This is a genomic window from Endozoicomonas sp. ALB032, assembly GCF_049310125.1.
Lineage (GTDB): Bacteria > Pseudomonadota > Gammaproteobacteria > Pseudomonadales > Endozoicomonadaceae > Endozoicomonas_A.
The window spans coordinates 2,250,687-2,481,372 of sequence record NZ_JBLYNW010000001.1 but is presented as its reverse complement, the minus strand read 5'-3'; the positions used below and the strand labels follow the sequence as shown (position 1 = coordinate 2,481,372).

The following is a 230,686-nucleotide window of genomic DNA, read 5'->3' as shown; positions in this document are numbered from 1 at the left end:
GAGGCAGGCACAAAACTCCCACTTACAACAAGTGCCTTCTATAGAGCCTTTCATCAGTAACAGCGATACTACCGCTAACGAAACAATTGCCAGCAGTGGAGATACAAGTACCATCCAGCGAGCTGTCTGCAACCAGAGAGCCTCTGGCTTTACCGGCAGCTCCCCTTGCTTACTGGCTGGTAGAAACCCAAAGCTGGAAGCAAGTTCAAATCAGCCTGCCCTTGTTCATCAGCAAAATGACGCTTCCCGGGAGCGATTACAAGCAGGACCTTCATCTGGTGATCTTCAAGCCACCGGGACACAGGAACGATCCGATTTGGCAGTGTTGAGGACAAATCAAAACCACTTAAGTAACCTCCTGATCGATGGACCCCTTCTCGAAGAGCTGGCAAAACACGCTCTGAAAAGACGGGTGAAAAAAAGACAACAGTTAAAACAGCTAGAAAGACAAATGAAAGCAAGGCGACAGATGTTGCCGGTCAGCTCTCCGTTGCCAAGTCATGTTCTCGCCGAGCTGGAAAGACACGCTGAGGCAAAACAAGAGCAAAAAAGACAACAGTTAAAACAGCTGGAAAGACAAATGATAGCAAGGCGACAGATGTTGCCGGTCAGCTCTCCGTTGCCAAGTCATGTTCTCGCCGAGCTGGAAAGACACGCTGAGGCAAAACAAGAGCAAAAAAGACAACAGTTAAAACAGCTGGAAAGACAAATGATAGCAAGGCTACAGATGATGGCGACCAACCCGACGTTGCAAAGCAATGGCGCAGAGCATTCTGCTTCTTTCCAGAAGTCGAGCACCCATAATGAGGAGGCAAACCCGTCGAATGAGCAGTTAAGGACGCCTTTGGAAAAAAAACAAAGGCAACTGTGCATTCATAGCCGTAGGTTATGTCGCGTAAACTTTGGGTGCTGTGAAGGTTATTTCCCATGCAACAAATGTCATAACGATAGTAAGAAATGCGACCTTACTGATCGTAAGGTTATTCATGCAATAAGGCTTCAATGTTCTCTATGTAACTATGAGGGGGATATTACGGAAGACTCCCAGACATGCCCGGGATGCAACGAACTAATGTCCGACTATTTCTGTGCACAATGCAAACACTTCACCGATTTAGAAAAAAAACCATACCACTGCGATAAATGCGGAATTTGCCGAACAGAAAAGGAGAAGTCCTTTCACTGTGATGTTTGCAATTTCTGTATGGATAAAAGTGCACAAGGCAATCACCGATGTCGGCCAGATTCAGGCCATGATGAGTGCTGCATCTGCCTGGAAGATGTTTTCCACAATTCCGTGATATTGCCCTGCACTCACAAAGTTCACCAGGATTGCGCTACGGTGATGATTACGAACAAGATAAGAACCTGCCCTGTTTGCAGATACCCTCTATCCGCTCAGTTAATTGACAGGATTTTGACCGTAATCAATAGTCGCCGCTAGCAGCCTGACCGGTACCACAACCCGGTATCAGGCTCTGCAGGATACTTTCAGGTTGATGCTGCCGAAAGCGTTGTGGCACAGAGCAATTTACCCACATAGCAATTCAGAAATTCTTGGCTATTCTCTGTTTCTACTTCGGATAACAAGAACAACCAATGGTGTTCCTTATTTTTCCATAGCGGAAAGTCAGCACAGACTGTTCTCACACACTTCATCAGGCAAAGAGGGCCGATTGGAATTGTTGTACCAGTTATATAGCGAGATTTGAATGCTTTTTTTACGCTTATTCATAGCATTTGTTCTTCCTCTACTGGCTATGGCGGTGGTGCCTTTTTGCTATTCCTCAACCATCATTCATCGACATAATCCCGGTGGGCACAAGGTTCGGATTGAAATCAATCACGGCACAGCCCCTCAGGCTGTCAGTCAGTGGCAAGTGAGTTTGCTGCTTCCGGACAGTTTCAACAATCGAAACAGCACCTTTTGCTTTAAGACACCCGTGGTGTCAGCAGATTCCAACAGTATTGCGATATTGTTGACGAACGACCAGAGCAACTATTGCTACCAACTGTTGCTAATGACAAAAGAGCAAATACCCGGCTTCCAACACCTCTCTCAACAGGCCTCTGAAAATGGCACACTTATTCGCTTGAAATCCACGACGGCAGACAGACCAGAATTAACTTCTGTCACTACCGATCAACTCCTTAACGACAATCCCCATACGACCCCATTAACCCTTTTGGTCTATTCCGACAACACGACCGGCAGTGAACTGGAAACCGGCCAAACCCGGAATAACACAGTGACATTGACAGGCAACAAGCTCACTGGCATCGACGATTTTCCCGGTAGCGGGAATGGTGGCTTCTTCTATTTACTCCCACCCCCACCCTGGGGAGGTGGCGGGGGGAGACCATCGGGATTATTTGAAATAGATCTGGTTATCCTGAAGCCCGTCATCAACTGGCTGATGTCCATTGGTAAAGATTCTATTTCGTTTCAAGAGCAACACTCCCCGGCACGTCTGAAAATGACACGGGTTAATGCCGATGGCTCTTCCAGCGAAGCCGCTATACCTGTTGGCTGGCTTGACTTCCTCAATATTGAACAACTGAACGATGTTGATTTCTGGAACACCCTCCTCCAGCAGGCCGCTACTTCCTGCCCCGTTAGCGAAAGCCTCCAATGGCAGCTTGGCTGTTGCAAACGATTTCTTGAGCGTAGTGCCTTGCAGACAAATCATGGCGGTGGCCTGATGGCAGCGAATGGGGAGGCACAACCCTCTGGTAGCGCACCCAATTCGGGGCCAAAGGACGAAAATAACGATCACCAAAAAGAGAAAAAAGAAGAACCTGAAAATCAGGAGAACCAGTCACCGGGAGAAGGCCATGATGGCAGCGGAAATGGCAACAACAGAAAAGACGACGATGGCGAAGAGAGTGAAAAAAAAACTACCACTGAAGACCTTCAGGTACTTGCGAACCGGCTTGTTGCCATCATTGAAAGTCAAGATCCCGGAGCAGTTTTTAAGCTCAGGCAAATACTGAATGAACTGGACATGCCACAGCGTTTGCGGGTTCTGGAAACAAAAAGCATCAACACCGAGGATACTGTCACTCCTCTTGAAGCCGTACTGAAACTGCAGCGTTCTTGCAACGAGAATTCACTGCGCAACCTTTTTATCGAGCAACTGATAGAGGCCACAAGCAATACAAAACATAATTTGAATAACCTTCACACTCTGTCTCTGCTTCGACCAATCATTCCACCTGACCGGGCAATGCCCGAAGAGGGCGACAACAACCTGTTGATTTTGTATAAGATTGCTCTGGACATAATCCACAAGGTCAATCAATCTGACACAGAGCCACCTATGAGTCAGTTTGAAAGATGTTGCTTTACTGAGTACTTTGCTCAATTGTTCCTGGCCTATTCAAACCCGGTTGAACTGATTCGTAATCTGTTGGGGAAAATATCAGATTTGTGCTTAAGGCGTGTTGTTCTGATTAATCCACAATCATTGACATTTCCCAACCGCTTTTTAAATACCTTTATACAATTTCACCAACACCCATCGATTTCTGAATCAGAACGCCTCTCAGATGAGCTGATGGGTTATGCAAAAAATTCTCACTTACAACAGGTGCCTTCTGTAGAGCCTGTCATCGATAACAGCGATACTCTCTCTGACGAAACACTTGTCAGCAATAAAGATCAAGGTACCACCCACCAGCAAGCTGATAGCCACCAAAGAGCCTCTGGCTCTTCCGGAAGTTCCCCTTGCATACTGACTGATAGATACCCAGAGCCAGAGGCAGAGCCAGAGGCAGAGGCAGAGTCAGATCAGCCTGCACTTGCCTATCAGCAAAATAACGCTTCCCAAGAGCGATTACAGGCAGGACCTTCATCCGGTGATGATCAAACCACTAGTGCACAAGACCGATCTGCTTCTGATCAGCAGTCAAGTACCCATAATGAGGAGACAAACCCGTCGAACGAGCAATTAAAGACACCTGTGCAAGAGCGAATGCCATTGTGCAATCATTCCCATAGGTTTTGTCGTGTAAACTTTGGGTGTTGCGAAGGGTATTTCCCCTGCCCTAGATGTCATAACAATAGTAAGAAATGCGACCTTACAGATCGTAAGGATTTTCATGCAAAAAGGCTTCAATGTTCTCTATGTAACTATGAGGGGGATATTACGGAAGACTCCCAGACATGCCCGGGATGCAACGAACTAATGTCGGAGTATTTCTGTGCACAATGCAAACACTTCACCGATTTAGAAAAAAAACCATACCACTGCGATAAATGTGGAATTTGCCGAACATTTAAGGATAGGGCCTTTCACTGTGATGTTTGTGATATCTGCCTGAATACAAGGTTTCAAGACAATCACAAATGCCGAGAAAACTCAAGCCACGATGAGTGCTGCATCTGCCTGGAAGATACCTTCCACGGCTGCAAGATAATGCCTTGCTACCACAAAGTACATGGTGAGTGCAGCACTGCAATGCTTAAAAACGGGATAAGAACCTGCCCTATTTGCAGAAACCCTACAGACGCCTGGTTTGTTGGAAACAATCATTAAACCATCTGACTGAATTTAATAGTCGCTACCGGTGACCGCGTCTGACTTACATAGGGAGTTAAGTACCTAACCAGTTGGTTTCGCCTATTCTGGACGGCGGCTTTTTCCATCCTTCTGCGTTCCAACTCTGGTTGCGTAGCTAAGGCTACGCGCCCGTCGTTGCGCCTTGAAGGATGAAAAAATCCACTCGCCAGAATATGCGAAACCAACTGGCCAGGTACTTAGAACGTTCGATTGGTATAAAATGAGTTTTTAAAAATAGCAGCTCCATACTGCTACCACAGCCCGGTATCAAGTCCTGCAAGTCACTTTCAGGTTGATACTGACGAAGGCTCTGTTGCACAAAACAAGTAACACAAATAGCAATTCGGAAATTCTTGTCTACTCTCTGTTTGTCCTACGGATAATAAAACCGGTCAATAATGTTCCTTTATTTTTCCAAAGCAGAAAGTCGGCACAGATTGTCCTGGCGTTTTCTGTCAGACAGGGAAGGCGGGTTGGTATTAATAACACATTTAGTGCAGAAAGATTTGAATGCATTCTTACCGTTTATTCATAACATTTGTTCTTTTCCTGATGACTATGTTGGTTGTGACCTTGTGCTACTCCTCAACCATCATTGACCGACATAATCCCGGTGGGCACAAGGTTCGGATTGAAATCAATCACGGCACAGCCCCTCAGGCTGTCAGTCAGTGGCAAGTGAGTTTGCTGCTTCCGGACAGTTTCAACAATCGAAACAGCACCTTTTGCTTTAAGACACCTGTGGTGTCAGCAGATTTGAACAGTATTGCGATATTAGTGACGAACGACCCGGGCAACTATTGTTATCAACTGACCATACTGACAAAAGAACAAACACCCGACTTCCAACACCTCTCTCAACATGCCTCTGAAAATGGCACACTTATTCGCTTGAAATCCACGACGGCAGACAGACCAGAATTAACTTCTGTCACTACCGATCAACTCCTTAACGACAATCCCCATACGACCCCATTAACCCTTTTGGTCTATTCCGACAACACGACCGGCAGTGAACTGGAAACCGGCCAAACCCGGAATAACACAGTGACATTGACAAGCAACAAGCTCACTGGCATCGACGATTTTCCCGGTAGCGGGAATGGTGGCTTCTTCTATTTACTCCCACCCCCACCCTGGGGAGGTGGCGGGGGGAGACCATCGGGATTATTTGAAATAGATCTGGTTATCCTGAAGCCCGTCATTAACTGGCTGATGTCCATTGGTAAAGATTCTATTTCGTTTCAAGAGCAACACTCCCCGGCACGTCTGAAAATGACACGGGTTAATGCCGATGGCTCTTCCAGCGAAGCCGCTATACCTGTTGGCTGGCTTGACTTCCTCAATATTGAACAACTGAACGATGTTGATTTCTGGAACACCCTCCTCCAGCATGCCGCTACTTCCTGCCCCGTTAGCGAAAGCCTCCAATGGCAGCTTGGCTGTTGCAAACGATTTCTTGAGCGTAGTGCCTTGCAGACAAATCATGGCGGTGGCCTGATGGCAGCGAATGGGGAGGCACAACCCTCTGGTAGCTCACCCAATTCGGGGCCAAAGGACGAAAATAACGATCACCAAAAAGAGAAAAAAGAAGAACCTGAAAATCAGGAGAACCAGTCACCGGGAGAAGGCCATGATGGCAGCGGAAATGGCAACAACAGAAAAGACGACGATGGCGAAGAGAGTGAAAAAAAAACTACCACTGAAGACCTTCAGGTACTTGCGAACCGGCTTGTTGCCATCATTGAAAGTCAAGATCCCGGAGCAGTTTTTAAGCTCAGGCAAATACTGAATGAACTGGACATGCCACAGCGTTTGCGGGTTCTGGAAACAAAAAGCATCAACACCGAGGATACTGTCACTCCTCTTGAAGCCGTACTGAAACTGCAGCGTTCTTCCAACGAGAATTCACTGCGCAACCTTTTTATCGAGCAGCTGATAAAGGCAACATGCAATACAAAACAGTATTTGAATAACCTTCACACTCTGTCTCTACTTCGACCAATCATTCCACCTGACCGGGCAATGCCCGAAGAGGGCAACAACAACCTGTTGATGTTGTATAAGATTGCTCTGGACATAATCCACAAGGTCAATCAATCTGACACAGAGCCACCTATGAGTCAGTTTGAAAGATGTTGCTTTGCTGAGTACTTCGCTCAATTGTTCCTTATCTACTCAAACCCGGTTGAACTGATTCGTAATCTGTTGGGGAAAATATCAGATTTGCCCACAAGGCATGTTCTTATGATTAATCCACAATCATTGACATTTCCCAACCGCTTTTTAAATACCTTTATACAATTTCACCAACACCCATCGATTTCTGAATTAGAACGCCTCTCAGATGAGCTGATGGGTTATGCAAAAAATCCCCACTTACAACAAGTGCCTTCTATAGAGCCTGTCACCGGTAAAAGCGATAATATCTCTGACGAAACAATTGTCAGCAATAAAGATACAAGTACCATCCACCAGCAAGCTGATATTAACAAAAGAGCTTCTGGCTCTTCCGGCAGTTCCCATTGCATAGTGACTGGTAGATACTCAGAGCTGGAGGCAGAGCCAAATCAGCCTGCCCTTGCCTATCAGCAAAATAACGTTTCCCAAGAGCGATTACAGGCAGGACCCTCATCTGTTGATCCAAGACCAGGGAGAGAAAAACAACAGTGGGTAGCGGCCAGCCCGGCGATGCAAAGCAATGGCGCAGAGCGTTCTGCTTCTGACCAGCAGTCGAGTGCCCATAATGAGGAGGCAAACCCGTCAAACGAGCAGTTAAAGACACCTGTGCGAAAAGAACGAATGCCATTGTGCAATCATTACCATAGGTTATGTCGTGTAAACTTTGGGTGCTGTGAAGGGTATTTTCCCTGCTATAGATGTCATAACAAAAGTAAGAAATGCGACCTTACAGATCGTCAGGCTTTTCAAGCAAAAAGGCTTCAATGTTCTCTCTGTAACTATGAGGGGGATATTACGGAAGACTCCCAGGCGTGCCCGGGATGCAACGAACTAATGTCGGAGTATTTCTGCGCACAATGCAAAGAATTCGACAATATGGAACTAAAACCATTCCACTGCCATAAATGCGGAATTTGCCGAATAAACAAGGATGAGTCCTTTCACTGTGATGTTTGTAATATCTGCCTTTATGTAAGGTATCAAAGTAATCACGAATGCCGGGAAAACTCAGGCCACGATAAGTGCTGCATCTGCCTGAAAGATTCCTTCGACGGCTGCTTGATAATGTACTGCTCTCACAAAGTACATGATGATTGCTACGCTGCAATGCTCCGTAAAGGGATAAGAACCTGCCCTGTTTGCAGACAATCTCTATACGTTCCACCGGTTGAAAGAAATAATTAACCATCTGGCTCGATTTAATAGTCGCCGCCAGTGACCGCTTCAGTATTGCAACACGGGAAGAGGACAAGGCTCTGTGGCACAAAGCAATTAATCCATTTAGCAATTTTGACATTCTTGTCTATTATCTGTTTTTTCTACGAATAATAAGACCTTCCAGTAATGTTTCTTTATTTTTCAGGGCAGAAGGCCAGCACAGACCTTTCTGATTGTACTCTGTCAGGCAAACAGGACAGGTCCGGGTTGTTATCATAAGTTAGTGAGATTTGAATGCACCTTTACCGCTTATTCATAGCATTTGTTCTTTTCCTGGTGGCTATGGCAGTTTTGCCTTTGTGCTATTCCTCAACCATCATTGACCGACATAATCCGGGAGGGCACAAGGTTCGGATTGAGATCAATGATGGCAAAGATCCTCAGTTTGTGAGTCAGTGGCAAATGAACTTGCTGCTACCGAAGGGTTTCGATGACCAAAACAGTATCCTTTGCTTTAAGGCGCCTGTGGTGCCAGCAGATTCCAACAGTATTGCGATATTGGTGACGAACGACCCGAGCAACTATTGTTATCAACTGATGATACTGACAAAAGAACAAACACCCGACTTCCAACATATCTCTCAACATGCGTCTAAAAATGGCACGCTTGTTCACTTAAGATCCACGACGGCAGACAGACCGGAATTAACTTCTGTCACTACCGATCAACTTCACAACGATAAGCCCCATACTGCCCCGTTAACCCTTCTGACCTATACCGACAACATAAACGACAGTGGTTTGAAAACCGGCCAACCCGGGAATAACACACTGACATTAACGGGCGGCAAGCCCGCTGGCATCGGCGATTTTCCCGGTGGTGGCAACGGTGGCTTCTTCTTTTTGCCGCCCCCCCCACCCTGGGGAGGTGGCGGTGGGAGACCATCGGGATTATTTGAAATAGATCTGGTTATCCTGAAACCCGTCATCAACTGGCTGATGTCCATTGGTAAAGATTCTGCTTCGTTTGAAGAGCCACCCTCCCCGGCGCGTCTGAAAATGACACGGGTTAATGCCGATGGCTCTTCCAGCGAAGCTGCTATACCTGTTGGCTGGCTCGACTTCCTCACTGTTGAACAACTGACCGATGTTGATTTCTGGAACACCCTCCTGCAACATGCCGCCACTTCATGCCCCACCAGCGAAAGCCTTATTAGGCAGCTTGGCTGTTTCAAACTATTGCTTGAGCGAACGGCCTTGAAGAGACATCATGGCGGTGGCCTGAAGGCCGCTAATGGAGATGGCCAACCCTCTGGTAGCGCACCAAATTCAAGATCAGAGGACAAAAATAACAGCCATCAAAAGGACAAAAAAGAAGCACCTGAAGATCAGAACAACAACTCACCGGGAGAAGGCAATGATGGCAGCGGGGATGGTAATAACAGAAAAGACGACAATGGCGAGGAGAGTGAAAAAAATGCCAGGACTCAAAACCTTCAGGTACTTGCCAACCAGCTTGTAGCCATCATTGAAAGTGACGATCCTGATGCTGTTTTTAAGCTGCGGCAAATACTGGATAAGCTCAACATGCCACAGCGTTTGCAGGTTTTGGAAACGAGAAGCGCAAACACCAGTGGTAATGCTGTCAGTCCTCTTGAGGCGATACTGGAACTGCAGCGTTCTTGCTATGAGAATTCATCGCGCAACCGGTTTATCGAGCAGCTGATAGAAGCCACGAGCGATAAAACACGGACTTTGAATGACCCTGACATTCTGGCTTCACTGCAACCGATAGCCCGACCACTGTCCGAAGCTGGCAACAACAACCTGATGATTTTGTACAGGATTGTTCTGGACATAATCCATAGAGTTAATCAATCTGGCCAGCAACCACCAATAGGACAATTTGAAAAAAATTGTTTTATTCAGTACTTCGTTCAATTGTTTCTGTTCTATTCAAACCCACTTGAACTTATTGGTAATCTGTTAGGGCAAATATCAGATTCAGCGGTAACCCATGAGATTATAATTGCTGCACAATCATTGACATCTGCCAGTTCTTTTTCAAATGCCTTTATACAATTTCACCAACACCCCTCGTTTCATGAATTACAACATTTCTTAAATGAACGGTTAAGAAACCCACAGCAGGGAGCAAGGCCAAAACGGCCCACCCTTTCTCATCAGTCAAATACGCCGCACCAAAAACGATTAAAAACAGAACGATCTTATGGGGATGATGACATGACTATCATTGCTTTTTGCGATGATGCATTGAAAGTGAATAAGGTGCAACATACACAAATTACTCATAATAAGTGCCCAATATGTTGTGAGCGCTTTTTACGCACAGCAGGATTAGTGAAAACACCCTGCAATCACATTTTTCACGTGCTTTGCTTGAATCTGTGGCTCCAAAAAAGGCTACCTGATCTTGCAATTAAAACTTGTCCTGTATGTCGATCAGAATTAAAAAGCTCAAAAGAAAAACTTAACAACCTTAACAGGCTATTGAATAAATACGGCAATTGTCATTTGTTAGACACTGCAGATAGAGCCGTTAAGGAATGGAATAGAACAACAAGTCATGAAGCCTTATACCATTTTGTCCAACTTTGCAGACTCAACAGTCAGGCGTCAGATGATCCACGGTATGCCAATATCTTGAGAAAAATAATTTATCCCGTTATAAAAGCCAACATTCGCCATGACTCTGAGATCACGTCAGCCAGCTTCAGCCCTGATAGCCGCCAGGTGGTGACCGCCGGTGAAGATTGTACTGCGAAAATCTATGGCCATAAGGCCGATGGATCGTGGGAAGAAGAGGCCATTATTCGCCACAATGGTAAGGTCAAATCAGCCAGCTTCAGCCGCGATAGCTGTCGTGTAGTTACTGCCAGTGAGGATCACAAGGCGAAAATCCTGGGCCAAAAGGACGATGGATCATGGACAGAAGAACTCACCGTTCAACATACTGGTACGGTCAACTCAGCCAGCTTCAGCGCTGATAGCCAACGTATGGTGACTGCCAGTGACGATGGTACCGCAATAATCTTTGGCCAAAAGGACGACAGGCCATGGGAAACAGAAGCCAGCATTAGCCACAATGGTCCGATCCAATCAGCCACCTTCAGCCCCGATGGTAGCCATGTGGTGACTTTCGGTAAAGATAACCTGGTGAAAATCACTGGCAGGTCGGCCAATGGAGCATGGCAAGAAAAAGTCATCATTGCCCATGATTACACGGTCAACTCAGCTACCTTCAGCACCGACAGCCGCCGTGTGGTGACCGCCAGTGGCGATGGTACGGCAATAATCTGTGCCCAACAGGACGATGGATCATGGGAAAGAGAATTGACCATTAGCCATATCGACAGCGGGGGTCCGATCATATCTGCCGAGTTCAGCCCCGATGGCCGCCATGTGATGACTGTTGCCGGGGATGACCTGGTTAAAATCTATGGCAGGCAGGACAATGGATTATGGGTAAAGAAAGCCATCATTGCCCATGAAGATCGGATCAACTCAGCCAGCTTCAGCGCCGATGGATGCCATTTGGTGACCGCCAGTTCTGATAATACGGCCAAAATCTATGGCGAAAAGACCGATGCAGCATGGGAAGAAGAAATGACTATCTGCCACAACCATAGACTCTTATCGGCCACTTTCAGCCCCGATAGCCAACATGTGGTGACTGCCAGCAGAGGCAGGACGGCAAAAATTCATAGCCACAATAATAATGGATCATGGGAAGAAAAGACCACCATCCTTCATGAAGGCTGGGTTCGTTCAGCCACCTTCAGCGCCAATAGCCGCTTTGCGGCGACCGCGAGTATCGATAGGAAGGCGAAAATCTATAGCCTGAAAGACGATGCATCATGGCAAAAAGAAATCACTATCTATCATCATGGTGCGGTATTCTTGGCCAACTTCAGCGCTGATAGCCGCTTTCTGGTGAACACCAGTTGTATTTCAGATATTGGTCGCTATCAGGAGGCTGCGATGATCACTGAACTCTGGAAGGACGAATGAAAGCAAACCGCCCTTCTCTGACTTCAAGATGTTGCGGAAGACATTGTGGCACAAGACAAGTAGTCCCTATAGCGATTCAGAAATTTTTGGCTATCCTCTGTTTGTACTGCAAATGATGAGATTGGCCAATGCCGTTCCTTTATTTTTCCAGAGCAAAAAGTCAGCACCGATTGTCCCGGCATTTTCTATCAGACAAAGAGGGCGGATTGGATATTATCGACCAGGTTACAGAGAGACTTCAGTGCAGTTTTACCGCACATTTATAGCTTTCATGGCCTTTGTCCTGTCATTACCAGCTATGGTGATTGCACCGTCAGGCTACTCTTACACCCTCATTGACCAGCATAATCCAGATGGGCACGAGGTTCGGATTCTGACCCTTCTGACCTATTCCGACAACCTGGCTGACATCGGACCGAAAACCAGCCAAACCCGCAATAACACACAGACATTGTCAGGTGGCAAGCTCGCTGGCATCGACGATTTTCCCGGTAGCGGGAGTGGCGGCTTCTCCTGCCTCGCCAGCGAAAGCTTCCAATGGCAGCCTGGTTGTTTCAAACCATGGCTTGAGCGAACGGTCTTGAAGACAAATCATAACGGTGGCCTGAAGGCAGGTAACGGCGATGGGCAGCCTTCTGGCAGAGCACCTGATCCAAAGCCAAAGGACGAAAATAACCACCATCAAAAGGAAACAAGAGAAGAACCTCAAGATCAGGAAAACCAATCACCGGGTGAAGGCCATGATGGCAATGGGAATGGCAATAACGGAAAAGACGACGATGAATCGGTGACTAAAAATAATGACTCCACTCAAGACCTTCAGGTACTTGCAAATCAGCTTATAAACATCATTGAAAGCGGCGATCCCAGTGCCGTTTTTAAACTCAGGAAAATAATGGATGAGCTGGACATGCTTCAGCGTTTGCAGGTTCTGGAAACAAAAGGCACAAACAGCAGGGATGAAAGTATCACTCCTCTTGAGACGGTACTGCAACTGCAGCGTTCTCTCGAACAGAATTCATTGCGCAACCCATTTATCGAGCAGCTGATAGAAGCCACAAGCGATAAAAAACAGACTTTGAATGACCTTGACACTCTGCCTGCACTCCAGACAATAATTCCACCGGACCCGGCAATACCCGAAGCTGGTGACAACAACCTGATGATTTTGTACAAGATTGTTCAGGACATAATCCAGAGAGTCAATCAATCTGACCAACAGCCACCTGTAGGACACTTTGAAAAACGTTGCTTTGCTGAATACTTCGTCCAGTTATTCCTGACCTACTCTAACCCACTTGAGCTTATTCATTATCTGTCAGGACAAATATCAGATTTAGCCATAAGGATTGATATTATAACCGTTGCACAATCATTTACATTTCCTGCCTCTTTTGCAGATACCTTTGCACATTTTCATCAACACCCGGCGCTTCATGAATTACAACATTTCGTAAATGAACAGTTAATTCAGCTGCGTACCGACCCTTCACCCCATGAGCCAGTAATGAGTTCTACCCCACAAGTTAATAGCTGCCAAAGTGCCTCTGGTACTGGATACTCAAAGCAGGGAGCAAGGCCAAAGCAACCCGCCCTTACTCATCAGGCAAATGGGCTGCGCCAAAAACGATTAAAGAAAAGACGATCACACGGTGGTCATTCAACTCGTCTGGCAAGTACATCATCTTTTGTCGGTGCGGATAGAGCCATGGCTGTGCCTGGCAAGAAAACAATGGATGATTATATAAATATCAATGCCTTTCGCGATAATACATTTAAAGTGGATAAGGTGAAACATGCACAAATTACTGATAATAAGTGCCCAATATGTTGTAAGCGCTTTTCACGCACAGCAAGATTAGTGAAAACGCCATGTCATCACGTTTTTCATGTGCATTGTTTAAATCTGTGGCTCCAAAAAGGGCTATCTGACCTTTCAGTTAAAACTTGTCCTGTATGTCGATCAGAATTAAATGACTTAAGAGAAAAACTTAACGACTTTATCAGTCTATTGAAAAAATACGGCAATTGTCATTCGTTAGACAGTGCAAATAGAGCCGTTAAGGAATGGAATATAACAGAAACATGTTATGAAGCCCTATACCATTTTGTCCAACTTTGCAGGCACAACAATCAGGGTCCAGATGACTCACAGTTCGTCAATATCTTGAGGACAATAATTCATCCCGTTACAAAAGCCAACATTCCCCATGACCTTGAGATCAACTCAGCCTCCTTCAGCCCTGATAGCCGCCGGATGGTGACCGCCAGTGACGACTGTACCGCGAAAATCTACGGCTATAAGGCCGACGGATCATGGGAAGAGGAGGTCACTATCCGCCACAATGGTCCGGTCAAATCAGCCAGCTTTAGCAACGACAATTGTCGCGTAGTAACTGCCAGCACAGATCACACAACGAAAATCTTTGGCCAGAAGGACGATGCATCATGGGAAGAAGAACACTGTGTTCAACATACTGGTAAGGTCAACTCAGCCACCTTCAGCGCTGATAGCCACCATGTAGTGACTGCCAGTGAAGATCGTACGGCAATAATCTTTGGCCAAAAAGACAACAGACAATGGGGACCAGAAGTCACCATTAGACACAATGGTCCGATCCAATCAGCCGCCTTCAGCCCCGATAGTAGCCATGTGATGACTGTCGGTAAAGATAACATGGTAAAAATCACTGGCAGGTTGGCCAATGGATTATGGAAAATAAAAACCATCATTACCCATGATGACGCTGTCAACTCAGCTACCTTCAGCGCTGATAGCCACCATATAGTGACTGCCAGTGACGATGCTACGGCAATAATCTATGGCCAACAGGACGATGGCTCATGGGAAAAAGAATTGACCATTAGCCATATCGACAGCGATGGCCCGATCCAATCAGCCGGGTTTAGCCCTGATGACTGCCATGTGATGACTGTTGGCAGGGATGACCTGGTTAAAATCTATGGCAGGCAGAACAATGGACCATGGGTAAAAAAAGCCATCATTGCCCATGAAGATCGGATCAACTCAGCTACCTTCAGCGCCGATGGATGCCATTTGGCGACCGCCAGTGACGATAATACGGCGAAAATCTATGGCAAAAAAACCGATGCATCATGGGAAGAAGAAATAACTATCTGCCACTACCATAAGGTCCTCTCAGCCACCTTCACCCCCAGTAGCAGACGTCTGATAACCACCAGTATCGACAGGGCAAGCAAAGAGTATTGCCAGAATGACAATGGATCATGGAAAGAAGACAGCCCTACCCTTTATAAAGATTGGGTCTGTTTCCCTTCAGCCACCTTCAGCACCGATAGCCGCTTTGCGGCGACCTTCACTATCGACAGGAAGACAAAAATCCATACCCTGGAGGGCGATGCATCATCGAAAAAAGAAATCTCTACCTGTCACAGTGGTACGGTACTCTCAGCCAACTTCAGCGCCAATAGCCGTTTTCTGGTAACCACCCATTTCGTGTCATATGGTCGCCACCACTCTGCAAAAATCACTGAACTATGGAAGGAAGAATAACAGACAAGTATTTTGCCGGTTAAGAGATTGATGCTGCCGAAGGCTCTGTCGCACAAGACAAGCAATCCACATAGCAATTTAGAAATACTTGGCTATTCTCTGTTTCTACAACAAATAACAGGATTGGCTAAAGATGTTCCTTTATTTTTTCAGGGTGGAACTGTTCTGACGCACTCTATCAGGCAAAGAGTACGGGTTGGAATTGTCGACACAAGTTGTAAAGCGAGATTTGAATGGACTTTTTTCCGCTTATTCATAGCATTTGTACTTTTCCTGCTGGCTATGGCGGTTGTGCCGTTATGCTACTGCTCAACTCTCATTGACCAGCATCATCCCGATGGGCACGGGGTTCGGATTGAAATCGATGATTTCACGGATCCGCAGGGTGTGATTCAGTGGCAAATGGTTTTGCTCCTTCCGGAAGGCTTCAATGACCAAAACAGCTTCCTTTGTTTTAAAGTACCTGTGGCGCCAGCAGATTACGACAGTACCTCGATATGGGTCAGGAACAACTTGAGTGACTATTGCTATCAGCCAGTAATAGTAAGGGAAGAGCATATACCCTTCTTCCATGATGTCTCAGAACGCGCCTCTGAAAATGGCACACTGATTCGCTTAAAATCCACGACGGCAGAGAGACCAGAGCTTATTTCTGTCACCACGGATCAACCGCTGAACGTCAAACCTCGGGCTATCCCACTGACCCTTCTGGTCTACCCCGACGAGATCACGGACAGTGGGCTGGAAACCGGACAAACCCGAAATAACACACTGTCATCAACAGGAGACAAGCTCGCTGGCAAAGCCAATTTTCCCAGTGGTGGCAACGGGGGCTTCTTCCACTTGCCTCCCCCTCCACCCGGGGGAGGAGGGAGACCAACGGGATTATTCGAAATAGATCTTGTTATCCTGAAACCCGTCATCAACTGGCTGATGTCTTTAGGCAAGGATTCTACCTCAACTGAGGAACAGCCATCCCGGGCGCGTCTGAAAATGACGCGCGTTAACGCAGATGGTTCTTCCAGTGAGGCCGTTATACCCGTCGGTTGGCTTGACTTCCTGAATATTGAACAACTGACCGATGTTTATTTCTGGAACACTCTCTTCCAACGTGCCGCCACTGCTTGCCCAGCCAACAAAAGCCTTCAGTGGCAACTTGGCTGCTTGAAACTATTTCTTGAGCAAACAGCCCTGAAAACAGATCATGCCGGTGTCTTAAAGACCGCTGATGGGGATGGAGAAGCATCGGGTGATTTACCAGATAAAACACCAAAGGACGAAAATAACGACCACCCTGAAGAGAAAAAAGGTGAACCTGAAGATCAGGAGAACAATTCACCGGGAGAAGGCAGTTATAGCAGTGGAGATGGTGACAAAAGAAAAGACAACAATGGCAAAAAAAGTGAAAAAAGCACCAGGACTCAGGACCTTCAGCTACTTGCTAACCAGCTTTTAGCCATTATTGAGAGCGACGATCCCGATGCCGTTTTCAAGCTGAGGCAGATACTGGACGAGCTGGACCTGCCCCAGCGTTTGCAGGTTCTGGAGACAAAGGGCACAAATACTGCGGGCAATACTGTCACGCCTCTTGAGGCGATATTGCACCTGCAGCGTTCTTTCGATGAGAACTCAACGCGCAACCAGTTTATCAGGCAACTGATAGAAGCTACGAGTGATCAAACAAGGATTCTGGATGATTTTAACAACCCCTCTGAACTCCAACCAATCGCCCCACCTGACTGGGCACTGCCCGAAGCAGCCGACAGTAACCTGATGATTTTGTATAAGATTGTTCTGGATATCATCCACAGGGTTAATCAATCTGACCAACAGCCACCCATAGGAAACTTTGAAAAATGTTGCTTTACCGAATACTTTGTTCAATTGTTCCTGCTCTGTTCAAACCCACTGGTACCTATTCGTGAACTGTTAGGAAAAATATCAGATTCGGGCATCAGCCGTGATATTATGATTTCTGCACAATCATTTACCTTTTCCATCTCTTTTCGCGATATCTTTATACAACTTAATCAGCACCCATCGCGCCTTGAATTAGTGCGCCTTTCAAATGAGTTGATCAAGCAGGCGCATACTATCGAGTTACTGCAAATGCCTTCACTACAAGTCCCTTCACTACAAGCCTCTTCACTACATGCCTCCTCACTAAAAGCCTCTTCACTACAAGCCCCTTTCACAGAACCTGTAATCAGTCAGAGAGATATTGCCTTTAACACTACCACTGCAAACAATGGAAATATGCTCACCCATTCCATCCAGCAAGTTAATAGCTACCACAATGCCTCTCGCTCTACCGACAGCACTCCTGGCTTAGCAACTGACAGATACTTACAGCAGGGAGCCAGACCAAAGCTGCCTGCCCTTGCAGGTCCCCAAAATGCCTCCTTCCAAAGGAGATCTCAGACAAGACATTCACATGGTCATCATCAATCCAACTGGGCAGACGACCGATCTGATCTGGAAGAGTTGGGAATAGATCAAAACTTCTTAATTAAACATTCGATCGATAACTCTATTCTCGTTGATCTGAAAAGACGCGCTCAGGAAAAAGAAAAAAAAAAGACAACGGATTGAAGAGTTAACTCTAGAGGTTCAAGAATTAAGAAGAGAGAATCAGGCGTTAACTTCAGAAGCTCAGGGACTAAGAAGAGAAAACCAGAATTTAACTTCAGAGTCTCAATGGTTGAGAAGAGGGCATCAGGAATTAACTGAAGAGGTTCAAGGATTAAGAAGAGAGAATCGGAGGTATTGTGATTCGCGGGCCCGTTTGGAAGAGTCAGTAGACTATGTGAACCAACAAGCACGGTATCAGACGGCAGCGGCAAGCCCGGGCTCGATAGCAAACAACGAAGCAGAGTCTCACGCATGTTACCAGCAATCAAGCCCCCTGAATGAAGAGCCAAACCCATCGAACGCGCAGTTAAATACATCTGCGCAACCAGAACGAAACTCATTATGCGGTCATTACCAGAGGTTATGCCTTGTGAACTTTGGATGCTGTGCCGGATTTTTCCCCTGCCAAAGATGTCACAACATTAGTAATGACTGCGACGTTGACGATCGCATGGCTGTTGATGCAATAAGGCTTCGGTGCTCTCTGTGTCACTATGAGGGGGACATTACAGAAGACTCACAGACGTGTCCGGGATGCAATCAGCTAATGTCGGAATATTACTGTGCAAAATGCAAACATTTCACCAGTATGAATATCACACCGTTCCACTGCAATAAATGCGGTATTTGCCGAATAAACAAGGAAGAGAACTTTCACTGCGATGTTTGCAATGTCTGTCTGGACATAAGGTTGCAAGGCAATCACAAATGCCGGGAAAACTCAGGCCACGATGAGTGCTGCATCTGCCTGGAAGATGCCTTCGGCGGCTGCCGGATACTGCCCTGCTCCCACAAAATTCATAGGGAATGCGCCATTGAGTTGGTTAAAAACGGGATAAGAACCTGCCCTGTTTGCAGAAGCCCTCTATATACTCCGTTAGTTGAAAATAGCAATTAACCCTCCGACCGGATTAAATAATCACCACCGGTAATCACTTGATGTTTATAGTGCAGGAAGGAGGGGCTATTGTGCAGTTTCTGGCGGTGCAGAGTTTGCTGCTTCCCAAGACTTTACGATAAAAGGCATACAACCCACATAGCAATTCAGAAATTCTTGTCTATTATCTGTTTGTTCTAAGAATAATAAAACCGCTCAATAATGCTCTTTTGTTTTTCCAGAGTAGAAAGTCGGCACAGATTGTCCGGACGTTTTTATATCAGACAAGGAGGGTGGAATTGGTGTTATTAACATAATTATATAGAAAGATTTGAATGCATTTTTACCGTTTATTCATGGCGTTTGTTCTTTTCCCGCTTGCTATGGTGGTTGTGCCATTATGCTACTCCTCAACCCTCATTGACCGACATCATTTAGACGGGAGCAGGGTTCAGATTGAAATCAATGATGCTGCAGATCCGCAGGGTGTCAGTCGGTGGCAAGTAAACTTGCTGCTTCCGAAAGGTTTTAATGACCGAAAAAGCATTCTCTGCTTTAAGGCGCCTGTGACTCCAGAAGATTCGAACAGTATCGCAATATCGCTCACGAACGACTTGAGTGACTATTGCTATCAGCTACTGATAATGGAGGAAGAGCAAACACCCATCTTCCAGGATGTCTCACAGGGTACCTCTGAAAATGGCACGCTTGTTCGCTTAAAATCCACGACGGCAGACAGACCAGAGTTGACTTCTGTAACCAGCGATCAACCGCTGAAGGACGAGCCCCATATTGCTCCAATGACCCTTCTGGTCCACCCCGACAACATAGCAAACAGTGGACTGGAAACCGGCCAATCCCGAAATAACACACTGTCATCGACAGGAGGCCAGTTCACTGGCACGGGCAATTTTCCCAGTGGTGGCAATGGCGGCTTCTTCTACTTGCCTCCCCCTCCCCCCTGGGGAGGTGGTGGGGGCAGACCATCGGGATTATTCGAAATAGACCTGGTTATCCTCAACCCCATCATCAATTGGCTGATGTTTATTGGTAAGGATTCTATCTCGTTTCAGGAACAGCCGTCTCCGGCCCGTCTGAAGATGACACGCGTCAACGCAGATGGCTCTTCCAGTGAGGCCGTTATACCCATTGGTTGGCTTGACTTCCTGGATGTAAATCAACTGACCGATGTTAATTTCTGGAACACCCTTTTGCAGCGTGCCGCCAATTCTTGCCCGGCCAGCGAAAGTCTTCAGTGGCAGCTTGGCTGTTTGAAACTATTTCTTGAGCGCACAGCCCTGAAGACAAGTGGCCTGAAAGCGGGCAATGGGGATGGTGAACCTACTGGCAGGGCACCAGACAGAGAATCAAAGGACGAAAATAACTATCAACAAAAAGAACAAAGAGATGAACCTGAAGGTCAGGAGAGCAGATCACCGGGGGAAGGTGATGATAGCAGTGAAGATTGGAATAACAGAAAAGACGACAATGAAGATGAAGATGAAGATGAGAATGAAGAAAACACCGGGACTCAGGACCTTCAGGTACTTGCGAACCAACTTGTCGCCATCATTAAGAGCAACGACCCCAACGCCGTTCACAAGCTAAGGCGAATACTGAATGAGCTGGACATGCCTGAGCGTTTGCAGGTTCTGGAAACCAAAAGCACAAACACCAGGGGTAATGCTGTCACTCCTCTTGAGGCGGTACTGGAACTGCAGCGTACTTACCGTGAGAACTCAGTGCGCAACCGGTTTATCAGGCAGCTGATAGAAGCCACGAGCGATGAAACACAGGCTTTGAATGACCTTGGCACCCTGTCTACAAGTGAACCGATTATTCCACCTGAGCAGGCACTGCCGGAAGCTGCCGATAACAACCTGATGATTTTGTATAAGATTGTTCAGGACATAATTGACAGGGTCAATCAATCTGACCAACAGCCACCAATAGGACAATTTGAACAATGTTGCTTTACTGAATACTTTGTTCAATTGTTCCTGTTCTATGAAAAACCGCTTGGGCCTATTCGTGAACTGTTAGGAAAAGTATCAGATATAACCACACGAAGTAATATTTTGTTCCACGCAAGGCCGTTTACATTCCCCAAGCCTTTTATAAATATTACGCAATTTGATCAGCACCCGTCGTTTCAAGAATTATTAAGCTTTTCAGATAAACTCTTGAGGCAGGTGCAATCTTACTCATCATCACAAGCGCCTTCGCCAAAAGAGTCTTCACCACAAGCGTCTTTAATCCGTAACAGAGATTATATCTCCGACGACACAACTGACGGTGCCTGCCCCGAGCCTGATGAACATCAATCCGAGTGTAACGGTGATAATACCTCCAACGAAATAATTGTCAGCAATGCAAGCCCATTCTCCGATTCAATCCAGCCTGTGGATAGCTTACAGGCAAGTTCATTCACTGATTCAGTCCAACCAGCTGATAGCTTCCAGGCAAGTTCATTGACCGATTCAGTCCAACCAGTTGATAGCTTGCAGGCAAATTCACTCACCGATTCAGTCCAACCAGTTGATAGCTTCCAGGCCAGTGCAAACACTCATTCAATCCAGCCTGCTGATAGCTTCCAGGCAAGTTCATTCACCGATTCAGTCCGACCAGTTGATAGCTTCCAGGCCAGTGCAAACACTCATTCAATCCGGACTGTTGATAGCTTTAAGGCAAGTGCAAACACTTATTTAATCCGACCCGTTGATAGCTTCCAGGCAAGCGCAAACACACATTCAATCTGGTCTGTTGACGGCTTCAAGGCCAGTTCAAACACTCTTTCACTCCGGCCCGTTGGTAGCCTCCAAAGTGCCTCTGGCGCCACCGGCAGCACCCCTAACGTACCAACAAACAGATATTTACAGCAGGGAGCAAGGCCAAAGCAGACTGCACTTACCAATCAGCGAATCGGCCCTTTCGAAAGGCGATTACAGGCAGGACGTTCACACGGTGCTTATCACGCCAGTAGGGCACGTGACCGATCCGATATGGAAGTGTCAGGGATAAATCAAGACTTCTTAAGTAAACATACGACCGATGCTTCTCTTCTCGTCGCCCAAACTTATCCCCAACCTTCTTTGCCTGCACAGATGTGGGATAGCAACGGACTGCCTTCAAATCCTTCACCGATTGCTCCGGAAAATGCATTTAATGCATTCGAAAACCCTGCCCTTTATGAACTTGGAAACTTGAATAGCAGTTTAAGAGAGTTAGAACATGCTACAAATCAATACCACTGGCTTACAGAAATGATTGAGCTGCAAAGATGCGATCAGGAGAAAGATAAAGAAAAGATTGCAAAGTTAACTGGACAAAACGAACAGTTAAGAGAATTGAACCAAATGTTAAGAACAGAGAACCAAAGATTAAGAATAGAAAATCAAAATTCAGATATAGAGAATCGAAACTTAAATGTAGAAAATCATGAATTAACGATAAAGAATCAAGAATTAAATGCAGATATTGAGGGGTTGCGAGGCTGCGTAACTTATTTTGAAGATCAAAACAGAAGCTTGAATAACCAATATTCAATATTGATGCGTGAGCTTCATCAGCTACGATCAGCAAACCGCATGAATGATCGAACAGATCAACCTATGGCAGAGGTCTGGCCGACGATGCGAATCTCAGCCGATTTTGTTTCTCACGATCACTCGATCACTCACAATGAGCTGGAAAACTCTTCTGACTCCTCCGATTCAGGGCCACCATCTGTAAGCGATATGCCTCATGGAGAAAATCAACAGATGGCCGCAGCCAACACTTTGCAGATCATTGACTCATATTCTGCCCCTTACCAGCAGCCGTGCACCCAAAGCGGGCATGCAAACCCGCCCGATGAGCAGGCAGGCTGTTCAAACGTAGATTTACAACGGCTTCCACTGCAAGAGTCTCACGGAGCAGGGTGCCAGCATTACCGGAGATTCTGCTCTGTGGGTTTTCCTTGCTGTCCGGGGTATTTCCCCTGCCATAGATGTCATAACGAAAACAAGGATCCTTCATGTACAGCTACACATAAGGCTCTCAATGCAGTACGGCTTAAGTGTTCTCTGTGTGGATATGAGGGAGAAATTAATGAAGATTCCCAGACATGCCCCGGATGTGGAGAGCAAATGTCGGAATATTACTGCGCAATTTGCAAACACTTCACCACAGCACATAATAAACCGCATCACTGCGATAAATGTGGTATTTGCCGAATAAACTCAGATAATTCCTTTCACTGTGATGTTTGCGGTGTCTGCCTTGATAACAGGCTATTGGGCAATCACAAATGTCGGGAAAACTCAGGCCACGATGAGTGCTGCATCTGTCTGGAAGATGCCTTTAGCGGCTGCCAGATATTAGCCTGCTCCCACAAAGTCCATAAGGAATGTGCCATAGCAATGATTAATAACGGGGTAAGAACCTGCCCTGTTTGCAGACACCCCCTATTTACTCAGGAGCATGAACACAATGATTAAACGTCTGAGCGGATTTAATAGTCGCCGCTGGCTTAGCCTCCTTCAGATAAGACGACTCAAGACGCGGCTGGTCACATCACTGAGATAACCAATGAACAGGCTGCCCATGGAAGCCCGAAAATGATTTTCATCCCGGCTGCCCAGTGCCAAAACACCCACTTTATCCGGGAAATTCAATGGCGCCAGTGCCACTGAACCGATTTCCCCATGGTTGTCCGGAAACAGGAATTCCAGTTCGCGGGACTTCATTCGGCCACAGATGACCTTTTGACCGGAAGATTGTTTATCCCTGAAGCCTGAAAGCAGATCACCCAGAATTTCATCCGCTGTATCAGGATCTTCTTCCCGGATGGTCAGATTGGCTGGTTGGCGGGTAAACAGAATCAGGGAATGAAAATCGATTTCAAAATCCTGCTCCAGACCATCTTTGAGGGTTTCAGTCGCCTGCTCAAGGTCCTGACTTTCCAGCATACCAAGCACCAGTTTGCGAGTCTGTTCGAACAGGCGATCGTTATCCCGGGCAACGTCCACCAGTTTGCCAAGCCTGCGCCGCAACTCAAGATTGTGTTTCCTGAGCAGTTGTAACTGACGTTCAACCAGTGAAATAGCTTCCCCTCTTTCATGGGGAATCTTGAGATCCAACAGCAGTTCATCCTGATTCAAAAAAAAGTCAGGATGGTTCTTCAGATACTGAATCACCTGATCTGCCGTCATAGCAGTGATCTGGTTTTCTCTGCCAGCGTTTTTCTTGTTTGAGGCTTTATCACTGGTGGCCGAGTCTGTCATATCCTTGTTTGTCCTTCGAATACCCTGGTGGCACTCCCTGTCATCATAACCGGGTGACCTTCTCCCCGCCAACGAATCAGAAGACTGCCACCGGTAAGATTAACCCGAACCTCTTCATCCAGAAGTCCTTGTAAACGACCCGCGACAACCGCCGCACAGGCACCGGAACCACAAGCCAGGGTTTCACCCACGCCTCGCTCATAAACCCGGAGGTTGATCTCTGTGGCATCCAGTACCTGCATAAAACCGGCATTACAGCGTTTTGGAAAACGACTATGGCCTTCCAGTTTGGGACCCATTGATTCAACCGGTGCCCGGTTAATATCCTCCACCTGCCATACGGCGTGAGGATTGCCCATGGAAACTGCCCCCACTATCAAACGCTCTCCGTCCACATCAAGGTCATAGGTGGTTTGCATGGATGGTGCGTTGAACGGAATCTGTTGAGGCTCCAGCACCGGAATACCCATGTCCACCGTAACATCGCCATTGTCTTCAATGGTGAGTTCCATATTGCCACCTGAAGTCTGAACACGAATGGTGTCACGTCCAATCAGTTTCTTGTCCCTGACAAAACGGGCAAAACAACGGGCACCATTGCCACATTGCTCCACTTCACTGCCGTCGGCATTGAAGATCCGATAACGGAAATCCATATCGGGATCGGTGGGCGGCTCAACCATCAGCAACTGATCAAAACCAATTCCAAAATTCCGGTCAGACAGGCTGCGGATTTTTTCCGGCGTAATGCGTATGGACTGGGTGACTCTGTCAACAACCATAAAGTCATTGCCCAGGCCGTGCATTTTTGTGAAGTGCAACAACATAGCGCAATAATTATCCTTCTGGCAGCAGTATTTCGTTGGCCCACTGGTCAGCCAGCCTTTCCCGGCGACGAACCAGATGTACCTGATCACCATCGACCATAATTTCAGCAGGGCGACAACGGGAATTATAATTGGAGCTCATTCCAAAGCCATAGGCACCGGCAGAGCGGACCGCCAGCAAATCGCCTTCAGCCACTTTCAGCTTTCTGTCTTTACCCAGAAAGTCTCCGGTCTCACAAATGGGCCCGACCACATCGCACAATAGCTCCCCTCTCTCGTCGTTGCGCACCACCGGTTCAATACCATGCCAGGCGCTGTAGATTGAAGGACGCAAAAGATCATTCATGGCCGCATCAACCACGGCGAAAGCCTTATGGTCAGACTGTTTGATCAGCTCAACTTCAGTGATCAGCATCCCTGCCTGTGCGGCAATAGATCGCCCGGGCTCAACCACAATTTTCAGGTGCTTGTGGTGCTCGTTGGCAGCCAGGTGCTCTCTCACTTGCCCCAGATATTCTGAGGGTGTCGGTGGCTGTTCGTGTTTTTCGTAGGAAATACCCAGGCCACCACCAATATCCAGATGCTTCAGAATAATACCCATTTCACGAAGCTGATCAACCAGCAGCAATAGACGATCAAGAGCATCAATAAAGGGCTCTTTGGTGGTGAGCTGAGAGCCGATATGACAGTCCACACCCACCACTTCGATATTCGCTAGCTCAGCTGCCCGCTGGTAAACGGCAGGCGCAGCCTTGATATCAATACCGAACTTGTTGTCTTTCAGACCCGTAGAAATATAAGGGTGGGTCCGGGCATCGACATCCGGATTCACCCGGACAGAAACAGCGGCCACTTTGCCCATGATTTCTGCTTCTTGCTGGATTCTTTCCAGCTCCGTTTCTGACTCAATATTGAAGCAGTGAATACCCAGTTCCAGGGCTCTTCTGATTTCATGACGCTGTTTGCCGACACCGGAGAAAACCACTTTAGAGGCTTCACCGCCGGCAGCAATAACCCGCTCCAGTTCACCAACGGAAACGATGTCAAAACCCGCTCCCAGTTTTGCCAGAACATTCAGAACCGCCAGGTTGCTGTTAGCTTTGACGGCGTAACAAATCAGGTGAGGCCACCCTTCCAGCGCCTGTTTGTAGGCTTTAAACCCTTCTTCAAACCCTTTGCGGGAATAGATGTAGGCCGGGGTACCAAACTGTTCAGCAATTTCAGTAACGGGAACCTGTTCAGCATAAAGCTCACCGTCACGGCTGGGAAACCAATCCATCAGACTGTCTTACTCTCTGTCATAAAATTTCTGGGGAGCATTATTCTACTTTTCCGGGCTTGAGGCATCCATGCACTTGAGGCATCTATGCGCTTCAGTCGCCTGTCTCTCCCCGGAGACTGATTACTCTGACCCACCATGAGTCAACTGCTGGGTGTCACCATCCTTTGGAAGATACAAATCCCCTTTCTGACCGCACCCGGCAAGCAGAAGAGTGGTGAACATGAGGGCAATAAGGGCTCTCATGAAAGGCTCCTTGTACTTTTTACCATGAGCTGAATTTGCTCAGGGCTGTGTGGATAGTCATTCACCACCAGAACAGCCCTTCTTTGAAAAGGCTGTTTCAGCAATGATCAACCGCTGAGTATAATCTGCATCAAACAGCGGCGATAGCCCTAACTGACGGATACACTGATGAACGAAAGCGAATATCATGACCTCCTGGACGACCTGATGGTCGCTATTGAAGACGCCATAGAAGAGGCAGGGCTGGATATTGATTATGAAACCGCCGCAGGCATTCTCACTCTGACCTGTGAAGACAACTCCAAGGTCATTCTGAGCCGCCAGACACCCGTGCTGCAATTATGGCTGGCCGCCAAAGGCGGCGGCTTTCACTTCGATTACGATGAAAGCAAAGAACAGTGGATTGCTGACAGCAACGGCGAAGCGTTTATGCAGGTGTTGAATCGCTGTTTGAGTGAGCAGTATGGGGAGGCAGTAGAACTTACCGTTTAAGTGCTGGTGAAGCTTTAGCTTCCCTGGTTCAGGTTTCCTAAAAAACAAAAAGGCGAAACCCGGATAGAGCTTCGCCTTTTTTGACAGAGTCTGGGGAAGCAGATTGCGCCTCCTCAGATACTGCTTACTGTCAGGCTGACTGCTTCTGATGATTAGAAGTAGTAAAGAGCCTGCACAGCGTAGGTGTCGTCAAAATCTTTATTGCCGGCAGCAGCGACTTTCTCACCACGGGTGTATTCGAAAGCGAACTGCATTGGGCCAGTTTCATAGATGGCACCCACCATGTAGTCGGTGAACTGAGCGTCAGTCTTGTCACCAGTGTAGGTGTCGTCAGCAGTCAGCTGGTTGAAACCAGACTGCAGGTAGAAACCATCAACAACCTGAGGCAGGGCCAACTTACCGTACAGTTCAATACCGGTAGATTCTTTGTCCAGAGTGCCTTTGACTACAGCAGTCTTGTTTTCAAACTGACCATAGGTAGCTGCCAGGTACAGAGCTTCGTTTTCGAACTTGGCGCCAACGGTAGCAGAGGTAGACTTGTCAGAACCGCTGTAATCTGGAGAGTTAGTTGGAAGACTTGCAGGAGTATTGTCTACTTCGTTAGCGTACTTGGTTTCGTTGTAGGTAGCACCCAGAGACAGACCCATTGGCAGATCGTAGCTCAGAGCAACACCGTAGCTGGAGTCACGAGTTCCAGACTCGCCAGCCAGTGTAGTGCCACCGGTACCTTTCAGCTGGTACTGGATACCAACGTTCAGACCGCCAAAGCTGTTGCGATACTGGATTACGTCGTCAGCACGCGCAGTACCGTCAGTGTCACCATTGTCGTGTGAAGAGTCAGCATCAGTTGCCAGACCTGTACGGCCACTGTAGACACCCATAGCAGCACCACCACCGATGGCGAACTGGTCAGTCCAGCCAGATACGTCAGAGGTTACAGACCATGCTTTACCTGCAGTGAAGGCACCGTAGGTATCGTGGCTCAGGCCAACATTACCCAGACGGTTGAAGAACTGATCGTCCTGGTCGCCGTCAACAGCGTAGAAGCCCCACTCAGCAACAGCAGAACCGGTCCAGCCGCTGGAAAACTTGTGAGCGTATTTGAAGTTGATGCGTGGGCTGGCATCTTTCATCTCAGCGTCAGAACCATTGCTCTTAACGGTCTTAGCTCCGATCTTACCGCCAATTGACAGGCTGTTAACGTCATCGTTATAAACTTCCAGGGCCATTGCCTGACCGGCAACGAGGGAAGCGACTAAAGTGGCAAGCAGTTTCTTCTGCATGATCACTGGACTCCTAACTCAATGTGTTGTGTTGTGTGAATCTTTTCTGCTTTTTATATGTGATCACGAACTATTAGAAATCATTCTATGACCGAGCAGTTATATGCGGATTCTTATAAGTTATTGGACGTTCATCACATCACTAAAACTCATATACTTATTCAATTTTTGATATTGCTGAGGATTTATACTTATACGACTAAGTTCGCACGCAGTTAAAGCCACCATTAAAATAGAGATACTTACCTATTGAACTCCCCGACCTGTCTTTTTACCGTAACTATTTAGCGCAGACGGTTAAGTAAATTTTTTAAAAACCGGGTAAAAGTTGATTAAAGAAACACACTCTTTTTCGCTAAAAAAGAGACTTTATGGCTCACAAGTAAACGACAAAGATTAAATTATTAAAAAAACAGAACATTACTGCCTGTGTCAGGTATTGAATTTCGGAGAGAGTAAGGCAGATCGGCATTCAAACTAAGCAGAGCCATACAGCGGGATAAATGGATTAAAAGAAGCCTTTAGAAGCAGAAGGTTTATTTTTATCAAAGTGAACTGTTTCCAGCCCACCTTGAATAATGTTCCTTAAAAAGTCCGATTCAGCCCCATATCCCAGAAGCCAATTTCCAGACGGGTGGCCTCTCTGAAAGTACGACAGAGAGAGTCCATCCGGCCTTCAGAGAAACGGCTGGCAGCCAGTGTTTCAATCGCTTCAACCTGCCTGACAGCCCCTTGCACAAACTCCTCTCCCCCATAGGTTTGGATCCATTTCCAATAGGGGTTTCCTTCTCTTTTAGTTGCCGGGTCATTGATCAGTCTCAGACCAATCTCTGCATAGCCTACTGCACAGGGGGCGAGGGCAGTTTCCAGATCCAGAATATCACCTGCCATTCCTCGCTCCAGCACATAGCGGGTATAAGCCATATTAGCCCTGGCTTCTGGCTGACTGACCACATACTGCTCAGTCATTCCCCACTCGGCACAGTAGTCCAGATGAAGATTCATCTCTGAGAGAATCCCGGCCACGGAGCCGGAAGCTGCCCTCATATCCTCAAGATTATCAGCCTTGTAGACCGCCAGCGCATAAGCTCTGGCGAAGTGAATCAGAAACAGATAGTCCTGCTGCAAATAATGCTTGAAGCTTTCCAGAGGCAGTGTGCCGTCCGCAATACCCTGAACAAACTCATGGTGACAATAGCGGTGCCAGTCATCAGCACAGGCTGTTTTCATTTTGCAGTAAAGCGTATCGGAATGATCAAAAGGAGAAGTCATGACTCAGTCCAGAAGCGTGTGAAAAAAGGCGAAATCATACCCTGAATGTTTAACTGGAGCACCAAGCCGTTATACTTCAGTTTTTGGCACGAACAGGTTAAAACCATGCTGACTCAAACCATGATCGACAAGCTCAACGATCAGATCAATCTTGAGTTCTACTCCTCCAACCTTTACCTGCAAATGGCTTCCTGGTGCGAAGCCCAGGGGCTTGATGGCTGCAACGAGTTTCTGCGTCGGCATGCCCGGGAAGAAATGGAGCATATGCAAAAGCTCTTTGACTATGTTAATGAGACTGGGGCAATGGCTATCATCGGTGCAATCAATGCACCTCCCCACCAGTATGAATCGGTAAGAGATATCTTCCAGCGGACTTACGAGCACGAGTGCGAAGTGACCCGTTGTATCAACGAGCTGGCGCACACTGCATTTACTGAAAAGGACTATAGTACTTTCAACTTTCTGCAGTGGTATGTAGCCGAGCAGCACGAAGAAGAAAAGCTGTTCAAAGGTATTCTGGATAAAATCGATATGATTGGCTTTGAGGGCAAGGGTCTCTACTACATCGACAATGAAGTATTGAAACTGGTAGCCTCCATGCCTCCTGTAACGGCAGCATAGACAGTGCTTTCACAGGGCAGCTTTATGGCCACGGAGGTTCCTTCATCCAATGCCTTAAGCTTGCTCTGTCTAAACAGGCAAAGTAAACCGGAAACTGGTCCCCTTTCTCAATCGGCTGGTCACCTCTATATGACTGCCATGCAACTCCAGAATTCTTTTCACGATGGCCAGCCCCAGGCCAATACCTCCGGCTTTGTTGCGATGCTCTGCGGCCAGTGATGCCTGGTAGAAACGATTGAATATTCTTGGCAGATCCTCCTCATCAATGCCTCTGCCTGTATCTTCAACCGTTACATTAACGCCCCTTGCTGTGGTACTCAGACGGATCAGGATCGAGCCATTCTGCGGAGTGTGGGTAATAGCATTTTTCAGAAGATTATCAAACACCCTCTGAATCATTCCGATATCAGCAAAAACCTGTGTCTGACTTTCATTACACTCTATGGACAGGGAAATCCCCCGTTCTTTCAGAGTCAGCCTGAAGCTCTGAACCGTGTCGTACATCAGCTCAGCCAGAAGAAAGTGCTCAAAGTCAGGCTTTTTGCTGCCTGACTCCAGCTTTGACAGTCAAATAAAATTGCAACAATCGCAAAATCAATTACGCCAGACACAAGATAAATCGTCAAAAGGTGAATTTATCTTGTGGGGTTCAACTACAAAGCTAGCCAAGATTGAAGGCGTAACCAGCCAAACTATGAGGCGCAAGATCGAAAGCGGTCACTACGAAAAAGTGAAGCAAACCAGTGGTGGTCACTTCCGCATATTCATCAACCAGCAGAGGAAGATATGCTATACAAGAGTGAGTTCTGGAAAGCAAAAATCCAGCATTGACACGCAAAAGCGTATCTTACTCAAAGAGCACCCTGATGCAGAATTTATCAGCAACATTGCCAGTGCTTTCAACTTTAAGCGAAAAGGACTGCAAACCATTCTGGAATCAGCGGTGTGCGGAAATCCAACCTATATTGTGGTTGCCACAAAAGATCGCCTTGCCCGATCAGGGTTTGGACTCATCAAATGGCTTGTTGAATTATCGGGAGGACACATCGAGGTTTTGGATGACCCGGATAACGCCTGTGGGCCATTCGACACCCAAGAGCTTATCGGTTTCATTACCTCATTCTGCAATAGCCACTACGGGAAGCGATCTGCTAAAAGACGCAAAGGACGCAAAGATAGTAGCGTCAAAAAAGATCAGGTTTTACCCAGAGAATGAGCAAGCCTATCACGATGCCCTGATACTCTATCGCAGGTCGTACAACCTTGCTGTTGAGCGTTTCCGCAACGATGACTATAAAGATGCCAGTGGAAAATTCATCAACATGCGACCTGCCATTAAAGCTCAAGTGAAGCAAGAGCAAAAAGAAAGTGGCAGGGCTTATAACTCGCTTGTTTCTGATAATGGAACACTGGCGGCAACGGCTACATTCAAAGCGGTCTGCGAGCACAACAAGAAGCTCAAGGGAGCTAAAGAGGGCTTTGCAGAAGTCAGTTTCAAAAGCCGCAAAGGTAGCAGGCACTCATTCTCTATTGACCGTTTGCCAAAGGGGTTAAATCCCTGCGTACAGGCTCTTGGCAAGATTCACCTGACAGAAGATGTGCCAGCAGAAGCGATTGGTAAATCTTGTGTCGTAACCTACGACAAAGGTCGCTGGTTCATTCAGGTTCAACAACATATTGAGCTAAATCCCGAAATCCAAGGGAAGGTTAGATGTGTTGGAGTTGACCCCGGAGTTCGCACCTTTGCCACTTGCTACAGCGAAAAAGAGGCGTTGATAGCGGGTGATAAGGTTGCAAAAACAAAGCTGTTTCCACTGATGAAGCAAGTGGACAGCTTGATCAGTCAAAAGCAAAAAATCCTGAACACTCAGAAGGGCGTTGAGTTCCCCGATATGCCCCAGTGGGCAAGAGATCGGATTATTCATTTCAACAGGGAAATTGACCGGCTGAAATGCAAAAAGGATGACATTGTTCTTGATCTGCATAACCGGCTGGCGTTCGAGCTGGTGTCGAACTACGACGTTGTATTTTTGCCAACCTTTGAGACAAGAGGTATGGTCACACGCAAAGATAAGAAGGTTCGCACCATTCGCCGTAACACCTGCCGCCAGATGCTTGACCTCAATCACTACCAATTCAAAAAGCGGCTTAAGTGGTACGCAAAAAAGTATGGAAAGCATGTGGTTGATTGCAAGGAAGCCTATACATCCAAGACTCGATCATGGAGCGGGACCATTGACGAAAAATTAGGTTCTTCCAAGGTTATTAAGGGTGAGGGCTTCACCGTTGATCGTGATATCAACGGTGCCAGAAATGTCTTTCTTAAGTGTTTGACAAGGTAGCTTGAACCTTATCCATAACAGCGAGTGTTGCGCTCGTTGCGGTTTTAATCAAGAGTCAGGACCAGAAAAACCAGACGGTTATAATGCTCAAGATAACGATGCCGGATGATTCGTCTGAAAAGGCTATGTCCTGGTTCCTGCAATGGTTGTTCTGCTATCGTATCCATCAGGCTACCGCTCCTTCTTTTTCTGATTTGGTCTCTGCCGGGTTCTCTTTTTTCTGAATCATGGCCAGCAAAGCCTGCTTATCGGTTTTTCCCCGTGTTGTCAGCGGGAATTCGGATAGAGCTACTACGGAGGAAGGAAGACAGTAATAGGGCAATCTGTCTTCTATGGCTTTCAGACATTTTTCAATGCTGCTATTAGCGGGTCTGACAAATGTCACCAGTTCTTTGTCGTTTAGCTTCATGGTCACAGCCTGTTGACATAGACCCGCTGACTCGATGACGTTTGAAATAGCGTCGAGCTCTACCCTGAAGCCTTTAACCTTGACCTGATCATCAGTGCGCCCAAAGTGTTCCAGCTCGCCCTCTTCATTCCAGCGTGCCAGATCTCGCGTTCTGAACATCAGGCTACCATCGGCCATAAAAGGATCAGGCTGATAACGCTCACGGGTCAGACGGGCATTATTGATGTATCCTGCTGAAACACCTTTACCCCCGGCCCAGATCTCACCCACTTCTCCCATCGCACAGGGCTGCATATGCTCGTCCAGCACATACACCGTATTATTGGGTGTCGGTTTGCCAATAGTGAGAGCCATTGAGTGTGGGCGAAAGTGCTGGGCCGTATTGATGATGGTGGTTTCGGTTGGGCCGCAGCTGTTAATGAAGCGACATCTGCCAGCCCAGTTTTCTGCCAGTGATCTTGGGCATGGCTCGCCTGCAACAGCAACACTTTTGATTCTTTGACACTGGTCAGCATCAACTTTTGCAAGAATACTGGGAGTAGCGATGATGACATCGCACTGCTTGGCTGCTTCAGTGAAATCGTTTTCCCGGATCACCAAGGTTCCGCCATGGGCAAGACAACCCAGAATTTCCCAGGCCGCCATATCGAAAGCAATGTTCAGCAGTTGCGACACTTTATAGCCGGGCTTTATTCCCAAATTACCTGGCGCTGTCAGCAGAATATTGCAGACATTGCCATGAGTAACCCGGACACCATTAGGCTTACCGGTGGTTCCCGACGTGAAAAGAATAAAGCAATTGTCACCGTGGCTTGCAGCAGAGCGAGGCACTGTCATGGACCAGGATTGCTGATCCTCTGACTTTGGAAAATCCAGACTATCAATAGCCAGAACTCTCTGGTGGTCCCTGACAGGAATTTTCTCCACCAGATGTGACAGTGTCAGAACAATATGGATATCTGCAGAATCCATCACGTCGATCAGGGTGGATTCCGGCGTAATTCTGACATCCTGAGGCACATAGGCGGCTCCTGTCTTCAGAATACCCACCAGCCCCACCAGCATGTGAATGGATCGCTCAAGAAACAGCCCAACATTATTTCCCTGACCTATTCCCATAGTGGCCAGTTGCACAGCCAACCAACTGGCTTTTCGATTGAGTTCACCGTAGGAAATATTTTCCTGTTTGTGCTGGGCAGCAATGGCTTTCTCCTGCTTCAACGCCTGCAGCTCAAAAGCCTGATGAATAGCATGGTGCGAGATTTGTCGTTCAGGGCCCCGGCCAAAAGCCTCAAATTTCTTCTGATCAGCGGGACTCAGTCCTGCCAGCGCCTGCCGGTTAAACCTCCTATTCTGAACTGCATCTTCCAGAGATTGGTTTAGTGATAGCGAGGTCACCGGGTTGTTGTGACTTTCCATCCTCATTGTTTTTGTCTCCAGTCAAATAACACGATATTGAAAAGTGACAACGGAAAGCCTTTTGGGCTCATGGTACTTTTCACCTTTACTGCGGTTGACTGAAAACATCACAGGAAATTCTCACAGAATTATCACAGGCTTCTCACTTATTTTTAAAATTCGCTCCAATGCTCTTTTCAGATCAAAATAAGCATGGTTAAACAACCATAGATAACAATTACACAACAGACTTAAAGCCATTAACTTTCTCTATTGTCCAGATAGAGAGAAGTAACTGTCTCCTTACTCTCCCGCTTGATTCAATAAATCCAAGCTTGGTTATGATCGACTGACTCGGCTAACCATAAAAAAATCACATTTAAAAAATTCCTTTTGAAAGCATCTTCGCTGTTACAAATGCTTGCATGGAGGTTAGGAGATAAAAGCGATGAAACCGCTTGCATATTGCACATTACTTGCCCTTGCCATATCCGCCACCCTTCAGGCCGCTCCTCTGACCCGGGATAACGGAGCAGTAGTGGGTGACAACCAGAATTCATACACCGCCGGGGAGAACGGTGGTGTTCTACTCCAGGATGTTCAACTCATTCAGAAGCTCCAGCGTTTTGCCCGGGAGAGAATTCCTGAGCGTGTTGTTCACGCCCGTGGAACCGGTGTTTATGGTGAATTTAAAGCCAGTCGTGATATTTCCGATTTAACCCGCGCCGCTGTTTTCACAAAAGATGAAGTCACTCCGGTATTTGTTCGTTTTTCTACCGTAATCCATAGCAAAGGATCACCAGAAACTTTGCGTGACCCGCGAGGTTTTGCGACCAAGTTTTATACTCGTGAAGGTAACTGGGATCTGGTAGGCAACAATCTTCCGGTGTTTTTTATCCGCGATGCCATCAAATTTCCGGATATGGTCCATTCACTAAAACCGTCTCCAGTGACGAATCAGCAAGACCCGAATCGATTCTTTGATTTCTTCAGCCATGTTCCTGAATCCACTCACATGCTGACCTGGGTCTATTCCGACTTTGGCACACCGGCCAACCTGCGTCAGATGGACGGCTTTGGTGTGCATGCCTACAAATTCATTGATGCTGGCGGTGATGTTTCCTACGTGAAATTTCACTGGAAAAGTCGCCAGGGCATCAAGAACCTGACAGCCGAAGAAGCGGCAGAAATACAAAGCAGGGACTTCAGCCATGCGACACGTGATATGTATGAAGCCATTGCCAGAGGCGACTACCCGAAGTGGGATCTTTTCATAAAAGTACTCAAGCCATCACAACTGGATGACTTTGACTACAACCCACTGGATGCCACAAAGATGTGGCTCGATATCGAAGAGACCAGAGTGGGTACGATGACGCTGAACCGGACACCGGACAACTTCTTCCAGGAAACGGAACAGTCCGCTTTTGCCCCGGCCAATATTGTACCAGGGATTGAACCTTCTGAAGATCGCCTGCTACAGGGTCGGGTGTTTTCCTATGCCGACACTCAAATGTATCGTCTGGGCGCCAACCATCAGCAGATTCCTGTTAACCGTGCCAAAGCAACGGTCAGCAACTGGAATCAGGACGGCGCCTCCAACCATGGCAATCAGACTTCTGACGTTAACTATCAACCCAGTCGTTTAGACCCAAGAAAGGAAGTGGCCAAAGGCCGCTACAGTTCTTTACCTGTTGAAGGCGAGTATCTGCAGCGAGCTATCAGGAAACAGTTGCCGTTTGCTCAGGCAGGCGTCCTCTATCGCAGCTTCAACAAACAGGAGCGCAAAAATCTTGTTAGCAATCTGGCTGGAGATCTTGGCAAGGTTGAAAACGAAGATGTGAAATACATCATGCTCAGTCACTTCTATCAGGCTGACAGCGAATTTGGTGAACAACTTGCAAAAGCCGTTGGCGGCAACCTGAAAACCGTCAAGAGCATGTCCAGATAACGCCACTGCAGTGGCGCTCACAAAGTGTGTGCCACTGTCTTCAAAATGAAGGTGGATTTATGCGTTTAGTTATTTTGTTTTCATGGTTTTTAGGACTCGCTGCCACTGCTCAACAGTTACAGGCTGATACTCCTGATTATCCCGTTGAAGTCAGACCATCAGCTTCTGAAAAAGTCGTTAAAGATCAGACTGCACGACAACTTACGGACTTTTTTCTGGCAGCAGCCCGTATCAACGATACAGAAGTGATTAGCACATTTGTGAAAGCTGGCTTTCCGGTAAACGCTAAAAACCAAAAGGGCTACACAGCCCTGATGGTGGCTACCTATAACGGACAGCCCGATGCTTTTAACCTGCTTTTATCAGAGGGTTCAGACCCTTGCCTTAAGGACAACAGGGGAAATACCGCATTAATGGCAGCCATCTTCCGTGGCGAGTTGAAGATGGCTTACCGGTTAATGAAAAGTGAGTGCGACCCTCGACAGCAGAACAATGTCGGCCAGACAGCAGAAGAGTTTGCCCGTGTTTTTGGGCAACAGGATATTCTTCAGGCACTGACATCCACCAAAAACACGGAATGATTTTTTAAGGTTGAGCGGGACTGCAGGACATAGTCTGGCATTAGCTTTTCGGACCATTACCAGAACCCGATCAACCAGCTTGTCGATCCCCCGGTCGGCTTGACTGATGCGCCTGACAATAGCGCATCGGAGGGTACTAACGCTCGCATAAAGGGCAGAAAGGTGATTGCTTCGCCCATTCATCAATGCATGCCTGGCAATACCAGTGTTTTGCACAGGACGCAGCTGCAGGGTCTTTCAAGGAATCTAAACAAATAAGACATAATCCTGGAAAAAGCTGTCTTGCCAAGCAGCAGAAAGCTTCTATAGATAATTCGTGCTCTGCTATTTTCGCAATGAGTCTGAAAATGGCTAATAACGAGCTTTCATTACTATTAAAAAATACGCTTAGGTCATAAGCAGTATTAGCCAAAAAACCCGATAATAGGCTTATTGATAAAATAGCAATATATATATAATTATGATTACTAGCGCTTTTAGATATAAGGAAACGTAATAAAGCAACATTTACCATTTCAGATAATCGTAAAGGCAGCCTTAGATGATCGTAATATAATGACAGATAGGTTAATAAATCCGAAAGACCAGTGTAAAAACTCTGTACGTAATCTTCATATGACGCAGAATGGTCGGAACTTACATATTCATCATAATATAACGAGAAAGCAGTTAATAAATTCAACAGACCACTGGAAAAACTCTTGTCGTAATCTTCATAGGAAACATTATGGTTGAAACTTATATGCACTTCATAAGTATCAACTTGATACCCGTAAGAAGCAGCACAAAATATTAGAAAGATAAATATCACTAATTTGCGTAGATGAGGCATATTCATCACCCAAGGGAGGGCAAGCCAACTGACCACTGTCCACTGTCCACTGTCCACTGTCCACTGTCCACTGTCCACTGACAACTGAACAGCAGCCTTGCCATCCCAGACAAAGGAGGACAAGGCTTCGGGAAATCAGACCATAGACAGAACCCGATCAACCAGCTTGTCGATCCCGACAGCGGCTTCACTGATACTCTTGGCAATCATATAGGCCGGAGTGGTCACCAGCTTGTGCCGTTCATCAACCACAATATCATCCACAGCACACTCCACGTGCCTGACGCCTGTCTGCTCCAGTGCAGCAGCGGTCTCAGCGTCATTGCCGATGGTGGCCAGAACCCCTTCACCAAATATGCGACCGGCAATAGCCGGTGAAATGCACATCATCCCGACCGGTTTTCCGGCGTCTGCGAAAGACTTGACCGCCAGGCTGACGCCACTCTGAACCTTGAGTTCGCTGCCCCTGAAGGCAAAATCCGATAAATTTTTTGCCGCTCCGAAACCACCGGGCAGAATCAGGGCATCAAAATCTTCCGCCTTCAACTCTTCAAGCGGCCTGATCTCACCCCGGGCAATCCTGGCCGCTTCTACCAATACGTTGCGGCCTTCTTCCATTTCTTCACCCGTTACATGATTAATAACGTGATGTTGAGGTATATCGGGGGCAAAGCACTGGTAACTGGCTCCGCAGCGATCAAGGCTGAGCAGGGTCAAAACAGCCTCATGGATTTCGCTACCATCAAAAACACCGGACCCGGAAAGAATAACAGCTACTTTTTTACTCATGGATAGTCTCCATTTCATGCCATCACGAAAGAGCGGCAGACTACAGATTCTGAAAATCATCAGCCACAGGCGAAAAAATCTCTTCAATACTATAGAGCAAAGAAGGATGAAATAATTTGCACAATTAACACGCAGATGGATTGCGTCGACGATCCCTTTGGAGTCAAGCTAGACTGAAGAAAAAATACTTGAATGGAGTCCCTGTCCTGTTGAAAAAAATTCTAGCTCTAAGACTTCTAACATTATCCATCATGATGTTTGCCACTGGCCTGATTACCGGTTGGTGGTGGCATGAAGTGTTGGCTGTTAAGGGCAAAAAGACTTACTTCGAAAATCAGGACTTCAGGAATTGGCTGCCTCTTGGAGATTTCACTAACACGCTGGAGTGGCCTGACATACCTCAGGAAATCATTGATTTTGAGCGGGCACTGGAAGAACACAGGTACGATGACGCCCTGATCATTTTTCAACGGCAGGAGCGACAGAATTCGGAACTTAGTCAACGACTGGAAACAGTCCTGCTGCAAAAAATAGATGAATGGTATGAACACAGGGAGTACAGTATTGCTGCACTGGAACGTTTTACCCAACATTATTATCAAAACCCGGTTTTTCTGAAAAAGCTGGCCCAGCTCTACACCGAGGAGCAGGAGCTGGAGAAAGCCATTGAAGTGTTGATCAGCGTCCGCTCATTCATCAGCCTGCCTGATCAGCTGGAAAGCACAGCCGACAGTATTCACAAGCTCAGCCGCATGATCTATGAAAACAGGCAGAAAAACCAACAACTCCAGGAAACCCTGCCCCTCTTCCAGAAACTGGCAACCATGGAACCCGAGCGTGCCTTTTACCGGTTTGCAATGGCTCAGGGTTACCTGTCTGCCGAGGATTCCAACAATGCCATTCGCGAACTCGAGTTATTGCAGACCGATGAAGAGTTTGGCCGAATGGCTTTCAAACAACTGTCTGACCTGTTGCCCCCTGTTCAGGAAGAACCCGAGGAAATGCCAGCTTCAGCCATTTCTCTCCTTAGTGAAGGCAACCACTACATCGTAGTAGCGTCAACTCAGGATAAGAGCCAGCCAAGATTGCTGATAGACACTGGAGCCAGCCTGACAACTTTGCCCAATGCTTTATTGAAAGAGCTTAAACGCAAGAAAATGGCCCATCGGGTGAATCATACCCAGTTGAAAACAGCCAGCGGGTTTGTCTTTGCTCCTATTTATCGGGTGAAGGAGCTACACCTCGGTCAATACATTGTCAAAGACCTGGAAGTAGCCGGATTAGAGCTGGACTACGCCTTTGCAGAAGGGTTGCTGGGTATGAATGTACTGGGCCAGTTTCACTTTCAGATCGACCAGGACCGCAACTACCTGATTCTGTCACCTCGTTAACACCGAAGTGTTACCCCCCACCTGTTACGCATTAATACCTATTCTCTGCGAAAGTAACAAAGTCTCGTAACCTTTTCTTCATTTGCTCCCTTCGAACAATTTAATTATTGTTAAAAATCAACAAGTTAAAAAAACTGGCACAACCTATGCTGAAGACTGACAAAACAATAACAATAAGCACAAATAATAAAAATAATAACCCTGCCCAAATAACAACAATAAGGGCAAAAGTAAGTTGATTATTTTGCAGTATGCCCTCCGGGTTCACCATGGAAAAGGTAGCCAGCAAAATCATCCGTTTACAGTCTCCGGCGATACAATAAAAATAATAATGATTCGCCAACTAAGGGGGGGAGGTTTGCCTTTCCCCCTTTTTTCTTTTCTATCTAACACCTGTCTGATGTCCTGATATGAGCTCCTAAAGACTATAAACCTGTGTCAACATCCCCCACTGGAATGCTATGATGTACGCCAGACTGGAGCAGTACATCTGATCCACCGCGACGATATTACTGACTAACCAACAAAGATTTCATGCAAAACTCATCATGACAGGCATCATTATTACAGTATTAGTGGTGCTGGGCATATCGCTTGCTGCTTACTTCCTGCTTAAGCCATCCACAGAAAAAGACTCTGCACCCCCTGAATCGCAGCTTCCTGAACCCGACTCTGTTTGGGAGCCTGACCAATCCCAGTCTGAAGACCAGACTCGCATTCCTCAAGAAAACCACCCTGTTTCACGGCGTGAAATCAGTGAAAATGCTCTGAAAGTACTTCACCGACTGAACAATAATGGCTATGAAGCCTACCTGGTAGGGGGCTGTATCCGGGACCTTTACCTGGACCTGCACCCCAAGGATTTTGACGTTGCCACCAATGCAACGCCTGAACAGGTCCGCAGACTGTTTCGTAACTCACGGATCATTGGTCGAAGATTCAGGCTGGTGCATATTCTGTTTGGTCGCGAAATGATTGAGGTCGCCACCTTCAGGGCCGGTCATGATGATGCCCGCAATGATAGCCACAGCAAGGACAAGTCCGATCACTCTGATTCCGGACGGATTCTCAGAGACAACGTCTATGGCTCAATGAAAGACGACGCTATTCGTCGAGACTTTACCGTCAATGCACTCTATTACGACGTCCGTGATCACTCTGTCATAGATTACTGCGGTGGTCTTCAAGATCTTGAAGATCAGACCTTGAGGTTGATCGGTGATCCGGTTAAACGATACCACGAAGATCCGGTCCGAATGATACGGGCGCTGCGCTTTATGGCCAAGCTGGATTTCGATATGGACCCTGCAACTGCGGACCCCATCTATGATCTGGGTCATTTGCTGAGTGACATACCATCGGCCAGGCTGTTTGACGAGGTGCTGAAACTACTGCAATCAGGCAAAGGGGTAAGAACTTTCCACCTTCTGCGTGAATACAGCCTGCTTCAGTACCTGTTCCCGGCAACACATCACAGCCTTGAAGCTCAGGATGAATTTGCTGAAGCACTGATTATCAGGGCGCTGGAAAGTACCGATTCACGCATTGCCCGTGGCAAACCCGTCACTCCCGCCTTTTTATTTGCTGCCTTCCTCTGGACGCCGCTGCAAAGACTGGCCGGAGATCTCCGTGAGCAGGGCATTCCTCCCATACCCGCTCTGCAACAGGCAGCCATGGTCGTGCTGGACAATCAGTGTACTCACACTGCGGTTCCAAAACGTTTCACCATGGTAGTACGGGATATATGGGAAATGCAGCACAGACTGGAACGCCGTCAGCCAAGAGCCATTGAGTCCTTGATGGCGCACCCTAAATTCAGGGCCGCCTACGATTTTCTGGTACTCAGGGAAGCCGCCGGTGAAGCACTGGACGGAGCGGGGGAGTGGTGGACCGACATCCAGGACTCTGCTGACCAGGACAGAAACAGCATGATTCGCGACCTTCATTCCCGCCCCGGTGGTAAGGGAGGCCAGAAACGAAGAAGACGCCGCCCACGCAAGCGTCCTCCTGTTACGAACAAACCGCAATAAACCAGCGAAGCTGAAGCATTATGACCAGCGTCTATATAGCCCTGGGCAGCAATCTGGACAATCCCGGTCTGCAATTGCAAAGAGCCGTGGACGACATCGATTCCCTGTCCAAAGTTGAATTATCAGGCTGTTCAAAGCTCTACATCAGTGAACCGGTGGGGCCTGCAGGACAGCCTGACTATTACAACGCTGCCATTCGGATTGAAACCACATTCGCACCACTGCCGTTACTGGACGCCTTACAAGCCATTGAAAATAACCATGGCAGAATCAGAACCGTGCACTGGGGGCCGAGAACACTCGATCTTGATATTATCCTGTACGGTGATGAAATCATTGATTCCGATCGTCTGACAGTGCCCCACTATCAGATGCATCTGAGAAACTTTGTGCTCTGTCCACTTCTGGATATAGACCCTGACCTGACCCTGCCTGATGGCCGCAAGGCAGCCACACTTCTGGCAGAAGTCGGAACCGCAGGTATTGAAGTCATGGCAACAAAGTATCCCTGGCTTTGACATCCTCCCCGACATGAAAGAGGGTGTCGCGAAAGCAAGTAACGAAAGCAAGTAACGAAAGCACTTAGCGAAAGCACGTAACGAAAGTACGGAGGTTTACGCTCATTCGATAAACTTCCGAATCACGCTTCCCCAGAAGCACTGACACACCTGACTGCTTTGCGTATAATCCGCCACAAAGCACTTTCCAGTTAACGCTAAAGGCTCAAGGTCCTGATAGATGGCTAAAGTAACCCTGAAAACCCTGGCCGACATGAAACAATCCGGCGAGAAATTTGCCAGCCTGACGGCCTATGACGCGACGCTCGCCCATCTGGTCAACACTCAGGGGGTTGAAGTCATTCTGGTGGGGGACTCTCTTGGCAATGTCATACAGGGCAATAGCAGCACGGTTCCCGTCACCGTCGATGACATGTGCTACCACACCCGCTGTGTAGCCAGGGCAGCTCATGACTCCATGGTCATGACAGACCTTCCTTTTGCTTCCTACGCCACCGAAGAACAGGCAGTCATCAGTGCCGCCAAAATCATGCAGGCCGGTGCCGAAGTGGTGAAACTGGAGGGTGAAGGCTGGTTGCCTCCTATCGTGACCTGCCTCAGGCAGCAGGGCATTCCTGTCTGTGTCCATATGGGACTCACCCCACAATTTGTTAATGTTTTTGGCGGCTACAAGGTTCAGGGTCGGGAAGAGGAAAGAGCCAACAGCATGATCCAGGCTGCCATTGATCTGCAGGCTGCCGGTGCGGCCATGCTGCTTCTGGAATGCGTACCCAATGACCTGGCTCGGGAAATCACCAAAGCCGTTGACATCCCGGTTATCGGCATTGGTGCCGGAGACGCAACCGATGGCCAGATTCTGGTCCTCCATGACATGCTCCATCTAACAGCAGGCCGCAAGCCCAAGTTTGTCAAAAACTACATGCAAGACAGTGCCACCCCACAGGAAGCTGTGGCTCGGTATGTTGCAGAAGTTAAAGATGGCACTTTCCCGGGTCCGGAACACAGCTTCAATTGAGTCTCTCCATTCAGTCAGGTTTCTGAATGATCTGGCTGAATGGTATAAACAGAATCTCTTACAACCGCCAAAAGCCAGAAATACTGGCTTTTTTAAAGTCACTGATCGTCTAGTTATTCGCTATGAAAACACTTCATACCATCGCTGAAATCCAGGCTGGGGTAGCAGCTTGCAGAGTCGAAGGCAAAACCGTAGCTTTCGTGCCGACCATGGGTAATCTGCATGGCGGTCACCTGACTTTGGTCGAAAAAGCCCAGAAACTCTGCGATGTGGTCGTTGTCAGCATTTATGTCAACCCACTGCAGTTTGGCCCGAATGAAGACTACGACTCTTACCCTCGCACCATGGAGCAGGACCAGCAGCTCCTGATCGAGCAGGGAGTAGATCTGCTCTACACTGCCCAGACGACAGAAATTTATCCTGAAGGCAGCGAACATCACACCCACGTCAGTGTCGAAGAGCTGGATGGCATGCACTGTGGCAAAAGCCGTCCGGGCTTTTTCACAGGTATAGCCACAGTGGTCAGCAAACTGTTTAATATTGTTCGTCCCGATGTGGCTGTCTTCGGAGAAAAAGACTTCCAGCAGCTGGCCATTATTCGCAAAATGGCCAAAGACATGTGCATACCTGTTGAGATTGTCGGTGCACCTATCGCCCGCGAAGATACCGGACTGGCCATGAGTTCCCGCAACGGTTATCTGACACCGGAAGAACGTGAAGAAATAGCCCCCACGCTTTATCGCTGTCTGCGGGCCGCACGTGAAGCTATTCTGGCGGGCGAGTGTGATTATGACCTGCTGCGCCGTGACGCTTTTGCAAAAATGGCACAGGCTGGATTCAAGCCGGACTATTTCAACATCAGCAGTACTACCACGCTTCTGCCAGCGGGTCCCGATGACCAGAACCTGGTGATTCTGGCAGCCGCCTACCTCGGCAAGGCCCGATTGATTGACAACATCACGATAACAAGTCAGAAAGATTAGCAATGGTTGAATTAACCGGGAGCTAAACAGGGAAGGAGTGTCTTATACTGAACCAGACTCAACGATACGAAGGTAGACTCTATGGAAGACAGGACACGACAGGTTTCACACTGGTTTAGCCGGTGCATGAGTGTTTTGAGTATAGGATTACTGACACTCATCAGCTACAGTCCTCCTGCTTTGACTGCCCAGGAAGCTCCCTATGGCATGTGGTTGTTACTAAACCCTGAAGTGCTGGGGAAGAAAGTGACAGCGGGTGCATTGATAATTTGCTCGGGAAATGCTTCCAGCGATTCTGATTGTGGAGAAAAAAATCATTTCACTCTGGTTTTTCTTGAAGATAACGGAATCCATGGCTGTTTAGACTTCGTGTCTACAGGATCAGCCAAAAAAGAAGCAGAGAAGCCCTGGCAACTGTTTGCCAGGGATGACGACGATGAAGAGAAGGAAACTTTATTGGCTAACGTTGAGCGGTCAGGTGAGCATTTGACATTGATTGATCAAGAGCAGCGCCACTTACTGAAATTTAAAAAAGATACCTACAAAAATATAGAAAAAAAAATTGATGATATATGCAGTCAAAAATATAAGGAGCAGAAGCCTCATTAAATCAACAAAGCATTCGTAAGTACTCAGCCATACGGAATCGAATATTTCTGGCTTATTGGGCAGGTGCTCTGCAAGGCGCAACGACGGGCACATAGCAAGCTATGTGACCAGAGTTGCAACGCATCACGACTGCATGGATGCAGGAGCTAGAGCAACGCAGGAGCAGTTGCCGCGAGTGCCTGAACAATAAGTCAGAAAATATGATTTCGTATGGTTGAGTACTTACCATTCATAAATTCTACTTTCTATCACAACACTCCGAGGCTGTACTCACATGAGTCCTATTCAACACTTGCCTGAATCCTCATCGCTGGAAACCCTGCAACAAAAGATGGCAGGCACGCACCTGCGAGAACTGTTTGCAGCTGACAAGGACCGATTTGAACGCTATAGCCTGGAAGCGGCTGGCCTGTTTCTGGATTACTCCAAAAATCTGATAAACGACGATGTAATGTCTTCCCTGATGACGATGGCTGAACAAGCCAGACTGCCAGAGGCCATTCAGGCCATGTTCCGGGGTGACAAAATCAATTACACCGAGAAGCGTGCCGTTCTGCACACAGCCCTGCGTAACTTTGGCACAGACCCGGTCATGGTCAACGGTGAAGATGTCATGCCCAAAATACGCGCTACCCACAAGCGCATGAAAGGCATTACCGACTCAGTGCATTCTGGCGAGTGGCAAGGCTTCACCGGCAAAGCCATCAAACACATTGTCAATATTGGTATTGGCGGCTCCTATCTGGGTCTGAAGACAGTCATCAATGCTCTGACGCCTTATCATGTTGAAGGGCTCGAACATCACTATGTAGCCAATATTGATCCGAACGAAATTTCAGAAGTTTTTCGCAGGATTGATCCAGAAACCACCCTGTTTATCGTGGCTTCCAAGTCCTTTGGCACACTGGAAACCTTGCAGAATGCCCAGGCTGCCCGTGCCTGGATGCTGGAAAAAGGTTGTGCCGAGTCCGACATTCGCAAACACTTCGTGGCTATTTCCACCAATCTGAAAGCCATTGATGAGTTTGGTATCGCCCAGGAAAACACCCTGCCACTCTGGGACTGGGTCGGTGGCCGTTACTCTCTTTGGTCCACCATTGGACTGATGATCAGCCTGGTAGTGGGCTTTGAGAACTTCCAGAAACTGCTGAAAGGTGCCTGGGAGATGGACAGGCACTTTGCCCAGGCACCTCTGGAAAAGAACATGCCGGTTATCCTGGGTATGCTGGGCGTCTGGTACCAGAACTACTTTGGCTCAGAGTCCCACGCCGTTATTTCCTACGATTACTTCCTGCGTGACTTCCCGGGCCATTTACAACAGATGGATATGGAAAGTAACGGCAAGCAGACCCGCAGAGATGGCAGCACCGTTAATTACCAGACAGGTGCCGTTATCTGGGGTGGCACAGGTACTAATGACCAGCACGCCTATCACCAGTTGCTGCATCAGGGTACGCGACTGATTCCTGTGGACTTCATTGCTCCGGCCACCAGCCATAATCCACTGGGCGAACAGCATCCATGGCTATTTGCCAACGCCCTGGCCCAGAGTCAGGCCATGATGCAGGGTAAGAATCTGGATGAGGTTCGTGAAGAGTTAACGAAGGCGGGCATAAGCAGTGCCGATATTGACGCTCTGGCGCCTCATAAGGTGATTCCCGGCAACCGTCCCAACAATATGATTGTGCCTGAGAAAATCACTCCGGAGGTGGTGGGTGCTCTGGTGGCACTCTATGAACAGAAAGTCTTTGTGCAGGGAACCCTCTGGCAGATCAACTCTTTTGATCAATGGGGTGTAGAACTGGGCAAGGTTCTGGGCAACCGGGTTTATGACCGCCTGAAAGAGTCCGGTACGACTTCCGATCAGGACAGTTCCACTAATGGACTGGCTAATCGTTTCAAGCGTTTTAATGCCTGATTGAGGTTGAATTAAACGGCATCTGTTCAAAGAGTTGATAACTCTACGATTTCATCATCACCTGACGAGAAAGAAATCTCTTTGTAACGTTTTGGCTGGTTTCTCTCCAGCCAAACTGCAAAACAAAAAAAGAGCCGCGATAGCCTCAGTGGATATTGCGGCTCCTCATTCTGTCGTGTGAATCAAGAAGTTATTTTATCGATCATTGCAATCCAAGCACTAAGTCGAACATCTACATCAACAGAAAAAAAAAATAAGACACCCATAAAAAAACAGCCTCGTCAAAAAATTAAAAAAAAAAATAAGACACAAAAAAAATAAGACACCCATAAAAAAACAGCCTCGTCAAAAAATTAAAAAAAAAAATAAGACACAAAAAAATAAGACACCCATAAAAAAACAGCCTCGTCAAAAAAAAATTAAAATAAGACACCCATAAAATTAAAATAAGACACCCATAAAAAAAACAAGACATTCAAAAACTGTATTCCCAAAAAGGATCAGAAAATCTATCCTCAAGTAGCGTATCAATGAGACACACAGCGCCATCCAACGAACAAAGGCTGTCCAAGCCATAATTCAGACAATGCAAATCCATTCCGACATAAGTCGAAGAGATAAAGAGAGGGTCTTTGACGTCTTAACTGACTTCTACACTAACCTGTCAGGTACAAACGACTGCAGGCGTTTAAACCTCGAAGCCACTTCTGTCTGGCTTCAAGTGCAAAGGCCTTCATCGCCTCCAGACGGCCAACTGCCCGATAAAAACGATTATTCCATTGCATGGTTTTCAGCCACTCATCCGGATCAATTTCCAGTCTTTGAAGAATAGGAGGGGTACACGACGGGATGGAACCTTTCTTGTCTGTCCTGACAATGCGGCCACTCCAGTCAACCAGTTCCAGATAGTCGTGAAGAAGGTAGGGAAGGGCAACGTCCGCTTCCTGTCCCTGCAAACAGAAAGGTTTCAGGGTCAGCGGCTGTTTTTTAGTCTCAGAATGTTTAACCTGCTCCACTCGTTCCTGAATCGACGTGTAGTTCGACTCTTCCGGTATTTCTGCCTTTCCTGCCCGAATCGGATTCAAGTCAACATAGGCCATGCAGGTCAGTAACGCTGCTTCGTCCAGCAATGCCTGGCTTTTAAAGCGACCTTCCCAGAAGCGTCCTTTACACTCATCTTCTTTGTTGGCCTCACGAGCAAGATGTTCATTCAGGCAGCGCATAAACCAGCTGATATCCGTTAAACGACGCCGGTATTCCTCAGCATATTCATCAATACGGGCCAATTCAGCGCTGCCCAGTTTGTCAGCGGCCAGATGCCTTTGCACCAGAAGTGGACCTCTGAACAAGGTCGTCCAACGATGCAGCACTTCATTCCGTGACCAGCTCCTGGCAGATGACTGATTGATGTGCAAAACCACATGATAATGATTCGACATGACAGCGTAAGCGCAAACTTCGATAGCAAAGACTGAAACCAGTTCCTGAAGTTTATCTACCACCCATTCGCGGCGATGCTCGTAATTCTTGCCAGTAAGGTGGTTCTCTCCACAGAGGTAAGCCTGACGAACACATCTTGCTATGCAGTGGTAATAGGGCGTTGAACCGGGGTCAATCAGAGTATTGCGGGCCTGAGCCATGAACACACCTGTCTGGGTAAAAAATCAGTGATGGGTGAAAAAGTAGACCAGGTGGATGGTAAAGCAAATTTATGGGTGTCTTTTTAAATGCTAACCGGTTAGTTAGTTACGGCAACAACTTGCAGACAAAAGTTTTGTTAGTTGCACTCAAAAAAATTTTATGAACTTTTATTCCAAAACCCAATCTAATTACCAAAATCAATTTTTAAATGTCGTAACTGGTCGAAAGGAAATCCTGACTTAAGTAAAAAACACTATGAATTCTATAAATAACAAGCTCGAAATTACAGATTTACCCTCACCACCACCCGAGCAAGCTCAATCGGCAACAACCACTGCTATCCATGCCGACAGGTCCGTCACTGTACCTGACAGGCAGATACAATCTTTGCTGCATTTATTATCCACAACATCATATTCCCTCATCTTCAGATATTTGTCGCTCCGGGATATTCACCGCTTAAAACAGGTATGCACCCACTTTCGCGATGCTATTAAAAGCGATAACGCCCTGGCAAAAGCGTGGTTTCGTCGGTTTCCTTTATCACACCAGTATCAACTGAGAAAAACCATCACTACAAAAAGTAATCAACAAGTCCATGATTGGCTTGGGTCGTTTACGAACGATAAGGCCTTATTGACGTCACTTACCCATCTCCAAAAGACGGGTGCTTCTGTACCTGCTCTGCTATTTTTCACCAAGACTGTACTTATGTCTCAATACAAAACATTCAAGTTGGATACAAAAACCATCATTGAAAGAAATTACCAATCCCGTTCAGCCACCCTGAGTGATGATGGCCGTCATCTGATGGTGTTCAATTCTCATAGGACGGTGAAAATCTTCGGTCATGAGGATGATGGATCATGGCCAGAAAAAAAACACATCATTCATGATCATCCTATCAGTTCAGCCACCTTCAGCCCCGATAGTCAGCATGCAGTGACTGCCAGTCAGGACAACACGGCAACAATTTTTGGCTTGGGGAGCGATGGATCATGGGAGCTAAAAACCACCATTAAACATCGACGTAATCTGATGTCGCCCACCTTCAGTCCCGATGGACGCCATTTGGTGACCAACTTTAACGAAAGGACGGCGCAGGTCCATAGCCGGAAAGACACCGGATTATGGGAACAAAAAGTCATCATTCGCCATCACGATAAGGTCACATCAGCCATCTTCAGCTTCGATGGCCGCCATTTGGTGACCATCAGTCACGATAGGACGGCGCACATCCATAGTCTGAGTAACACTGGATCATGGGAACAAAAAGCCATCATTCACCATCACAATATAGTCACATCAGCCACCTTCAGCTCCGATGGCCGCCATTTGGTGACCGCCAGTTGGGGTCACGAGATAAAAATTCATAGCCTGAAAGACGATGAATCATGGGAAGAAACAGGTTCCAGTCGCCAGAGAAGTCCTCAAGTGAAAGCCAGCTTCAGCGCTGATAGCCGCCATCTGGTAATAACCGCTGGATATGACAAGCCAAAAATCTATGGCAAGGCAGCTGATGGATCATGGGTACAGATTTCCCACAGGGCTGATGTCGAATCGGCCACCGTCTCCTTTAGCCCCGATGGCCGCCATTGGGTTACCCTCAATCGTTATGGAGAGTCAGAAATCTATAGCGAGAATGCCTATGAATCATGGAGGCAACAAATCATCTTTCGCAATATTAGCCGCGTCGTCTCTGTCAGCTTCAGCCCGGATGGCCGCTATGTGGTGGGCGCCGGAAGTACCTCGTCTCACTCAACCTTTGGTACGGTATGCATTTATGGTCTGGGAGCCCATGGATTTTGGATTCGTCAAGCCATACTTTTTCATGAACAGGAGGTCTTTTTGGCCAGTTTCAGCCCTGATGGCCGCCACGTGCTAACTACCAGCAAGGACAAAACCACTAAAATCATTGGTCAGCAGACCCGTGGGACATGGGTCGAAAAAGCTATCATTTCCCATGATAGTCGTCTTGTCACAGCCAGCTTCAGCCGCGATGGCAGCCATGTGTTCACTGTTACTGAAGAGGGTACGGTGCAAATAACCGAACTACGGAAGAAAGATTGATTGTTTGCTGTCACTGAATGACGCCATTGCGTCGGCAATCCGGGTAGTTAGAAAGTTCGATTGGTATTAGAGCTGAAAAAAACGACATCTGTTCAATAGATGCCGTTTAACCTCAAAGGCAGTATTTTACTGCTGTGGCGGTAGCAGCAGTGACTGTATCTTCAAAAGCTTGTCTTCAAGTTGTTGCTGATCCGCTTCAGACAGCTTCTCTCTGAATAAACCAACCACATCAAGAAGTGCCGTCTTGAAGGCTTCATTTTGCAGAGTCAGATTCTCATTTTCCTGCATAACAGTAGGCATTTCTTTTTCCAGACGGTATTCCAGATCCTCCAACCGGGTTCTCAAGTACCCCGCCTCTGTCTCCAGTTCAGCATTTCGAAGCACGGTTTTATCGGCAAATTCAAGAGATTCATCCACCTGAGTCTGTTTCTCAAGCTCAATCTGCGCCTTTGCTCTGGTCAGTTTACCGACCTCTTCACGCCACTTTTTCTCTTCTTCTGCCCGATCGCTGGCAATGTGCGCAAATTGCTCACTTTCTGCCTTAACCTCTTTCAGCTGTTTTTTGATATCTGCCACTTCCAGGGCGGCCTCACTGACTCGTTTTTTATAGTCTCTCTTTTGATCCTGAGCCATTTTGAGTTCCTCCCTGAGGTCTGACATCTGCTGCTCCAACTCATTTTTCTTCCTCATAAGCTCCTGATACTGAAAGCGAGAGACACCTCGAGGACCCTGAGCCTGAAGATCGGTCAACCCTGTTTCACCGGTCACAGAAAGAGGTTGAAGTAAAGAATTGGGTTGATGTGTGGCGGTACTGAGACTGACATAGGCTCCCTGATCGTCGAACTCGACGCCGGACTCCCGGAAATCAAAACCGGTACCAGTCCTTGGCACCTGCCCACTGTTTTCTAACAAGACTTTCAACCTGTCAATTTCAGCCATGGCCTCAGCGTGCTCTTGCTGCAACTGTTCCAAATGGCTTTTGGCAGAATTGTAATCCAGCTGAAAGCCTAATTTAGCCGCCTCTTCTTCATGAAGCTTTTGATTGGACTCGTCCAGATCCTGCCTGAGCCGCTCAAGCTGAGCCTTGCGTGCACTTTCCGTCTGGGAAAACAGAGCTTTTTGATCGGAGAAGGCCTTTTGCTTAAGCTGCAGCTCCTGCTCAATAATATCCGCTTTTGAAGCTTTCTCCCTCAGCGTTGCCACCTCACTTCTCAACTCAAGCCGTTCTTTCCCGAGTTCTATTTTGGCCTTCTTCTGCTCATCCCTGAGTCGATAGACCTCTCTGGTGAGCCTGTCTACCTGTTGCTCAAGACGAACAGCATCACTCCTGAACTTTTTGCAGTCTGACTTCGCCTGCGCTACTTCACCGATCGCTCTCTGCTCCGCTTCGGAAACGTTGCTCAGCTGAGCTTTCAAGGCAATGAGCTGTTGATTCAATTCACTCACACTGCGCTCAGACTGGCTATAGTCCTCCTTGAACCGGGTCTCGAATGTCAGCAATGCATCTTCAGCTTTCTCTTTGAGACGCCTCAGTTCAGAGACCTCAACAGTCAGCGATTCAATCTGCTGGGTTTGAGAGCTCCGGGCTGACTGAGCCTCTCTGGAAGCCAGTTTCAGCTTTGTTTCTGATGCCAGCAGCGACTTTGCCAGATCCTCAAGGCTCTTGGCCTGTTGGGTGAATTCTGCTTCCGCTCTGCGCTGCTCTTTTAACACGGTTTGCAATCCAGCTTTCAGGGTAGTCACCTCTCCTTCCAGAGCTGCCCTGGCGGTATTCCACTCCCTGGATTGAGCGATCCAGGTTCTCACTTCATGCTCTTTCTTTTGCAGCGCTTCTTTTACGCTTGTCTCTGCCGTAGAAGCCTTTAGTAATAGAGACCGGGTCTGTCGCAGGTCAGTCTGAACCTGAGCGAGCGTCTCTTTGTTGGCTTTCAGTTCGTCTCCCGTGGCTCTGAGTTGTTCCAGTTCCCTGTTCTGCTGACCCAGCTGAACTTCCAGCGCTGAAACGCGACCGTTAGAGCCTTTAAGCTGAATTTGGGTATCCTTTAACTGTTTTTTCAGCTGCGTTTTTTGAGATTCAAGCTCGGTTAACCGCTCTTTACCCAGTCTGAATTTCTCTTCCAGCCTTTGACTTTTTTCAAAATACCCGGATGCTTTTTCATTCTCCTTTTTCATGGCACCGTTCAGGAACTCAAGCTGAGCCGACAGCTCGTGGTAATGAGCTCTTTCTTTCTCAAGCTGCTTCTTCTTCTCTTTTAACTCCATATTAAGCTGGATATTGGCCTGGCTGGCCTTGATTCGTGCATCAGAGACCTGACTGGCGAAACGTGTTCTGAGTTGACGCACCTCAGTGTCAGAAGACAGCTTGTCGGCCTGCAATTTTTCATTGTGCTCTCGTGCTTCGACGAGCTGGGCTTGCAGCCGTTGAATCTGAGATTGCAGCTGGTTCAGGCCTTTTTCGGCTTTCTTTGTCTCATCCATGACTTGCTTCATTTCTGCGTGGTGGCTTTTCAACTGTTCTTCAATAGCCACAACTCTCGAATGGGCCTGATCTCGCTCACCCCTGATTCTCTGCAAATCTTGCGTCTGATTTTTTGTCAGCGTCTCTAACTGTTCACTTCTGAGTTGCAACGCTGCAAAATTCTCTAAAGGTTCTGATACTGATTTAAGGCTGCTTTGTGCATTATCCAACTGCCTCCTCAAGCGAATGTTTTCAAGCTCTGTTTCAGACTGTTGCCCTTCCTTCCTGGTCCTTTCCCGTAACTGGGCTGTGACCTGATTTAGCTGGAATTTCAGATTGTCAGCCCTTGTGGATTCTGCATTTTTTTCTTTGTGGAGTTTATCAATGGCGTTCTGGAAAATTTTTAAACGACGACTAGCCTCATGCAAATTCGTCTCTAGTGTGCCAGCTGCCTCTTTAACACGTCCCATTCTGTCTTGCTCGGTCAGCGCCTGAATCATTTGTTTTTCACTAAACTCAGCCTGTCGTGTAAGCTCCTGATTTTTTCTATCCAGGTCATGAGCTTCCTCATCTTTATTTGTCAGCAACAGGGTCTTCTGACGCAGCTCATCTTCAAGTGAGCGAACGTGGGCAATTAAAGCCTGCGCGAAGTTAGCTCTTGAAGGATCTTGATCATAAGCTTGCAAATGTCTCTGATCTCTTTGCTGGATATCAGCAAGGAAGCTGTCTTTTAATGTTTCGAACTCATCCAGAAGTTCATTGGCCATTAGCTGTAACGATTGCTGATCCTTGCGCTGACTTTCTAACACGGTTTCATAGAAGGGAATATCGTTACCTAATGCATCTTCAGTCTGTTGCGCAGCTTTCAAAACTTCACAGTAGTCACTATGGAGCTGACAGATAAGCTGGTAATACTCATGAATGCGCTCATCCATTTTCTTCAGCTCAGCCTGAGTTTCAGCATCACTGGCCTGGGCAGGCTGAAGCGAACAGGTTGGCAAAAAAGTACCGAACCAGGATGCAGACGGCTCCAACGCTACCGTCCGGTCCCCCAGAGATTTACCGCCATTCACAAAACGACTATGCTCGGGCCTGGCAGGCAAGGTTGATACCGTCTTTCCTGCCAGCACCATGCTTAAGTTGCCTTTAGAGGCACGACAGCGTCTCCATGCGTACTCCACAGCTTGACCCGGATTCTTGCCAGGTTTCTCTCGTGTTATCCGCCCCCCTTCTCTCCCCAAAAATTGAGATTCAATCAATGCTCTTGCGGGATTGTGTATTGGATTGGACATAGTAATACTCCTTTTACTTCATTAAAAAATTCTTAAACCGTTTGACTATCAGCCCGCCTGATCAGGGGGCTTTCATCTCCGCTTGTCGGGTTGTTCTGTATAAACCTGCCTGGCTGGGCTCTGAGGGTTTCAATCTCCCTTTCCAAAGCTGCCCTGTCGGTCTCCCACTGTCGGGATCGGTTGACCCAGGCAGTGACTTCATCCTCTTTTTGTTGCAAAAGAGATTGGGTCCGTTGCAGGTTATTCTGAAGCTCAGTCAGTGTATTTTTGGGTACCACATCAATACCCTTGGCAGTGAGCTTTTTATGCATATTTTTTAACTTCTTCAGCATATGAGCTTTTTGACTTTCAACTTCAGACAGTTGCTCTTGTGTGGCTTTAAGCATGGTGGCCTTCTGGCGTAAGTCATTCTCAAGCTGCTCAGTCGGTCTTGATTGTTCCAATCGCTCTAAACGGGCTCTGATATCGTCATCCTGATGAGAACCTGCAGTATGTTGAGCTTTTGATATACGCCAATTTAGATGATCAGCCTGTTCCTGGTTTATTCTTATGGTCTCTTGATAGGCACGATCAAGTAAGTCTTTTTCTTCCTGAATTCTTCTTATGATTTCTTGATAGCCACGATTAAGAACTGCATTTTCTTCCCGGATTGTTCTTATGGATTCCTGATAGTTACGGTTAGCTTCTGCTAAATCCTTTTCCAGCTTCTCAGCCCGTCTGGTTAGCGCACCTTTGTCTTCATGGATTTTTCTTTCGGAGCCAGGATTAGCTTTGGCCAATTGACTCTTCAGTTGCTCATTCTGACGGGATAGATCAGCATTTTTTGCACTGATTCTTAGTACGTAAGATTCAGACTCTTCTAAGCGCCTTCGAACTTCTAGCAAATCCCTGCTCTGATTGTTATTCAATTCTTCTAGCTGAACTATTCTTTCATTTTGATCTCGAGAAGACTTTACGATGCGATTAGCTGACTCTAAATCCTGCAACAGCTTTAGAATCTGTTGGGGATCCGAAAATTTTTTCAGCCCGATTTTGGAAAAGGCATCATCCAACTGCTTTTTTTCTTCCCGGATGGTTTTAATTTCTTTCTGAATCGATGTTGAATTACTATTAACATTTCTTATGACATTCTCTAATTTTCTGACTCTTTCATCAGCAATCGCCTTAATTGATTGCTGGTCACAAGCTCGGTTCAAATGCTCTTTGCTAATCTTAGCCTGTTCTTTAAGAAAGCTGATGTCTGCACCCAGTTCATGGACTTCACGATCTTTGGCTTCAAGCATTTTGGTTTGTTTCTGCAATTTATCAGCCATTAACTGTAATTCTTGCTGCTCCTTATGCTGGCTTTTAGACACTTCTTCATAGAAGGGAATATCGTCGCTCAATGCCGTTTCTGTCTGCAAAGCAATTTCCAGCGTTTTAGTGAGCTGGCTATGGAGCTGGCAGATGCGCTGATAATACTGCTGAAGACACTCATCCATTTTATCCAGCTCGGCCAGGATTTCAGTCTTACTGGCCTGGACAGACTTTCCTGAATCGGTTGGCGAACGTTGCCAGAATGAAGAAACTGCCACTGTCCGCGACTTCAGACTTTTAAAACGGCTAGGCACAGGGGGTTCAGGCAAGGCTTCTACGATCGTAGCTTTGCGCATCTTGCTTAATATCTCTGTAAGAGCTTTGCATTGATGCAATGAATAGATCGCAGTATGGCGCGTATGGTTGCTGGGCAACTCAGATGCCAACTCAACATCTTGATTAACCAAAATGTTAGATTCGAGCGGTCGGTTTGCTGTGCCTGCTGGTGTTGCCATTGTATTACCCCCTTTACACTATGCAAAAATTCATAAGCCGTCTGACTGTTAACGAGCCTGATCCGGTGAGGCTTCTGTCTCTGCTATGCCCTTCTGGCGTAACTCATTCTCAAGTTGCTCAATCCGCCTGGATTGCTCTATTAATTTTATCTGGGCATCGATAGCCTTTTTCTGATAATGATCTGTTGCTTGCTGAGCAATTGATAAATGCTTCTCCAGAGCTTTAAGCTGGCTGGATAGCCTGTGTTTTTCTGCATGCCCCTTTTTTACTGCGTTTGCATGCTCACTTGCGTTACGATCAGCACTTTTCAGACTCTCCTTCAGTTTCCGAAGCTGTTTGTCTTTTTGATTCATTTTATTCCTCGTACCGGCCACGAGATCTTCAGCAGCTTTCGAGCGATCCCTGGCGTCTTCTAAAAGTCTCTCCAGATCTTCAATCCGTTCGGATAGTGCAGTTTTTTCTTTAAGGATTGTGCTTAAGGTATCCTTATCAACATTTGGATCAGGTTGGTCTTTTGCTAAATCCTTATCCTGCTTGTCAGCAGGTTGCCATTTTTCAGCTTTTTCTTGCCGGAGTGTATTAAGCTCTTTCTGCATCGATGTTAGACGAAGATTAGCTTCTCTTAAACTGTTCTCTAACAGTCTGACTGATGCATCTTTACGAATGATTATGTCTTCCACATTCTGCAACTTGAACAATTTATTTCTGCTGCTTTCAAGCTCTCGTGTAAGATCCTGATTTTTTCTAACCAGTTCACCTACTTCCTCATCTTTGGTGTCAAGGATTTTGTATTGTTCTTGCAACTTACCAAACAGTGACCCTATTTTTTGCTGATCATGATGCTGCCTTTCCATCGCACTGTTGTAGAAGGGAAAAATGATCTTCAATTCCGTTTCAGTCTTTAGAGCAACATCCATAGCCTCAGAGTGCTGACTATGGAGCCTGGAGAGCTGCTGATAATCCTCCTGAGTTCGTCTGTCCATTCTCCCCAGCTCAGTCAGAATTTCAGCCTCTCTGTCTTCTAGCTTTTCTGAATCGGTTGACGAGTCATACCGCAGTGAAGAAGCTACCACTTTCCGTGACATCAGACTTTTATCACCGTAAAGAAGATGGCAATAATCAGGACGGTCAGGCAACTTTTCTGCGGTCATGCCTTCGCGCAACAGGCTTAATGTATCTATAACAGCAGAGAATCGATGCAATGAATCCACTGCAGAACTGTCCGCACATTTGCGAGGTGCTTCAGGTGACATCGCAACATTATCATTGACCTTGGGGTCAGATACAAATGAAGGTCCTGCTGCTGATTTAATTGGGTAAGTCATAGTAATACTCCTTTTACACTATTAAAAAATTCATAAACCGTTTGACTGTTAACGGGCCTGATCCATGGAGGCTTCTGTCTCTGCTATGCCCTTCTGGCGTAACTCATCCTCAAGTTACTTAATCCTTCTGGATTGCTCTATTAATTCTATCTGGGCATCGATAGCCTTTTTCTGATAATAACCTGTTGCATGCTGAGCAATTGATAAATGCTTCTCCAGATCGTTAAGCTGTCTGGATAGCCCGTATTTTTCTGCACGCTCCTTTTTTAATGCGCTTGCATGCTCACTTGCGTCACAATTAGCTCTTTCCAGACTATTCTTCAGTTCCCGAAGCTGTTTGCCTAGTGCATGCTTTTCATTCCGCATATCGACCATGTAATCTTCAGCAACTTTCAAGCGTTTCCTGGTGTCTTCTAACAATCTGTCCTGTTCTTCAATCCGTTTGGATAGTGCAGTTTTTTCTTTAAGGATTGTGCTTAAGGTATCCTTATCAACATTTGGATCAGGTTGAACTTTTGCTAAATCCCTATCCGGCTTGTCAGCAGGTTTCCATTTTGCAGCTTTTTCTTGCCGGAGTTTATTAAGCTCTTTCTGCATCGATGTTGAACGACTAAAAGCTTCTCTTAAACTATTCTCTAACTGTCTGACTAATGCTTCATTACGAATGATTATGTCTTCCACATTCTGCAAATTGAACGCTTTATTTCTGCTGCTTTCAAGCTCTCGTGTAAGATCCTGATTTTTTCTAACCAGTTCATCTACTTCCTCATCTTTGGCGTCAAGGATTTTGTTTTGTTCGTGCAACTCAACAAGCATTGACTCTAATTTTTGCATATCATGATGCTGCCTTGCCATTGCACTGTGGTAGAAGGGAAAAATGTTCTTCAATTCCGTTTCAGTCTTTAGAGCAACATCCATAGCCTCAGAGTGCTGACTATGGAGCCTGGAGAGCCGCTGATAATCCTCCTGAGTTCGTCTTTCCATTCTCCCCAGCTCAGCCAGAATTTCAGGCTCTCTGTCTTCAAGCTTTCCTGAATCGGTTGGCGAGTCATACCGTGGTGAAGAAGCTACCACTTTCCGTGACATCAGACTTTTAGCACCATAAAGAAGATGGCAAGGCTCAGGACGGTCAGGCAACTTTTCCACGGTCATGCCTTTGCGCAACAGGCTTAATGTATCCATAACAGCAGAGTATTGATGCAATGAAACCTTTGCAGAAGCGTCCGGAAATTTGCGAGGCGCTTCAGCTGGCATCTCAACATTTTTATTGACCTTGGGGTCAGATACAAATGAAGGTCCTGCTGCTGATTTAATTGGGTAAGTCATAGTAATACTCCTTTTACACTATTAAAAAATTTATAAACCGTTTAACTATTATCCTGGGAAACTTCCATCTCCTCTGACTGGTTGTTCTGTAATAGCATGCTCAGTTTATCCATCAGATTTTCAATCTCTCTTTCCATAGCCGCCCTGGCGGTGTTCCACTGTCTCGATTGATTGACCCAGGCGATCACCTCATCTTCTTTCTGTTGCAAAAGAGACCGGGTCTGTTCCAGCTCATTCTCAAGCTGAGAGCGCATTCTTTTTTCAGCTCTGAGACTTTGTTCTCTACAGGCCAACTGGCTCATCAAATGATTGTTTTCAAGTTCCAGTTCAAACAGTTCCCCCTGAATGTCGTCACGCTCTGTGGTTTTTGGATCTGACTCATTCTCACGTTGGCTCGCTCCCCTGGATTGTTGAGCTTTTTCTTTCCGCATTTTTTTTAAAAGAGCCAGATGAGCATCTGAACAACGACGAGCTTCTGCTAACTCTGCCTCCAGCCCTTCAACCCGTCTGGACAACACATCGTTTTTTTCTTGCATTGCTTTTTGCATTTTTTCTGATTCAACTTGCTGATTATTTGAGAACCTTCTAATTTCTAATAACTTCTGCTTCGTCCTGTAAAATTCTTCGTATTGTTTACCTTTTTCATCCTGCAGCGTTTTAACTATTCCGAATAGTTCATCTCTATCTTTCTTTATTATTTTTAAAATATGCTGATCGCCACGAGCTTGTGCTAAATCCGCCTTCAACTTCTTAAAATCTTCCATGCTCACATGTTTTCCAGCTTCGAAACTGCGAAGGGCAGCTTGAGCCTCTTTTCTTTCTATTCCAACTTCCTTAAGCTCTTCCCGCATCAGAGCTGAACGCTTACGAGATAGACTCAGCTGGTCATCTAATTCTTTGAATAATTCCTTAGTTTGAATGGTTCTGACTTGTTCGTCCGCTACCGAAAACGCTGTATTTTTGCTAAGTACAGCCTGCTGCGTAAGCTCCTGGATTTTTTTATCCATTTCATGAAATTGCTCATTTCGGGCTTCAAGTATTTTCGTCTTCTGATCTAGCGCACTCTCAAGAGAACCTAAGTGTGCAGTCAAAGCCTGAGAGAATTTACTGCCCATTACCGGTAATTCTTCCTGACCCTTATGCTGACCTTGTAACACTTCGATATAAAAAGAAATATCGTTTTCTAATAAGTTTTCAACCTGTTGAGCGACATTCAGAGATTCACAGAGCTGACTGTGAAGCTGGCAGAGGCGATGGTAGTACGCCCTTCTTTGCTGATCCATATTTGCCAGTTCAGCCCAGATTCCATAGCCATTGGCTTCGTTAATCTTGTTTAAAACGCTTCTTGTGCCTACGTTAATCCTGCTTAAAACGCTTGGCATCTCCTCAGTACTATCCTCGAGGGATGGATGCGCTGACACCGTCCGACGATCCAGACATTTAAAATCACTCAAAAGATGGCACTGCGAAGGGGGTTTAGGTAACCCTTCCACAGTGATCCCTTTACGCATCTTGCTTAATGGCTCTGTAAGAGCACTGCATCGATATAATGAATATTCTGCAACGCTGGCGGGATCGTCGCCGGACATCATATCTTTGATCCGAACACTCTGGTCAATTATGTGTGCAGAGGTTGCTGCACCTGTTGGATTTGCCATTGTAATACTCCTTTTACAACGTTAAAAATTCACAACTATTTTGACTATCAACTAGGAGGCTGACCGAGAATAGACTGCCCTACTGCGGCGGCAGCAAATTGGTCTGAAAATCCGCTTTTGTTCGTCAAATAGCTCGCTATTCTCCTCACAAAACCGAATTTTCATCCTCAATTTTCTGCCGTCCTCGCTACGGGCGCTATTCTCGGTCAGCCTCCTAGCCTCATCCAATGTAGCTTTAGTATCAGTCGTCTGGTCGTCCATTGAGAGTGCTCTCAGTTTAGCCCTCAGGTTTTTAATCTTTTTATTCGTCGCTGCCCTGTCGATATCCCACTGTATGGATTCAGCATCCCTTGAGCTCAGTTCAGCCTCTTTCGCTTTCAAAAGAGACTGAGTCTCTTTCAGCTCACTCTGAAGCTGAGAGAACATCTTTTTACTCTTTATCAATTCAAGCACTCTGGTACTGTTCAATTGAGATGAACGCTTCAGCATTTTCATAAAAAGAGCATTTTGACTTACTGTATTGGAGAGTTGCTTTTGTTTGCCTTCAAGCAGTGCGGTTTGATGATGTAACTCATTCGTTAGTTCCTCAACCCGTCTGGATAGCGCATCTTTTTCATCACTGAGTTTTTTTTTGATAGCCTTATCAGTCTCGAAGCGAAGTTTATTTTGTACTGCAAGCTTCCTCAGTCTTTTAATCTTATTGGATTGTTTCTGATAGTCACTTTTATATCTTGCTATACATTTCCTCAGGTTTTTAATCCGCTCGGATTGTTTCTCAGTTTGTTCTTCATGTTCTCTAACGATCTGGTTTTCTCTATCCGAACGTCGTGCATATTCTTTTTTCAATAACGCCAGATAATAATCATTTTCTTTTGATATTTTATATTTTTCTTTCTCGGTTTCGCTAAAGATGCTAGACATCTTCGATAAACGACTATGGTATTCACTCAAAAGCTTCTCTAAATTTTTAATTTTTTCATCAACAAGCGCCTTTGCTTCTTGCTCGTCATGCAGTCGCTTCATTGGCTTTTTGCTATCTTCAAGCGGTAGTGTAAGCTTCTGGAATTTTCTAGCCGGTTCACGAACCTCCTGATCTGCGGCCTCAAACATTTTGGTTTTCTGATGCAGCTCATTAGTCGTTACCTCTAATGCTTGCTGATCCTTAGGCAGACTTAAAAACGCTTTCGTATAGAAGAGAATATCTTCTTCCAATATAGTTTCAGTCTGCCTAGCAAATTGTATAAATTCCATTAACTGCGAGCGGTACTCACAAAGGCGCTTGTAATCATTCTGAATACGTTCATTCATTTTCTCCAGTTCAGCCTCGATTTCAGCCTCACTGGCCTCGCTTACTTTTCGCAGAATAGTTGTCGGGCCCTGACAAGATGAAGATACTGCCACCTCTCGGGACTCCAGATCTTTACGACAAAAAGGGCTATTTTCCGGAGGGGCAGAAAAACCCGACATGATCGTGTCTTCTGTCGGTAATTTTCCTAATGCATCTTTACAAACATAACAACGACGCAATGCATATCTCGCAATGCTGTCCGAATGGCCCCTTGGCATCTCAGATCTAATGGGGTCATGTCCAAGCGGACTCATTGTTAAGTCGAGTGAGTTGGCCATTGTAATACTCCTTTTACAACATTCAAAAATTCATAAACCGTTTGCCTGTTAACGAGCCTCGTCCGGTCCAGCTTCTGTCCCTGCCGTCTGGTTGTCAGTTGAGAGTGCTTTCGGAGTAGCCTTTGCAACCCGGGCACTCACTTTATTCTCTCTCTCTTGCAAGAGAGCCTGAGTCTCTCGCAGATCATTCTGTAGCTGAGATAGCGCCTCTTTGGGTACCACATCAGCGCCCTCGGACGTTAGCCTTTGATGCATATCTCTTAGCCTTTGAAGCAATTGAACGTTTGTGGTTTGCATGTCAGACAGTTGTTTTTCTTTGGCATCAAGCACTGTGTTCTTCTCATGTAACTGCTTCTCTAACTGCTCATTCCGTCTGGATAGCACAGCTTTTTCATGCCGGAGTCTGTAAGAGTCATTCTCCCTCTCATCCTCTTTGAGACTGAGTAACACTCGGTCATAATAGAAATCAAAGTCTTTAATCAATGCCGATTCAGCATCCTCAACAAGGCCCATAACTTCAGTGAACTTTTTATGGAGCTTGCAGAAGCGCTGGTAATCTCCCTGAATACGTTCATGCATTCTTTCCAGCTCAGCCCGGGTTATCTCCAGCTCAGCCCGGGGTCCAGCCTCACTGTCTTCGGTAAGCTTTTGTGATGCAGTTGACTCCTGCAGGGATGAAGAAACGTCCACCGTACGTTTTTGTAGACGTTTACCACCCTCCAGAAGCGTGCAATGTTCTGGGGGGGGAGGTAAAGTCAGGCAGGTCCCGTTCAGATAAATATTGCGTAATGCTTGTCGATAATAACTGCATCGATACAATGCAAACATCGCAGTGCCTCTGTGCGTCTTAGGTAACTCCTGAGCGAGGTCAGTTTTTGCTGAAGGATTTCCTGCGCCAAATGGACCTATCATGTAATACTCCTTTTACAACATTAAAAAATTCACAACTGTTTTGACGATTAACGAGCATACGGGGAGGCTTTCGTCTTTGCCGTCGGGTTGTTAACCGAGAGTGCTCTCAGGCTAGTTCTCAGGGTTTCAATCTCTCTTTCCATAGCAGCCCTGTCGATATCCCATTGTCTGGATTGGGCATCTTTTTCTTTCCTGATTTCGAAAATGGTATTATTACATTCATCTATTTGTTGATAAGCTGCTGATAAATCTTTCTGCAGTTTGTCAGCCCGTCTGGATTGTTTCTCTTTTTCAATCCGGGTTTCTTCTTTGATATCATGATCAGCTTCAACGCGACGGATGTATGCTTCTATAGAACCTTCCCGCCACTTAATAAGCTTGGATAATGTATCTTTTTCTTTCTGCATTTTGCCAAGTTCGTACTGCATATCTTTTATACGACTGTCAGCTAATTTCAGACGTTTCTCTAAATTCATGACTTTTTCATCAACAGGCGACTTTATTTCTTGCACGGCCTGTGGTCGATTCATTGGCTTATTGCTATCTACAGGTTGTTGCATAAGGTTCAGGATTTTCATCTCCAGTTCAAGAGCCTGCATATCTTTGGCCTCATACATTTTGGGTTTCTCATTCACCGCAACAGCCTTTGATTGTAATTCTTGCTGTTCCATATGCGGACCTGCTAAAGCATTCTGATAGAAGGAGATATCGTCATCCAATGCCATTTCTATCTCTAAAGCAACAGCCAAAATTTTCCTTAACCGCTGACTATGTTCACAGAGGCGCGAGTAATTCTCCGACGTACATTCGACGATTTCCTCTCGCTCAGCCTGAATTCCAGCCTCAGTAGTCCCGCTAATCTTTTGTGGATTGGTTAACGAGCCCTGACTGGATGAAACAGCTTCTATCGACCGGGCTTCCAGATGTTTTTCAACCTTCGCAGAAGAGTGTCTAAGAGGCAGTGGAGCAATTGGCCACTCGAAATCTGTCGTTAGCTTGCTTAATTTGTCTTTATATTCACAGCATCGACGCAATGAATACATCGCAGTAGTACCCTGGTGCTTCACGGGCATTGTAGGTGTCGTCTGAACATTCACGCCAGTCACTGATGAAGGACCCATTGCACCTGATGGATTTGCCATAGTAATACTCCTCTGACAACATTTAATTTAATTAGTCATACACCTTTTGACTCTGGCCAGTACGGCTTGTTCCCCTGTTTGGTCCTGAATAACTTTGTTGTTAGCCATTCTGACAAAATTTCCCCAGTCAATAGGGAAATCCGCTACTCTCGCCTTAGACTTATGACTGATTCTCTGTAATATTCATTCCCCCGAAACCGCATTATGAAATGGTCCCGGGCTGAAGAGACGCGGACCCCGAGATTGATGAGAGCAGCATTAACATGATTGACAAGTCCATCCCCCTCACCGACATTCATCGTCATCTGGACGGTAATATTCGCCCCCGGACCATTCTGGAGCTGGGCCAGCAGCACAATCTGGAGTTACCCGCCAATAATCTGGAAGATCTGATTCCCCATGTTCGGGTTATGAGCAATGAGCCTGACCTGGTGAGTTTTCTGGCCAAGCTGGACTGGGGTGTAAAGGTTCTGGCAGATTACGACGCATGTCGTCGAGTCGCCTATGAGAATGTTGAAGACGCCCTGAATGCCCAAATTGATTACACCGAACTGCGCTTCAGCCCTTACTATATGGCCATGACTCACAACCTTGATCCTCAGGGTGTGGTCGAAGCGGTCGTGGACGGTGTTCAGGCCGGCAGCCGTGATTTTGACGTCAAAACCAACCTCATCGGTATCATGAGTCGTACTTTTGGCCAGGAAGCCTGCCAGCAGGAACTGAATGCCTGTCTGGCCTTCAAAGACAGACTGGTTGCGATTGATCTGGCCGGTGACGAGTTCGGCAAGCCGGGCGATCTGTTTGTTGAGCACTTCAAACAGGTTCGTGATGCTGGTCTCAATGTCACAGTTCATGCGGGCGAAGCAGTGGGCGCCGAAAGCGTATGGCAAGCTATTCGTGATCTGGGTGCCACCCGAATTGGCCATGGTGTCAGAGCCATTGAAGACCCGGCGCTGATGGATTACCTGGCCGAGCACCGCATTGGTATTGAATCCTGCCTGACGTCAAATATCCAGACCAGCACTTTCCCAAGCATTGAAAAGCACCCGCTCAGGAAATTCCTGGCACACGGCGTATTAGCCACTATCAATACCGATGATCCGGCGGTGGAAGGCATTGAGCTGCCCTATGAGTATGAAGTCGCGGCGCCTGCTGCTGGTCTCTCCCCTGAGCAGATCCGTCAGGCCCAGGAAAATGGTCTGGCCATTTCTTTTTTGAGTGACGCTGAGAAAGAAGCGCTCAAAGCTGCCAAACACTGAGTATATGGGTCGGGCCTCACTGGTCCGACCTCAATGCTGATCTGGCACATCTCTGGCTATTTCGTTGCCAGAGGCTTTTCCCTCGAAAAAAGCTCTGGCATTGCCCAGTGTGGTTTTGGCAATGGCCACCAGCGCCTCTTCGGTAAGAAAAGCCTGGTGGCCGGTAAAAATAACGTTGTGACAGGCTGAAAGGCGTCTGAAAACATCGTCCTGAATCACCTCATCGGACAGGTCTTCAAAAAACAGGTCCTGCTCGTTTTCGTAGACATCCAGCGCCAGTCCACCCAGAATCCCTTTTTTCAGAGCGTCCATTGCTGCCATTGAATTCAGCAGTTTACCTCTGCTGGTATTGACCAGTAACACTCCGGGTTGCATTTGGTTAAATGCGTCCTCATTGATCATGTACTCGTTGTCTTTCGTTAAAGGGCAGTGCAGGGTGATCAGCTTGCTTTGTTGCAGCAGTTGATTCAGGGAAACATAATCCCCACCCAGATCTTCAAAAGCCGGGTTCGGATAAGGATCGTACCCCAGCAGTTTGCAACCAAAGCCTTTCAGAATACGGGCAGCAGCCAGACCGATTTTGCCCGTGCCAATAACCCCCGCTACACGACCATGGAGGTTAAATCCTGTCAGCCCTTCCAGTGAGAAGTTGGCATCCCGGGTTCTCTGATATGCTTTATGGGTTTTGCGATTCAAGGTCATGATCAGGGCAATGGCATGCTCAGCCGTGGCCTCGGGAGAATAAGCCGGAACTCTTGCTACAGTGATACCCAACTCTTTTGCCGCATCCAGGTCAACATTGTTAAATCCGGCACAGCGCATAAGCAGAAGTCTGATACCATACTCCGCCATGACAGTCAGAACTGGCCGACTGAGATCGTCATTAACAAAAGCGCAGACGGCATCACCCGCTCTGGCCAGGTGAGCGGTTTTTTCATCCAGGTGAATATCAAAGTATTCCAGTTCAAAGCCGGTATCGGCATTGCACAGGTCAAAGAATTCACGATCGTATTTTTTGGCATTAAAGATACAGATTTTCATGATCGGTTCAGGTTCCTCTTTTCACTGGCATGAGCATTTGACAGCCATAAACTCTGGGCAACTGATAAGAATCATAGCGGAATTTTTTAGTGAAAATAGCCTTTCTATGCCAACGTATGGCAGCTCTTCCGGGCTGTGGTTTGATTTGAATCTCCCGGTTTAGCCGGGCAGGCCGGGTCTCGCTGATCAGGCCTTTAACGCCAGGAATTTTACAACACTAAACAGCAAGCAAACCCTAATGATGCGAACTGTTCTTTTGTGAATGTTTGAATGTTTAATCTTTTCTACTACCTTCGACAGAGGATTTAATTAAATGATAGGGATTTTTATGAAAACTATATTTTTTTGGGCGATGCTGATTATCGCCGTGACGGGTTTTTGTTCAGAAGAAAACGAATCTGTTTGTGTTGATAACCGATTTTTTTTCCAAATCGATAACCCCGACGACTATGAAGTGAATATCAAATTTTTGGACGAAAGTTCAAATTTGCTTTATGAGCATGACTTATTCAATGGATTACATCCTGATGCTATAACGAAAAAAGTATTGATTGATTTTTCTTCTCGGGCAATAACGGTGAATTCAATTTCTCGGGTAATAACGGTGAAATCAATCTTGTTAGATGGCAATTCCAAGGTCATAGCCAAAGAAAAGGAAAGTGATACAGATAATAGAATTGAAAAACTTTTACCATCGAACTATCTAATTACCATGACTCGCATCAGCGATCATGATACTAGATTGATCTCCAATCAATGTTATTCATCTAATGATCAGGAAAAGGTTGAGATACTACAAGCTTCTACAAATACTGCTCTAAATCAATTAAACATTTTTGAATTAAATATGAGACTTTTTGGAGTCAGTCAGATAGATGAAAATAAAAAGGAACAATTGTTTGACGAGAAAATTCGTTCTCTTGGCTTTAAAAAAGATGCCTGTGGCAGATATGTTCACATTAACAGTTCATCATTAAATCTAGACGACTGTGCTAGTATTGTTATCCCGGTCCTGTCAGAGCCCGAGTTGCGGTTAAGATAAGGTGCTCTGCAGGGGACAATTCTCTGATGGATCTTGTATAAAAGGGAGAGTGGGTGCTAGCCAGCAGGTTTAAACGCAAGCTGAATGATTCCTGCCTTTGCGAGAATGACTATCGAAGGAGTATCAATGCTACAACTCGTTCCCATGCTCTGAAGTCGTCATTCCCGCGAAGGCGGGAATCCAGCGCCAACGGTGGATCTCTGCCTTCCCGGGGATGACAAGGCCAGGGGGACACCGGGCAGTATGGTTCTGGTGGAGAGTCAGTGTGGATTCCCGCCTTCGCGGGAATGACGAGAATGAAGCCGGGAATGACGGGAGTCAACTCGTTCCCACGCTGGGACCCACAGGGCCTGAAAGCATGGGAACCAGAGTTTTGCGACACCCTCCTTCGCGGGAATGACAACTTCCTACTTAGTTTGATGAACACAACAAGCGGTTTGACAAAATCGAGGATACTCTAGCAGCCTGACCGAGAATAGCGCCCGTAGCGAGGACGGCAGAAAATTGAGGATGAAAATTCGGTTTTGTGAGGAGAATAGCGAGCTATTTGACGAACAAAAGCGGATTTTCAGACCAATTTGCTGCCGCCGCAGTAGGGCAGTCTATTCTCGGTCAGGCTCCTAGCCATCGTCGTAAATCACCTTAAGAAATAATCACGCTACCTGGGTGCCCACTCTCTTGCCGTATCCAGATCAGCATTGTTAAATCCGACACAGCGCATGGGCAGAAGTCTGATATCATATTCCGTCATTACACTTAGAACCGGCCGACTGATATCGTCATTAACAAGAGCACAGACTGCATCAGCCGTCCTGACCAGGTGTGCTTTTTTCTCATCCAGATGAATATCAAAGTATTCCCGTTCAAAGCTTTAGTCGGCATTGTACTGGCCAAAAAATTTACGATCGTATTTTTTGGCACTAAAGATACAGATTTTCATGATCGTTCAGGTACCTTCTTTACTGGCATGAGCAATGGTTAAGCATCATAGCGGAGTTTTTTAGTGAAAATAGCCTTTCTATGCCAACGTATGGCAGCCTGGCTAAGCAGTGTCATTATTCTGATGGCCTGTCTGTGGACAGGCGATCTGTTCAGCGTCTGGATCAATCATGCTCTGCCGGGCAGTATTATCGGCATGCTGCTTCTGGCAGCCCTGCTGGGCAGCGGCCTGATTCGACTGTCCTGGGTTGAAGCCGGTGCCAGCTTTCTGGTTCGCTGGATGTCCCTGTTGTTTGTTCCCATTGGAGTCGGTGTTATCAATCAGCTGGACCTGCTGGCCAACAGTCTTGGTGCTCTATTGCTGACCAGTATTTTTGGAACAGTGATCGTTATGGCCATTGCCGGATGGTTGTTTCAATGGCTGGAGCATACACGACAATGACGTTGTTCCCGATGTTTTCGACCACTCCGATGAAGGGCCTACTTTACTGTTCTCTGACAGTGGCTGTCTACCTGATCGCCTGGAAGCTTCAGAATCGTTTTAAGTATTCACTGCTTAATCCGTTACTGATCAGCATTCTGGTACTTGTGGGTATTCTTCTTGGCGGCAATATTCCCTATTCCGACTACCAACAGGGAGGTGACTGGCTAAGCAACCTGCTGGGCATCGCGGTTGTCGCTCTGGGCGTGCCTCTTTATCAACAGATGAGAGATATTCATCGGGAGCTGCCCGGTGTGATTCTGGTGGTTTTTATTTCCAGCCTGTTTGCCCTTGTCAGCACAGTTATACTCGCGGTTCTGGCTGGGGCCGATGGTCAGGTCGCTGTTTCCCTGGCACCCAAATCGGTCACAACACCCATTGCTGTTATGATTGTAGATAGCTTGAATGGTGTCCCTTCTCTTACGGCTATTGCCGTCATCCTGACGGGTTTGATGGGCGCTATTTTTGGCTTGCCATTACTGTCGTTGCTGAAAATCACTGATCCAAAAGCCAGAGGTATTGCTATGGGCACAGCCTGCCATGCATTGGGCACTGCGAGAATGGTTCAAAGTTCATTGAAAGAAGGCGCTTACAGTGCGCTGGCGTTAGTACTTTCTGCCAGTATCAGTGCTCTTCTGGCTCCATGGGTGATACCCAGGGTTCTTGGCTGGTTAGCCTAAATTAGCGGCCAGGTTTTGCCTGGCCGCTTTTCCTGCTTAATACTCTACGCGATAACTCAGAGTGTAAGCACGACCTTCTGCATTATGAGCACTGATGCCATTGTAAGTGTCACCAGCCCACTGGCTGTAGACCGTTTCGTAGTCCTCATTCAACAGGTTGGTTATACCTGCTTTCAGAGTGCCCACGGGCATAGCGAAGGAAGCCAGCAGATCAACAGTGGTATAACCGTCAACCTCATAACTTACGACATTACCACCAGACACTTTCTTGCCTTTGTCGTAATCGGCAAAGGTTGTCGACTGCAGACGTATACTCATATCTTCCTGATCGTAGGTGACATAGGCCACGTACTTTTCAGGAGAGACATCGGCTGCCTGCAGGTCAAGCCATTTGCCCACTTCTTCGTAGTAGCTGCGTCCTTCTGTGAAGGCGTAGCTGCCACCGACACTCCAGTAATCATTGACGAAGTATTCCAGGGAGCCTTCAAAGCCGTAAACTTTCTTTTGCTGGTCCAGCAGGTCCACATTGTAATCTTCATTAAAGTCTATGGTTTTATCAGACTCGTTATAAAAGACAGAGGCATTGGCCAGCAGGTCGTCAAAACGTCCGCGCCAGCCCAGTTCATAGCTGTCAGTCTTGATGGCATCCAGATTCGCTTGTGAGATATCGGTAGAATTCAACGGCAGACCGGGGATTATGGCCAGAATACTGTCTGGTGAAATCACATCCCTTAAAATCCTTGAAGCATCAGGGACTTCAAAACCCTGAGAGTAGTTAACAAACACTTCATTGCTGCCATTCAGCCGATAGACCAGACCAACGTTAAATAGAGTATCGTCATACTTTCTGACATCACCCTCTAATACAGTTACATCTGCATTAGGAAACAAAATAGGCAAAAACCAGGTTTCTGCTAACGGAGTGTAGTCAGCAATATCCAATTCAGCGCGCTCGTGACGAACACCGGCGTTCATGGTCAGCTGTTCGGTAATATCCCAGGCGGTCTGCAAGTAAAACCCAAGGGTCTTGGCATCGACATCCGGACCGTATTCATAGGAAGATCCTGTCGGTTCAATAACTGTGCCGCCACTGTCAATGTACTTTTGCAGATCGTGCAGTTGTCCTCTCTGTTCGCCTTTGTCAACATCGTAGTCAATACCGTAGGAGATTCTGAACGTATCGGTCAGAGCCCTGTCGAGAAGCAGCTTCAAGCCATAGACTTCTGAGGTAGACGTCGACTGATTAACAAAAGTAGTGCCCGGGGATATCGTGGAACCTAACATATTCGGGTAAGGGAAGAACCTTGCGTCACGCTCACGATAGTAGGTTTGCAACTGAAAATTATTGCCTAAAAAGTCAGCATCACTGTAGATCAGATCAATGGAATTTCTCTTGCTGTAAGGCTGATCTTCCAGCTGCAACCCTTTAACAGGTGGTGGTGCGTCAGCAGCATCTCCAGTGATCAGAGAGGAAATGTCGGGCGCGTAATCAGAATCCATCTGATCATCAAAATATTGCAGTGTCGTCTCCAGGCGCTGCTCCGCGTTGAAGTCATAACCCAGTTTCACCAGAACATCTTTGGTATCGGTATCGCTTCGGCTGACCTGAGAGGGGTCCGGGTTAACCCGGTCACCATCGGCATCAAAAATGCCATCACGACTCTCGTAAGTTCCGCTGAACAGGTAATCAAAATTACCGTTACTGCCACTGATACTCTGATTCAGGGTATAGCTGCTCAGCTCGTCACCAGATACCTTGATGCCGGCTTCAGAAGCAAACTGGATATCGCCTTCGGCTGGCTTACGGGTGATCAGGTTGATAACAGCGCCGGTCGCACCACCACCATAAATTGCGCTGGCACCGGAAATCACTTCAATACGTTCAATGTTTTCAGGACGAATCATGCTGAGCTGGCGACTGATCTGACGGTTCTCGGTCTGAGCAATGCCATCAATCAAAACCAGAGCCTTACGACCACGGACGCTTTGGGTTCTGTCGGTCACCGTCTGAGTGCTGGGACCAAAGCCAGGGACCAGCCGTTCAAGAATATCAGCCAGTTTCTGACCGGACACGCTCTGCTGGGCCACTGCTTCACCACTGATGACCTGTACGGTCCCGGAAACATCAGAAATACTGGCTTCAGAGCGGGAAGCGGTAACAACGACTTCTTCCAGCCGGGTCACGGAATCATTGCCTTCTGCAAAAGCATTCTGACTTCCCAACGCCATGGTTATAGCGATGGCAAGAGGCGTTTTATTTGTTTTCATAGGTTAGCTTTCCCTGTGTTTGATTATCATTCTCATTAGATCCCTGTTCTTGTTCCAAGCCCGCTTCCCGCAGGTTTCTGATTTTTTCAAAAAGGTTATTTAACGACTTTGGACGTATTTGCCACTGAGCAGTAAAAGGATGAAATAAATACCACCGGCTCCTGAGACCAGAAGACCTGAAGGAATTTCAAAAGGAGCCATCAACGATCGTGATAGCCAGTCACTGATGACCAGCAGCAAAGCGCCCGTCATGGCAGTAGCCGGAATCAGATGTCTGTGGCTTGACATGCCGGTGACGCGGCAAATATGGGGCGCCATCAACCCGATAAAAGAAATACCTCCCACTGTCGCAACACTGGTTGCACTCAAAAGGGCGACCAGCAGCATCAGCAGATACACTGAAGCCTTTACTCTGATGCCCAGCAGGGAAGGCCAGGAGGCGCCCAACTGAAGAATGTCCAGCTTTCGCCACATCAGCATAAACATGGGTATCAGGATTAAGACACCAGAAGACAACAGATAAACCAACTCACTGCTGGCTGCATAGGTACTGCCTGAAAGCCATACAAGCACCTCGCTGGACTGATTACTGCCCAGCACCATCACTACGCTGATCAGCGTTGCCGAAACCGCAGAAAGACAGAGGCCAGCCAGGGCAAAAAGCTGGGGATTAAACCCGGTCATCCGACTGAGGGCCATTAAAAGAAGCAGGGCAAAACCACTGCCAAACATCGACAGCATGAGCAAGTCCAGACGCTCAAGACCAGGCACCATGACAGAGCCCAGGACCACAAACAAAACGCCCGTGGTCGTCAGACCAGAAACATCGGGACTGGCCAGAGGATTTCTCATCAGGGTCTGAAGAACCAGACCAGAGACAGCCAGTGCAGCTCCGGCAAAAGCTGCCGTTAAAACTCTGGGCCAACGCAGGTCGATCCAGGACCGGTCAAGGCCGCTGAACAGACTGAAGTAAAAAGCGACCAGCACTAAGGACAGCAGAACCCAGAGGACTTTTACCGGAGACACGTGAAACAGAGCACGTATTCCTGTCTCACCGGGTGCTCTGGCCAAATTGCTGATCCTTTTACGCTGGCTCAACAGGAAAATCATGAAAGGTGCGCCGACAACCGTTGTCATGGCTCCGGCCGGGATACTGTAATGGGCTTCGGACATCAGGAAAGGAATCATTCTGGCCAGCACATCTGCACCCAGTAGCAGCAATGCACCTGTCAGGCTGGCCGCCAGCAGACGTTTCCATGCTGAGCGATAACCAAGACCACGGGCAATGTGCGGGGCAATCAGACCAATAAAACTGATCATTCCCACCTGACTGACGACAGTGGCAGACAAAAGCAGAGCAATCACCAGCGACAAGCCAACGGTTCGTCTTACATTTATCCCCAGACTCTCGGCCTGATCTCTGCCCAACTCAATCAGGTCCAGACGTCGGGCCAGCAATGTGGCAAAGAGAATCATCAGGGTAAAGATCGGCCAGCTGCTGTTGATAGCCTGATAGTCAAACTGGGCAAGATTCCCTGCCCCCCAGGTGTACAGGCCCTCCAGACGATTCTCGAAAAACATCAGAATACCGGCACTGAGAGCACCCAGTGACAGGGTAATGGCCATGCCAATCAGAACAAGGTTAACCGGTGAATCACTGATAGCTGTGGCCAGCCTGAACACCAGTAAAGTGGTAAGCGCAGCACCCGCAAAGGCGACAACAACTGGGTACTGGTCGGTCAGTTCAGGCAACAGAACAGTTCCCAGCACTACGGCGAGCATGGCCCCGGAGTTCACTCCCAGTGTTGCCGGACTGGCAAAGGGATTTCTTGTCGCTCCCTGAATCAACACACCCGCTGCCCCCAGTGCGGCACCGCATAACAATGCCATCAATGTTCTTGGCAGAAGGAGCCAGGTCACTATTTCAGAGGCCATAGCATGATCGGCGGGTTGCTGCAGGAACGGCAATCCATTCAACAAATCAAGATCAATGCCGGCAGGCCCCACTGTCAGGGAAACAGTGACCAGAAGGATGAACAAAAACAATGTCACTGCCGTCTTTTTAACGCCTTCATAAAAACTGTATACAGACTCCAGAGTAAACATCACACCTCCGGAGCCAGATAACGGGCAAAAGCCTTGGCCATTCGAGCAGCCGACTCAGGGCCACCATATGACCAGAGTGCGGGCAGATAATAGACCCGGCCTTCTTTAACAGCCGGAAGGGCATTCCAAACCGATGATTGCGCCATCGTTGGCAGATTTTCAGGCTGACTGCCAATAATGATCAGACTGGCGTCGCCAATAGTGGTCAGTTTGAGGAGGTCAACATGGGTAAAATCCCGACCGGGCAATGAAGAGTGCCAGCTGTTTTCCAGACCAATCCTGTTAACAATGGCACCCGCCAGAGACAAATCGCCGTAGACTCGAAGTCCCAGTCCCATACCGACAAACTTACCCACAACGACTTTCTGGCCGGAGAGTCCCGCTGCTTTGATCATATTGCGGGCCTGTTCCAGCTCAGACTCCATTTCCCTGAGTCTCTTTTCTGCCAGAGCTTCGCGCCCCAGAATATGTGCCACTGAACGAAAAATACCCTGCATTCTCAGAAAATAATCCAAAGGATCTTTCTGGCTCGGGTACTGGGAATAAAGAACGGTTGGAGCAATGCTCTTAAGCTCTGAAACTATACGACTATGACGCCATTTATAGCCAAGAATAAGATCCGGTTTGAGAGCCGCTATGGCTTCCAGACCCGGCTCAGCTCTCTGCCCGAGTTCGGTAACACTTGCCGGCATAACCGGATCATCGGACTGCCACTCCCGATAACCCTTTATGGAAGTCACCCCTGCAGGTACGACACCGAGGGTGAGCAGCATTTCAGCCTGGGTCCAGTTCAGTGCTGCAATCTTTTCCGGGGTTTCGGCCAGATCGGGTTCAGTGACTGAAGCCATCGCTGCTACCGATGTAAACAGCAGGCAACAACAGCTTTTTTTCAGGACTGCAAACATCAGGCGACTTCCTTGCTCAAAACACGATGGATCACGGGCTCAGCCTGACGCTCACCCAAGGGCAAAAAGAGCGACTCTTTTCTTCCTTCCAATTGCACTTCCCAGGTCTCTACCCCAAATACATCCGAGATAATGCGCTTATCCAGTACCTTTGTAGCTGCACCTGTTCTAATCACCTGCCCCTGATCCATCAGCACTATTTCGTCGCTGTACTGAAGGGCCTGATTCAGGTCGTGAAGTACCCAGATAATGGTGGTCTGCTTTTCATCATTGAGCTGTCTGACAATATTCAGCAGGCGCAATTGATGAGCGATATCCAGCCATGAGGTTGGCTCGTCCAGAAGTAAAATGCCGGTTTCCTGGGCCAGCACCATGGCCAGCCAGACTCTCTGCATTTCACCACCGGAGAGATGATCAACCAGTTCACCGGCATAATGATCCATACCGACTCTGGAGAGTGCCGAACTGACGGCCCTGTGATCCTCTTTTTTCAATCGCCCGAATGGACCTGCATAGGGGTATCGGCCACAAGCCACCAGATCCGTTGCCGACATACCAAGTGGAACCGGTGAGTGTTGTGGCAACAACGCCAGGCTTTTAGCCAGTTCTTTACGGTGGAGTGACTTCAACAACTGCCCTCCCAAAAGCACCCGCCCTTCACTGGGCTCAAGCAAACCGGAGAGCAATTTCAGCAGGCTACTCTTACCCGAGCCATTGGGTCCGAGAATAGCGGTTATTTTTCCTGGCGTGATGTCAAGATGGGTTGGTTGCAGAATGGTTTTTGTTCCCACCCGCAAACACGCCTGGTCAAGCGTTAGGGTCTGCTCCATGGCCTCAGTTTCTTTTGTTCTGTGGAAGTGTGATCGCTTTACTGTCAGACAACTGAAGCAAGCTCCCGGACTCTCTGCTGAGCCGGACTGACCATTCACTGAATAATTATTTTTCAATTTCAGACTGCCTGATATTGTCCTGATGCAGTCGTACAATCCTGATAGCCATTGGCTCAACCAATGGACAATGGTTGCGAATGATAATAGTTATTATTTACACCATCAAGCTTAAACTGCCGTTTGATGGCACCGCTCAATCGCCCAGTCACGAGCCTGATCAAAATCGAGACAGGACACCATGGGAAAAGGCATAGCCTTTTTCATGTTGTCACTGACCACTCTGTCACCCTCCTGTTCGGAAAGCACAACCCGGGCAATACCACGGCAAAACGCCCCCAGTTTTATCCTGTTCTCTTTAAACCAGAGCCCTAGTTCTCTTCTGGCTTCCGGTGAAAACTCACTGTTGGGCTTTGCCTGAATAATGAGACTGAATGGCTGCTCTCTTGCCAGCAGCTCAGAAAGGTCGACTAGCCATTGGCGAGCATCATCGTCGCAGGCCGGGCGATTAAAGCTGACTGTGACAATGGGCCAGCCCACCATTTGAATTGAGTTCATGTAAACCTAACAACTCCGTTTCTTTGGAGATTCAACTAATAAAAAGGAAATCATCAGAAGCAGAACAGCCAGAAAAATGCAGAAAACTTCTGCCATCTGAATGCCCAGTGATCCTCCCAGTCCGGCCAGAAGCGCTCCCATGGTATATCCGAGGGTATGAATCATAGCGAGGGTTCCTGTCAGAACGCCCTGCTGACCTACCTGTTCTGACGCCAGTGTCGTGTAAGCAGGCGTCAGTAATGCAATCGAAGCGGCACTGATGACCAGTCCGAATATCAGGCATATCAGTTGAGTGGAGGTGATCAGCAGGAAACTACCGAACAGTAATAAAACGCTGCCGACTTTTAATGACAGAATCAGCCTGCCCTGAGCAAAACGAGATACCAACAAATGAGCAACCACCGTCGAAAAAGCGGCTACCATCATGAGCATCGAAAGTACTCTTGATGCTGATACTCCGTCGTAAGAAAAACGCTCTTGCAAAATAGGACCTATAAGGTACTGCAACAGGCCAAAGAGCGTTGTTACAGAGCAGGCCACCAGCAAAACAGGCCAGAGTGATTTCAGCATTTGCCTGAACGGGTTCTTTTCTTCGCTACCTTTTTCTTGCCTGACTTCTGAAGGCTTGTCATTGGTTAATATTGAGACCTGTATTAGCAAGGGGATAGCACAAACTACCAGTGCTAAAACAGGAAACAGGCTGCCCTGGGAAATCAACATTGCCGGAATCACAGGACCTATGAGACGCCCGGCATTTATACTGACTGTAATCCGGCTTAGACCAGGCAGTCTGTTAGAATGATTACTGTCGTCTATAACCCAGGCCTGAACCGCTGGATACAAACCCGATACCAATAGACCATAAATAGTCCTGGCGAAAAACATCAAACCAATGGCCAACTCTCTGCTCAGCAGACCAGAGCCCAGACCGTGAAGCGCGAATGCCAGCAGTAAAAAGCTGGCCGCAAAACCAAAGAGCCCGGACTGAACCACTCGCTTGCGTCCAAAACGGTCACTTATTCTTCCCCACAGGGGCGAAGTGAAAATAAACAGACAGGTTCCCAGTGCCACCATGGCCGTCAGCAGGCCATAACCTAAACCGGTTTCTTCAGCAATGGCTGGCAGGCAGATCAATAGCGTCGTCTGCCCGGCACCGAGCATAAATACCGACCCAAACTGGCTGAACTCTTTGATGGAGTCTCCGGTCTCATAAACGGGTTTTGCTATAACAGGGCCAAGCTCATTTTGTTGCATGGTTGATGTTTGTTGTTGTGATCTGTTGCAAATGATAACAATTCTCATTTACAATTCAAGCCCTATTGAGCCAGACCTTAAATAAAATCCTCGTAACAGTAATTAAGGTCTTCCAAATTATGTGCTGAATAATAAGATCATTCTGGAGAATGAAATCAGTGTCCACACCGCTTTTAGAAACCACAACCATCAAAGCTGTATACGATTCATCCTATAAAAGGTTCGGACATGAGCTTACGTACGACTGCAATAGTCATGAGCAAGCTGAAAGCCTGAGTGCTGGCTGCTTTTTTAATGCCTTGCTCAGGGAATGGAAAGACTGGTCATTAGAGCCTGTTGGTAGCCACAAGAAGTGGTTGAGCGGTCAATCAATAAGTTCAGACTGGCAGCCGCCTGTTGACGCTGAAGCCACTGCTTCAATCCCCTTGAACAAAAGCGACTGTCGGCTTTTGATTTATATTAAATATTTATCCATCAGCGGCAGGCATCAGTTCTGCAAACCCATTGCCCTGGTTAACCAAAAAAACAACACCATCACTGATTTATCCTTCACTGAAAGTGTTCAGTTAATCGTTAAAGACAATGCTTTATGGAACAGTGACGCCGGGCAGAGACAACTGTTTTTTAATCGTGTTAAAAGAAGCGTTGAGAATATGGCGTCTGTTCTTGAATTAAGAAAAAACGAACTTGACCAACTATTTTCCGGCTGCACAGATTTTCAATCTTCAGAGCAAGCCCTGCTGGCAGGTCACTCCGTTCACCCTACCCCCAAAAGTCGCGATCAATTTACCGCAGAAGACTCACAGCGCTATATTCCTGAATACGGAAACAGCTTCCAGCTGCACTGGTTTTCTATTGATGCCAACCTGCTGGAAGCAGACAGTGTTCATGAATATTCATTCCATGAACTGACTCGCCAACTGGCTTCTGAAGATCCGGAGTTCTCCGGTCGTTTTCCTGAAGACATTCCCGAACACCACACCCTGTTACCCGCTCACCCCTGGCAGGCTCAGCAATGGTTAAAGAATGCTTATATACGGCAGTTGCTCAGTGAAGGCCAAATTATTAACTATGGTCTGCATGGTAGCCAATGGCGTGCTACTTCTTCAGTACGGGCGATCCATGGAATACACGCCTCCTTGATGTTGAAGTATTCACTCAGCGTCAAACTGACTAATTCGATACGTCACCTGCTGCCCAAAGAAGTGATTCGGGGCAAGGAAATCCATCAGGTGAAATACCAGACGCCTTTAGGCAGTGATTTGAAAAGCCTTTATCCGGACTTCGAAATCATTACCGAACCGGCTCATGCCGCCATCAAGGGAGAAGACGGCCAGGTGCTGCCTGAAACCATGATGGTGCTTCGGGAAAATCCTTTCAACCGGGAAACCGTCAACCAGTGCACTGAGTTACTGGCCAGTCTTACCCAGGACAACCCGGTAGGTGAGCCCAGACTGATTGCTCTGATCCGGGAATTAGCTGTAAAGGAAAGGGCCAGGCCTGAAGCTGTCGCACAAAAGTGGTTTGGAAAATATCTTTCCAAAGTTTTAGAGCCCATGATCGTTGCTCAATCAGACTTTGGTCTGCTAATGGGCGCACATCAACAAAACCTGTTGCTCAGAATGCCAGAGGGTTACCCGGAAACCGTCTATTTCCGCGACTGTCAGGGCACGGGGTACAGCCGCCTGGCCAGAGAACTCTTGCAAGCACACCTGCCTCTGGCTGATGAAGAAAAAGAGCACCACGTCAGTGAACAGCTTGGCAACCGGCTATTTACTTACTATCTGCTGATTAATTCCACCTTTGGTGTTATCAGCGTGTTGGGAGCCAGCAATATTCTTCCGGAGAAAGAGCTTCTGTCCTCCCTCTACCGTTTTCTGGACAACCTGCGCAAGCAGGGCCGCCGGGACACCAGCTGCCTTGATTACATGCTCGATAGCAGAGAGCTCTGGTCAAAAGGTAACTTTTACTGCACCTACTGCAACATTAACGAGAACACATTAAAGAACCCGATGGATGTCTATCACTCCATGAGAAACCCCTTGCAGGCATTCAGTGAGGTTGTCCGGTAATACACCCCATTAATTTTATCGTGAAAAACATTTTGCAATGCCATTTTCATATTTGAGCATGACGCACCTTGTTTTTCTTCGCACAAGGCTACTCAGACTCACTCTTACGGAAGAGCAATGACTAAAATAACAACGATTACCCTGCCAGGGGCATCAGACTGCAAGATTTCTCTGCAATTACTGTCATCCAATAGCCTGACGGTGCATGACAACAATCAATCTCTGCTGTTAAAAATCTCGGAGCAGGATAGTGCCTTAATAACTGCAGCTAACGAATCCGATCTCCCTGAGAATGTGCCCAATCACCTTATTGCAGCCAGTCTGGATTACCTGTTTTCCCGCAATCCGGATCTCTTCCAAATTCAGGTTGCAGCTTCGTTGGCTGAAAGGCTTCAAGATAATCAGCTGATACACAGCCATAAAGAAAGCTCAAAGGAAGCTACCTGTTATCGCTCAGGCCTCTATCAGGACCGAACACTCTGGCACTATCAGAGAGATCATCAGACGATACCTGAAATCTGGACTGAAAACGAAAAAGCTGTCACGCATCCACTTCGTCAGGAACAGCCTAAAGGTGTCGTTTATAAGCGTTATGACTATCAAAATGACCTCACTGTCTCCTTCAGAACCCTTGATCCGGACCAGGATCTTGATCTCTTCCATGAATGGATGAATCAGCCTCGTGTCGCAGAGTTCTGGGAGATGGCCCAGAGCCGGGAAGAACTGACAGCCTATCTTCAGTCAGCATTGAAAGACCGGAGAACCTGGCCAATGATCGGGTGCATCAACGGAGAGCCTTTCGGGTATTTCGAACTCTACTGGGCTCTGGAAGACCGTATTGCTCCCTACTACGATTGCCAGCCCTGGGATCGTGGCTTTCACCTTCTGGTAGGGAATCTGGAATTTCTGGGCGAGAGATATTCCAACAGCTGGACAAAGTGCATTACTCACTTCCTGTTCCTGGACGAGCCCCGAACGACTCGTCTGGTGGGAGAGCCCAGAGCTGACAACAAGAGATTGCTGAAGCTGTTGAGTCCCGCTGGCTGGTCATTGGTCAAAGAGTTTGACTTCCCTCACAAACGTGCGGCACTGGTCAACTGTTACCGGGAGAGTTTCTTCCAGGAGATCCGGTTATGAATCAGGCTGTTACGGCTTTACCTGTCAATCAGTGCCTTGAGTTCTGGCAGAAAGCTAACCGTCGGTTGTTAGCAAAAACACTCAGTGAGCTGAGCTGGGAAGAAGCCATCATCCCCAAAGCAATTGCTCCTGAAGAAGTGAGTGGCGGACTGTTTATCCTTGAACTGAAAAGCGGCGTGAACTATCGCTTTTATGCTTGGAGAACCATCTGGGATCAATTAATAGTGGATACTGCGTCCATTTCCCGTAGCTATCTGGACAGTTGCATCGACTCAGCACTGGAAGTCAGTCAGTTTTTTATAGACGCCAGGGAGGAGCTGGGACTGGACTCAGCAACACTGGCAAACTTCCTCGAAGAACTGGCCAATACGCTGATGGCCGAGGTACAGGTTCAGAAAAACTATCACCAGAAAAGTGCAGCCGAACTGACTGAGCTGGAGGATGACGAACTGCAATGTTATCTGGATGGCCATCCCAAAGTCACCGTCAGCAAAGGACGCCTCGGCTGGGGACAGGAGGATTATCAGGATTACGCCACTGAGTTTCTGCCCGAAATCCAACTTGAGTGGGTGGCATTGAGCCGTGAAAACTGTAGGCTCTCTCTGGCCGTCGACCTTCAGGAAAATGATCTGATCAGCGCTGTTCTTAACAGCAGGGAGCAGGCAGATCTGAACGTCCGCTGTCGTCAACTAAATATTGATTCAAGCCACTTTTTCCTTATGCCGGTGCACCCCTGGCAATGGCGCAACCGTCTGGTCAACCTGTTCGCTTCTGAAATTGCTACAGGTCACATCGTTCATCTGGGAAGCTATGGAGACCCCATGCTTCCACAACAGTCTCTTCGAACTTTGTCCAATAAGAAGCGACCAGAGCAACTGAACATCAAACTGCCACTCTCGATTTTAAATACCTCCTGCTACCGGGGTATTCCCGGTCGATATATCCAGGCAGGTCCCATGGTTTCGAGCTGGCTCTCTGAAATAGCTGCGTCTGATCCAACCCTGTGCAACCGCAGAACCATTATTCTGGAAGAGCCTGCCGGGGCTTTTTATCCAAACCCTCAGTTCCAACAGATAGCGGATGCTCCCTACCGTTATCATGAAATGCTGGGCTGCATCTGGCGTCAGAGTGTTCACGCTAAAACCGAAGAATCGGAACGGGCTATCCTGATCTCTACCCTGTTCCAGAAAGACGGCTATGGCTATCCATTGATTTGCGAGTACATTCATCGTTCGGGATTAACAACAGAACAGTGGTTATCAAAGCTTTTTGATCTGGTGGTGGTTCCTCTTTATCACCTGCTGTGTAAATACGGTGTTGGTCTGGTGGCTCATGGCCAGAATATTACTCTGGTTCTGGATAATCATCTGCCAGTCAGAGTAGCGCTGAAGGATTTTCAGGGTGACCTGAGACTGATCGATCAGGACTTCCCTGAACTTGACACTCTGAGTGATTACGCCCGTTCAGTCACTGCCCGCCTGCCTGCTGCTCACCTTATTCACGACTTGCAGACCGGTCACTTTGTGACTGTTCTTCGCTTTATCTCTGCCTGTCTGGCCGAAAAAGGCTTTTCCGAGTCCCGTTTCTACCAGTTGCTGGGTGAACAACTTAAGTCGTATATGAAGGCACATCCCGAACTGGAAGATCGCTTCAAACTGTTTGATCTGTTCACACCGGAAATGGCACGGGTTTGTCTGAACCGGGTTCGTTTCAAACTCGGCTATGGCGACACCAGCGAACGCCCTCTGCCAGAACTGGGAACCCCTCTCAAGAACCCTCTGGCAATAACACTCAGGGAAGAATGATGAACTTTACACACTACCAAGATGAAACCGCCCCTCTGGATCTGGCCGGACTGGGATCTGGCCCGTTCAACCTGAGTCTTGCAGCACTGCTGGACAGTCTTCCCGAGCTAAAGGTCCGTTTCTTTGACAAAAGACCCGCCTTCGGTTGGCACCCGGGGCTTATGTTGCCTGGTGCTCATATGCAGACCTCCTGCCTGAAAGATCTGGTAACTGCTGTACAACCCACCAGTCGCTGGTCTTTCTTGTCATTCCTGGTGGAAAAGGGACGGTTTTATTCTTTTTTAGCCACTGAAAAGATGGTGATCAGCCGCAGCGAATTTGTCGAATACATGAACTGGGTCGCAGAAAACCTGGAGTCTTTGCAGTTTGACTCGCAGATCAGGGAAGTCAGCTTTGAAGAGGGTAGCTTCGTGCTGCGCTCGGACAAGGAGAAGGTTAAAGCTCGTAATCTATGTCTGGGAACAGGCAAAGTACCCTGCATACCTGATTGCGCTCGAGCTCTGGTGGGTAGGCATTGCTTCCATGCCAGCGAACTGATGACCCGCCAGCCTGATCTTCGCAACAAAAAGGTTGCCGTTATTGGGGGCGGCCAGACGGGTGCAGAAGTCTTCCTTAACTGTCTGCGTGAACAATGGGGTAAAGCTGATGAGATTCAGTGGATTTCCCGCCGGGCCAGCTTTGAGCCTCTGGATGAAAGTCCATTTACCAATGAATATTTTACGCCCGGCTATGTTAGCCGCTTTTTATCCCTGCCTGAGGAAAAAAAAGAAACCATTGTCAAATATCAGAAGCTGGCCAGCGACGGCATTACGCCTGCATACCTGCTGGAAATCTACCGGGAACTTTATGACCGCACCTACTTGTCCCGGAGTCAGGTAAACTGGAAACTGCTGCCTGACCGGACCCTCACGGCCATGTCTGAATCTTCGAGTGGCTTTTACGACCTCAAGCTCACCAATTCGCTGTCTTCAGAGGATGAAGTGCTCTCTGCTGATATCGTCATTCTTTGTACAGGTTTTCAGAATCTACTGCCCCGCTATCTGGAGCCAATTCAGTCCAGATTGAACCTTGACGAACACCAGCGTTTCAAACTTTCTTCCAGCTTTGCCGTTGATTGGGATGGTCCGGACAACAGAAGCATTTACGCCGTCAACGCAGGTCTGCACAGTCATGGTATTGCAGAGCCACAACTGAGTCTGACCGCTTGGCGATCAGCAAGCATCATCAATGATCTGACAAAGCGGGAAGTTTTCTCAATCAGTCAACCAGGCAGTTTGATTGGGTGGTAAATTTGTTTTCAACGACCCTGAAAAAGACGGGTAATTATTTTGTAGGACTGGTCGGCGTCATTGCTGTTTTACTGATCGTCATCCAGTTCATTCCTGCACTCAGTAAAAACCCGTCTACCACCTCGGCTCCCGAACTCCGTCGCGCAAATGAACTTCATGACTTTGTTGAACGATTACCGGGATCTTTATGTCCGTATATCCCCTGTTACATGGCTGAAGCTGCTCCTGCGGAAGGAGGAGGCGGTGGTTCATCATTTCTATAAATTACCTCATAGTACTTGAGAGGCATTCCAATATAATTTCCGTAGGCATTAATGATTGCTTCAATCGTATGAAAGTAAAGTTTGCTATGACCAATTATGCTAAAAAAAACGCCTTCTCCTAAGTACAATTAATCTCTCTGCTCCTTTGTTATAGGCAATAACTGCGGCCATCGCTGATTTATTTTCTCTGCCCCTGGCAGTCCCTGTCCAACAACTCAATATTTAATTTCATCGACAGTAGAGTAGCAGCCAGATTCACGTTGTTACGGAGAGTTCCATCGACGGTTAACAGGCCCCGAGTTTCATCGATCACCTGCTTCACCTCCTTTTGACGTTCTTCAGGAAATTGCTCCAGCAACCGATTCAGATTCTGCTGTCCCTGGGTCAGGTGTGCAAACCTCAGAGGAAACTGGCGTAACTGATACAATTGAACCAAATCTGGTTCCAACCCCGATTCCTTCCAGGTTCGGAGTGCCATAACAATAAAGAAGTCGAGGTCCAGCGCATCAAAGGCAGGTTTGTCTGCTGTTTCGATAAAGTCCTTAATCTCACCATTAATTACTAATCGACCCAATTGTTTGGCCGACTCCAGATACATTATCTGCAAAAAAAACGACATTGTAATGTCTTTAGTAAGGGGTTCTTTGTCCGCATAATAAACGTTTTGATCCAAGACAGGGAATTCCAACAATGTTTCCAAATCGTGCATCATAAATGACTCACAACCAAAGTCAGTAACCTGACGTCGAGGCAGAAAATAAAAACGGGAATCAGTGAAGCCGTGATATTTTATCGCCAGCGTCAACGCTAAACCGACAAAATGCGACATGGGTGAATAAGTTTTTTCTGCCTGGAAGCGCTTAAAAGTACTCAGACTATCAACGAAAAAAAACTGATAATGCCCTTCACTATTTCTCCTGGTAGAAACAACACAGACATGACCTGTTTTATCCTGAAAAACATAATTTTTTGGTTCTTCTACAGTAATGAATGGCAGCTGGGTTATAAACAATGCAAGTAGCTGACGAAGACACTGATGGGAACCAAGATAAACATTCATGAGTTTTATAATGTTCGGCTTGGCAGTACCCACAAGTCTGTCAGCTGGCTCATAGTTGGGCAACCCTTCAGGTAACTCAGACTCAGGGAGCACAACTTCGGTAAATAATCTGATTAAGACTGCTGGCAATGTCTTAAACGCAGGATAGTCTAATGAAATATGTGTCAATTCACCTTTTTCCAGCTTTCCGGGAAAATGAAGCTGAAGCAGCCTCAAAATCCCTTTCCAACGGTATTCCTTGTTCTCCAGGAAACCTTTTTCTTCCAAAAGATTGGGGTTTGCCCGATACAATTCCTGCAATTCTGCATAAAAGTCATCAATATTTTTTTTCTGATCCATTGTTTTCAATGACTTTTCAGCAGCCTTAAGTATTTCTTTCAGTTTTTCAAGATGCCTGACATAACTCTCATCGTTTCCGAAAGCCGATGCTGATGCTGCACCAGAGCTTGAGGAATCTGAATAGCCAGAACTACTCTGCCCTTTATTACTTTGCTTTTTACTTTGTCGCTTATGCTGCGGTGATGGTGATTTAACATCGGTTTTAGACTGTTCCCTGTTTTCGTTGCCAAAACGGTTTAATTCGAATGGATAGGCAGAAAACACCGTTCCTTTATCTGGCTGTAATCCTCCCCATTCAGAGACAGTCGAACTGACTATCGAACCTTTTTTTCCCTTCTGAAACAACAAAAGCGGAACAACCTTAGTCTTGGGCAAACGAATAGGGTCGGATAAAAAAGAGGAAAAAATCGCCTCAATGCCAACGCCAGAGATCATTGACGAAACGTAAGAAATTGCAGCCTGGCTGCCAGCTGACAAAATAATGCTGCCATAAATAAAGACACAGCACATATTCTTCATTATTGATAACCAAGCTCCAATAGAAGAAAAAGGATTATTCTAGACAAAAAGCTCAGATTTTCCTGACTCTGGGATAACTTCTTTAATTGACTCGTTCCCATGTTTAATTTCAAGTGATCTGTCAGTCTGATATGCATTCCCACGCTGGGGAGGGTGTTGCGAAACTTCAACAGCTCGTTCTCACGCTCTGAAGTCGTCATTCCCGCGAAGGCGGGAATCCACACTGACTCACCACCAGAACCATACTGCCCGGTGCTCCCCTGGCCTTGTCCTCCCCGAGAAGGGAGAAATCCATCGTTGGCGCTGGATTCCCGCCTTCGCGGGAATGACGAACTCAGAGCATGGGAACGAGCTGTTGGAGTTTTGCGACACCCTCTGGAGCGTGGGAACGAGCCAATTCCGTATGGCTGAATACTTATAAGCTAGCGACCAGATGAACGATCTTGGCATTTCAGCCAATGGTCATTTAGTTTGCATGCAGAGGCCCGTTCTGGCGTATATTTGCTTACCAGTATTTGCGAGTTTTCAAAGTGAGCAGAGGAGTCCCAGCCCCAAACTTTCCAAGTAACCTGGAACCTCACCGGTACTCCGCTGTATTTCGAGTCAGGGAGTACATAGTAGAAATCCTGGAAATGGCCTCCATAGAAGGGTCCGTCACCGTGTTTGGTGTGTTGGCCGTCAATGTAAAGGTCGACGTCGGTTACGCGTGCTTCCTGACCACGATTATTATTCCAGAAGATGTGCACTACCTGGTTGGCACAGAATTCCCCTGCCGTTCCACTGTGGCATTTTGGTATCGACGGAAGCCCTATGGTTCCAGGATCGCCTGCGTATATGGGTCCATCTTCACCGTATCCGCCCGGATTGTGGGAATCATCTCTGGATTTAAAATATAAATCCCGGGTGACGCGTCCCAAGTGACCACTTGATTCTCTGTAGGAGTAGGTAGCCCTGAAGTAATAAGTCTTACCGGGTTTTACCCGATAGTAGAAACCATTCAAGAACGATCCGATGCTAGCCATCTGAGTGTAACCTTCCGACAGGTCATATGCGTTCTTGGCGACATGAACCATAGTATGGACCATGGTAATATCACTATGCGCACTGAAATCAGCCATGCCAATCTGCACGATATCACCAGTGCATATCTGGTTGTGGGGGCAGTCAGCACTATACACAGACAAGGGGACGCCGTCGTGCTCCTTAGCGTGACTGTTAAGCTCCGCATTAGCCACTTGCATCCCTGCGAAACACGACAGCACGAACAATAAAAGACTTTTAAAAAATTTTGCGTGATTCATGAGCTTGAACTTCTTAAACCTTAGGAGAGTTAAGCGTGTTAAGGTTAGCTTCGTTTTAACCCCCTCACACGAAAAAACATTCGGTCAGATTTCAACATATGCCTCAGTTAGCTTATCGGCGAATATTTCGGCGAATACGGCCTCCGTATTCACAAGGTTAACCTGTAACTCTACTTCGAGTTCTTCCATTTTTTCTTTACCCAGAGCCATTGGTAGCTCTGTGCAACCTAACAGCACGTGCCCCACTTCCCTGCCTGCCTTTCTCTCACTGTTGACGTATTGACGGATCATCGAAGACAGCTCCTCCTGCTTATCGCTCCCCCCCGTTCTCTTTGTATGATCTATCAGCTGTTGCAAAACTTTCTGGTCAGTTTGTGACAGGTTAATCGAATCTACCCCCTGCTGCCCGAGAGTCAGAGAATAAAGTTTGTTTTTATAAGCTTGCGTCGTTTCCAGAACCAATGTCGTCGTGTTTTTAGAGGGCACCTGATCTTTTGCAATTCTGCTCGCTATCTGATCCACCAGATGCAAAAGTGGCTTTATGCCCAGTTTTTTTAATGTGGGGCATTTGGCATGTGCCGCATTACTGGCTATTACGTAGCTCCGGTGCCGACGGGCTGCAAATGTTCGAATGTTATCTATGAAGCTGGAACCACTGGCAATCACTTCCCACAAGGTCCGGGGTGGTGGGCAGGAAAACAGGTTCATTACCAGATGATCTTTATCTCCTCCTTTTGTGAAAAAATCATCCAAAGCTCTGGTCACTATTTTGGCATCTGACAGCGGACCCATACCGCCAAGAACCCCCAGCTGGCTACGTTGGCAATTGTTTTTTCGAGCGGATTTACCAACGATATGAAGGTCGATGGTTGGCCTTTGGCTTTCCTTAGGGATGAGCTTTGCGATGGTTTGCTGTAGATCGTTGTAATAGCTTATCTGGTCAGGCTCTATTTCAAGACTGATCCGTTGTTGACAGTATTTTTTTCTTGGCTGAATACTGTGTTCGGAAATCACTCGCCGGGTCCAGTCATGCTCAGTTTCACTCTTTTGCGGCTTAGTGGACAACAGTTGCTGATCAACCTCTTGCAGAATTGCCGCCAGTTTCTCTCCTCGCTCTCTACTGCTTTGAAAAGCCAGCAACTGTGCCTTCTGGTCAACGCTAATATATCCTTCTCTGGCCAGTTGGTTGATGCTAATGGATTGTTTGAGCTTGGTGCCATCAGGTTGAACGACCGTAATATTTCGATCTTTTATTAATCCAAAGGAAAATACCGTTCTCAATGCCTGAACGATATTTGAAGATTTTGCTTTTTCACCAAGGGATAAGTATGGCGGCTTTACCAGAGCGGTTGTTGTGACGCTGCGTCCTTTGGTGTGGCCCGTGCTTGCCTTTGCTGAAGACTTTCTACTGACCTTTTCGACTGGGTTCGAAGGCATGCTTTTTTGAGAACCAATTTTCATGCTGCCTTGTGTCCCGGCTTATTTTCTCCTGTAATTTTCTCGGCTTGCAGGGAATTATCTTTATCAGAAACGATGAGGTACTCAACCATACGAAATCATATTTTCTGACTTATTGTTCAGGCACTCGCGGCAACTGCTCCTGCGTTGCTCTAGCTCCTGCATCCATGCAGTCGTGATGCGTTGCAACTCTGGTCACATAGCTTGCTATGTTCCCGTCGTTGCGCCTTGCAGAGCACCTGCCCAATAAGCCAGAAATATTCGATTCCGTATGGCTGAGTACTTATTCCTTGAGGTTAGCTTATTGGTTTATCCAATGCTGTCTTGCAATGTAAAAAAACCACACTGAGATTCAGGTAGCACATACTTATGGCGGTGTTCAGTCAACAACACTGAGGAAGGTAATTATGAGAATAATCATGATAGCTATAGCCCTGACCTTTGCAGGTTCTGCGCTTGCATCTGAAGAGGGTTTCTATATTGGCGCTAAAGCTGGCTATGAATCAATCAGCAGTAAGATGGAGTACGGATCACTGAAGATTGATTCTTTTGGTAATCAGGGGAGTATCTATGGTGCTTTTGTCGGTTATAACTTCCCTGTTGACCGTGCTATGTATGTGGGACTGGAGGCTGAATATAACCATCACACAACCAAGGCTGAGTATAAGTTGAGTTCCTTTGAAGAAGAGGTCCGGTTTAAAGATGAATATGGTGCAAGCCTGATTATAGGCCACGCTTACAGTGAGACTGTAAACGTCTATGGTCGTTTCGGAATGAGTAAATTAAAGTCAGAAGCTAAAACCTCTGACGGGAATAAAGGGGATGACAAGGTTACCGGCTGGCATGGTGGCTTCGGTGTCGAATTTAAAAATGAAGCCGGTCTCCCCCTGTCACTCAGGGCTGAATACCGATATAGCCAGTTCGATGACATTGATTATGACTATGGAGCTGAAGTAGAAAACAAACCAGAAGCGCATTCGATGTCTCTCAGTGCCATCTATAGTTTTTGACAATTTCTGAATAAACAAACAACCAAAAAACCAGACAAACCGACTGTAAGTTAATGTTGCAGCTTGATCATTTTCAGGACTCTGAAAAAGACGACAGGAAGCGTGGACGCTGCATTTAACGGAAAGGGCGAAATTCTCTATCCATAGCCTCTCATCGGAAGCGTAGCGACGGGGACACCCTGACCTTTGGAGGTATGGATGGAGAATTTCACGAGTTTAGTTAAAAAGTGGCCCAGCATGCTCATCTACTTCCTGTAACTTGCGCTTTTTCACTACTTTTGCGACACCCTATTCAGGTAGGGGAGGATGTCAGTCGCTTGCCCCTCTCAAGGAGATGGTCAAAAAAGCCAGGATATAATGCCCGCAAACGCACTCACTTCTATACTGGGTTAACTTTATAAAAACGAGGCAGGTGAGAGGCCATGACCCAGGCAACGATCTACCCGGTTTCCGAGGCTTTTCAAGACTCATGGATGAGCGAAGAAAAATATCAGGCGCTCTATCACTATTCTCTGGAGAATCCGGAAGCGTTCTGGGGTAAAAAGGCTGAACGCTATCTGGACTGGTATCGCCCCTGGGATGCCATTTATGAAGGCGACTTCAACAGCTGTGAAGTGAGCTGGTTTAAAGGTGGACAGCTGAATGCCAGCGTCAACTGCATAGACAGACACCTGGAAAATCGTGCCGACCGGGTAGCCATTATCTGGGAAGGTGACACGCCAGACCTGCAGCGTAAAATTACCTATCAGGAAATGCATGACGAGGTCTGCAGGCTGGCCAATGGCTTAAAGGCGCGAGGTGTCAACCGAGGGGACAGGGTTTGTATCTATATGCCCATGGTTCCTGAGGCCGTTTATGCCATGCTTGCCTGTGCACGCATTGGCGCTGTTCACTCCGTAGTCTTTGGCGGCTTCTCTCCAAACTCCCTTCGTGACCGTATTCTCGACTGTGGCTGCCGGGCAGTGATCACTGCTGATGAGGGCGTTCGGGGAGGGAAACATATCCCTCTCAAAAAGAATACCGATGAAGCTCTGAAAGACTGTCCTGATGTCAGTACTGTAGTGGTTTATGAGAGAACCGGAGCGAGGATTGAATGGCAGGAAGGACGCGACATTTCTTATCAGGAGCTGACAACAGACCAGCCCGTTACCTGTGAACCTGAGATCATGGAATCTGAAGATCCCCTCTTTATTCTTTATACTTCCGGCTCCACCGGAAAACCTAAAGGTGTCCTCCACAGCACAGCGGGTTATCTGCTTCATACCACGGTCACATTTCACTACGTTTTTGATTACCACGAAGGTGACATTTTCTGGTGTGGTGCTGATGTAGGCTGGATTACCGGCCACTCCTATATTGCCTATGGTCCTTTATCCAACGGTGCCACTATGGTCATGTATGAGGGGGTCCCCTTTTGGCCCGATGCTTCTAGAATCTGGGAAATTGTAGATCGTCACCGGGTGAATACACTCTATATAGCGCCTACGGCAATCCGGGCTCTGATGGCCAAGGGGGATGAATACGTTAAACGAACTTCACGAGCCAGTCTGAAAATTCTGGGAACCGTGGGCGAACCCATTAATCCGGAAGCCTGGCATTGGTACTACCAGATCGTGGGAGAAGAACGCTGTCCCATTATCGATTCCTGGTGGCAGACAGAAACGGGTGGCATGATGATTACGCCTTTGCCGGGAGCCACCGCGTTAAAACCCGGGTATGCAACACGGCCTTTCCTGGGCATCCGTACTGCCATTCTGGATAATGAGGGTAATGAGGTTGTCGGGCCCGGTCAGGGAAGTCTGGTGATCACTGGTTCCTGGCCAGGTCAGATCAGAACCGTCTATGGCAATCATCAGCGAGCAATTGACACTTACTTCAGCCAGTATCCGGGTTATTACTTCACGGGAGACGGAGCCCGCAGGGATGAAAATGGCTATTACCAGATCACAGGCAGAATGGATGATGTAATTAATGTTGCGGGTCACCGACTGGGCACGGCAGAAGTAGAAAGCGCCCTGGTATTGCATGAGGCGATTGCAGAAGCAGCCGTAGTGGGAATTCCTCATCCAGTGAAGGGTGAAACTGTTTATGCCTTCATGACACCCATGGACGGTATTGAAATCAACGATGACTTGATGGAGGAACTTTCAAATCTGGTAGCCAGTGAAATCGGCTCATTCGCTCGCCCGGAGATACTTCACCCATGCCCTGCCCTGCCCAAGACCCGCTCTGGCAAAATCATGCGACGCATCTTGCGTAAACTGGCCCAGGGCGAGAAAGATAATCTGGGTGACTTGAGTACACTGGCTGATCCGGCGGTGGTCAAGCAGCTGCTAAGTTCCACTTAAAAGCCCTGTTTCAATGCTCCCTTTTGATCGAATTAGTTTGTTTCTGAAGCGAGGCTTTATTAGATATAGTTCTAATTTCATAGAACTATATCTGTATTCCTATTCATGTAGAATTCTAAAAAAATGTCTCACTACAGTTAGAGTTCATACGCTATGGCACTTATTGAAGGTCTAAAAATCCGTAACTTCAGATCATTACGAGATGTGACTCTTGGAAAAACCTGGCATGATAGACAACGAAAGTCACTTACCCCTCTGACAGTCGTAGTAGGCAAGAATGGCGTTGGAAAAAGCTCTTTGTTCGATGCTTTTGGTTTTCTTGCAGATTGCCTGAAATTCGGCGTTGATGAGGCATGTCATAGAAATGGACGAGGTGGATTTGAACGCCTCAGATCAGGAGGATCGGATAATAACATCGAGTTTGAAATCTACTATAGAGAATCCTCAAACGAACGCCCTATCACGTATGAATTATCTATTGGTACTGATCGTCATGGAAGACCTATAGTTGCTAGGAGCCTTATATGGTCCGCCCCGTTTTGCAAGAGCCTGTTTTGTTAATTAGCAAACAAAGATAACTGCAATCATATATACGGCCTATTCATGAGGTCTAACCCTCTGGCCCTGATGGGTATCCGCGCAACCTGGCCTTATCAGTCCGACGGCCTCAAGGGCCAAGACTCCTATCAGGTTTCAGGTTGCCGGTTTTTACCTGTTTGCCATCAACTGTACATGCTCATCGCAATCTGCGGGGGGGGTTCCCCTTTGATTAAGCTTATGCTTTACTTTGCCGCTGCCGCCTTTACCTCATTATGCAGCCTTGTAAACTTCATTTCGGGTCATGATGACCCAGACAATCCGAGCCATTTTATTAGCCAGACCAACGGCGGCAACGTTGTGATTGCTGCGCTCATTAAGTTGGCTAACCCATTTTTTACAGCGGTCATCCTTATTTTTGAGGCAGTGGAGTACCGAACGTGCGCCGTGTATCAATAATGTGCGCAGGTATTTATCACCCCGTTTACTGATGCCCAGCAGGACTGACTTACCGCCTGTGGAATGCTGTCTTGGAACTAATCCCAACCATGCGGCAAGGTGTCGACCAGATTTAAAATACGTCGCATCACCAACGGCTGCCTTCAATGCTGTGGCAGTGATGGCTCCGATACCCGGCATAGTCATCATTCGACGACATTCGTCGTCGTTTTCAGCCAGCTCCTGAATTTTCTGGTCATACTGTTGAATACGCTTGTCAAGACTGGCCAACTCTTCTGATAAACCATGTAGCAGCTCACGAGTCAGCGAATGGAGTCCATTTTCAGCATCTTCCAGAATTCGTGGAAGCTGTGCACGAACTTTACCAATACCCTGGGCAACCACAATACCTTCTTCCAATAGTGACCCCCGGATCTGGTTAACCAGGGCAGTTCTCTGATCAACCGCTTGTTGACGATAGCGGTGCAGAAGTTGCCAGGCCTGCTGCTCTGACGTTTTAACAGGTACAAAACGCATGCTGGGCCGTGAAGCTGCTTCTGCAATCGCTTCAGCATCGTTGTAGTCATTTTTGTTGGTCTTGACATAAGGCTTGACAAATTGAGGTGAAATCAGCTTGACAGTATGCCCATAGTTCTTGAATAACCGAGCCAAATAGTGAGCACCACCACAAGCTTCCATAGCGATAATGCATGGCTCCAGATTTGCCACGTACTCCAAAAGGTTCTTCCTGGACAACTTCTTTCTGATGACTTTGCTACCCTGGTCATCAACACCAAACAGGTGAAAGTTGTTCTTGCCAATATCGATACCAAGTACTGAAATAGTCATGGGTGGTTCGCTCCGGTTAATCCTGTTTAAATGGTTAACTCCATTTTGGCTCATTTGAAGCCGTTTAGGAGGGGCGGACCATCCCATTAGACCGAGAATAGACTGCCCTACTGTGGCGGCAGCAAATTGGTCTGAAAATCCGCTTTTGTTCGTCAAATAGCTCGCTATTCTCCTCACAAAACCGAATTTTCATCCTCAATTTTCTGCCGTCCTCGCTACGGGCGCTATTCTCGGTCAGGCTCCTAGCAGCCTGTCGGACTTAAGACTGTCCTACTGCGGTTGCAATAAATTGGTCTAAAAATCCCTGTTTCTTCGTCAAATAGCTCGCTATTCTCCTCAGAAACAGAGATTTTTATCCTCAATTTCTTGCAATCCTCGCTACGGACACTTAAGTCCGACAGGCTGCTAGCGGGCGACTCAGACAGAGACGGAGAGGCCAAAAAAACAGGCTGGCCATTCTCTTTTCTGGAGCTCAATAATGGGTCTGGCAAGGAAGCCAAGCATGCATTTTGAAATTCTGGTTGAAGGTCAAACTGAGCTAACAGCCTTGTCAGACTAAGGGCATATTCCAAAGCACCCAATGAGGATAGAGCTGTAGTTGTTCTTCCGGATCTTGATGACAAAAATCAAGCAGCTATTTCTGAAGAATTGAACAGCTTACTGGCCTGGTGTGAAAATAACTTCACTGCTGACTTTGAAGGACTACACTCTCTGGATAAAAAGAAAGAATGGTCCAAAAAGATCCCACCGCATATGGATATTGATAAAAATCAATCTCCCAGCTTCCAGAATTTTGTCAAATGCCTTCGAGCAAATTTATGATGAACGCTCAGCGCTGAACCTTTGCCAGCCACTTATCCAGCTGGTTGGCAAACTGCTGGCGATCACTCTGGCTCAGTGCCGGAGGCCCGCCGGATTCAATACCACTGGCGCGAAGTGTATCCATGAAGTCACGCATGTTCAGCCTTGCCCGAATATTGTCTTCTGTGAACAGTTCACCACGAGGACTCAACGCAGCAGCACCTTTTTCAATCACTTCGGCGGCCAGAGGAATATCGCTGGTGATAACCAGGTCTCCTGACTCGGCTCTTTTAACAATCTCATTGTCTGCCACATCAAAGCCGGAGGCGACCTGCAGGGATTTTATAAAGCGTGACCCCGGAACCCTGAGTGGCTGGTTGGCCACCAGAGTCAGTGGGGTTTCGGTTCGGTCGGCGGCTCTGAATAGTATTTCCTTGATCACCACCGGGCAGGCATCGGCATCAACCCAAATTTTCATTCTGTGAGAAAGCTCTTAACCCGGAAACCAGGAACCTGTACTTAATACCATTTCGGTCTGAATTCCGGTTATCATCAAAAAGTGAAAAAGATCAGGACCATCACCATGAACGGGCAGAAAAACCGGATGTACCAGGGCCAGATCTTCCAGAAAAGACTGTGCTCAATATCCGGATATCCTTTCTGCAGTTCTTTCAGTTTTTGATCTCTGGACCATATCCAGGCCGCATAGATACAGACGACCAGGCTTAACAGAGGCATAGCATAGCGGGTTGTCAGGTTGACCACAAAGTCAAAGAGCACATCAAACCAGATCATCACGCAGACACTAACCCCGAAAGTAATCAGCGAGATCAGCCAGGAGCTGGCAGTCCTGCGGACATGAAGTCGTCTCTGAAAAACCGCTACCGGTACTTCCAGAATCGAAACTGCTGAGGTCAAAGCCGTAATGGTTAATAAAAGAAAGAAGGCCAGGGAAAGCAAAATACCCGGTGAACCAAACTGAAGAAAGAGCTGTGGCAAAACATCAAACACCAGCTTGTCGGCGCTTTTCAGAGCACCCTCTGCGGTGTAGATATCAATTCCGTGATTCAGCGCAACAAACATACCCGGAATAATCAGCAAACCGGCCATCACTGCGACCAGCGTATCAGTGACGGCAACACTGGCAGCCATCACCGGAATATTACAGTCGCGGGTCAGGTAGGCACCATAAACCACCATGATGCCTACCCCCAGAGACATGGAGAAAAATGACTGACCCAGGGCACTGATCAGAAGATCCTTATTCAGCAATTTGGAAAAATCAGGCAGCACAAAATACCGAAGACCTTTCAGGGCTCCTTCCTGTGTCATGGTGAAACCGATCAGCAGCAGAATCAGCAGCACCAGCATTGGCATCAGACGGCTACACCATTTCTCAATGCCATCAGCAACACCGCCGGAGACAATGGCCGCTACTATGACCATGAATGCACAGGCCGCTATCATGGTGGGCAAAGGATTAAATGAAGTCAGTGAGGTGGCCAGACTGTCCAGACCCAGAGCCACCGCTATGGGAGCCAGACCAAAACAGATGATCCAGCCGGAAATGATGGCGTAAAAGGTATAGATCAGCAGAACTGTGACTGTTGAAACCCAGCCAGTCAGCTTACCCAGCAGCTTGAAAAAATATCTGTTGCTGACACTTGCGAGGGTACTAACCGGGTCTGAGCGACCATAACGGCCAATTACCAGTTCAGCCACCAGCATCGGCCAGGCAAGGAGGAAAGAGAAACAAAGGTAGATTAGAACGAAGGCAGCACCACCATTGTCGGCAGTCTGGGCAGGGAATCCCCAAATATTGCCTATACCTACAGCGGAGCCCACAGCCGCAAGATAGAAACCCAGTCTGGATGTAAACTGTGGAGCATTCTCCGGAGTCTGTTCGTACGCAGTGTTTTCATGGTCCATTCAAGTGTACCTTTTTATGCCATGAAAAATAATGTCCTTCACTCATGGCTATTTGTACCGAGAAAATCTCATCCATCCGGGATGAAAAATTTCCTTACAAAAACGTCCTTATTCGTTGTATCTCCCCGGAGCACTGCATGAACTTAGTACACATGTACAACATAAAGCCCGAAGACTGAGTCTATATCTCAAAGAAAACATTTATCCAGTGTATACAAAACAAACAGATTGAGAGAATTATTTTTTAATTCTCCAAAAAAAGGCGCTTTCAGGAAAAAAAGAGCGTTTTTTTCCGTGAAGTTTTTGTCGAAGTTAACCGCCAGATCGCTTGGCATCGTAGCCAGCTTTCTTGAGCACATCGACCATGACATCCACATGATCTCCCTGCAGCTCGATATTGCCGTCTTTTACAGAACCACCACCGCCGCAGCGCTTTTTCAATGTTTTGGCGTAGGCCTTGAGGTCATTACCCGCAAGAGGCAAGCCACTGATCACTGTGACCACTTTACCACCACGACCTTTCTTTTCAGGGCGGACACGGACGTTGCCATCACCCACTTCTTCCCTGGGCTTTTCTTCCTTGATGCGACCCTTATCGGTCGAATAAACCAGTTTGCTGCTCATTCTTCACCTCAATCTCTTTTCAGCCAGCCTTTTTCCGTGACTTGCTCAATCTCACCAGAAAGATCAGAAAGCCCATCACTTTCAGAGGCTGTCGCAAAAATATAGCTGCCATGCTTTTCGGCTCTGTCGGTCCCAGCGCAAAAAACCATAGGCTATCTCAAGTTGCAGAGCCCGGTTTTCAGGATGATAAAATTCCCACGCGGAATGAAGGAAAGAGCTGTTGCAGTTTTGCGACACCCTCGAAAGGACAGCGAGGGTGTCAGATGAATCTGGACAATACAAATCTTGGTAATGCTTGTCTAGTTTGCCTTGTCGATATTGTGAGCGGCTTTTTCAGCCATTATGTAAACAGCAAGTACCGGGAAAGTACCCACATGTCTTGGGAATACTGATGCATCAACGACACGCAAATTTTCGATACCTCGCACACGAAAGTCACTATCGAGCACCGAAAAAGTATCTTCTTCTCTACCGATGGCGGCAGTACTGAATGCGTGATGGCCCCAGGCTCGATCTCTAATTGCCTGCTTGAGTTCCTCATCGGATTGCAACGATCTCCCCGGCCAGACTTCCTGGTATTGCGTTCCATAAGTAGCTTCTGCGTTCTGAACAATATCACGCACCAATTTCACGCCCGCAAGAACACCTGCCAGGTCAGTCTCACCGGAATTCGGATTTCCACCCAGTTCTAATGTGTTCTTATTACCGTCTTCGAAGGAGTTGTAATTAACTGAAGGTCGATCAAAAGGACTATCCGTTTTAAGTGTTACAACACCACCACGGTTTTCATTATGACCTTTCAATACCACCCAGGTGAATCGTTTTGGTTGAAGTCCTGCCGCACTGTAGCCATCAAAGTAACCCGTAAACTGATTAACCAGGCCAAAGATATGCAGGTCCTCTTCAGGCTTGTCGGCTGAAGACTTTGTCAGTATCGACGTAAAGCTTAGATTAGTCGATAACACCGATTTCTCGCTTTGTGTGTTCAGCGCCTTCGCACCCGTCAAATACGCTACACAGCCTTCACCAAGAATATTACTCAACAATGAAAAACAATTCTCGATCCACTCCAGTTTGGCGGGTGCCTCATATACCATGCCGACTTCATATCGATCCTGAAGATTTCTCCCTACTCCCGGTAATGCATGGCGCAGGGAAATGTTGATATCAGCTCGATTAAATACTTCAGGATCACCAATACCGGACAACATAAGCAGCTGCGGTGTATTGTAGGCACCAGCCGCCAGAATTATCTCTTTAGCAGCAAAGACTTGATCACGAGTTTGGCCCGAAGCATCCTTATGAGTTTGATCAGCTTTGTATGCACCTTCAGCCACTACATACTCAACCCCCGTCGCTTTCTTGCTATCCTGACTATCAAACAACACCTTTGTGACCAAAGAATTGTACTGGACAACTAACAGCGGACTATCATTGTCATAGTCCCAGAGACCATCACTTTTACACTTATTTTCACGCTGACCGTCCGACAATCCGTCTGGATTTAAGGGATCTTCCATACAGGCGCTTGCCAGGATTCGTTCACGAACACTCGCCCTGAAGCCATCATTGTGAGCCACAGGCAACACCCACATGCCTTCTTCCTCGTTAGCTACCGATGCTTCCAGAAGGTTATTGTCGTTCAGATTTTCAACGATGGATTTATTACTGTCAAAATTAGGAGGATTCACAACTGATACTGCAGACTCAACCATCTCTTGAACATATTGACCATGTACATCATTAACCAGCCAGTCCGCTTCATATTTTTCAATAGAAGCCCAATCGTAGAGAATAGGCAGATAAGTACTATTTATATTGCTGGCCGACCAAGAGTCATCGCCCGTCAATTGAGCCAAGGAATCCCAGTCTGAATTTTTTGGCAGCACGTTGATCATGGCATTGTTCGCTGAAGAACCACCTATCCCTGTGCCTCGAGGATAAAAAATGCCTTCTCGCGAGGTTCCGGAGGGACAGTCACAGTTGCCATTGTCCTGAACAATACAGCTCACGCGCTTCCCGGGATCATCATTGATCCGACACATCGCATTAGAGTTACGTGCAGCCTTCGCTGGGTCACTGTAATGTTCGACATAATAAGACCAACTTCTGCCCGGCTTTTCACTTGCAAAGGGGTGATTGGCAGGAATGGGGTAGGTTGGGTTTCTATCAGCCGGATCACCACCTGCATCGATGAGTAATACTGAATGCCCCAGGTGCGCCAGTCGTGATGCAACAGTTCCACCACCTGAACCAGCACCTACGACAACAAAGTCATACTCGGGTTCGGGTTCGGGTTCGCAATAAAATATCATGCAGTACAAATCAGAACTGGAAATTGCTTCAGCAGCACTGGACCAACCTGAAGTTATAATGGCCAGGAAAAATAGACTAAATCTTGTTAGCTTCACTTAAACAGCCTTTTAATAATATTTTAATTATAATTGTCAGTGCTAATCCTGAGCGAAGATGGCTCGGCTCAATAGCCTTGACTTTGCTCTTCATTCCTTTGAGAACTGCTCACCCTGTGAGGACAAAGCAACAATACCAAATAATCGCGGCTAGATCCCCTAACCTGATTACAAATAAATAGAATAGTCTGAGGGACATTCGAACAGGATCTAACCTACTCGAATTTTTTTATATTTACGGTGGGTATACCAGGCCCGTTATCGGGCGGCTCTTTGTGAATGCCCACCGCCCTGTCGAGGGTTTACGACGATTTTGCTAATTTTGTAGCATTTTTAGCCGCTTTGCGGCTTCAGGAAAAATTAAAAACAGAACTAACAATTCACAGTGCATCTACCCCTGCTCAAGCAGTCGGCGCAAGTCGATAATGCCGGCATTGGCGCGAGAGATATAATTGGCCATGACCAGTGAATGGTTGGCCAGTATGCCAAATCCGCTACCGTTAAGAATGAATGGACTCCAGACTGTTTCCTGAGTAGCTTCCAGTTCCCGAATAATTTGCTTCAGGCTGATCGTAGCGTTCTTTTTTTCCAGTACATCGGCAAAGTCGACCTCTATCGCCTTCATTAGATGAATCAGTGCCCAGGAAGAACCACGGGCTTCGTAGAAAACATCATCGATTTTGGTCCAGGGCGTTTTCACTTCCACCAGCGTCTCTGCTTCTGTGGACTGGGAAGCTTCCGCATCCCCTGCCAGATCAGTATTAATACGCGGTTTGCCGACACTGGCACTGAGTCTTTGAGAAAGACTGCCCAGACGGGTTTCAACATCGGTCAGCCAGCGGGTCAGGTTATCGGCACGGGCGTAGAACTGGGCGGGATCCTGCTTATCGGGCAGTCGACGCATATAATTGCCCAGCTTATCGATACCACGCTGGTATTCTTTTTCACTGGAAGGAAGAATCCAACTCCTGGAATCAAAGTTAAACTGAGGCTCGGCAATGGCAAGATCGCGATCTTCCTGAGACTGGGACTGCGAACGACTCATATCTTTACGAAGAGAGCGCGCCATATCACGCACCTGAACCAACACACCCAGCTCCCAGCTTGGCATATTATCCATAAACACACCGGGAGGACCGATATCATTTCGGGTATAGCCACCGGATTTGCTCAGCAGCGTGTCCGCAATACGATAAAGCGTAGCCGTAGTCGTGTAACCCACCACAACTTCCTGGTCATTGGCCTGTGCCATCTGCTCAGTATTGGCTTTTACTGAAAAACTATCCGGTTCAATACTCCAGTAAATACCTAAAGCAGTCAGGCCAATTATCAGGACACCAACAGCAACAGCAATCATTTTGGCCCCAGGTATACCACCACTCAGGGTGCTCGTGAGACCCTCAGTTACTGAAGACAGACGCTCTTTTATCTTTTCCAGAGCCATAGATTCCTCATTGCTCCAATCTGAATCCTGTTCATTATCCTCTATTCAGTGCGGGTATTAAAGACGCAGTCATTGCACTATGTGAATGACCGCTTGGCAAAACGCCGTGAGCTCTCGCCCACTACGAGGCTATCGCAAAATTGCTGCGCTTTGCTGATAGGGCGGGAAAATGCCCCTGCCACAATCCTTCATGACCTGCCGGACTTCCATCCAACAGAGGCACTGCTTTTATTTCGACAAGACACAGCAGGCGCTGACAAAAAAGCAGGTGCCAACGATGCTTCTTTTACACTTCAAGACCTGTTAAAGAACCTTTTTTGATCGATAAAAGCTTTATTAAAATCAGAGGGTTGGCGAGAGCGCCCTGATATGCTTATAATTCACCTCCACTAAGAACCAAGCCCTGAAGTCTTGTGCGTTATACGCTACCAACAGGAAAGATTACGGGGTTGGTGTCAAAATGGGGCCTTTAGCTCAGTTGGTTAGAGCATCCGACTCATAATCGGCAGGTCCTGGGTTCGAGTCCCGGAAGGCCCACCAGATACAGCAAAGCCCGTAGCGTCAGTGAACACTACGGGCTTTTTTGTGTCTCGTTTATTGTGCCTACTAATGCACCTACTTTGTGTCGGACTGTAACGGTATTAAAAAGTGAGTGTGTAAGTAAATCTCCAGAGCCCTTAAAGGCAGTGACCGCCGCCCCAGTTGACATCCTCCCCGCCGTAAAGAGGGTGTCGCAAAAGCACACTAAAGGCTCTGCACAAGTGCAGAGTCTCTTAGAGATTGAAATCTCCTGTGCATGACGGCCCTCGGGGAGGACTTAAGCCCGATGCCTAAGCAATGCGGGGACATTTGAACTATAAAAATGAGAGGGAATAAGAAAATGAAAAAGCTATTTTTTTCTACATCAGTCTTACTGGCTCTATTGCTGTCTGGCTGTGATCGTGATGCCCAACTCGCATCCAGGAATCTATCGAAAGCAGCGGATCAATTTGAAATTGATCGTAGAGTTGTTTTTTACAATGGCATTACAGGCGACTATATGCTTTCGCTCGAGGGCAAGTGTTCAATCAAAGACAGCAACAGGCAGCTAGAGGTCACCTGTAAGACGGGTCCCAATGAATTTAAAAAGCACTTCTTGGGGTTGTCCGATAATGTCACATACTTCGCTGAACAGACGAACGGTGTTGGTGTGAGTGTTTATCACAACCGAATCATCTGGAAGCCACAAAGTATCATGCCGAATATTGATATTAACGGTTCTACTGATGACCTGATGGAGAGTATGACAAAGTAGACTAACCCATAGAGCTGACGGGCAGCGTAGCTGTCTCCGTCAAGCGAGTTGCCAGGCGGCGTGGCTATTTCCGAAGGTGGTTTACGATGATGGCGAGAGTTTCTTCTATTTTGTCAAAATGTTTGCAGTTCTCAGACTGGTAAGCCTCGATCTTGTGGTCTTGCTGATCAAAACGTTTTTCTACCTGAGCGAACATACATGGGCCGGTTCTCTCGATGATTTTCCAGCACAATCTTCTGTGTTTCCCCGGTAATCTGGACGAAGCGATGTACAGCGTTATCCAGCGATTCAAAATGGGATTCAAGTCTCTCTACACGATGTCCCAGTGACATACTGCGTGCCGTTATCATTTGTTGTAGGAGCAGTCAGAATAGCAGGCATTGTGAGAGGGCCGCCAAGGTATTGCACAGTGAAAAGTGTGAACTGGTTTATCAATCTCTGAGTGTCCTTTTCATTTGCGTCAACCCATGGTCACAGGTTGGCAAGACTGAGCTGGTTGACGGCCAGATACTTTGCCGGGAGTGTAATCGCAGAAAGTCCAACAAGTAGTAAGCGACCTACCCACCCCATATACAGGCAGCTGAATTTTGAAATGTGTCCCAATTGGCCTACACTATAAAACACCATTCAATACCAGAGGGAACCGTCATGAGCAAAAGCGCTGTGGTCAGGGCCAGAGTGGAACCTGAGCTGAAGAAACAGGCTGAAGCGGTGTTTCGCAAGATCGGGCTGAACACAACACAGGCCATTACTCTTTTTTATACGCAGGTTGAGCTGTGCAACGGGTTGCCGTTTGATGTGCGTATTCCTAACGAAGAGACTCTGAAGGCTTTCGAGGAAAGCGACAGAGGGGAAGGGTTGGTAGAGTGCAAAGATCTGGATGACCTGTTTAAGAATCTGGATATTTAAGCATGCTGATACCCGTATTCTTAAACCGCTTTCACAAGGACGTTAAAAAAGCCAGGAAGCAGGGGAAAGATATTGACAAACTCAAGCTTATCACCCGCCAGCTGGTAGAGCAGAAGCCCCTGGCTGCCAGACACAGGGATCACCTTTTGACCGGGAATTATAATGGCAGGCGGGAATGCCATATAGAGCCAGATTGGTTGTTAATCTACAGGCTGGATGATGATCGTATTGTGTTTGAACGGCTCGGGAGTCATTCCGAGTTGTTCAGATAGCAAGGTGTCCTTATCCCACCTTCCCCAGCAACGCCTCCTGCTCTTCACGACTCATAGCTTGCCGTCTGCCTTCAGTGACTTGATAAGCTCATCATGGGATACGGTTTCCTCGCACCGGTGCTCTGCCACTGTCGCAAGATCTTCAAGGTCTTCTAACAGCTCCTGATATTGATCCACAGGCAAAACGACTGATACCCGGTTTCCCTCGTCATCGGTTATGTATTGCGGCTTTTGTTGTGCTGGCATGGTTTTATTTCCGATTTAGACCTACCTTTTTTACGTATTTCCTATTTTTAAGTACTGCTTTTGGCCTGTCGGTAAGCCTCAACAATACCGCTATTCCTTTTCTCAAATAGCAAAACTCCATCATCGCGACTCCATACCTGTTCACTAAGCCGGTATTTAATGCTCTTCACTTGAGTTGGGGCTAGTTTTGCCATTAAAACCATCTTTGGATGTTGCGCCCTCTTTGCACCTTCTATTACACCCCCCCCTTTCTGTCGGACTTAAGCGGAAAACAATAGTACAGCTTGGAAGCTTATGGAAATAATAAGTCCAGTAAACAAGAGGTTATAAGCAAGATAAGGGATCATTTGGAATGATACGAAAGCACAAATTGAAAGACACATACTCGGCAGGTCCCGGGCTCAAGTCCCGGAAGGCCGACTTCCGGAAAGAGCAAGCAGCAACAGTGCGGGAAGGTCTGCGCAAGCGCCCAGCCCTTTCACGTGGAATACGCAAAAGCACACTTATTATCTTGATCTATCCTTCCTCTCTGTAACCCAGAAGGCAGGGATAGAATTATTAAACACTCACTCTTTGCAGCACTGCTCTTAATGTCATTGTCTGTCATCAGCCAATCTAAACCGTTGACAAGACATTTTGTTGTCGAGCTCGAGCAGAATGCAGATTTTCCAAACCGGGACTTTTCTATAAAGCTTGACCTCCGCATGTTGTCGGGGAACCCCTCAGACAATATCGACTCAGACGGCTATGCAGAACCCGGCTCGTCACCTGATGACAAACGACACAAACCTTACAGCTACAGGGTGAAAACGATCCTCATTGAGTCGATTTCGTGGCGGTGGCTTTGTGCTACGAATCTGCTGGTTGCTTGTGAACTATTTCTGACCATCCAAAACTCCCCTCTGGACTCGCTCCCTTGTTCATGGCCGCCTCTGGCAACAGCTATCGCTGTCGGTTGGCTTTTAAAAAGCTATTTCAACCCCGACTCACCAGTGTTTAATTCGATTGAACAAAAAGAAGCGTGTCAAAATCATCTGTTTCAAAATCATCTGTTCGTAATCACCACAACGATGCCTGGCTCTGAACATGCCCCACAACAAGGCCAGCCATCAACATCATCCGGCCAGCAAATCCCTCAGGCTACCACTTACATTAAAGGCTATTTCACCAGGCTCCTGAATTCTGACTCTGGCAATAACAACGAAGGCCCTGAACAATACCTGCATACTTTGGGTTTAAATTGTTATCTCTATCCCTGTGATGGTGTTTGTCGATTCCGACAATCTTCCAATCCATCCGAGAGTGGAGCGTTGGTTTGTGAAGAAAGTTCAACAAACAACACAGAAGAAACACCCGAACAAATTTCATGCCCCCATTTGGCCAATACACAGTGTTATAGTTGCAACTCTTCCGATGGTGCTGCCCTGAACTCAGTAGTTTCAGGGGAAGCCGATGCAACCTGCCTTGCCAGTAAAGTAACTTGCAACGTGTTAGTGTTAGGGGAGGATGATCATCTTCGTCAATGCGGATCGGTCTGTAAAAATGTCAGAGCCCTGTCGTCTCACAAAAGCAGCATCCACACCGGGCAAAAAACCTGTGACTTGACCGTGCCCGGGGAGAGTGGCCAGCTGTGGCCATGTGGGAAGACCTTTAAGAATGCTCAAATCCTTTCGGCTCACAAAAGAGAGGCTCACACTGGACAACAAACATGTGACCTGACTGTGCTCGGGGAAGATAACCAGCTGCGACCATGCGGAAAAATTTTCAAAAATACACGATCATTGTCGTTTCATAAAACCAGCTTCCACACCGGGCAAAAAACCTGTTCCTTGACCGTGCCCGGGGGGGATGGTCAGCTGCGGCGATGCGGGAGGGTCTTTAAGAATTCTCAAGTCCTGTCGAATCACAAAAGAAGAACTCACTCCGTGCAACAAACCTGTAACTTGACCGCGCTCGGACAGGATGGCCAACTGCGACCATGCAGGAAAGTCCTTAAGAACACTCGAGCAATGCTGGATCACAAAAGCAAAATCCACAGTGGGCAAAAAACCTGTGAAGTGATCGTGGTTGGAGAAGATGGACAGCAACGACCATGCGGAAGAGTTTGCAGGCATATCACAGCCCTGGCGAATCACAAAATGAGAGACCACTCCGGGCAAAAAACCTGTAGCGAAACCGTGGTCCACGAAGATGGCCAGCAGCGAACTTGTGGGAAGGTCTGCAAAAACGCGCAAGACCTGTCGAATCACAAAAGAATACATCGAAAACGCAAGCCTGTTGATGTGAACTAGGGTGACGAACTCAATACCGGCCTGGTGGGCTTCCTGAAGGAGTTTGTTGAAGACTATCCGGAATACAGTTACGACGTAAAACACATCTATGCAGATGGTGATTATGTGATCTTTCATTCCCACGCCACATTGAATAAAGATGATCGTGGTAACGATGAAAAGGGTATGAATATCATTGATAACTGGCGTTTGGAGAATGGTCGTATTGTTGAACACCGGGATTCCATTCAAGCGTTGGACGGTTTTATGCGCTTCTATTCAATGATCAGTGGCGGCAACATTCGCAACGAAAATGGTGTGTTTTAAGGAAGTTTTCAGGTTGAGGCAAGGAATGGGTTCCCAAGGGAACCAGAGTTGTGACACAGCCTGGTCATATCTCCCACTTCACACTGACAGAAAAGTTCCTGCCGGTCTGGGTATAACGGTTAAGGCCCTTATAGGTGTCAGAAAGACCGCGTACATCATCCCACTTCCAGTATTTCTTGTCAGTAATGTTGAAAATACCGGCAGTGAGAATCACGTCTTTAATGGGCTTACAATAAGTGGTCATATCTACAAGACCATAGCCAGGTGTTGCAAACTGTTCGCCCCCTGCTTCACTCTCGTCTGAAGCAATATCGCTTTTAGAGATATCGTCTTTATCTTTCGCGGCGACCAGAGTCCACATCATTTCCCCGCCCCAGTTGTCATCGGGTGAATCATAGGCCAGTCCAATAACAGCGGTGAGCGGAGCAATACTGTTTAAAGGATCGTCTTTAAATAATTCTCCCTTATCATTGGAGAAAGTACCCTGACCTTTACTCCAGGCAACCGCTGTCTTAAAACTTGTTCCAATGGGCGCCCCTATGGCTTCATCCAGCCAGAGTTGGCCCTTGAACTCAAGACCCTTGATGGTTGTGTCATCCAGATTCTGATACTGGTACTGAACATCTCTCCCAACTGTTCCAAGGGGAACCATTTCAATAAAGTCGTCATACCGATTATAAAATGCAGTGATTTCTGCACTTCCAAGTCGCCCGTTCGCTCTCAATCCTACTTCAATAGAGTCACTTTTCTCGGGCTCCAGATCGGGATTAGGCATGACATGAATGTTCATTGAACCGACAGGTACGATTTCTTCAAAGTACATCGCAAATAAATCAGGTGTGCCAAAGCCCTGGCTGTATTGTACAAACCCTGAAAATACGTCTGTGAACTTGTAAACAGCGCCCAGTTTTCCAGACCAACTGTCGTATGATTTGTCTTTATATGCTTTTTTATAATATTGATCCGTTTCAGTTTCTGGTGAAAAACTGTCATAACGAATGCCTGGTGTCACGGTCAGACGATCGTCCAGCAGGGTTATTTCATCCTGAAGATAGATACCCGAAGATTCAACGGTCGCCAGCGGCGCATAACGACTAATGTCATTCTCTTCACCAGCTGGATTTTTGACGTATGTGGTCTTGTTCAGGTTATTCTGCTCTTTTCTTCCCAGCTCCAGTCCATAGCTGATAAGGTGATCGGAGGATTTGAAGTCAAGCCATTTGGTCATCTTCAGATCCAGCTGCCAGCTGGTTTCCCTGTAGATGTAATCCTTGTTTCTCGCCTGGGTTTTCCATTTCGAAGGGCCCGGGACCTCGACCAGCATTTCATCGTAGGTAATCTGATTAGTCTCGGTTTCCTGCCAGTTCAGGGTCCACTTAAGCGTATCGAAAACCGGTATGAACGCTTCCCACTCATGAAACACGCCAAGGCGTTGACGTTTTGTTGAGTCCTCTGCTTCAAATTTGCTGTAAGGAGAAGGGTTTCCAGTGGGCTGTACACCGACCATTGACAATAAATCAGTGTCAGAGTGAAGCTCCCGCCACTCAACTGTCAGCCCCATACGATGATCGTCGTTCAATTGGTACTGTAACTTGCCCAGTACGTTATTGACACTAATATCCTTGGGGTCGGCTTCTTCCCTGGCCTCACCCTTCACATCGGCACCACCATGGGTCCGGGTTTCTTTGGCATCGCGACGGGTATAAATCAGCAGGCTTTCCAGATCATCACTGCGATTAGCAAACGTTGCTGTTTCAGTAAAGGCACTGTCAGCAGAGGAGTATCCCCCCTTCAGTGATGCGTTGGCGTCATTACCTTCGGGATGAAGAAAGTCTGCCGGGTCTTTGGTGACAAAAGCAACAACACCGCCAATAGCATCGCTACCATGTACGGTCGATGCCGGACCTTTTAAGACTTCAACGACCTTGATGGTTTCGAGGTCAATAAAATTTCGCTGGGAACGCAAAAACATTTTGGTGGAATCAAAGGCTTTGGCCTGATCCACTCCGTCTACAGTAATCTTGACCCGGTTGGCATCCATCCCACGAATATTGAAGCTGCCCGCACCGGTTCTGCCATCATTTGTGACCCTGACCCCCGGCTCGTAACGAACCAGGTCATCAATGTCATTGACCATTCTCTTTTCAATGTCATCCGCCGTGGTGACATCCACGCTGCTGGCCACCGAATCGAGATTCTGTTCAGTCAGTGTCGCTGATACAGTCACCTGGTCCAGCAGAGTGGGTTGTATAGACGGCAAAGCTTCTTCAGCCTTGACTGTGACATTTGCTACTGCCATGACGGCCAGGGCCAGATGTGTTTTTTGAATCGCGGGTAGGCTCATTGTTTAACAGCAATTCCTGAAGTTCGGGCGTCAATGCGATTGTTACAGCGTCTCCCGAGTCAGTGACCGAGTATGACGAACAGGACTGATAATTGAGAGATCAGTCAGGTTAATCCTGAAAATAAATCAGTTCTTCTGCAATCTGAACTCCGCCACTAAAGGCACATGATCCGAGAGCATTTCAGCTTTTTGGACCACTCTGGCCTTCACTAGATCCAGCTTTGCTGAGTAAAAGAGATAATCCAGCGTCCGATCCAGACCCAGATCCTGACGGGTTCGACTAGTGAACCACCGTTGCCTTTCCTCTCCAGAAGCCTGTTGAGGCGTTGGAACAACCGGAAACCTGTCGGTCAGTACGGATAACTCGGAGTCTTTCTGATACCAGAACTGCTCGGAGTCATCGAGGTGCTCATACTGTCCCTGCGGAATCAAATTGAAATCCCCTCCGGTAATCCACAGGGAGTCGGCCCCCATCCGGTCCAGCCGCTCAGCCAATTGCTTTACCTGCCTTTGCATAATATCCAGCCCTTGGGCAAAAGCATCCAGATGCGTGTTAATCACCGTCAGTGACCCGGCTCCCAGGTTGATTTCGGTCTCCAGCAGGGCCCGTTGAGTGGTCGCAGGATAAAGAGACTGATCAGGTATGGCAGGAAGGTCATGCCTGACGACACTGTCAATAGCAAACCGGGATAAGGTCAGCAGGTTCACTCCACCCGGCTCTTTCCGGACATTCGGTGAGGCCCGTTCGTTCAAATAACTATAAGCGGTGAAGGCACTGCAATGAAACCTTACAGGCAGGGCGTCTTTCAACCACTGGATCTGGTTCATCCTGACTCTGGGGTCTACGTCGACTTCCTGAAGCAGAAGGATATCAGGGTTCTCTTCTTCAATCAGGTCTGCTACCTGATGAAAAACAGACAATTGCTTGTCAAGAGCCAGAGCTTCGAGTTGCTGCGGGGGCTTCCATAGTTCATAGATGCCTCCGGCCATAAACTGCACATTCCAGGTCATCACTTTGATGGATTGACCGGCTTCAAGCTTTTCCGGTGTTCCGGTGCATTGAACAGAGGGTTTGGCAAAAGCAGAACCGGCTGCCAGCCCCAGCTTGAGTAACACAGTGATCAACAATAACCACGAATGAAAAGAAGTGGTCTTCGAATCTGAAGGCATAGTTCCACCCTGACTGGATAAACGTCAGATCGGCCAGAGTCTGCTCTCAACCAGCTTCTCATTGCCGACCATGGATACCCAGTATAGACCGCAGTTTTCTGCGGCTCTTACAATTTCTTTTTGACTATCGCGTTTATACAGAACTTCAGTACAGGTTGAACGACCTGCTTTTTAGATAAAGGCATTACAACATTACAAAGTCTATGTCGTTTAATATGGGTAGAAATCTCATTTAACGCCACAAAGACATTTAACAGATGCACATTAAATAGGTACACTTCGCCTACATCCCAACGACACCAAGGAATGTAGCCGTGTATAAAAAACGACAGTTACTGGCTTTTGTAATTTCCACCGGATTGGCCGCTTCGGTTTATGCTGATGAAGGACGCTGGTATATCAACCCTGCGATTGGTCTTCAGAATTTTGATTCTGATCGCAATCTGGACGATGCCACCACACTGACTCTGGGGGGTGAATATCGCTTTAACGACCAATGGGCCACAGAACTGAGATTTCTCGACAGCAATGCTGACAGCAGAATTGGGGATACCGATGTCAACCAGTATTACCTGGATGCTCTCTACTACTTCAAACCCATGACAGCCAGGTGGCAACCTTTTGCCATTCTGGGTGTGGGCCACGGGGAATTTGAAGGCAAGCTCAATGACTCTCAGGAAACACAGGCCAACGCCGGTGTTGGTGTTCGCTATGCCATTAACGAAAACTGGTCACTGCGCGGGGATGTTCGTGGCATCCACGGAGCCGACGACAGCACCTGGGACAGTCTGGTCAACGTCGGAATCAGTTATGCCTTCGGTGGAAGTTCAGCTCCTGCCCCGGCGCCTGTTGAAGCAGATAGCGACCAGGACGGTGTACCTGACAGTCGTGATAATTGCCCAAATACACCAGCCGGTGCGACGGTTGATGCCAGTGGCTGTGCACTGGACAGCGATAAAGACGGTGTTCCGGATTATATGGATCAGTGCCCGAATACTCCCGAAGGCCGCAAAGTCGACGACAATGGCTGCAAAATCGCACTGATAAAAGACATCAGCATGAAGCTCAGCGTCAATTTTGCTACCAACTCTGCCGTGGTAACCGGCGAGATTGATAACGTCGACGAAGTGGTTCAGTTCCTGAAAGCCTACCCTGAAGTACCTGTGGAGATTGGAGGTTACACCGACAACAGAGGTGCTGAGGAATACAACAAAAACTTGTCACAGCGTCGTGCAGATGCAGTTCGCAACATTCTCATCAATGATTATGGTATTGCAGGCGACAGCATCACAGCCGTTGGTTACGGCGAAGATCAGCCTGCTGCCAGCAATGAAACAGCTGAAGGACGTGCCGCCAACCGCCGGGTTGAAGCCACTCTGAAGCATAAGATCGAGCAGTAGTTCTGGCGAGGAGAGTTCATTCGAACTCTCCTTTGCCAAGTGTCACCATCAGGGCATCTTTTTCAGATTGTAGCGTGAAGCTAAATCACCCGTTGCCTTCTCGCCGTTCACATCCAGTTTCATAAGCATGTTTTCACCAACGAAGTATTGGTTTGGACCTGACTCGTCAACCAAGGTGACGACGTTGCCCGATTTGTTCCAGGTGAATTTACCTCCAGATTTGATTGGGTCGCCTTCTTTGCCTTCATACAACTCAACCAGTGAGTAGGTGCCGTCTTCATTGAGTGTCAGCGTTGTGTCGATGCCTGCACAATCTGCACAGGGAAGTTTACCTTCGTAAATGCCAATCCAATTCAGAGCGTTTTGCGCGTTTTGACCAGAATCGACAAAAGTATCGGTGTTGGTCAGCTGCTCTTCTTCGATTGGAGCTACATCAATTGCGTTTTTCTGATGTGTTGCCTGAGGACCGTCAACCGCACTTGTCTCCGGCGGTTTCTCATCCTGACAGCCCACTGTGATGATCACCACACCAGTTAGCGCCAGTAGTGTCTTTTTCATTTCACACCTCTTTGACAAGGCAAGGAGTGTCACTAAAGCCTATTCGCCAAGCGAAAATCATGTTGGAACAGGCCTCATTTGACTTTAGAACCCATTAGAAAAGGACGCTAGTGGAATAAAATTCACTAGCCAGTCCAGTAGTACCTGCTCACGGAAAAAATATGTATCAAACCCCCAGAAAACATCACCCGTGTTCGTTGAAAATCTAATCCCGTGGATAAAAATTCCAGTGGGCCGATCCAGCCAATCAAACCTGTTACAAAAATTTATTTGCTGCTGATGATGTATTGGATAATTGCCCCAGACCAGATAGGAAGGACTGAAATATGTTGCTCGTACAACAACTCCAAACACTGGCGGAACGAGAGTTACAAACATACCGAGACCTTTGCGAGATTTGCACAGTGTATAAGCTACCACTTTAGATGCAAGACAGAATAAGGCAACCGAAAACCAGCAGCCTGTCGAACTTAAGCGTCCACCTGGACGGGGTCGCCCAGACGGGGTCGCCCAGACGGGGTCGCCCAGACGGGGTCGCCCAGACGGACGCTTAAGTCCGACAGACTCCCGGCAGGAAGCAAAGCAGAATGAAAATTACAAACCTGTAAAAAAAAACCTACAGAGCAACCAAAAATATCACAATCGCAAAAACCAATTTCTTTATACAAATGATAATGATTTGCGTTTAGGTTGTGTTTTGCATATTATCCTGCAACATCATCACAAGCGCTTCGGGGTATTCAGAACACTGCGCTTGTGTGATTGATCCCTATAAAGAATCCTCTAATAGCAGTACACGTAGGCCAACAATGACGTTTACCAAAAGTAGACTGGCAATTGCTGTCATGGCAGTGTCTTCCGGTTTTGTTTACGCAGACAGCACACCTCAGACCAATGCAACCCTTCTCAATCAGGTGACAGTCACTGCCACCCGATCTGAAAAAGACATCACCGATGTAGCCCAGACGATTGAAGTCGTAGACCAGTATCAGATCCAGCAGGAACAACCTGAGTCTGTGGCTCAAGCCGTCCAGTCTCTGCCAAACGTATCCGTCAGTGGTGGCCCGCGCACTAGCTCCCAGAACATTAATATTCGCGGTCTGGAAGGCACTCGTGTTCTTCAGATCACCGATGGTGCCCGCCAAAACTTCTCCAACGGCCACCGTGGTAGTTATTTCACAGACCCGGAACTGCTGAAATCTATTGAGGTGGTTAAGGGTCCATCCAGTAACCTGTGGGGTTCAGGTGCTATCGGCGGTGTCGTTGTGCAAAACACCAAAACCGCAGAAGAAATGCTGGAACCCGGTGAAACTTTGGGTGGCTATGTATCCCAAGGCTTCCACAGTAACAATAATGAATCCCGCACCAGTGGCTCGCTTTATGGTGTGAATGACAACTTCGACTGGTTGCTCAATGGCTACTATAACGACGGTGGTAACTATGAAACAGGGACCAGCGGCGAAGGGAATGGAGACGAGGTTGAGAACTCCGGCTCCCGCGAACAGGGTGGTATGGCCAAACTGGGCTGGCAGCTGAATGACGACAGTCGTCTTGAGTTTAAAGCTCAGCAGGCTCAAACCAATGCCAAAGTTCCCAGCAATCCCGCAACGGCTGTAGATACGGACTCCCCATTGATTATTCAAGAGTCCACCAACACCAACCTGTCTGCTGCTTATCTTTTTAATCCTGACAGCGTTTTGGTGGACAGCAAGTTCCAGCTGTTTTACACCGATACTGAATTTGATGAGTATCGTATTGAAGACGAGCAGACTGATAATACCCGATACAAGACATTGGGTGCAGCGTTTACCAACGTATCAAAGCTGACTCATTTAGATTTAACCTATGGTCTTGATGCCTACAAAAACACCATTGAAACAGTTCGTGATGACTTCGGAAATGAAGGTAATCGCCCGGAAAATCTCGATGGCGAGTCCACCACTGCAGGTGCTTTTGTTCAGGCAGATGTTCCTTTGGCAGAGGCATGGACTTTGCAAACCGGGGTTCGATATGACCGCTTTGAGACCAAGGACAACCGTCCTGACTCCGACATTGAAGAAAAGAAACAGTCTGACAACGCAGTCTCCCCTTCTGTTGCCCTGATCTGGGACACCACTGATTGGCTGACTCTGACTGCCAGTTACAATGAAGCCTTCCGCGCACCGAATATGGAAGAAATGTTCTCTACAGGAACTCACTTTGCAACGCCAGTTGGCACCAACAGGTTCGTACCCAACCCGAACCTCAAACCTGAAGAAGCGAAGAATAAGGAAATTTCAGCCCGGATGAATTTTGCTGGCCTTCTGAGTGATGATGAACTGACCATCACAGCCAACGTCTTCCAGAACGATGTGGATAACTTCATTACCCAGTTCGTTTATGATCCAAACATCTTTGGTGTTCCAACCAAAACAACCTGGAAGAATGTTGATGAAGCTCAATTGAAGGGCTTTGAGTTGGCCGGCCAGTATCGTTACCAGGATATCCAGCTCGGCCTGTCCTACGGCCAGACCCGTGGCGAAGATAAAAAGACGGGTGAATATCTGGATAACATACCGGCCGACAAAGTGGTTGCAGATGCTGCCTACCTGATGCTGCAGGGTGACCTGAAAATTGGTTCACGGTACACCTATGTCAGTGCTCAGGAAGATATTCGTTCCGATTACGACGGCCAGTCCTCATACGACAGCTACGATCTGGTCGACCTTTACGCTAGTTATGAGCCAACTACCGGCGCTCTGAAAGGCATCAAGACCGATCTGACAGTCAACAACCTGATGAACGAGTACTACATTTCTGCCTGGGAAACACTCTACGAGCCGGGTCGCAATATCAAGCTGAACGTGCGCTATATGTTCTGACTTTTAACCCTGTGACGGTTACTGCAGCGCACCCAATAAATGCGAATTATTATCATTTGACTTATTGAATACGTCTTAAAGTTGCAGTAATCTTCACTCGCCAATGCACAAGTAAACCGATTATGTCTCGAACGCTGCTACTCACATTGATCATCTCCATTTCCGTACATATGGCAGCGGCTATCTACCATGGTCAGCAGGAAGTTGAGCAGACTAAAGTGGCTCAGGGCAGCATCAGGGCTCCCATCAGAATGACCTTTTCTTCAGTGCAGCAGGCTGCTCCCCAGGAGCCTGTCAGGGATACCTCCAAACCTGTCGAGAAAAAACCAACGCCCATCAAGAAACCAGAGCCAAAGAAAAACGTCGTCAAGATAGCGGAACCAGAGCCACAACCTGAAAAGCCCGAAGTTAAAAAAGAACCTGAGCCTGAAAAGGTGGTCGAGAAAAAACCGAAACCGCCCAAAAAAGAAGCAGAGACTCAGGTAGTCAAAACCGCCACAGAAAAGAGTGAAGCAGAAGGTCTCAGCAACGAGCCTGTTTTCGTCTCCAGACCTGCTATTCGCAAGTCCGTCCCTCCCAAATACCCGCGCACTGCGCAACGAAGAAACCAGCAGGGCGTCGTTATGCTGGAAGTCCTGATAGATATTGAAGGCCATGCAATGAGCATAAAAGTGCTGGAGTCGTCCGGTTTCAGGCTACTCGACCGGTCGGCTATTGCAGCGGTTGAAGACTGGGAGTTCGAACCCCAGAAGCGTAACAACCGGCTGGTGGCTTCCCGGGTCCATATTCCCGTGGCATTCCAACTGAATTAACAGCCTCTGGCTCACCCAAAATAGAAGATTTTGAAGATAAAAAACAGGTATTAATTGATGTTACTGGAACAGATCTCTTCCTTGGGACTCATGGGCTGGCCCCTGGTCATTATCTCCTGCATCAGTCTGGCTCTTATCCTGGAAAGACTGATCACTTTTACGCTGCTGCCCAGCCTCAATAAAAAAAGCATGAATACCCTGCTCAATGAAGTTCGCGGCTGCTCCCACTGCAATAACAGCCAGAACAAACTCTGCAAAAACCTTGTTGCCGGAAAAGGTGTTCGCAAGGGTATCGCTATTCTGTTGAGCCACAATGACTGCGAAAAAGAGATGCGTGAAGAAGTAGCAGGCCTCTGGCTCCTGAAACAAAAAAACACCCTTCATGCCTGGCTGAAACCACTGATGCTGATTGGTATTCTGGCACCTATGTTGGGACTACTGGGCACCGTTCTTGGCCTTATTGGTATGTTCCAGGGAATTTCTGAAGTACAGGGCCCGGTAACACCGGATATTCTGGCTGGCGGCCTCTGGGAAGCGATGTTCACCACCGCCTTTGGTCTGATGGTGGCCATTCCATCCCTGGCAGCCGCTCACGGTTTTGGCATCTGGGCCAATCACTATGTGTCCAAACTGGAGTTTGCCCTGAACCATGCCAACCTGCTGCTGGAAGGCCTGAAAATGAACGACGATGGCATTGCCCTTAATCAGGAAACCGGCACCTGTCCTGAGGCCGTTCCAGCATGATTCGTATTTCCGATAGTGACGAAACAAACGCCTCTTTTTCCGCAGCGGATCTGACACCGCTGCTGGATGTTGTCTTTATTGTCATGGTTTTCCTTTTGTTCACAGCCAATGTGCAAACCCTGAGTCTGCCTGTGAATCTGCCTGAAGCCAGCCGTGAAGAAGCTGCCCTGACTGAAGAGCCTGAAACACTGACCGTAAGTATTCTGGCAAATGGTCAGCCCTGGGCACTGGCAGAGAATAAATACGACAGTTTTAAAGTGTTTAGTCAGGCGCTGCTGGCCCGCGTCAAGCAAGCGCCTGACACCACGGTCCTGATCGCCGGTGATCAGGAAGCACCTCTGGGTAACCTGGTTGAGCTAATGATGTTTTTAAGTGAGCACGAAATCACTGCCGCACAAGTCCTTATGGAGGAGAAAAGTCCATGAACACAGTGCCTGGAAAGAAGCTTCTGGCCTCTCTGGCAATGGCTTTCCTGCTGCCAGTGTCTCTCTTCACAACGGCAGCAGTGACCAACGCCCAGAACAACCGTTCAGCAGAGGAGAAACGTATTGTTTCTGCCGGCAGTGGTATTACTGAAATCATTTACGCACTGGGTGCTGGTGACCAGCTGGTAGCAGTGGATCTCACCAGTAACTACCCTCCTCAGGTTAACAAACTGCCCAAACTCGGCTATCACAAGCAGCTCTCTGCCGAAGGTATTCTGGCACTGAAGCCTGACATGCTCATTGGCACAGACGACATGGGTCCAAAAACCACCATCACTCAACTGGAAATGGCGGGTCTGGAAGTTGAATCCTACGCCACCGACAACTCTGCCGAAAGCATTCACAAGCGAATACATTCGTTGGCGAAATTGCTGGATAAAGAGAAAGAAGGCGACGCTCTCTGGCAATCCATCGAGAACGACCTGAAAGCCTCACAGCAACTGGCCGAAGGCAAAGATAAACCCAGAGTCCTGTTCCTGCTGGCCATGGAAGGCAGAAACCCCTCCGTTTCCGGTGCCGGTACCGAAGCCAATGCCCTGATCAAGCTGGCCGGTGGTTTTAATCCTGCAGAAGCTCAGTTCAACAGCTATAAACCTCTTTCCAATGAATCGCTGTTGACCCTCGCTCCTGATGTGATTATCTATTCGGATCGTGGTCGTGGCCTCACCATGGAACAGTTGTTCGACAGCCAGCCTGTTTTGAAACAGACGCCTGCGGGTAAAAATGCCCGTGTTATTCCCGTAGACGGTCGATTACTGCTGGGAGGTCTGGGTCCCAGAACCGGAGAAACAGCTTTGAGTCTGGCCAAGGCCTTTTATCCGGAATCCTGATCACCGTCACTGAGAACAACAATGAACCCTAGTCGTAAATCGGCACTGTTGCTGATAATGCTGGCCTTGGCCCTGCCAACTGTCATGGTGCTGTCCGTGGGCACCGGTCCGGTGGCCATTGCCCCTCTGGATATTATCTGCATTTTCCTGGATAGACTGGGCATCACTGACAGTCAGGTATCCGACCAGACACGTCTGATCGTAGAATCCATCCGCCTGCCAAGAACACTGATGGGTATCATGATTGGCGGCTCTCTGGCCATTGCCGGTGCTGCCATGCAGGGCTTGTTCAGAAACCCGCTGGCTGATCCCAGTATCATCGGTGTATCCAGCGGCGCGGCCCTTGGAGCGGGTATCGGTATTGTTTCAGGATCGGCGCTTTTCGCAGGATTCTCCAGCCCACTGCTTATGGATTACAGCGTTTCACTGCTGGCTTTTGGCGGCGGCGTTCTTACGACCTTGATCGTTTATAAAATGGGTACCACCAGCAACGGCACCTCTGTCGCTACCATGCTGCTGGCCGGTGTGGCGATCTCTGCACTGGCAGGCGCAGGTATGGGAATCCTGAATTACATTGCTGACGATGCCACTCTCAGAAGCCTGACCTTCTGGCAAATGGGCAGCATAGGTGGTGCCAACTGGAACTCGGTCCTGCTCTGTTTCACCCTTTTAGGTCCAGTTATTTTCTTGCTGTGTCGTTACGGACTGGTTCTCAATGCCATGTTGCTAGGCGAATCCGAAGCCCGACATCTGGGCATTGATGTTCAGAAAACCAAGCTTAAATTGATCCTGGTGACGGCCATGGCGGTCGGTGTCTCTGTATCGGTCGCCGGTATCATTGGCTTTGTCGGACTGGTAGTCCCCCATCTGATTCGTTTGCTGGCAGGACCTGATCACAAAACACTGTTACCTGCCTCAGCCATGCTGGGGGGTATCCTGTTGCTGGCAGCCGATATGATCGCCAGAACCGCTGTCGCTCCCGCTGAACTGCCCATTGGTATTGTCACCGCCCTGATGGGTGCTCCGTTCTTCATGTCCCTGCTATGGCAGCAACGCAAAAGGATCGCCTGATGAGTTGTCTCAAGGTTGAAAATGCCACAGTGCAGATTGCTGAAAAGAGACTGCTTGATGACGTCAGTCTTACAGTCGCTCCCGGTGAAATAGTCACAGTTCTGGGCCCTAACGGGGCTGGTAAAAGCACCCTGATGAAAGTCATCAGTGGAGAGCAAAAGCCTTCTTCAGGAAAGGTACTGTTAAATGACAGAACTGATTGGGGACTGCAACAACAAGCTCTTATGCTGGGCGTGTTACCTCAGTCTTCCTCACTGAGCTTTCCTTTCACGGTTGCAGAAGTGGTTATTCTGGGACGCATTCCCTGTGCTACAGACCGGACAGAAAATCTGGCCATCGTTGAGGCGGCACTGACAGAAGTCGATGGTCTGCATCTGAGAGATCGTCGGTACACCACCCTTTCCGGTGGTGAACGACAGAGGGTTCATATGGCCAGAGTGTTGGCCCAGATCTGGGACGAACCGGATTTTGGCAAACGCTACCTGTTGCTGGACGAACCCACTTCAGCACTGGATCCGGCTCATCAGCAACTGACTCTGAAAATGGCCCGCAAGCAGGCTGAGAAAGGTGTAGGTGTAATGGTTATTCTGCACGATCTTAATCTGGCAGCCCGTTACTCAGACCGTCTGATGATTCTAAAAGAAGGGGCTATAGCAGCCCAGGGAACACCCCATGAAGTGTTGACCGCAGAAACGTTACAGGCTGTGTTTGATGTGGATGTTACGATTTCGGAGCATCCAGTTCATGGCTGTCCTTTGGTTATCAATAATTAATCTCTGTTGGGATCTTTTCACAATTTCTCATCCCCCTCGAACGCCAGGATGAGAAATTGGTTCCTTTAATTTTATACCTACGCAAGTGACACTCCCCGCCTTGTCAGGCGAGGCTTCTGACTTCACAGGCTACAGCCAGCCTATAGCGACTGGACTTACACAGAAGCCTCCATCAGCAGTAACCGGGTGCCTCTCGGTTATTTATTGGTCTCTTGTTTGATTTGCCGCAGCCTTAACGGGTCACTCAGGTATGGGCTCGTCTGGTTCTTCAAGGGCGGTTGAGCAGTTGTCTCTGCCTTAATTTTTTGTTAACAGTGCTTGGTTTTCGTCACCGTAAGTCTCTGCATAGAGACAGACCGATGGAAAATATAACCAACCACGTACAAATACTCAACCGCAACGCTCTGCGTTCCCGTCTTATATCCCCGCCCGATTGAGGGTGTCGCAAAAGCCCAACAACTCGTTCCCACGCTGTGAGGGTGTCGCAAAACTTCAACAGCTCGTCCTCACGCTCTGAAGTCGTCATTCCCGCGAGGGCGGGAATCCAGCGCCAACGGTGGATCTCTGCCTTCTCGGGGATGACAAGGCCAGGGGGACAACGGGCAGTATGGTTTTGGTGGAGAGTCAGTGTGGATTCCCGCCTTCGCGGGAATGACGAGAATGAAGCCGGGAATGACGAGAATGAAGCTGGCAATGACGGGAGTCAACGCGTTCCCACGCCGGAGAGAGTTTTGCGACACCCTCGATTGGGCGAGGGTTTACGACGATTTTGCTAAAAATAAGCGTACAGATTCAAAAAATAGGCGCACCATAACAGCCAATTCGAACTCAATAATATCTGTTGTCTTCACCCCACTTTCCAAAATATTCCGATAGCAACTGGTCCCACTCATCCTGATTTTTTGTATGTTTACTCATGTTAGCGAGATTGATTTCCAGCCAGTATTGCTCGTCATGGCCTTCAGGCAACGAATTAAAAAATTCAATGGTTGTTAAGGGGCTAACGGCAATGTTTTGATGAAGCAAACAGTGTTTGGCTATTCTTAATTGACTCTCTTCTGAGCATTCTTTCCAAAATTGATGAAAATATTCCCGATACACTTTGAGCTGATAATTACAAAAAAAAGCTTTGTAAGCTTCCATTTCAGCCAGAGGCAGGCCATCTATTTGCAGGGATAAGATTGAGTTGTTTTGTATACTTTCGCTACTGCCCTCAGGAATTTCCTTCAAGCAATCATCATGCTCATCCGTACTGTTGGCATTGACGCCAAAGTCTATGTATTTGTCATTGGATTCAGGGAACAGAACAAGGTTCATAACATTTAACATCAACGACAAAACTGATTCCCGGGAAAAGTCATTGTCTTTGAGGCTATTGAGGGGGCATAATTCTTCAAGTGGATTTCCACTCGTACTATTATAATCTCCTTCTTTCAGGAAGGTGGTTCTGAACTCAAAATACACATCTTTGAGATCTTTGATTTGACTATGATAGAACTCCGGATTATTCCGGACAAAATTTATTGCATTGGCAGTACTTTTAAATTCAATGGAGAAAAGTCCATAAATGATTTTATGAAGTTGCTGTGGATAAGTTCTGATAATTTCATCAATATGTTGGGACAGAATATCCCGGCTTAAATCATCCAGCGATGTTGAGAAATAGCATAAATAATCACTCTTCCCCATCACCTCCAGCCAATTTTCCAGATTGAACTCATTGTTCTCATTAACACAGGACTGATACAGGATTCGGGAAATCTGGCATGTACTTTCAAGTACCTCGCCATCCTTACCACCTGGAGTGTAAAACCGAACATTGTCTAATACCGATGATGAAAACCGCTCACCTTCAAAAGAACATCGGGCGAAAAAGCAACTGCCAACAATGGCACTGTTTAACAGCTCTGTATTGAATTTACATTGCTGAAATGTAATGGATGGCAGGATTGTACCCTTCATTGAACAGCCACTGAAATCAATGCTTTTTATACGACTCTTCCTCTTCAGCTCAAAACCATCCAGGGAATCCAGCTTGCCCTCCAACAGTTGTGGGTTTTGTTCAAACAGCAACTGTATGCGCTCTTCGCCACAAGAGCTGACGATACCTTTGATGCCTGGGTGATGCTTACTGTCTTCAGAGGTTAACTCACGGTAGAGGAGTGCCTGAGGGTTCCGCAGTTTATTCAGCAGCAAGGGCATGGAGGAAAAGTCATCCGTTTTCGAGGCGGGCTCTGGTTTTTCAGGACACGGGTAGCGAGTTGCCATCCCGGCATAATCCCAATGGAACATGACCGGCTCCCCTTCCGGGGTTAGTTCAATGCCCTCCCAGGCACTGTTCACCATGCTTTCGTTACCGACAATCACATTAATCAGCAATAATCTGGCCCACTGCTCTGAAGAAAGAGAGCGCAGCGTCGCCTCGCCGCCTTTGAGCTTGCCCTGCCATTGTTCGGGAACGGGACTGACCACATAAAAATGACCCTGCTCCTCATGAACAAAACTCTGAGGGACTGTGATGCCCAGCAGCCCGGCAAGGTTAGCCATTAGCAGCTGGTTGCGGGCGCTTAGCTCACAGCTCGCCGGTTTGACGGAATATACTTGTTGGCTAACGGGGTCGTTGTAAAGCGCCGCTGGCCAGGTGCTATGACATTCTTCCATGGCAGCACTTTTCATGGCACCAGCTTGCGGAGTCAGTTTTGCCAGAGAGAAGGACGATGCCGGTGGTTCTGTCAGCTGTCCGGTATAGGGCGTAATCAACTCCCGAACAACACCGGACTGTTCACCTATGCTAAACAGCTGATAACTAAAGGGCGAAGGATGGTGCTCCCACTGCTTCTTAGTGTTTTCACAGCGGGTGGCGGCACCGATGCTGAAGAAATGTTTGTGGTTTGCTTCACTGTCCTGCAACTTGATCGGACACCACAGGTCACCCTGCCTGGCAATCACCCGGCAGACCTCTTCGGCCAGCAGGCGCCAGTCTTGCCTCTTGAGATCATCCTGACAGTCAGCAAAACACTCCAGCCGATCCATGTAAAAACATCTTCTGATCCGCATGACTTCCAGCGTATCTGCATCGTGGAGCAGACTGCGCAGGGTTTGTATCGCCTCGGGCAGATGCTCGCAGCCCTTCGGATTATCCTTGTGGCAAATGGCTTCACCACACTGCCAGGCCGGGGACTGATCCACGCAGATGTTGCGCAGATGTTCCCTCAGATTGTCAGCACTGGCCCGCTCCCACTCCAACGTATCGAAACCATCGCCTTCACGGCCAGTATCGTGAAACAGGCAGGTTTTGATCAGCAAGGGTATCATTTGGTCGGGAAATTCCCGCGCCAGGCGATCGCCGTGCAGTTTACGCTGTTGCAACAGGGCTACTGCCCAGATCGCCGCCCGGCAACTGTGCTGGAGACCGTGAACCTCGCGGGCAATGGTCTGGGCAGAAGGTGAGATGTGTGATGGGCGATAAGGCTGAAGCAAGGCCGTTTTTGCTACCTGAGTGGATTCAATCAACGATGGATCAATGACCGGCCAATGGGCTGGTTCAGTTTCGGTTTCGCCTATACTCGGACACTTTTCTACCGGTTCACTGGTCAGCGTTGCCAGTGATGTGCCACTGATTTTCGAAGTAATATCAGCAACGGTTACATTACGTTTATGCCCGGCCTGACAATCAATTTTGATTGCCTGATTCCACTTTTCAGAAGCAGCACCGGGGAGCATGACCTCTTCAAGTTCACTCACTTTCCTGGTGGCAAAGGCGACGCCTTTGTTAACACTATTGTCAGATGAAGGGATACAACCGGCAAAAGATAGCTGTTCTGTTGTTCCACCTACTGTTTTCCTGGGGAGCGAATCCATTTTTTTAGCCCTCACTGCTGTCCTTGTAATAAGTACCTAACCAGTTGGTTTCCTCCATTGTCAGGGCTAAAAATCCAGACGATGCGTAATATGCTCGCAGGCAGGCTGAAAAAGGTGTGGGTGTCCTGGTCATTCATAGGCTCGCAGGCAGGCAATTCGAGCTCAATAAAATTCGTTATTATTAGCCCACCCTCGAAAATATTCCGGAATCAAGCGGTTCCACTCATCCTCATTTTTTGTATGTTTACCCATGTTAGCGAGATAGATTTCCAGCCAATATTGCTCGTCCTGGTCTTTAGACAACAAATCCATAAATTCCTTGGTTGTTATAGGACTAACGGCAATATTTTGATGACGCAAACAGTGTTTGGCTATTGTTAATTGACTCTCTTCTGAGCATTCTTTCCAGAGTCGATGAAAATATTCCCGGCACTCACTAAGGTGTAATTTACAAAAATGAGCTTTGAACTCTCGCATTTTAACCAGAGGCAAGCCGTCTGTTTTCAGGGATAAAATGGAGTTATTTTCTGTACTTTCGCGATTGACCTCAGGAATATCCTTCAAGCAATCGTCATGCTCATCCGCGCTGTTGGTATTACCGCTAAAGTCTATGTATTTATCATTGTATTCAGGGAACAGAACAAGATTAATAACATTTAATATCAATGCCAAAACCGCTTGCCGGGAAGAATCATTGTGTTTCAGGCGATTCTTGGCAAATAATCTTTCCAATGGACTTAATCGCATGTTGACACAACGTACTTCTTTTAGGAAGGTCGCTCTTAAATCAAAATACCAATCTTTGAGATCTTTGATTTTGCAATCACAGAATTCCGGATTATTTTCGATAAAACTTACTGCATTGGCAGTATTTTCAAATTCAAAGAAAAAAAGTACATCAGTAATTTGACAAAGTTTTTTTGGATAAGTGCTTTTAATTTCATTAATATTTTGGGACAGCACATCACTGATTAAATTCTCCAGCGGTGTTGAGTCGTAGTGTAGAAAATCACTTTTTATCATCACATCCAGCCATTGCCCCAGATTGAACTCATTGTTTTGATTAATACACGACTGATATATGATTCGGGAAAGATGGTGTGTACTTTCAAGTACCAGGCCATCCTTACCAGCTGGAGCGTAAAAGCGAACCTTGTCTAATACCAATGATGAAAACCGCTTACCTTCAAAAGAACATTTGCTGAAAAAGCCATAGTCAACTTTGGCACTGTTTAACAACTCTGTATTAAATTTACATTTGTTAAAAAGAGTGGATTTCAGTCTTGTTCCCTCCATTGAACAGCCGCTGAAATCAATCCTTTCTATACGACCCTCACTATTTAACGTAAGACCATCCAGGGAATCCAGCTTGCCCTCCAACAGTTGTGGGTTTTGCTGAAACAGCAACTGTATTTGCTCTTTGCCACAACACTTGACGAGTCCTTTGATGCCTTCGTGATACTCGCTGCCTTCAGAGATTAACTCGTGGTAATAGATTGACCAGGATTCCCGGAAAAGCTGTTCCAGCGGACGTCCATCGGGCCAGTGGCTAAAGCGTTTCTTTAGTGTACCCAACAATTGCCGCTGTCCTTCGAGAGAACTCATCTCAAGCTTGTATAACTCGTCAAGCAGGGACACGGGATTGGAAAAACGAGTCTCTTGTAAACTACTGTGCTCAATCACACTTCGGTAGTCATAGGTCGATCGCGTAATGATTTTTTCATTACGTGTGAAGGCTTCCAAACCAGAAAATTCCTTCCCATAATGCTTTTCATCTCTATAAATTTCTGCATCCATACGACCGAGTGTTTCAGAAGTCAGGCGCAAAGACATGGCCCCACCAGGTTTGTATCTGGACTTATCCTCCAGCCCCTCCATGACTCGGAAAAATATGTATTTTGTGTCGCAATTCATCCTTGTTACCGTATGCATCGCACCGATATCATGGGGTTCCATACCGATCTGACTACGTCTTTCAAAAGAGTTCAGGGCAGCTTCATTTTCCAGGCTGAGCAAAAACTGTTCACTGTTCCGCTCCTCCTCTGCATGAAAGTTTAAATTGTGCCCAAGGCAGAAGTTCCTTGCGGGGTTTGCCGAAATGCCATGGGGAAACCCCGGAAGGAATTGCACCCAACGTCCTGCGCGAATACGAGAGTGGGTGTCCCATTTCAGTTCTTCATCACTGAGATTCAGCAACCGTTTAAGAAACGCTTTTTTGCTGGTGTTTACCGGGGTATTGATATCCGCTGCCACGGCACGGTTCATATTACCAAGGCAGCCGTGGTAGTCGGCCAGGGCGTCCAGCCATATCGCCTCCAGATCACTGGTATCCGGCCGCTCCCCGTCAATGCCCAGCTCTGCCAGCTCCCTGAACAATGCTTCAACCACCGTTTTATTGTGTCCCCCAAAGGTGAGGGTCAGTTGATTTTCATAACTCAGGGCATCAGGCAGGTTCGGAGGTGAAAACAGGATATTGCCCCCTTCACAGACGGTCGATTCAAGTAATACAGCCCGAACCGGTGGGGTGGCGAGCCGGGCTTCCTTCAGTTGTTCCGGACTCAAATAACTGACGCTCTGGCCTGTCAGTTTGGCAAAACCATGGCTGAATTCAGCCAGTTCTACTGTCGCTTCAACCTCTTCGCCAATTCTTGAACTGACTCGTGCAGGAAAGACAGGGACGGGCAGTGGTGTTTTGATGGCTGGCAGTTCTGCAATATACGGTACGTCGGCTTTTGATGATGCCCGGCACTTGTTAGCAATGTCCTGCAGAATCGTCACGGTGTTATCAATGGTATTGTGATCCTTTGCCTGCCATCGTGATTTATTTTTGGCTAACTGCCCGGCCACTCTCTCACAATCATTGGCCAGGCTGGCCAGGTCACTGCGCCAGTCGCGGTAACTGCCTTCCAGGGCATACCTGGAATCATTCAGGGCAAAGTTGGTATATTTAACCCGCATCGCCAGACGGTGCAATCCCCGATCCAGGGCCAGGTTATCAGCCAGTTTATTGCCCGCTTCCCGGGACAACTTCAGGGTCATCCGGGTAATGGGTTGGCCATTGGCATCCAGTAACTGGCTGATACCGATCTGCCCGCCGCAGATATCCCGGCCTTTGACCGGCAGCCAACCACCGCGGATACCCGCCGCCTCTATCGCCTTGTATTCCGCCATAGATACCCGCTCACCTGCCTCCAGACTGTTGGGAAAGCGAGTGGTCAGCCAGGCAATGCGATCATGAATAGTCTGTCGTAACCAGCTGCGGTCACCGGGCAGAAAACCGCTGTGTTCGATGAGCCGGTCCAGGGCCTGCCAGTCAACCTGGCGCAAGATATCTTTCAGGGTATGGCCCAGCAAGTCATCCTCTAATTGCACGAGAATATCGACGCAGGGGTTATAGATCGGCAACGAGTTCATGGAGGGCGCCTGAGGGTCCCGCAGTTTTTGCAGCAGCACGGGCATGGAGGAAAAGTCATCCGTTTTGGGGGCGGGCTCTGGTTTTTCAGGACACGGGTAGCGAGTTGCCATCCCGGCATAATCCCAGTGAAACATGACCGGCTCCCCTTCCGGGGTCAGTTCAATGCCCTCCCAGGCACTGTTTACCATACTTTCGTTACCGACAATTACATTAATCAGCAATAATCTGGCCCACTGCTCTGGAGACAAAGAGCGCAGCGTCGCCTCGCCGCCTTTGAGCTTGCCCTGCCATTGTTTGGGGAAAGGACTGACCACATAAAAATGATCCTGCTCCTCATGAACAAAACTTTGAGGTACTGTGATGCCCAGCAGCCCGGCAAGGTTAGCCATTAGCAGCTGGTTGCGGGCGCTTAGCTCACAGCTCGCCGCTTTGACGGAATATACTTGTTGGCTGATGGGGTCGGTGTAAAGCCCCGCTGACAAGGTGCAGCTTTGGCATTCTTCCATGGTAGCAGCTTGCGGGGTCAGTTTTGCCAGGGAGAAAGACGATGCCGGTGGTTCTGTCAGCTGTCCGGTATAGGGCGTAATCAACTCCCGGACAACACCGGACTGCTCACCTATGCTAAATAGCTGATAACTGAAGGGCGAAGGGTGGTGCTCCCAATGCTTCTTAGTGTTTTGACACAGGCTGCCGGTACCGATACTGAAGAAATATTCGCAGTTTGCGTCACTGTCCTGCAACTTGATCGGAGACCAGAGGTCACCCTGCCTGGCAATCACCCGGCAGACCTCTTCGGCCAGCTCGCGCCATTCTTGCCTCTGCTGATCATCCTGACAGTCAGCGAAACATTCCAGCCGATTCATGTAAAAGCACCCTCTGACCCGCATAACATCCAGCGTATCGGCGTCATGGAGCAGGCTGCGCAGGGTCTGTATCGCCTCGGGCAGATGCTCGCAGCCCTTCGGATTATCCTTGTGGCAAATGGCCTCACCACACTGCCAGGCCAGGGACTGATCCACGCCGATGTTGCGCAGATGTTCCCTAAGGTTGTCAGCACTGGCCCGCTCCCACTCGGGCGTATCGTTCCCATCGCCTTCACGACCCGTATCGTGAAACAGGCAGGTTTTGATCAGCAAGGGTATCATCTGGTCGGGAAATGCCCACGCCAGGGGATCGCCGTGCAATTTACGCTGTTGCAACAGGGCTACTGCCCAGATCGCCGCCCGGCAACTGTGCTGGAGACCATGAACCTCACGGGCAATGGTCCCGGCAGGAGGTGAGATGTGTGATGGGCGATAAGGCTGAAGCAAGGCTGTTTTCGCTACCTGAGTAGATTCAATTAACGATGGATCAATGACCGGCCAATGGGCTGTTTCGGTTGCAGCTATTTTTGGACGCTTTTTTAACGGTTCAATGGTCAGCGCTGCCAGTGATGTGCCACTGATTTTCGAGGTAATCTCAGCAACGGTTACATTACGTTTATGCCCGGCCTGACAATCAATTTTGATTGCCTGATTCCACTTTTCAGAAGCAACATCCGGGCGCATTAGCTTTTCACTTATACTTACTTTTTTGGCAAAAGCGACGCCTGTCTTAGCACTATTGCCAGAGGAACGGATACAACCAGCAAAAGCTGGCTGTTCTGTTGTTTTAATAGGAAGCGGATCCATTTTTTAGTCCTCGCATCTGCCCTTGTTACACCAGTCTGATTAAGACGAACCTGATCGAATGTGATTTTCGACTTTTTATCCAACAATTAGTTCCCTCCATTGTCAGGGCTAAAAATCCAGACGATGCGTAATATGCTCGCAGGCAGGCTGAGAAAGGTGTGGGTGTCCTGGTCATCTGGTCATACCGAATCCCTTACAGTTTGGACAGTTTATCCAGTCAGTTAGTTCCATCCATTCTGTGAAGACTGGGCAAAACTATAAGATTGACTCCATACCTGCCGAATGGCACGAGGTATTGAGGAGGGCAGGCAATTCAAACTTAATAAAATTCGATGGGGTTGGCCCATTCCCCAAATTCGTCCACAAGCAACGAAGCCCACTCTTCATGAATTTTTATATGTTTTTCCATGTTAGCTCTATAGAGCTTCTGCCAATTTTCCACATCCTGACCTTTACACAACAATGTTATAAATTCCTCGGTTGTTGAAGGGCTAACGGCAACATTTTGATGACGCAAACAGTGTTTGGCTATTATTAATTGACTCTTTTCTGAGCATTCTTCCCAGAATTGATGAATATAGTCCCGGTACTCTTTAAGGTAACTGTCACATAGCCAAGCCTTGTAATGTCGCATTTCAACCAGAGGCAGGGCATCTTTTTTCAGGGATGAGATTGAATTGTTTTTTGTAGTTTCGCTACTTACCTCAGGAATAGCCTTCAAGCAATGGTCATCCACGCTGTTGGCATTGACGCCAAAGTCTATATATTGATCATTGGATTCCGGGAATAGAACGAGGTTAATAACATTTAACATCAACGCCAAAACCGCTTCCCGGGAAAAGTCATTGGGTTTGACGCTGTAGAGTTTGAATAATTCTTCAAATGGATCACCTTGCGTCCCATTATAATCTCCTTTTTCCAGGAATAGGGTTCTGAACTCAAAATACAAATCTTTGAGATCTTTGATTTTGCGATCATAAAATTCCCGATTACTCCTGACAAAATTTATTGCATTGGCAGTGTTTTTAAATTCGATGGAAAAAAGCCCATAAAGAATACGACAAAGTTGCTGTGGATACTTTGTGTTAATTTCATCAACATTTTGGGACAGAATATCACGACTCAAATCATCCAGCAGTGCTGAGTCCCCGCGTAGACAATAGCTTTTGCCCATCAGTTCCAGCCATTGTTGCAGATTGAACTCATTGTGCTCATTAACACACGACTGATACAGGATTCGGGAAAGCTGGTGTGTGCTTTCATATACCAAGCCATCCTGATCATTTTCAACGTGAAAACGGGAATTGTCTAATACCGATGATGAAAACCGCTTACCTTCAAAAGAACATTTGGTGAAAAAGCCGTTCTCAATGGTGGCATTATTTAACAGCTCTGTCTTGAATTTACACCCCTCAAATGAAACGGATTGCAACACTGTGCCATTCATTGAACAGCCTCTGAAATCAATCCCTTTTATATTAAACCCACCCTTCAGCTTAAGACCATCCAGGGAATCCAGCTTGCCCTTCAACAGTTGTGGGTTTTTCTCAATCAGCGACTGAATGCCCTTTTCACCACAAACCTTGACGAGACTTTTGATGCTTTTGTCAAACTGGCTGCCTTCACAGATTATCTCATGGTAAAGGACTGACCAGGATTGCCGAAAAAGCTGTTCCAGCGGGCGCCCATCAGGCCAGTGGCTAAAGCGTTTCTTCAAAATAGACAACAATTGCCGTCGACTTTCGCTAGAGCTGATATCAAGCAGATTCAACTCGTCAAACAAGGACAGAGGGTTGGAAAAACGAGTCTCCTGTGGATTAGCCGAATTATTGTGTTGAATCAAACTCTGGTAGTCACAGGTTGACTGCTTAATGATTTTCTCATTACGAGCAAAGGCGTCCAAACCAAGGGCCTTATTAAACTGACATTGATTATCATAAATTTCTGCATCCATACGGCCGAGTGTTTCAGAAGTCAATTTCATACACATGATCCCATTTTCATAAACCCGCCCTGAATAATCCGCCAGCTCCGCGTCCTCGATGATTCGGGTAAATGCATATCCGGTGTCGCATTTCATCCTGCGCAACGAAGCCCTGGGATTGATATGCCAGGTAGGTTCCATCCCGATCTGAGTACGTCGTTCAAAGGAGCTCAGGGTAGCGTCATTTTTCAGGCTATCGGACACAAATCGTTCTTCTTTTCCTTCCCGATCTGCACAAAATTTTGTATCGTGCGCGGGGCAGAACTTTCTGTCGGGGGTTGCCGAAATGCCTTGGGGCGAGCCCGGACGTAGTTGCACCCAACGTCCTGCGCGAATACGAGAATGGATTTCCCAATCAAGCAATTCTTCGTCACTGAAGTTCAGCAATTCTTTAAGAAACGCTTTTTTGCCGATGTTTACCGGCGTATTGAGATCGGCTGCCACGGCAAGGTTCATATCACCAAGGCAGCCGTGGCAGTCAGCCAGGGCGTCCAGCCATTGCTCCTCCAGGTCGGTGGTATCTGGCCGCTCTCCGTCGATGCCCAGCCCTGCCAGTTCCCTGAACAATGCTTCAACCACTGTTTTACTGTGTCCCGCAAAGGTGAGGGTCAGTTGATTTTCAAAGCTCAGGGCTTCTGGCAGGTTCGGAGGAGAAAACAGAATACTGCCGCCTTCACAGACGACCGATTCGAGTTCAACGGCTCGTACCGGTGAGGCACTCAGGCGGTTAACCTTCAGTTGTTCCGGACTCAAATAACTGACCTTCTGGCCTGTCAATTTGGCAAAACCGTGGCTGAATTCAGCCAGTTCTACTTTCGCTTCAACCTCTTCGCCAATTCTTGAACTGACTCTTGCAGGAAAGACAGGGGCGGGCAATGGCGTTTTAATGACTGGCAGTTTTGCAATGGACGGCAGGTCGGCGGCTAACGACGCCCGGCACTTGTTTGCAATGTCCTGCAGAATCGTCACGGTATTATCAATAGTATCCTGATCCTTTTCGTGCCATCGTGTTTTATCTCCGGTTAACTGCCCCGCCATGCCGTCACAGTCATTGGCCAGGCTGGTCAGGTCACTGCGCCAGTCTCGGTAACGTCTGTTCAGGGCAGAGTTGGTATATCTAACCCGGCTGGCCAGACGGTGCAATCCCCGTTCCAGGGCCAGGTTATCAGCCAGTTTATTGCCCGCTTCCCGGGACAACTTGAGGGTCATCCGGGTGATGGGTTGGCCATTGGCATCCAGTAACTGGCTGATACCGATCTGCCCGCCCCGTATATCCCGGCCTTTGACCGGCAGCCAACCGCCACGGATACCCGCCGCCTCTATCGCCTTGTATTCCGCCATGGATACTCTCTCACCTGCTTCCAGACTGTTGGGAAAGCGGGTGGTCAGCCAGGCAATACGATCGTGAAGGGTCTGCCGTAACCAGCTGCGGTCACCGGGCAGAAAACCACTGTTTTCGATCTGCCGGTCCAGCGCCTGCCAGTCAACCTGACGCAAGATATCTTTCAGGGTATGGCCCAGTAAGTCATCCTCTAATTCTGAAAGAATATCGACGCAGGGGTTATAAATCGGCAACGAGTTCATGGGGGGCGCCTGAGGGTTCCTCAGTTTTTGCAGCAGCAAGGGCATGGAGGAAAAGTCATCCGTTTTCGAGGCGGGCTCTGGTTTTTCAGGACATGGGTAGCGAGTCGCCATCCCGGCATAATCCCAGTGGAACATGACCGGCTCTCCTTCCGGGGTCAGTTCAATGCCCTCCCAGGCACTGTTGACCATATTTTCGTTACCGACAATCACATTGACCAGCAATAATCTGGCCCACTGCTCTTGAGACAGAGAACGCAGTATTGCCTCCCCGCCTTTGAGCTCGCCCTGCCATTGTATGGGGACAGAACTGACTACATAAAAATGACCCTCTTCTTCATGGACAAAGCTCTCAGGTATTGTGATGCCGAGTAGCCCGGCAAGTTTAGCCATCAGCAGCTGGTTGCGGGCACTTAGCTCACAGCTCGCCGGTTTGATGGCATAAACCTGTTGGCTAACGGGGTCGTTGTAAAGCCCCGCCGGCCAGGTGCTCTGGCATTCTTCCATGGCAGCAGCTTGCGGGGTCAGTTTTGCCAGAGAGAAGGACGATTCCTGTGGTTCTGCCAGCTGCCCCGTATAAGGCGTAATCAACTCCCGAACAACACCGGACTGCTCACCTATGCTAAAGAGCTGATAACTGAAGGGCGAAGGGTGGTGCTCCCACTGCTTTTTGGTGTTTTCACACAGGCTGGCGTCACCGATGCTGAAGAAATGTTCGCAGCTTGCGTCACTGTCCTGCAACTTGATCGGATACCAGAGGTCCCCCTGCCTGGCAATCACCCGGCAGACCTCTTCGGCCAGCTCGCGCCATTCTTGCCTCTGCTGATCATCCTGACAGTCAGAAAAACACTCCAGCCGATCCATGTAAAAGCTTCCTCTGACCCGCATAACATCGAGCGTATCGGCGTCATGGAGCAGACTGCGCAGGGTCTGTATCGCCTCGGGCAGATGCTCGCAGCCCTTCGGATTATCCTTGTGGCAAATGGCTTCACCACACTGCCAGGCCAGAGACTGATCCACGCCAAAGTTGCGCAGGTGTTCCCTCAGGTTGTCAGCACTGGCCCGCTCCCACTCCGGCGTATCGTTCCCATCGCCTTCACGACCCGTATCGTGAAAAAGGCAGGCTTTAATCAGCAGGGGTATCATGTCGTCGGGAAATGCCCGCGCCAGACGATCGCCGTGCAGTTTACGCTGTTGTAACAGAGCTACTGCCCAGATTGCCGTTCGGCAACTGTGCTGGAGACCGTGAACCTGGCGGGCAATGGTCTGGGCAGAAGGAAAGATGTTTGATGGGCGATAAGGCTGAAGCAAGGCTGTTTTCGCTACCTGAGTGGATTCAATCAACGATGGATCAATGACCGGCCAATGGGCTGTTTCGGTTGCAGCTATTTTCCGACGTTTTTTTACCGGTTCAATGGTCAGCGTTTCCAGCCCTGTCTCAATTATTTTTGGGGGAATATCAGTGGCGGCTACTTCCTGCCCGACATTTCGCATGCAATGAATATTGGCTGCCTCATCCCGCTTTGCAGAAGCAACATCCGTGGGCATTAACTCTCTACTTATACTCACTTTTCTGGCAAAAGCGGTGCCTGTCTTATCAATATTTTCAGATAAACTTGAGCCGGCAAAAGGCGTCTCTTCTCTTGTTCCACCTACTGTTTTACCGAGGAGCGAATCCATTTTTTTAGCCCTCACTACTGTCCTTGTAATATTGACCTTCTTGAGTCAAACCGAATCCATTGAAACTTGGACAGTTTATCCAGTCAGTTAGTTCCATCCATTCTGTGAAGACTGGGCAAAACTGTGAGATTGGCTCCATACCTGCCGAATCACAACATCACCTTGTCTATTGTTAAAAGTGCCTCACTGAGGAGGGCAGGCAACTCGAACTTAATAAAATTTGGTGGATCTGCCCCATTCGCCAAATTCTTCAACAAGCAACGGAATCAACTCACTCTGAATTTCTACATGTTTTCCGATGTTAGCGAAATGGATGTTGCGCCAATTTTCCTCGCCGTGTTCTTTAGATAACAAATTAAAAAATGCCCCGGTTGTTTTGGGGCTAACGGCAACATTTTGATGACGCAAACAGTGTTTGGCTATTGTTAATTGACTCTCCTCTGAGCATTCTTCCCAGAATTGATGAATATAGTTCCGGTACTCTTGAAGGCGAAACCTGCAAAGACGAACTTTGTAACGTTGCATTTCAACCAGAGGCAGGTCATCTGTGTTACTTTGTGTACTTGTGCTACTTACCTCTGGAATGGCCTTCAGGCAATAGTCATGCACATCGGCACTATTGGTATTGACGCCAAAGTCTATGTACTGATCATTGGATTCAGGAAACAGAACAAGATTAATAACATTTAACATCAACGCCAAAACCGCTTCACGGGAATAATCACTGCGTTTGACGCTATAGAGTTTAAATAATTTATCAAATGGAGTCCCTGATTCACCCAGATATTTTCCTTCTTTCAGGAAGTTGGTTCTGAACTCAAAATACAAGTCTTTGAGATCTTTGATTTTGAGATCATAGAATTTCGGATTATTACTGGCAAAATTTATTGCATTGGCAGTACTTTTAAATTTAATGGAAAAAAGTCCATTAATAATTTTACAAAGTTGCTTTGGATAAGTGTTTTTAATTTCTTCAATGTGTTGGGACAGAATATCCCGGCTTAGATCATCCAGCGGTGTTGAGCCGAAGCGTAGAAAATCACTTTTTCCCATCACCTCCAGCCATTGTTCCAGATTAAACTCATTGTTCTCATTAATGCACGACTGATACAGGATTTGGGAAAGATGACGTGTACTTTCATAGATCACGCCATCCTCATAACCTTCAGAGTGAAAATGGGCATTGTCTAATAGCGATGATGTAAACCGCTGACCTTCAAAAAAACATCCGCTGAAAAAGCCTTTTTCAACAATAGCACTGCTTAACAAATCTATATTGAACTTACACTCCTCAAATGAAACAGATTGCAACACTGTGCCGTTCATTGAACAGCCCCTGAAATCAATCCTTTTTATAAGAGCCCCACCATTCAGCTTAAGACCATCCAGGGAATCCAGCTTGCCCTCCAACAATTGTGGGTTTTGCTCAAACAGCAACTGTATGCCCTCTTCACCACAAACCTTGACGAGACTTTTGATGCCTTTGTCAAACTGGCTGCCTTTACAGGTTATCTCAAGGTAAAGGATTGACCAGGATTGCGGAAAAAGCTGTTCCAGTGGGCGCCCGTCGGGCCAGTGGCTAAAGCGTTTCTTTAGCCTGCGCAACAATGCCTGACCTTCGGGAGAACCCATCTCAAGCAGTTTCAACTCGTCAGACAAGGACACAGGATTGGAAAAACGGATCTCTTGTAAATCACTGTGCTGAATCACACTTTGGTAGTCACCTGCTGACTGCGTAATGATTTTATCATTACGGGCAAAGGCGTCCGAACCAAAGAATCCCGACGCAATTTGGCTTTGGTTGTTATAAATTTGTGCATCCAGACGGCCAAATGTTGCAGAATCCAGGCGCATACACATAAACCCACCTCTATTTTGCCTGGAATTAGCCGCCAGCTCCTCCATGACTCGGGAAAATGCATATTCGGCATCGCATTTCATCCTGAGTGCCGAAACATTCCCGGTTGGATCTATCCCGATCTGGGTACGTCGTTCAAAGGAACACAGGGTCGCTTCATTTTCTAGACTCTCGACCACAAACTTTCCACTGCTGCTTTGCTGCAATGCAGAATAGTTTAGATCGTGCGCGGGGCAGAACTTCCTGGCAGGGTTTGCCTCAATACCATGGGGCAACCCCGGGCGATAATGCACCAGACGTCCTGCGCGAATACGACAATGGATTTCCCAAACCAGTTCTTCGTCACTGAGGTTCAGAAGCTCTTTAAGAAATTTCTTTTTGCGGGTGTTTACCGGAGTATTGATCTTCGCTGCCACGTCAAGGTTCATATCACCAAGGCAACCGTGGTAGTCGGCCAGTGCGTCCAGCCATTGCTCTTCCAGGTCAGGGATATCTGGTCGCTCCCCACCAATGCCCAGCTCTGCCAGTTCCCTGAACAATGCTTCAACCACCGCTTTAGTGTGTCCCGGAAAAGTGAGGATCAATTGATTTTCAAAGCTCAGGGCTTCAGGCAGGTTCGGAGGAGAAAACAGAATACTGCCGCCTTCACAGACGGCCGATTCGAGTTCAACTGACCGAACCGGTGGGGCGATCAGGTTGGCATGATCCATTTGTTCCTGACTCAAATAACTGACGCTCTGGCCTGTCAGTTTGGCAAAACCGCAGCTGAATTCAGCCAGCTGTACTTTCGCTACATCGTTTTTGCCGGTTCTTGAACTGATTCGTGCAGGCAAGGACGTGAAAGGCAGTGGAGTGTCGATGGTTGGCAGTCTTGCAATGGAGGGCACGTCGGCAGCTAACGATGCCCGGCACTTTTTAACAATGTCCCGCAAAATCATCACGGTATTATCAATGGCATAGTGATCCTTTTCGTACCATCGTGTTTTATCTTTGGTTAACTGCTCGGCCATTCCCTCACAGTCGTTGGCCAGGCTGGCCAGGTCACTGCGCCAGTCACGGTAATCGTGGTTCGGGAGGTTTTTGGAATTATTCAAGGCAAAGTTGGCATATTGAACCCGGATGGCCAGACGGTGCAATCCCCTTTCCAGAGCCAGGTTATCTGCCAGTTTATTGCCCGCTTCCCGGGACAACTTGAGGAACATCCGGGTGATGGGTTTGTCATTGGCATCCAGTAACTGGCTAATACCGATCTGCCCGCCCCGGACATCACGGCCTTTAACCGGCAGCCAACCGCCACGGATACCCGCTGCCTCTATCGCCTTGTATTCCGCCATGGATACCCGCTCACCCGTCTCAAGGCTGTTGGGAAAGCGAGTGGTCAGCCAGGCAATACGATCGTGAATAGTCCGCCGTAACCAGCTGCGGTCACCGGGCAGAAAACCGCTGTGTTCGATCAGCCGGTCCAGGGCCTGCCAGTCAACCTGGCGCAAGATATCTTTCAGGGTATGGCCCAGCAAGTCATCATCCAATTGCGCGAGAATATCGACGCAGGGGTTGTGGATCGGGAACGAGTTCATGGGGGGAGCCTTGGGGTCCCGCAGTTTATTCAGCAGCACCGGCATGGAGGAAAAGTCATCCGTTTTGGAGGCAGGTTCTGGCTTCTCGGGACAGGGGTAGCGAGTCGCCAGCCCGGCAAAGTCCCAGTGGAACATCACCGGCTCCCCTTCCGGGGTCAGTTCAATGCCCTCCCAGGCACTGTTAACCATATTTTCATTACCAACAATCACATTAATCAGCAATAATCTGGCCCACTGCTCTGGAGACAAAGAGCGCAGGGTCTCCTCCCCACCTTTGAGCTTACCCTGCCATTCCCCGGGGACACGACTGACCACATAAAAATGCCCCTCTTCCTGATGGACAAAGCTCTGAGGTACTGTGATGCCCAGCAGTCCGGCGAGGTTGGCCATCAGTAACTGGTTGCGGGCACTTAGCTCACAGCTCGTCGGTTTGATGGAATAAACCTGTTGGTTAATGGGATCCTTGTACAGCCCCGTTGGCCAGCTGCCCGAGCAGTCTTTTATGGCAGTAGTTTGGGGGTTCAGTTGTGCCAGTGAGAAAGACGATGCCGATGGTTCTGCCAGCTGTCCGGTATAAGGCGTAATCAGCCCCCGGACAACATTGGACTGCTTGGCTATGCTGAAGAGCTGATAACTGAAGGGCGAAGGATGGTGCTCCCACTGCTTTTTGGTGCTCTCGCACTGGCTGTCGGCACCAATGAAGAAGAAATGTTCGCGGTTTGCAGGACTGTCATGCAAGGTTATCGGATAAAAGAGGTCACCCTGCCCGGCAATCACCTTACAGACCTCTTTGGCCAGCGAGCGCCACTCTTCCCTCTGGTGATCATCCCGACAGGTAGCAAAACACTCCAGCCGGTCCATGTAAAAGCATCCTCTGACTCGCATAACATCGAGCGTATCCGCATCATGGAGCAGGCTGCGCAGGGTCTGTATTGCTTCTGGCAGATGTTTGCAGCCCTTCGGGTTATCCTTGTGGCAAATCGCTTCACCACATTGCCAGGCCAGGGACTGTTCCATGCCACAGTTGCGCAGGTGTTCCCTCAGGTTGTCAGCACTGGCCCGCTCCCACTCCAGCGTATCGCGCCCATCGCCTTCACGACCAGTGTCGTGAAACAGGCAGGCTTTAATCAGCAGGGGGACCATGTGGTCGGGAAATGCTCGCGCCAGGCGATCGCCGTGCAATTTACGCTGTTGCAACAGGGCTACTGCCCAGATTGCCGTCCGGCAACTGTGCTGGACACCATGAACGGGGCGGGCAATAGCCTGTGCATGAGGCACGATAATGTTAGGACAATAATGCTGAAGCAAGGCCGATTTCGCTACCTGAGTGGATTCGATCAACGATGGATCAATGACCGGCAAATGGGCTGTTTCGGTTGCAGCTATTTTCGGACGCTTTTTTACCGGTTCAATGGTCAGCGTTTCCAGACCTGTCGCAATTATTTTCGGGGGAATATCAGTAGCGGCCAGCTTGTGCGCGGTCTTGCGCCGGAAATCATTATTGTCCGCGTCAAACCAGTTTGCAGAAGCAACATCCGTGGGCATTAACTCTCCACTTATACTCACTTTTCTGGCAAAAGCGCTGCCTGTCTTATCAATATTTTCAGATAACCTTGAGTCTTCAAAAGGCGCCTGTTCTCTTGTTCCATCTACTGTGTAACCGGGGAGCGAATCCATTTTTTTAGCCCTCACTACTGTCCTTGTAATACTGACCATTTTTGAGTCAAACCGAATCCATTAAAGCTTGGACAGTTTATCCAGTCAGTTAGTTCCATCCATTCTGTGAAGACTGGGCAAAACTATAAGATTGGCTCCTGGGAGCCTGTTGTCTATTGGCAAAAGTGCAACATTGGGTAAGGCAGGCAATTCGAACTCAATAATAACTGTTGCCTTTACCCTACTTTCCAAAATATTTCTTAAGCAAGAGGTCCCACTCTTTCTTATTTTTTTTATGTTTTCTCATGTTAGCGGTATAGATTTCCTGCCAATTTTCCTCGCCATCTTCTTTAGACAACAAATTTAAAAATTCTCTGGTTGTTGAGGGGCTAACGGCAACATTTTGATGGCGCAAACAGTGTCTGGCTATTGTTAATTGACTCTTCTCTGAGCATTGTTCCCAGAATTTATGAATATAGTTCCGATACTCTTTGAGGCTAAGGTAACAAAGATGAGCTTTGTAACCTTGCATTTTAACCAAAGGCAGATCATCCATGTTGCTTTGTGTACTTTCACTACTTACCTCAGGAATGGCCTTCAGGCAATGGTCATCCGCGCTGTTGGCATTGACGCCAAAGTCTATGTATTGACCACTGGATTCCGGGAATAGAACAAGGTTAATAACATTTAACATCAACGCCAAAACCGCTTCCCGGGAAAAATCATTGTGTTCGAGGATATAGGGGGCGCATAATTCATCAAATGGATCACCTGACGAGTTCTTATAATCTCCTTCTTTCAGGAAGATGGTTCTGAATTCAAAATACAAATCTTTGAGATCTTTGATTGGGCGTTGATAGAATTCCGGATTACTCGAGACAAAATTTATTGCATTGGTAGAACTTTTAAATTTAATGGAGAAAAGTGCATAAATAATTTCACAAAGTTGCTGTGGATATGTTTTTTTAATTTCATCAATATGTTGGGACAGAATATCCCGGCTTAACTCATCCAGCGGTGTTGAGTGACCGCGTAGACAGTCACTTTCCCCCATAACCTCCAGCCATTGTTTCAGATTGAACTCATTGTTCTGATTAACACACGACTCATACAGGATTCTGGAAAGCTTCCGTGTACTTTCATACACTAGGCCTTCTATATCCCTTTCAGGGACAAAACGAACATTGTCCAATAGCGAGGATAAAAGCCGCTTGCCTTCAAAAGAACATTCGCTGAAAAAGCCATTTTCGACAGTAGCGCTGTTTAACAGCTCTGTATTGAATTTGCATTTCTGAAATACAACGGATTGCAGAACTGTACCCTCCATTGAACAGCGACTGAAATCCATCCCTTTAAAAGTATGCTGGATCCCGTCCAGCTTAATACCATCCAGGGAATCCAGCTTGCCCTCCAAGAGATGTGGATTTTGCTCAAACAGCCACTGTCTGTACTCTTCACCACAACACTTGACGAGACCTTCGATCTCTTCGGCAACTTTGCTCTCTTTGCGGGTTGACTGATGGGAACAGGGCTGCTGAAAAAGCTGTTCCAGCGGGCGCCCGTCGGGCCAGTGGCTGAAGCGTTGCTTTAGTGTACCGAACAGTTGCCGCTGTTTTTCGGGAGAACTGATCTCAATTCTGTTCAACTCGTCAAGCAAAGATAAAGGGTTGGAAAAACGAGCTTCCTGTGACTTATCGTGCTGAATCACACTTCTGTAGTCATCAGTTGATTGCGCAATGATTTTCTCATTACGGGCGAAAGCCTCCAAACCGAAGAAATCCCCAAAACATTGGCCGTCATCTCTATAAATTTGTGCATCCGTACGGCCCAGTGTTGCAGAAGTGAAACGCATGTGCATGGCCCTGCCATTTATAGACTTGGAATTATCCGCCAGCTCCTCCATGATTCGGGAAAATGTATATTCAGTGTCGCAGTTCATCCTGCGCGCCGAAGCCTTGGCAGCAATATGCCAAAGCGGTTTTATCCCGATCTGAGTTCGTCGTTCAAAGGAGTTCAGAGCCGCTTCATTTCTCAGGCTGGTCACAATCTGTTCACTTTTCTGTTGCTGCTGCGCACAAAAGTCTAACTCGTGCCCGGGGCAGAACTGCCTGACGGGATTGACCTCAATACCATGGGGCAGCCCCGGGCGGTAATACACCAGACGTCCCGCGCGAATACGATAATGGATTTCCCAATCGAGCAATTCTTCGTCACTGAAATTCAGTAATTCTCTAATAAAGGCTTTTTTGCCGGTGTTTACCGGGGTATTGATATCCGCTGCCACGGCAAGATTCATATCACCCAGACAGCCATGGTAGTCGGCCAGGGCGTCCAGCCATTGCTCCTCCAGATCAAGGATATCTGGTCGCTCCCCACCAATACCCAGCTCTGCCAGTTCCCTGAACAATGCTTCAACCACCGTTTTACTGTGTCCCCCAAAGGTGAGGGTCAGTTGATTTTCAAAACTCAGGGCTCGAGGCAGGCTTGGGGGAGAAAACAGAATACTGCCGCCTTCACAGACGGCCGATTCGAGTTCTACTGCCCGAACCGGTGGGGCGCGGAGGTGGGCAGCCTTCAGTTGTTGCGGGCTCAAATAACCGACGCTCCGGCCTGTCAATTTGGCAAAACCGTGGCTGAATTCAGCCAGTTGCACTTTCGCTTCAACGTCTTTACCGGTTCTTGAACTCACTCTTGCAGGCAAGACCGGGGCAGGCAGAGGCGTTTTGATGGCTGGCAGTTCTGCAATAAACGGCACATTGGTAGCTAACGATGCCCGGCATTTGCTAACAATGTCCTGCAGAATGATCACAGTCTTATTAATGGTCTTGCGATCCTTTGCGTGCCATCGTGTTTTATCTCTGGTTAACTGTTCCGCCATGTCGGCACAGTCATTGGCCAGGCTGGTCAGGTCACTGCGCCAGTCGCGGTAATGGTCGTTCGGGGCGTGCCTGGGATTATTCAGGGCAAAGTTGGTATATTTAACTCGGCTGGCCAGACGGTGCAATCCCCGTTCCAGGGCCAGGTTGTCAGCCAGTTTATTGCCCGCTTCCCGGGACAACTTGAGGGTCATCCGGGTGATGGGTTGGCCATTGGCATCCAGTAACTGGCTGATACCGATCTGCCCGCCCCGTATATCCCGGCCTTTGACTGGCAGCCAACCGCCACGGATACCCGCCGCCTTTATCGCCTTGTATTCCGCCATGGATACCCGCTCACCCGCTTCCAGGCTGTTGGGAAAGCGGGTGGTCAGCCAGGCAATACGATCATGAATAGTCTGCCGTAACCAGCTGCGGTCACCGGGCAGAAAGCCGCTGTGTTCGATCTGCCGGTCCAGGGCCTGCCAGTCAATCTGCCGCAAGATATCCTTCAAGGTATGGCCCAGTAAGTCATCCTCTAATTGTGCAAGAATATCGACGCAAGGGTTGTAGATTGGCAACGAGTTCATGGAAGGTGCCTGAGGGTTTCTCAGTTTTTGCAGCAGCAAGGGCATGGAAGAAAAGTCATCCGGTTTGGGATCAGGCTCTGGTTTCTCCTGACACGGGTAGCGGGTCGCCATCCCGGCATAATCCCAGTGGAACATGACCGGCTCTCCTTCCGGGGTCAGCTCAATGCCTTCCCAGGCACTGTTCACCATATTTTCATTACCGACAATGACATTAATCAGCATTAATCTGGCCCACTGCTCTGGAGCCATAGAGCGCAGCGTCGCCTCCCCGCCTTTGAGCTTGCCCTGCCATTCCCCGGGGACAGAACTGACCACATAAAAATGGCCCTGCTCTTCATGGACAAAGCTTTGAGGAACTGTAATGCCCAGCAGCCCGGCAAGGTTAGCCATCAGCAGCTGGTTGCGGGCGCTAAGCTCACAGCTCGCCGGTTTGATGAAATACACCTGTTGGTCAACGGGGTCGCTGTAAAGCCCCGCTGGCCAGCTGTTCTGACATTCCGTATAGGTAGCAGGCAGGTTCAGTTTTGCCAGGGAGAATGATGATTTCGATGGTTCTGCCAGCTGTCCGGTATAAGGCGCAATCAGCCCCCGGACAACAGCGGACTGTTTACCTACGCTAAAGAGCTGATAACTGAAGGGAGAAGGGTGATGCTCCCACTGCTTTTTAGTTTTTTCGCACCGGCTGGCGTCACCGATACTGAAGAAATGCTCGCGGTCTGTGGGTCTGTCCTGCAATCTAATCGGGTACCAGAGGTCACCCTGCCTGACAATCACCTGGCAGACCTCTTCGGCCAGCAGGCGCCAGTCTTGCCTCTGATAGTCATCCCCAGAGGCAGCGAAACATTCCAGCCGATCCATGTAAAAGAAGTCTCTGACCCGCATAACATCCAGCGTATCTGCGTCATGGAGCAGACTGCGCAGGGTCTGTATGGCTTCTGGCAGATGCTGGCAGCCCTCTGGATTATCCTTGTGGCAAATGGCTTCACCGCACTGCCAGGCCAGGGACTGATCCACGCCGCAGTTACGCAGGTGTTCCCTAAGGTTGTCAGCACTGGCGCGCTCCCACTCCAGCGTATCGTCTCCATCGCCTTCTCGACCCGTATCGTGAAACAGGCAGACTTTAATCAGCAGGGGTATCATTTGGTCGGGAAATTCCCGCGCCAGGCGATCGCCGTGCAGTTTACGCTGTTGCAACAGGGCTACTGCCCAGATTGCCGTCCGGCAACTGTGCTGGACACCATGAACCTTGCGGGCAATTGCCTGTGCAGGAGGCGCGATGCTGTCAGGAGAATAAGGCTGAAGCAAGGCCGTTTTCGCTATCTGGGTGGATTCAATCAACGATGGATCAATGACCGGCCAATGGGCTGTTTCGGTTGCAGCTATTTTCGGACGTTTTACCGGTTCAATGGTCAGCGTTTCCAGACCTGTCTCTATTGTTTTCGGGAGAATATCAGTAGCGGCCCGTTTGTGCCCGATCTTGTGCGAGAAATCATTATTGTCCGCGTCAACCCACTTTGCAGAAGCCACATCTGTGGGCATTAACTCTTCACTTATACTCACTTTTCTGGCAAAAGCGCTGCCTGTCTTATCAATATTTTCAGATAACCTTGAGTCTTCAAAAGGCGCCCGTACTTTTCCTGCGTTGATAGGGAGCAAATCCATTTTTTTAGCCCTCACTACTGTCCTTGTAATTCTGAACTTTTGGAGTCAAACCGAATCCATTACAGTTTTGACAGTTTATCCAGTCAGTTAGTTCCATCCATTCTGTGAAGACTGGGGAAAACTATAAGATTGGCTCCATACCTGCCGAATGGCAGGAGGTGTTGAGGAGGGCAGGCCATTCGAACTTAATAAAATTTGGTGGTTTTGGCCCATTCCCCAATTTTATCCACAAGCAACATACGCCACTTATACTCAATTCCTATATGCTTACTCATGTTAGCGAGATAGATGTCGCGCCAATTTTTCTCGCAGTGTTCTTTAGACAATAACTTAAAAAATGCCCTGGTTGTTAAGGGGCTAACGACAACATTTTGATGAAGCAAACAGTGTTTGGCTATTGTTACTTGACTCTTTTCAGAGCATTCTTCCCAGAATTGATGAATATATTCCCGATACTCTGTAAGGCGATGCATACAAAGATGGGCTTTGTAACGTTTCATTCTATCCAGAGACTCATCATCTGTTTCCGGGCATGAGATTGAGTGGCTTTGTGTACTTCCGCCACTTACCTCTGGAATAGCCTTCAAGCAATGGTCATCCGCGCTGTTGCCATTGATGCCAAAGTCTATGTATTTATCATTGGCTTCAGGAAATAGAACAAGGTTAATAACATTTAACATCAACGCCAAAACCGCTTCCCGGGAATAATCATCGCGTTTAACATTATGGAGGCCAAATAAGTGTGCAAATGGACTACCTTGACTACAATATTCTCCTTCTTTCAGGAAGATGGTTCTGAACTCAAAATACAAGTCTTTAAGATCTTTGATCTTGCGATCATAGAATTTCGGGTTATTTTCAACAAAACTTATTGCATTGGCAGCATTTTCAAATCTAATGGAAAAAACCCCATAAATAATATCAGAAAGTTGCTGTGGATAACTTTTTTTAATTATTTCAATATGTTGGGATAGAATATCCCGACTCAAATCGTCCAATGGTGTTGGACCGCAGCGCAGACAATGACTTTTCCCCATCACTTCCAGCCATTGTTTCAGATTGAACTTATTGTCATCATTAACACACGATTGATACAGGATTTGGGAAAGCCGGTGTGTACTTTCACATACCCGGCCATCCTTATTACTTTCAACGTCAAAACGGGCATTGTCTAATATCGATGATGAAAACCGCTTACCTTCAAAAGAACAGTTGGTGAAAGCACCATCTTCAATAATGGCACTGTTTAACAGCTCTGTATTGAATTTACACTCGTCAAATGAAACGGATTTCAACACCGTGCCGTTCATTGAACAGCGGCTGAAATCAATCCCGGTTAATTCACGCTTGATCCATCCCTTAGACAGGCTCCCTTTCGGCTCTATACCATCCAGGGAATCCAATCTTCCCTCCAACAGTTTTGGGTTTTGCTCAAGCAGCGACTGAATACCCTTTTCACCAAAGACCTTGATGAGATTTTTAATGTTTTCGTCAACCGAACTGTCTTCGGAGATTAACTCATGGTAGTGGGCTGACCAGGATTTCCGAAAAAGCTGTTCCAGCGGACGCCCATCAGGCCAGTGGCTAAAGCGTTTCTTCAAAATAGACAGCAATTGCCGTCTACTTTCGCTAGAGCTGATATCAAGCAGATTCAACTCGTCAAACAAGGACAGAGGGTTGGAAAAACGAGTCTCCTGTGGATTAGCTGGATTATTGAGCTGAATCAAACTCTGGTAGTCACAGTTTGACTGCTTGATGATTTTCTCATTACGAGCAAAGGCGTCCAAACCAAGAGCCTCATTAAACTGGCATTGATTATCATAAACTTCTGCATCCATACGGCCGAGTGTTTCAGAAGTCAATTTCATACACATGATCCCATCTTCATGAATCCGCTCTGAATAATCCGCCAGCTCGCCGTCCTCGATGATTCGGGTAAATGCATAACCGGTGTCGCATTTCATCCTGGCCAACGAAGCGCTGGGATGGATATGCCAAGTGGGTTCTATCCCGATCTGAGTACGTCGTTCAAAGGAACTCAGGGTAGCGTCATTTTTCAGGCTATCGGTCACAAATCGTTCTTCTTTTCCTTCCCGATCTGCACAAAATTTTGTATCGTGCGCGGGGCAGAACTTTCTGGCGGGGGTCGCCGAAATGCCATGGAGAAACCCCGGACGCAATTGCACCCAACGTCCTGCGCGAATACGAGAATGGATTTCCCAATCAAGCAGTTCTTCGTCACTGAAGTTCAGCAATTCTTTAAGAAACGCTTTTTTGCCGATGTTTACCGGCGTATTGAGATCCGCTGCCACGGCAAGGTTCATATCACCAAGGCAGCCATGGCAGTCAGCCAGGGCGTCCAGCCATTGCTCCTCCAGGTCGGTGGTATCCGGTCGCTCCGCACCAAGGCCCAGCCCTGCCAGTTCCCTGAACAATGCTTCAACCACCGATTTACTGTGTCCCCCAAAGGTGAGGGTCAGTTGATTTTCAAAGCTCAGGGCTTCTGGCAGGTTCGGAGCAGAAAACAGAATACTGCCGCCTTCACAGACGACCGATTCGAGCTCAACGGCTCGTACCGGTGAGGCACTCAGGCGAGTAACCTTCAGTTGTTCCGGACTCAAATAACTGACCTTCTGGCCTGTCAATTTGGCAAAACCGTGGCTGAATTCAGCCAGCTCTACTTTTGCTTCAACTTCTTCGCCGATTCTTGAACTGACTCGTGCCGGTAAGGCCGGGAAAGGCAGAGGCGTTTCGATGGTTGGCAGTTTTGCAATGGACGGCAGGTCGGCGGCTAACGACGCCCGGCATTTGTTTGCAATGTCCTGCAGAATTGTCACGGTATTAGCAATGCTATCCTGATCCTTTTCGTGCCATCGTGTTTTATCTCTGGTTAACTGCTCCGCCATGCCGTCACAGTCTTTGGCCAGGCTGGTCAGATCACTGCGCCAGTCGCGGTAAAATCTGTTCAGGGCAGAGTTGGTATATTTAACCCGGCTGGCCAGACGGTGCAATCCCCGTTCCAGGGCCAGGTTATCAGCCAGTTTATTGCCCGCTTCCCGGGACAACTTGAGGGTCATCCGGGTGATGGGTTGGCCATTGGCATCCAGTAACTGGCTGATACCGATCTGCCCGCCCCGTATATCCCGGCCTTTGACTGGCAGCCAACCGCCACGGATACCCGCCGCCTCGATCGCCTTGTATTCCGCCATGGATACCCGCTCACCCGCTTCTAGGCTGTTGGGAAAGCGGGTGGTCAGCCAGGCAATACGATCATGAATAGTCTGCCGTAACCAGCTGCGGTCACCGGGCAGAAAACCGCTGTGTTCGATCTGCCGGTCCAGGACCTGCCAGTCAATCTGCCGCAAGATATCCTTCAAGGTATGGCCCAGTAAGTCATCCTCTAATTGTGCAAGAATATCGACGCAAGGGTTGTAGATTAGCAAAGAGTTCATGGGAGGTGCCTGAGGGTTTCTCAGTTTTTGCAGCAGCAAAGGCATGGAAGAAAAGTCATCCGGTTTGGGGTCAGGCTCTGGTTTCTCCGGGCACGGGTAGCGGGTCGCCATCCCGGCATAATCCCAGTGGAACATGACCGGCTCCCCTTCCGGGGTCAGTTCAATGCCTTCCCAGGCACTGTTGACCATATTTTCGTTACCGACTATCACATTAATCAGCAATAATCTGGCCCACTGTTCTTGAGACAGAGAGCGCAGCGTTGCCTCCCCGCCTTTGAGCTTGCCCTGCCATTGTTTGGGAACAGGACTGACTACATAAAAATGACCCTCTTCCTGATGGACAAAGCTTTGCGGAACTGTGATGCCCAGCAGCCCGGCGAGGTTGGCCATAAGTAGCTGGTTGCGGGCGCTTAGCTCACAGCTCGCCGGTTTGATGGAATAAACCTGTTGGCTAACGGGATCGCTGTAAAGCCCTGCTGGCCAGGTGCTGCTCCGGCATTCTTCCATGGCCACACTTTGCTGGGTCAGTTTTGCCAGAGAGAAGGACGATTCCTGTGGTTCTGTCAGCTGTCCGGTATAAGGCGTAATCAACTCCCGGACAACACCGGACTGCTCACCTATGCTAAACAACTGGTAACTAAAGGGTGAAGGGTGGTGCTCCCATTGCTTTTTGGTGTTTTCACACAAGCTGGGGTCACCGATGCTGAAGAAATGCTCGAGGTCTGTATTGCTGTCCTGCAACTTGGTCGGGTACCAGAGGTCACCCTGCCTGGCAATCACCTGACAGACCTCTTCGGCCAGCAGGCGCCATTCTTGCCTCTGCTGATCATCCTTACAAGTAGCAAAACACTCCAGCCGATCCATGTAAAAACTTTCTCTGACCCGCATAACATCCAGCGTATCTGCATCGTGGAGCAGACTGCGCAGGGTCTGTATCGCCTCGGGCAGATGCTCGCAGCCCTTCGGATTATCCTTGTGGCAAATGGCTTCACCACACTGCCAGGCCAAGGACTGATCCACGCCGAAGTTGCGCAGGTGTTCCCTCAGGTTGTCAGCACTGGCCCGCTCCCACTCCAACGTATCGAACCCATCGCCTTCACGGCCCGTGTCGTGAAACAGGCAGATTTTGATTAGCAGGGGTATCATTTGGTCGGGAAATTCCCGCGCCAGGCGATCGCCGTGCAGTTTACGCTGTTGCAACAGGGCTACTGCCCAGATTGCCGTCCGGCAACTGTGCTGGACACCATGAACCTCGCGGGCAATTGCCTGTGCAGGAGGCGCAATGCCTTCAGGACAATAAGGCTGAAGCAAGGCCGTTTTCGCTACCTGAGTAGATTCAATCAACGATTGATCAATGACCGGCCAATGGGCTGTTTCGGTTGCAGCTATTTTCGGACGTTTTACCGGTTCAATGGTCAGCGCTTCCAGCTTTGTCTCTATTATTTTCGGGAGAATATCAGTAGCGGCCCGTTTGTGCCCGGTCTTGTGCGAGAAATCATTATTGTCCGCGTCAACCCACTTTGCAGAAGCCACATCCGTGGGCATTAACTCTTCACTTATACTCACTTTTCTGGCAAAAGCGCTGCCTGTCTTATCAATATTTTCAGATAACCTTGAGTCGTTAAAAGGCGCCTGTACTTTTCCTGCGTTGATAGGGAGCAAATCCATTTTTTTAGCCCTCACTACTGTCCTTGTAATTCTGAACTTTTGGAGTCAAACCGAATCCATTATTGATTTAGACAGTTTATCCAGTCAGTTAGTTCCATCCATTCTGTGAAGACTGGGCAAAACTGTGAGATTGGCTCCACACCTGCCGAATCGCAACATCACCTTGCCTATTGTTAAAAATGCCACATTGAGGAAGGCAGGCAATTCAAGCTCAATAAGTACCTAACCAGTTGGTTTGGTCCTGCTCTCCAAAATTTTCCAAAAGCAAGCGATTCAATTCATCCTCATTTTTTTTATGTTTATCCATGTTAGCGCGATAGATTTCCTGCCAATATTGCTCGTCGTGGTCTTGAGACAACAAATCTCTAAATTGCTTGGTTGTTTTGGGGCTAACGACAACATTTTGATGAAGCAAACAGTGTTTGGCTATTTTTAATTGACTCTTTTCTGAGCATTCTTTCCAGAACCGATGAATACGGTTCCGGTATTCTTTAAGCTGAGATTTACAGAGAAGAGCTTTATAACGTTGCATTTCAACCAGAGGCAGGCCATCTGTGTTGCTTTGTGTACCTTCGCTACCTACCTCAGGAATGGCCTTCAAGCAACCGTCATGCTCATCCGCACTGTTGGCATTGACGTCAAAGTCTATGTATTTATCATTGGATTCAGGAAACAGAACAAGGTTAATAACATTTAACATAAGCGCCAAAAGCGCTTCTCGGGAATAACTTTTGTTTGGTCCATAATCGGACCTAAAAAATCTTCCAAATGGATCACCTGATAACCCTATTTTAGAACCTCCTTCTTTCAGGAAGATGCTTCTGAAATCAAAATAAAAATCTTTGAGATCTTTGATTTTGTGATCATAGAATCCAGGATTATTCCAGACAAAATTTATCGCATTGGCAGTATTTTGAAAATTAATGAAAAAAAGTTCATAAATAATTTTACAAAGTTGCTTTGGATAGATTCTGGAAATTTCATCCATATGTTGGGACAGAATATCCTGGGTTAAATCATCCAGTGGTGCAGAACCGGATTGTAGAAAACTACTTTTAAGCATCACCTTCAGCCATTGTTCCAGATTAAAATTATTGTGCTGATTAACACACGACTGATATAAGATCCGGGAAAGCTGGCGTGTTCTTTCACACGCCAGGTCATCCCTCCCAGATTCAGGGTTAAAACGGACATTGTCTAATATCGATGATGAAAACCGCTTACCCTCAAAAGAGCATTCGGTGAAAAAGCAACCTTTAACAATGGCTCTGTTTAACAGCTCTGTATTGAATTTACATTCCCAAAAAAGAAAGGATTGCAACACTGTGCCATTCATTGAACAGCCGCTGCAATCAAACCCTTCAAGAGCACACATCCACCCATTCAGATTAAAGCCATCCAGGGAATCCAGCCTGCCCTTCAACAGTTGTGGGTTTTGCTCAAACAACGACTGTATGCGCTCTTCGCCGCAAGCCTTGACGAGACTTTTGATGCCTTCGTCAAACTGGCTGCCTTTACGGGTTATCTCATGATAAAAGGCTGACCAGGATTGCGGAAAAATCTGTTCCAGTCGGCGCCCGTCGGGCCAGTGGCTAAAGCGTTTCTTTAGTGTACCCAGCAATTGCCGGTGTCTTTCAGGAGAACTAATCTCAAGTTTGTGCAACTCGTCAAACAAGGAGAGAGGATTGGCAAAACGGGTTTCCTGTGTCTCATCGTCCTGAATCACACGTCTGTAGTCATCGGTTGACTGAGCGATAATTTTCTCGTTACGGGCGAAGGACTCCAAACCAGAGAAATCCGCCAGGTATTGGCTTTGATCGGCATAAATTTGTGCATCCATACGGCCGAGTGTTGCAGAAGTCAGGAGCAAACACGTAACCCCACCACAGCGGTACCCGGAATTATCCACCAGCACCGCTATGACTCGGGAAAATGTGTATTCGGTGTTGCATTTCATCCTGCGTGACGAAGCCACGGCACTTTCATGCCCAAGCGGTTCCATCCCAATCTGGGTACGTCGTTCAAAGGAGCTCAGGGTAGCATCATTCTCCAGGCTACCGGCCACAACCTCTTCACTGTTCCTTTGCCGCTGCGCATGAAAGTTTGTATCGTGTACGGAGCAGAACTTCCCGGCAGGGTTTGTCTCAATGCCATGGGGCAACCCTGGGCGGTAGAACACCAGACGCCCTGCACGAATACGACAGTGGTTTTCCCAATTGAGCAATTCTTCATCACTGAAGTTCAGTAATTCTTTAAGAAAGGCTTTTTTGCGGGTTTTTACCGGGGTATTGATATCCACTGCCACATCAAGGTTCATATCACCAAGGCAGCCGTGGTAATCGGCCAGGGCGTCCAGCCATTGTTCTTCCAAGTCGTTGATATCCGGCCGCTCTCCACCAATACCCAGCTCTGCCAGTTCCCTGAACATTGCTTCAACCACTGCTTTGCTGTGTCCCCTAAAGGTGAGGGTCAGCTGATTTTCAAAGCTCATGGCCTCAGGCAGGCTCGGGGGAGAAAACAGAATACTGCCACCTCCACAGACGGTCGATTCGAGTTCTACTGCCCGAACCGGTGGGTCACTGAGGTAGGCAGCATCCAGTTGTTCCGGACTCAAATAACCGACACTCTGGCCTGTCAGTTTGGCAAAACCGTGGCTGAATTCCGCCAGTTGCACTTTTGCTTCAACGTTTTTGCCGGTTCTTGAACTAACTCTTGCAGGTAAGGCCGGGAAAGGCAGAGGAGTTTCGATGGTTGGCAGTTTTGCAATGGAAGGCCGGTCGGCGGCTAACGACGCCCGGCACTTGTTAGCAATGTCCTGCAGAATCCTCACGGTATTATCAATTGTATCCTGGTTCCTTTCGTGCCATCGTGTTTTATCTCCGGTTAACTGCTCCGCCAAGCCCTCACAGTCATTGGCCAGGCTGATCAGGTCGCTGCGCCAGTCGCGGTAATGTCTGTTCAGGGCAGAGTTGGTATATTTAACCCGGCTGGCCAGACGGTGCAATCCCCGTTCCAGGGCCAGGTTATCAGCCAGTTTATTGCCCGCTTCCCGGGACAGCTTGAGGGTCATCCGGGTGATGGGTTGGCCATTGGCATCCAGTAACTGGCTGATACCGATCTGCCCGCCCCGGATATCGCGGCCTTTGACCGGCAGCCAACCGCCACGGATACCTGCCGCCTCTATCGCTTTATATTCCGCCATGGATACCCGCTCACCCGCCTCCAGGCTGTTGGGAAAGCGGGTGGTCAGCCAGGCAATACGATCATGAATAGTCTGCCGTAACCAGCTGCGGTCACCGGGCAGAAAACCGCTGTGTTCGATCTGCCGGTCCAGGACCTGCCAGTCAATCTGCCGCAAGATATCCTTCAAGGTATGGCCCAGTAAGTCATCCTCTAATTGTGCAAGAATATCGACGCAAGGGTTGTAGATTAGCAAAGAGTTCATGGGAGGTGCCTGAGGGTTTCTCAGTTTTTGCAGCAGCAAAGGCATGGAAGAAAAGTCATCCGGTTTGGGGTCAGGCTCTGGTTTCTCCGTGCACGGGTAGCGGGTCGCCATCCCGGCATAATCCCAGTGGAACATGACCGGCTCCCCTTCCGGGGTCAGTTCAATGCCCTCCCAGGCACTGTTGACCATATTTTCGTTACCGACTATCACATTAATCAGCAATAATCTGGCCCACTGTTCTTGAGACAGAGAGCGCAGCGTTGCCTCCCCGCCTTTGAGCTTGCCCTGCCATTGTTTGGGAACAGGACTGACTACATAAAAATGACCCTCTTCCTGATGGACAAAGCTTTGCGGAACTGTGATGCCCAGCAGCCCGGCGAGGTTGGCCATAAGTAGCTGGTTGCGGGCGCTTAGCTCACAGCTCGCCGGTTTGATGGAATAAACCTGTTGGCTAACGGGATCGCTGTAAAGCCCTGCTGGCCAGGTGCTGCTCCGGCATTCTTCCATGGCCACACTTTGCTGGGTCAGTTTTGCCAGAGAGAAGGACGATTCCTGTGGTTCTGTCAGCTGTCCGGTATAAGGCGTAATCAACTCCCGGACAACACCGGACTGCTCACCTATGCTAAACAACTGGTAACTAAAGGGTGAAGGGTGGTGCTCCCATTGCTTTTTGGTGTTTTCACACAAGCTGGGGTCACCGATGCTGAAGAAATGTTCGAGGTCTGTATTGCTGTCCTGCAACTTGGTCGGGTACCAGAGGTCACCCTGCCTGGCAATCACCCGGCAGACCTCTTCGGCCAGCAGGCGCCATTCTTGCCTCTGCTGATCATCCTGGCAGTCAGCAAAACACTCCAGCCGATCCATGTAAAAACTTTCTCTGACCCGCATAACATCCAGCGTATCTGCATCGTGGAGCAGACTGCGCAGGGTCTGTATCGCCTCGGGCAGATGCTCGCAGCCCTTCGGGTTATCCTTGTGGCAAATGGCCTCACCACACTGCCAGGCCAGGGACTGATCCACGCCGAAGTTGCGCAGGTGTTCCCTCAGGTTGTCAGCACTGGCCCGCTCCCACTCCAACGTATCGAACCCATCGCCTTCACGGCCCGTGTCGTGAAACAGGCAGGTTTTGATTAGCAGGGGTATCATTTGGTCGGGAAATTCCCGCGCCAGGCGATCGCCGTGCAGTTTACGCTGTTGCAACAGGGCTACTGCCCAGATTGCCGTCCGGCAACTGTGCTGGACACCATGAACCTCGCGGGCAATTGCCTGTGCAGGAGGCGCAATGCCTTCAGGACAATAAGGCTGAAGCAAGGCCGTTTTCGCTACCTGAGTAGATTCAATCAACGATTGATCAATGACCGGCCAATGGGCTGTTTCGGTTGCAGCTATTTTCGGACGTTTTACCGGTTCAATGGTCAGCGTTTCCAGCTCTGTCTCTATTATTTTCGGGAGAATATCAGTAGCGGCCCGTTTGTGCCCGGTCTTGTGCGAGAAATCATTATTGTCCGCGTCAACCCACTTTGCAGAAGCCACATCTGTGGGCATTAACTCTCCACTTATTCTCACTTTTCTGGCAAAAGCGCTGCCTGTCTTATCAATATTTTCAGATAACCTTGAGTCTTCAAAAGGCGCCCGTACTTTTCCTGCGTTGATAGGGAACAAATCCATTTTTTTAGCCCTCACTACTGTCCTTGTAATTCTGAACTTTTGGAGTCAAACCGAATCCATTATTGATTTAGACAGTTTATCCAATAATTAGTTTCAGCCATTATCAGGGCTAATTTACTGACTTTTTATATCCTCGGGCTCAATAAAGCCCAGATAGAGATTAAAGAATTTTTTCCAAAATTTATCGGTTTAGTTTAGCCGCGACCTGTGTTGCAGATTTGCCATGACACATCTCATTATTTGAAAATTGTTAAGATTACATTTACGAAAAATATTGCATCAATAGAAAATTTCAGGAGAACCTGGCCTTAGGTTGAAAACTGGCAAATCATGCATATCCTTAAAGGCAATCAACTTTAAGGAGTATTCAAAAATGTTAAAAACACTGACTCAAATGTTATGTGCATGGACCATATTATCGTGCAATGCTTTGTATGCTAATGAGGAGCTGAATAAATTATATTACCGATTTTCAACTCAAAAAATGCCCGAATTGTTTGACTCTATCCAAAGTGCATTGAATGAGTCACCCGAAATCTCTCAAAGAGCAAAAGTTAAAGACTTGGCGCTGGTTACCAAAAAAGCCTATAAAACCTGGTATAAAAGTCTGGAAACACTTACTCCGGTTGAAGCAGGAACTGCAGCAAATCTAATAAGGAATAATTTATCAACAGTATACTTTGAGCAAAAAGTTGATGAGTTTCTATCCTCTAAAAGCCATATGATTAGTTGGGAAATCCCTATTTATCATCAGATAATTAACATAATGATCGGCGTATGGGGCGGAGTGTTTTTCGAAAATGAGAACCTGGCCAAAATAAGAAAAGAAATTTATCATTTATTCACTTGTGATGATCATGATTGCTCTGAAATTGCTGAAAAATTTTCTTCCCAACATGATGAAGATGTAACTCTTGCAATACAAAGGTATTTTGAGTGCAAAAAAACAAAAGGTTCAGCTTATGGTCCCCATCTGGCTGAATTATGCGAATTGATTAATAACGATAACTTTTATAAGTCGACATACTTTGCATAAGTACTGTAAGCAACCATTTTTGGACAGGCATCCGTTATGGCTACCTTACATCATATTGTACATTGGTAATCGTAACTTCCTGTCTCTCCTTCGATACCATGAATGCGTCAAAATAATCAAAAGGTGCCCTTCCTTCCAGAAGTTTCACTTCTTCACCTGTTTCACCTTTTTTAGGATCCGCGCGGTGATAAAGCGGTAGCTCCATCTCGTCGGCAATGTCCCGTGCGGCATCAATGAATAATAAATCACTCTTATCGGGGTAGGCCTTCTCAAGAAATAACGCAGGGCGATCATCCCGATCAAACACCAGACGAATAACGCTTCTGCTGAGGATATCTCCTTTGGCGCTCTTTCTGACAATCATGGCATTGCGTCCATCCATCACGTAGCTCATTAGTCCTCTGCTGTAATCCTGAGCGCCGTCCGGTGTCAGGCAAGTGCGAACTTCAAGACCACTGATAAAAAGATCCCAGGGGTCTTCCGTCAGCCTCAGGGTTTCTCCCGGGGACAGCAGCTTGTTTCGGGTTTCCACACTGAAGTCACTGAAGTTCGCGCCCCAACCTGCTTTAAATTGGGGGTATTTCCGGTAAACGGCCTGCAAGTGTGGATTGTTCAGCGGTGACTGCCTGCTCACAGTAAAAGTATTGCTGGCACTGGCCTCTATAAACTGATGGATAAGATCTGTAACTTCTCTATTTCCATATTCTTCCATTGCTGCCATGTAAAAAGGCAGGAGATGATAATGTCGTTGTTTCCATAGCCATTGTGAGACCTCCTTACTTTTTCCCACTAAAGCGTCAGCCCCTTTTTCGGCGATCAACAATGGCAATCCTTCTTTCTGACAGCTTAAGCCCATGCTGTCCAGAAATTGATTAAACCTGTCTCCCATGTTGAATATCATGTAGAGCAAACCCAGTTTTTCATACGTCAGGCTTTGGGTGAGTTTTTTCAGGGTCTGTATTACCATTGCCTTATTCATATCATTGCTGGCCAATAGCCGTTCCAGAGTAACCAGCCACTGATGGAAAACCTTGCCATCTTTCATCTGTCGCCTGCTCCTGCTGGCGCTGGGAGCCTGCAAAGATTCACAGAGTTCCTCAATGTCATCTTCTGAGAGGATATCGGGCACAAATGCCAGCCATTGCAGCGGGGCCATGCGCAAATGATCGCCACCTTTGATTCCGGGCTCACCCAGTATTTGCCGTATTTTCGGGGTACTCTGAACCAGACGGGCCAACCCACCGATGAGATAGGGAATATTTTTTTTATTGCCATGTTTCATAATGGCCCTGACAAAATGATCCAATACTGAAGCAGCCATTATTTCTTTGGATGATTTGCAGGCGGCAATGATCATTAAAAGTCGATGCACTTTCGCTTTGATATCGGGTTTGCCTTCAGGCAATGATAGAGCAGCCAATCTGCTTTCCAGATCGTCAACTGCACGGAGCAATACCTGTGAATAGTCCGGGGTCGTTTTATCAATATTTGTTCTGAGTACCCTCAGATAACTGGCCAGCGGTTTGCCTTCAAGTAGAACAAACCCATTGATATCACTGAGTTGTTTGAGTTCTTCAAACTGTAAGGCAACAGGAGCAGGTGCTTTCAAGATATTTGCCACAGTATCAATATAGTGGTGATAATCAATGGAATCAGGTTGTTTCGACAAATAGGCCAGCTCTTTAGCAATATGCCAGATGCTATTTGAATCAGCGGTATACAAAACCGATCTAATGTACGACGTTAACTCAGTAATATCAGCCTCTTTTGAAAAACCGGAGCAGGCTGCATACAGATACAACAATCTTCTTGTGTAGAATTTGAAATCATCATCAACAAAAATGCTTGGTAAATAGCCATCCGCATCAACTCTTGGAAGAAATTCTTTTTCAATATTGTCAACTTCACTCAGCAACTGTCTGGAAAGTTCGTTATTTTCCGATTCAAGGATTTGCCTTATCTGCAGAAGTCCGTCCTTGACCAGTTTGTCATCCTCTACAGGGTTTAGTGCTGTCAGCTTTTCATTGATTTCATTGTCCTCCCTTGCCAGAGAAGGCTTATCAGGAAGGCGTTGAAACAGGTTCTTTGCCTCTTCTAATCGGATGGACAAAGGAATTCTCTCAAGGTACCGGGCGACCATTTCCGCTGGCAATTCAAACTTTTCTTTAGCAGCCAACATAATCCGGAGTTTTTCAGCCGCGCTTAAAAATTTTTTTTCGAATAACTTTTTTACCGTCTTCGAAGCATCCAATCTCATGCACTCATTAATAACAGCCCGTTGCACCTCTTTGGTTGGAGACTTTTCTATTGCCCCATCATGAAATTTTTCCACCAGATTGCTGGCAGCTCTTTTTATAGCTTCTACTTTTGAACCGGGTAATTGATTGACAAGATCAGGGTGAAGATTAACCAGCCGTTCAAACAGCTGTTTACTGCCATCGGTATTGAGGGTTTGTTCAGACAGTAAGGTAATGCCATCATGCAGCTGTACCTGCCAGCCAAGATACTGAACGGAGTCACCTTCTGCTGAAAAGCCAATGGATGACTCCATGATTAATGCATGCAGCTGCTGTAGTGTCAGACCATTTAAACGATAAAAATTCATTTTACCTCAGCGGTACGGTAGGCATAAGTACTCAGCCATACGGAATCGAATATTTCTGGCTTATTAGGCAGCTGCTCTGCAAGGCGCAACAACGGGAACATAGCAAGGCTATGTGACCAGAGTTGCAACGCATCACGACTGCATGGATGCAGGAGCTAGAGCAACGCAGGAGCAGTTGCCGCGAGTGCCTGAACAATAAGTCAGAAAATATGATTTCGTATGGTTGAGTACTTATTCACTGGACAAGCATCTGGCTACCTTACATCACGTTTTACATTGGTAAACGTCACTGCCTGTCTCTCCTTTGATCGAGTCAAAGTGAGAGCGCTTTATTTTCTCCCTCCTGAACACTCCCCCCCTTTTTCGGCGATCAACAATGGTAATCCTTCCTTCTGACAGCTGAAGCCCATGCTGTGCAAAAAATAATTTTTCGTAAGTCAGACTTTGGAAGCATTGCCCAATCGAGCCGGGCAGGCGGAGATATAAGACGATTGAGTCGAGACTCATAATAATTCAGACATTTTAGCTAATAATTAGTTCCATCCATTATCAGGCTGTGCTCAGTTTAAGTATTGGCGCACTCCCCGAAGCCAGAAAAATCAGGAGATTATGAAAATACCTCGCTGTGAAACAGGAGAACCTTTTGTCCTCAATTTAAATCGAACTGAATCAGGGAACTTTTTGATGCATTTTCGAGTCAAAATCTTAGGATCAATATAATTAATGCGATTAATCAGGAAGGGAGGAACGAATAATGCAGCCAGCCACAAACTTAAAAGCGGGTACTGTCCTTAGCCCAGTCTCTGGTGCAAACAGTAAACGTAATCAACCGGGTAATTTTCAGGGTCGTGCCAGCACCTGCGTCGGCGCTGGCAGCTCTGGCTACTCACCACCCGTTGTTGGAAGGCATCCTTCATACCCAGCGGCAGTTCCACTTGCTGATCGAATGACGACTGAAGGCAGGAATATGTCCCCCCGGTTCGCAAATGCAATGGAATACACCAGCTGTGCAACAACTAACAGAGACAAATTTCATTCAGAGTCTGACAGTAGATTGCGCGAACAGCTCGAAGAATTATCATTACCAGATCCCTCACTTTTGCATGGCGATAGAGTTCAGCAGACTGGAGGAAGAAAAGGATCTCACAATGATAAAGCTAAAGCACTGCTGGAAACGATACTGCTTCAAAAAGCTCTCAGCCCGGAAATTAAGCCCGATGGTGGTTCTGGCAAAAGTCCTGGTTTCTTCAAGAGGCGCAAGCTGAATGGATTGGTAACAAAAGCAGTTGATAATTTCTTCAAAAAATCAACTCATAATTTTTCGCCTGCGAGTTTGGTGAGCAGTCAAGCGCAACGAGTTGAACAGCTGCTTCAATCTTTTGCCCGAACGGAATCCGGTCAAAGGCTCTACAGAAAAGCCGTTGCCAATAATCTAGTAGTCCTTGAAAGTCTGTTGAGAAAGGCGGGTGTTGATATCAACCATCAAAGCCCTAAAAGTGGCGACACGCCAATAATTGCAGCCGCCAAGGCGAATCATTGGTCAATGGTTAGTTTACTGCTTGAGGAAAAAGCCACTGTGCATCAACAAAACAAATCTGATTTTCATTTGTTGATGCTGATTTTTAGCGCCTGGGGGGATTACAAGATTACCGATCAGCAACAGAGGGAACTTACTTTAAAAGCCCTCGAAAATCAGCCTGAAGCTCAGATTAAGTTGGCAAACGGTCAGACAAAGTTACTTGCCGTTTATGCCTTTCAACATGCAGTCTTGAGAAATTGTCAGTTATTTTGCAATCAGTTGCTGAAAAACTCTCATCTGGTCAGCGCATTAAAACAAGAACAGATAGGTTCCAAGCTTATGATAGATGTAGTGATGAACTATCGTGACCCGGCAGCAGCAACGAAGTATCTGGTGAATTTGAAAGATTCTGCCGGGCGGCGACTTTTTGATCTTAACTGTAAGACACAGTCAGGTAAAACGCTCCTGATACTGGCAGCAAAAAAAGGTAACACCCATACCATGGAAACCCTTCTTAACACCCCGGGTGCTGTAGAAAATATTAATGCTTACACCACCACCTCCCTACCGTGCCCCCCCTCTCGGTGGACGGCATACACTTATGCTCACTACTACAGTGAAGCCCATCAGAACCGCTATATCCTCGAAAAGCTGGTGAAACGTGGTGCCTGGCGGGTGCCTGCATACAAGGTGAAAGAAAAGGAACCAGATAGTATCTATGGTCATTCCTACCATTTCGGTAGCTATGGCGGCGATGACGGTCCAGATGGTGAGTGATACGGGCAGTGGTTTTGGGGATAGCGGTTGACACCTGAGGAGCCTAGTACATAACTCAAATTTCTTTGTCCTGCAGCAATGCCGGAATTTTCCATTCTGGCATTATTCTCCCTGATTCAGATCAGGGTGACCTATGCCAGCTCAATACCGTATCCGCCTGTCCATAGACGAACAGCAGCAATTAAAAGACCTCATTCACCAAACCAAGGTGGCCAAGCATAAACGTATTCATGCACAGATCCTCCTGTGTCTCGATGAAAACGGGCCAAAACTGACGGAGCTCCAGACCAGCCAAACCTGTGGTGTTTCAACGAAAACGGTTCAGAGAACACGCAAACGCTGTGTACTTGAAGGGCTGGATATTGCTGTTAATAGCAAGTTCAATGGCATTGCCCGCCCAAGAAAACTCCAGGGGGAGCAGCAGGCGGCATTGACAGCTCTGGCTTGCTCAACACCACCAGAAGGTCATAGCCGCTGGACGCTACAGCTTCTCGCTGACCGTATAGTTGAGTTGGAGCATGTCGATTTCATCTCGCATCAAACCATTGGCCGAGAGTTAAAAAAAACGAGTTGAAGCCTTGGCAGAAAAAGGAGTGGTGTATTCCAAAAAAAGCGAACGCAGAATTTGTTTGCGCTATGGAACGTGTTTTGGATGTTTATCAACAACCACATGATCCGAATCGACCACTGATCTGTATGGATGAGAGCAGTAAGCAGCATACTTTGGAGGTCAGGACTCCACTCCCTATGAAGCCTGGCCAACCCCTAAAATATGACAATGAGTATGAGCGCAATGGTGTGAGTTCTCTCTTCATGTTTTTTGCGCCACTGGAAGGTTGGCGACATATCGAGGTGACTGATAGCCGAACTGCCTGCGACTGGGCTCACCAGATCAAACAGCTGGTTGATGTTCACTTCCCAAAAGCTGATGTCATCCGTCTTGTCATGGATAACCTGAACACACATACACCTGCATCTCTTTATAAAGCCTTTGAACCAGGAGAGGCTCATCGGTTGGCCAGTAAGTTGGAAATCATCTATACACCCAAGCATGGAAGCTGGCTCAACATGGCAGAGATTGAAGCGTGGGAGTCCCAGCGTAATGGTGTAGAAAGCAAAATGGAATGGCGATTTACGACCGAGGATGCTCGGGTAAAACTCAAGAAGCTTTACCCGACGATCAAATCGGAGTGATGTACTAGAAGCATCCGTTGTGACTACCTTACATCACGTTGTACTTTGGTAATCGTAAGTTCCTGCCTCTCTTTTGTTGACAGAAACTCGTCAAAGTAATCGAAAGGCGCCCTTCCTTCCAGAACTTTCACTTTTTCACCTTTTTTTGCATCCACGCAGCGGTAAAGAGGAAGCTCCATCTCGTCAGCAATGTCCCGTGCGGCATCGATGAACAATAAATTACTCTGATCGGGATAGCCTTTTTCAAGCAATAACGCAGGGCTATCATCTTGGTCCAGCACCATGCGAATAACACTTCTGCTGAGGATATTTCCTTTTTGGTTCTTTATGACAATCATGGCATTGCGTCCATCCATCACATAGCTCATCAGTCCACGTCTATAACTATGTAGGCCGTCTGGTGATATGCAGCTTTTAACTTCAAGCCCACTGATAAAAAGATCCCAGGGGTCTTCTGTCAGCTTCAGGGTTTCCCCCTGGGACAAGAGCTTGTTTCGGGTTTCCTCGCTGAAGCCACTGAAGTTCGCTCCCCAACCTGCTTCAAATCGGGGGTATTTCTTGTAAACGGCCTGCAAGTGTGGATTGTTCAATGTTGACTGCCTGCTCTGAATAAAAGTACTGTTAACACTGGTCTCTATAAACTGATGCGTAAGGTCTATAACTGCTGCATTCCCCTGTTCTATCATTGATGCCATGTAAAAAGGCAGGAGATGGTGATGTCGTTGTTTCATTAGCCATTTTGAGAACTTTTTATTCACTCCCACCAAAGCGTCAGCCCCCTTTTCAGCGATCATCAAGGGTAATCCTTCCTTCTGACAGCTCAAGCCCATTCTGTCCAGAAATGCAGTAAACCTGTCTCCCATGTTGAATAACATATAAAGCCAGCCCAGTTTTTCATAAGTCAGACTTTGGGTAAGCTTTTTCAGGATCGGCATTACCATGGCCTTATTCATAACCTCGCTGGCCAGCATCTGCTCAAGGGTAGACAGCCATTGGTGGAAAATCTTGCCATCTTTCATCCGTCGCCTGCTCTTGCTGGCGCTGGGAGCTTGCAAAGATTGACAGAGTTCCTTGATGTCATCTTCTGAGAGTCTATCGGGTACAAATGCCAGCCATTGCAGCGGCGCCATTCGCAAATGCGGTCCGCCACTGATTCCGGGGGCACCCAGTATTTTCTGTATTTTCGGGGTACTCTGAACCAGACGGGCCAGCCCAGCGATCAGATAAGGTATATTTTTTTTATTGCCATGTTCCATGATGGCCCTGACAAAATGAACCAATACTGAAGTATCCATTATTTCTTTGGATGATTTGCAGGCGGCAATAATCATTAAAAGTCGATGCACTTTCGCTTTGATATCGGGCTTGCCTTCAGGTAGTGATATACCGGCACATTCTTTTTCCAGATCGTCAACTGCATCGAGCAATACCTGCGAATATTCCGGGGCTATCTTATCAATGTTTGCTCTGAGTACGGTTAGATACTTGTCCAGCGGTTTGCTTTCAAGTAAAGCGAACCCTTTGATATCACTGAGCTGTTTGAGATTTTTAAACTGTAAGGCGACAGGTGCCGGTGTTTTCAAACAATGGGCCAGGGTACTAATATAGTGACAATAATCGATGGAGCCGGGTTGTTTCGACAAATAGGCCAGCTCTTTAGCAATATGCCAGATGTTATCTGGAAAGGAGTTACTTGGTTCGATGATATAAAGAACAGATTTAATGTACGACATTAACTCAGCAATATCACCCTGCTGTGAAAAACCGTAACAGGCTGCATAGAGATACAGCAATCTTCTTGAATAGATTTTGAATTCGACATAATCATCATGGTCTGATAAATTGCCATCCCATCCAACTCTTGGGATATATTTTTCTTCAATACTGTCAACTTCACTCAACAATCCTCTAGAAAGCTCGTTATTTTCGGATGTTAGGGTTTGCCGGATCTCTAGAAGTCTGTCCCTGACCTTTATTTGAGGGTCTAATGCTGTCAACTGTTCATTAATTAGATTGTGCACCTCTGACAGAGAAGGCGTATCAGGAAGACTTTGAAAGAGGTTCTTTGCCTTCTCAAATCCGATGGATAAAGGAATCCTCAAAAGTGTCCAATAAGCCTCGTGAAGTGGTCCTTTATGTTCTTCTTCAGCAGCCAACATAATCCGAAGTTTTTCAGCCCCGTTTAGAGTTTTTGTTTTGTTCAGCTTTAATACCGTTTTCTCAACATCAAGTTTCAGGCACTCAAGGAAAACGGCACATTGCACTTCATTGGTTGGTGACTTTTCTATTGCCTCAAGTTGAAATTGACTCACCAGATTCCTGGCGGCCATCTGTATAGCTACAGCTCTTGAATCAAAGGGTTGTGTCTCAAGATTAACCTGCCGTTCAGATAGCGGTTTACTCCCGGTAGCAATGAAGAATCCCTCTGACATTAATTGCTCATTTTTCATAGGTAAAACTTCAGTTTCTGGCATTCTTTTACGAAATTTACCGGGCAGTAAAGGGTCGTCTGTTGTATTTGCCGTTCTTTTTCGAGCAGTTTTTTCTGTCTGTGCGGTGGTGCCATCCTGTCGCTTTACCTGCCTGCCGAGGAACTGGGTGGAGTCATCTTCTGCTTCTGTTGAAAAGCCATTGGGTTGCACCACCTTCAATTCATGCAGCTGTTGAGTCAAACCTTTTAACTGATAAAAATCCATTTTACCTACCTCCATTGTGGGCGTATGTTGGAACCATTACAGGACAGCCAAATACCATATGTTCTGGAAAATCAGCGTTCAGATCTTTAATACAAAGAAAAACCCTGAAGCTGATTTTCTCATTCCTGTCTTTGCAGTACCGACCTGACTGAATAAAGACGAATCTCTATAACATTTGACTGTTAATCCAATAATTAGTTCCATCCATTGCTCTGTTAAGTGTTGGAAGACTACCCGGTTAAAACTGTGGGTCTGTTGCCAGTCTCGGGGATTTTTTGTAGCTATTTGCTACTTTTATTGTACTCTGCTACATATCACGAATGATCATCAGTTGGAGAATTTGTCATGCCTTCTGCACCATTGAGACTTAATGATGAATTAGTCCGAAAGGCTACTATCGTAGATTCGGCTCTGAGTAGAACCCCACCCAAGCAAATAGAGCACTGGGCTAAGATTGGAAAAATATTAGAGGAAAACCCCGATTTAACCTATTCCTTTGTTGAAAGGATACTTATTGCAAAGGCGGAAATGGACTCAGGGGAAGTGGTTGATTATGAATTTCTGGAAGATGAGAAATGAAGGTAGTAGCAACAATAACCTTCATGAAAACAAAGAAAAAACTTCACAAGAACCAGATTATTGATTTAGATCGGGCAGTCAAATAAAATTGCAACAATCGCAAAATTAATTACGCCAGACACAAGATAAATCGTCAAAAGGTGAATTTATCTTGTGGGGTTCAACTACAAAGCTAGCCAAAAGCGTATCTTACTCAAAGAGCACCCTGATGCAGAATTTATCAGCGACATTGCCAGTGCTTTCAACTTTAAGCGAAAAGGACTGCAAACCATTCTGGAATCAGCGGTGTGCGGAAATCCAACCCATATTGTGGTTGCCACGAAAGATCGCCTTGCCCGATCAGGGTTTGGACTCATCAAATGGCTTGTTGAATTATCGGGAGGATACATCGAGGTTTTGGATGACCCGGATAACGCCTGTGAGCCATTCGACACCCAAGAGCTTATCGGTTTCATTACCTCATTCTGCAATAGCCACTACGGGAAGCGATCTGCTAAAAGACGCAAAGATAGTAGCGTCAAAAAAGATCAGGTTTTACCCAGAGAATAAGCAAGCCTATCACGATGCCCTGATACTCTATCGCAGGTCGTACAACCTTGCTGTTGAGCGTTTCCGCAATGATGACTATAAAGATGCCAGCGGAAAATTCATCAACATGCGACCTGCCATTAAAGCTCAAGTGAAGCAAGAGCAAAAAGAAAGTGGCAGGGCTTATAACTCGCTTGTTTCTGATAATGGAACACTGGCGGCAGCGACCACATTCAAAGCGGTTTGCGAGCACAACAAGAAGCTCAAGGGAGCTAAAGAGGGCTTTGCAGAAATCAGTTTCAAAAGCCGCAAAGGTAGCAGGCACTCATTCTCTATTGACCGTTTGCCAAAGGGGTTAAATCCCTGCGTACAGGCTCTTGGCAAGATTCACCTGACAGAAGATGTGCCAGCAGAAGCGATTGGCAAGTCTTGTGTCATAACCTACGACAAAGGTCGCTGGTTCATTCAGGTTCAACAACATATTGAACTAAATCCCGAAATCCAAGGGAAGGTTAGATGCGTTGGAGTTGACCCCGGAGTTCGCACCTTTGCCACTTGCTACAGCGAAAAAGAGGCGTTGATAGCGGGTGATAAGGTTGCAAAAACAAAGCTGTTCCCACTGATGAAGCAAGTGGACAGCTTGATCAGTCAAAAGCAAAAAATCCTGAACACTCAGAAGGGCGTTAAGTTCCCCGACATGCCCCAGTGGGCAAGAGATCGGATTATTCATTTCAAGAGGGAAATTGACCGGCTGAAATGCAAAAAGGATGACATTGTTCTTGATCTGCATAACCGGCTGGCGTTCGAGCTGGTGTCGAACTACGACGTTGTATTTTTGCCAACCTTTGAGACAAGAGGTATGGTCACACGCAAAGATAAGAAGGTTCGCACCATTCGCCGTAACACCTGCCGCCAGATGCTTGACCTCAATCACTACCAATTCAAAATTCGGCTTAAGTGGTGCGCAAAAAAGTATGGAAAGCATGTAGTTGATTGCAACGAAGCCTATACATCCAAGACTCAATCATGGAACTGCCTTTCACCACACCGATTGATATTTGCCTAAAATCTGTTGTCAAAGAAATAAACAGACATTCAGGTACACCAACATGTCTCAAGCTCAATACCAGTCTAAGAACCTCAACCACCTTGGCTTGGTTGCCGCTATGTGTCGGGAGTTAAAGATAGCCGAATACATTGATGCCCGTATCACAAATGACTCCGATGTTCGTAATGTCACTATTGGACAAGCTGTAGTTGCAATGATCATCAATGGCTTGGGCTTTACGGGGCAAACTCTATACATGCTCCCTGAGTTTTTTGAGGATAAGCCGATTGACCGCCTTATCGGGGAAGGTATACAGGCTGAACACTTGAACGATAAGGTACTTGGTCGGGCTCTCGACAGTTTGTACGACGCTGGTGTTAGCGACTTGTATCTCAATCTGGCCGTCAAGGTCGTCAATCATCTGAAACTTCCTTGCAAGGCATTAAATCTGGATGGCACCAGCTTTCATGTGGATGGAGTCTATAACAGTCATGACAATCCAGACGACTTGAACTGTATTCATATCTGCCAAGGTTACAGCCGTGACCACCGGCCTGACCTGAACCAGGTAGTCTTACAGTTAATGACTGAAAACCAGGCGGGCATCCCTGTGTTTATGGCCCCTGCCAGCGGTAATGTAAACGACAAAACCTGTTTTCAGGAAATTATCAAAAATCATCTGTCATGTTTTAAGGCTGCTTTGAATAGCCGCTATCTGGTTGCTGATGCTGCCATGTATGTTGCAGAAACCCTTCAGTCGCTTGATGAGCAAAAGCAGCTGTTTATCTCCCGGGTACCCCTGAACATCAAGGAGGCAAAGGAGCTGGTCTGCAAAGCGCCAACCATGTCGCTGGAGCCTGTTGAAGGCTATGAAGATTATTACTCAGCTGAAGTGCCTTCCTGCTACGGAGGGGTTCAACAACGATGGTTCCTGTTTCTCAACAAAAAGCGCGGGCTTAGTGAACGGAAAACACTGACCCGAAAGATGCAAAAACAGTCATTGAAAGAGGCCCGTGATCTGGAGAAGCTGAGCAAAAAGGCCTTTTTGTGCCGGGACGATGCATTGAAGGCTTTTGCCTTGTGGCAGAAACAATCGAAACTTTGCCAAAGCGAAACAGAGCCTGAGGTTATCTGTAAACCCTGCTATTCGGGCAAAGGAAGACCATCGCCGGATAGCAAGCCTGATCACTTCGAGTACTTTGTGCAGGCTGAATGCTTTGTTTCCTGCGAGAAGAGGGAGCATGCAGAGGCCTCACTGGGTTGTTTTATCCTAAGCACCAATGAGCTGGATAAAAATAGTTTGAATGCCTCTGAGCTGTTGTCTATCTATAAGTCGCAACAAAAAGTTGAAGGCGGCTTTCGGTTCCTGAAGAGCCCGGACTTTCTGGTCTCTTCGCTCTATTTGAAGAAAGCGGAACGTATTGAAGCCCTGTTAATGGTGATGACTCTGTGCCTGATGGTCTATGCTGCTATCCAGCACAGAATCAGGCAGGAACTGAAAAAGCAAAGTCGTGTATTTCCAGACCAGAAAAAAAAGCCCTGCCAGAACCCAACAGCAAGATGGGTATTTTTCTGTTTTCAGGGGCTTAGTGTATTAACGGTCAATAATCAGGAGGAACATGTGGTTGGTTTGAAGGAAAGGCAGTGGACGATCATTCAAATTTTGGGCATTTTTTACGAGTCCATGTATTCCTGATAGGGGTGGTGAAAGGCGGATGGAACGATACCATTGACGAAAAATTAGGTTCTTTCAAGGTTATTAAGGGTGAGGGCTTCACCGTTGATCGTGACATCAACGGTGCCAGAAATGTCTTTCTTAAGTGTTTGACAAGGTAGCTTGAACCTTAGCCATAACAGCGAGTGTTGCGCTCGTTGCGGTTTTAATCAAGAGCTGAGGAGCCTGCAAGCATCCGTTATGACTACCTTACATCACGTTGTACGTCGGTAATCGTAAGTTTCTGTCTCTCCTTTAATAAAGGAAAAGCGTCAAAATAATCGAGAGGTGCTCTCCCTTCCAGAAGTTTTATCATACCTTTTGTACCTGTTTTAGCATCCAGGTAGTGGTAAAGGGGCAGGCCCATCTCGTCAGCAATGTCCCGTGCGGCATCAATGAACAATAAATTACGCTTATCGGGATAGCCTTTTTCAAGCAATAACACAGGGCAATCATCCTGATCCAGCACCATGCGAATCACACTTCTGCTGAGGATATTTCCTTTTTGGTTCTTTATGACAATCATGGCATTGCGTCCATCCATCACATAACTCATCAGTCCAATTTTAAAACTCAGGGCGTCAGGTGATAGACAGCTTTTAACTTCAAGCCCACTGATAAAAAGATCCCAGGGGTCCTCTGTCAGCTTCAGGGTTTCCCCCTGGGACAAGAGCTTGTTTCGGGTTTCCTCGCTGAAACCACTGAAGTTCGCTCCCCAACCTGCTTCCAATCGGGGATATTTCTTGTAAATGGCTTGCAGGTGTGGATTGTGCAGCGGTGACTGCCTGCTCTGAACAAAAGTGTTGTTAACACTGGTCTCTATAAACTGATGGGTAAGGTCTTCAACTTCTGCATTCCCCTGTTCTATCATTGATGCCATGTAAAAAGGCAGGAGATGGTGATGTCGTTGTTTCATTAGCCATTTTGAGAACTTTTTATTCACTCCCACCAAAGCGTCAGCCCCTTTTTCAGCGATCATCAATGGTAATCCTTCCTTCTGACAGCTCAAGCCCATTCTGTCCAGAAATGCAGTAAACCTGTATCCCATGTTGAATAACATATAAAGCCAGCCCAGTTTTTCATAAGTCAGACTTTGGGTAAGCTTTTTCAGGATCGGCATTACCATGGCCTTATTCATAACCTCGCTGGCCAACATCTGCTCAAGGGTAGACAGCCATTGGTGGAAAATCTTGCCATCTTTCATCCGTCGCCTGCTCTTGCTGGCGCTGGGAGCTTGCAAAGATTGACAGAGTTCCTCGATGTCATCTTCTGAGAGTCTATCGGGTACAAATGCCAGCCATTGCAGCGGCGCCATTCGCAAATGCGGTCCGCCACTGATTCCGGGGGCACCCAGTATTTTCTGTATTTTCGGGGTACTCTGAACCAGACGGGCCAGCCCAGCGATTAGATAAGGTATATTTTTTTTATTGCCATGTTCCATGATGGCCGTGACAAAATGAACCAATACTGAAGTATCCATTATTTCTTTGGATGATTTGCAGGCGGCAATAATCATTAAAAGTCGATGCACTTTCGCTTTGATATCAGACTTGCCTTCAGGTAGTGATATACCGGCACATTCTTTTTCCAGAACGTCAACTGCATCGAGCAATACCCGCGAATATTCCGGGGCTATCTTATCAATGTTTGCTCTGAGTACGGTTAGATACTTGTCCAGCGGTTTGCTTTCAAGTAAAGCGAACCCTTTGATATCACTGAGCTGTTTGAGATTTTTAAACTGTAAGGCGACAGGTGCCGGTGTTTTCAAACAATGGGCCAGGGTACTAATATAGTGGCAATAATCGATGGAGCCGGGTTGTTTCGACAAATAGGCCAGCTCTTTAGCAATATGCCAGATGTTATCTGGTATACGGTTATTTGGCTCGATGATGTAAAGAACGGATCTAATGTACGACGTTAACTCAGCAATATCAGCCTGCTGTGAAAAACCGGAACAGGATGCATAGAGATACAACAATCTTCTTGTATAGACCTTGAAATTTCTATAATCCTCAGCGTCTGATAAACGGCCGTTCCATCCAACTTTTGGGATAAATTTTTTTTCAATATTGTCAACTTCACACAACAGCTGTCTGGAAAGTTCGTTGTTTTCCGATTTAAGGGGTTGTCTGACCTCCAAAAGTCTGTCCCTGAGCATTTTATCAGGTCTTAATGCTGTCAACTGCTCATTAATGACATTGTCCACCTCTGGCAGAGAAGGCGTATCAGGTAGGCGCTGAAACAGGTTCTTTGCCTTCTCAAAACCGATGGATAACGGAATCCTCGCAAGTATCCAGTAGCCCTCAGGAAGTGGACATTTATTCTGTTGTTTCTGCTCTTCTTCAGCTGCCAACAAAATCAGGAGCTTTTGAGCCCCATTTAAAGATGTTGTTGTGTTTAGCCTTATCAGCGTATTATCAACATCAAGTTTCAGGCACTCAAGGAAAACGGCACATTGCACTTCATTGGTTGGTGACTTTTCTATTGCCTCAAGTTGAAATTGACTCACCAGATTCCTGGCGGCCATCTGTATAGCTTCAGCTCTTGAATCAAAGGGTTGTGTCTCAAGATTAACCTGCCGTTCAGATAGCGGTTTACTTCCAGCAGTAATGAATAATCCCTCTGACATTAACTGCTCATTTTTCATAGGTAAAAGTTCAGTTTCTGGCATTATTTTACGAAGTTTACCGGGCAGTAAAGGGTCGTCTGTTGCATTTGCCGGTCTTTTTTGAGCAGTTTTCTCAGTCTGTGCGGTGGTGCCATCCTGTCGCTTTACCTGTCTGCCGAGGAACTGGGTGGAGCCATCTTCTGCTTCTGTTGAAAAGCCATTGGGTTGCACCACCTTCAATTCATGCAGCTGTTGAGTCAAACCTTTTAACTGATAAAAATCCATTTTGCCTAACTCCATTGTGGGCGTATGTTGGAACCATTACAGGACAGCCAAATACCATAAGTTCTGGAAAATCAGCATTCCGATCTTTAATACAAAGAAAAACCCTGAAGCTGATTTTCTCATTCCTGTCCTTGCAGTACCAATCTGACTGAATAAAGACGAATCACATTAACATTTGACTGTTAATCCAATAATTAGTTCCATCCATTGCTCTGTTAAGTGTTGTCCATGATGTTTTTTACGCAGTCGAGTATTAGTTCCAGTTTTACGTCGTGTTCCTCCAGCTTGGTTACTATTTTTCTATGGTCACTGACGAGTATTTCCTGACTGCATTCCAGTTTGTCCATTCTGGAGTCCAGTTTTTTCTGCCCGTCTTCCAGCCTGTCTACTTTGGTTTCCAGCTTGTCTACTTTTGTTTCCAGCTTGTCCATTCTGGAGTCCAGTTTTTTCTGCCCGTCTTCCAGCCTGTCTACTTTGGCTTCCAGCTTGTCCATTCTGGAGTCCAGTTTTTTCTGCCCGTCTTTCAGTGCGGCAGTGTCGCTGCCGACGATTGACAGATTTTTTTCTATTCTGTCCAGTCGGCTCTCTGTAACGTGCCATTCTATTTGCGCTCCTGCTTTGGCGGTTTCATCGGATACACCGGCTTCCAGCAAAGCGGTATACAAAGGTTGGTGAAGGATTATTTTTACCGTAGGTTATTGTTTGGGTGGGCTGAGTATAGTCGGGTTTGACTATCGCGGCGGTACGATACAAGGTAAAACGATAATAACAGGTACAACAACCAAGAAGAGATGCAAAAGGCTAAGTGCTAGAGGGTGTCGCAGAACTCCAACAGCTCGTTCCCACGCTGGGACCCACAGGGCCTAAGAGCATGGGAACCAGAGTTTTGCGACAACCTCTAAAGCGAGGGGGTTTTACGCAAAATTCGATAAACCTTAAGCCCGAAAGCCTGCCAAACGACAACTTTCCAGCAGAGCGAGCGCCGTTGATTCAGCGAACCATATGCAGGAAGTGCATATGTTTCTCGTACTGATCAATAATATCGCCAATGACCTGTTCCCGGGTCCAGCCCATAATGTCGTAATCCTGACCACCCTCCCTCAGGAAGACTTCTGCCCGGTAATACTTGCTCTCTTCTTCGTCATCAATGACAAAACTGGGTTGAACATAGGAACGAGGGCTGACCCTGTAGAGAAAGTCCTGTTCCTCACCATGAAAAACATTGAGAGAGGCAATACTTTTGTTGCGATCAAAATCAATTCCGGTTTCCACTCCCTGCTCTTCCAGCTCTCTGGACAGGGACTTCATTGCCGGTAACACGACACTTCTCATGAAGACCCTGACACTTTTGCGCGCCGGGAAGTGGGTAATATTCTGCAATCGACTCTGCCATGGAATTGAAACATTGGCATGGCTCGGAGCCAGGGTGGTTTGGGTCAGACTTTCTTTCTTGGCAGCATCCAGTGCCAGCGCTTTTAACAACCCATAACCGGAAACCAGCAACACCACAGCGAATGGCAAAGCCGTTGCAATAGTGGCTGTCTGGAGCGCCTTGAGACCTCCGGCAAGCATCAGTACCAGGGCAACCAGACCAATCAGGGTAGACCAGAATACCCGCTGCCAGACCGGTGTTTTCCCTTCACCCTTAGAAGCCAGCATATCAATCACCATGGCACTGGAATCGGAAGAGGTTACAAAGAACACCACGACCATGATAATGGCGATTCCTGACAGGAACTCAGTGGCCGGGAAGTACTCCAGAAACTTGAAGAGCGCCAGTGAAACATCGACCTGAACAATGTCAGCGAGATCTTCCGCACCATGATTCATAATCAGATCAATGGAAGTGTTTCCGAATACGGTCATCCAGATAAAGGTCAGACAGGCCGGTACAAACAGCACGCCACAGATAAACTCGCGAATGGTTCTGCCTCTGGAGATACGGGCAATAAACATGCCGACAAAAGGCGACCAGGACAACCACCATGCCCAGTAAAACAGAGTCCAGCCACCCATCCAGTCGGTCGGTTCATAGGCATAGAGATTAAATGTTTTGTCGACGATATCGGACAGATAACTGCCAATATTCTGCACCAGTATCTGCAACAGCAGGATAGTAGGCCCGAGAATAATGACCATGGCCATCAGCAACAGTGCCAGCAGCAGATTGATCTCGGATAAACGACGAATTCCCTTATCAAGCCCTGAAGCAACAGAGAGCGTGGCCAGAGCGGTAATCACTACGATCAAAACCACCTGAACATGAGTGCTTACATCAACATCAAACAGGTAATTCAGGCCCGAGTTGACCTGAAGCACGCCATAACCCAAAGCTGTAGCCACACCAAAGGTCGTACCCAGAATGGCAAAGATATCAATAATATGACCAATAACACCGTGAATACGATCACCCACAATCGGGAAAAGCGCTGAACGGAGGGTTAATGGCAGATTATGACGATAGCCAAAGAACGCCAGAATCAGAGCCACAATGGCGTAGATGGCCCAGGCATGAAACCCCCAGTGAAAAAAGGTAATTCTCATGGACTCCCGGGCGGACTCGATGGATGCAGGATCGCCCACAGGGGGAGTGAGAAAGTGCATAACGGGTTCCGCCACGCCAAAGAACATCAGGCCAATCCCCATACCGGCTGAAAACAGCATGGCAAACCAGGAGCCGAAGCTGAAGTCCGGCTCGGAATGGTCAGGGCCTAACTTAATATCGCCATAACGGGAGAGGCCGACAATAGCGACGCCGATAAGGATAATGGCGACTGCCGTCACATAAAACCAGCTGGCGTTGGTCATTATGGCCGTTTGCAAGAAGGTGGAATAAAGCTCGGCTTGCTTCGGAAACAGAGCCGTAGAGACTACTATCAGAAGAATGATACTGGCTGCACCGACAAAGACGGGCAAGTTAAGACTGTGACGTGATTCTGAAAGATCAGACATAAAGACGAGTGGCTCCCAAAGTCAGGTTGATTGACTGAAGCTCTTCAGGTGAAGTTGTTTAAGTGAAGGCGCTGAGACTACCTCAGTATTAAACAATTTCAGGCGAGAGGGCGGAAGATACTACAGGTCTGATATTCAGTGGTCAAATGATGTTGGTTTTTCTGATCTGTTTGTGGCAATCGGTCGAATCAATCATCTGAACAGGCCAGGAGATCACTGAGCCTGAATCCTGTTATTGGGACGATGTTCTTGTTTCTTTACAACAAATCATCCGTCCACAGACGTGCATTCTAATGGGAATCCCTCGCTGGCTTCTTTGAATCGGTTGTGACGAAACTGACCAACTCACTGGGCAGAACGCTTGCTCTGGCAGCAGGTAATGATGTTAAAGTGCCTGCAAAGGCAACTGAATCAGAGCATTATATTACTTAAATCTGAACTCGTTGGCTCCTGCCTGTCTGTCTCACCCCGCATAGCCATATAGCTCGATGCTATGGCTTCAGCCTGCCTGTCTGTAGAGGAGTTTCCATTCTCACGGGTCGAAGCAGAACGTCTCGATAACATGGCCAAGGCCAGGGCTCGGGATTGATCACTGGGTCTTAAGGCTCGCAATAGTTCTACTTCCCTGGACACTAAAGAGATTCTGCAAGATGGACAGGTTGAATTTTTCGATAGCCAGGGTTCCAGGCAGTCTTTGTGAAACATATGTTTGCATTGTTTGAGAACCATGACTTCCCTTCCGGCAAAAGTTTCGAGACAAACAGGGCAATTGTCGCTCGGCTTTTGATAAAGTGCTGACTGGCTATCTGGGCTGCTGGGCGGTTTGATTCCGTTCATATCTCTTACTGCTCTCTCTGTTTTTCAAATAACTTACGTTATTGGACCAATGTCTATCCATTGAGTTCCCTGTGCTTATGTTTGCGATACCGACGGTTCTCTTTGGCATCAATGGCCGAATTGACCAGCCCAAAACCACGGGCAAAGCCCCCGGCAAAGGCATCTGTGCTTTGGTAATTCATTTTGCTTACCTTCTGTTATTTGCCTACAGTGGTTGGGCAATGGAGGTATTTTTTGAAAGGTATCCAGTTAAGGTAAAACGATGAATAGCTTATATAACACTGATTATCATCAATGGCTGAGTCAGCAGGTGACCCTGTTGAGAAATCGTAATTTTGAACAATTAGACCTCGAGAATTTGTTGGAGGAGTTGGAGTTGGGGATAGAATCCAAGGTAGACAATCTGGAGAGCTATCTAATTAATCTCATACTTCATTTACTTAAAATGGATTATCAAACATCCGTTCTGAAGGATTCGGTAGCCTCTGAAAGAGTCATTAAAGGTTGGATGGATACTATCGATAACGCCAGGGATGCGATTAGTCGATTAATCATAAAAAATCACAGCCTGAAACAACGGGTGGAAGATGTTTTAAGTGAGTCTTATCCTGCTGGGAAAAAAGGAGCCATTCGGGAAATGAATCGTCACATGCCGCCCAAATGCCCCAAACTGGATAACAGCAGCTTTCCCGACACCTGCCCTTGGTCTTTTGACCAAATGATGTCTGAAGACTGGTATCCACTGAACGGAGTAAGCCTTTATGAGTAGTTTATACAAAACCGATTACACCCAATGGCTGACCCAACAGCGTGAACTGCTGGCCCAGCGCCAATTTGACAAACTCGACATCGACAATCTGTTGGAGGCGATGGAACAACGTATGGGCGATACGAAAAAAGAATTAAGGTCTTATCTAAGAACATTGCTCATACATCTTTTGAAATACGCTTACCAAAAGCGAGTATTGAAAGATTCGTGGGTAGAAGACAAAGTTCTCTACACTTGGATACCCAGTATCAACAACCCGAGAGTAGATATTAAAGACCATATAAAAGAAAACCCCTGTCTTCAGCCAAAGATAGACGAAGTACTTGCAGAAGCCTACTCTCAGGCTAAAAAAGAAGCCGTCAAACAAATGAACCAATACATCAAGATCGAAAGCAAGCGCCTGAACAAAAGCAGCTTCCCCGAGTATTGTCCATGGACGTTTGAAAAGATCATGGATGACGACTGGCTACCGGAGGTTGGAAAATGAGTAGTTTATACAACACAATTACAGAACAGCCAAAGCATCACCACTCTGACCCGAGTGCAGAGTAATCGATTAATGCTTTTATCTTTATGGAGCACAGTTGCAAGACAAAAATCAGTGCACGGACACTCTGAACCTGCTCAGGCTCCGTGGGGTTGACTGATTGAAGACAGAAGTGAAGCTGATGACAAGCGTCCACCCAGTCACTACAGTACATCCGCCCTTCTTCAACGTCATAAAGAGCATGTCTGACACTCTCTAACCCTGATCGGATGGTCTGTTTCAGTGTCTCGAACCGGCTGACCAATTGCGGTAATTCTGCCCGCAATGAATTGACCACGCCTGAACCGTTGTTTCCAGCCAGCGACAAGAATAATTGGTACCCATACAACATTGTGTGAGCCCCATGAAGCAGCCGATTCACGTTGTCACTGGTCTCTGCCAGTAATTTTAATCCTTCCGGTGTCATGCTCAGTTTTTCCGGGTTTGCGAGACAATCCAGTCCGCCACCGGAGTTAAAAAATGGTTGCAGTCGGGCGTTTTGATCCCTGAGCCACTGAAAACCGCTGTCGACCTGATCGAATGTGCCTTCAGGGGGGAGAAAATCCTCCCAGGATGGGATGGCTTTGGCTAACGGTGATACAGAAAAAGCAGAGGGCAGGCTTCTGTTATTGTCCGTTGTTCCGGCGAAGCAGGCTTCGCTGAGGCTCTCGCCAGAGGCAATGGCCTCTTCAGTGCTTGCCGAAGAGTACATTCCAGTTTCAGCCTCGCTTAACATTGCTTTTCGAGCCGCAAGACTTGTACCTGCTTGCGAAAGTTGACCAACACGTGGAATAGACGGCACTGCAACCGTTTTGGTATCGGAGTCCTGTGCGCCACCCTGCTGCGGTTGAAATACCGTAGCAGCTGCAGTGCTGGTTGTTTGGCTTTCTCCATAAGTCATAATCTATCCTCCATGAAAATTAATAATTTAGAATCGGCAGCGGACATAAAAGTTCTCGCCCTCCTACGTATTTGGACAGGCAACGGACATAAAAGTTCATATTTCACGTTGTCGATGAGACCGGGGAATTTTGGTGTGAGCTTTCGAGAACCAATCTTAAAGCAGTGTCAGGCGAAACCAGGAGGCAGGTTGCCAGGTGAGAGCGCAGGTGAGTGCATTGAGATGTCAGTCAGAATATTACTCGCTGAATCAATCCGCATTTGCTCTGCCAGTCTCGATAACGGCCTCCTTAAAGAACTTGTGGTCCAGAGGAGGCCATATTTGCACCCTGTACGATGGTTTCGTCAGAGTTCTTTTGAGTCGCACCGTCAGAGACGGTGGTTTACCACTAAAATGCCTATTTGTCTTTCAGACGCTCAAGCTTCGACTTAACCTCTATATCAAGCTCCTTCGCTGCATTCCAAACAGCTTGTGCAATAGCCTCGTCATCCTTAGAGATTTCGGAATCGCTGTAAGTGTATATGCCATGAACGTTTAGCATAAGCTCATGAAATGGCCCAACCAATTTTTGATTTTCAGTCATCGCTTCATTGACCATCCGCTGGTAGCATTGCGCCAAGGCAGTGTCATCCTTATCGACTTTGGTTTTATTGCTTTGAAGATTCAGCAAAAAAGCTTCAGCCTTTCGGTCTGTCAGGCTTGTGCCCGTTTTCGGATGACCTGCAGGTGGAATAGACGGTACAGTGTCCGTTTTGGCCTTGGATTCTGGGGCGCTATTCTGCGACGGTTGAAATACCGCACCTGTTGCGGTGCTGGTTGTTGTTGTGGTTACTCCGTAAGTCATAATATTTCCTCCTTGGGAATTAAAATTAAGAAAAGGCAACGGACATTAAAGTTCACGTTAACCTTAATCCTTGGACAGGCAACGGACATTAAAGTTCACGTTAACCTTAATCCTTGGACAGGCAACGGACATTAAAGTTCACGTTAACCTTAATCCTTGGACAGGCAACGGACATTAAAGTTCACGTTAACCTTAATCCTTGGACAGGCAACGGACATTAAAGTTCAAGTTTTCCCTTTAAGACCTCGAAGTTTTTCCAGCGCAACCAATTCATTACTTCGCCATTGGTGGACTTTACCCTTCTTGCGAAGGCTTCTTAGTAACATCCCTGTTAGCCCTTACAAGAGCCTTTACCCTGAATTGTGGCAATTCTGGAGGAACTTTTGAGGCATGATTCGATCTAAATATTTAATGCCAGCGATTACAGCCAGCATTAGTGCAATGGAATGATCTGGAAGATGACACCCTGTAATGGGCACCGGTGCCAGCATCAAAGCCTGTGGGATAAAGGCACAGCACTGCTACCCTATCAATGGCGGCAAGGTCTATCAGGGCAGCCCGGTCAAGTCTAACGCCGCCAGTGTCCATGCCAGCAGTTACAACAGTCTGACGTTTAAACTCTATCGCGATGATGAACTGGTGATGACACAGGCCGTGACTCAGATCGGGGCTTTCGTCTGCCAGCCGGTCGGAGTTCACGGTGGCATTTTGAGTTAGAGGGAACCGATACCGTGACCGCTGTGATTATGGCCAGCAGTATGGGGTCACTTTAATAATGAAAACGACACTGAGCTATAAATAAACCGGCATCAGTCACTCTATAAACAAGGCGGTGCTCCCGATCAATACGCCTCGACCAGTAACCCGACTTATCATGTTTAAGTGGTTCTGGACAACCCAGACCTTCGAACGGCTGCCGCTTAGTGTCTTTTATTAAGGTATTAATACGCTTTAGCATTCTGTTGTCATGAGACTGCCAGAACAGGTAATCTTCCCATGCGGTTTCAGCCCAAGAAAGTATCATTCCTCTATTAGTCCATGCTGGACTGCATTACCGGCCTCAATTTCAGCGATGGCTTCATTTAAACGACGAGCATTTTCAGGGCTGGACATTAGATAAGCCGTTTCCTGATAAGCATTGAAATCTTCGACAGACATAAGTACAGCTGGCTTACCATTTTGCCGTGTGACCATTACAGGCTTGTGGTTATCATTCACCCTATCCATGGTACTGGCCAGCTGTGCACGAAAATCTGAATAACTCATAACATCCATGATGCAAACTCCAGTATTTATTTTATTGGCTTCATTGTACGCATATACGTACTTATAGGCGAATAATGATTAGAAATAAAGGACTAACGAATTATGAGCTTCCCTGCACTACCCAGCAGTGTTGACCGCTACGTTCGGGAAATCCTGAACCGGCTATTGGGTCGCACCGGGGCCGCCGGTGATGCCGTTGTCTTGCGCCGTGATCTGGTGCAGTTGGGTCTGGCGGGCAGTCAGGGGCAGAACCTGGAGCTGCCAGCATCGTCGGACTATATCACTCAGGTACTGCAACCGGTGGAAGGGTTGAGCATTCCCGACAAGCCCACCACGCCGGAAGGTCTTAAAGTTCACATTAACCTTAATACTTGCACAGGCAACGGACATTAAAGCTCAAGTTTGCCCTTTAAGACCTCGAAGTTTTTCCAGCCCAGCAAATTCATTACTTCGCCATTAGTGGGCTTTACCCTTCTTGCGAAGGCTTCTTAGTAACATCCCCGTTAGCCCTTACAAGAGCCTTTAGCCTGAATTGTGGCAATTCTGGAGGAACTTTTGCGGCATGATTCGATCTAAATATTTAATGCCAGTGATTACAGCCAGCATTAACACAGTGGTAAATCCTGGGGTGTAAACAACTTATTTTCTAAGGAGAGAAGAAATATGAATGCATCAGATTCTACGTTCCCACCGGTGATAACACAGCCGCAAACGACGGCTCAGATAGCACCGGATAATAACTGTAAGTGTCCGGATGGCGTTGTTTCAAATCGTGTTGTACCGGTTGGCGGCTGTTCCCTGCTCGGTGCCGTTGGCGGTACTCTGTTTGGTGCTGTTATAGCCTGCTGCAACCCCGTAGGTGCCTATTTCAGCTCAGCCAGCGCTGCCGTTGGTGCTTCTGTTGTCTGCTGTCTTGCTACTGGCACTGTTGCCGGAGCCGCTGTTGGCACTTATGTTGCATGCAAATCCCCCAGCCGCACCGGGCTTAAGGAACGAGCAATCACAGGATCTACGATGACGAACACCCTCACCGCTGAGCAGCAACAGTGTCAGGGGCTACCATCGGCATTGACTTCATTGGCCGCAGGCAATAGTTCTGGCAGTACCGGTCCTGTTCGGTCCCAGCCAACTGCTGCTGGCTGTCCCCGGATAGGAGCTGCTGTTCGTTATCAGCCAAATGCGGGTGTGATCCTTCCTTATCTCTTAACTTAAAGATCTATCCGTAGAAGCGCTACTCCCGGCGCAACTCCGGAGGAACTTTTGCAGCATGATTCAGTCTCAGAATTTAATCCACCGGGTACAGTCAGCATTAATGCAATGGAAAATCCCGGGGTGTAAATAACTTATTTTCTGAGGAGAAAAGAAATATGAATGGAGCAAATTCTGCGTTCCCACCGGTGATAAAACAGCCACAACTGACGGCTGACAGAGCATCGGATTCTACTTTTAAGTGTCCGGATGGCGTTGTTTCAAAATGGGTTTTACCGGTTGGCGGCGCTACCTTGTTGAGTGGTGCTTTCTCAGCTCTGGGTTGTTATTGTGTAGCCGGTTTCAAGCCCGTAGGTGCCTACCTCGGCGGTCCTGTTGGCGCTATTGTTGGCGCTGGTATTAGCTGCCTTTGTGTTACTGGCAATGACTTCAGGGGCACTGATATTCGGGAGCGAGAGATCACCAACTCTATCAGGATGGACACCCTTTCCAATGCGCTGCAACCGTCTCAGGAGCGACTATTGACAGTGTCTTCATCAGACACAGGAAATAGTTATGGCTCTTGCAATCCTGTTCAGTCTCAGCCAAGGAGGACCGCTGTTCAGTCCGATTCTGATGATAGCTCTTCGTCCAGTTCATCAGACGACGACCTGTTTGACAGCGCCATTCCTTCTGTTTTCAGAGCCAGGGATGGGGCCGACGTTGCCTCCGGATTACTCACGAATATGGCCCTCAGTGCCGGCAGGCTGGCTGCTGTGCGTTCATCTCTCCGGTAATTGTTCAGGTAACAAAGTTGAGAGTTGGGTTTACCGTTTGGAGGAATTTCCGGACTCGGAACGGTTGCCAATTCTTTGGCTGGTTTTGCTGTAGCCATCGGCAGCCCCATAGTTGGTCATTATGCCTCTTTGGCGCTGCTGTTTTTTTGACTTCGGCTGGGTTCATCGGTCCGTTCTTTGATACCTGCTCAGCGTCTCAATGAGGATTAATTGGATAGCCAAAAAACTGCTTGTTTTCCCTTAGTATTTTTGTAAATAAGGCTTCATTCAGAGCCTTATCCGAGCCGTCATTGTGGTCGACAAAAGTGGCTCCCAGTAACCCTCCCCCTCTGGGCATAAAATAGATGTCCGCTTTATCCGCAGGGCTGGTTCGTTTCGGTGCTCCCGGCGGCTGGTAGCGAGTGTAAATAATGTAGTCGAGCTTTTTCAGGGGTTGATGAGCCAGATCCAGCAACAATCCCATGTTTGGGTAGACCCTGTCATCGTGATTCAGTTTGCCGGCCCCGAGCCCGGAACAGTTAAAAACAACATCGGTTTTAATATCATCCAGACTGTCCACTGTCTTATGGATCACGGGAATCTTTCTGGTTCTGAGTTCACGATCAAAGGCTGCCATAATGACAGCAGTATCCATAAAGTAAGTCCGGAATTTTTGCATCGGGTAACTCACACCGGTCGAAAACTCAACCACGCCTTTCTCTGGTTTGGGTAACAATCCTGCCTCGGCAAAGGGCTCAATACCGGTATAAGTTTCCAGGGGACCTTCCTCGTCTTCTTTGCCCAGACCACTGTAAACATCAATAAGATGAACCCCTTCATTGATGATGGGATGGGTTCCGCTGTCTACCCTTTGGTAACCCTTGAGCGTCTCAATGGCCAGCTGTTCAGCCTCTTTTTTCTCTGTTTCATTTTCTGTTGCCAGAGACACCATGGCCAGATAGCCGGTTGAGTTCAGAGAAGCAATACGGTTGTCTTGCTCGGCGACAATACGAATGCTCCGGTAGCCTGCATGATGGAGTGATAAAGCCAAGGCTTTTCCCATACAGCCCGCGCCAATGACCGTAATGGGGACCTGGTCGTTGAATTTATGCTCTCTGGCCTTCTTCTCAAACAGGGCCATAGCCTTGTCGACACTCCCCCAGAGAAGCGTCCAGCCACTGCCTCCATGACCGTATAAATGGACTCTTAACTGTTCACCCAGACTCTCGGCACTAATCTCTGGCAACCCTTTTCGCATAGGGCGAAGACAGACAACCTTGCGATCAATATTGCCGATCATCACCACTCGCCCCTGAGCATCAAAGTGGGCATCGTCCAGCTGAACCGCCTCAAGCTGATCATAAAACGGGGCTGAATGGACCACTTGAGAGGAAAAAAGGGCCATTACCAATACCGCACAGTGCCAGTTATTCAGGGTGCGACTCCGGCGAACCAGTACGCAAATTCTGCACTGTCATCCGAGAAGAAACGGGAAACCGACTCAGCGACCCGATTCACTTGTGTCTCCGTCATCCCCGGAAAAACAGGCAGGGAAAGACAATGCCGGGACACCTGCTCGGCAACAAAAAGATCCTGTGTCATTGGCAAACCCTCAAACACCGGCTGCTGATGCAGTGGCATCGGATAATACAGGGCTGATGCAACGCCCTGGCTGGCCAGATGCTCCCTCAGTTGATCTCGCTGATCGGTCAATACCGTAAACTGGTGGTAAACATGCTCCTGTCCTGTCGGCAACAGAACATCCATCCCCTGCAGACAGGAGCGGTAGTCTTCTGCTATTTTTTTTCGCTCTTCGTTATAACGTGCAATATGCTTTAGCTTGACCCTGAGCAGCGCCGCCTGCATTTCATCCAGTCGACTGTTGAAACCCATGCGTTCATGTCGGTATTGGGCGCTACTGCCGTGGTTTCTCAATAGCTTAAGCTGCTCCGCCACAGACTCCGTCTTTGCGGTGATTAGACCGCCATCACCAAAACCACCGAGGTTCTTGCTGGGGAAAAAACTGAAACAACCAAGGTCACCCCAGGTTCCCATCATTCTGCCGTTGACTGAAGCACCAAAAGACTGGGCGCAATCCTCAATCAGCAGCAGAGATCGCTCCTCACAGAGCCTCTGAATTTCCTGAATACGGGCAGGCAAACCAAACAGATGAACCACCAGCACTGCACGAGTGTGTTCAGTAATCGCTTCCTTTACCCGAAGCGGATCAATATTAAACGTCTCTGGTTCTATATCCGCAAACACTGGTGTTGCTCCCACCCGAACGATGGCCTCAGCGGTGGCAAAAAAAGTAAAGGGCGTCGTGATGACTTCGTCACCAGGCCCCAGACCCGCTGCTGAGAGTGCAAGCACCAGGGCATCGGTGCCATTAGCGCAGCTGACTGTATGATTAGCCTGGAGAAAGGTTCCGACTTCCTGCTCAAAAGCCATCACCTCCTCTCCCATCAGAAAACGACCTGAGTCGAGTACCCGTGTGGCCGCCGACCTGAGTTCCTGCTGAACAGGCTTGTGCCAGGCGAGTGTATCCACCATCGGGATCAGTGGTTCCGAGCTCACTGGATGCCTCCTTCAATGATGTCGGAAATCCGGGTAGCTAACTCCAGGGCACGCTGGCCATCTTCACCGCTGACCCTGGGTGCTTTTGAGTGACGAACACAGTTTAGGAAATCTTCTATTTCCCTGCGCAGGGAGTCGCTGTCTTTATAATTCAGTGCATCACACTCAATATTTGGAATGCCGGGAAACATCTCACCTTTGCCTTTGTAAAAGTGCGACAGATTCAGAGACTGAAAGTCGATACAAATGCACGACTTCTCCTGAAAGATGTGCATTTTTCGCTTGGCTTTCTGACTGATCCGGCTTGCGGTCACATTGGCTACGCAGCCACCGCTGAATGTCAGCCGTGCCTGGGCAATATCCACCGAGTCAGACAGAACAGCGGTACCGTTGGCAGCGACATCCACCAGTGGTTGGTTGACCATGCTGAGAATAATATCCAGGTCATGGATCATAAGATCCATAACCACATTGATATCCATGGAACGTGGCTTGAATCCGGCCAGCCGGTGGGACTCAATAAAGCGGGGTCTGTTCAACAGCGGGCCTACCCCGGAAAGTGCTTCGTTAAAGCGCTCCAGGCAACCTACCTGCAGAACCAGCTTCTGGTGTCTGGCTATCTGAACCAGCTCATGGGCCTCATTCAGGCTGGAGGTTATGGGCTTTTCGACCAGTACATGCACACCAGCCCTGAGAAAATCCCTGGAAATCTTATGATGAAGCAACGTAGGTACCGCAATACTGACAGCATCCACCTTATCTAACAGTTGTTGGTAATCAGCGAAGAACTCTGTAGCACAGTCTCTGGCAACAAGACGACCACTGTCTTCATCAATGTCTGCCACCCCGACCAGCTGAGATCCAGGTAACATGGCGTACTTATGGGCGTGAAACTTTCCCAGATATCCCGTCCCGACTACTGCGGTTCTGAGCATTAAAAGGTTCCATAACGTAATGATGTCACGCCCTTAAAAATAGACGTAATTTCGCAGGCTACACGAACCATCATGCAAAAAGAGGAATGAAATATAGCCACTGGATCTGGAAATCAGGGCAGGCGACTTATCAATGGTTGTTGAATCAGCCGATTATTGAATATCAAAAACGGGCAATGTCCGGGTCAGAGTAATTTCCTGCGTCGATATATCAGCGCCCAGAGCCATAATTTCAACCCCTGCTGCTGCAGCTTCTTTAATGGCCCGACCGTATTCCGGGTCAATATCATGAGCCGGAGCGACACGTTCAATTCCCGTGTGTTGAACACAAAACAGCAGCACCGCCCTATAGCCTGACTCAACCACGGCCATCAACTCCCTGAGATGCTTTGTCCCTCGTGTGGTGACAGCATCAGGAAACAAGCCCAGACCATCACCCACTGCCAGAGTGACACTTTTCACTTCAACATAACAATCTGGCAAACCTTCTTGCTGCAGCAAAAAGTCGATACGGCTTTTTTCTTCACCGTAAGGTACCTCTCTGCGAACCTTATCGTATTCTGTCAGCCCGGAAATCTGTTTCAGGTTCAGCGCTTCTGCCACCAGTTTGTTGGCTCTGCCGGTATTCAATCCGGCCAGGGTGTTTTTCTCCTCTGATCCGAACATAACGGGGATCTCGGCCAACTCCCAGGTGCAGGGATATTTCCGTTTGGGATTGCCGGAATCGAGATACCAGACCTGTTTACCCGGATAGAGACAATTTTTCATGGAACCGGTATTCGGACAGTGAAGGGTAATGCTACTGCCATCCTCCAGCTCAACATCTGCCATGAACCGTTTATAGCGACGAAGCAGGCGGGCTGACTGAAGATTTTTTTCAAATTTCATATCAATATTTTATTAAATCGGACGTTAATATTCTAAATCTGAATTCTATGATACTCAGTTGACGGTTTCCTCCGACAGTATTTTGTGATTACTATGTAATATGTGGATGATCACTTGTCGACAGCGGCAGAAGCATTTTTTTATGGCGCATTGCCATAGGTTTTGGTAGTTTCATCGCTTCTGTGAGGAAGGCAAGAGGCATAGGGGCCAGATTTAGCAGCTGATTCTGGCAACCCGTAGTGTTGACCTCAGCTTTCAAGGAAGCCGGTCTTATCCGGCGTTCGGATGGAAAGCTTGGCAAGAAGTATGTCGAGCTACTTAATGAGAAGGTGATGAGGCTGTAATCATGTCAGCACAGAAAAAAGCCGATCAAGGTAATTTGCTTCGCTCTTTCACTCCGTATGTGGAGAAAGAAGGCGAAGAATACATGAATGAAAAGCAGGTCGAACATTTCACCAACATCCTAAGGCAATGGAAGCAGGAGTTGATGGAAGAAGTGGATCGCACCGTAAACCATATGCAGGATGAAGCAGCTAACTTCCCTGACCCGGCTGACCGTGCCAGTCAGGAAGAAGAGTTCAGCCTGGAGCTACGCACCCGGGATCGCGAGCGCAAACTGATCAGAAAAATCGATAAAACTCTGACTCGTATTGAGGAAGAAGATTACGGTTTCTGCGACTCTTGCGGTGTCGAGATTGGTGTGCGCCGTCTGGAAGCTCGACCTACAGCCACTCTTTGCATCGATTGCAAAACCCTGGCTGAAATCAAGGAGAAGCAGCTGGGTCAATAATACCCGGTCATTGCTGACTTCACACAAAGCCGCGAATCATATCGCGGCTTTGCTGTTTTTGCGTTTATCAAACTGTATTGCCGAAGCATCGACAATACTCCCTTTCATCTGCTTATGGTCTGATGAGCCTGAACATGCCGACAGCAAAAAAACCTGCTCTCAGTCAAGAAAAGTCAAACTACATTGGCCGCTTCGCACCTTCTCCTTCCGGTCCACTACACTTTGGCTCACTGGTCGCCGCGCTGGCCAGTTTTCTTGATGCCCGCTCGCAAAACGGAATCTGGCGGGTCCGCATGGAAGATATTGATCCTCCCAGAGAACAACCTGGCGCAGCCCATCAGATTCTGAAGTCGCTGGAAGTCTATGGCTTGCTCTGGGATGACCAGGTGCTCTACCAAAGCGAGCGTTACGAGGCGTACCAGGACATCATCAGTGACCTGAAGCTCAGAGGTTTCGTATACCCCTGCACCTGTACACGCAAAGATCTTCATGGAACAGGAGGCGTCTATCCGGGTATCTGTCGAGACAAAACAGTCAACACAAAATCCCCACACTCCCTGAGGGTCAGATGCCCTGACACAATCATTGCGTTTCAGGATCAGATTCAGGGATCGATCGAATATGCGCTGCCAGATCTGGGTGACTTTATCATTCAACGCAAGGATGGTCTCTTTGCCTATCAACTGGCCGTCTGTGCAGACGACGCTTACCAGGGAATCACACACATCGTCAGGGGTCATGATCTTCTCAATGCCACGCCCTGGCAGATCCATCTGTTGTCTCTGCTTAACACTGCTGCGCCTGTTTATGCTCACGTTCCTGTTATCACCCTTGCAAACGGCGACAAGCTCAGCAAGCAGAACCATGCTCCCGGGATTCCTCTTGATCGACCTGAACAACAGTTAATTAAAGCGCTGAGGGCATTGGGACAAAATCCGGATGCCGAACTGGATGGCAGCAGTGTTTCCGAGATTCTGCAGTGGGGTATAGCGCACTGGCAGATAGAAAAGGTCGCAAAACAGCCTATTGTGCCACTGGCGACTTTATCCTGAAGATCGGGAGTGGTATACATAGACTATTAACCTTGTCGAGAAAGATGTGTCTAAGGAGTGGATATGTCCGTCATCAACACCGTTATTAAAAAAATTGTACGTCGTTGGCTGCCTGCTGCCACATTGCTTGTTATCCCCCATTCTCTGGCGTTTACCTCTCAGGAAATCGAGCCCGTCCCGGGAGCTACATTCGATGTTACCGACTCTGAGTTCTGTCAAAAAGCTCGTTTTGAACGCGAAAAGGCTGTTGGCAAAGAGCCGGATCTTTCGAAAATTGAGGTGGTCACCGCACAGGATGCTGCACTCTGCTTTACCCCGGATGAAAACCTGTTTTTCGTTGCTAACCAGGAAGCACAGAACATCCTTGGTCCTCACGCTCCCTGGTATTTGCAGATCAGCCGTGAGTTTCGTGAACGGGTGAAAGAAGCCTGCAAGATTATGGGCTACCAGAACGACGATGTCAGCCGGGCTTACGATCACTGCCTGGAGGACCGCTATGAAGAGCTGATGGGCCCTTACGAAGATAAGTATCGCAGGGAAGCAGGAAACTACCTCAGCAAAAGAAGACAGGTGGCAGAGAGTCTGGTGGTTCGTTGCGATGCCGCGTTGAGTATCAAACGCTCTCGCCTGCCAAGAGACCTCAAATTCCCTCTGGCTTATTACGATAAGCACATCAACGCCCTGCCCAGCTGGTTTCTGGAAGAAAAACTGGACGACACTGACTGGATCAGGAAAATGGCTGACCTGAAAGCCAACGAACTAATGAGCGACGTACTGGGCGACGACTGCCCGGGCAATATGGTTTACTGGGTGACCTACGATCCACCGGGTGTTTGATGTAGACATTTCCTCAGGGTAGAAACTTTTCTTTCGGGCTTCCAACTCTACTTGAAATGTCTGCTTTTTGATGTATGACACTTACAATGTCTGGCTGATGACGGGTCAATTTATAAAAAATAAGATGAGATCCCGCTAGAGCGCTTAGATATCCTGATTTGATCTCATGCCTTGGTTGACCCGCCTTGGGATTTTCAGCCAACCATTCAAATTTATCCGTTATCAAGCGTACGCAGTCGTCGGCTTGTTCCACACCCCAATGATTGAATGTATAAAGCCAGATTTTCTCAAGATCCATCAGAGCTTTTTTACGAATTTTATATTTACTACTCACAAATGTTTCCTGTGCAGTTCAGCCAATAAACCATCCGTACTGAAGTCTTCTGCAACCTGGCTATTTTCTCCCTCTTCCAACTCTTTTCTGAGAGCCTCAAGTTTTACTTCATCCTCTTCTAACTTCCGCAATCCTGCCCTGACCACTTCACTGACCGACTGATAACGGCCTTCCTTGATTTTTGCAGCCACAAACTGCTCAAAGTGATGCCCAAGTGTCACAGATGTATTTCTGCCCATTAACAAGCTCCTGTATTAGTTTGTCGTTACATATTAATACAAACTTCAGCACCTCCCGAGATAAATTCACCCTCTTTTGCGGTTTATCTCAACACTGGTTAACATGGACAGTCCGATTTAAAGCTCGTACTGAAGTTTCATGTACATCTATCGTCTGGTTTTGCTTCTGGTTATCAGTATCTACCTTTTCTCTCCCGCCATCATGGGATGGTGGATTACGACTGGCGATAGCTGGTACCAACCCTGGATTCTCTGGTTTTTCGTGATTCTGGCAGGCTTCCTGCTCCAGCCGAGAGGGAAGTCCGATGAGTTTTGAGCTCGAAGAACTCCTGCTGGTCAGTGTCGCCTATTTGCTGGCCTTATTCTTTTGTGCCTGGGCGACCGAGAAAGGTCTGATTCCCGAAAAAATCACCCGCCACCCTGCTGTCTATGTGCTGTCTCTGGGTGTCTACGCCTCCAGCTGGGCCTACTTCGGCAGTCTGGGTTTCGCGAATGAGCATGGTTATGTTTTTCTTGCTTTCTATCTGGGTGTGAGTGGTGCTTTCCTGCTGTCTCCGGTTTTGCTCCATCCGATTCTTAAGATTACCCGAACTTACCAGCTCAGCTCACTGGCAGACCTTTTTGCGTTCCGGTTCCGTAGCCCTGTCGCCGGAACCCTGGCCACTGTATTGATGCTGACCGCAACCATGCCTCTGCTATCACTGCAAATTCAGGCGGTATCCGACAGTATTCACCTGATCAGCAAGGAGTACTCTCCGGAACGACTGGCCATCGTTTTCTGTGTCATGGTAGCCCTGTTTGCGGCTCTGTTCGGGACTCGTAATCCCTCAACCCGTGACAGACATCAGGGTCTGGTCATGGCAATAGCGGTTGAGTCAGTGGTCAAACTGGTGGTTATGGCAACCCTGGGCCTGGTAATTTTGTTTGAAGTTTTTCATGGTCTTGATGGCGTGGAAGTCTGGCTTGCTGTCCATCAGGATTCACTGATAGAAATGCAAACACCGCTTGAGGACGGTCCCTGGCGCAGCATGCTGCTGATGTTTTTTGCTTCAGCGATTGTCATGCCACATATGTTCCATATGACTTTTGCCGAGAATCGTAGCCAGCGTTCTCTTCATATTGCCAGTTGGGCACTTCCCCTTTTTCTGCTGATACTGAGTCTGCCCACACTGCTGATTCTCTGGGCCGGTATCAAGCTGGACAGCCCGGTAGCGGCTGACTACTTCACGCTGTTCATTGGTCAGGCTCTGGATATGCCATGGCTAACCATTGTCGCCTACATAGGAGGGCTGGCGGCTGCCAGTGGCTTGACGATTGTCACAATACTGGCCCTGTCTTCAATGATCATGAACCATATAGTGTTACCCTATCACCCGCCTCGCCTTCAGATTGAGGTGAACATCTATCGCTGGCTGATCTGGTTCAAGCGATGCATTATTGTGGCACTGATTGTCAGTTCCTACGGCTTCTATCGCATGCTCGAAGCCGAGCGCGCACTCTATAATCTGGGGGTTATTGCCTACGTAGGCGCCCTGCAACTTCTGCCGGGAGCGCTCTGCGTACTCTATTGGCCCAAAGCCAATCATAAAGGATTTATTGTCGGCCTGATCGGCGGTACCACCTTCTGGTTCTTCACTATGATGTTGCCCCAGATGGTCGATTTCAGCCTCTTCAGTTCGACCATGAATGAAGTTTCGACCTATCTTTACCAACAGTGGCATCTGTTGGGTATGACTGCCTTGTCGGTCAATGCAGTACTTATCTATCTGGTCTCGAAGTTTACCCGTATGTCCCCCGAAGAGCGTTCAGCCGCCAGTGCCTGTCTGGTGGAAAGCGATAGCCGAAACGAGCAGAAAGTACCTGAAGCCAAGTCCGCCCATGATTTCCATGAAATGCTGAGCAAACCTCTGGGGGAACTGGTAGCCCAAAAGGAAGTATCCAGAGCACTCAGCGATCTCAACATTAGCGAAGAGGAAAATCGCCCCCATGCGCTTCGTCGGCTAAGGGAGCGGATCGAGAAAAACCTTTCGGGCCTGATGGGACCGACTGTGGCCCACGATATCGTTGACACTTTCTTGCCCTGGGATGAAAACAAGGGTTACGTTACCCGGGATATTCATTTCATGGAATCCCGACTGGAGGCCTATCACAGCCAATTGAGCGGACTGGCCGGAGAGCTTGACGATCTGAGGCGATATCATCGGGACACTCTGAATAATCTTCCCATGGCTCTTTGCTCCGTGGATGCGGCAGGAGAGATTATGCTCTGGAACCAGGCTATGAGTCATATGACCGATATTCCCGCCTCGGATGTCCTGGGCAGCCCTATGAACCAGATTCCAGAGCCCTGGAATAAGATTCTCGGCAACTTTGCCCGGATAGACAGTCACCACCTTCCTAAACATGGTGTAGAAATTAATGGGCAGTTGCGTTATTTCAATCTTCATAAGGCTAACCTTGAAGCACCATTATCCGGTGTCAGTGGCAACAAAGTGATGCTGCTGGAAGATCATACTGAAAACCAGATGCTGGAAGATCAACTGTTTCATAGTGAACGACTGGCTTCCATTGGACAGCTGGCGGCCGGTGTTGCCCACGAGATTGGCAACCCGGTCACGGCTATTGATTGTCTGGCCCAAGAGCTGAAAGCCCTTTCAGAAGAAGACGATACCCGGCAAGTGGCGGGTCAGGTACTGGAACAAACCAAAAGAGTTTCCAGAATTGTGCAAATGCTCATGAGCTACTCCCATAACGGTAAGAATCGATCAGAAACGAGCACTCATGAACCCGTCGATCTTTTTACCAGCGTTCAGGAGTCTATCAGCCTGTTGCAACTTGGACGAAAGAGCAGCAATATCAGCTTTCTTAACTTATGTGATCCAGATCACAGGGTGGCGGGTGACCCACAAAAACTGCAACAGGTTTTCATCAACCTGCTGAATAATGCTGTGGATGCTTCCGATGAGAACAGCACAATCACTATAAGAACATCGGCCTCTGACCATACCATCAAAGTCGACGTCGAAGACCAGGGTCATGGCATTCCTGCCAGCATTCAGGAGCGTCTGTTTGAACCCTTCTTCACCACCAAAGAGACGGGTAAAGGTACCGGCCTCGGTCTGGCACTGACCTGGAATATCATTGAAGAGCACTTTGGTACCATCAGAGTCATCAGCCCAACCGATAAAAATCTGGATAAAGGTACACGTTTTGAAATTTCCCTGCCGCGTCATGAGCCGCAGAGCATCAGGCAGCAGCATGGTTATATGACTTATCGGCCCCATGATTCATGGGAGCAGGAGGGGGAAACCGTATGAACCCGGGTAATATTCTCATTGTTGAGGACGAAGAGATTATTCGTGCCTCCCTGAGAAGATTGTTGGAAAGAAACGACTACAGCGTCAGCGAAGCGGGTTCTGTCCACGAAGCTGAGTTGTCCTACAGATTAAAAGACTTTGACCTGATCATCAGTGATTTGCGCCTGCCTGACTCACCCGGTACCGAGATGATCAACCTTGCTGAGGACGTACCGGTCCTGATTATGACCAGTTATGCCAGCTTGAACTCAGCCGTGAACACCATGAAAATGGGCGCTGTTGACTATATTGCCAAACCCTTTGATCACTCTGAAATGCTGGAACGTGTTGCCGCTATTATGGCAAACAAACCGGCTTTACCTGACAGATCAACTGAAGACGTGCTTAGTGACACACATACAGGATACAGCGGTATTCTGGGGCATTGTGACGCCATGAAGCTGCTCTTCAAACGCATCCGAAAAGTTGCCCCGACCGATGCCACTGTTCTGATTCAGGGTGAGTCAGGTACGGGTAAAGAACTGGTCGCCAGAGCCCTCCATGAGAACAGCCGCCGTGCCAATGGCCCAATGATCTCGGTTAATTGTGCGGCCATTCCGGAGACCCTCATTGAATCAGAACTATTTGGTCACGAGAAGGGTTCCTTTACCGGAGCCACTGCTGCCCGGACGGGCCTGATTGAAGCAGCCAATACCGGCACCCTTTTCCTTGATGAAATCGGTGAACTTCCCCTGGAGGCCCAGGCTCGATTGCTTCGGGTTCTGCAAGAAGGAGAAATCAGAAGAGTGGGCTCCGTGCAATCCCAGAAAGTCGATGTACGACTGATTGCTGCTACCCACAGAAATCTGCGCCAGCTCTCTGCAAGTGGTGACTTCCGTGAAGATCTCTATTATCGATTGAAAGTGGTAGAACTGAGAATTCCGGCTCTGCGTGAGCGAGGCAACGATGTCCTGATGCTTGCAGAGAAGCTGCTGGAAAAAGTCTGCAGCAAGATGGAGCTGGAAGTGTATTCTTACTCTCCTGAAGCCATGGCAGCTATCTGTCAACATCAGTGGCCGGGGAATGTGCGAGAGCTGGAACATGCCATTGAGCGGGCTGTCATTCTCTGTGACGATGACATCATTACGCCTGAAACTCTGGATCTGGATGTTCACGTCAAATCGACTTTCTTCAGGACTGACATCGGCAATACTGACAATAACAACGTGGTTGAGACTCAGGATGGTTTGTCACTGGAAGATTACTTCCAACGCTTCGTGCTTGAACACCAGAATCAAATGACCGAAACCGAGCTGGCTCAGAAACTCGGCATTAGTCGTAAAACACTTTGGGAGAGACGACAACGACTGGGGATTCCCAGGAAAAAAACCACAGCCTGAAACTGTCTGAAGATTAATCAATCTGATCAGGTCATCTTTCTGATTGCTCATCAAGACCCCCAGTTCGATGGGGGCGTTTTAAGCAAATTAAGGATAAATTATTTTTATAAATAAATAACGGCTCTTTCATAATGGATCGAGCTATCAAATCAATGGGAAGATACCTGAACACTGCCTATAATTTTTTTTGTTGCTTTCGCAACACCTCAGCATCTCTATTTTCATTTTCATTTTCATTTTCATTGAGAATATCTATTATGAATCTGCTACAACCAGACGGCTTATGTCGCAGGGCTTCCCTTGTTGCTTTGTCAGGCCTGTTCATCGGCTTCACTCCTCTCAGCCATGGGGATTTCGCAGACGATGCAACGAAACACGTAGAAGCTATTTTTAATGAGGGCATTGGCTTGAATGGAAACGTTGATCTCGGCAAATGTATAATGCGAGTTGATCCCAACAGTCAGGCAGAAATGAAAAATCCAGCACAAAGTGTTTTTAATCATCCGGGTAGTATCAAGGATGTGGGTATCAGCCTCAATAACTCTCACCTTGTGAGAGTAACCTTTGATGACATGCCAAATCCTACCTACCTGGTGCGCTCTGAAGACCTCATAATCACGTCAGACACCGGCAACAAGCCGGGTTGGGTAATCAGAGAGTTCAGGTTTACCAAGGGGGCGGCTATGGAAGCAAAAGTGCAGCTCAATGACAGCGTGGCATGGACCTGGGACTGCAATGACGCCGCTGTTAACATAACTAATGTACTGTTTCGGGACGACCTTCAATCTGCTCAACCCGATCAACCCTCTCAACCCGATCAACCTGACAAAAAGCCACCAGCAGAGTTGTAATGGTATCTTCAGGAGCCGGACTTGAGCTGGGCTATTTTCAGCTCATTTCTGGCCACCTTGAGATGGCTGATGGCGTCCAGGCCCATTTTCTTTAATCTTGACTCCTGGGCAGTCTGTTCACGATAGGCTGCCTCGGCGTCATCCCGCTGGGATTTGAGCACATCCATTTTCTTCGCCAGTTCTTCATCGGCTTCATGACTGGCCTCCAGCAACGCCATCTGCCCATTAAGCCGGGTCAGTTTTTCGGAGCACTCTCCAACCCGGTGCCGGGTTTCTTCAAGATTTCTCAAAATAGAAGTTTCAAAGGCTTCTGCATCACTTACCCGCTGCTGGAGCTGCTGAAGATGTTCAGATTCCATGAATGCTGTTATTTCCTCGCTGCTTCTTTATCAATTCTTTCCAGGTCTTTTTTCATTGACACAGGATATTGCTGCTGGATTTCATCCATACTATCGCCAAACATAATATGTTCAATAAACTCCCTATTAAAGAGCTTGAATTTTTCGGGATCTTTCATGGCTCCCAACAGGCAAGCGCTGAGATTGGACCTGAGCCTGACTTTTTCACCAAAAACCAGTCCTGAAGCCAAAATATCGGCCAACACCTGTCGATAATCACTGGGGTTGCGCAGGTTATCCATGGACTTCTCCAATGCCTGGATACTCATTGCTTTGTGAGGCGTTATACCTTTGAGAAAAGCTCTCATCTGGGTTCCGGAAGGCTTCAAAGGAGGTTGTTCTGACGACTTGAAACTGACCTTGTCGGACAGTGTTCTGGTAATCGCTGGCTTCTGCTCTCCAATTATTGGCTCTGCAACTTTTGATGCTTCATGTTTCTTTAGCGGCTCTTCTCGACTTTGCGTTTTCTCAGGCGGTCCGGTTTTCTTCCGGGAAGCCTGTTTTTCTGCTTTCTTCTGTTGCCTGAGACTTCTATCGATTTCTCTTTGCTCTTGCTTCTTTGCTTTTTCGGATTCTCGCGCTGACTTCACTTTTTCTTTTAACAAGGCCACTTCGAGCTGCAACTGTTTTGCTTCAGCCCTGGCGTCCGAAATGTGTTGCTTGATCAAGGTTTTTACGGCCTCTGCATCAATGCCATGCTTAACCTGCTTTTCATCGGCTTTGGCCAGTAACTTCTCGCCATGGACCGTCAGAGCGTTCGCTTTCTTCTGAGCCCTTTGCAAAGACTTGAGCGCTTCTCCCAATCTTTTGCTGGACTGATCTTTGGCTGCTATCACCTTACTGCGAATTTTAGGTACCGACTTCCCCAGGGATAGTAACTCTTTTTGCAATCTTTCAAGCGCCTGACGCGCTTTCTTACCAGCCTTTGCAGCCTTCTTTTGCTCTGCTTTCAGATCCTTCTGTGCCCGCTCCAGATCCTTCACTTCGTGCTTTCGTGTACTCACCAACTGGTCAGACTCCCGGGCTGCGTAAAATGCCTCACTTTCAGCCCCGGTCATTCTCTTACCGCCCAGTCCTAATTCCAGCAAGTTCTCCTCCAGTACTCCCTGTCTGGCCAGACTGTGAGCCTCGGACTTAAGTTTCCTGGCTTCTTTCAATGATTCATTGGCCTCTTTCAGAGCCGCTGTCAGGGCATCTTTGCTGCTTCTGTCGACTTTGGGTCTTGCTTTCGAGCCTTCCCAAGAAATTTTTTCCCGAACATTACTGACTTTGGATAAAAGTTGCTCTTCGCGGGAAGGTCCTGAAGGCAATTTCTTCTTCACATCATCGGGCGAAGCCGCCTGAATATCGAATTCTGACAGGCTTTTGCCAGACAGTCCGGAAGGCTCAAGGCTGCCATTATTCAGACTGACACTCAGATCAACCCCGATGATAGAGTCACGACTAAGACGAGCAGGATTTTCAGCTTCTTGCCGGATGAGAGGCGCTGAGTCCGTTCCTGAAGTTTTGGGGAGGGTTGGGGATATCCCTGCCTGTGAAATGCTGGATTGAGACATCGGGTTCCTGATCATTTTGTAAACAGGCCTCGGAGAAGAGACCCTTTATTTTTAATCTAGCAGCCTGTCGGAATTGAGCGTCCGTAGCGAGGATTGCGAGAAATTGAGGATAAAAATTTCTGATTCCGAGGAGAATAGCGAGCTATTTGACGAGGGAGCAGGAATTTTTAGACCAATTTATCGCAACCGCAGTAGGACAGTCTTAAATCCGACAGGCTGCTAGCAGCCAGGATCTGAGTCAGCGTCTCATCCAGTCATGATACTTCTTGACCCACTTCAACAAACCTTCCGGCGCATGGGCCCGTTTCCACTCACCTGCAGCAAACTTGTTGGATTCGCTGAGCGTAGGGTAAATGTGAATAGTGCCAAGAATCTTGTTCATTCCCAGACCGTGTTTCATGGCGGTGATGTATTCGGTGATCAGTTCACCGGCATGGTAACCCACGATAGTGCACCCCAGAATCTTGTCACTGCCCGGCCTGGTAAGAACCTTGATAAACCCTCTGGCTTCCTCATCGGCAATAGCCCTGTCCAGATCATCAATACCGTAGCGGGTGATTTCGTAGGGAACTCCCTGTTCTTTGGCTTCCGTTTCATTAAGGCCTACTCTGGCCACTTCCGGATCAGTAAACGTACACCAGGGCATGACCGAGTAATCCACTTTGAACTTCCTGAAGCGTCCGAAGAGTGCGTTCACAGAGGCATACCAGGCCTGGTGCGCTGCTGCATGTGTGAATTGATAAGGTCCCGCCACATCACCGCAGGCGTAGATATTCGGGAATCGTGTCTGCAAATATTCGTTCACAGCAATGGTTCCACGCTCTGTGGTTTCTAGCCCGAGCGCTTCCAGCCCCAGGCTGCCGGTGTTGGCTTTGCGACCTGTGGCAAACAGGACAGCATCGAAATCAATGTCAACGGTTTGGCCTTCATGCTCAGCTACCAGCCATTGTTTATCACCGTCTTTGTGAAAGGATCGGGTTCCGTGCTTCAGCTTAAGATCAACCCCGTCTTTGCGAAACTGGGACATCACCTCCAAAGAAACATCCGGATCTTCCCGGTGCAGCAGGCGGGGACCATGATCGAGCAGAGTCACATTGACACCCAGTCGGGTAAAAGCCTGAGTCAATTCACAACCGATCGGTCCGCCGCCGACGACCAGCAGCTTTTGTGGTTTTTCACGAATATCCCAGAGAGTATCTGATGTGTAATGGGTAATCTGATCAACACCGGGCAAAGGCGGCACAAAGGGTCTGCCGCCACTGGCGATAATAATATTTCGGCTGGAAATCCGCTGACCGTCCACCTCAATTTCCCAGGGACTGACCAGCCTGGCTTCACCCGTAACGCAGTTTACGCCCAGACCGGTATAACGTTCGACCGAATCATGGGGCTCAACCTGCTTAATGACCGATTGCACTCGTTCCATTACAGCGGTGAAATTGACATCAGCCTGCACATTCTCCAGGCCAAATTCGTCGGCTCGCTTCATGTAATGGGCCATCTTGGCAGATCGAATCAAAGCCTTGCTGGGAACACAGCCGGTATTAAGACAATCGCCACCCATTCTATGCTTTTCAATCAAAGTGACTCTGGCTTTCACGGCCGCTGCAATGTAGCTGCTTACCAGTCCGGCAGAACCCGCTCCTATCACAGTCAGGTTATTATCGAACCTGCGGGGTTTTCTGAAGCCCTTGTAAACACCGGAATGACCCAACATGCTTACTCCTCCTTATTTTCTTCACTGATTGAAGGCTTTTTGATCAGGCTGATAGCTTTACGTGCCAGCCATGGGAAAATCCCCAATAATACAAAGGAACCAATAAGCCCCGGTGTTAAAATACCACTGACGGATAATTCCTGAACCTGTCCCAGCTGAGCACCGGCATTCACATACACAGCCGTTCCCGGCAGCATGCCAAGCTGACTGATCCAGTAAAACGTTCTGGCTTTCATGGGCGTCAGCCCCATAACCAGGTTAATCACAAAGAAAGGAACTGCAGGAATCAATCTCAAGGTCAGAAGATAAAACAGACCGTCTTTCTCAATACCCTTATTAATGGTTGCCAGATATTGGCCAAACTTACCCTGGACCCATTCCCGCAACAGCGTTCTGGAAATGAGGAAAGCCAGGGTGGCCCCTATCGTGCTGGCAAAAGAGATCACTATCAGGCCCGTCGTAAACCCGAAAATAGCACCACCAACCAGAGTAAGAATAACAGCGCCCGGAAGCGAAAGCGCCGTTACAGCCACATAAATGGCAAAGAATACGGCAATGGTAAGTGCAGGATTATCGCTGTAAAGCGACTGAAAATAATCACGAGTCAGATATTGTTGTGCATCCAGTGCAAAAAATGCAGTAATGGCTGCCATAACAGCCACCAGTAGAATGATTTTACTTTTATTCATACAAGGAATCTTCCTGCGGAACGGTTGCAACATCCTGTCGGGAAAGCGCATAACGCATCTTTTTCGTATAATGCCTGTCAGACTATACGTTAGCTACACCCATAAGGTTTCACACGTCATGAACCGGACATTTCGCTCTATCCCCTCATAACGAACAGGGTTGACGAGCGAAACAAATACTTTTAACCACCCTCTTCAGAGTGTAATTATGATCCAGCGACCCTTCCCGGCAAGCCGTCCCAGACGCATGCGTTTTGACGATTTTTCCCGCCGTCTGATGAGAGAAAACCGCCTCACTGCGGATGATCTGATCTACCCGGTATTCATTCTTGAAGGCTCTCGTCACCGGGAAGCTATTCCTTCAATGCCGGGCATAGAACGAATGACGGTCGATGAGCTGATTCGTGAAGGTGAAGAGCTTCTGGAGCTGGGTATTCCGGCCATTGCCCTGTTTCCAGTCACACCGGCTGAGAAAAAGTCTGATGATGCCGCCGAAGCCTGGAATCCGGAAGGCCTGGTTCAGCGGGCCGTTCGTGAGTTAAAACAAAAACTGCCGGAGCTGGGCATTATTACTGATGTGGCCCTGGACCCATTCACCAGTCATGGACTGGACGGTCTGATTGATGAATCAGGTTATGTCGTAAACGACCCAACCGTTGATGTCCTGGTTAAACAAGCTCTGTCTCATGCCGAAGCAGGAGCTGATATTGTCGCACCCTCCGACATGATGGATGGCCGAATTTCTGCCATTCGCACCCGACTCGAAGAGACCGGTCACCTGAACACCCGGATTCTCGCCTACTCTGCCAAATACGCATCCAGCTACTACGGCCCATTTCGCGATGCTGTCGGCTCTGCGGGCAATCTGGGCAAAAGCAACAAGCATAACTTCCAGATGGATGTAGCCAATATTGATGAAGCTCTGCATGAGATCGCAGCTGACCTCAATGAAGGAGCCGACATGATTATGGTTAAACCCGGTATGCCTTATCTGGATGTTGTCAGAAGAGCCAAGGATGAATTCAAGGCACCCACCTTTGTTTACCAGGTCAGTGGCGAGTACGCCATGCATCAGGCGGCCATTGCCAACGGCTGGCTGGACCGAAATGCCATCATGATGGAGTCTCTGCTCTGTTTCAAACGAGCCGGAGCCGATGCCATTCTGACCTACTATGCCAGAGAAGCGGCTCGCCTGATCAGGCAATAACGCCTTAGCACTCAACTCAGTCATCAAAACGTCGTACAATTACGTTATAACAAGAGCCCATTGTCAGTCCGGCTTATACATGTATTCGTATACTGCCACTACCGATGCTGTAAGAGGTCCCATGGATAATTCAAAAGACCGGGAACTCCCTGAACCCGGAGTCAGCACAAAAGAGAGCCAGGAGCCTGTTGCTCCAACGCCTCGTATTACAGACCTTAGCAACCCGGACTACTACATCAACAGGGAGCTGAGCCATTTACAGTTCAACCGCCGTGTGCTTGAGCAGGCGATGAACGACGACCACCCCCTGATTGAACGTCTGCGGTTTCTGTTGATTTATAGCTCAAACATGGATGAGTTTTTTGAAATCCGAGTTGCCGGCCTGATGCAGCAGGTAGAATTTGCCCGTGAACAAGTGGGTTTGGATGGCCTGGGTCCTCAGGCGGTGCTGAAAGAGATCAGCCATCAGGCCAAGCAAAATGTTCAGCTTCAATACGAAATCCTGAACGACAAACTGCTGCCTCGTCTGGCCAGGCAAGGCATTCGATTTATTCGGCGTCATCAGCTGAACGACAAACAGAAAGCCTGGATCAAGCGCTTCTTCTATAACGAAGTCATGCCCATCATCAGTCCCATTGGACTGGATCCGGCTCACCCCTTCCCGAGACTGGCCAACAAACTGCTCTGTTTTATTGTGGCAATGGAAGGCAAAGACGCATTTGGCCGTGAAACGGGTATGGCTGTTATTCCTGCGCCAAGATCGTTACCTCGGGTCGTTGAACTGCCCGATGACGTCTGTGACAAGGGCGGTAGAAATTATGTCTTTCTGTCATCTATCATCCACTTGCATATGCAGGACCTGTTCCCGGGTATGACCATCAAAGGGTGTTACCAGTTCCGATTGACCCGAAACAGTGATCTGGACCTTGAAGACGAAGTAGAAGATCTGGCCAAGGCCCTGCAGGGTGAGTTGCTCTCCCGCCGCTACGGAGAGGCAGTGCGCCTTGAAGTGGTCGATAACTGCCCAGAGCCACTGGTTGACTTCCTGCTGAAAGAATTTGGCCTGACGGAGGATGAGCTCTACCGGGTCAATGGTCCGGTGAACCTGATCCGAATGATGTCGGTATGCAACGAGGCATCACCCGAGTTTGAGCACATGACCTTCCCCAGCTTTACACCCAGTTACCCCAAGGCGTTGCAAGCCCGAAGCTCACGGTCTGTTAATATGCTGGATGCCATTCGCAAGTCCGATATTCTGCTGCATCATCCCTTCGAGTCCTTCACTCCGGTTGTAGATATGCTGCGCCAGGCGGCTACTGATCCTAATGTTCTGGCAATACGTCAGACGTTATATCGTACCGGAGCTCGCTCCGAGATGGTCGATGCTCTTGTGGAAGCGGCCAGGAAAGGTAAAGAAGTCACGGTTATCGTGGAAATCCGGGCACGTTTTGACGAAGAAGAAAATCTGGCACTGGCAAGAAGACTTCAGGAAGCCGGAGCGGTTGTCGTGTATGGAGTGGTTGCCTACAAAACCCACGCCAAACTGATTCTGATTGTTCGTCGGGAAGGAAAAAAGATTCAGCGTTACGCACACCTGGGTACCGGAAACTATCACGCGGGTAACGCACGACTCTATACCGACTATAGCTTGCTGACCTGCGACAAGGATATCACCAACGATGTGCGCAAAATCTTTCAACAGCTGACGGGGATGGGTAAAGCGGTGCGCGTGCGTAAGCTTTTCCATGCGCCCTTCACACTCAAGAAAAGCCTGATCGAACTGATCAATCAGGAAGCCGTTAATGCCAGAGAAGGTAAACCGGCTCGTGTGATCATCAAGGTAAACTCACTGACTGAAAGCCATTTGATAAAGGCTCTTTTCCGGGCTTCACAGGCCGGTGTCGAGATTCACCTGATCATTCGGGGTATTTGCTGCCTGAGGCCCGGTATTGCCGGATTGTCAGAAAATATTCAGGTGCGCTCTATTGTCGGCCGTTTTCTTGAACACACCCGGGTTTTCTACTTTGAGAACGATGGGAAATTCAGAGTCTACTGCTCCAGTGCTGATGGTATGGTTCGTAATCTGGATATGCGTGTTGAGACCTGCTTTCCCATTGAAGAGCCGAAGCTGGCTGCACGAGTGAAGAAAGAGCTGGAACTGTATCTGTCAGATAATACCCTTAGCTGGCAACTACAAAGTGATGGTCAGTATCTGCAGAACAAGCCATCACGGGGCCATCGTCGCAGGAATGCCCAGAGAAGGTTGCTGGAAACACTTGCAAACTACACTCACTGATTTGCAGAGAGGGATTCAGGACAAAGTTGATTTTTTGCCTGAATCCATCGACCGCACAATTACAGGAACAGTTCTTTCAGAGTACGCGATGTTCAAAGCAAGGCATTTGCTTTCTGATCTCCTGCAGTGCTTTTATGTTCAGCTCGGTGGTCAGTACACAGGGAGTGTTATCGGCCTCTGCAAGCACTTCACCCCAGGGCGAAACAATCATGCTGTGTCCCCAGGTTTCTCTCTTGTTGGGATGAGTCCCGCCCTGGTTAGCCGCCAGAACATAGCAATGGTTCTCGATAGCGCGGGCTCTTAATAACGGCTCCCAGTGGGCCTGACCAGTCACCCTGGTAAATGCGGAAGGTACAGTAATGATTTCTGACTCCCTGACTCTCAGTTCTCGATAGAGCTCTGGAAAACGAACGTCATAGCAGATGGTCAGGCCTGTTCTGGCAAATTCCATATCCACTACATTCAGATCATTCCCCGGCGAATAGTCATCGGATTCCCTGTAACGGCGAGTGCCGTCCGATATATCGGCATTAAAGAGATGGATCTTGTCGTAGCGGGTGACTTCATTACCCTTGGGGTCATAAACAAAGCAGGACGCCCTGCTGTTCTCTCCTTCATTGACGACACAGGGTATAGACCCCCCTACCAGCCAGGCCCCGAATTGTCGGGCAATGCGGGACATCCAGTTTCTGACCACGCTGGTATTGTTGCCCAGAGCGGGAATATCCCCCCCCAACTGAGCAAAACATTCAGGCAGCACAATTATGTCAGCTGAAGACTCCATGCTTGAAAAAAGATCTTCTGCCTGCTTAAGATTGGCTTGAACATCAGGTCCGGAACACATCTGGACCACAGCAGCGGTTACCGCTTTACTCATAGGCTTTCCCCTCTGCCATAGGTTAACCTCTCCAGTTTAATAGATCTGATAATACCAATCGAACTTTCTAACTCGCTATTGCGCTGAAGATTTGAGCCTTAATCCTGCGTTGGCGATCGTCGCCATAGCCAAGGCGCAAATCTCCATGCTCATCACGGGAGTTAGAGAGCACAATTGGTATTAGACCCGTCTCTCAAGAAGCCGATTTACACCAGCATTCAGATCAGATTGAGCAAAGTTTACTTTAGATAATGTTGTTACTTGTTAACCGAATCTCGTTTATTGTTATCGTCAGACAACATCCCGACTCGCAGCGGTTTGTTGAATTTCAGCAATGTTTATAAAAAAAGAGATGATCTCAATCTATGTGTCTGATTACCCTGCACTGGCAACCAGAGGCTCAGTACCCGCTGATTCTGGCTGCCAACCGCGATGAGTTCTATGAGCGGCCAGCAAGAACCATTCACTTCTGGGAAGACAATCCGGAGATTTTTGGTGGCCGGGATTTAGAAGCTGGAGGCAGCTGGCTGGCCCTGAGTCGCAAAGGCAGAATGGCCGCAGTCACCAACTATCGGGAATCGCCTGTTTACCCGGGAACCCTGTCCCGTGGTCACCTGGTAAGTGATTTTTTAAATAGTGATCTGTCACCCAAAGAATTCCTGAACCAGATTCATCTTAAAGCGGATCATTACTCCGGCTTTAACCTGTTGGTCGGTGATTCCAGCGGTCTTTACTACTACTCCAATCGTATGGGTCGTGTTGTTTCACTGAAGCCTGGCTTCCATGCCCTTAGCAATCACCTCTTGAACAGCCCCTGGCCCAAGCTGGAGAAAGTCAGGCAGGGACTGGCGCTGCATGTCAAGCATCATCAGAAACCCGAACCTGAAGGCTTGATTTTTATGATGCACGACAGTTCAAAAGCGCCCGATGACCAACTTCCCGATACCGGTGTAAGCCAGGAGCAGGAAAAGTTTCTATCCAGCTGCTTTATGGCCAGTGAACATTATGGAACCCGAAACACCAGTGTCCTGATTCTCGACAAACAGGGTTCTCTCAGCTGGACCGAGCAAATCTATCTGCCCTACGGAGAAACTGGAAAAAAACTCCGGTTCTCAATGTCATTTCCAGTGTCATGGTAGCCAGCCACCTGATTGGTCGACCTAAAAAAAGACCACAAAGCAGCCAAAAGCAGCTAACTTTCATAGCATGTAGTTTGTCTCTATTCCTATTGGAAGGTCTGAAACATCGCTTTCAGCATCTTCCGAAAAGTGCACGTTTTCGCAGTCAATACGAAGTCACTGAACCCCGCACTAGAAATACGGGGTATCCTGTTGAGGTAAAACGATGAGATCACAAGCTCTGATCCGACTTTATCAGTCCCTGCTGGCCGCGCTGGTGCTGTTGTTCTCCATGACCCTGCAAGCCGCTGGAGGTTGGCAGCAAATTGGCGAAAAGCATATAATCCCTTCTCAAGACACGGCAACCATCAAAATATCTTCTGCAGACGAAGATACTTCCTACAAAACCATCAAATTTCATATCACTCAGGGCAGCTTGAAGATTCGTTCTGCCAAGGTGCATATGAGTGACGGACAAGTGATTGACCTGAGTGTCCAGAAGTTAGTGCTGCCAGGACTGGAAACACGCGGATTCCCGATTCCTGACCATGGCCGCTCTATTAAAAAAATTGTACTTTATATTCAGGCTCCCCTCGATCACTCATCCAATGTGGTGGTCTATGGAATCAAAGCTGACACTTCCGAGAAGAAATCCTAGCTCTGATACAAAGTTTCTGTCGTGTTATCCTTTTCAAAGCTCAGGATCTTCTGTCAGCGACTCAGACCATGGAAGGTCTGCACTACTAGCTGGAGAAGCGCTTGCTTTTGATACCCATGACTTTACCAAGTCCCTCACGACAAAGAGCCAACTCCAGCGAACTCCTGATCAAATGAGAATTGTCCAGCATCATCACGTCATCAAGAATCTCTCTGGCTCTTTCCAGAGTGATTTTCCTGAGCGCCCATTTCACCTTGAGCAAGTTGGTGGCACTCATGGAAAGCATGTCAAACCCCATGGCCATAAGAAGAACAGAAGCGACTGGATCACCGGCCATTTCACCACAAATACCGACGGTTCGGCCTTCTTTATGACAATCTTCGACCACTTTTCGAAGCGCCTGCAAAACAGCCGGATGGAAAGAGTGATATAAGTCAGCCACCCTGGGATTATTTCGATCCACTGCCAGAAGATATTGCGTGAGATCATTGGAACCGATCGACATGAAGTCTACACTCTGCGCCAGTTCACGGACCTGATAGACCGCAGCAGGAACCTCAATCATAACTCCGACGGGAGGCATCACAACCGATAAACCTTCAGCTGACACTTCGCCATGCGCTCTGTGGATAAGATGCAGTGCATCTTCTACTTCATAAACACTGGTCACCATTGGCAACATGATTCGAAGATTATCCAGTCCAACACTGGCTTTAAGCATCGCCCGGATTTGAACCAGAAATATTTCCGGATGATCCAGGGTTACACGGATACCTCGCCACCCCAGGAAGGGGTTGTCTTCCTGAATGGGAAAGTAAGACAGAGCCTTGTCCCCGCCCACATCCAGCGTACGCATGGTGACTGGTCTGGGGGCAAAGGCTTCAAGCTGCTGACGATAAATTTTTTCCTGCTCTGCTTCACTGGGGAATCGTTCCTTGAGCATAAAAGGAACTTCGGTACGATAAAGACCGACACCTTCTGCTCCACGATCCAGTGAACGAACCGTGTCAGTCATAAGACCGGTATTAACCCACAGTGGTAAACGGTGATTGTCCGGGGTAACACAGGGCAGGTCACTGATTGCTTCAAGCCCTTCGCTGAATTCTTTTTCTTCTTCGACAACGGCCTGATAGTGTTCCAGCAGTTCTCTGGAAGGCGAGGCATAAACCAGCCCAAGGTTGCCATCGACAATCAGTTGCTTGCTGGACATCTTGTGATAGGGCAGATCGACTGCCCCCATTACGGTAGGAATGCCCAGAGCCCTGGCCAGAATGGCCGCGTGGGAATTGCTCGAACCCTGAATAGAGACAAGGCCCACCAGCTTCTCCTGGGGAACATCTGCCAGCATACTGGCCGTCAGTTCTTCACTAATCAGTATGGTTTGATCGGGGTAGGTTATGCATTCATGATCGTGTTGCTGGATACTGGCAAGAACCCGACGACCCAAGTCTTTTACATCAACCGCACGCTCACGCATGTAGGGATCGTCCATCATTTCAAAAGTACGTACGTGCTCGTCTATTACCTGCCTGAGCGCTCCCGGTGCCCAGTTACCCTGCTTCACCCGGTTCCTGATTTCCAACCCCAGAGCATTGTCGTCCAGCATCCGAAGATAGACATCAAATAATGCTTGCTCTTCTGCCGGCAGATGGCCAGAAAGTTTTTCGGCTGTGGCCTTCATTTCCGAACGAACCGACTCCAGAGCCAGATCCAGAGAGTCCAGTTCTCTTTTGATGTCGTGACAGGTACGATCAGGAACGGCCCCCAAATCCGCCACCGGAGAAGCGACAACGGCTTCACCAATGGAAACACCGCTCGCGCCAGGCGTCCCCTGAAAGCGAGCTGTCTTGCGGGTATTGACCGTAACATGCAGGGAACCTGTGGCCTCAGCATGGGCAATGACACCTGCAAGCTGGGCAGACATGGTGACCAGAAAAGCCTCTTCATGCTCATCAAACCGGCGTTGTTCTTTTTGTTGAACCACCAGCACACCCAGAATCATCCGATGATGAATGATGGGAACCCCAAGAAAAGCATGAAACTTTTCTTCACCGGTTTCTTTAATGTAACGATATTTAGGATGAGAGGAAGCTGCTTTCAGATTAATGGGCTCTTCTCTGAGACCGACCTGACCGATAAGACCTTCAGACTGGAATAAACGAGCGACACCGACAGCCTTTTTATTGAGGCCCTCTGTCGCCATAAGCGTATAGGTAGCCTGTTCAGCATCGTAGAGATAGACTGAGCAGACTTCGGTATTCATCGCATCCCGAACCCGCCGCACGATAATATTTAGCGCAGCCTGCAAATCCGAGGCGGCACTGACTTCCTGTACAATCGTACGCAGGGTGTTCAGCATGGTGACTTAGTCCAGTCTGCTTATCTGTCTCCTGTGTCTGCTATCTAAAAATAACAGACGCCCGTCTCTGTTGTTTACCATGAAATGGTTTCTGTGTGATGACTGTCAGAAACAGGCTTTCATCACGCAAGTGCAAGGATAGCACCTCAGTGAATATTATCTGTGCCTTTCAGGCTGATGTCAGCATTGGCAACAGTCTCAGTGTCAAAAGTCATGACAATTACACATTGTTAGCTTGATTAGCTTGCAGGCGTCCTATTCGGGGAACCAGCTCGCGCAAAGCACGGCGATAGACCTCCCTTTTAAATGAAACGACCTGCCCCAGGGGATACCAGTAGCTGACCCATCGCCAGCCATCAAACTCCGGTGATCCCGTATGATCCACACTAACCCGGTCATCACTGCTTAGCAGCTCCAGCAAAAACCATTTCTGTTTCTGCCCAATGCAAAGCGGATGCTGATCCCTTCGAACCAGTCTTCTGGGCAGGCGATAACGCAGCCAGCCACGAGTGCACGCCAGAACGTTTACGTCGTCCGGCTGAAGCCCAATTTCTTCATACAGCTCGCGATACATGGCATCTTCGGGGGTTTCATCATCGTTTATGCCCCCCTGGGGAAACTGCCATGCTTCCTGTCTGATTCGCCTGGCCCACAGGACCTGTCCGTGATGATTAGCGAGGATTATGCCCACATTGGGCCTGAATCCATCTGTGTCAATCACGTAAGCGACTACCTTAAACTATCTATTGCTTTGCATTGTTTCATAAACCGCTGCACAACGGCAATCAAGATCTTTGCAATCAGGATGCCACTTTTGATAATTAATCAATTATTACTCTTCAAAACTGTGACAAGAGTATTAACATGAGAAACAATTTCTCGCCGTTTTCGCTTTCCTAAGAAATCATGAACAGCCTCTCAGAAGATTTTCATAGTACAATCAGCAAACATTTATAGCAGCGCAGTCTGGCAGGAGGATTTGTGGCTCTGGCAATCTTTGATCTTGATAACACCCTGATAGCCGGTGACAGTGACTATCTCTGGGGACAATTCATGTCCCATGAAGGCATGGTGGATGCAGCCAGCTTTCATGATGGCAATGAATATTTCTATCGTCAGTATGAAGCGGGTACGTTGGTACTTAGCGAATACCTCGACTTTTGCCTTGAACCACTGACCCGTTACACTCTGGACGAACTTAAAGTCCGACATGACCAGTTCATGGAACAGACCATTCGCCCCATCATGCTGGAAAAAGCTGCGAACCTCCTGAAAAAACACCGCCAACAGGGTGATCACCTGATGATCATAACCGCCACCAGCCGATTTGTTACCGAGCCCATTGCCAAAGCCTTTGATGTCGATACGCTACTGGCCATTGAGCTTGAGATTAAAGATAACCGCTATACAGGCAAAGTGGTCGGCACACCGACTTTTCAGGAGGGAAAGGTGATCCGCCTTAAGCAATGGTTGCAGGAAAATCCGGCATATTCTCTGGAAGGCAGTTACTTCTACAGTGATTCAAAAAATGACCTGCCCTTGCTGGGTCAGGTAGATCACCCGTTCGCGGTTGATCCTGACCCTGAATTGACCACAGTTGCTCATGAGAAAGGATGGCCCGTCATCAGCCTCAGATAAATCTATTTTACTCTTTAAGAACCGTCCGTTTCTGTGCTTTATTTATGAGGTACCAGCGAATTCTCTATTCATTGCTGGTACCTCCATTGCAGCAGATTGGCCTTACCCGGACCTCTGCTCACAATCATCAAAAAAGCGGAGAAACAATGGACAGATCCCACTTCTACGCATTAATGGAAGGTGAAGGTAAGCTGGACTACGAAGTCTATCTCAATACCTCACAGATTCTGAAAGCCCAGAAGCCCATGGCTGATCTTTGTAATAAAGATGAACTGATGTTTCAGGTCGTTCACCAGATCGAGGAACTCTGGATGAAACTGATCGGTTACACACTTCTGGACATCGATGATTACATTCAAGAAACCAATACTCACCGAGTTATCAGCCTGTTCCAGAGAGTACAGCAAACACTTACCCTGATGACCAGCCAGCTGCGTCTGCTGGAAAGCATGTCGCCAAAAGAATATCAGGAAATCCGGTTGCAACTGGGTAATGGCAGCGGGCAGGAATCCCCCGGATTCAGAACCTTGCTGAAAATGCCCCCCTTCCTCTGGGAGAGTTATCAAAAGCATTACCTCGACCAGAAAGGGCTGACGGTAGAAAAGATCTATAACTCACAATACAGTCACTGCGAGGCCTATGTTGTGGCAGAAGCCCTCACCGAATTTGATGAACAGTTTCAGGCTTTCCGTATTCATCATCTCAAGCTGATCTACAGAACCATTGGCATAGGTGCAAAATCCTTAAAAGGCCGCTCTGTTGAACTTCTGCAAAAAGGCATTCAACAGCGTTTTTTTCCCGAACTCTGGGATATCCGTGGCGCAATGACCGATGCCTGGGGCGGAGAATACGGCGTAAAAAGAGACGCCCTGGGCAACACCAAAAATGCCGCTCATGACAACTGATATTCAAGCGCGTTTCCATCGGCCCGAACGAAGCGTCTATCTTCTGAATCACTCGGTTGGCTGTCTGCCCGCTTCCGCCAGTGATGCCTTTCAGAGTCATTTTCTGGAACTCTGGAAACAACAGGGCAGTCACGCATGGGGACAATGGCTCGAAAACCTGACCCGATTCAATGCTGCTCTGGCCAATCTGCTTAACGCTAAAACCCAACAGTTCTGCCCGCAGACCAACCTGTCCAGTGCACTGACCAAAATAGTGGGTTCGCTGCCACCGGCTGCTGCTGGCCAGCATATTTTGATGTCAGAACGAGACTTTCCTTCCATGGGGTTTGTGATCCAGACCCTGTGTAAACGTTTTGGACTGAAGCCCCGCTTCATACCTCACGAAACGAACCTTACAGACCTGAACTGCTGGGATGACATGCTGTCCGACGATGTCTGGCTGGCTTTTATCACTCACGTTCAGTCCAATGACAGTCTGCGCTTGCCCGTAGCTGACATCACAGGACTGACCAAAAAGAAGTCGATAATTTCTATCGTGGATATCGCCCAGTCAGCCGGAGTTGTCCCCATTGACCTTAATACCTGGCAAGCCGATTTCGTCATTGGTTCCAGTGTTAAATGGTTGTGTGGCGGTCCCGGCAGCGGCTATCTCTGGGCCAGTGATGACATCATCGAATGCTGTCAGCCCATGGATGTCGGCTGGTTCTCTCATCAGAACCCCATGGCGTTTGATATTCATCACTTTGACTATGCGGCTGACGCAGGGCGTTTTATGGGAGGAACCCCTTCCATTATGCCTTTTACCGTCTCCGCAGAGAGTATCCGGACTCTGGATCGTATCGGTACGGAAAATATTTTTCAGCATAACCAGAAGCTGATTAATCATATTATCGCTCAAATTAATCAGGGAGAGATTCGTTCTCCAATGCAGGAAAACCGTCGAGGAGGCACTCTGGCCATCTCATTCAAGGATAACCAGAAAGCGATGCAAGCCATGGATCATGCTGGCATATTCTGCGATCAAAGATCCGAAGGTCTGCGTTTTTCACCTCATATTTATAATACGGAAGAAGACGCAGACCAACTGGTTCAGGTTATTAACCGGCTCTGATCAGGCCCGGGTCACTCGAGCAATAATGGCCTTGATGTATTCTGTCTCCGGTATGGCAGGCAGAACGGGATGATCGGGGCCCTGATGACCCTGCTCGATAATTTGCAAATTACGGTCAATATGGCGGCTGCCCGCTCTCAGGGCATCGAACAGTGAATCTTTCTGAAGATGCATGGAGCAGGAACAGGACACCAGAATGCCATCCTTTTCCAGCAACCTCATGGCCAGCTCATTAATCCGGCGATAGGCCTGTTCACCCGCTTTGATGTCCTTGCGTTTCTTGATAAAGGCCGGTGGATCAACAATCACGACATCGAACTTTTCACCCTCATCCCTGAGAGCTTTCAGGGCTGTGAAAGCGTCCCCCTGGATAGACTCAACACGATCGCCAAGGCCGTTAAGCCCGGCATTTTCATGGACCAGCTCTACCGCCTGCTCAGAAGCATCAACACAGGTCACCTGACTCGCACCAAAGGCCGCGCATTGAACGCCCCAGCCACCGACATAACTGAAAACATCCAGTACTTTCTTACCGCTGACGTAGTGACGCAGACGTTCGCGGTTCAGGCGATGATCGTAGAACCAGCCCGTTTTCTGGCCTTTGATGACCGGCGCCCTGAAGGTTACACCGTTCTCTTCCAGCTCCACTTTTTCCGGCACTTCGCCATAAGCCACTTCTACGTACTCAGGCAGCTTTTCCAGCTGGCGACCAGTCCCGTCATTTTTCAGAAGAATACCTGAAGGCTTGAGCACCTTGACCAGAGCATCAACAATGTCATCCTTGACCGTTTCCATACCGGCAGTGGACATCTGAGCAACAACAATATCGCCAAAACGATCAACCACCAGTCCCGGCAAACCATCGCTGTCGCCAAAGACCAGACGGTAGAAAGGTTTGTCGAATACTCTCTCCCTGAGACTCAAGGCTACCTGAATACGATGCACCAGCAGTGAACGATCCAGGACATATTTGCTGTCCCGACTGACCAGCCGGGCACAGATCAGACTATTCGGGTTGATATAACCTGTCCCCAGAGGTTTACCTTCAGCACTTTCGATATTGATCAATTCCCCTGTTTTGAAATCTCTCAGGGGAGAAGTCCGGGTATCGACTTCGTTGCTGTAGATCCAGAGGTGGCCAGCTTTCAATCGACGATCAGCCCGATTCTTCAGGCGGAGAGTTTTTAACGTCATGGAGTTACTACCAGAGCGGCAAGGAGGAAACAGGAAAAGAGCCATTATAAGGGTTCAGGGCGCTTCGGTCATGCCGGGATGTTTATCACTCTGTGCTGACCCTTATCAGTGATTGACCTACCAGTGCTTTTCGACACCTGAAAAAAAGAGGCTCTCGTTAAGTGTTTTTCTCTGAAAAAGCACTAAAAAGCTAACCAACATTCTGGTAAGTCGCAAAAAATCGACAGACATACGAATTGGTTACAAGATAATCCGTCTTTACTCTGCAAGTTATTAACTTGCCTGGAGCCTGACGGGTCATAATTCCGGCGGACTCCTGTAGGAGTAATGACTATGAGAGCGCGTCTTCAAGAGAGTCTGGCTGAAATGCTTCTGGGATTTAATGACCTGGAAGATCTTGAGCAGATTATGTCTCTGGTAGAATCTGCCAATAAAGGGTCAGCCTCCGGTGCCAATCACTTTGTCGAGAATGCCGGCCAGGCTATTCAGCCACACGATTTGAAAAACTTCCTTCGTCTCTATCCGATGGCGCAGGCCATGGTGGCCATGGTTCGCCATTATGAACTCAACAAAGAAACCGATACCCTCAAGATCGTTCTCGAATCCCTGCTGGAAGGTTTGGAAGAAAGAGAAGCCGACGAAACAATCCACTGAAAAGAGTCTCAAAGGCTGCTTATTCAGCTCAGGGCTGTTTATTCAGTTCAGGACTGTTTATTCTGAAAGAACACCTGAACTGAATCAGTGAGGCATAAGCATGTTGACTCTGTCAAAGGAAAACAGGCGCCAACTCAACGAGAACGGATACACAGTCATTCCTGATGCCATCCCCCTGCCCCTCTGTGATGACGCAATTGATTTAATCACACAGTTTCTTGAAATTGACCTCGGCGAGCCGGAAAGCTGGTACAAAAAAGACCTGGGTTACAACGGACTTGTTCCCGTTCACCAGCACCAGAGCCTCTGGAATATAAGACAACATCCCAATATTCACACACTCTTCTCTCAGTTCCTCGGCACTGAAAAACTCTGGGTTCGAATGGATAGACTGTCTTTCAAGCCTCCCTCTCTTGACCCCGAAGCAGATCAGCTAAAACGTCATATCCATCTCGACTTTCCGGCTGAAAAACTGACATCGTTGCGCTTGCAGGGCATTCTCTATCTGACCGACACCAAAAAAGACCAGGGGGCATTCTGCTGTGTACCCAGCCTTTTCAAAAAAGATGAGGTTCTTAAGCACCGTGAAAGTCTCTGGTTCTCTGAAGAGGAACTCAGTCAATATCCGATAGAACCTATAGAAGGCGAGGCCGGTTCACTGGTTATCTGGGACTCAGGACTCCCCCATTCTGGCATGCTGAATGTTTCGGACAGACCCAGACTGGCCGTCTACATCTCAATGTTTCCGGTAGGCCTGGAAGAAACGGCTGAAGAACGCATACAACTCTGGCAGGAAAAAAGAGCACCAGAAAAGTGGCGGGGCCTAAACTATCAACAAGATCCGGAACCGGGAGAGCCCGCCCGGCTCACTGAGCTGGGTAAAAAACTGTTGGGGCTGGAGGAATATAACTGACACCCTCTGAACGACCCGGCTTTCAGGTGGCTAAACATAAACGCAACGTCCAGGCTTCCTATTCACTTTTCTATGGAATCCAGAACATGAGTAGCCTGCAGCTTTATCTGGCACTGTTTGTCGGCCCGCTATTCTTGTTGCACGCTCTGTGTTCACAGGCTCAGTCGGCAACTCAACTTGCCCCGGTGTTGTGCAACTCTCTCACAGGACAAACGGCGGGTGTTCAGCGACGGCTAAAGCAGTATAGTGAGCTTCACCGACGACACTGTCTTGTTCTCAGTGCCAACCAGAAAGAAAATTTAGATGAATTGATCCATCAGGCTCCTGAAAATACGGTGATACTGCTCTCTTCCAAAACGGTTCCTGTCAGAGGTAGAAACCCGGTTGAGTACCTTTTGAAAGATCCGATAGTTTTAAAGGATGGCCAGAGCATTATTGGAGCCGCTGATGACGGTTTTGAAATCGTTATCAAGTTCAGAGGTCACGGAGACTACTATATGGTCAAGGTAGGAACCACTAAAAATTTCCGGTTTGGAGAAAAAAGAGACAGCCATATCAGACACCTTACTTTCCGGCCACTTGGATACACTGCTGGTCACCCAGACGCTGCCCACCCCATACCTAACTCTATTGTTTTCGCAGAATGTTACAACCGGAGACTGATTGTAGAAGACAACATATTCCATCTTCCCAAGAGGTCCGCAATTAATCTTGATTGCAAAGAACCACTGGATGCAACGGCCGATCTCGATCGTCCTGGCCCGGGCCTGCAGTTTGCCAATAACACGGTCAGGGGTTACCTCATCAAGACCTGGTACCTGAACTATATGCCCGAAGATGGGATATTTGTAAATCTTCCTGCTATCAGGAACCAGTTACAGAGAATCACTGTTACTGATAATAGATTCCGGGGCAGAATGGCAGAGGCAGGTGAATTTACTCTCGGGTCCGGAACCCATCTGGATATCTTCAGAAATACCGTAGACATTATCAATGATGGCGTTACTAACACACTTCGCGACGCTCGTGCCCAACGATCGCCCCGGGTGGGAGGCTTTACTCTTATAGGTCATACCGATGCCAATGCAGAGCCTCCTCTCTTTAACCTGGCAGGCAACCGGATCCGGGTAACAGCGCCCGCTATAAACGTCAGCCCCCCTCTTAAGCTGGCCCTGGCCTGTAACCAACTGCAAGCCACCAGTCCATGGCAACAACTGCAACAACACTTCAGCCTGAAAGCTGATGATCCATTACGACTGGGAAGTAAGTGCAAAAAACCGACGACTCCACCCAATGACATGTCAACACCAAGTTCAACGGTTGCCATGCCATCGGCTGGCTCAAGCGTTTCCGTGCCAACAACCATTCCCTATACCATCAGCCAGATTCTAAATACCTGGACGGCCATTAACTCGTCTGCCACGGCCTGTGACGGACTGACCAACTTCGAAGGTCGTTTCTTCTTTGAATCAGCAGTCTGCCCGACAGTCGCTACGACCTCTGCTTTTATTACCGATAGGGCTTTTAGAAGCAACACGATATCTAATAACAGCTTGACCTCCACTTCATCTGGCAGCTTGGCCACCACTTCATCAGCGGATTCAAAAAGAATGACTTGGGGTTTAGGTTTTATAACCATTCTGGCCATATTGCTGGCTCTATAATTGGATGAGGCTCTGATATAAAACAAACTTGGCTCGTCCCAAGCTTGTTAAAGGCAAGGTGACAGCGCACTTAAAAAAACTGCGTGCGTAGGACAGGGAGTATTTCCATAGAATTCTTCAGCATCTCGAAATGACGTATGCTTTTTAGCAAGTATCTCTTTGGTACACCTTGGTTTTCCCTCAACCATCGAATAAACTCCCGCATCGGCCTTAAATTACTTTATAAAAAGTACTTTACCAACCATGAAAACCCGCGACCTGCTCAAACTCCCTGACCTCAAACTAGCTCAGGCCATCAACACCATGAAAGGCAAAGAGTGCGAGAAGCACGCCAGAAACTACACCAGAATTCTGGGCGTAGAGTTTGATAAAGCGGTTATGCACGCCACTTACGCCGCCATGTTCAGTCAGAGTGACGAGCCAGTCGATCTGCGTACTTATAAAGCCATAGTGGATCTGGTGGACAGTGATACTGAATATGGCGAAAAGGAAGCAACAATTCTTACAGCACTGCTGTTAGCTCATATCAACCAAAAAATGAAACGGGTTCAATCCGTTGTTTCGCAAACACCTCCAACATTACCCCTGTCGTAAGAAACTACGGGGAAAAGGAAACCGACGATGCTAATGCAGCTATCGGAGTTTACCAGCACCTTACAAAGGCAAGGAGAGGAAGAGCAAGAATCTTCACAGAAATTCTGGGTAGAGAGTCCGAAAAAGCGACTGTGCAAGCCAACCACGCCACCCTGTTCAGTGAGAACGACAAACCTGCCAAGCCATGCGGCTAAAACCACCTTAGATAGAGTGGTTTTCAACACCGATAGATACGATTAAAAGATAGCCAGAACCGGTTCTTTTGAATTTTAAGTGGGTAAGCAGGCTTCATTCACTCCACTGAAGTCGAGCTTTCCTGTCAGCAAGTACACCATCATCTTGAAGTGTGGCTTCTTATATCCTCTTGCCTATTGACCACAATCTTGCATTTGACCCTGACTTCACCAGGGAATCTTTTTTCAAATATCATGTCTTTAATTCAGAACAGGGCCGAATTTTCAGTGATCTGGCAACCATCGCTGAGTGTAAAGAAAGGATGGAGGTCGCATTAACTGACTTTCATAAATGAGCTGAAACGGCTCAAAATGAGTGGCCTTGGCGGGATCTTGAGGAAAGCATGGTGTTTGACCTAGGAGCCTTATATGGTCCGCCCCGTTTTGCAAGAGCCTGTTTTGTTAATTAGCAAACAAAGATAACTGCAATCATATATACGGCCTATTCATGAGGTCTAACCCTCTGGCCCTGATGGGTATCCGCGCAACCTGGCCTTATCAGTCCGACGGCCTCAAGGGCCAAGACTCCTATCAGGTTTCAGGTTGCCGGTTTTTACCTGTTTGCCATCAACTGTACATGCTCATCGCAATCTGCGGGGGGGGTTCCCCTTTGATTAAGCTTATGCTTTACTTTGCCGCTGCCGCCTTTACCTCATTATGCAGCCTTGTAAACTTCATTTCGGGTCATGATGACCCAGACAATCCGAGCCATTTTATTAGCCAGACCAACGGCGGCAACGTTGTGATTGCTGCGCTCATTAAGTTGGCTAACCCATTTTTTACAGCGGTCATCCTTATTTTTGAGGCAGTGGAGTACCGAACGTGCGCCGTGTATCAATAATGTGCGCAGGTATTTATCACCCCGTTTACTGATGCCCAGCAGGACTGACTTACCGCCTGTGGAATGCTGTCTTGGAACTAATCCCAACCATGCGGCAAGGTGTCGACCAGATTTAAAATACGTCGCATCACCAACGGCTGCCTTCAATGCTGTGGCAGTGATGGCTCCGATACCCGGCATAGTCATCATTCGACGACATTCGTCGTCGTTTTCAGCCAGCTCCTGAATTTTCTGGTCATACTGTTGAATACGCTTGTCAAGACTGGCCAACTCTTCTGATAAACCATGTAGCAGCTCACGAGTCAGCGAATGGAGTCCATTTTCAGCATCTTCCAGAATTCGTGGAAGCTGTGCACGAACTTTACCAATACCCTGGGCAACCACAATACCTTCTTCCAATAGTGACCCCCGGATCTGGTTAACCAGGGCAGTTCTCTGATCAACCGCTTGTTGACGATAGCGGTGCAGAAGTTGCCAGGCCTGCTGCTCTGACGTTTTAACAGGTACAAAACGCATGCTGGGCCGTGAAGCTGCTTCTGCAATCGCTTCAGCATCGTTGTAGTCATTTTTGTTGGTCTTGACATAAGGCTTGACAAATTGAGGTGAAATCAGCTTGACAGTATGCCCATAGTTCTTGAATAACCGAGCCAAATAGTGAGCACCACCACAAGCTTCCATAGCGATAATGCATGGCTCCAGATTTGCCACGTACTCCAAAAGGTTCTTCCTGGACAACTTCTTTCTGATGACTTTGCTACCCTGGTCATCAACACCAAACAGGTGAAAGTTGTTCTTGCCAATATCGATACCAAGTACTGAAATAGTCATGGGTGGTTCGCTCCGGTTAATCCTGTTTAAATGGTTAACTCCATTTTGGCTCATTTGAAGCCGTTTAGGAGGGGCGGACCATCCCATTAGACCGAGAATAGCGCAACCAGACCAACAGAAGTTTTCCCAAATCTTAAAATGAGCAAAAAATATCCAATTATTAGTGGGATTTTGCTCATTTTTGCATATTTATGCCTTCTCACAGCCTCTATGCTGCCTTTTTAGCCTCTTTCAAATCTTCAAGACGGATTGACCTCGTGGAAGCCGCTTTTACAAATTTTTTGATATTATGCGCAGTGCATACCAGTGAAAATTCCGCTGAAACTTTTTCTTTGCCGCGGAGACTGAACCCTCGGAAACCAGATTCTTTTATCTGTCCAAATGGTGGCTCCGCAATAACTTTACGACGCTCATATATGGCTTTCGCACCGGCTGTCTCCATTTTCTTATTCATAGCCTGACGTGCTTTTTCAAACTTATCGGTACGGATAACCCTGCCAGCCTCTTTCTTTGAATCACTGCAATTCCGACGATAAGGGCATTCCCTGCATACCGTCTTGTTTGCCCGGTAGCTTTTTCTTTTGCTTTTGCTGGCCGGGTTCGTTACCAGCTTTTCCCCTGCCGGACAGATAAATACATCAGCTTCGGAATCATACGCAAAATCCGCTTTGACAAACTTCCTGTCAGAGCTTTCAAGGTCGTCAGCGGCAGGCTTCTCCGCCTTGTCGGTTGCGATATAGGCATCAATCTCATGTCGCTCGACTGTATGTAAGTTTGACCCTGAAAAGTAACCATTATCCATACTCCACTTATCTACAGCCGCGCCATCAGTGGCTCCTGATAATGCCCTCAGCGCCGGCTCCACTTCCTGTACATCGTTGGCGTGTTGGCTGACATGCTGGCCAACAATGATCTGGTTATCGGAATCAACTGTAATTTGAGCATTGTAGCTGTACTCACAATACCCCTTCTTGCTCATCATGCGGGCATCGTGATCTGCAAAACTGATCTGCTTTTTGTCGTCTATTGGTTTGTCTGGATTTAAAGCTTTTTCACGTTCTTCAAGTGCTTTCTTGGCCTCTTTGATTTTTTTCAGGCGCTCTTCTTTAAACTGGAGGTCTTCAGGAATGCTGTAACCATTGGTTGCTTTGTAGGCGTCATCTTCTTCCTGATCACACTGACTGGCTTTTTTGATCAGCTCATCCACTTCGGCACTGAGTTCTGCCTCTTTCGCTTTGAGCCTCCCGTAGCTCATGGCCTTGTGTTTTGAGCTGTTGGCTTTGAACTTGGAGCCGTCCAGGCTGATATGACCCAGTGATGCCATTTTGAGTTCAATGGCCAGTTTGACTGACTGTTTGAAGCAGTCATGGAAAAACGACAGATTATCCTTACGAAAGTCACCAAGAACCCTGAAATTCGGGCAGTTCATTTGTGAGATATACATGAACGCCAAGTCTTGTCGACACCGTCGCTCAATCTCACGGGAACTGAAAACACCATGGCTGTATGCGTAGATCAGAATAGCGACAATGAGCTTTGGAGGGTATGCGTGCTGACCAAGGTGGTGATATTTTTTTTCGACTTCAGACGTATTAATGTTCTGAAAAATGCTTTCATAAATAAAACAATCATGATCTTTGGGAAGCAAATCGAAAACGTTGGTTGGGAACAGCAGATGCTGATCAAACTCAACAGGACTGTCCTTAAACTTTGGTGGTGGTGACATTTGGCATAATCAGAGTTGGTTTAAGGCTTATCATAACAGATAAGCCTATTCTCGGTCAGGCTCCTAGGAGCCTGACCGAGAATAGACTGCCCTACTGCGGCGGCAGCAAATTGGTCTGAAAATCCGCTTTTGTTCGTCAAATAGCTCGCTATTCACCGGGTAGAAGGAGCTACCAATTGTAGCTCCAACCCCCTCAGATCCCGGCGTGCGGATTTCCCGCACCGGGCTCTTCGATATTTGACTCACAGCACAGCCATGGATTTCATTGCCATAAAAGGCAGCATTATCCTCGGTTTCTGTAGCGGCAGAAGCTGCTTGAGGTTATGGTACTTTTCCCATGGAATCTTGCCTTTCCGGCATCGGCTACACAGCATCTTGTACCAGTAGCGGTCAACAAACCGGTAAAGCTTCTCCATACTTCGGAAGTTTCCTCCCAGACCGTAATACGCATAATGCCCTCTCAACCGTCGATTGATCGCTGTCACTTGTTCGTGCAGCGGTTCATGGCGTATTCGTCTCAGCAGTTCCTTCAGTTTGGCTATGCTGCGTCTTAGGCGGGATTTTTCCGTTCTCCTTCCCACCATGAAGTTTCCTTTCAGATTCCTTGTGCAGTAGTGCGTAAAGCCAAGGAAGTAAACCGTTTCCGGTCGTCTTCCCCCACGACTGGCAAAACGTCCGAACCTGACTAACCGGGTTTTATCCCGCTCCAGTTTCAACGCAAACTTCTCCAGTCGCTGTGGCAGCACATTCATGAACCGCTCCGCATCACTGCGATACTGAAAACACACCACAAAGTCATCAATGTACCTGATCAGCCATGCCTCGCCTTTTAGCCGAGGCTTGACCATGCACTCGAACCAGAGGTCAAGTACATAATGCAGGTACAGGTTGCTCAGAACTACGCTGATCGGCCCACCCTGAGGCGTACCTTCTTCACACTCTTGCAACTCCCCGGCCTCCATCACCCCGGCTTTCAACCAGCGCCGTATAAGGTTCAGGATTCTGGGATCACCGACCCGGTGTTCCACAAAACGAAGCAGCCATCCATGGTCAAGACTCCCAAAGAAGTTCTTCAAGTCCGCTTCCAGCACCCAGCTGACCTTTCGGCCTGAAACCACCTCGTTAAAAGTGGACAGGGCATGGTGCGCTCCCAGTCGTGGCCTGCCACCCATGGAACAGGGCAAAAAAGTCCTGCTCATAAATAGCATTCAGCACATCAGCAACACTTCGCTGCAAAGCCCGGTCATTGATGCAGGGAACACCCAGAGGGCGCTTTTCCTTTTTTCCCGGCTTGGGTATCCATGCCCTTTTGACCGGCGGTGCCTTGTAGCCTTGCCGATGGATAGACGTCAGTGTCTGTTCCAACCACCGCTTAAAGTCTTTCTTTGTCTCTTCGACAGTCAGCCCATCGACTCCGGGCGATGTGTTGTGTGGAATCTTGTTCAGATTCATACACAGGCTCGCCGGGGTAATATGATGTGCCAGACTTGTAAAGCGAAGTTTCGGATAACTCCGGGCTTTCGCTGCTACCCTCTCCAGTCCCGTTGCCATGGCTGGTTTACCTTCTCACTGCGTAAAAGACCGTAACTCCCTCAGATGTGGAGCCCATGTTTCCCTGGAAAGGCTCAAATACCGCCAGCCGCTTCCCCATGTGACGGGCTCTCCCCGCCTCGGAGTACTATCAGCTGGTCTGACTTCCTGAACGTCATCAAGTCGTTCTTGCTTTACAGGCTCGTCGGACCCTACAGGCTCCGCCTGAACGTTCAGGATCTCCCTTGTTCACGTAAAATCATTCGATAACATGCCGTGGGTACGAACCCCGGAAGCAGTCGGGATGCCTTGTCATTAGCGGAGCTCCCGACTTCCGCTTTCCCCATTGAGAAAGAAGGTCAGCTACTTCAACCACGTTCAATTTCGGGGCTAATTATCCCTTAGCAGACGTTACGGCCTGTTATCACCCTGTCTACGCTTCGCAGTAGTCGTTACCTTCTACCACGCAAGACTCGGTACACGGCTGCCGACCACAGCTTTACCGCGATGACCATTTCAGGCCACAAGATTTTACGCGCTTGCAAGGCGCAATCCTCACAAAACCGAATTTTCATCCTCAATTTTCTGCCGTCCTCGCTACGGGCGCTATTCTCGGTCAGGCTCCTAGGGTGGGACACTTTCTCCGCAGCTTAAATCTGCGCCATCAATTCAAGAAGGAAAAAATCGGTACTCTGTACCCTGTTACTATGCCGTTAGTGCAGATTACGGAAGAGAATCGGTTAAGAGCGATTCAGCCTCTGCATTTTGAACGTACTGAGCCGGAAAAAATTATTGAGCACGGAAACCTCTGGATTGGCAAACTGAGCACTTTACAAGAGCTTAATGAACTGCCGGAAGACATTCTGATTCCAGTAGAAAAGCCCGTGGTGCATAAAGGCGATGTTCAAAAAGCCTGGACAATGGTTCAGAACAGGTTAAAAGATTTTGGTGATATTGCTGATGCCAGCAATGAGACAGCAATAGAAAAATTTGCCAAAGGTACGTCAAGAAACCATTATGCATAAACTTACCTTATGGATGAAAGCCAAGCTTGTTGAGCCAGCCGAAGAATATGCTGCCAACCAGGGTAAATCTCTGTCTCAACGGGTAGCTGATTATTTTAATGCGCTAATCCTTGGGGAATCTGATGCCACCAAAAAGCTCACCCCTCTCACACAGAGTCTCAGGGGTGTTATGGCGGATTCTGAAGTATCAAACGAGGAGGATTACAAAAAATACCTTGAGGATAAGTATCTGTAAACATTCTGGTCGAGACCAATATTATCCTGAACGTACTTCTTGACCGCTCTCCCTTTTTAGCCAGCTCTTTTAGCGATTACGAAGACAGTGTGCTTCATGCTTCTGCAATTCAGGCTGGCGCAGAAGCTATTATCACTCGTAATGCCAAAGACTTTACTTATGAACGAGACCCGGCCTCCTTCTGAATCAGTCTGACCGACGTTTCTGTTAACTCGTTAATACTTTGCCAGAAGAGCACTCGCTGCTCTCTATCGTCAGGTTCCAGTGGCTGAAGTCTTTTAAGCGAAGCCTGAAGCTCCTTCGGGCAAACTGATTCGCGTACGGGTCGGGGTTGGTCAGGATAGCTATCGCTAAAAAAACGATCCCAATCAAAGTAACAACCCGGATCAGCCTTTCCCCTGAAACCGGCTATCTGTTCATGGCCAAGAATCCGTTGTGGATCATTCAAACTCGGGTAGTGCTTCTGCAAGTGTTGAATCACATCTTTCAGAGCAGAATATTGTGCATCGGTGAAAGGGAAAACATTCCCATTGAAGTTAACCAACTCTATTCCAATGGCAAAATCGTTGAATGTTTCTTTTTCCTGCCAGCGGCTGACGCCTGCATGCCAGGCTCTGTGAGCCGTACCATTCAGGCAACTGACCAGCTCGTAGACGGTACCGTCCAGATCAATTACCAGGTGAGCTGAAACCTCACACCCCTTACTCGAGACGATGTCCAGCGTACCCTGGAGATCCACAGCCGTATAATGCAAGATCAGAAACTCTACTGGAATTTCCCGGTCATCAAAGTTAGGGCTGGGATGTGAAGTGAAACTTAGAACCATTAATTTGCCTGTAAAAAACCTGGAGTCCGTTGAATTTATAGACTAACCAGCCCACTGCTCTGAGATCAAGGGCGCATTTTAATTGAGCCATGGCCAGTTTTTCAAATGAATGTTTGCAGGATTCAGAACCGATCAACTTCATCTCTTGTTACTTTTCTGATAGCCCTCAATGGCTTCCTGACGACGTTTGCTGACCGCCAGCTGTTCCTGTACACGATCTCGTTCCAGCTGGCAGGCCAATATCATTTCCCGGTAGAGCGCTTGGAGCTCTTTGAGAAGCGCCTTCACCTCTTCGGAGGGGGCTGAGCCACTTTCCAGAGCTTCTTCAATTACCTGACGGGCTTCAGTATCCAGAGCTTCCAGCGTTGTCCAGTCCCGGTTACGGATAGCCTCCCCGAGATTAAAAATGGACTCCCGGAGTTTCCCTTTGGTAATGTCAGGTTTTTTCATCGGTAACCTCTTTACCATCAGCGATGCCAGCCTGAGCCTGAGTGTAGACAGTCATGCTAACGCCATCTGTCATGTGGATTATCCAGAACGATGATCACTCCCATTTATATCGTTGAGTTACTACTATTGTTTATCTTCGGCACATTATTGGTCAACAAGACTTAATACAGTAGACATGACAGCATTACCCTTCAATGATGTGCCTGCACACAAAGCTGTACTGCTTTGGATTATGCAGGCTCTCTCCTGGAATTTTCGCTTCATGCTTTCCCGTGAATATGATAAGAATGGAATGAAGGTGCGTGGACCATTCAAGCGCGAGCAGGAGGCTGCGTGAAAAAACTGTTTTTTTATCTGAAAAGTCTTTCTTTGCTCTCAGGATTTAAAAAATATCCTTATGGGCTCAATCTGCTTTTACTGTCCGGTTTTTCAGCGATTGCTTTTGCAGAAGTAACAACAGACAAGCCAGCCGACCTGAGTCTCACTCAGGTTATTGCGCCTCTGTTTTTTGTCATTGTGCTGATATTTGCCCTGGCCTGGATCGTAAAGAAATTGAACATAGGCACACCCGCCGTTGGCCAGGGAATAAAAGTAGTCTCAAGCGTTCCGGTTTCCAGCCAGGCCAGGGTCTGTCTGATTCGTATAGGCGAAAAAGATATATTGCTGGGAGTCACCAACCAGCAAGTCAATTTGATTCACAGGTTTGATGAATCCCCCCTGCCGCCTGATAACAGGCAAAACCAGCAGGATTTTGCCGTTCAGTTCAAAAACCTGCTAAAAGGTGGAAACTCAAAGTAAGCCGCTACCTTATTTCCTGCTCATTTTATCTTTCACAGGAACGACCTCTTTCCAATCCTGAAAAAGTATTGAGTAAAGATCTCGAGTGGGCGTCAGGATCATGAGCAGAATAATAGAATTCCCCTGATATCGACTCATAGTGTTTTTTCAGTAAACGCCCTCTGGGAATGACCGTGTAATATTCACCGCGAATGACAATGCGATATAAACCTTCTTTGTCGTACATATCGGGTATCCACTCGACGGTAGCCACTCCCGCCTGCCATTGGAACCGGGTAGTCCAGTCATCATCTGTGGCAACTGTATCCCATGATCCTGTGCAGTCATTCTTCCTCTGCACATAAAAAAAACTATCGAGATCCATGCCTGATCTTGGGTGTGATGCAATATATTGAAGCTTCACTGACTGGCCTGAGTGAATATTATCCTGACTGTCAGTTATTATACTTCCGTATTGGCTATGTTCTTTTTCCGGGATGTTATCCATACGAACATCGTCGTACAGATAACTCAAATCCAACGGCATTGCTTCATCCGAAGGAGGCTGCTCCTCTTTACTCAATTGCCTGGAAAGACTTGAAAAAGCCTGAATCATGGCACTGAGCTCCCATGGACCGAATAAGGTGGATGCTCCCTCATAGTGCTGTTTGTAGAACTCCTCTGCTGTGGTCAAATAGCTGGCATAATCGTTGGAATACCCGGCGATGACAATATGCCTGTCAGGAATCCCTGAAAGTTTTGACAATCTTTTTCGAAGCCGTCTTCCAGCCATAACTGTCGGCTCAACAGGCAAGGCAGCAATCTGAAAATTGCCCAGCCGAGCCAGCATCAAGGGCAGGACTTCGGGGACCCAGGGCTGGTTAATGACTTCCCGGTGCATATTGCCTGAGGGAAACACATCATTGAAATAGTGAAAGTTTTTCCGACTTCCCAATGACAGCATGACCGGCTTGGGCTTCTGACATATCAGTTCTTGTTCGGACGGCGAGGTCAGAAAATCGGTTACCATTCTGATCCACCATTGCTCATTCTTGCGGCCTTCATAGGCCCCAAGTAACAACCTCACAAAATAGGGCGGCCGACCATCTTCCGTGCCTGCGGCAAAACTGTATCCCATAGCTGGATTGCAGGTTGTTACTTGCTTCTGCTGCCCTGAATATTCTTGCCGGACTTCGTAGTTGGAAAAGTCCACCCAGTTATGCACCGACTCAATGGGTCCATAAACTCTGTTGCCTCTGGCATTAAAAAGTTCCAGGGCTTTTTTAAACTGTCTTTGACCGATCTCCCTGACATTTTCTTCGGGCGTTTTGCCGGGCCCGGTGCCATCAAGATTCAGGTTAGGTGTCATGTCCCCGGCATTGGTTTGTGGAAAGGCTGCAATGAAAGAATCCACTCCCCAGTTGTACTTTGCATAGCGTTCAAAAGCCCAGCTGGCATAGCCTTTGTTGTCACTGCTCAACAGGAGATTACTGCGGGGATAGGAGACTGCATGGGTTGCAAACCAGGTGATAGCACCTAATGGCCTACCGCCCCGGGCAAACCTGAGTTGCTGAACAAACCGGTCAATAGAACCTCGCCGGCTGGCATCTACATTGTTTTCATAGGCAGACAGGGACCGATTGCGGCTGGCATTGTCCAATAACCCCGTTTTCATCCGGATCTCAGAAGGAGCAAGGTCTTCATGGGCCATCCTGATGGCCTGGATAATGCCCGACACCATCTTTTCAAAAGCCCGGTCATCGAATACGCCATAGGGCATATTGTATAGAAAATGGTGAGACTGACCGGCTGCGGCACTGTGGGTATGAGTCGCTGACAGGATGACGTTGTGGCGGTTATAAAGAGAACCAAACTCTTGTTCCAACCGAGTTAGAACCGCCTGATAAACACTGGCAAAAACCGCTCCCGCATCAATGACCACAATAGCAAGACGATGGCTCTCTCTTCCCTGACTCACTATAAAGGCTCTGGCCCACTGCCGATCATTGATTCCAGCACTTATCTGGCTGCTGTCGGCATATCCCATCATGCCACTGCCTACTGCCGAGCCTGTGATGTCTGCTTTACTGACCCCGACCCAATAGGAAGCATTGACCCAGGTTGCCAAAAAGAGAAGTATCAAAAAAAGACTGCCGGAAGAAAAAGTAAACCGGTTCATAAAATTCCCTATCCGTTCAGAAGAGCGGAGTATAGCTAGCTCTCAGATCAGACAAAGCCCATGGGACAGTCAATTGGGGAAAACTACCATAAAAAACCACAACAAAGACACAGTTATCCAACAAGTTATCCACAGGTTGCAGGTAAAACTCTGGTACCCATCCGCTATCTCAAACTCTAGAGGCCGGTTTTCGGGGGGATGCGTTCCCACGCCTGGCGGGAACGAGTTGCAGGAGCTTTGCGAAACGCTCTTTAAGGTGGGAAGAATATCAATTCCACTGGATCGCTATTGCTTCATCATCATGCCGACCAGTTGCAGCATCTGCATTTCTGTCTGGCAAATTCTCTGAAGATCTTCCTGGGTCTCCCGGCTCATATCACCCAATCGATCATTCATTTCATCCTGTCCATGCCATTTTTCAACGGCCATATCTTCCGGGTAAGCCGCCAGCAGTCTGTTATGGAGTCCCTGCTGCTTTTCCCAGAGGACACTCAGCATAATGATAAGAATGGGAGGAGCCTGCCCCGTCAGGGAACGAAGCTTGATATAGGTCCAATACAACTGAGCAATCCGAAAAGTGCTGTTGCGCAGACACAAAAGGGATAGATAAGCTTCTTCCTGATCAGTCATGGAGTGTCTCCTCAGTCCATATAGAACACCCGGAACTCGTTATCAGAAGACTTACGGCTGTCTTCAGGCTTGAGCAATACTGCGGATGAAGATCACTTCGACAGCGTTCAGAAAGTGATCCGTAAAATCACTGTAACATGGACATCATAAATGCCCATAGAGAAAATCGACCCGTTTTCCAGCATCTGAACAGAAGGCACAGATGACCGGAAAAACCACTGCTTCAAAAAAGTTATCCACTTTTCCACAAAAACCCTGATCAAACCCCTGAATGAACTGTGGATAAGTGAGAAACTTCCTCTGAATCTGGCTTCATTGAAGAACTGATCAAAAAACAACCAGCTCATCAATGAATCACTCCCTGCCAACCAGTGGGTGTCGCAAAACTCTAACAGCAAAACTCTAACAACTCGTTCTCACGCTCTGAGGGTGTCGCGAAACTCTCTTCGCCGTGGGAACGAGCTGTTGAAGTTTTGCAACATAAAACTACTTGAGAACAACGCCAGGCGACTGCCTTAGCACACGTCTGATGCCAAGCCAGCCCGATAGGCCAATCAGCAAGGCACTGACAATGGGAAGCGTAAACCAGAGCCAGATAGCTGGCTGCCAGGATAGCTCAAAGACCTGCACATTCAACCACCCGCTACAGATTTCTGTGCCCACCACAGCCATCATGCCGGAGAATGCCCCCAGAATGAAAAACTCGCCTACCTGCATGATCACAAGTTGCTTTCTGCTGCCACCCAGAGATCGAATCAGAGCCCCTTCACGCAGTCGGGTATCAAGACTGGCTTCTATGGCCGATGCCAGAACCAGTAAACCCGCCAGTAATAGCGCCAGAAGCATGGCTTCCACCGCAAGAATGGATTGCTCAAGCATCACCTGCACCTGACTGATAACAGCGTCCATATCCAGCAGACTGATGGTTGGAAACTGTCGAACCAGTTCATTCAACACCAGCCGATCCTGCTGTGGCAGATAAAAACTGTTCAGCCAGGTCGCTGGCAAACCTTTCAGCGAGGCTTCTGGCAAAATCATGTAAAAGTTGGGTTGGAAAGACTCCCACTGAACTTCCCTGATACTGGTGACTTTGGCAGTCACTTTAGTACCTGCAATCATAAACGTCAGTTCATCACCCAACCCAACCCCCAGATGCTCAACAATAGACCTCTCAATGGAAATCTCACCGGTATCACCCGGTTGCCACCACTCCCCTGCCACTACCTCGACTTCAGATGAGGGCTGGTCTGACCAGGTCATGTTCAGCTCACGATGCAGGGAGTTATGATTCCTCTGCTCTTCTGAAACAGCCTCTTTGGCCGAGAGTCCATTGATTTCAATCAGTCGACCCCGAACCATAGGATAGAGAGTGGTTCCGTTTATATCATTGCTCTGCAAGAAGTTCTGAAAGGATTTCACTTCTGCTGGCTGAATATTGATCGCAAAGTAGTTGGGGGTTTTCTCAGGTAATTGTTGTTGCCAGCGTTCCAGCAAATCCGTTCTTACCAAAAGCACCAGAGCCATAGCCATGAACGTCAGGGTGAAAGCTGTTAACTGGGCAGACGTTTGTCCCTGTTCCTGAAGCAGACGTTTCAGACCAAGCCGCCAGGGCATGGGTACGGGTTGCCCAGACAAGCGACGATGAACGCTTGTTAGTCCGGCTTTGATCGCCAGCGTGATGAGTAATATGACGGCGCTGACTCCAAGAATCATTCCCACTGTCATCAACAACTGGCCTGTGTGATACCAGAGCAGCATCAGCATGGTAATCAGAGACAACCCATACACCGACCAGACGCTTGCGGCGGCTGGTGTCAGCTCACGCCTGAGTACCCTCAGTGGCGTAACGTCCCTCAGTCTCAGTAATGGCGCCAGGCCAAATCCGACCAGTGTAATAATGCCGGTCAAACCACCCACTATCATGGGCACAGGACCGGCCTCAGGGAGCCATGGGGGCAAAACATTCGCCAGCAGTTTGACCACCCCCGCCTGTAACAGCCAGCCAATGATGACACCGGGTATTGAAACCAGAACAGCCATCCAGAGCAGTTCTCCGACAAAAATCTGCATAAGCTGATTCTGCTGTGCGCCCATGCACCGCATCACTGCGATACCATCAAAGCGTCGTTCAGCAAATCGACGGCTGGACATAGCAACCGCAATACCGGCCAGAAGCATGGCCGCAATACTGCCCAGTCCCAGAAACTGCTTTAACAGGACGACAGAACCGCGCAGGTCTTCACGATCGTCTTCTGCCAGATTCAGTTTTTCGCTGTCGGATAAAAGGGGCTCAACCTTACTTTTAAATATGGCCAGCTGTTCTGCTTCACCTGCAATCAATGTTTTCCAGTGAACCCGACTTCCCGGCTGGATAATTCCAGTCGCATCCAGATCGTTGATGTTAAACATCAGACGGGGTGACAGACTGTAAAAGCCACTGCCACGATCGGTTTCCAGAGTGATCGCTCGCGCGACTTTGAACTCTGCTTCCCCTAGCAGAAGGGTGTCGCCCACTTCCACTTCCAATAGTGGAAACAGTCTGGGTTCCAACCAGACTTCTCCTTCTCCGGGCGTATCCTCAGTCACTTCATCCGCTACAAAAGGCTGATCAGCCGTTCGCATGTGTCCACGCAGAGGATAATTAAGGGTGACTGCTTTTGCTGACACCAGCTGCATCTGGTCTCCAGCCATAACCACCGACGGAAATTCCAGAACAGTGGCTTGTTCAACAGGTTCGTTCTCTATGGCCTGACTGACCTGTTCAGACAGCTTTTTGGAACTGCTGATGACCAGATCCGCACCCATCACTTCGGCTACCTGTCGACCCAATGAAAGCTGAAGCCTGTCACTGAAAATCGCAATAGAGGTGCTGACGCTCACGGCCATCAGAAGGGATAACATCAACAGCCAGAGTTCACCGGATCGCCAGTCCCTCAGCAGAAAACGCCACGAAAGCAAAAGACTTTGACTCATTTCAGTGCTCCGGGATGTTCAACTTGCTTTTCTTCAGCCTTCGCTTTGGCTATCTCTTCTTCCAGATGCCCCCGGGTCAACTTTAAAACTCGTTGACAGCGGTGGGCCAACTGCAAATCGTGAGTCACCAGAACCAGTGTCGTTTTGTTCTCACGGTTCACCTCGAAGAGCAAGTCGATAATGCTTTCCCCGGTTTTCTCATCCAAGTTGCCCGTCGGTTCGTCAGCAAACAATATCTCCGGCTGCCCGGCAAAAGCTCTGGCAATGGCAACCCGCTGCTGCTCTCCGCCGGATAGCTGTTTTGGGTAGTGGCTCAGCCTTTCAGATAAACCCACCCTGTCGAGTAACGTTCTGGCATCTGCCTCTGCGTTCTCTTTTCCTGCCAGTTCCAGGGGTAACATGACGTTTTCCAGAGCCGTCAGATTAGGCAGAAGATGGAAAGACTGAAAAACAAAACCGGTATGATCGGCCCTGACCCGGGCTCTGCCGTCTTCATCGAGATGATCAATCCGGTTACCAGCCAGAGCCACCTCGCCTTCAGTAGGCCGATCAAGACCGGCAAGAATGCCCAACAGAGTGGATTTTCCGGACCCTGAAGTCCCGATGATGGCGACAGACTCTCCGGACTTGATCTTGAGATCGAGTCCGGACAAGATGGTGAGCGAACCACTCTGGGCTGTCACTGTTTTACTCAGGGATTGTGCCGAA

At 47.8% G+C, this 230,686-nt stretch carries 170 protein-coding genes, 1 tRNA gene and 1 pseudogene (2 of these 172 only partly in view); 86 read left to right on the top strand and 86 right to left on the bottom strand.

Features of this window, described 5'->3' with window-relative positions:
- The 5 genes from ACO6VG_RS08915 to ACO6VG_RS08895 all read left to right on the top strand — a co-directional run.
- Nucleotides 1–1,444: the 3' portion of a hypothetical protein gene (locus ACO6VG_RS08915; protein WP_422473584.1), read on the top strand. It extends 1,847 nt beyond the left edge of the window; 1,444 of the gene's 3,291 nt are visible here — the last part of the coding sequence; its start codon lies off the left edge, out of view; it ends in the stop codon at nucleotides 1,442–1,444.
- Between the two features lie 268 nt (nucleotides 1,445–1,712).
- Nucleotides 1,713–4,538, top strand: a complete 2,826-nt coding sequence (locus tag ACO6VG_RS08910; protein ID WP_422473582.1) for a CHY zinc finger protein — start codon at nucleotides 1,713–1,715, stop codon at nucleotides 4,536–4,538.
- Between the two features lie 534 nt (nucleotides 4,539–5,072).
- Nucleotides 5,073–7,928 carry a CHY zinc finger protein gene (locus tag ACO6VG_RS08905; protein WP_422473580.1) on the top strand — a complete coding sequence of 952 codons (2,856 nt, stop codon included), beginning with the start codon at nucleotides 5,073–5,075 and terminating at the stop codon, nucleotides 7,926–7,928.
- A 267-nt stretch (nucleotides 7,929–8,195) separates the two neighbouring features.
- Nucleotides 8,196–11,933, top strand: a complete 3,738-nt coding sequence (locus tag ACO6VG_RS08900; RefSeq protein WP_422473578.1) for an RING finger domain-containing protein — start codon at nucleotides 8,196–8,198, stop codon at nucleotides 11,931–11,933.
- A 241-nt stretch (nucleotides 11,934–12,174) separates the two neighbouring features.
- A complete protein-coding gene (locus tag ACO6VG_RS08895) occupies nucleotides 12,175–15,468 on the top strand; it encodes an RING finger domain-containing protein (protein ID WP_422473575.1) in 3,294 nt (1,097 codons plus the stop codon).
- Nucleotides 15,469–15,777: 309 nt separating this feature from the next.
- On the opposite strand, the gene ACO6VG_RS08890 is transcribed toward ACO6VG_RS08895, so the two are convergent.
- A complete protein-coding gene (locus ACO6VG_RS08890) occupies nucleotides 15,778–15,906 on the bottom strand; it encodes a hypothetical protein (protein WP_422139738.1) in 129 nt (42 codons plus the stop codon).
- Between the two features lie 75 nt (nucleotides 15,907–15,981).
- Between ACO6VG_RS08890 and ACO6VG_RS08885 the strand changes: the two genes are divergently transcribed.
- The 3 genes from ACO6VG_RS08885 (at nucleotide 15,982) to ACO6VG_RS08875 (ending at nucleotide 23,454) form a co-directional block, all read left to right on the top strand.
- Nucleotides 15,982–18,060 (top strand): hypothetical protein, encoded by a 2,079-nt coding sequence (locus ACO6VG_RS08885; protein WP_422473573.1) that lies wholly within the window; start codon nucleotides 15,982–15,984, stop codon nucleotides 18,058–18,060.
- A 214-nt stretch (nucleotides 18,061–18,274) separates the two neighbouring features.
- The gene (locus ACO6VG_RS08880) at nucleotides 18,275–18,997 is read left to right on the top strand and encodes a CHY zinc finger protein (RefSeq protein ID WP_422139736.1); all 723 of its coding nucleotides are present in this window, start codon (nucleotides 18,275–18,277) and stop codon (nucleotides 18,995–18,997) included.
- Nucleotides 18,998–19,311: 314 nt separating this feature from the next.
- Nucleotides 19,312–23,454, top strand: coding sequence for a CHY zinc finger protein (locus tag ACO6VG_RS08875; RefSeq protein WP_422473571.1), 4,143 nt, complete (start codon nucleotides 19,312–19,314; stop codon nucleotides 23,452–23,454).
- Nucleotides 23,455–23,496: 42 nt separating this feature from the next.
- Here ACO6VG_RS08875 and ACO6VG_RS08870 read toward each other — a convergent pair whose 3' ends face one another.
- From ACO6VG_RS08870 to lptM, 4 genes are all read right to left on the bottom strand, one after another.
- Nucleotides 23,497–24,240 (bottom strand): DUF484 family protein, encoded by a 744-nt coding sequence (locus ACO6VG_RS08870; RefSeq protein ID WP_422136615.1) that lies wholly within the window; start codon nucleotides 24,238–24,240, stop codon nucleotides 23,497–23,499.
- A complete protein-coding gene (dapF, locus tag ACO6VG_RS08865; protein ID WP_422136614.1) occupies nucleotides 24,237–25,067 on the bottom strand; it encodes a diaminopimelate epimerase in 831 nt (276 codons plus the stop codon). Before dapF ends, ACO6VG_RS08870 begins: the two co-directional genes overlap by 4 nt.
- A 10-nt stretch (nucleotides 25,068–25,077) precedes the next feature.
- A complete protein-coding gene (lysA, locus tag ACO6VG_RS08860) occupies nucleotides 25,078–26,346 on the bottom strand; it encodes a diaminopimelate decarboxylase (RefSeq protein ID WP_422412603.1) in 1,269 nt (422 codons plus the stop codon).
- Nucleotides 26,347–26,469: 123 nt separating this feature from the next.
- Complete coding sequence (lptM, locus tag ACO6VG_RS08855) at nucleotides 26,470–26,592, bottom strand: LPS translocon maturation chaperone LptM (protein ID WP_422136612.1); 123 nt, start codon at nucleotides 26,590–26,592, stop codon at nucleotides 26,470–26,472.
- A 168-nt stretch (nucleotides 26,593–26,760) separates the two neighbouring features.
- Between lptM and cyaY the strand changes: the two genes are divergently transcribed.
- Complete coding sequence (gene cyaY, locus ACO6VG_RS08850; protein WP_422136611.1) at nucleotides 26,761–27,084, top strand: iron donor protein CyaY; 324 nt, start codon at nucleotides 26,761–26,763, stop codon at nucleotides 27,082–27,084.
- Between the two features lie 152 nt (nucleotides 27,085–27,236).
- On the opposite strand, the gene ACO6VG_RS08845 is transcribed toward cyaY, so the two are convergent.
- Nucleotides 27,237–28,367, bottom strand: coding sequence for a porin (locus ACO6VG_RS08845; protein WP_422412605.1), 1,131 nt, complete (start codon nucleotides 28,365–28,367; stop codon nucleotides 27,237–27,239).
- 585 nt (nucleotides 28,368–28,952) lie between these two features.
- Entirely contained in the window at nucleotides 28,953–29,639 is a 687-nt protein-coding gene (gene tenA, locus ACO6VG_RS08840) for a thiaminase II (RefSeq protein ID WP_422473569.1), read from the bottom strand.
- 105 nt (nucleotides 29,640–29,744) lie between these two features.
- On the opposite strand from tenA, the gene ftnA reads away from it, so the two are divergent.
- Nucleotides 29,745–30,260: a non-heme ferritin gene (gene ftnA, locus ACO6VG_RS08835; protein WP_422139730.1), complete on the top strand. Its 516-nt coding sequence runs from the start codon at nucleotides 29,745–29,747 to the stop codon at nucleotides 30,258–30,260.
- A 69-nt stretch (nucleotides 30,261–30,329) separates the two neighbouring features.
- Here ftnA and ACO6VG_RS08830 read toward each other — a convergent pair whose 3' ends face one another.
- Entirely contained in the window at nucleotides 30,330–30,764 is a 435-nt protein-coding gene (locus ACO6VG_RS08830) for a sensor histidine kinase (protein WP_422136607.1), read from the bottom strand.
- Between ACO6VG_RS08830 and ACO6VG_RS08825 the strand changes: the two genes are divergently transcribed.
- Both ACO6VG_RS08825 and ACO6VG_RS08820 read left to right on the top strand, forming a co-directional pair.
- Entirely contained in the window at nucleotides 30,754–31,476 is a 723-nt protein-coding gene (locus tag ACO6VG_RS08825; protein ID WP_422473566.1) for an IS607 family transposase, read from the top strand. The genes ACO6VG_RS08830 and ACO6VG_RS08825 overlap by 11 nt on opposite strands.
- Complete coding sequence (locus ACO6VG_RS08820) at nucleotides 31,388–32,602, top strand: RNA-guided endonuclease InsQ/TnpB family protein (RefSeq protein WP_422476267.1); 1,215 nt, start codon at nucleotides 31,388–31,390, stop codon at nucleotides 32,600–32,602. The genes ACO6VG_RS08825 and ACO6VG_RS08820 overlap by 89 nt, the downstream gene beginning before the upstream one ends.
- Nucleotides 32,603–32,646: 44 nt before the next feature.
- On the opposite strand, the gene ACO6VG_RS08815 is transcribed toward ACO6VG_RS08820, so the two are convergent.
- Entirely contained in the window at nucleotides 32,647–32,769 is a 123-nt protein-coding gene (locus ACO6VG_RS08815; protein WP_422473564.1) for a hypothetical protein, read from the bottom strand.
- Entirely contained in the window at nucleotides 32,769–34,436 is a 1,668-nt protein-coding gene (locus tag ACO6VG_RS08810) for an amino acid adenylation domain-containing protein (protein WP_422473562.1), read from the bottom strand. The genes ACO6VG_RS08815 and ACO6VG_RS08810 overlap by 1 nt, the downstream gene beginning before the upstream one ends.
- A 421-nt stretch (nucleotides 34,437–34,857) precedes the next feature.
- Between ACO6VG_RS08810 and ACO6VG_RS08805 the strand changes: the two genes are divergently transcribed.
- Together ACO6VG_RS08805 and ACO6VG_RS08800 are read left to right on the top strand one after the other, a co-directional pair.
- Nucleotides 34,858–36,360, top strand: a complete 1,503-nt coding sequence (locus ACO6VG_RS08805; protein WP_422473560.1) for a catalase — start codon at nucleotides 34,858–34,860, stop codon at nucleotides 36,358–36,360.
- A 59-nt stretch (nucleotides 36,361–36,419) separates the two neighbouring features.
- Complete coding sequence (locus ACO6VG_RS08800; RefSeq protein WP_422473558.1) at nucleotides 36,420–36,941, top strand: ankyrin repeat domain-containing protein; 522 nt, start codon at nucleotides 36,420–36,422, stop codon at nucleotides 36,939–36,941.
- A 136-nt stretch (nucleotides 36,942–37,077) separates the two neighbouring features.
- Here the strand turns inward: ACO6VG_RS08800 and ACO6VG_RS08795 are convergent, their stop codons facing one another.
- On the bottom strand, nucleotides 37,078–37,830 hold the full coding sequence (locus tag ACO6VG_RS08795; protein WP_422473556.1) for an RING finger domain-containing protein: 753 nt from the start codon (nucleotides 37,828–37,830) through the stop codon (nucleotides 37,078–37,080).
- A gap of 78 nt (nucleotides 37,831–37,908) precedes the next feature.
- Nucleotides 37,909–38,562 carry an isoprenoid biosynthesis glyoxalase ElbB gene (elbB, locus tag ACO6VG_RS08790; RefSeq protein WP_422136601.1) on the bottom strand — a complete coding sequence of 218 codons (654 nt, stop codon included), beginning with the start codon at nucleotides 38,560–38,562 and terminating at the stop codon, nucleotides 37,909–37,911.
- 209 nt (nucleotides 38,563–38,771) lie between these two features.
- On the opposite strand from elbB, the gene ACO6VG_RS08785 reads away from it, so the two are divergent.
- The 7 genes from ACO6VG_RS08785 (at nucleotide 38,772) to pgi (ending at nucleotide 47,026) form a co-directional block, all read left to right on the top strand.
- Complete coding sequence (locus ACO6VG_RS08785; RefSeq protein ID WP_422473554.1) at nucleotides 38,772–39,953, top strand: retroviral-like aspartic protease family protein; 1,182 nt, start codon at nucleotides 38,772–38,774, stop codon at nucleotides 39,951–39,953.
- 548 nt (nucleotides 39,954–40,501) lie between these two features.
- A complete protein-coding gene (gene pcnB, locus ACO6VG_RS08780; protein ID WP_422136599.1) occupies nucleotides 40,502–41,983 on the top strand; it encodes a polynucleotide adenylyltransferase PcnB in 1,482 nt (493 codons plus the stop codon).
- A gap of 20 nt (nucleotides 41,984–42,003) precedes the next feature.
- Nucleotides 42,004–42,501, top strand: a complete 498-nt coding sequence (gene folK, locus ACO6VG_RS08775; RefSeq protein ID WP_422473552.1) for a 2-amino-4-hydroxy-6-hydroxymethyldihydropteridine diphosphokinase — start codon at nucleotides 42,004–42,006, stop codon at nucleotides 42,499–42,501.
- A 220-nt stretch (nucleotides 42,502–42,721) separates the two neighbouring features.
- Nucleotides 42,722–43,516: a 3-methyl-2-oxobutanoate hydroxymethyltransferase gene (panB, locus tag ACO6VG_RS08770; protein WP_422473550.1), complete on the top strand. Its 795-nt coding sequence runs from the start codon at nucleotides 42,722–42,724 to the stop codon at nucleotides 43,514–43,516.
- A gap of 122 nt (nucleotides 43,517–43,638) precedes the next feature.
- The gene (panC, locus tag ACO6VG_RS08765) at nucleotides 43,639–44,499 is read left to right on the top strand and encodes a pantoate--beta-alanine ligase (RefSeq protein ID WP_422139719.1); all 861 of its coding nucleotides are present in this window, start codon (nucleotides 43,639–43,641) and stop codon (nucleotides 44,497–44,499) included.
- Nucleotides 44,500–44,580: 81 nt separating this feature from the next.
- Nucleotides 44,581–45,108, top strand: a complete 528-nt coding sequence (locus ACO6VG_RS08760) for a hypothetical protein (RefSeq protein WP_422136595.1) — start codon at nucleotides 44,581–44,583, stop codon at nucleotides 45,106–45,108.
- A 274-nt stretch (nucleotides 45,109–45,382) separates the two neighbouring features.
- Nucleotides 45,383–47,026: a glucose-6-phosphate isomerase gene (pgi, locus tag ACO6VG_RS08755; RefSeq protein WP_422473548.1), complete on the top strand. Its 1,644-nt coding sequence runs from the start codon at nucleotides 45,383–45,385 to the stop codon at nucleotides 47,024–47,026.
- A 656-nt stretch (nucleotides 47,027–47,682) separates the two neighbouring features.
- On the opposite strand, the gene ACO6VG_RS08750 is transcribed toward pgi, so the two are convergent.
- Nucleotides 47,683–48,666 (bottom strand): transposase, encoded by a 984-nt coding sequence (locus ACO6VG_RS08750; protein ID WP_422473546.1) that lies wholly within the window; start codon nucleotides 48,664–48,666, stop codon nucleotides 47,683–47,685.
- Nucleotides 48,667–48,922: 256 nt separating this feature from the next.
- Here ACO6VG_RS08750 and ACO6VG_RS08745 point away from each other — a divergent pair, with 256 nt between their 5' ends.
- Entirely contained in the window at nucleotides 48,923–50,737 is a 1,815-nt protein-coding gene (locus tag ACO6VG_RS08745; RefSeq protein ID WP_422473544.1) for an F-box/WD repeat-containing protein, read from the top strand.
- 126 nt (nucleotides 50,738–50,863) lie between these two features.
- Here ACO6VG_RS08745 and ACO6VG_RS08740 read toward each other — a convergent pair whose 3' ends face one another.
- The 8 genes from ACO6VG_RS08740 to ACO6VG_RS08705 form a co-directional block, all read right to left on the bottom strand.
- Entirely contained in the window at nucleotides 50,864–54,487 is a 3,624-nt protein-coding gene (locus ACO6VG_RS08740; protein WP_422473541.1) for a hypothetical protein, read from the bottom strand.
- 32 nt (nucleotides 54,488–54,519) lie between these two features.
- A complete protein-coding gene (locus tag ACO6VG_RS08735; protein ID WP_422473539.1) occupies nucleotides 54,520–56,298 on the bottom strand; it encodes a hypothetical protein in 1,779 nt (592 codons plus the stop codon).
- A 48-nt stretch (nucleotides 56,299–56,346) separates the two neighbouring features.
- Entirely contained in the window at nucleotides 56,347–57,624 is a 1,278-nt protein-coding gene (locus ACO6VG_RS08730; RefSeq protein ID WP_422473537.1) for a hypothetical protein, read from the bottom strand.
- Between the two features lie 114 nt (nucleotides 57,625–57,738).
- Nucleotides 57,739–58,950: a hypothetical protein gene (locus ACO6VG_RS08725; protein WP_422473535.1), complete on the bottom strand. Its 1,212-nt coding sequence runs from the start codon at nucleotides 58,948–58,950 to the stop codon at nucleotides 57,739–57,741.
- Nucleotides 58,951–58,991: 41 nt separating this feature from the next.
- The gene (locus ACO6VG_RS08720; RefSeq protein WP_422473532.1) at nucleotides 58,992–60,608 is read right to left on the bottom strand and encodes a hypothetical protein; all 1,617 of its coding nucleotides are present in this window, start codon (nucleotides 60,606–60,608) and stop codon (nucleotides 58,992–58,994) included.
- Nucleotides 60,609–60,659: 51 nt separating this feature from the next.
- Entirely contained in the window at nucleotides 60,660–62,234 is a 1,575-nt protein-coding gene (locus tag ACO6VG_RS08715) for a hypothetical protein (protein ID WP_422473530.1), read from the bottom strand.
- 48 nt (nucleotides 62,235–62,282) lie between these two features.
- Nucleotides 62,283–63,146 carry a hypothetical protein gene (locus ACO6VG_RS08710; protein ID WP_422136585.1) on the bottom strand — a complete coding sequence of 288 codons (864 nt, stop codon included), beginning with the start codon at nucleotides 63,144–63,146 and terminating at the stop codon, nucleotides 62,283–62,285.
- A gap of 47 nt (nucleotides 63,147–63,193) precedes the next feature.
- On the bottom strand, nucleotides 63,194–64,288 hold the full coding sequence (locus ACO6VG_RS08705; RefSeq protein WP_422139708.1) for a hypothetical protein: 1,095 nt from the start codon (nucleotides 64,286–64,288) through the stop codon (nucleotides 63,194–63,196).
- Nucleotides 64,289–64,551: 263 nt separating this feature from the next.
- Here ACO6VG_RS08705 and add point away from each other — a divergent pair, with 263 nt between their 5' ends.
- Nucleotides 64,552–65,547 (top strand): adenosine deaminase, encoded by a 996-nt coding sequence (gene add / locus ACO6VG_RS08700; protein WP_422473528.1) that lies wholly within the window; start codon nucleotides 64,552–64,554, stop codon nucleotides 65,545–65,547.
- A 30-nt stretch (nucleotides 65,548–65,577) separates the two neighbouring features.
- Here add and ACO6VG_RS08695 read toward each other — a convergent pair whose 3' ends face one another.
- Nucleotides 65,578–66,588 (bottom strand): 2-hydroxyacid dehydrogenase, encoded by a 1,011-nt coding sequence (locus tag ACO6VG_RS08695; RefSeq protein WP_422139707.1) that lies wholly within the window; start codon nucleotides 66,586–66,588, stop codon nucleotides 65,578–65,580.
- A 328-nt stretch (nucleotides 66,589–66,916) separates the two neighbouring features.
- On the opposite strand from ACO6VG_RS08695, the gene ACO6VG_RS08690 reads away from it, so the two are divergent.
- Nucleotides 66,917–67,630: a hypothetical protein gene (locus tag ACO6VG_RS08690; protein WP_422473526.1), complete on the top strand. Its 714-nt coding sequence runs from the start codon at nucleotides 66,917–66,919 to the stop codon at nucleotides 67,628–67,630.
- 109 nt (nucleotides 67,631–67,739) lie between these two features.
- Here ACO6VG_RS08690 and ACO6VG_RS08685 read toward each other — a convergent pair whose 3' ends face one another.
- A complete protein-coding gene (locus ACO6VG_RS08685; RefSeq protein ID WP_422136580.1) occupies nucleotides 67,740–67,952 on the bottom strand; it encodes a hypothetical protein in 213 nt (70 codons plus the stop codon).
- Between the two features lie 336 nt (nucleotides 67,953–68,288).
- Nucleotides 68,289–68,480: pseudogene (locus tag ACO6VG_RS08680) on the bottom strand (2-hydroxyacid dehydrogenase); the annotation flags it as partial.
- A 153-nt stretch (nucleotides 68,481–68,633) separates the two neighbouring features.
- Between ACO6VG_RS08680 and ACO6VG_RS08675 the strand changes: the two are divergent.
- On the top strand, nucleotides 68,634–69,011 hold the full coding sequence (locus ACO6VG_RS08675; protein WP_422473524.1) for a CidA/LrgA family protein: 378 nt from the start codon (nucleotides 68,634–68,636) through the stop codon (nucleotides 69,009–69,011).
- Nucleotides 68,987–69,730, top strand: a complete 744-nt coding sequence (locus ACO6VG_RS08670; RefSeq protein ID WP_422473522.1) for an LrgB family protein — start codon at nucleotides 68,987–68,989, stop codon at nucleotides 69,728–69,730. Before ACO6VG_RS08675 ends, ACO6VG_RS08670 begins: the two co-directional genes overlap by 25 nt.
- Nucleotides 69,731–69,766: 36 nt before the next feature.
- Here ACO6VG_RS08670 and ACO6VG_RS08665 read toward each other — a convergent pair whose 3' ends face one another.
- The 6 genes from ACO6VG_RS08665 to ACO6VG_RS08640 all read right to left on the bottom strand — a co-directional run bounded on the left by ACO6VG_RS08665 (nucleotide 69,767) and on the right by ACO6VG_RS08640 (nucleotide 77,756).
- A complete protein-coding gene (locus tag ACO6VG_RS08665) occupies nucleotides 69,767–71,998 on the bottom strand; it encodes a TonB-dependent receptor (RefSeq protein WP_422473520.1) in 2,232 nt (743 codons plus the stop codon).
- Between the two features lie 99 nt (nucleotides 71,999–72,097).
- Nucleotides 72,098–74,104, bottom strand: coding sequence for an iron ABC transporter permease (locus ACO6VG_RS08660; RefSeq protein ID WP_422473518.1), 2,007 nt, complete (start codon nucleotides 74,102–74,104; stop codon nucleotides 72,098–72,100).
- Entirely contained in the window at nucleotides 74,104–75,009 is a 906-nt protein-coding gene (locus tag ACO6VG_RS08655; protein ID WP_422473516.1) for an iron-siderophore ABC transporter substrate-binding protein, read from the bottom strand. Before ACO6VG_RS08655 ends, ACO6VG_RS08660 begins: the two co-directional genes overlap by 1 nt.
- On the bottom strand, nucleotides 75,009–75,839 hold the full coding sequence (locus ACO6VG_RS08650) for an ABC transporter ATP-binding protein (protein WP_422139700.1): 831 nt from the start codon (nucleotides 75,837–75,839) through the stop codon (nucleotides 75,009–75,011). Before ACO6VG_RS08650 ends, ACO6VG_RS08655 begins: the two co-directional genes overlap by 1 nt.
- Before the next feature lie 228 nt (nucleotides 75,840–76,067).
- Nucleotides 76,068–76,454, bottom strand: coding sequence for a hypothetical protein (locus tag ACO6VG_RS08645; protein WP_422410426.1), 387 nt, complete (start codon nucleotides 76,452–76,454; stop codon nucleotides 76,068–76,070).
- Between the two features lie 6 nt (nucleotides 76,455–76,460).
- Entirely contained in the window at nucleotides 76,461–77,756 is a 1,296-nt protein-coding gene (locus ACO6VG_RS08640; protein ID WP_422473514.1) for an MFS transporter, read from the bottom strand.
- Nucleotides 77,757–77,857: 101 nt separating this feature from the next.
- Here ACO6VG_RS08640 and ACO6VG_RS08635 point away from each other — a divergent pair, with 101 nt between their 5' ends.
- The 5 genes from ACO6VG_RS08635 to ACO6VG_RS08615 all read left to right on the top strand — a co-directional run bounded on the left by ACO6VG_RS08635 (nucleotide 77,858) and on the right by ACO6VG_RS08615 (nucleotide 84,274).
- On the top strand, nucleotides 77,858–79,780 hold the full coding sequence (locus tag ACO6VG_RS08635; protein WP_422473512.1) for an IucA/IucC family protein: 1,923 nt from the start codon (nucleotides 77,858–77,860) through the stop codon (nucleotides 79,778–79,780).
- A gap of 117 nt (nucleotides 79,781–79,897) precedes the next feature.
- Nucleotides 79,898–80,917 (top strand): GNAT family N-acetyltransferase, encoded by a 1,020-nt coding sequence (locus ACO6VG_RS08630; RefSeq protein WP_422136570.1) that lies wholly within the window; start codon nucleotides 79,898–79,900, stop codon nucleotides 80,915–80,917.
- Complete coding sequence (locus tag ACO6VG_RS08625) at nucleotides 80,914–82,722, top strand: IucA/IucC family protein (protein WP_422473510.1); 1,809 nt, start codon at nucleotides 80,914–80,916, stop codon at nucleotides 82,720–82,722. The genes ACO6VG_RS08630 and ACO6VG_RS08625 overlap by 4 nt, the downstream gene beginning before the upstream one ends.
- Nucleotides 82,719–84,011, top strand: coding sequence for a lysine N(6)-hydroxylase/L-ornithine N(5)-oxygenase family protein (locus ACO6VG_RS08620; RefSeq protein WP_422473508.1), 1,293 nt, complete (start codon nucleotides 82,719–82,721; stop codon nucleotides 84,009–84,011). The genes ACO6VG_RS08625 and ACO6VG_RS08620 overlap by 4 nt, the downstream gene beginning before the upstream one ends.
- A 2-nt stretch (nucleotides 84,012–84,013) precedes the next feature.
- The gene (locus ACO6VG_RS08615) at nucleotides 84,014–84,274 is read left to right on the top strand and encodes a hypothetical protein (RefSeq protein ID WP_422136567.1); all 261 of its coding nucleotides are present in this window, start codon (nucleotides 84,014–84,016) and stop codon (nucleotides 84,272–84,274) included.
- A gap of 178 nt (nucleotides 84,275–84,452) precedes the next feature.
- On the opposite strand, the gene ACO6VG_RS08610 is transcribed toward ACO6VG_RS08615, so the two are convergent.
- Nucleotides 84,453–86,021 (bottom strand): hypothetical protein, encoded by a 1,569-nt coding sequence (locus ACO6VG_RS08610; protein ID WP_422473506.1) that lies wholly within the window; start codon nucleotides 86,019–86,021, stop codon nucleotides 84,453–84,455.
- 327 nt (nucleotides 86,022–86,348) lie between these two features.
- Here ACO6VG_RS08610 and ACO6VG_RS08605 point away from each other — a divergent pair, with 327 nt between their 5' ends.
- The gene (locus ACO6VG_RS08605) at nucleotides 86,349–86,603 is read left to right on the top strand and encodes a hypothetical protein (protein ID WP_422136565.1); all 255 of its coding nucleotides are present in this window, start codon (nucleotides 86,349–86,351) and stop codon (nucleotides 86,601–86,603) included.
- A gap of 11 nt (nucleotides 86,604–86,614) precedes the next feature.
- On the opposite strand, the gene ACO6VG_RS08600 is transcribed toward ACO6VG_RS08605, so the two are convergent.
- Both ACO6VG_RS08600 and ACO6VG_RS08595 read right to left on the bottom strand, forming a co-directional pair.
- Nucleotides 86,615–87,493 carry a hypothetical protein gene (locus tag ACO6VG_RS08600; RefSeq protein ID WP_422473504.1) on the bottom strand — a complete coding sequence of 293 codons (879 nt, stop codon included), beginning with the start codon at nucleotides 87,491–87,493 and terminating at the stop codon, nucleotides 86,615–86,617.
- Nucleotides 87,494–87,577: 84 nt separating this feature from the next.
- Nucleotides 87,578–88,930, bottom strand: a complete 1,353-nt coding sequence (locus ACO6VG_RS08595) for an aspartate/glutamate racemase family protein (protein WP_422473502.1) — start codon at nucleotides 88,928–88,930, stop codon at nucleotides 87,578–87,580.
- A gap of 428 nt (nucleotides 88,931–89,358) precedes the next feature.
- On the opposite strand from ACO6VG_RS08595, the gene ACO6VG_RS08590 reads away from it, so the two are divergent.
- From ACO6VG_RS08590 to ACO6VG_RS08580, 3 genes are all read left to right on the top strand, one after another.
- Nucleotides 89,359–89,961 (top strand): outer membrane protein, encoded by a 603-nt coding sequence (locus ACO6VG_RS08590; protein WP_422136562.1) that lies wholly within the window; start codon nucleotides 89,359–89,361, stop codon nucleotides 89,959–89,961.
- A gap of 422 nt (nucleotides 89,962–90,383) precedes the next feature.
- A complete protein-coding gene (acs, locus tag ACO6VG_RS08585) occupies nucleotides 90,384–92,309 on the top strand; it encodes an acetate--CoA ligase (protein ID WP_422136561.1) in 1,926 nt (641 codons plus the stop codon).
- A 153-nt stretch (nucleotides 92,310–92,462) separates the two neighbouring features.
- A complete protein-coding gene (locus ACO6VG_RS08580) occupies nucleotides 92,463–92,870 on the top strand; it encodes an AAA family ATPase (RefSeq protein ID WP_422473499.1) in 408 nt (135 codons plus the stop codon).
- A gap of 249 nt (nucleotides 92,871–93,119) precedes the next feature.
- Here the strand turns inward: ACO6VG_RS08580 and ACO6VG_RS08575 are convergent, their stop codons facing one another.
- From ACO6VG_RS08575 to ACO6VG_RS08550, 6 genes are all read right to left on the bottom strand, one after another.
- Nucleotides 93,120–94,133, bottom strand: a complete 1,014-nt coding sequence (locus ACO6VG_RS08575) for an IS110 family transposase (protein ID WP_422132667.1) — start codon at nucleotides 94,131–94,133, stop codon at nucleotides 93,120–93,122.
- 829 nt (nucleotides 94,134–94,962) lie between these two features.
- Nucleotides 94,963–95,412, bottom strand: coding sequence for a YaiI/YqxD family protein (locus tag ACO6VG_RS08570; RefSeq protein ID WP_422136559.1), 450 nt, complete (start codon nucleotides 95,410–95,412; stop codon nucleotides 94,963–94,965).
- Between the two features lie 74 nt (nucleotides 95,413–95,486).
- Complete coding sequence (locus ACO6VG_RS08565) at nucleotides 95,487–96,863, bottom strand: sodium-dependent transporter (RefSeq protein WP_422139690.1); 1,377 nt, start codon at nucleotides 96,861–96,863, stop codon at nucleotides 95,487–95,489.
- A gap of 312 nt (nucleotides 96,864–97,175) precedes the next feature.
- Nucleotides 97,176–97,487, bottom strand: a complete 312-nt coding sequence (gene yciH, locus ACO6VG_RS08560) for a stress response translation initiation inhibitor YciH (protein ID WP_422136557.1) — start codon at nucleotides 97,485–97,487, stop codon at nucleotides 97,176–97,178.
- A 299-nt stretch (nucleotides 97,488–97,786) separates the two neighbouring features.
- The gene (locus tag ACO6VG_RS08555) at nucleotides 97,787–99,802 is read right to left on the bottom strand and encodes a GMC family oxidoreductase (protein WP_422410409.1); all 2,016 of its coding nucleotides are present in this window, start codon (nucleotides 99,800–99,802) and stop codon (nucleotides 97,787–97,789) included.
- Between the two features lie 487 nt (nucleotides 99,803–100,289).
- On the bottom strand, nucleotides 100,290–101,342 hold the full coding sequence (locus ACO6VG_RS08550) for a DUF2333 family protein (RefSeq protein ID WP_422136555.1): 1,053 nt from the start codon (nucleotides 101,340–101,342) through the stop codon (nucleotides 100,290–100,292).
- Nucleotides 101,343–101,805: 463 nt separating this feature from the next.
- On the opposite strand from ACO6VG_RS08550, the gene ACO6VG_RS08545 reads away from it, so the two are divergent.
- From ACO6VG_RS08545 to ACO6VG_RS08530, 4 genes are all read left to right on the top strand, one after another.
- A tRNA-Ile gene (locus tag ACO6VG_RS08545) sits at nucleotides 101,806–101,882 on the top strand.
- Nucleotides 101,883–102,222: 340 nt separating this feature from the next.
- A complete protein-coding gene (locus tag ACO6VG_RS08540; RefSeq protein ID WP_422136543.1) occupies nucleotides 102,223–102,636 on the top strand; it encodes a hypothetical protein in 414 nt (137 codons plus the stop codon).
- Nucleotides 102,637–103,284: 648 nt separating this feature from the next.
- A complete protein-coding gene (locus tag ACO6VG_RS08535) occupies nucleotides 103,285–103,545 on the top strand; it encodes a type II toxin-antitoxin system RelB/DinJ family antitoxin (RefSeq protein WP_422139673.1) in 261 nt (86 codons plus the stop codon).
- Between the two features lie 2 nt (nucleotides 103,546–103,547).
- A complete protein-coding gene (locus ACO6VG_RS08530) occupies nucleotides 103,548–103,817 on the top strand; it encodes a type II toxin-antitoxin system YafQ family toxin (protein WP_422139672.1) in 270 nt (89 codons plus the stop codon).
- A gap of 51 nt (nucleotides 103,818–103,868) precedes the next feature.
- Here the strand turns inward: ACO6VG_RS08530 and ACO6VG_RS08525 are convergent, their stop codons facing one another.
- The gene (locus ACO6VG_RS08525) at nucleotides 103,869–104,063 is read right to left on the bottom strand and encodes a hypothetical protein (protein WP_422139671.1); all 195 of its coding nucleotides are present in this window, start codon (nucleotides 104,061–104,063) and stop codon (nucleotides 103,869–103,871) included.
- Nucleotides 104,064–104,653: 590 nt separating this feature from the next.
- Between ACO6VG_RS08525 and ACO6VG_RS08520 the strand changes: the two genes are divergently transcribed.
- Together ACO6VG_RS08520 and ACO6VG_RS08515 are read left to right on the top strand one after the other, a co-directional pair.
- Complete coding sequence (locus tag ACO6VG_RS08520) at nucleotides 104,654–106,354, top strand: hypothetical protein (protein ID WP_422473497.1); 1,701 nt, start codon at nucleotides 104,654–104,656, stop codon at nucleotides 106,352–106,354.
- A 24-nt stretch (nucleotides 106,355–106,378) separates the two neighbouring features.
- Complete coding sequence (locus ACO6VG_RS08515) at nucleotides 106,379–106,660, top strand: nuclear transport factor 2 family protein (RefSeq protein ID WP_422139669.1); 282 nt, start codon at nucleotides 106,379–106,381, stop codon at nucleotides 106,658–106,660.
- 64 nt (nucleotides 106,661–106,724) lie between these two features.
- Here ACO6VG_RS08515 and ACO6VG_RS08510 read toward each other — a convergent pair whose 3' ends face one another.
- The gene (locus tag ACO6VG_RS08510; protein ID WP_422136541.1) at nucleotides 106,725–109,004 is read right to left on the bottom strand and encodes a TonB-dependent hemoglobin/transferrin/lactoferrin family receptor; all 2,280 of its coding nucleotides are present in this window, start codon (nucleotides 109,002–109,004) and stop codon (nucleotides 106,725–106,727) included.
- A gap of 126 nt (nucleotides 109,005–109,130) precedes the next feature.
- On the bottom strand, nucleotides 109,131–110,174 hold the full coding sequence (locus tag ACO6VG_RS08505) for an endonuclease/exonuclease/phosphatase family protein (protein WP_422139667.1): 1,044 nt from the start codon (nucleotides 110,172–110,174) through the stop codon (nucleotides 109,131–109,133).
- 314 nt (nucleotides 110,175–110,488) lie between these two features.
- Between ACO6VG_RS08505 and ACO6VG_RS08500 the strand changes: the two genes are divergently transcribed.
- Entirely contained in the window at nucleotides 110,489–111,574 is a 1,086-nt protein-coding gene (locus tag ACO6VG_RS08500) for an outer membrane beta-barrel protein (RefSeq protein ID WP_422136539.1), read from the top strand.
- Between the two features lie 48 nt (nucleotides 111,575–111,622).
- Here the strand turns inward: ACO6VG_RS08500 and ACO6VG_RS08495 are convergent, their stop codons facing one another.
- Nucleotides 111,623–112,132: a copper resistance protein NlpE gene (locus ACO6VG_RS08495; RefSeq protein ID WP_422136538.1), complete on the bottom strand. Its 510-nt coding sequence runs from the start codon at nucleotides 112,130–112,132 to the stop codon at nucleotides 111,623–111,625.
- A gap of 809 nt (nucleotides 112,133–112,941) precedes the next feature.
- Between ACO6VG_RS08495 and ACO6VG_RS08490 the strand changes: the two genes are divergently transcribed.
- The 7 genes from ACO6VG_RS08490 (at nucleotide 112,942) to ACO6VG_RS08460 (ending at nucleotide 119,708) form a co-directional block, all read left to right on the top strand.
- On the top strand, nucleotides 112,942–114,993 hold the full coding sequence (locus ACO6VG_RS08490; RefSeq protein ID WP_422410396.1) for a TonB-dependent hemoglobin/transferrin/lactoferrin family receptor: 2,052 nt from the start codon (nucleotides 112,942–112,944) through the stop codon (nucleotides 114,991–114,993).
- Nucleotides 114,994–115,115: 122 nt separating this feature from the next.
- Nucleotides 115,116–115,805 carry an energy transducer TonB gene (locus ACO6VG_RS08485; protein ID WP_422473495.1) on the top strand — a complete coding sequence of 230 codons (690 nt, stop codon included), beginning with the start codon at nucleotides 115,116–115,118 and terminating at the stop codon, nucleotides 115,803–115,805.
- Nucleotides 115,806–115,862: 57 nt separating this feature from the next.
- Nucleotides 115,863–116,549, top strand: coding sequence for a MotA/TolQ/ExbB proton channel family protein (locus tag ACO6VG_RS08480; RefSeq protein WP_422452054.1), 687 nt, complete (start codon nucleotides 115,863–115,865; stop codon nucleotides 116,547–116,549).
- Nucleotides 116,546–116,974: an ExbD/TolR family protein gene (locus ACO6VG_RS08475; protein ID WP_422136534.1), complete on the top strand. Its 429-nt coding sequence runs from the start codon at nucleotides 116,546–116,548 to the stop codon at nucleotides 116,972–116,974. The genes ACO6VG_RS08480 and ACO6VG_RS08475 overlap by 4 nt, the downstream gene beginning before the upstream one ends.
- Nucleotides 116,971–117,864 (top strand): heme/hemin ABC transporter substrate-binding protein, encoded by an 894-nt coding sequence (locus ACO6VG_RS08470; RefSeq protein WP_422136533.1) that lies wholly within the window; start codon nucleotides 116,971–116,973, stop codon nucleotides 117,862–117,864. Before ACO6VG_RS08475 ends, ACO6VG_RS08470 begins: the two co-directional genes overlap by 4 nt.
- A gap of 21 nt (nucleotides 117,865–117,885) precedes the next feature.
- Nucleotides 117,886–118,935 (top strand): FecCD family ABC transporter permease, encoded by a 1,050-nt coding sequence (locus ACO6VG_RS08465; protein ID WP_422473493.1) that lies wholly within the window; start codon nucleotides 117,886–117,888, stop codon nucleotides 118,933–118,935.
- A complete protein-coding gene (locus ACO6VG_RS08460; protein ID WP_422139665.1) occupies nucleotides 118,935–119,708 on the top strand; it encodes a heme ABC transporter ATP-binding protein in 774 nt (257 codons plus the stop codon). The genes ACO6VG_RS08465 and ACO6VG_RS08460 overlap by 1 nt, the downstream gene beginning before the upstream one ends.
- 506 nt (nucleotides 119,709–120,214) lie before the next feature.
- On the opposite strand, the gene ACO6VG_RS08455 is transcribed toward ACO6VG_RS08460, so the two are convergent.
- The 8 genes from ACO6VG_RS08455 to ACO6VG_RS08420 all read right to left on the bottom strand — a co-directional run bounded on the left by ACO6VG_RS08455 (nucleotide 120,215) and on the right by ACO6VG_RS08420 (nucleotide 154,330).
- Nucleotides 120,215–120,415, bottom strand: a complete 201-nt coding sequence (locus ACO6VG_RS08455) for a hypothetical protein (RefSeq protein ID WP_422473491.1) — start codon at nucleotides 120,413–120,415, stop codon at nucleotides 120,215–120,217.
- Nucleotides 120,416–120,536: 121 nt separating this feature from the next.
- Nucleotides 120,537–123,569, bottom strand: coding sequence for a hypothetical protein (locus ACO6VG_RS08450; protein WP_422473489.1), 3,033 nt, complete (start codon nucleotides 123,567–123,569; stop codon nucleotides 120,537–120,539).
- 162 nt (nucleotides 123,570–123,731) lie between these two features.
- Complete coding sequence (locus ACO6VG_RS08445; protein ID WP_422473487.1) at nucleotides 123,732–128,654, bottom strand: hypothetical protein; 4,923 nt, start codon at nucleotides 128,652–128,654, stop codon at nucleotides 123,732–123,734.
- A 319-nt stretch (nucleotides 128,655–128,973) separates the two neighbouring features.
- Entirely contained in the window at nucleotides 128,974–133,899 is a 4,926-nt protein-coding gene (locus ACO6VG_RS08440; protein ID WP_422473485.1) for a hypothetical protein, read from the bottom strand.
- Nucleotides 133,900–134,109: 210 nt separating this feature from the next.
- Entirely contained in the window at nucleotides 134,110–139,011 is a 4,902-nt protein-coding gene (locus tag ACO6VG_RS08435) for a hypothetical protein (RefSeq protein ID WP_422473483.1), read from the bottom strand.
- 220 nt (nucleotides 139,012–139,231) lie between these two features.
- Nucleotides 139,232–144,097, bottom strand: a complete 4,866-nt coding sequence (locus ACO6VG_RS08430; protein WP_422473480.1) for a hypothetical protein — start codon at nucleotides 144,095–144,097, stop codon at nucleotides 139,232–139,234.
- Nucleotides 144,098–144,282: 185 nt separating this feature from the next.
- The gene (locus ACO6VG_RS08425; RefSeq protein ID WP_422473478.1) at nucleotides 144,283–149,217 is read right to left on the bottom strand and encodes a hypothetical protein; all 4,935 of its coding nucleotides are present in this window, start codon (nucleotides 149,215–149,217) and stop codon (nucleotides 144,283–144,285) included.
- 211 nt (nucleotides 149,218–149,428) lie between these two features.
- Entirely contained in the window at nucleotides 149,429–154,330 is a 4,902-nt protein-coding gene (locus tag ACO6VG_RS08420; RefSeq protein WP_422473476.1) for a hypothetical protein, read from the bottom strand.
- 373 nt (nucleotides 154,331–154,703) lie between these two features.
- On the opposite strand from ACO6VG_RS08420, the gene ACO6VG_RS08415 reads away from it, so the two are divergent.
- Nucleotides 154,704–155,366, top strand: a complete 663-nt coding sequence (locus ACO6VG_RS08415) for a hypothetical protein (RefSeq protein ID WP_422473474.1) — start codon at nucleotides 154,704–154,706, stop codon at nucleotides 155,364–155,366.
- A 40-nt stretch (nucleotides 155,367–155,406) separates the two neighbouring features.
- On the opposite strand, the gene ACO6VG_RS08410 is transcribed toward ACO6VG_RS08415, so the two are convergent.
- A complete protein-coding gene (locus ACO6VG_RS08410; protein WP_422473472.1) occupies nucleotides 155,407–157,971 on the bottom strand; it encodes a hypothetical protein in 2,565 nt (854 codons plus the stop codon).
- A gap of 754 nt (nucleotides 157,972–158,725) precedes the next feature.
- Here ACO6VG_RS08410 and ACO6VG_RS08405 point away from each other — a divergent pair.
- Nucleotides 158,726–160,267 (top strand): ankyrin repeat domain-containing protein, encoded by a 1,542-nt coding sequence (locus ACO6VG_RS08405; RefSeq protein WP_422136520.1) that lies wholly within the window; start codon nucleotides 158,726–158,728, stop codon nucleotides 160,265–160,267.
- A gap of 133 nt (nucleotides 160,268–160,400) precedes the next feature.
- Nucleotides 160,401–161,461 (top strand): IS630 family transposase gene (locus tag ACO6VG_RS08400; protein ID WP_422136519.1). Its coding sequence is split into 2 segments (ribosomal slippage): nucleotides 160,401–160,821 and nucleotides 160,821–161,461, totalling 1,062 coding nucleotides; the frame shifts between segments, so codons are not numbered across the junction.
- A gap of 23 nt (nucleotides 161,462–161,484) precedes the next feature.
- On the opposite strand, the gene ACO6VG_RS08395 is transcribed toward ACO6VG_RS08400, so the two are convergent.
- On the bottom strand, nucleotides 161,485–164,157 hold the full coding sequence (locus tag ACO6VG_RS08395) for a hypothetical protein (RefSeq protein WP_422473470.1): 2,673 nt from the start codon (nucleotides 164,155–164,157) through the stop codon (nucleotides 161,485–161,487).
- Nucleotides 164,158–164,502: 345 nt separating this feature from the next.
- Between ACO6VG_RS08395 and ACO6VG_RS08390 the strand changes: the two genes are divergently transcribed.
- From ACO6VG_RS08390 to ACO6VG_RS08375, 4 genes are all read left to right on the top strand, one after another.
- A complete protein-coding gene (locus ACO6VG_RS08390) occupies nucleotides 164,503–164,736 on the top strand; it encodes a TA system antitoxin ParD family protein (RefSeq protein ID WP_422136516.1) in 234 nt (77 codons plus the stop codon).
- Between the two features lie 153 nt (nucleotides 164,737–164,889).
- Nucleotides 164,890–165,285: an IS607 family transposase gene (locus tag ACO6VG_RS08385; RefSeq protein WP_422136515.1), complete on the top strand. Its 396-nt coding sequence runs from the start codon at nucleotides 164,890–164,892 to the stop codon at nucleotides 165,283–165,285.
- Nucleotides 165,286–165,391: 106 nt separating this feature from the next.
- A complete protein-coding gene (locus ACO6VG_RS08380) occupies nucleotides 165,392–166,330 on the top strand; it encodes a zinc ribbon domain-containing protein (protein WP_422136514.1) in 939 nt (312 codons plus the stop codon).
- A 43-nt stretch (nucleotides 166,331–166,373) separates the two neighbouring features.
- A complete protein-coding gene (locus tag ACO6VG_RS08375; RefSeq protein ID WP_422137299.1) occupies nucleotides 166,374–168,008 on the top strand; it encodes an IS1634 family transposase in 1,635 nt (544 codons plus the stop codon).
- A 223-nt stretch (nucleotides 168,009–168,231) separates the two neighbouring features.
- On the opposite strand, the gene ACO6VG_RS08370 is transcribed toward ACO6VG_RS08375, so the two are convergent.
- From ACO6VG_RS08370 to ACO6VG_RS08350, 5 genes are all read right to left on the bottom strand, one after another.
- Entirely contained in the window at nucleotides 168,232–170,919 is a 2,688-nt protein-coding gene (locus ACO6VG_RS08370; protein ID WP_422136512.1) for a hypothetical protein, read from the bottom strand.
- Between the two features lie 215 nt (nucleotides 170,920–171,134).
- Nucleotides 171,135–171,584, bottom strand: coding sequence for a coiled-coil domain-containing protein (locus ACO6VG_RS08365; protein WP_422473468.1), 450 nt, complete (start codon nucleotides 171,582–171,584; stop codon nucleotides 171,135–171,137).
- A 325-nt stretch (nucleotides 171,585–171,909) separates the two neighbouring features.
- Complete coding sequence (locus ACO6VG_RS08360) at nucleotides 171,910–173,871, bottom strand: BCCT family transporter (RefSeq protein ID WP_422136510.1); 1,962 nt, start codon at nucleotides 173,869–173,871, stop codon at nucleotides 171,910–171,912.
- Between the two features lie 411 nt (nucleotides 173,872–174,282).
- Nucleotides 174,283–174,708 (bottom strand): RING-H2 finger protein, encoded by a 426-nt coding sequence (locus ACO6VG_RS08355; protein WP_422473466.1) that lies wholly within the window; start codon nucleotides 174,706–174,708, stop codon nucleotides 174,283–174,285.
- A gap of 53 nt (nucleotides 174,709–174,761) precedes the next feature.
- On the bottom strand, nucleotides 174,762–174,890 hold the full coding sequence (locus ACO6VG_RS08350; protein WP_422136508.1) for a hypothetical protein: 129 nt from the start codon (nucleotides 174,888–174,890) through the stop codon (nucleotides 174,762–174,764).
- Nucleotides 174,891–174,970: 80 nt separating this feature from the next.
- Between ACO6VG_RS08350 and ACO6VG_RS08345 the strand changes: the two genes are divergently transcribed.
- A complete protein-coding gene (locus ACO6VG_RS08345; protein WP_422473464.1) occupies nucleotides 174,971–175,477 on the top strand; it encodes a DUF29 domain-containing protein in 507 nt (168 codons plus the stop codon).
- A complete protein-coding gene (locus ACO6VG_RS08340; protein WP_422413608.1) occupies nucleotides 175,470–175,964 on the top strand; it encodes a DUF29 domain-containing protein in 495 nt (164 codons plus the stop codon). The genes ACO6VG_RS08345 and ACO6VG_RS08340 overlap by 8 nt, the downstream gene beginning before the upstream one ends.
- A 37-nt stretch (nucleotides 175,965–176,001) precedes the next feature.
- On the opposite strand, the gene ACO6VG_RS08335 is transcribed toward ACO6VG_RS08340, so the two are convergent.
- Nucleotides 176,002–176,904, bottom strand: coding sequence for a hypothetical protein (locus tag ACO6VG_RS08335; protein ID WP_422473462.1), 903 nt, complete (start codon nucleotides 176,902–176,904; stop codon nucleotides 176,002–176,004).
- 397 nt (nucleotides 176,905–177,301) lie between these two features.
- On the bottom strand, nucleotides 177,302–177,748 hold the full coding sequence (locus tag ACO6VG_RS08330) for a hypothetical protein (protein WP_422413612.1): 447 nt from the start codon (nucleotides 177,746–177,748) through the stop codon (nucleotides 177,302–177,304).
- Between the two features lie 471 nt (nucleotides 177,749–178,219).
- Between ACO6VG_RS08330 and ACO6VG_RS08325 the strand changes: the two genes are divergently transcribed.
- The gene (locus tag ACO6VG_RS08325; protein WP_422473460.1) at nucleotides 178,220–178,465 is read left to right on the top strand and encodes a hypothetical protein; all 246 of its coding nucleotides are present in this window, start codon (nucleotides 178,220–178,222) and stop codon (nucleotides 178,463–178,465) included.
- Between the two features lie 52 nt (nucleotides 178,466–178,517).
- On the opposite strand, the gene ACO6VG_RS08320 is transcribed toward ACO6VG_RS08325, so the two are convergent.
- On the bottom strand, nucleotides 178,518–178,772 hold the full coding sequence (locus tag ACO6VG_RS08320; protein WP_422136502.1) for a Txe/YoeB family addiction module toxin: 255 nt from the start codon (nucleotides 178,770–178,772) through the stop codon (nucleotides 178,518–178,520).
- Nucleotides 178,769–179,023 (bottom strand): type II toxin-antitoxin system Phd/YefM family antitoxin, encoded by a 255-nt coding sequence (locus tag ACO6VG_RS08315; RefSeq protein ID WP_422136501.1) that lies wholly within the window; start codon nucleotides 179,021–179,023, stop codon nucleotides 178,769–178,771. Before ACO6VG_RS08315 ends, ACO6VG_RS08320 begins: the two co-directional genes overlap by 4 nt.
- Before the next feature lie 93 nt (nucleotides 179,024–179,116).
- Here ACO6VG_RS08315 and ACO6VG_RS08310 point away from each other — a divergent pair, with 93 nt between their 5' ends.
- The 3 genes from ACO6VG_RS08310 to ACO6VG_RS08300 all read left to right on the top strand — a co-directional run bounded on the left by ACO6VG_RS08310 (nucleotide 179,117) and on the right by ACO6VG_RS08300 (nucleotide 180,999).
- Nucleotides 179,117–179,407 (top strand): hypothetical protein, encoded by a 291-nt coding sequence (locus tag ACO6VG_RS08310; RefSeq protein WP_422136500.1) that lies wholly within the window; start codon nucleotides 179,117–179,119, stop codon nucleotides 179,405–179,407.
- A gap of 270 nt (nucleotides 179,408–179,677) precedes the next feature.
- The gene (locus tag ACO6VG_RS08305; protein ID WP_422412161.1) at nucleotides 179,678–180,226 is read left to right on the top strand and encodes a hypothetical protein; all 549 of its coding nucleotides are present in this window, start codon (nucleotides 179,678–179,680) and stop codon (nucleotides 180,224–180,226) included.
- 155 nt (nucleotides 180,227–180,381) lie between these two features.
- A complete protein-coding gene (locus ACO6VG_RS08300) occupies nucleotides 180,382–180,999 on the top strand; it encodes a hypothetical protein (protein ID WP_422473458.1) in 618 nt (205 codons plus the stop codon).
- A 196-nt stretch (nucleotides 181,000–181,195) separates the two neighbouring features.
- On the opposite strand, the gene ACO6VG_RS08295 is transcribed toward ACO6VG_RS08300, so the two are convergent.
- From ACO6VG_RS08295 to sfsA, 4 genes are all read right to left on the bottom strand, one after another.
- Entirely contained in the window at nucleotides 181,196–182,383 is a 1,188-nt protein-coding gene (locus ACO6VG_RS08295) for an FAD-dependent oxidoreductase (protein ID WP_422136497.1), read from the bottom strand.
- Nucleotides 182,384–182,409: 26 nt separating this feature from the next.
- On the bottom strand, nucleotides 182,410–183,555 hold the full coding sequence (locus ACO6VG_RS08290; RefSeq protein ID WP_422136496.1) for a DegT/DnrJ/EryC1/StrS family aminotransferase: 1,146 nt from the start codon (nucleotides 183,553–183,555) through the stop codon (nucleotides 182,410–182,412).
- Nucleotides 183,552–184,490 carry a Gfo/Idh/MocA family protein gene (locus ACO6VG_RS08285; protein ID WP_422136495.1) on the bottom strand — a complete coding sequence of 313 codons (939 nt, stop codon included), beginning with the start codon at nucleotides 184,488–184,490 and terminating at the stop codon, nucleotides 183,552–183,554. Before ACO6VG_RS08285 ends, ACO6VG_RS08290 begins: the two co-directional genes overlap by 4 nt.
- Nucleotides 184,491–184,643: 153 nt before the next feature.
- Complete coding sequence (sfsA, locus tag ACO6VG_RS08280) at nucleotides 184,644–185,378, bottom strand: DNA/RNA nuclease SfsA (protein WP_422139644.1); 735 nt, start codon at nucleotides 185,376–185,378, stop codon at nucleotides 184,644–184,646.
- A gap of 346 nt (nucleotides 185,379–185,724) precedes the next feature.
- Between sfsA and dksA the strand changes: the two genes are divergently transcribed.
- From dksA to ACO6VG_RS08265, 3 genes are all read left to right on the top strand, one after another.
- On the top strand, nucleotides 185,725–186,168 hold the full coding sequence (gene dksA / locus ACO6VG_RS08275; protein ID WP_422136493.1) for an RNA polymerase-binding protein DksA: 444 nt from the start codon (nucleotides 185,725–185,727) through the stop codon (nucleotides 186,166–186,168).
- 134 nt (nucleotides 186,169–186,302) lie between these two features.
- Nucleotides 186,303–187,220 (top strand): tRNA glutamyl-Q(34) synthetase GluQRS, encoded by a 918-nt coding sequence (gene gluQRS, locus ACO6VG_RS08270; protein WP_422473456.1) that lies wholly within the window; start codon nucleotides 186,303–186,305, stop codon nucleotides 187,218–187,220.
- Nucleotides 187,221–187,283: 63 nt separating this feature from the next.
- Nucleotides 187,284–188,057, top strand: a complete 774-nt coding sequence (locus tag ACO6VG_RS08265; RefSeq protein ID WP_422136491.1) for a hypothetical protein — start codon at nucleotides 187,284–187,286, stop codon at nucleotides 188,055–188,057.
- A 13-nt stretch (nucleotides 188,058–188,070) separates the two neighbouring features.
- Here ACO6VG_RS08265 and ACO6VG_RS08260 read toward each other — a convergent pair whose 3' ends face one another.
- Complete coding sequence (locus ACO6VG_RS08260) at nucleotides 188,071–188,391, bottom strand: type II toxin-antitoxin system RelE/ParE family toxin (protein ID WP_422473454.1); 321 nt, start codon at nucleotides 188,389–188,391, stop codon at nucleotides 188,071–188,073.
- Nucleotides 188,388–188,630 (bottom strand): type II toxin-antitoxin system ParD family antitoxin, encoded by a 243-nt coding sequence (locus ACO6VG_RS08255; protein ID WP_422136489.1) that lies wholly within the window; start codon nucleotides 188,628–188,630, stop codon nucleotides 188,388–188,390. Before ACO6VG_RS08255 ends, ACO6VG_RS08260 begins: the two co-directional genes overlap by 4 nt.
- A gap of 139 nt (nucleotides 188,631–188,769) precedes the next feature.
- On the opposite strand from ACO6VG_RS08255, the gene ACO6VG_RS08250 reads away from it, so the two are divergent.
- From ACO6VG_RS08250 to ACO6VG_RS08235, 4 genes are all read left to right on the top strand, one after another.
- The gene (locus tag ACO6VG_RS08250; protein WP_317143910.1) at nucleotides 188,770–188,946 is read left to right on the top strand and encodes a hypothetical protein; all 177 of its coding nucleotides are present in this window, start codon (nucleotides 188,770–188,772) and stop codon (nucleotides 188,944–188,946) included.
- Entirely contained in the window at nucleotides 188,936–191,947 is a 3,012-nt protein-coding gene (locus ACO6VG_RS08245; RefSeq protein WP_422473452.1) for an ATP-binding protein, read from the top strand. Before ACO6VG_RS08250 ends, ACO6VG_RS08245 begins: the two co-directional genes overlap by 11 nt.
- Nucleotides 191,944–193,326, top strand: coding sequence for a sigma-54-dependent transcriptional regulator (locus tag ACO6VG_RS08240; protein WP_422136487.1), 1,383 nt, complete (start codon nucleotides 191,944–191,946; stop codon nucleotides 193,324–193,326). Before ACO6VG_RS08245 ends, ACO6VG_RS08240 begins: the two co-directional genes overlap by 4 nt.
- A gap of 257 nt (nucleotides 193,327–193,583) precedes the next feature.
- Complete coding sequence (locus ACO6VG_RS08235) at nucleotides 193,584–194,177, top strand: hypothetical protein (RefSeq protein ID WP_422136486.1); 594 nt, start codon at nucleotides 193,584–193,586, stop codon at nucleotides 194,175–194,177.
- An 8-nt stretch (nucleotides 194,178–194,185) separates the two neighbouring features.
- On the opposite strand, the gene ACO6VG_RS08230 is transcribed toward ACO6VG_RS08235, so the two are convergent.
- From ACO6VG_RS08230 to ACO6VG_RS08215, 4 genes are all read right to left on the bottom strand, one after another.
- A complete protein-coding gene (locus ACO6VG_RS08230; RefSeq protein WP_422136485.1) occupies nucleotides 194,186–194,536 on the bottom strand; it encodes a hypothetical protein in 351 nt (116 codons plus the stop codon).
- An 8-nt stretch (nucleotides 194,537–194,544) separates the two neighbouring features.
- Nucleotides 194,545–196,131: a hypothetical protein gene (locus ACO6VG_RS08225; protein ID WP_422136484.1), complete on the bottom strand. Its 1,587-nt coding sequence runs from the start codon at nucleotides 196,129–196,131 to the stop codon at nucleotides 194,545–194,547.
- Between the two features lie 238 nt (nucleotides 196,132–196,369).
- Nucleotides 196,370–197,848: a dihydrolipoyl dehydrogenase family protein gene (locus tag ACO6VG_RS08220; protein ID WP_422473449.1), complete on the bottom strand. Its 1,479-nt coding sequence runs from the start codon at nucleotides 197,846–197,848 to the stop codon at nucleotides 196,370–196,372.
- Nucleotides 197,849–197,850: 2 nt separating this feature from the next.
- Nucleotides 197,851–198,537, bottom strand: a complete 687-nt coding sequence (locus ACO6VG_RS08215; RefSeq protein ID WP_422473446.1) for a TVP38/TMEM64 family protein — start codon at nucleotides 198,535–198,537, stop codon at nucleotides 197,851–197,853.
- 208 nt (nucleotides 198,538–198,745) lie between these two features.
- Between ACO6VG_RS08215 and hemB the strand changes: the two genes are divergently transcribed.
- Together hemB and ppk1 are read left to right on the top strand one after the other, a co-directional pair.
- Nucleotides 198,746–199,744, top strand: coding sequence for a porphobilinogen synthase (hemB, locus tag ACO6VG_RS08210; RefSeq protein ID WP_422136481.1), 999 nt, complete (start codon nucleotides 198,746–198,748; stop codon nucleotides 199,742–199,744).
- Between the two features lie 121 nt (nucleotides 199,745–199,865).
- On the top strand, nucleotides 199,866–202,040 hold the full coding sequence (ppk1, locus tag ACO6VG_RS08205; protein ID WP_422136480.1) for a polyphosphate kinase 1: 2,175 nt from the start codon (nucleotides 199,866–199,868) through the stop codon (nucleotides 202,038–202,040).
- Nucleotides 202,041–202,116: 76 nt separating this feature from the next.
- On the opposite strand, the gene ACO6VG_RS08200 is transcribed toward ppk1, so the two are convergent.
- Nucleotides 202,117–202,917 carry a carbon-nitrogen hydrolase family protein gene (locus ACO6VG_RS08200; protein ID WP_422139636.1) on the bottom strand — a complete coding sequence of 267 codons (801 nt, stop codon included), beginning with the start codon at nucleotides 202,915–202,917 and terminating at the stop codon, nucleotides 202,117–202,119.
- A 365-nt stretch (nucleotides 202,918–203,282) separates the two neighbouring features.
- Between ACO6VG_RS08200 and ACO6VG_RS08195 the strand changes: the two genes are divergently transcribed.
- Both ACO6VG_RS08195 and ACO6VG_RS08190 read left to right on the top strand, forming a co-directional pair.
- The gene (locus ACO6VG_RS08195; protein ID WP_422136478.1) at nucleotides 203,283–204,056 is read left to right on the top strand and encodes an NRDE family protein; all 774 of its coding nucleotides are present in this window, start codon (nucleotides 203,283–203,285) and stop codon (nucleotides 204,054–204,056) included.
- A 205-nt stretch (nucleotides 204,057–204,261) separates the two neighbouring features.
- Complete coding sequence (locus ACO6VG_RS08190) at nucleotides 204,262–204,693, top strand: hypothetical protein (protein WP_422136477.1); 432 nt, start codon at nucleotides 204,262–204,264, stop codon at nucleotides 204,691–204,693.
- Nucleotides 204,694–204,778: 85 nt separating this feature from the next.
- Here the strand turns inward: ACO6VG_RS08190 and ptsP are convergent, their stop codons facing one another.
- Both ptsP and rppH read right to left on the bottom strand, forming a co-directional pair.
- The gene (ptsP, locus tag ACO6VG_RS08185) at nucleotides 204,779–207,052 is read right to left on the bottom strand and encodes a phosphoenolpyruvate--protein phosphotransferase (protein ID WP_422139634.1); all 2,274 of its coding nucleotides are present in this window, start codon (nucleotides 207,050–207,052) and stop codon (nucleotides 204,779–204,781) included.
- 220 nt (nucleotides 207,053–207,272) lie between these two features.
- Nucleotides 207,273–207,773 carry an RNA pyrophosphohydrolase gene (gene rppH / locus ACO6VG_RS08180; protein ID WP_422136475.1) on the bottom strand — a complete coding sequence of 167 codons (501 nt, stop codon included), beginning with the start codon at nucleotides 207,771–207,773 and terminating at the stop codon, nucleotides 207,273–207,275.
- Between the two features lie 260 nt (nucleotides 207,774–208,033).
- Between rppH and ACO6VG_RS08175 the strand changes: the two genes are divergently transcribed.
- The 3 genes from ACO6VG_RS08175 (at nucleotide 208,034) to ACO6VG_RS08165 (ending at nucleotide 210,706) form a co-directional block, all read left to right on the top strand.
- Complete coding sequence (locus ACO6VG_RS08175) at nucleotides 208,034–208,690, top strand: HAD family hydrolase (RefSeq protein ID WP_422139633.1); 657 nt, start codon at nucleotides 208,034–208,036, stop codon at nucleotides 208,688–208,690.
- A 146-nt stretch (nucleotides 208,691–208,836) separates the two neighbouring features.
- The gene (locus ACO6VG_RS08170; RefSeq protein WP_422473442.1) at nucleotides 208,837–209,595 is read left to right on the top strand and encodes a tryptophan 2,3-dioxygenase family protein; all 759 of its coding nucleotides are present in this window, start codon (nucleotides 208,837–208,839) and stop codon (nucleotides 209,593–209,595) included.
- Nucleotides 209,585–210,706, top strand: a complete 1,122-nt coding sequence (locus ACO6VG_RS08165; RefSeq protein ID WP_422139631.1) for an aminotransferase class V-fold PLP-dependent enzyme — start codon at nucleotides 209,585–209,587, stop codon at nucleotides 210,704–210,706. The genes ACO6VG_RS08170 and ACO6VG_RS08165 overlap by 11 nt, the downstream gene beginning before the upstream one ends.
- Here ACO6VG_RS08165 and ACO6VG_RS08160 read toward each other — a convergent pair whose 3' ends face one another.
- Nucleotides 210,707–211,900, bottom strand: a complete 1,194-nt coding sequence (locus ACO6VG_RS08160) for a class I SAM-dependent rRNA methyltransferase (protein WP_422473440.1) — start codon at nucleotides 211,898–211,900, stop codon at nucleotides 210,707–210,709. It abuts the gene before it with no gap.
- A gap of 333 nt (nucleotides 211,901–212,233) precedes the next feature.
- Between ACO6VG_RS08160 and ACO6VG_RS08155 the strand changes: the two genes are divergently transcribed.
- From ACO6VG_RS08155 to ACO6VG_RS08130, 6 genes are all read left to right on the top strand, one after another.
- Entirely contained in the window at nucleotides 212,234–212,554 is a 321-nt protein-coding gene (locus ACO6VG_RS08155) for a hypothetical protein (protein WP_422136470.1), read from the top strand.
- Between the two features lie 100 nt (nucleotides 212,555–212,654).
- Nucleotides 212,655–213,467: a phytanoyl-CoA dioxygenase family protein gene (locus ACO6VG_RS08150; protein WP_422139629.1), complete on the top strand. Its 813-nt coding sequence runs from the start codon at nucleotides 212,655–212,657 to the stop codon at nucleotides 213,465–213,467.
- A gap of 86 nt (nucleotides 213,468–213,553) precedes the next feature.
- A complete protein-coding gene (locus tag ACO6VG_RS08145; RefSeq protein ID WP_422473439.1) occupies nucleotides 213,554–215,131 on the top strand; it encodes a hypothetical protein in 1,578 nt (525 codons plus the stop codon).
- 243 nt (nucleotides 215,132–215,374) lie between these two features.
- Complete coding sequence (locus ACO6VG_RS08140) at nucleotides 215,375–215,725, top strand: hypothetical protein (protein ID WP_422136467.1); 351 nt, start codon at nucleotides 215,375–215,377, stop codon at nucleotides 215,723–215,725.
- Nucleotides 215,726–215,752: 27 nt separating this feature from the next.
- The gene (locus tag ACO6VG_RS08135) at nucleotides 215,753–215,965 is read left to right on the top strand and encodes a hypothetical protein (protein WP_422139627.1); all 213 of its coding nucleotides are present in this window, start codon (nucleotides 215,753–215,755) and stop codon (nucleotides 215,963–215,965) included.
- Nucleotides 215,966–216,071: 106 nt separating this feature from the next.
- Complete coding sequence (locus ACO6VG_RS08130; protein ID WP_422136466.1) at nucleotides 216,072–216,254, top strand: HipA family kinase; 183 nt, start codon at nucleotides 216,072–216,074, stop codon at nucleotides 216,252–216,254.
- A 359-nt stretch (nucleotides 216,255–216,613) separates the two neighbouring features.
- On the opposite strand, the gene ACO6VG_RS08125 is transcribed toward ACO6VG_RS08130, so the two are convergent.
- The 4 genes from ACO6VG_RS08125 to ACO6VG_RS08110 all read right to left on the bottom strand — a co-directional run bounded on the left by ACO6VG_RS08125 (nucleotide 216,614) and on the right by ACO6VG_RS08110 (nucleotide 220,904).
- Nucleotides 216,614–217,627 (bottom strand): IS110 family transposase, encoded by a 1,014-nt coding sequence (locus ACO6VG_RS08125; protein ID WP_422132667.1) that lies wholly within the window; start codon nucleotides 217,625–217,627, stop codon nucleotides 216,614–216,616.
- Nucleotides 217,628–217,835: 208 nt separating this feature from the next.
- Complete coding sequence (locus tag ACO6VG_RS08120) at nucleotides 217,836–219,353, bottom strand: IS1182 family transposase (protein ID WP_422137198.1); 1,518 nt, start codon at nucleotides 219,351–219,353, stop codon at nucleotides 217,836–217,838.
- A gap of 242 nt (nucleotides 219,354–219,595) precedes the next feature.
- Complete coding sequence (locus tag ACO6VG_RS08115; RefSeq protein WP_422139187.1) at nucleotides 219,596–220,552, bottom strand: reverse transcriptase domain-containing protein; 957 nt, start codon at nucleotides 220,550–220,552, stop codon at nucleotides 219,596–219,598.
- Complete coding sequence (locus ACO6VG_RS08110; protein ID WP_422139188.1) at nucleotides 220,476–220,904, bottom strand: hypothetical protein; 429 nt, start codon at nucleotides 220,902–220,904, stop codon at nucleotides 220,476–220,478. The genes ACO6VG_RS08115 and ACO6VG_RS08110 overlap by 77 nt, the downstream gene beginning before the upstream one ends.
- A gap of 518 nt (nucleotides 220,905–221,422) precedes the next feature.
- Here ACO6VG_RS08110 and ACO6VG_RS08105 point away from each other — a divergent pair.
- Together ACO6VG_RS08105 and ACO6VG_RS08100 are read left to right on the top strand one after the other, a co-directional pair.
- Nucleotides 221,423–221,908, top strand: a complete 486-nt coding sequence (locus tag ACO6VG_RS08105) for a hypothetical protein (RefSeq protein ID WP_422473437.1) — start codon at nucleotides 221,423–221,425, stop codon at nucleotides 221,906–221,908.
- Nucleotides 221,901–222,143 carry a DUF6364 family protein gene (locus ACO6VG_RS08100; RefSeq protein ID WP_422411728.1) on the top strand — a complete coding sequence of 81 codons (243 nt, stop codon included), beginning with the start codon at nucleotides 221,901–221,903 and terminating at the stop codon, nucleotides 222,141–222,143. The genes ACO6VG_RS08105 and ACO6VG_RS08100 overlap by 8 nt, the downstream gene beginning before the upstream one ends.
- Before the next feature lie 157 nt (nucleotides 222,144–222,300).
- On the opposite strand, the gene ACO6VG_RS08095 is transcribed toward ACO6VG_RS08100, so the two are convergent.
- Together ACO6VG_RS08095 and ACO6VG_RS08090 are read right to left on the bottom strand one after the other, a co-directional pair.
- Nucleotides 222,301–222,969: an N-acetylmuramoyl-L-alanine amidase gene (locus tag ACO6VG_RS08095; protein ID WP_422136463.1), complete on the bottom strand. Its 669-nt coding sequence runs from the start codon at nucleotides 222,967–222,969 to the stop codon at nucleotides 222,301–222,303.
- Between the two features lie 138 nt (nucleotides 222,970–223,107).
- The gene (locus ACO6VG_RS08090; RefSeq protein ID WP_422136462.1) at nucleotides 223,108–223,419 is read right to left on the bottom strand and encodes a hypothetical protein; all 312 of its coding nucleotides are present in this window, start codon (nucleotides 223,417–223,419) and stop codon (nucleotides 223,108–223,110) included.
- Nucleotides 223,420–223,594: 175 nt separating this feature from the next.
- Between ACO6VG_RS08090 and ACO6VG_RS08085 the strand changes: the two genes are divergently transcribed.
- Both ACO6VG_RS08085 and fliO read left to right on the top strand, forming a co-directional pair.
- Complete coding sequence (locus ACO6VG_RS08085) at nucleotides 223,595–223,756, top strand: hypothetical protein (protein WP_422136461.1); 162 nt, start codon at nucleotides 223,595–223,597, stop codon at nucleotides 223,754–223,756.
- Nucleotides 223,753–224,217, top strand: a complete 465-nt coding sequence (gene fliO, locus ACO6VG_RS08080; protein ID WP_422136460.1) for a flagellar biosynthetic protein FliO — start codon at nucleotides 223,753–223,755, stop codon at nucleotides 224,215–224,217. Before ACO6VG_RS08085 ends, fliO begins: the two co-directional genes overlap by 4 nt.
- Nucleotides 224,218–224,242: 25 nt before the next feature.
- On the opposite strand, the gene ACO6VG_RS08075 is transcribed toward fliO, so the two are convergent.
- The 4 genes from ACO6VG_RS08075 to ACO6VG_RS08060 form a co-directional block, all read right to left on the bottom strand.
- Nucleotides 224,243–226,339 carry a neutral/alkaline non-lysosomal ceramidase N-terminal domain-containing protein gene (locus ACO6VG_RS08075; RefSeq protein ID WP_422136459.1) on the bottom strand — a complete coding sequence of 699 codons (2,097 nt, stop codon included), beginning with the start codon at nucleotides 226,337–226,339 and terminating at the stop codon, nucleotides 224,243–224,245.
- Between the two features lie 321 nt (nucleotides 226,340–226,660).
- Nucleotides 226,661–227,005, bottom strand: coding sequence for a hypothetical protein (locus tag ACO6VG_RS08070; protein ID WP_422136458.1), 345 nt, complete (start codon nucleotides 227,003–227,005; stop codon nucleotides 226,661–226,663).
- A 486-nt stretch (nucleotides 227,006–227,491) separates the two neighbouring features.
- Nucleotides 227,492–229,978, bottom strand: a complete 2,487-nt coding sequence (locus ACO6VG_RS08065) for an ABC transporter permease (RefSeq protein WP_422136457.1) — start codon at nucleotides 229,976–229,978, stop codon at nucleotides 227,492–227,494.
- On the bottom strand, nucleotides 229,975–230,686 hold the 3' portion of the coding sequence (locus ACO6VG_RS08060; RefSeq protein ID WP_422136456.1) for an ABC transporter ATP-binding protein. It continues 32 nt past the right edge of the window; 712 of the gene's 744 nt are visible here — the last part of the coding sequence; its start codon lies off the right edge, out of view; the stop codon is at nucleotides 229,975–229,977. The genes ACO6VG_RS08065 and ACO6VG_RS08060 overlap by 4 nt, the downstream gene beginning before the upstream one ends.

Excerpts from the sequence above, each read along its gene's own strand:
- ACO6VG_RS08145 (WP_422473439.1), top strand. The coding sequence starts at position 213,554 with ATGAGTAGCCTGCAGCTTTATCTGGCACTGTTTGTCGGCCCGCTATTC.
- ACO6VG_RS08575 (WP_422132667.1), bottom strand. The coding sequence starts at position 94,133 with ATGACTATTTCAGTACTTGGTATCGATATTGGCAAGAACAACTTTCAC.
- ACO6VG_RS08310 (WP_422136500.1), top strand. The coding sequence starts at position 179,117 with ATGAGCTTCCCTGCACTACCCAGCAGTGTTGACCGCTACGTTCGGGAA.
- yciH (WP_422136557.1), bottom strand. The coding sequence starts at position 97,487 with ATGAGCAGCAAACTGGTTTATTCGACCGATAAGGGTCGCATCAAGGAA.
- ACO6VG_RS08805 (WP_422473560.1), top strand. The coding sequence starts at position 34,858 with ATGAAACCGCTTGCATATTGCACATTACTTGCCCTTGCCATATCCGCC.
- ACO6VG_RS08330 (WP_422413612.1), bottom strand. The coding sequence starts at position 177,748 with ATGACTTACGGAGTAACCACAACAACAACCAGCACCGCAACAGGTGCG.
- ACO6VG_RS08540 (WP_422136543.1), top strand. The coding sequence starts at position 102,223 with ATGAAAAAGCTATTTTTTTCTACATCAGTCTTACTGGCTCTATTGCTG.
- tenA (WP_422473569.1), bottom strand. The coding sequence starts at position 29,639 with ATGACTTCTCCTTTTGATCATTCCGATACGCTTTACTGCAAAATGAAA.
- folK (WP_422473552.1), top strand. The coding sequence starts at position 42,004 with ATGACCAGCGTCTATATAGCCCTGGGCAGCAATCTGGACAATCCCGGT.
- ACO6VG_RS08690 (WP_422473526.1), top strand. The coding sequence starts at position 66,917 with ATGAAAACTATATTTTTTTGGGCGATGCTGATTATCGCCGTGACGGGT.
- ACO6VG_RS08195 (WP_422136478.1), top strand. The coding sequence starts at position 203,283 with ATGTGTCTGATTACCCTGCACTGGCAACCAGAGGCTCAGTACCCGCTG.
- ACO6VG_RS08760 (WP_422136595.1), top strand. The coding sequence starts at position 44,581 with ATGGAAGACAGGACACGACAGGTTTCACACTGGTTTAGCCGGTGCATG.
- ACO6VG_RS08220 (WP_422473449.1), bottom strand. The coding sequence starts at position 197,848 with ATGTTGGGTCATTCCGGTGTTTACAAGGGCTTCAGAAAACCCCGCAGG.
- ACO6VG_RS08900 (WP_422473578.1), top strand. The coding sequence starts at position 8,196 with ATGCACCTTTACCGCTTATTCATAGCATTTGTTCTTTTCCTGGTGGCT.
- ACO6VG_RS08815 (WP_422473564.1), bottom strand. The coding sequence starts at position 32,769 with ATGGATACGATAGCAGAACAACCATTGCAGGAACCAGGACATAGCCTT.
- ACO6VG_RS08730 (WP_422473537.1), bottom strand. The coding sequence starts at position 57,624 with ATGACTTACCCAATTAAATCAGCAGCAGGACCTTCATTTGTATCTGAC.
- ACO6VG_RS08200 (WP_422139636.1), bottom strand. The coding sequence starts at position 202,917 with ATGAGTAAAGCGGTAACCGCTGCTGTGGTCCAGATGTGTTCCGGACCT.
- ACO6VG_RS08640 (WP_422473514.1), bottom strand. The coding sequence starts at position 77,756 with ATGAGAATTGTTATCATTTGCAACAGATCACAACAACAAACATCAACC.
- ACO6VG_RS08190 (WP_422136477.1), top strand. The coding sequence starts at position 204,262 with ATGAGATCACAAGCTCTGATCCGACTTTATCAGTCCCTGCTGGCCGCG.
- ACO6VG_RS08535 (WP_422139673.1), top strand. The coding sequence starts at position 103,285 with ATGAGCAAAAGCGCTGTGGTCAGGGCCAGAGTGGAACCTGAGCTGAAG.
- panC (WP_422139719.1), top strand. The coding sequence starts at position 43,639 with ATGAAAACACTTCATACCATCGCTGAAATCCAGGCTGGGGTAGCAGCT.
- ACO6VG_RS08620 (WP_422473508.1), top strand. The coding sequence starts at position 82,719 with ATGATGAACTTTACACACTACCAAGATGAAACCGCCCCTCTGGATCTG.
- acs (WP_422136561.1), top strand. The coding sequence starts at position 90,384 with ATGACCCAGGCAACGATCTACCCGGTTTCCGAGGCTTTTCAAGACTCA.
- ACO6VG_RS08335 (WP_422473462.1), bottom strand. The coding sequence starts at position 176,904 with ATGACTTATGGAGAAAGCCAAACAACCAGCACTGCAGCTGCTACGGTA.
- sfsA (WP_422139644.1), bottom strand. The coding sequence starts at position 185,378 with ATGAAATTTGAAAAAAATCTTCAGTCAGCCCGCCTGCTTCGTCGCTAT.
- ACO6VG_RS08420 (WP_422473476.1), bottom strand. The coding sequence starts at position 154,330 with ATGGATTTGTTCCCTATCAACGCAGGAAAAGTACGGGCGCCTTTTGAA.
- ACO6VG_RS08235 (WP_422136486.1), top strand. The coding sequence starts at position 193,584 with ATGAATCTGCTACAACCAGACGGCTTATGTCGCAGGGCTTCCCTTGTT.
- ACO6VG_RS08580 (WP_422473499.1), top strand. The coding sequence starts at position 92,463 with ATGGCACTTATTGAAGGTCTAAAAATCCGTAACTTCAGATCATTACGA.
- pcnB (WP_422136599.1), top strand. The coding sequence starts at position 40,502 with ATGACAGGCATCATTATTACAGTATTAGTGGTGCTGGGCATATCGCTT.
- ACO6VG_RS08115 (WP_422139187.1), bottom strand. The coding sequence starts at position 220,552 with ATGAGCAGGACTTTTTTGCCCTGTTCCATGGGTGGCAGGCCACGACTG.
- ACO6VG_RS08230 (WP_422136485.1), bottom strand. The coding sequence starts at position 194,536 with ATGGAATCTGAACATCTTCAGCAGCTCCAGCAGCGGGTAAGTGATGCA.
- ACO6VG_RS08660 (WP_422473518.1), bottom strand. The coding sequence starts at position 74,104 with ATGTTTACTCTGGAGTCTGTATACAGTTTTTATGAAGGCGTTAAAAAG.
- ACO6VG_RS08435 (WP_422473483.1), bottom strand. The coding sequence starts at position 139,011 with ATGGATTCGCTCCCCGGTTACACAGTAGATGGAACAAGAGAACAGGCG.
- ftnA (WP_422139730.1), top strand. The coding sequence starts at position 29,745 with ATGCTGACTCAAACCATGATCGACAAGCTCAACGATCAGATCAATCTT.
- ACO6VG_RS08125 (WP_422132667.1), bottom strand. The coding sequence starts at position 217,627 with ATGACTATTTCAGTACTTGGTATCGATATTGGCAAGAACAACTTTCAC.
- ACO6VG_RS08650 (WP_422139700.1), bottom strand. The coding sequence starts at position 75,839 with ATGGAGCAGACCCTAACGCTTGACCAGGCGTGTTTGCGGGTGGGAACA.
- ACO6VG_RS08655 (WP_422473516.1), bottom strand. The coding sequence starts at position 75,009 with ATGTTTGCAGTCCTGAAAAAAAGCTGTTGTTGCCTGCTGTTTACATCG.
- ACO6VG_RS08485 (WP_422473495.1), top strand. The coding sequence starts at position 115,116 with ATGTCTCGAACGCTGCTACTCACATTGATCATCTCCATTTCCGTACAT.
- ACO6VG_RS08665 (WP_422473520.1), bottom strand. The coding sequence starts at position 71,998 with ATGAAAACAAATAAAACGCCTCTTGCCATCGCTATAACCATGGCGTTG.
- gluQRS (WP_422473456.1), top strand. The coding sequence starts at position 186,303 with ATGCCGACAGCAAAAAAACCTGCTCTCAGTCAAGAAAAGTCAAACTAC.
- ACO6VG_RS08150 (WP_422139629.1), top strand. The coding sequence starts at position 212,655 with ATGTTGACTCTGTCAAAGGAAAACAGGCGCCAACTCAACGAGAACGGA.
- ACO6VG_RS08800 (WP_422473558.1), top strand. The coding sequence starts at position 36,420 with ATGCGTTTAGTTATTTTGTTTTCATGGTTTTTAGGACTCGCTGCCACT.
- ACO6VG_RS08570 (WP_422136559.1), bottom strand. The coding sequence starts at position 95,412 with ATGAAAATTTGGGTTGATGCCGATGCCTGCCCGGTGGTGATCAAGGAA.
- ACO6VG_RS08095 (WP_422136463.1), bottom strand. The coding sequence starts at position 222,969 with ATGGTTCTAAGTTTCACTTCACATCCCAGCCCTAACTTTGATGACCGG.
- ACO6VG_RS08695 (WP_422139707.1), bottom strand. The coding sequence starts at position 66,588 with ATGAAAATCTGTATCTTTAATGCCAAAAAATACGATCGTGAATTCTTT.
- ACO6VG_RS08380 (WP_422136514.1), top strand. The coding sequence starts at position 165,392 with ATGCGACCTGCCATTAAAGCTCAAGTGAAGCAAGAGCAAAAAGAAAGT.
- ACO6VG_RS08340 (WP_422413608.1), top strand. The coding sequence starts at position 175,470 with ATGAGTAGTTTATACAAAACCGATTACACCCAATGGCTGACCCAACAG.
- ACO6VG_RS08410 (WP_422473472.1), bottom strand. The coding sequence starts at position 157,971 with ATGAATTTTTATCGTTTAAATGGTCTGACACTACAGCAGCTGCATGCA.
- ACO6VG_RS08725 (WP_422473535.1), bottom strand. The coding sequence starts at position 58,950 with ATGACTTACCCAATTAAATCAGCAGCAGGACCTTCATTTGTATCTGAC.
- ACO6VG_RS08120 (WP_422137198.1), bottom strand. The coding sequence starts at position 219,353 with ATGTCACCACCACCAAAGTTTAAGGACAGTCCTGTTGAGTTTGATCAG.
- ACO6VG_RS08460 (WP_422139665.1), top strand. The coding sequence starts at position 118,935 with ATGAGTTGTCTCAAGGTTGAAAATGCCACAGTGCAGATTGCTGAAAAG.
- pgi (WP_422473548.1), top strand. The coding sequence starts at position 45,383 with ATGAGTCCTATTCAACACTTGCCTGAATCCTCATCGCTGGAAACCCTG.
- ACO6VG_RS08355 (WP_422473466.1), bottom strand. The coding sequence starts at position 174,708 with ATGAACGGAATCAAACCGCCCAGCAGCCCAGATAGCCAGTCAGCACTT.
- ACO6VG_RS08345 (WP_422473464.1), top strand. The coding sequence starts at position 174,971 with ATGAATAGCTTATATAACACTGATTATCATCAATGGCTGAGTCAGCAG.
- ACO6VG_RS08745 (WP_422473544.1), top strand. The coding sequence starts at position 48,923 with ATGAATTCTATAAATAACAAGCTCGAAATTACAGATTTACCCTCACCA.
- ACO6VG_RS08490 (WP_422410396.1), top strand. The coding sequence starts at position 112,942 with ATGACGTTTACCAAAAGTAGACTGGCAATTGCTGTCATGGCAGTGTCT.
- ACO6VG_RS08450 (WP_422473489.1), bottom strand. The coding sequence starts at position 123,569 with ATGGATTCGCTCCCCAGGAAAACAGTAGGTGGAACAACAGAACAGCTA.
- ACO6VG_RS08910 (WP_422473582.1), top strand. The coding sequence starts at position 1,713 with ATGCTTTTTTTACGCTTATTCATAGCATTTGTTCTTCCTCTACTGGCT.
- ACO6VG_RS08440 (WP_422473485.1), bottom strand. The coding sequence starts at position 133,899 with ATGGATTCGCTCCTCGGTAAAACAGTAGGTGGAACAAGAGAAGAGACG.
- ACO6VG_RS08870 (WP_422136615.1), bottom strand. The coding sequence starts at position 24,240 with ATGACAGACTCGGCCACCAGTGATAAAGCCTCAAACAAGAAAAACGCT.
- ACO6VG_RS08165 (WP_422139631.1), top strand. The coding sequence starts at position 209,585 with ATGACAACTGATATTCAAGCGCGTTTCCATCGGCCCGAACGAAGCGTC.
- ACO6VG_RS08645 (WP_422410426.1), bottom strand. The coding sequence starts at position 76,454 with ATGAACTCAATTCAAATGGTGGGCTGGCCCATTGTCACAGTCAGCTTT.
- ACO6VG_RS08090 (WP_422136462.1), bottom strand. The coding sequence starts at position 223,419 with ATGAAAAAACCTGACATTACCAAAGGGAAACTCCGGGAGTCCATTTTT.
- ACO6VG_RS08875 (WP_422473571.1), top strand. The coding sequence starts at position 19,312 with ATGCATTTTTACCGTTTATTCATGGCGTTTGTTCTTTTCCCGCTTGCT.
- ACO6VG_RS08155 (WP_422136470.1), top strand. The coding sequence starts at position 212,234 with ATGAGAGCGCGTCTTCAAGAGAGTCTGGCTGAAATGCTTCTGGGATTT.
- ACO6VG_RS08670 (WP_422473522.1), top strand. The coding sequence starts at position 68,987 with ATGGCTGGAGCATACACGACAATGACGTTGTTCCCGATGTTTTCGACC.
- dapF (WP_422136614.1), bottom strand. The coding sequence starts at position 25,067 with ATGTTGTTGCACTTCACAAAAATGCACGGCCTGGGCAATGACTTTATG.
- ACO6VG_RS08590 (WP_422136562.1), top strand. The coding sequence starts at position 89,359 with ATGAGAATAATCATGATAGCTATAGCCCTGACCTTTGCAGGTTCTGCG.
- ACO6VG_RS08470 (WP_422136533.1), top strand. The coding sequence starts at position 116,971 with ATGAACACAGTGCCTGGAAAGAAGCTTCTGGCCTCTCTGGCAATGGCT.
- ACO6VG_RS08140 (WP_422136467.1), top strand. The coding sequence starts at position 215,375 with ATGAAAACCCGCGACCTGCTCAAACTCCCTGACCTCAAACTAGCTCAG.
- ACO6VG_RS08750 (WP_422473546.1), bottom strand. The coding sequence starts at position 48,666 with ATGGCTCAGGCCCGCAATACTCTGATTGACCCCGGTTCAACGCCCTAT.
- ACO6VG_RS08715 (WP_422473530.1), bottom strand. The coding sequence starts at position 62,234 with ATGGCCAACTCACTCGACTTAACAATGAGTCCGCTTGGACATGACCCC.
- ACO6VG_RS08225 (WP_422136484.1), bottom strand. The coding sequence starts at position 196,131 with ATGTCTCAATCCAGCATTTCACAGGCAGGGATATCCCCAACCCTCCCC.
- ACO6VG_RS08240 (WP_422136487.1), top strand. The coding sequence starts at position 191,944 with ATGAACCCGGGTAATATTCTCATTGTTGAGGACGAAGAGATTATTCGT.
- ACO6VG_RS08360 (WP_422136510.1), bottom strand. The coding sequence starts at position 173,871 with ATGTCTGATCTTTCAGAATCACGTCACAGTCTTAACTTGCCCGTCTTT.
- ACO6VG_RS08085 (WP_422136461.1), top strand. The coding sequence starts at position 223,595 with ATGACAGCATTACCCTTCAATGATGTGCCTGCACACAAAGCTGTACTG.
- ACO6VG_RS08550 (WP_422136555.1), bottom strand. The coding sequence starts at position 101,342 with ATGGCTCTGGAAAAGATAAAAGAGCGTCTGTCTTCAGTAACTGAGGGT.
- ACO6VG_RS08265 (WP_422136491.1), top strand. The coding sequence starts at position 187,284 with ATGTCCGTCATCAACACCGTTATTAAAAAAATTGTACGTCGTTGGCTG.
- ACO6VG_RS08070 (WP_422136458.1), bottom strand. The coding sequence starts at position 227,005 with ATGACTGATCAGGAAGAAGCTTATCTATCCCTTTTGTGTCTGCGCAAC.
- ACO6VG_RS08285 (WP_422136495.1), bottom strand. The coding sequence starts at position 184,490 with ATGCTCAGAACCGCAGTAGTCGGGACGGGATATCTGGGAAAGTTTCAC.
- ACO6VG_RS08245 (WP_422473452.1), top strand. The coding sequence starts at position 188,936 with ATGAGTTTTGAGCTCGAAGAACTCCTGCTGGTCAGTGTCGCCTATTTG.
- ACO6VG_RS08255 (WP_422136489.1), bottom strand. The coding sequence starts at position 188,630 with ATGGGCAGAAATACATCTGTGACACTTGGGCATCACTTTGAGCAGTTT.
- ACO6VG_RS08325 (WP_422473460.1), top strand. The coding sequence starts at position 178,220 with ATGGGCACCGGTGCCAGCATCAAAGCCTGTGGGATAAAGGCACAGCAC.
- ACO6VG_RS08565 (WP_422139690.1), bottom strand. The coding sequence starts at position 96,863 with ATGGACCATGAAAACACTGCGTACGAACAGACTCCGGAGAATGCTCCA.
- ACO6VG_RS08595 (WP_422473502.1), bottom strand. The coding sequence starts at position 88,930 with ATGCCTTCGAACCCAGTCGAAAAGGTCAGTAGAAAGTCTTCAGCAAAG.
- ACO6VG_RS08405 (WP_422136520.1), top strand. The coding sequence starts at position 158,726 with ATGCAGCCAGCCACAAACTTAAAAGCGGGTACTGTCCTTAGCCCAGTC.
- ACO6VG_RS08520 (WP_422473497.1), top strand. The coding sequence starts at position 104,654 with ATGTCATTGTCTGTCATCAGCCAATCTAAACCGTTGACAAGACATTTT.
- ACO6VG_RS08530 (WP_422139672.1), top strand. The coding sequence starts at position 103,548 with ATGCTGATACCCGTATTCTTAAACCGCTTTCACAAGGACGTTAAAAAA.
- ACO6VG_RS08415 (WP_422473474.1), top strand. The coding sequence starts at position 154,704 with ATGTTAAAAACACTGACTCAAATGTTATGTGCATGGACCATATTATCG.
- ACO6VG_RS08305 (WP_422412161.1), top strand. The coding sequence starts at position 179,678 with ATGAATGCATCAGATTCTACGTTCCCACCGGTGATAACACAGCCGCAA.
- elbB (WP_422136601.1), bottom strand. The coding sequence starts at position 38,562 with ATGAGTAAAAAAGTAGCTGTTATTCTTTCCGGGTCCGGTGTTTTTGAT.
- panB (WP_422473550.1), top strand. The coding sequence starts at position 42,722 with ATGGCTAAAGTAACCCTGAAAACCCTGGCCGACATGAAACAATCCGGC.
- ACO6VG_RS08525 (WP_422139671.1), bottom strand. The coding sequence starts at position 104,063 with ATGCCAGCACAACAAAAGCCGCAATACATAACCGATGACGAGGGAAAC.
- ACO6VG_RS08630 (WP_422136570.1), top strand. The coding sequence starts at position 79,898 with ATGACTAAAATAACAACGATTACCCTGCCAGGGGCATCAGACTGCAAG.
- ACO6VG_RS08065 (WP_422136457.1), bottom strand. The coding sequence starts at position 229,978 with ATGAGTCAAAGTCTTTTGCTTTCGTGGCGTTTTCTGCTGAGGGACTGG.
- ACO6VG_RS08510 (WP_422136541.1), bottom strand. The coding sequence starts at position 109,004 with ATGAGCCTACCCGCGATTCAAAAAACACATCTGGCCCTGGCCGTCATG.
- ACO6VG_RS08100 (WP_422411728.1), top strand. The coding sequence starts at position 221,901 with ATGCATAAACTTACCTTATGGATGAAAGCCAAGCTTGTTGAGCCAGCC.
- ACO6VG_RS08170 (WP_422473442.1), top strand. The coding sequence starts at position 208,837 with ATGGACAGATCCCACTTCTACGCATTAATGGAAGGTGAAGGTAAGCTG.
- ACO6VG_RS08555 (WP_422410409.1), bottom strand. The coding sequence starts at position 99,802 with ATGATATTTTATTGCGAACCCGAACCCGAACCCGAGTATGACTTTGTT.
- ACO6VG_RS08395 (WP_422473470.1), bottom strand. The coding sequence starts at position 164,157 with ATGGATTTTTATCAGTTAAAAGGTTTGACTCAACAGCTGCATGAATTG.
- ACO6VG_RS08600 (WP_422473504.1), bottom strand. The coding sequence starts at position 87,493 with ATGAATCACGCAAAATTTTTTAAAAGTCTTTTATTGTTCGTGCTGTCG.
- ACO6VG_RS08710 (WP_422136585.1), bottom strand. The coding sequence starts at position 63,146 with ATGATAGGTCCATTTGGCGCAGGAAATCCTTCAGCAAAAACTGACCTC.
- ACO6VG_RS08810 (WP_422473562.1), bottom strand. The coding sequence starts at position 34,436 with ATGAGGATGGAAAGTCACAACAACCCGGTGACCTCGCTATCACTAAAC.
- ptsP (WP_422139634.1), bottom strand. The coding sequence starts at position 207,052 with ATGCTGAACACCCTGCGTACGATTGTACAGGAAGTCAGTGCCGCCTCG.
- ACO6VG_RS08505 (WP_422139667.1), bottom strand. The coding sequence starts at position 110,174 with ATGCCTTCAGATTCGAAGACCACTTCTTTTCATTCGTGGTTATTGTTG.
- ACO6VG_RS08300 (WP_422473458.1), top strand. The coding sequence starts at position 180,382 with ATGAATGGAGCAAATTCTGCGTTCCCACCGGTGATAAAACAGCCACAA.
- lptM (WP_422136612.1), bottom strand. The coding sequence starts at position 26,592 with ATGAGAGCCCTTATTGCCCTCATGTTCACCACTCTTCTGCTTGCCGGG.
- ACO6VG_RS08465 (WP_422473493.1), top strand. The coding sequence starts at position 117,886 with ATGAACCCTAGTCGTAAATCGGCACTGTTGCTGATAATGCTGGCCTTG.
- ACO6VG_RS08135 (WP_422139627.1), top strand. The coding sequence starts at position 215,753 with ATGCTAATGCAGCTATCGGAGTTTACCAGCACCTTACAAAGGCAAGGA.
- ACO6VG_RS08250 (WP_317143910.1), top strand. The coding sequence starts at position 188,770 with ATGTACATCTATCGTCTGGTTTTGCTTCTGGTTATCAGTATCTACCTT.
- ACO6VG_RS08295 (WP_422136497.1), bottom strand. The coding sequence starts at position 182,383 with ATGGCCCTTTTTTCCTCTCAAGTGGTCCATTCAGCCCCGTTTTATGAT.
- ACO6VG_RS08495 (WP_422136538.1), bottom strand. The coding sequence starts at position 112,132 with ATGAAAAAGACACTACTGGCGCTAACTGGTGTGGTGATCATCACAGTG.
- ACO6VG_RS08320 (WP_422136502.1), bottom strand. The coding sequence starts at position 178,772 with ATGATACTTTCTTGGGCTGAAACCGCATGGGAAGATTACCTGTTCTGG.
- ACO6VG_RS08480 (WP_422452054.1), top strand. The coding sequence starts at position 115,863 with ATGTTACTGGAACAGATCTCTTCCTTGGGACTCATGGGCTGGCCCCTG.
- dksA (WP_422136493.1), top strand. The coding sequence starts at position 185,725 with ATGTCAGCACAGAAAAAAGCCGATCAAGGTAATTTGCTTCGCTCTTTC.
- ACO6VG_RS08370 (WP_422136512.1), bottom strand. The coding sequence starts at position 170,919 with ATGGATTTTTATCAGTTAAAAGGTTTGACTCAACAGCTGCATGAATTG.
- ACO6VG_RS08740 (WP_422473541.1), bottom strand. The coding sequence starts at position 54,487 with ATGTCCAATCCAATACACAATCCCGCAAGAGCATTGATTGAATCTCAA.
- lysA (WP_422412603.1), bottom strand. The coding sequence starts at position 26,346 with ATGGATTGGTTTCCCAGCCGTGACGGTGAGCTTTATGCTGAACAGGTT.
- ACO6VG_RS08375 (WP_422137299.1), top strand. The coding sequence starts at position 166,374 with ATGTCTCAAGCTCAATACCAGTCTAAGAACCTCAACCACCTTGGCTTG.
- ACO6VG_RS08830 (WP_422136607.1), bottom strand. The coding sequence starts at position 30,764 with ATGTACGACACGGTTCAGAGCTTCAGGCTGACTCTGAAAGAACGGGGG.
- ACO6VG_RS08445 (WP_422473487.1), bottom strand. The coding sequence starts at position 128,654 with ATGGATCCGCTTCCTATTAAAACAACAGAACAGCCAGCTTTTGCTGGT.
- ACO6VG_RS08705 (WP_422139708.1), bottom strand. The coding sequence starts at position 64,288 with ATGGCAAATCCATCAGGTGCAATGGGTCCTTCATCAGTGACTGGCGTG.
- ACO6VG_RS08720 (WP_422473532.1), bottom strand. The coding sequence starts at position 60,608 with ATGGCAAATCCAACAGGTGCAGCAACCTCTGCACACATAATTGACCAG.
- ACO6VG_RS08625 (WP_422473510.1), top strand. The coding sequence starts at position 80,914 with ATGAATCAGGCTGTTACGGCTTTACCTGTCAATCAGTGCCTTGAGTTC.
- ACO6VG_RS08845 (WP_422412605.1), bottom strand. The coding sequence starts at position 28,367 with ATGCAGAAGAAACTGCTTGCCACTTTAGTCGCTTCCCTCGTTGCCGGT.
- ACO6VG_RS08350 (WP_422136508.1), bottom strand. The coding sequence starts at position 174,890 with ATGAATTACCAAAGCACAGATGCCTTTGCCGGGGGCTTTGCCCGTGGT.
- hemB (WP_422136481.1), top strand. The coding sequence starts at position 198,746 with ATGATCCAGCGACCCTTCCCGGCAAGCCGTCCCAGACGCATGCGTTTT.
- ACO6VG_RS08425 (WP_422473478.1), bottom strand. The coding sequence starts at position 149,217 with ATGGATTTGCTCCCTATCAACGCAGGAAAAGTACAGGCGCCTTTTAAC.
- ACO6VG_RS08475 (WP_422136534.1), top strand. The coding sequence starts at position 116,546 with ATGATTCGTATTTCCGATAGTGACGAAACAAACGCCTCTTTTTCCGCA.
- ppk1 (WP_422136480.1), top strand. The coding sequence starts at position 199,866 with ATGGATAATTCAAAAGACCGGGAACTCCCTGAACCCGGAGTCAGCACA.
- add (WP_422473528.1), top strand. The coding sequence starts at position 64,552 with ATGATTGACAAGTCCATCCCCCTCACCGACATTCATCGTCATCTGGAC.
- ACO6VG_RS08905 (WP_422473580.1), top strand. The coding sequence starts at position 5,073 with ATGCATTCTTACCGTTTATTCATAACATTTGTTCTTTTCCTGATGACT.
- ACO6VG_RS08110 (WP_422139188.1), bottom strand. The coding sequence starts at position 220,904 with ATGGCAACGGGACTGGAGAGGGTAGCAGCGAAAGCCCGGAGTTATCCG.
- ACO6VG_RS08315 (WP_422136501.1), bottom strand. The coding sequence starts at position 179,023 with ATGGATGTTATGAGTTATTCAGATTTTCGTGCACAGCTGGCCAGTACC.
- ACO6VG_RS08215 (WP_422473446.1), bottom strand. The coding sequence starts at position 198,537 with ATGAATAAAAGTAAAATCATTCTACTGGTGGCTGTTATGGCAGCCATT.
- ACO6VG_RS08160 (WP_422473440.1), bottom strand. The coding sequence starts at position 211,900 with ATGACGTTAAAAACTCTCCGCCTGAAGAATCGGGCTGATCGTCGATTG.
- cyaY (WP_422136611.1), top strand. The coding sequence starts at position 26,761 with ATGAACGAAAGCGAATATCATGACCTCCTGGACGACCTGATGGTCGCT.
- ACO6VG_RS08735 (WP_422473539.1), bottom strand. The coding sequence starts at position 56,298 with ATGGCAACACCAGCAGGCACAGCAAACCGACCGCTCGAATCTAACATT.
- ACO6VG_RS08430 (WP_422473480.1), bottom strand. The coding sequence starts at position 144,097 with ATGGATTTGCTCCCTATCAACGCAGGAAAAGTACGGGCGCCTTTTGAA.
- ACO6VG_RS08390 (WP_422136516.1), top strand. The coding sequence starts at position 164,503 with ATGCCTTCTGCACCATTGAGACTTAATGATGAATTAGTCCGAAAGGCT.
- ACO6VG_RS08635 (WP_422473512.1), top strand. The coding sequence starts at position 77,858 with ATGAAATCAGTGTCCACACCGCTTTTAGAAACCACAACCATCAAAGCT.